This window comes from Erythrobacter fulvus, assembly GCF_028595285.1.
Classification (GTDB): Bacteria; Pseudomonadota; Alphaproteobacteria; order Sphingomonadales; family Sphingomonadaceae; genus Erythrobacter; species Erythrobacter fulvus.
In genome coordinates, this window is record NZ_JAQQXQ010000006.1 from 1 (window position 1) to 225,405 (window position 225,405).

A 225,405-nucleotide genomic window follows, 5' to 3' on the forward strand; every position below is an offset into this window, starting at 1 on the left:
TCCGGCGCATCTGCGCCTCGCTCAACAACCAAAGCTCAGACACCCGCAGCACCTCCTCAGTGCCGCGAGTGAATCAAGGCATCGCCGCCAATGCAAGAATTTAATGGGTCCTGAGCCTAGTTGAGCTTTGCGGCGATCTACACCTCCTCGTCGCCCACCACCGTTTGTTTTTCCGACAGGCCAATTCATGGTAAGTTGCTCCTCTTCATCAGGAGAAGACAACACGTCACGATTTCAAATTGGTTAAGTGAATAGAATCAAGCAGCATTCTTATAGGTGCTTAAAAATATCATCTCACGCAAATACCCGCCTTCTGGCAAACCGAGCCCAGAGATATCAGCGATGCCCAGTATCCGATCCTCTTCGCCGCTGCGCGCGAGTTCTATACGATGGGGCGCGATCTGCTCTCCAGTTGCGAAGGAATAGAAAGCCTGGACGACAGGCCGCATGTGGTCTTTGTGATCTTCATCGACCACCATGGCCAGCTTTCCGCTGTGCAACCGGACGAAGGAACCTACCGGGTATAGGCCCACCGACTCAATGAAGTGATGGAATATTTCCTCGTCGAACGCTCCTTCCATAGTCTTCATTTGCTCGATCGCGGCAGCCGGATCGAGCGCGACAGTGGTGTTGGTATGAGAAAGAAGGAAATCAAAAGTGTCACAGATCGCGGCCATCCGGGCGAAAGTCGTAATCTTTGCTCCTTCAAGCCCGTTGGGAAAGCCGCTGCCGTCAATCCTCTCATGGTGTTGTAGCACAGCCTCGAGCACCGGCTGAGACAGGCCGTCGTCGTTGAGAAGTGATCGGTAACCAAGCAACACGTGCTGCTGCCAGATCTTTGGATCTGCATTCCGGTAATCGCCGTTGGGCGGATCGAGGTTCTGAGGCAGATAATTGACACCAACGTCGAGCAATAAGCCAGCAAGCCCACAGTTGTGAACCTCATTTGGAGGTAGCTTCATTTTGCGAGCCAGCGACACCATGAGCGCGCTGACCGACAGCGCATGCCGGAACATCGTCTCGTTCTTCAGTTTGCAGCGCATCAAACTACTGAACGCCTGAGGGTTGCGCCTGACAGAAGCCAGAATGTCATTCACGATAGGCTCGATCGCTTTCACATTTAGAGCCTTTCCTAAACGCGCATCCATGAAGGTCCGGTGCAGACGCTCCTTGGCTTTGTTGGCGACCGCCTGCGCAGCATGAAGCTCTTTATCGATGCTGACCGGCATTGACGCAGCGTCTTCACGCTTGGTCCGCGTATTGATCGCATTGATCCGTTTGCTGACAATGGATCTCGGCTTGTCAGCTGAAGCACGTGCTTCGGCCACGGGCGCGCTCACGTCCTTACCCTTGGTGGTATCAATAACGACACCACGCAGGTTGCTCTCCTTGAGAAGTTGCAGTCGCTTCTGATCCTCAATCAGGAAATTGGACTTCCAAAACGGATGATCGAACCAGCTGCCCTCCATCTTCTGGACAAACATACCCAGTTCAAGGTCTGAAAGTTCAATATGTTTCAACATGGTCGGGCACCAGAATAGCCTTGCACAGAAAGCTGATCTGTTTGCACGGCCGCGGTTTCCACGCGAGCTTTCTTGGCTATGGGAAAGTCCGTAAGCGTCGCCGAAAGCGCACTGGGACGATGACTACGCCCTATGCGAAAGAAGGCGGCAGCTATGGGGTCGCTTGCTGAACGGCACCAATTTTCTAGAAGCAGGGCAAAGCCGCCATTTGCAGCCGCACCTAAACCGTGACGGGTTGCGACCCAGACACGGTCACTTAAGGCCGCTGCGCTCAATCTCCGTCTTCGCCAGAAGTCGTCATTCTGCGGTCGGGATCGCGCGGCGACCGTGCTTATGGTCGGGGATGGGTGGAATTGCGAAATTCCGTTCTTGCGAAACTTGTCTCTAAGAATCCCATGAATGACGGGCGATCTTCCGGTGCCTTCTCGGCCACGCCGTGCAAAAGCGTCATATCTGGCAATTCGCCAATAGCCCGGTTGGTATCCTCCGCGCTACGCGGCAAGAAATAGATCGTTATGATTGGCGTGGTCCATGCTTCCCAAGGCCGGGGAGAGCAACCCTGCTACAATCTTTCCTGATCCGGTAAACGGCCGTTGTCCCGTCCGGTAAATCTTCTAATTTGCGGGAATGAACGTACATCAACCCAACCGAAAGTTACCCCGCAATCGCCGCAAGGGCATTTGGCAGTTCGCCGAGGCAGCCACGACTTTCTTTCGCGGCTTTTTGGAACATCCGGGCATGGTCGCCTCGGTGGTTCCGTCGTCGAGGAGCACAATCAATGCCATGCTCTTACCGATCGACTGGGCGCGTTGCCGCCTTTTTGTCGAGTTTGGACCGGGCGTAGGGACCTTCACCAACCATATTCTCGACTGCTTGCCCGAAGACAGCACTCTGCTTGCGATCGACACTAATCCACGTTTTGTCGAGTATCTCCGGAACACCATCCATGACCCACGCTTACAGGTCGTGCTTGGTTCGGCCGCTGATGTCGAATCCTTCGTGCGAGCGGCGGGACATAGCAGGGCCGATTACGTCATCTCAGGCCTGCCTTTTTCGTCACTCCCTCTGGAAACCGCCGAGCAGATCGTCGACGCAACCTATGCAGTGATGGCCGAAGGCGGGGCGTTCATGACCTATCAGTTCCGTCGGACCGCGCGACGGTTGACGGAAGGTCGTTTCGAACGGGTAGACACCGGGCTTGCCTTGTCAAACGTGCCGCCTTGCGTGCTGGTATGGGGCTGGAAGCTGAAAGATTGCGCTGTGCGCGAAGCAGCCGAATAGGAACGAAGCAACGCTCTAAACCATCGAGTCGAGCACACCGGCCTCTTTCATGACCAGTGGTGGCTGGCGTTCTGAAGCTCCGGTCAGAAAAAATAGCAAGCTCGGCATACCGGATCTGACGCCAGCATAGCGGGCCACGGTGGTGTTTTGTTCGGATTATCAGCGTCAGCCACGGCCAAGATCTTAAACATGCGCTAACTCACTGGGTCTAACGGAGAAGAATGAGATCGCTTCGCACCAGGCTCGGATTCAGGGCCAATGTCGCAGGTGAAGGCACTGCCTGTGACGTAGAACGTGCTCATCGTTTGATCAGTTACTCGGAGAAATTCGAAGCGAGGTGGTTCTGGGAGACCGATGCTGATGGTCGCCTTACTTACCTTTCGGAAGCAGTTTCTGACCAAATTGAAACATTTGGAATCAATCCAATAGGAACACCGATCGAGAAAATTTTTCGTCTCGACGAGGTTGATGCGCAACATCTTCGATCGCTCAAGTTCCACATTGTATCTCGGACCTCGTTTTCGGAATACCCCATCCGAGCAAAAAAGGGGCTGCACGAGAGTTGGTGGTCTATCTCAGGCCGCCCGTGGTTCGATCTCGACGGAAACTACCAAGGCTTTGTCGGGTCAGGAACTGATCTGACCAAGGCCCGAAAACAAGAAGCGACCATCCGACGACTTGCCGTCACGGATAGCCTGACAGGCCTTGCGAATAGGCAACGTATGCAAGATCATCTGGAGGCCCTGCTCAGATCTGAAGGTCGCAACAGCTCAGACTGCTCTCTTATGATCATCGACCTTGATGGCTTTAAAGGCGTGAACGACACGCTCGGCCATCCGGTGGGTGACGCTCTTTTGATCCGTGTCGCGGAGAGATTGTCGTCGGTAGTCGGCGAGAGCGGAGTCGTCGGTCGACTTGGCGGCGATGAGTTTCAAATACTGCTACCGGGCCATCGCACTGAAAAAGGGCTTTCGGATTTAGCTTGCCAAACAATCAAAATAATTTCGGAACCATATTTGATCAACGGATCGACGGTAAACATAAATTGCTCGATCGGAATTGCCTCCTCTGACATTCATAGCAATCCAGACAATATCGTTAGGAATGCAGATCTTGCCCTATATTCCGCAAAGAAAGAAGGTAGAGGAAAATTCTTCTTCTTTGATGAGAAGATGCTATTAACGGCTAAGTGGCGAAAACGACTAGAGGATGACTTGCGGAATGCGGTCAACAAAGACCAGTTGAAGCTCATGTTTCAGCCGATCGTTGAAGCAAACTCAGAGACGATCAAGGGCTTCGAGGCACTTCTTCGATGGGATCACCCCCAAGAGGGGAGCATATCTCCAAGTGAATTCATCCCGATTGCCGAAGAAAGTGGATTAATTCAGCAAATAGGCGATTGGGTAATCAGGACTGCAGTCGATGTAATTCGGTCACTTCCTAGTGATTTGCGAGTGGCCGTGAACGTATCTCCGATACAATTTAGCAATCCTGCTCTGCTAACGACCGTTGCGAATGCAATTTCATTCGCTCAGATTGACCCCTCTCGGCTTGAGCTTGAGTTGACTGAAAGCGTCTTCCTAGAAGATTCAGCTAAGTTGCAAAAAATCTTCAAATCGCTTAAGGCGCTTGGCGTCCGACTTGCGCTCGATGACTTTGGGACCGGTTACTCGAGTTTATCATACTTGAAAGAAGCACCATTCGATAAAATTAAAATTGATCAGAGCTTTGTGAAAGGCGCTGTCGATCCGCGGAGCAGAAACTCAGCGATTATCGCGGCCATCGTTTCCCTTTCGAATGCATTAGGAATGGAAACCACTGCTGAAGGCCTCGAGCATCAAGACGAAATTAGATTGATAAAAAGGCTTGGCTGCACCCAGATCCAAGGCTTTGTGTACGGTGGTGCATTGGATATTGATGAATTACTCCCCGAATTACAGGCCGGCGTGCGAAGAATGCGGCCGATTGGGCCCAGACGAAGCCGAAGGCCCAGAACAACCTTCATCAAGCCCGCATCGATGAATATAAATGAAGGGCAAGCATCGGTCTTGATCAGAAACATTTCTGAGAATGGTGCATTACTGGAATATAACCACTTCTCGGAAGGAATGGTTGGCGTCAATATCCGCCTTGATTTCGTAGGAATTGATGGAACATTAGCGACCATCCGCTGGGTCGCACAAGGCCAAGCTGGCGTGGAATTTCACGAAACCATTGCTCTGAACTCGATTTTTTGAAGTTTGTCGATTTCGTAGCCTGAATTTCCTCGGATATGCGGCTTCTCTCCATAGAAAGCCCACGCCCACTCTAGTGACGGCGTGCCGGCTGCTCGGTCGCGGAGAGCGTCTACTTTGGGGGCGCTGCCCGAATGGCAGGAATTGTCCCGAAGCGGGGTAAAGCGGCCATCAGCGCCCTGATCTCAGCTGTGACGGCTGTCGGCCCAGACCCGGTCGTTGACGGCCGCCGCGCTGAACGTCTGCTTCCGCCGAAAGCCGCCATACCGCTTTCGGGCGATGCGGGTTGCGGGCCGAATGACCGCTAATGGGTGGAATTAAGACTTTCGGCTTTGCGGTCTTGGTGAGCGGAGCTAGGCAACAGTCAAGCGCACAACTGACGCTGATATCCTGCTCCGTCGCGCAGTAACTCGGCGACCGCATCGGCCGCTACAGGCCTTGAGAACAGATAGCCCTGGATGTTTTCGCAGCCTTCGCGTTCGAGCACTTCGAATTGTGCGACATCTTCCACACCTTCCGCGAGCGTCTCCATGCCGAGGGCGGCAGCCAGAGTTGTGATGGCGCGGATCACCGCATGGCCATTGCTAGTGGTCCCAAGATCCTCAACAAAGCTCTTGTCGATCTTGACCTTGTCGAAGGGGAAGGAGCGAAGATAGCTTAGCGACGAATAGCCGGTCCCGAAATCGTCGAGAGCAATCCTGACACCCAAATTCCGCAGCGAATGCAGTGTGGCCAATGTCTTGTCGACATCTGAGATAAAGATGCTTTCGGTGATCTCCAATTCGAGCCGGTCGGGAGCCAAACCGCTTGCCGACAGGGCAGAGAGCACCGTTCCGGTTATTCCGTTCGCCGCGAATTGTTTAGGCGACACATTCACCGCGACCGAGACATCATCAGGCCAGGTGCTCGCTTGGTGGCAGGCCTCGCGCAGCACCCATTCGCCAATCGGAATAATCAGCCCGGTTTCTTCTGCCAACGCGATAAACTCGACCGGATTGACCCGGCCCCGAGTGGGATGGTTCCAGCGGATCAACGCCTCAAAGCCGGTCAGGCGCTTTTGCGCGAGGCTGTAGAGCGGCTGAAAATTAAGCTCGAACCCTCCCTCCTTGACCGCGGCACGCAGGTCAATTTCCATCTGGCGACGTTGGCGGGCCTCTTCATCCAGCGCGGGCTCGAAGAAGTGGTAGGTCGACTTGCCTTCATGCTTGGCGCGGTAGAGCGCAAGGTCGGCATTCTTCATCAGTGTGGTGTCGTCCTCGCCATCGACCGGTGCCATGGCGATACCGACACTAGCCCCGCACGACGCGGTCTGACCGTTGATCGTCAATGGACGCTCAAAGCTGCGCTGCAAGCCATCGGCGATGCTGCCGAGGCTGGCGTTGTCCTCGATCCCGTCGATCAGGATTGCAAACTCGTCTCCACCCAATCGCGCGATCAGCGCGTCGGGCAGATCCTCGCGCAGGTGATCGGCCACTTGCCGCAACAAGGCATCGCCTGCCGGGTGCCCAAGCGTGTCGTTGACCATCTTGAAGTCGTCCAGGTCGACATAGGCGACCATCATCCGTTCACTCGGCTTGCGCCTTGCAAGCATGCTGGTGAGTTGTTCTGTAAATAGTTTGCGGTTGGGCAGACCGGTAAGTCCGTCGTGCAAGCCCACATGGATAATCTGGCGCTCGCGCTCCTCGATCGCGGTAACCATCGCATTGAAGCTACCCGCCAGCCTCCCGATCTCGTCGTCGGTCTCAATCGTCAGGCTGACATCGCGGCCCTCGCTGATCAGCCGCGTCGCTTCGTCAAGCTGCTGAAGCGGTCCGGTTACTGACCGGGCGACGTTCCAACTCAACGCCAGCACCAGCACGATACCGCCGACGGCAAGCGCGATAAGCCAAACTTTCAGACTGCCATAGGGAGCAAGAGATGCTGCGAGAGAATGACGCAACACCAACCGAGGCACAACGCTGTCCTGAAGGACCTCAAGGTCTGATGTGTAATAGAGGGATCGCTCGCCCTCGGCCTCGTGTTCAAACACTGCACCTGATTGGATGCCGCGCAGCCAGTCAGGCTGGTTGCTTTCATCCACCACCCGAGCATCGAGGGCGATCGGGGCGAGTTCGACCAACCGGTCAAGCTCTGCTCGGTCAAGTGGCTGGGCAATGACAAGCCAGCCGATCAGGTCGGGCGCCTCGATCGGCGCAGCGGCGGCAAGCGCCAGGCCTTTTTTCGAAGCGATAATCCCGCGTGTGCCGCCAGCTTCGAGCCGCGACCACAAGCTTTCGGGTGCGGAAATGTCTGAAGCATTGGCCGCCAGCACCACACCATCCAGCGTCAGAACGAAGGCGATGTCGCTATTGACGCGGGTTTCAAGGCTTTCGAGCGCGCTGGCGATGGTCTGCGCGTCCTCTGTCGCAACCGCCTCGCGAAAGCCGAAATCCCGCGCCAGAACCTCGGCCTGATCACCCATCTGCCGCGAACGAGCGGTGAGGATTTCGTCGAACACGCGGGCATTGGCGGTCAGATCGCGGGCCGCGCCTGCTTCTGCAAAGCGTGCCAGCCCGCCAAGCGCGAGCGACACCACCAATGCCAACACCAGTGCAAATAGCCCGGCAAACAGAAAAGCGATGCGCGAGCTAAACGAACCGAAGCGCAGCACCGCAATGCGTGCGAAGGTCGCCCGCAGCGGACGCGGAACCAGTCGTATCAGGCTCATCGCACCGCGACCTTAGCTTTGTGCGTCTGCGCGCCGCCATTCAGTGTGATTGTCGAACCTATTTCGTTGCCCGGAGCCCGCAGCATCGGGTGCCATACAGTAAGGCTCGCTTTACCGCCGGGTATTGCTTCAAACGTAACGTATCCGTTGTGATCGGTTTTACCCGCAAAGGGCGTGTCGGTAACGCGGATATAGCCGCGCATCTCGTCATGAATGTTGCACCCAAGTTTGACGCTGCCGGTAATGTTGAAGGTGTGGCTTCGGGTTTGGTCGCGCCCATAGAGCTCAATCTCGAAGCGGGCCGGCTTGGAAAAGCTGTAAATGGAATGGCGCACCTGATCGAGATTCGGGAAGGCGACCGTGCTGCCCCGAGCAACAATCAACGTGCCGGGGGTAAATTGACGATTCTTCTGCGCCATACCCATTTTCCATGGAAAGCGGATCAGTCCAGGGGCGGTATTGCTGCTGCGCAGCTCGACCACCGCATCGCGGACTGGCAGGCCATCGGCATCGACCACCTGAACCCGTAGGCTGGCAGATGTGGCAGCCTGCACCAACGCTGCCCCGCCAACGAGTGTGGCGAGCAGCGAAACGAACAATGCGGCAGGTAAGGCAAAGAAGGGCAGACGGCGGTGCATGATCGATCCCGTCCCTAGACGCGACCCCTTAAGAATCCCTCGCTTCATCCTTTAGGGAGAATTTACCTTGCGCTTCTAATCGGCTGGCTGATGACGATAATTTCCTCCTGCCTGCTTGCATTGTGCCACGCGGCGGCGATGAGCGCAGGGTCGGCAATTCCGGTAACCGCCCCCCACATCGCCTACGCACCGGTCCTTGATGAAGAGCCTGAACAGGCACCGCTATCCCCCACTATCCCGGATGATCAGGCTGTCGCGTCTGCGATCCGCGCGCTCCAACCCCTTGGCCCGACCAGTGCGCTCAGCGATGGGGAAGGGGGTGTGCGGATCGGGAAAATCGAACTGTTCGAGGGCGGCAAACTTCTGTTGACCAACGGCGTTGCCACTGTCGAAGGTTCGTCTGGCGGAGGGATCGCGCGCTGGGGGACCATCGGGGGACGGCAAATGCCGGGTGGGATAGGCCTTTCGGCCCACGCGACCGCGATCGAACTACCCGACTTTAGCTGGCGGTCATACGGCGTGCTGCTGGGCGTCGACGATAGGCTGGAGCTGAGCGTATCGCGGGCCGATTTCGATACGCGTGACGTGGGAACGGCGCTCGGCATCGGGCAAGGCTACACCTTCAACCTCGACACCTTCGGCGCGAAGCTGCGGTTGGCGGGCGATCTCGTGTATGGCGAAAGCTGGTTGCCGCAGATCGCAGTCGGCATCGAGCACAAGCGCAGCCGCGACGCTGATTTGGTGCGCGCAATAGGTGCAGCTGATGACGAAGGAACAGACTACACTCTCAGCGCGACCAAGCTGCTGCTGGCCCGCAGCGTGCTGGTCAATGCGACTCTGCGCTACACCGAGGCCAACCAGCTGGGCCTGCTCGGTTTCGGCTCCGCGGGCGAAGGCTACAATCTGCAATTCGAAGGCTCGCTCGGCTACCAATTGTCACGCCGCGCGGTGATCGGTGCTGAATATCGCACCAAGCCCGATATTCTCGGCCTGGGCGAGGACGACTGGCTGGACCTGTTCGCTGCTTATGCCCTGACCGACCATCTCACACTCACCGCAGCCTATGTCGATCTCGGTTCGATCGCCACCTTCCCCGATCAACGCGGCGGATTCCTGTCCGCGCAGGTCGCGTTCTGATGCAATTGTCTGAAAGTCCTTTGCCATGCTGATACCTGCCGCCACCGCTGTCCTGATGGTGATTCAACAGGCACCCGCAGAAGGCACCGACTGGGATGCAGAGTTTGGGGTCGAGACGAAGCAGCGCGATCCTGTCACCGGTGAACTGCCGGTCGATCCCTACGAACAATCCAACGCCAACGCCGGAGCTGCGCCTTACGACAGCGCCGGACTGGTTCGCGATTTCGGGGGGCGCGACGGCATCGCCCGGATTGCCGGCCGCACAGTGGACCTTGCCGAATCCGATCCGCGCATCGCCGTCATTTTCGAAAGCCATGACATGGTGCGCCTGAAACGCACACTGAGCGAACAATTCTGTTATCTACTCGGTGCTGGCTGCGATTATACCGGCCGTGACATGCGCGCCGCGCATGATGGCATGGGCGTGACCAAGGCCGACATGAACGCGCTGGTCGAGAACCTTCAGTCCGCAATGCGCGAAGCGGGCGTGCCGTTCGCCGCGCAGAACCGGCTACTCGCAAAGCTTGCTCCGATGTCGCGAAAGATCGTTGAGCGCTGATACAGGGAATGGCCGTTTAGGGGTCGGTTGCTGAATTTCGGCTTTTGGCAGAACCCGGGCCGAAGCCGACAATCGTAGCCTGAGTGAGGTAGCGGCGGCTGCCGACTCAGACACAGTCGTTCGCGGCCGTCGACGCGATCGTCTGGTTCCGCCAGAAGCTGCCATACCGCTTTCGGGATCGAGCCCTGACCTTGCTGATGGCTTCAACTGGGTAGGAAGCAGACAAACCGGGCCCTGCATGTTATGCGTATTCTGGAGCTTTCAGTAAGAGGTTCATCTAATTGAGGCTCGGATGGTCATCGAGCGCTTGCGAAGGTTGCTGATTTTGTGCCTCGATGCTCGCGCGAAGAAGAGTCCCGCTGATGAATTGGAAGGCAATGTTTCGATCTGTGAACAGGCGAGATTTTTCGGCCAAGGCGGCGTTCATTCCACTTGCGGCGGCACTAGCCTCAAGCGAGGCGGTATCGTCAGCCGAACCAGCGAAAGAGAAGGTCTCAGGAATTGGGGGGTTCTTTTTCGTTGCTAACGATCCGGAAGGCTTGCGAAACTGGTATCTTGATCACCTCGGAATCGACCTTGCGCCACAGTTTTCCGGTGGTGCACCCTGGCAGCAAGAGGCAGGATTTACGGTGTTTGATCCCTTCCCTGTCGGTAACACCATGATACCTAGCGGCAAGCATTGGATGATCAATTTCCGTGTCGGAAATCTCGCCAGAATGATCAGTCAGTTGAAGGCTGCAGGGGTGGCGGTGAGCGAGGTTGAGACATACCCGCACGGGAAATTTGCGACCCTGGCTGATCCGGAAGGCAACGGCATTCAGCTCTGGGAGCCAGCGCTCCCGTAAGTTCATTTGATGCGTCATGTCGGCGGGTAGCCGGGTCGGTAGCAGGGTTGATTTTCGAGTTAGCCGTCAACGTCGTTCACACTCGGGAGGCAGATTATGAAGATGCACATCAAGAGCGTGATGGTTGCCGACCAGGCCAAGGCGCACAAATTTTACACCGACGTTCTCGGTTTCAAGACCAAGCACAACATCGAATTTGGCGAACACAGGTGGCTTACGCTCGTATCGCCGGAAGAAGAAGGCGGCGTCGAACTGGCTCTCGAGCCAAACGTGTATCCGGCCGCCCGTTCGTTGCAAGAATCCCTTCACAAGGATGGCATCCCCTGGACGCAATTCAGCGTTCCAAACCTTGTGGCCGAATATGAACGCCTTGAGGCGCTTGGCGTTAATTTCCGAACCCCACCGACGGATGCCGCAGGCACCAGATTCGCTATTTTCGACGACACGTGCGGCAATCTGATCCAGCTGATCGAGGTGGCCGATTGAGCATTGGCAGGATGTCGATTTCAGAATGTCGGCTGCTGGCGAGAACCCCTTTGAGGTTGTCTGGCAGGTTCCGGGATCACGCTTCGGCCCCACTAACGACGGGGAGTGGATAGAAAGCTGGCCTTCGCTTCCTCGCTCGCCGAAGTCGGCGTCGCGCCGTCATTTCGGTGATCAGGCAAATCGACCGCGCTTGGCCAAAGCGGTCATAGAGCCCGCACCGGAGCAATGTGCTCTTCTGGTCATATTCGGCGGCTTCCGCCCATTCTTCGTTATTGGGCAAGAACAGCAACAATTCTGGATGGCGACCGAACCTCATCCCGCCATCGCCGGGCATTATCGGAGGAACGGGAACACCGAAGCCCCCGACTTTCCGGAGCTGCTACTTGCCCTGGAAGCAAGTCCGCGACCACCGGCGGGGACTGCGTGCCAGTGGTCGCGGTGGCCTTCCGTCAATGTTCATCCTTCCCCGGTTTCCCGATCTGGACGAACCGGAAAGTTCGTTCAGAACGAGGTCTGGAAGCCGGCGTAGAAGTACCTCCCCATGTTCGGGAAGATCGCCGAACCCGCCCCGTCACCCAGCAGATCGAGCGGCGGCAGCCGATCGAACAGGTTGTCGACGCCGGCGAAGAAGGTGAACCGGTCGTCCACCCGCATCGAACCGCGAATGTCCGAATAGGTGACCGAAGGATAGAAGACCTGCGGGAAGGCATCGAGGTTTTCCGGCGGACGCCCCTGCTCCACGTTCTGCGTGCGCCAGGCACCGATCGTCTGCTTGCTCAGGTAACGCAAGCTGTAGAGCAAATCGAAGTCCTTGTAGCCCAGGGTAAGATTGACCTGCGCGTTCCACTCGGGATTGCCCAGCACCGCGCGTTCCCGCGTGCGCCGGTCAGGCTCGGTAATCGCAGTGAACAGGTTCCGGTCCAGCAGCAACGACACGATGGCCCGTCCGCTCAGGCGCCAATCACTGTCGAAGGTGTGAGTGTAGTTCAGATCGACATCGATCCCGCTGGTTTCCTGGCGGGCGAAGTTGAACGGCCCCTGGATGAACGAGACCCCGTTTCCGGTGGTGTCAAAGCTGACGGTCGTGCCGGCGTGCAGGACGTTGGTCTGGCCGCGGAACGTGCCGTTGGGATTGCGGAACACTGCGGCACAGAACTGATTGTTGATCCCGCCCGGGTCATCGTAGCACTGGTTGATGACCGTCTGTGCACCGACGGTCAGGATCGCATCGCTCAGCTCGATGCTGTACCAGTCCACGCTCATGGTGAAGCCCGGCAGGAACGAGGGCTGGAACACCGCGCCCACGGTCCAGCTGTCGGACTTTTCAGAGAACAGGTTCGGGTTCGACCCGTTCAGGCCCGAAATGCCCGAAGCAGCACGGTTGGTGAAGGGCTCGGTAATGCCGTTGAAGGTCTGGGTCGTCGGAACGCCCGCGGCGGCGCAGTTGGCGACACGCTGCGGATTGGCATTGATGTTCTGCTGCCCGCAGGGATCGGCAAGACCGTTGAGGAAGGTCTGGGACAGCGCACCGAACAGGTCACCCTGTGTCGGCGCGCGAACGGCACGACCATAATTCGCGCGGAAGCGGATATCGTCGACCGGCGCCCACACGCCGCCGGCGTTGTACGACCAGATCGTGCCGACATTCCCGGAATTGTAGTCGGAGACACGCGCTGCGCCTTCGATGGTCAATTCATGGAAGAACGGCAGGTCGGCCAGAAGCGGGATGCGGATTTCCCCGAAGGCTTCCCAGATCTCAAGCGTCGGCGGATCGAAGGTGCCGATTGCATTGAGGAAGGTCTGTCCCGTGCGGGTGACCTCGTCGAACTCGGAGAAGCTGTCTTCCTTGCGCCATTCTCCACCCAGAGCGAACTGGACAGGGCCGCCCGGCAGTTCGAACAGCTTGCCGAGATCGCCTGAGATCGAAGCCACCGCATTATACTGCTCCGACCACTGTTCGCGGCTGGAATTGAAAAGGATGTAATCCAGCGCTTCGGGAGAGGGTGCACCCAGACCGAACAGGTTGAGCGGACGGCACGCAGGGTCATCGTTGGCAGGGTTGGTATCATTGTTGATCGCGCAAACGATCTGCCCTGACGAATTACGCACGGCGTTCACCGCGTTGCGGTAATTTGCGACCCGAACGTTGCCACGGGTCTGATAGAATGTATCTACCCGTCCGTAGTTGAACGCCGCATTGTAACTCCAAGTGTCCCAGAAGTTGCCTTCCACGCCCAGCACGCCGCGGAAAAGCTCGCGCTCGTGGTTCTCGCCGCGCCCACCGAAATCGATATTGAAGCGCTGCATGGTGAAAGTCGTCGCGCCTGGAGCAAGGCTTGTGGTCAGCACGTTGCGCGCCTGAGCGGAGAGGAACGGGTTGTTGATTGAGAAATTGACACCCAAGAGACCGCCGCCGCCTTGGAAAAAGGTCGGCTGCCCTTCCTGAAGCGATTCCGTGCGTACGAACTTGCCTTCGAAGTATGGCCGGAAGGCCTCAGAAACCTCGAAACTGGCGAGCAGGTTGGCGGCATAGCGCGTATTGCCCACCTGCAGCAATCCGGTCTCACGCAAGGTGCTGCCGAGCCCGCCCTGAGCATTGCCAGAGCCGAACGGTCGGAAGTCACGGTCGACCACGTTCTGGACCAACCGTCCGTCGCTGTCGAAGACGAAGACATTGCCGAACTGCGAAGTACCCAGCGAGTTCAGTACGCCGGAGCAGTTCAAGTTGCCGCGGGGCGTTCCGATCGCGGAGTTGGGACACGCCGACGTGTAGGCGCCTCCGGTCGAGATACCGATATTCTTAATACGGTCGGTAAGGGCAGTGTCGAAAATTCCGTCACCCTCCGGCCCTTCGGGACCGCCGTTCGGACCGGAAACAGAGGTGTCCTGTACCAGCTGGAACTGGCGCCGACCCTCGAATGCACCCGCATAGTCGCGCTGAGTGAAGAAAATCGGATCATTGTGGTTGTATTCGAGACTCACCGCGACATTGCCGCGCCCGCCCGCGAAGTTGGTGCCTGCGGTCAGGGTCACCAGCCGCTGGTTGCCATCGCCTTCGTCCGAGATCCCGTTCTGGGCACGGATCGAGACACCTTCGAAGTCACGCTTGAGTACGAAGTTGACCACACCCGCGATCGCGTCAGAGCCATAGATCGAGGAGTTGCCGCCGGTGATGATGTCGACCCGCTCGATCAGGTCGACGGGGATCGTGGCGACATCAACCGTCTGTGCGCCGGGCTGCGACGTGACATGGCGCATGCCATTCTGCAGTACCAGCGTGCGCGCCGTGCCTTGCCCGCGCAGATCGAGGATCGAAAGCCCGGCGGTGCCGATGAAGCGGCCCGAGTTCTGGCTAGTAAAGGTCGGACGGAATTGTGGGAGAAGAGCAAGACGATCGCCGATGCTCACGTTGCCCGTCTGGAGCAGCTCGGAGCCGGTCAGGGAGGCAATCGGCACAGTGGCTTCAAGATTGGGGCGCTGGATGCGCGACCCCGAAACGATGATGCCGTCGGTGTTCGCAGCAGGCGCTTCCTGCGTGGCGCCGACTTCCTCCGAAGCCTCCTCGTTTTGGGCGAAAGCGGGCGCGACAGGTGCGAGCACCGCAACGCCGGCCATCGCCAGCGATGCAAGCGCAGTTGTAGAACGCAGACGGAAAATTGGAACGTACTTCATCAGCCACTATCCCCGAAGCCGACGGAGCGCCGAATGCTCACGGCGTCCGGCCGGTACTGTTGCAGAAGAGCGCCCGGTTTCGCGGAAAAACACTTCGCGCCCGTGCTCTCGACGCGAGGGACTAGGGTAGATTCGACAGGATCGTTACCACGGCTTTTTTATGCCGTTTTTACGCAGCGGCGCCGCCAAATCGCGCCGAGCCGTCATATAAATGCCGTTGGTGCCCTGCTCGCCTGAGTGCGCTATCCATGCGGAACACACGTTTGAACGGGAAGGTGGCCATGAAGGTTCGGACCTTGGCGAGGACAGTGCTGGATTCCGCCATATTCGGCGCAGCAGTGTTTGGCACATACATCGCCCAATTGGCCGAGCGCCCGATCACCGCGGTATTGATATTCCTGACCGGGGTGATCGTGATCGCTTTCCGTTCAGGTGTCGTGAGCGCGCTGATTGCGGCGACGACTGCTTCGCTAATCTACAATTTCTTTCTGAGTGGACCGGCTTTCCGGTTTGGAATCGCTTCGGCCGATGAGGCGGTGCCTCTCATTGCTTTCAACGTCAGCGCCGTTCTGGCCGCGATCATGGTCGGCAGGCTCAAGGATTCGGCCCGAAAGGCCTATGAAGCCCAGTCGGAAACAGCCTTCATGCTGACCGTCAGTGATCGTCTCCAGTCCGCGGTGAAGGTCGAGGAAGTCGAGACAGCATTGCGCGGCGTCATTCCGCGACAGGGCGTGATGTCGGTTGAAATCTTTCTCACGAAGGGCAAGGCCTACTGGCGACCAAGCACCGGCGCAGTCGAGTTCGACACCCTAAAGCCGCTGTTGGATGAAGATGAATTGAGGCCGGCGGGCCAGGCCAAGCTGGCCATAATCGAGCTCAACGGAGCGCGCGGTTCTCTGGGGTTTGTCAAGTTCCGGCTGACCGATGGCATTCTCGACAGGCACGCCTCGTCCAAGCTCCAGTCGATCGCCACCATGGTATCGCTTGCGGTCGAGCGGTGTCTGCTTCTGGAGGAACTGGCCGAAGCTCGTGCCCGGATGCGCAGCGAGGCTCTCAAGGATGCCTTGCTTTCATCCGTGTCGCACGATTTGCGCACCCCTATCACGGTCATTCAGGCTGCAGCGGGGGCTTTGCGCTCCGCCGAATTCAATCTGCCGGAGGAGGAGCGGGGACGCCTGCTTTCAGCGATCCTCGAGCAATGCGGGCGGCTTGACCGCTACACGGCCGAGCTGCTCGACGTCGGTCAGATTCAGTCGGGGATTGCCGAGGATCGGCTGGAGCCCGTAAATCTTGCCGAGATCACCGGCCTCGCGATCAAGAACGCACGTGCCGCGCATCCTGGCGTCGAGGTGGAGCGTCTCATGTCGGGCGAAAACCATTTTGTCAGAGCCAATGCGACAATGCTCGAACAGGCGATCTACAACCTGATCGACAATGCTCAGAAGTTCGGCGGTGAGGCGGGACCGGTGACGGTTGCGCTCGAGAGCGATCCCACCACGGCTACGATTGTCATTACCGACCATGGTCCCGGCATTTTCGAAGAGGAGCGCGAGCGGGTCTTCACGCGATTCTTCAAGGGCAAGCGCAACGGCGGCAAGGCCGGCATGGGACTGGGCTTGTTCATCGCCAAGGGCTTTGTCGAAGCCTTCGGCGGATCAATCACCATCGAGTCCCCGCTCGACGCAGACCGAGGCACGCGGATCGTCGTCACCTTGCCTGTGCTGAAGGCCAATACGGGGATGATTGCGGCATGATGCGCATCCTTATCGTCGACGACGAGCAATCCATTATCGACACGCTTCGTCCGGTGCTTGAATCGATCGGACATGAAGTGCTGGCAGCAAATGATGGAGTCCAAGCGCTCGCAGCCATAGGCAGTGCGGTGCTCGACCTCGTGCTGCTTGATCTCGGACTGCCCGATACTGACGGGTGTGATCTGATTCATCCGATCAAGCAGACGGCCGGCGCGGGGCTGATCGTGATCTCGGCCCGCCATCTGGAAAAAGACAAGGTGCGCGCACTGGATGAGGGCGCGGATGACTATGTCGACAAGCCGTTCAGTCTCGATGAACTTCTGGCACGGATAAGGGTGGCCGAGCGCCGGCGTATGGAAATGTCCGGCCCCTCGGTAACGCGTTATGTCTCCGATCTTCTCACGCTCGACATTGGCCGACGCGAAATCGTGCTCATGGGCGAGCCGATCCGCCTGTCACCAAAGGAATTTGCCTTGTTCGAGATACTTGCCCGCAATTCGGGGCAGGTCGTGACCCAGCGCCAGCTGATGATTGCGGGCTGGTCGAGCCCGGTGATCGAGGGGCAATATCTGCGAAGCTACATCGCGCTGTTGCGGGACAAGCTGGAAGCTGACCCGGCGGACCCAGAATTGATCCTGACCGAACCCGGTGTGGGCTATCGGCTCAATCTCGTTTTGCGGCCGATCGCGTGATTCAAAAATAGCCGGCGGGTTGCCTTTGGGCGTTACTGCGGGGGGGCGGTAAAAACCCGCCGGCTATCGCACTATGCCAGGAAGCGCCATGTTTTGGCTGCTCATGACACCTGACCATTACAGGCTTGGGGATCAACACCGTTAACACGGGATTTTCACGCGTCCTCACCGCCATCTCACCCCATAAGAATACCATAGTAACACCTGCCGCATCAGCGCGATAACTCTCATCGAGCGTATGCCCGTGAGGCAACCTCAATGGAGTGAAAAGACATGAACCGCATTCTGTGCACTGCCCTTGTGACCGCGCTAGCGCTTGCTGTCGGTGGTTGTGCCAAGAAGAAGCCTGAAACCCTCCCGCCTGCGCCAAGCGGTGTGATGCAGCCCGAGCGAAACTATGGCGAATCTTCCGCAATTGTGCCGGGCAGCCAAGCCGACTTCGCGCAGCAAATGAAAGGGCAGGACACGATCTATTTCGATACGGATCGCTTCAACATCGACAATATCGACGCCGCCGCGCTCCAGACACAGGCGCAATGGCTGGTCCGCTATCCCGGGAAGCGGGCCCGGATCGAAGGCCATGCTGACGAACGCGGCACGCGCGAATACAACCTAGCGCTCGGCGAGCGCCGGGCTAACGCGGCCAAGAACTACCTCGTTTCGCTGGGGATCGACGCCTCCCGCCTGACGGTCATCAGTTACGGCAAAGAACGCCCCGCTGCGCTAGGCAGCGACGAGGGCGCGTGGGCCCGAAACCGCCGCGCGGTGACAATCACGATCGATTGAGGCACACGGATCGTCGACTGACCGCGTGGCGCCCGCCGCCGCTTATGGCGGCGGGCAGCTTCTCAATCGATTTGTAATGAGGGCCTTCCCCTGTCAGGCTGGTGACCAGTTTTGGCCGGCATCTCGTTATAACTGGCTTTTCAGCAATCGAGCCACTTGCCGCTAATCAGAACCCGCAGGCGGAACAGCCGCTTCGGCGTCGGTTTGAGAATGGCGGCTGCTGGCGACACACCCTCTGAAGCTGCCCAGAGGCTTTTGGGATCGCGCACCGGCCCCGCTCACGGCCAGTGATGGGTGGAAAGGCGAATGTCTATTTCCCCGCGTTATAGTGAAGAGCTGTTCACTAAAATGCTGGCCAGCTTCGCCTGTCCAACGAAGCAAAAGCGAGTCGGTTAGCTACTAAGATCGGGGCGGATCGATCGGGACGAGCGCCTCGTCGCCCTCGATATTATCGACAACCTCGACGATGCCGTGCCCCAGATGGCTGCGGTTCCGCCCGTAAACGAAATAGATCATTGCGCCAGCGATCGTCCACACTGGCAGGACGATCATTGCATCGCTCGGCAGGTTGAGGAAAAGAAAGATGCATCCAGCTACCGTCGCCGGAGCGACGAGCCACAACCCTTGAACCCGGAACGGACGCTTTACCTCGGGCCGCTTCCTGCGAAGGACCATCACGGCGACGGCGACCATGGCAAAGGCATAAAGCGTTCCGGCATTGGCGATGTCGGCCAGCTTGCCAACCGGCAGGAAGGCAGCGGCGAACGCCACCACGCTGCCCGTGATAATTGTTACGACGTGAGGCGTGTGCCACTTCGGGTGGACGCGGCTGAGGGCTTCGGGGAGCAACCCGTCGCGGCTCATCACGAAAAAAATGCGGGTCTGCGCGAACAGGAGGACCAGAATGACCGAAGGCAGGGCAATGAAAGCCGCATACCCCAGCACATTGCCGACACTGGACCAGCCTATCTGACGCAGCACATGGGCGAGCGCTTCGTCCGAACATACCAACGCGGCGGCATGCTGCGGCAGCGCGCATTGTCGCGCCAGTTCCTCCGAACCCGCTGGGAAGGGAACGCCGCCTAGCCCCATGATCGGCTGCCCGCCAATCGTTCCGATCGCGCCGGCAGCTACTGCGATGTAGAACAATGTGCAAAACAGCAGTGATCCAACTAAACCGATTGGCACGTTGCGCTGCGGGTTCTTGGTTTCCTCGGCCGCGGTCGAAACGGCATCAAAACCGACATACGCGAAGAAAATCGTAGCCGCCGCCCCCACGGCACCAACACCGCTACCCCACCCGCCAAACACTCCTGCGGGCAGGAAGGGATTGAACCGTTCAATCTCAACCACAGGCAGCGTCAAGGCGATGAACAACGTGAGGGCTGTGACCTTGATCGCCACCAGAACCGCGTTCACCTTGGCGCTTTCGCTTGTCCCGATCACCAGAAGCAAGGTGACTAGCAAAGCGATGGCCAGTGCGGGCAGGTTGATCACTCCGCCCTCCACTCCTCCGAACACAAGCGGTCCCCCAGCCAACCATGCCGGCAATTCGACACCAAAGGTCTCTTTGAGGATCGTGCCGGTAAAATACCCTGACCAGCCAACCGAAACCGCACTTGCCGCGATGGCGTACTCGAGAACGAGAGCCCAGCCCACTGTCCACGCCAAAAACTCACCCATAGTCGCGTAGGTGTAGGTGTAGGCGGATCCTGAAACGGGAATTGTCGAGGCGATCTCGGCGTAGCAGAGCGCTGCGACAATGCAGATCAGTCCGGCAATGGCGAACGCAAGCATCAAGCCCGGTCCCGCCTTCTGCGCGCCAGCGGCGGTAAGGACGAAGATGCCTGTGCCGATGATGCAGCCGATGCCGAACAGCATCAGTTGCAGCCCACTCATAGTGCGCTTCAGAGACTTTTTGCGAGCCGCAGCCAGAATGGCATCCAGCGGCTTCACCCGGTCCAAAATCATGTGGGGTATATTCCGTGACCCGAAACGGCCGATCCCCGTCCTGCCGGTCGCGCTTGCCTTTATCATCGCGCCCGAAAAATCGGAAACAGGAAAATGGCAACCGTTTACGTTACCCGTAGATTAGCGTTTGTCTCTACCACGGCGACCCCGATCGTCTCTGCGGCAAACCGTCCGAGCCTCGCGGCGCCGCAATTCCTTGCTAGGAAACTAGCGGTGGTCATCGCCCGCTCTGTTCGGGTAGGCGCTACTCTCACGCGATGTTCTATCGGATGACTGGCATGGGGTCGCTTCCGGAATAGCAGGAATTTTCCAGAAGCGAGGCGAAGCGGCCATTCGCGGTCCGATCTAAGGGGTGACGGCTTCCGACCCAAACCCAGCCGGCCACAATCAGCAGATTGAGCGTCAGCTTCCGCCGAAAGCCGCCATACCGCTTTCGGGCGATGCGGGTTGCGGGCCGAATGACCGCTAATGGATGTGAAGCTGATCTTCTGCTTTTCTCGGCTTGGGATCGCTCCGGCCGTGGGAGGATTAATCTTCAGACTGGGGGACGCGAAAAGACCTGGAGAAAAAAGGAGGCGGTCGCTCGCAGCAACCGCCTCAGGTTTTCAGTCCGCCGCAGATCGGGTTGCTGCAGCGGCACTGGGGTCAGTCCGTCATTCAGCTTCAGCGCCTTCGGCAGGCGAGCGCTCGGCGCTATCGGCAGCCGCATTGCCGCTGGCGTTACCCGCAACCAGCGCATTGCCCGAGGCGCTGAACATGCCAGCAGGCAGCGTGCGGGTAACATTGCCCTGCTTGACCACGACTTGCTCGACCTCGCCGCGACCATTGGCGACAACCTCGCGGACCTCGCCGAGCGAGGCGCCTTCCGGCGTCATCACCGGCATTCCGGGTGCAACCGAAGTAACTCCCTGGCCTGCCGCAGCCCCCGAGCCAGCGGCGGCCAGCAGCGGATTGGCAAGCGACGCCGAGCCATTGCCCGCGGCCGCGCCATTGCCTTCACCGCCGGCGCTGCCGCCGACGGGGAGTGCGGGCAGACCGGGAAGCGCGGGCATCGGGGCTGCAGCGATCATGCCGCTCGCCGTTCCCGTGGCGGTTCCGGCAGCGTTGAGGGCCAGACCCTGCGTGTCTTGTGCCGCGGGCATTACCGCGCCAGTGACGCTATCGGTTCCGATAAGCTGAGCATTGGCTGATCCCTGCCCATTTGCCGAACCGGTTCCGTTCGCGCTCGCCATTCCGCTCACCGGCGGCACCACCAGGTCGGCGAGACTGGAGGTCGAACCGGTCAGCGAACCGCCTGCGCTGCGCTCGGCCGAAACCGTGCCGCGCCGCGCATCAACCGCCTGGCTGCCACGGGTCGAGCCTTCACCGCGCATCGTGCCGTCGACCGTGCCGCGCACGCTGCGCGTCGTGTTATCAATGGTGCCGCCGAGCGTTCCGCCGATGGTGCCGCCGAGACCGCCACCAAGGCCTCCGCTGCCCAGCAGCTGTGCATTTGCGGTGGCAGGAAAGAGAGCGAGAACGCTTGCTGCAAGAATAAGCTTCTTCATGTCCATGTCCTTTCGTCAGTTACAGCGAGCCGGTGTGTTCGCTCGCTCGAAAGGAAAACGGACGGGCTTTCGGATTTAATTCACGCCCGGCGAAAAAAACGTCTCACTTCCTGCCGCAGCCTTCGCAAAGCAGCCCGCGGCCGAAGTTTTCGTCGGCGCCCTTCGGGCCGAGATCGCGCGCTTCCGCATCGAGCGTGGCGCGCCAGTTTTTGCCTGATGACAACGCGGCCGCCAGCCGAGCGGCAGCTAGCGGGGTGGCGAAGCTGGTGCCACGCCACAGCTTGCCCCGTCCCTTCGCGTCGAAAGCATACACGTCCGCCCCAGGAGCAGCATAGTCGAGATGCAGCGCCCGTCCGGCCTCAATCAGCGCCTGACCCTTGCGGTCCGCGCCGGTGATCGCCAGCACGCCGTCGTAGGATGCAGGATAGGCGGGCGGTGCGGCGGGGCCATCATTGCCGACCGCTGCGACGATCATGATGCCACGTTCTCGCGCCGCCTTGATCGCGCGTTCAACCAGCGGGTTGCGGGGCCCGACGAGACTGATCGTCACCACCTTACAGCCGCTGGTAGAAAGCCAGCCGAGGGCCTTGGAAATCGCCAGCGCATTGCCGCCTGCGGGATCCTGGCCATAGACATCCGCCACTCGGACCGTCCGCACCCCAGCCCCGCGCAGCAGGCTCGCCACTGCGCTACCGTGGTCCGATGCCTTTGGCGCACCTTCGGCAAACCCCTTGATCGCAGCAACCGGCACGGCCTTGGCCGGCGCGCCATCGATGATGCCGACGGGCACGGTTGTTTGCACGTCCTGTGCGGTGGCAAGCAACACGGCGATGGAGCCGGAGGGGGAAGCCGCAGGAACCGTTCCGGAGGCGAAGTGCAGATTATCCGCGCTCAATTCCAGTTCCGGTGCCAGCTGTGCGGCGCGCGCCTGTGCCTCTGCGAGAGATTGGCCTGCAGGTATCCCGAGCCGCACGACAGAGATGTCCAACCCTTCGATTCGCTCGATCCCGAGCAAGCGAAACCCCGCCGCTTCGAGTTGCGCGATCTGCGCTGCGGAAGCCTCGATCGCCAGCAACTCGCCTCGCCGCGCGAGATCCCCGCGCGCGTCACGCTCGATCAGGTCGCTGTTCTGGCGCAGCAGCCGTGCCAGCGTCCGGTCGCGGACGCGCAGCAGGCGCTGCGCCTCGCGCGCGGCCAGGCGGTCGGTGGTCTCAAGCGTGTCGTCCAGCGTGACTGTGACATTGCCGACCACTCCGCCCACGTCGGGCACGCGCGGCAGTTGCAGCTGCGCGCTAACCGGTGCGGCCACAGCCAGCACGGCCAGAATGGTGGGCAGAAGCGGACGCATGGCTGTTTCCTTCGGTTATTTCGTCTTAAGCATGGATGAAACGAATGCCGCCAGCCGTTTCATCCCATAGAAAGGCACAAAACGCTGTCCAGAAGCTTCGAACAGCAGGCGCTTGAGCTGCTGCCGCGGTTGCGGCAGTTCGCGATCGGCCTTGCCGGTTCGCCTGCCGATGGCGACGATCTGTGCCAGATGACCATCGAGCGCGCTCTCGTCCGCCGCGACCAGTGGCAGGAGGGAACCCGGCTCGACAGTTGGATGTATCGGATCATGCGCAATATCTTCATTGACGAGCGACGGGCGAGCACGCGCCGCGGCGAAACCTTCGTGGACGAGGAAGCAGGCTTTGCGGTCGGGGCAGATGGCGGCCAGGAAGCACAGGTCGAGCTGTCGATGGTCGATCGCGCGATGGCGCGCCTGCCCGCCGACCAGCGCGAGGCGGTGCTTCTGGTGATGGTCGAGGGCTATTCCTACAAGGAAGCAGCCGCGATCGTCGGCTGCCCGGTCGGCACGCTCAATTCGCGGCTGGTGCGCGGGCGCGATGCCCTTTTGGCAATGCTGGAGGCAGCGCAATGAGCATTACCGAGGACACTCTCGCCGCCTATGCCGACGGCGAACTGGAAGGGGCTGAGGCAGCGCGGGTTGCAGAAGCCGTCGCCGCCGATCCCGCGTTGGCCGCCAAGATCGAAGCGCACCGCGCGCTCAAGGCCCGGCTGGCTGCGCATTACGCGCCCATTGCCGAACAGGCCGTCCCGGCGCGCCTCGCCTCGCTGCTTTCAGGCGCGCAAGGCAAGAGCGAGGAGAATGGTGGCGAAGTAATCAGCTTCGCCGCAGAGCGCCAGAAACGCGGCCTCGTCCCAATGCTGCGGCGTTGGGGGCCGATTGCCGGGCCAGCGCTCGCCGCTTCGTTGGTGTTGGCGGTGCTGCAACCGTGGAACGGCGTGAGCCCCGTTGGCTATGCCGAACCGGCGCTGGCCGCCGCGCTCGACAGCCAGCTGGTTGCCACCCAGCCTGCCGACGCGAAGACCCGCATTCTACTCAGCTTTGAACGCGATGGTGGGGGGCTGTGCCGGGCGTGGCGGGGCGGCACCGAAGGCGGGATCGCCTGCCGTGACGACATCGGCTGGAAGATCGAACAGCAATTCGCGCTGGGCGAGAGTGCCGGGGCTGAGTTCCGGCAGGCTGGAAGCGAGGCCGATTTGCTAGCAGCTGCACAGGACATGGCCGCGGGCGCCGCGCTCGATGCCGATGCGGAAAAGGCGGCAAAGGATCGCGGCTGGAAGCCCTGATGGCACGAAAAAGGGGCCGGCATCGCTGCCGGCCCCTTCGCCCCGTATGCCTCATCAACGGAGCGAGACTGACGTCTCCACCGACACGGTGCCAGAGCGATAACCGCGCTCGGCCATCTCCTTGATGTAGTGAATGCGTTCCTTGCGCAGTTCGCGGGCATATTCTTCCCAGGCGTCGCGCAGATCTTCGATGTCGCTGGCGCGGTTGAGATCCGAACGCAGTTCCTTCTGCGCTTCGGTGATGTCGATGCGGTAATCGAACCAGAGCTTGTTCTCGATCCCTGCAATCGGCGTGTTGATAATCAGCTGCTCTTCTTCACGAGCAACCTTCTCTTCAATCAGGCCCGAGATGGCGGCCTGGCCCGCCGAAGCGAGCAGGCCAAGCGTGAGAGCGGCAGCAATCTTGAAAGACGTCATGGGGGTTCTCCGTTTCTGTGTCTCCCGGCGCTGTTCGAACCGGTCGAATGGAAAACGGATGGGCTTCGCGATTTAATTCAAGCGATATGTGATTCATTCCCTCGTTCACTGAGCATGCCGGACGGTTCGGATCGCATCGGCGCATTGCAACGACGCGGCACGCCTGCCTTTGCACCCAACTGGAAGGTCGCCCGAAGGGGTGCGTAACATTGAGTGCAATTCACATGCCTACGGTGGGCGCAATGAACGCAATGGGATCGCTTCCTGAACGGCGGGAATTTTCCAGAAGCGAGTCACAGCCGCCACTAGGACTGCGGCAGCTGCCGACCCAAACCAAGTCATCCACGATGATCAGGCTCAACGTCTGCTTTTGCCGAGAGCAGACATGCGGCTTTCGGGATTGCGGCTAGATCCCGCTGATGGCTGCAACTGGGTGGCAATCGGAAAGTGCTAGGAAGACTCCACACGCTGTGCCCTTGTTTCGGCGGCAGCAAGCACCATCTTGTATACAGCTACCAGTCGTGATCGACGGTCTCGAGGGCCACTTAAGAGCCCCTCCCTACTTTCCATTTCGCCTTCTAGCCCGCGCACAAGCGGTCGCTTTTGGCCGCCTGCGCCACGTGGAAAGGATATGGCCATGACCAGTTTCGGCAAGATCAAGAACTACGACAGCGGCAAGGGATGCGGAACCATCGCTCCCGAGCGGGGCGGAGCCCCTCTCGACTTCGTCAAGGCGGACCTCCAGCAGGAAGCCGCCGAACCCAAGGCAGGCGATCGCTACGGTTACGACACCCGGCAGGTTGATGGTGGGAGGCCCCACGCGATCAATCTCCAGCAGGACCGCCAGCAACAGCAGGCGCAGCAGCAGGAAGGCTGATCAATGAGGCGCGGCCGGGCGCGCTGAAATGCGCGTTCGGCCTCTCACTGTCGAGCCTGTCTAAAAAAGGCGCTAATCATCATGGATCTGAACCAACTGCTAAACGCCCACCAGCGGGCTGTGATGGAGAGCAGCACTTCGAGCGAAAAGACGGCCAATCGGACACAATCCGCGCGGGTCGCTGACTATGCGGATCGGATCAAGCGCCTGCGCGAACACCATGCATCAGAGAGCACCGACGAGCTTGAGTCATGGGAAAGCGAGGGTGGTTCGATGCCAGCTTCCGAAATGGCTTTGCCGCCCGGTGTGACAATGACAATGCGTCCGGAGTACCGCGTCGGGCGTTACGTCTATTCCGATCTGAATCTCGCAGTAGCCGAGCTTGAACGACAGACAAAGCATCGCTCACCGTGATCATCGTCAGGCTGCGCAACCCAACGGAGACCGAGCATGGAAGCCGAAGAAACAGACCTTGAGCGCAGGGTTCTCGCCCATGCACGCATCCTTCGCACCCTGATCCGCTTTCTCGCAGAGGATCAGCCAGACATCCTTGGGCGGCTCAAATCGGCATTTGGGTCGGGGCATAACATCGGCGAATACGAACAAGATTTCAGCTCGACCGAGCAATATGGGGCTATTTTCCTCAGGTCGATTGAGCGGGAAGTCCAGCAGAAGGCGTGCGGCCAGTAGAGCACTGCCGTCGCAGTCATAGCCTGCGAGATGACCTCGCGAATTTTCCTCTACGAGCGATTAGAGCAGACCTAGCGGTTTTTCTAGTCTGCCGGTCCACTACCTCAGCAGGAGTGCGCTGCCCTTCCTTTCTGGGACAAAATACAGCTCTCTCGTGTATTGACATGTTCTGAGGAGACTTGGCGCTGATGCAAGAACAGGCGATCGTCATCGCGATTATCGGCGTCTTGGGCATTGGCGCCCAATGGCTGGCGTGGCGCACCAACCGTCCTGCGATCGTGCTCATGTTGGCCGCAGGGTTTTTGGCTGGACCAATTTTTGGCATCTTCGATCCTGAGCATGCTTTCGGAGAATTGCTGGAGCCGATGGTTGCAATTGGCGTCGCGTTGGTGCTCTTTGAAGGCGGCCTCAGTTTGAATTTCCGAGAATTGAGACACACGAGCGGCGCTGTTTGGCGGATGGCCACAGTCGGTGTTGCGCTCGGCTGGTTGTTCGGCGCAGCGGCTGCTTATGCAGTCGCAGGCCTGGTGTGGCCCGTCGCGGTGCTGTTCGGAGGGATCCTCGTCGTGACCGGCCCCACGGTGGTTATGCCGCTGCTTCGCCAGGCGACAGTTCAGGCCCGACCGGCATCGCTCCTCAAATGGGAGGCGATCGTGAATGACCCGACCGGTGCCTTGTGCGCGGTCATCGCTTACGAGTATTTCCGCCTCTCAGTGACCGGAGCGACCTGGATTGAAATCATTCCTCCGTTGCTACTGGCTGCCACGTTGGCGGGGTTGATTGGCTATCTTGCCGCCCGTTTCATTGCCTGGTCCTATCCGCGCGGTCTGGTGCCGGAATATCTCAAAGTGCCGGTCCTTTTTGTGACGGTCATTGCGATCTTCGTGCTTTCGAACACCATAGAGCACGAAGCCGGACTGGTGGCGGTGACAGTGATGGGCATCGCGTTGGCCAACATGAACGTCCAGTCGATGCGCTCGATCCATCCGTTCAAAGAAACGGTCGCGATTCTGATGGTCTCGGGCATATTCATTCTGTTATCGGCGTCTTTGAAGTGGTCAGATCTGGCGTATCTGAACTGGCGCTTTGGATTGTTTCTTCTGGTCCTGCTGTTCATTGTTCGCCCAGCAACGGTGCTGCTGACTTTGTTGGGAAGTTCGACACCGTGGAATGAGCGCTTGTTCGTCGCCTGGATCGCTCCGCGCGGTATTGTTTTGGTCGCAATCAGCGGCCTGTTCGCACTGCGCCTCTCCGAGCTCGGATATGAGGATGGCAATGTCCTGATCGGGTTGAGCTTCGCAGTGGTAGTCACCACGGTTCTAGCCCACGGCTTTACCATCGATCTCGCGGCGAAACTTCTAGGTGTCAAAGGGGAAACCCGTCCTGGCCTACTGCTTGCGGGAAGCACGCCCTGGACCATCGCACTGGCCGAACTCATGCGCGAGTTGAAAACACCGGTCATGATTGTCGATTCTAGTTGGGAACGGTTGACTCCCGCCCGCCGCAAGGATTTGCCATGTTATCACGGAGAAATTCTCAACGAAGCGACTGAGCACAATCTTGACCTTGCACCCTATCAGGTGTTGGTCGCGGCTTCGGAAAACGAAGCATATAACACTTTGGTATGTAGCGAATTCGCATACGAAATCGGTCGGGATTCAGTCTATCAGCTCGGCGAGCCGGGCGATCACAATGATCGTCAGGCCATGCCTGAATCTCTGCGCGGGCGCGCGCTTTTCGAAGCTGGCTATGGCGTCGATGAAATCAATGAACGGCTTGAGCAAGGCTGGCAGCTACGCAAAACCAAGCTGTCGGAGAACTTCAAGTTCGACGATGCCAAAGACGTCCTCCCGCCCTCCGCAAACATACTATTGCTGTTGAAGAAAGATGGCCGAATGCAGTTCTTTACCCATGCAGCACGGCCCTCCCCGGGTCCTGGCGATACCGTCATCAGCTTTGCTCCCGCCAAGCAGCGTTCTGCTCGCAAACGCCCCACCGCAGCAGACGGGAGCATGAAAATTCTGCCGGTCTTGCTTGCATTTATGATTCTCGCCGGTTGCGGTGACCGCTCGCAGGATCGAGCCGGGCCGACCATAGAACCGACCAAACCAGCGCCGAGTTCCATTATGCGATCCGAAGTTGTTGATCCCAAGCCAACTGATCGTCCCTTGGAGCCGTTAGAAGTTACGATTGGCTTTGAGGACGCTTCCGCGGAGTTGCCGGCCTCAGGGATCAAAGAGTTGCAGAAGATAATGGCAAGCCCGCAGCTTACCGAAGGGGCTAAAATATATATCGGCGCACACACCGATTCTACGGGAACCGATGCCGCAAACTTGTCGGTGTCGCTCAAACGGGGCGAGACGGTTCGCGACTGGTTCATGAAGAAAGGCATCGCAGCAGAGCGCATGACGCTGGTTGTTTTTGGTGAGCAGAACCCAGTGCAGCCCAACGCATTGTCAGACGGTAGCCCGAACGAAGCGGGACGACGCGCCAACCGCAGGGTCGAGGTGCGCGTGATCGCCGCCCAAGGAGCAAAGCTCTTGCCTCGTGAGCCGACTCTGGCTGAAGATATGGTCGATCAATGAGCCGACGGGTGGAAGCCAGTTCGGCTGATTCAATATGTAACAGCAATTTGTGCGCTGACGTAGTGACGCGGCCGGCTTGTTCTATCTCACCTGTCCCGACGGATCAGCGGGTTTCAGCTTATCATGGGTCTATGCGTCGACCGTAATCAACCATTGCTACCGTAAAGCCTCTCTAGCCGCTTTCGGGAAGCGCGGAGAAAGAAGCTAATGACCGAAACGAGGACGCGCCGAACGGCAGGTTCGCGGGTTGCAGGCGTTAAGAAATGGGGTCGCTTGCCGAATGGCTGCTCTTGGGGGCCGAACCTGCGATAGCCGCCTTTCACGGTCCGAGCAGGGTTGCGTCAGCTTTTGGCCAAGCAGGTCATTCAACACGCCGATCGCCACCGGCACAAGAGTCCCAGTGCCGCAGGGTCGGCTCCTCGCCGCTAACGAGGAGCCGAGTGCTCAAATTTCCGTGTTCTCGGCGAGGGCCAGCGCGTCCTCGACGTCGATCCCCAGATAACGCACCGTGTTCTCGATCTTGCTATGACCAAGGAGTATCTGCACGGCGCGCAGATTGCCGGTCGCTCGGTAGATAATCGACGCCTTGGTTCGCCGCAGAGAATGTGTGCCATATTCGGATCGGATCAAGCCAATCCCGGTCACCCACTCGTCAACCAGTCGGGCATATTGGCGGGTGCTGAGGTGCCTGTTCCGATCGACCCGGCTTGGGAAGACATAATCGTCCACGGTGCCACCCCGGCGCTCAAGCCAGGCCAGCAGACTGGCACGGGCATCCGGCAAAACCTCGAACTGAACAGGACGGCTTGTTTTCTGCTGCATCACGATTGCGCGCGTTCGGATCTGCCCTCCGTTGACGATGTCGCCGATCTTCATTCGAACGAGGTCGCAGCCGCGCAGCTTGCTATCAATCGCGAGGTCAAACAGCGCACGATCACGCAAGCGGCGGCGTTCGTTGAGGAAAAAACGGATCTCCCATATTTGCTTCGGCTTGAGCGCGCGCTTCGCGCCAACACTCCTTCCCGCGTTCCAGACTGGGCGCCTTGTGGCGGTCATTTCAGTTTCAGGCATCTCCATGATTCTTCTCCAGCGACCAGAATGGTCACCAGAAGAATGTCTGTAGGCCGGATGGTTGAAAATGGTGGGTCGCTGATCGACCCAGACCCCGTCGTTCACGGACCCCTGATCGAACGTCTGGTTTCCCCAGAATCCGCCATTCCGCTTTCGGGATCTGGCCCCGACCCCGTTTATGGCTGATTGTGGGTGGAAAGCTGCCTCTAATCAGTCTTGGGCGGCGTCCTGCTTTCAGTTGCCACAGCGCGCGAGATAAGGATTGTTGAAAGACCAGCAAGCATCGCTCCGATTCCAAGAGGTAGCGCTGCATTCTCCATCTCGTTCACAAGCATGCAAAGGCCATAGCCAATATTGGCACATGAGACAGCCAGAAGAACCAGACCGCTGGTTAGGCTTGCACTAGAGGTAGTGGACTTGGGCATCTCTTGTCCCCCAAAAAGATTCAAAATGGTACGCAAAACATATTCAGTTGTAAATTCTCATCGCCTGTTGGCAATCAAAATTCACTGGTTTTCTACCCAAATGATTTAAGTCGAAGCATAGATCTGAATAGACGGCTCCGGTCGTCTGTAACGGATTCAACTTCAGAACGTCGGCTACTGACGAGACGCCTATCGAAGCTGCCGGACGGGGCTCGAGCTTGAACTTCGGCCCCGCTCACGACTGATGCTGGCTGGCAAGCCGACCTTATTTACGCTTCAGCTAAATTGGACGGAATGGGCCCAAGTGATTAGTGATCTGCCAATGGGCTTGCGGCCGAGGCTTTTGACGTGGTGATAAGGTAATCAAAGCCAAGCACCGTGAACCGCGACATAGGATCTAGACCTGCGAGACCCGAATCTCCCAACCGGCGTTTAACCGCCTCAAGATCTATGAGAAAGTGCCCTTCGCTTGCGTCGATCATTGTTAGATCGATTCCGCCTGCCTCGAGCATTGCCCTCAATTCTGCGGCGCTGACTGGCCTGACCTCGAAAGAGCTATTTGCAGACGGGGTCACCGCCAAGGTTTCCCCTCCGATTGGCATGTAAGCAATGTGCAATGCCTCCATGCCGTTTTCAGCAGCCATTCCTTCGACCAATGACCCCAAGTCAAATGTTGAAATCGGAGATGTCGAACGACCAGCATGTGTCGCACCAAATTTCATGATGACTCTTGGAGGCGAATGATTGGTTCGCTCAGCAGCATGGTAGAATGAAAGAAAATTCGAGCGTATTAATTCTACGCGATCAAGATTGCTTTCGAGGCCGCGTCCCATAAAAAACAATCGGTAAATCGAAGCGCTTTTACGCATGGCCGCAATGCGCTCCAATGCATCTGCATTGCCATTAAAGTTGGTTTGCAATTTCTCCCAGTCCGCCTCCGAAGCTCTGGCAAAGAATATAGCTCCCTGATTGCCGTTCGCGAAGGCAGTGCGTTCTTGCTCCAAGAGAGTCGCGATGAAATCGGGATCAGTCGGCGACATTGAAAGAAGGCTCTCAAAATGGATAAGAGGTGATCCGATAAACTCCTGGTCAACACCCCAAAGCCTTCCCTCTTGCGAATAAACGAGTGCCGCCTCAGCCTCATTGCGAGAGTTTAAGAATGGTATTGCAAGCGGCCTACCTCGCAGCGCTTTGGCTAGTCCATTGCTGCCTGCCTGAGAGAGTATGTCGCGCAGCCAATTTCCGCTGAATGGTCCGACTTCGATGGCATAGTATTGAAAACCAGGTTCGCGGGCCTCAACCGAAAGAGCCGCTACCAAAGAAGCCGCGTCGGCATGTCCATGCGCTTCACCAATCATCACAAACTGTGCACCGCCGAGCTGTTCACGAATGATCTCGCCACCATCCCCCTCGAGACCATCCTTCGTAAATTTAATTTCAACAAGGGGGCTTTCTGAATTAATTTCATTACCAAAAGCATCTTGGTTGAAAAAAACCAACATGATCGAGGCTATCAGTAGAGATATTTTTTTCGGCATAACTCTACTCCGATATTGATATTGCCATAAATGAATTGAAATCTCTAATGAAACTAAATCAATTTTCAATTACAATGAAATAATTCGAAGACTTTAATAAGATATAATAATATTTCACAGAGAAATTTCTGAGATAATTCATTAAAGTCATTTATATATCAAATCTAATCAATGATTTCGATCAGTTAAACTGAAAATAATAAAATTTATTTTCTCGTGAATTCGATCTAAAATTTATTCTTCGGACAAAAGAATCTGTCATTTCAGCGTCCCAATTGGGTAAATCGCCATTTAGGCGCATTGGCCGATCTTGATGACCTAAAAATGAATATGCTGACTTGATAGCAAATTTTAATCGATGTCTATTTATTGTTATCACGCAGATTGGGCTTTGATTTATTGGCGACGGCTTGCCCACCGTGAGACGCCTGATGGGCAGGCTTGATCAATCCTTCGCAAATGGCCCAGCGAAAAACGCTGAAAAGCATCCCAACCCAAAGCGGAATTTTCGCGATCTTTGGGAGATCGATGAATTGAGCATAATCGGCCGTTATCAATACAAAACACGCCACACTCGCTGTCGTAAAGACCGTTCTGAAGCGGCTTCTCTGTCGAAAAATGTAAAGCGCCATATTGGCTTTGCGTTTCATCATAAAACAGTCTCACAACCTAACTGCGTCCGCAATGGGGTCGGTTTCAGAATTTCGGCTTTTGATAGGATCCGGGCCGAAGCTGACTGACCGCTTTTGGCGAAACCAGTCCTTCAGCATGCCGTCCGGGAACGACGTCTAAGTCCCAAGAGCTTCCGGCCGCTCTCGACCCAGGCCTAGTCATTCCCGATTAGAGGGATGAACGTCTGCTTGCGCCACAGGCCTAGTCATTCCCGATTAGAGGGATGAACGTCTGCTTGCGCCAGAAGCCGTCAGGCGGCTTTCGGGATCGAGCTCGGATCTCGCTGATGACTGCAACTGGGTGGATTCCTGCCGCGCCGTATTCGCCCTTGCTGTGGCTGGCCCTGCAATCTAGAAGCGCTGTTGGCGGGGCAAAGCAACCTCCCGTTCAGGCCGAGAAAAGCCCAAGCGTTGCCTCGTAGCCTTGCCGATTTTCGGTGGGGTGCATTGCACGAGGTAGACTTGGTAGCTGCGGCAATACCCCTTTCCATTCCCTTCCCTGTCCTCCTGCGGGCGTTTGCGCGCATTGGCCTGCTCAGCTTTGGCGGGCCAGCGGGTCAGATTGCACTGATGCATCGCGAGCTGGTTGAAGAGCGCGAATGGATCGGCGAGGAAGATTTCCTCCACGCGCTCAATTTCTGCCATCTCCTCCCCGGTCCCGAAGCCCAGCAACTTGCCACGTGGATCGGATGGCGGCTGCATGGGTGGCGTGGTGGTCTAGCGGCGGGGCTGCTGTTCGTCATCCCCGGTGCTATCATCATTCTTAGCCTGTCGACCCTCTATGCCATGGCCGCCGATCTCGCCTGGGTGGAAGCGGTGTTTCTCGGCATCAAGGCCGCCGTGCTGGCGATCGTGGTGCAGGCGCTTGTGCGGATTGCGGGCCGCGCGCTCGACACAGTGCTCAAGCGCCTACTCGCGCTTGCCGCTTTTGCGGGTCTGTTTCTGTTCGACCTGCCATTCCCGCTGATCGTGCTGGGCGCCGGGTTGATCGGCATTGGCGTTTCCGCCCTTCGTCCGGAATGGCTGGCGCTGAAAAGCAGCGGTGTGTCCGGCGCGCTTCCTGCCCGCCCATGGCGCAGCACGATCCTTTCGGTGCTGCTATGGGGCGCGGTCTGGGCGGCACCGATGGTGCTGATCGCAGTCACGCTCGGGCAGGATCATGTGCTGTGGGAAATCGGGACCTTCTTCTCGCAGCTTGCGATCGTCACCTTCGGGGGTGCCTATGCCGTGCTCGCCTATATGGCCCAGGAGGCGGTGCAGGACTTCGGCTGGCTGCGGCCGGGCGAGATGGCGGACGGCCTCGGTCTTGCCGAGACAACCCCTGGGCCGCTGATCCTGGTGACCCAGTTCGTCGGCTATCTTGCGGCCTTCCGGGCACCGGAGCCCTTCTCGCCGCTGGTCGCCGGGTTGCTTGGAGCGGCACTGACAACTTGGGTGACCTTTACACCGTGCTTCCTGTGGATCTTCGCCTTCGCGCCGTGGATCGACCGGCTGGGGCAGACGACGCGGCTCAAGGGCGGCCTTGCGGCGGTGACGGCGGCCGTCGTGGGGGTGATCGCCAACCTCACCGCCTGGTTCGCGCTGCACGTCCTCTTCGAGGTGGTCGGCGAGCGGCGCTTTGGTTTGCTCCGGGTCTACTGGCCGGATCCGGCGAGCCTGGACTGGCGCGCGGGCGCGCTGGCGCTCGTAGCCTGCCTTCTTGCTTTCTGCGCGAAATGGTCGGTGCTGCGCATCCTCGCAGCGTGCGGCGCGGGCGGATTGATGCTGGGCCTGACGATCTAGAGCCAGCCTGCCGCCCACGCGATCACCACGGCTGCCGGCACCAGCAGCGCCTGCGCGAGCAGCGTGCCAGCAAGACGGCTGAGCGAGATCCAGACCATCGCCCGGCGGAAGACCGGCTCGCTCACGCTGCCGTCGACCACGTCATCGGTCAGCGCCGAGATCTGCGGGTCGATCAGCGCGAACAGCAGGATCGTCGCGAAGCCGTTGACGATCGCGGTCATCTGCGAGGCGGTGACGCGGAACTCGGGCACGAGGTAGCCGGCATAGAGCGAGGCGAGCACGCCCACCGCCAGCAACCCTTGCGCGGCGGCATTGGCGATCAGCACTGACCAGGTCACGCCGCGCGGCTTTCTCAGCCCGCGCAGCGTCTCGCCCGAGGGGATGGCGATGGAATCGCGCAGGGTGGCAAGGCCTGCCGGAGTCATGCTTGCGAGGATCAGTCGCGCGATGGAGCGGCGCGACTGAAAGAATGTGATCGCCACCGCGAACAGGCGCTGGCCAGTCGGAACCAGCACGATCCCGAGCGCCACCGCCGCCGCGGCGGAGAACAGCACGAGGCGCAAGTCCCAAATCAGGGTCTCGCCTGCGCCGTTCGCCAGCCCAGTTTCGATCCGCTTGGCAAGGAAGGGGCCAAGGAACCCGTTTGAGGTGCGCGAGACCAGCAGCAGGATGTTGAACAGGGCGAAGCTCAGGGCGATGCGTCCGGTGCGCACACCGGCGATCCGTGCGGCATAGGCGAGCGCGCCGATCAGGTTGATGAGCGCGGTTAGGGCGCAAATCAGGATCAGTTCGTTGTCCATGCCCGCGCCCTTCGGATGTTCGGCCCTGAAAGATTGGCCCTAGATGATCGGCCATGCGCGATAGATGCTGAAGGCACTGGTGACAATCAGCACCAGCGCCACGGCGAGCAGCAGCACGCGCGGCTTGACCCGGCTCGCCAGCACGGCCCCGAAGGGCGCGGCAATCACCCCGCCGATGATCAGGCCCACGGTGATGAGGGTGAAGGCGGCAAACCCCAGCGTGGCGATGAAGGCGATCGAGATCGACAGGGTCAGCAGGAATTCGGCCGAATTGACCGTGCCGATCACCTTTCTCGGATGGCCACCCTGTATCAGCAGGTTCGAGGTCACCACCGGTCCCCAACCACCGCCGCCCGCCGCGTCGAGAAACCCGCCAACCGCCGCCAGCGGGCGGGTATAGCGCGGGTCCTCGAAGCGCGGGCGCGACAGGCGGATTGCCTTCCACAGCAGGTAAAGGCCCACGCCTGCGAGATAGAGCATCACGAAGGGCCGCGCCGCCGAGGCGTCGATGCTCGACAGCAGGTAGGCACCGGCCACCCCGCCGAGCACGCCGAACGGCACGAGCCGCCGGAACAGCCCCCAGTCGACATTGCGGTGCCAGATATGGCTCGCCCCCGAAGCGCCGGTGGTGAACAGTTCGACGAGGTGGACGCTCGCCGAAGCCGTGGCGGGCGGCACGCCGAGCGCGCTGACTAGCAGGGTCTGGGTGATGACCCCGAAGGCCATGCCCAGCGCCCCGTCGATCATCTGCGCGGCCATGCCGATGGCGATGAACGGCGCGATGTCGACAAGGAGCGAGACGAAGTCGGGCATGAGGTGATCCTCTTACGCGAAGGGCAGGACTAGAGCGTGATCGAAGCGGTTGCGCCCCAGGTGCGCGGATCGCCGGGCAGCCCCGCGATCAGTCCGGTCTGGCCCGGCCCGACGAAGAGCTGCTCGAAATAGTTCTCATCGAAGGCGTTCCTTACCCAGGCGAAGAGGTTCAGCCCGTCCTCCGAACGGAAGCCGAGGCGGAAGTTCGAAAGGTGATAGCCGCCGATCCGGGTGGCCTCGGATGGCGAGGCATCGGAGAAGAAGTCCGAACGGTAGCTGCCGTCATAGCCGAGATAGATCTGCCCTGGCTTGTCGAGGAAACGAACCGGCAGATTGCCCTCCGCCCCGAAGGAGAAGGCCCATTCGGACACGCCGGGCAGACGCTGGCCGGAAATGTCGCAATTGGCGGGGCTGATGCCGCCGGGGGTTCCGGGCGGCGACGGCGTCTGGCCGGGTGCCGCAGTGGTGCCGCCGCGCAGCTCGACCGGGCAGGGCGCATCAACAAAGCGGATATACTTCGCATCCGTGTAGGCGCCGCTGACATAGGCGTTGAACCGCTCGCTCGGCCGGACCGCGAAATCGGCCTCGATGCCTTGCGAGCGGACCTTTTCGGCATTGGCGAGGAAGCCGCGCAGCACGCCGAACTGGCCGTTGGTCACCGTCGCCTGAAAGTCCTCGATCTGGGTGCGGAAGGCCGCGAGGTTGAGCGTCGCGCGGCGGTTCCAGAACTGGGTCTTCAGCCCGATCTCGAAATGATCGACCTTCTCCGGCAGGATCGAGCCAGCCTCCTGGATCGGCACGCCATTGGTATCGGTCGGCAGGCCGTTCTGGTTGATCCCGATCGTCTTGAAGCTCCGCGCATAGGTGCCATAGGCCAGCACATCAGGCGCGAGTTCGTAGCTCAGCGTCAGGTCGTAGGTGAGGTTCCAGTCGGTATCCTCGGGCGCGCTTTCCTGCGGCTGGAAGACGCCGAGTTGGGCGCGGGAGCGCGCATCGGTCTCGGTGCCGAACAGCTCGGTGCCGTCACCCGTGAACACCCGGCGGCGATAAAAGCCGCGTTTCTCGTCGTAGTTGAGCCGCACGCCGGGCTGGATGGTGAAGGCGTCCGTCACCTTCCAGCTGGCCTGCCCGAACAGCGCAAGGCTGGTGCTCTCCAGGAACTGTGTGTTGCGGGCGGTGAGCCCGTCCAAGACGGTGGGATCGTTCGACAGCGGATTGGAGGGATTGATCGTCCACCGACTGGCGGCTGCGCCTTGGCCCTCCAGCCCCTGCGTATCGATCCGCTGATCGAAGGCGAAGGCGCCGACCACGAAATCGAAGCGATCGCCCGCGTAAGCGTAGCGGAACTCCTGCGTATACTGGTCCTGCTGCGAAGGGTTCTGCGACAGGGTAACGATAGGGAGGCCCGTGAAGTCGCGGTCGTTCTCCGGCTTCCAGTCCCACGTCCGCCATGCGGTGATCGAGGTGAAGGTGCCAGGCCCCGCATCCCAGTTCACCCGCAGCGCCACCCCGCCGATGACGTTGCCCGCGTTGAGGCTGGCGTCGAGATCGGACAGGCGGTCGAAAAGGTTGGTGCTCGGCGGTGCATAGTTCTGCGCGGCGGCGAGCGCTGCGAACTGGCGCTCCAGCGGCCGCTGGGTCGCCACCGCCCGCACGAAGACCGAGCCGCAGCACACAGCGTTCTGCTTGTTGTAGTCCCCAACCAGCGTCACCCGCAGGTTGTCGCTTGGCTCCCACAACAGCTGGCCGCGAACGCCGATATTGTCCAGGCTCTGGATGTGCTGGCCGGTGGTGACATTCGTGATGGTCCCGCTGCGGGTGGTGTCGGACACAGCGATCCGCGCCGCTAGCGTTTCGGACAGTGGGCCGGACAGCGACATCCGCGCTTGGCGGAAATCGAAATTGCCCAACGACACCTCCGCCCGCCCCTCGAAGTCGAAGGTCGGCTGGCGGGTGGTGATGTTGATCGCGCCCGCCGTGGTGTTCTTGCCGTAGAGCGTCCCTTGCGGCCCGCGCAGCACCTCGATCTGGGCGACGTCGAGGAAATCGAAGGTCGCCGAGGCGACACGAGCGTAATAGACATCGTCGATATAGATGCCCACGCCTTGCTCGAACCCGTCGCTCGTGAGGCCGAACGGCACGCCGAGCCCGCGGATGTTCACGGCTGTGTTGCGCGGGTTGGAGGAATAGAATTGCAGTGTCGGCGCAAGCTGCTGGAGCCGGTTCACGTTGAACGCCCCGGTCTCGTCGAGCTGCTTGGCGTCGATCACGGTCACGGCGAGGGGAATGTCCTGCGCGCTTTCGGAGCGGCGCCGGGCGGTGACGATGATGTCATTGCCTTGACCTGCGGCACTGGCTTCGGCTTGGGTTGCTTCGGAAAACAGTGTTTCCGGGTCGGTCTGATTGGCCAGAGCGGGGGCGGCAACGGACAGAGCCGTGCCGAGCAGCAGGACGCTGCGGAGTGTAATCGGATACATGATTTCGCCTTTTCAAGCGGGCATGCATCCGGTGGTCCGGTCTGCGGGTCCCTGTTGTGGTTGACGTTGCGGTCACGACCGAAGCTCAGTCGTTCAGCCGCTTTCTTTCGGTGACATCGATCTGCATCACCCTGCCATCATGCACGGTGAGCTGGATCGCGCCGAAACGCAGGCGCGAAAGCGCCTCGCTGACAAGCGCCAGAGCGTCAGGCAAAATGCCTTCACCATCATGGTGTTTCCTGTCTTGGTCCATAGTCGGGCCTTTCCTTGCGCGGAACCTGTCCGCAGCGCAGGAATTAAACTCAAGTGAATTGCTTGACAATAGGGTGCCGCGACAGATTTTCTGTTCGGCGACGAAAAGAAGGCTTCGCGCGGCGAGCCGAAATCAGGCCCGGCTTGCCTCGTCCTCGGCAAAGGGCGGGACAGGATCGATCCTGTCTGACAGGCGGATGCCGTCGAGGATCTGTGCCGTGCGATCGCGCACATCGAGCATCAGCGCCCGCGTGCGACACTCGCCTTCCTCGACGCAGTTCTTGCACTTCTCGTGGGCGTAACGGCTTGCGCAAGGCACCAGAGCAAGGCTGCCGCGCATGTGGCGGATGAGATCGCCATAGGTGATGTCGACCGGTGCGATCGCCAGCCAGTAACCCCCGTCGCGCCCGCGCTGCGAGGCGACAAGGCCAAAGCGAGTGAGCTCGGACAGGATCACGGTCAGGAACTTGGCAGGGATGTTCTGCGCCTCGGCAATCGCCGCTAGCTGCACCGGCCCCTCGCCATAATGGTCGGCCAGGTGCTGCATCGCGCGGATCGCGTAGCGGGTCTTCTGGGACAGCATCGCGGATTGTCTATCCGCCCGGTAGGCAATGAGGTCAAGTGCAGGGCAGGTCGATCTATGCCACTGGCGGTTATGGGGTCGGTTGCTGAATTTCGGCTTTTGGCAGAACCCCGGCCCAAGCTGACTGACCGGTATTAGCGAACCCGGTCATTCAGAATGTCGATTGGGAACAGCGGCTAAGTCCCAGAACCGGTCATCTAACCCTCTCACAGACAGCCACCGGTTGAGCGGGCCGTTGCTAAGTCGATGTGGTGCAAAAACTACCTCTTTATAACTGCAATGCGCTCGACTTCCCGCGCACCGCAAGCATTTGTGCTGTCACTGAATCGCGGCCGCTGAGCCGCCGCATCCCCGACGCCGCCGGTGCATCGGGGCTTCTCCTGGTGAGGGCAGCGGTTGTCGCTGGTCCGAGCAGGAGTACTACCCATGACGAACACGAACACTGCGGTAGCCAAAGCGGCACCCGCCACCGAAAGCGCGGATCCGGTCAACGCCTCGAAGACTTCCGGGAAACGTCTGACGGCCCCCTCAGAGGCTGATAAGAAGCCCGCCGAGCCGCCGACATTGCTCGCCAGTAACAAGAAGGCGCGCAGCATCGCATCTGCGACGGCGTCGGCTCCCAGCGAGGCAAGCCACGCGGTGCCTGAGCAGCAGCGCAAGACCAAAGCCTCTGTCGTTGAGGCGCTACTGACCCGAGAGGGTGGCGCCAGCCTCGAGGCCCTTTCCGAGGCAACCGGCTGGCAGGCGCACACCTGTCGCGCTTTCCTGACCGGACTGAGGAAGAAGGGCAGGGAGGTGATCCGGGCGAGCGACAAGGATGGCAAGTCGATTTACCTGATTACCCCTGACCGGTCGGCTCCATCGCCGCCCAAGGCCAAGCAGACCGTCGCGGAGAGCAACTGATGGGCCGGCGTGCATTGATGACCCTAGAGCGGCTTGAGCAACTCGGATCGTTGGAGCTGAAGGAAGAGTGGGCGCGCTTTCATGGCGCGCCCGCACCCTCGGTGACACCCGACCTGCTCCGGCTCGGCATCGCCTACAGGCTACAGGAGAAGAAGCAGGGCGGGCTCAGCCGCGAGAGCAAACGGCTCCTGCGGCAGGCCGTGGCGATAGCCCAACAGGACAATGCCACTGCAGCACCACTGCGCCGCCTCACGCCCGGCACGCGGCTGGTCCGCGACTGGCACGGAGCTGGCCACACCGTGACCGTGCTGGACGAGGGCTTCGAGTACGACGGGCGCACGTGGCGCTCGTTGACCGCCATCGCCAAGGCGATCACCGGCACCCACCGCAACGGGCCGAGGTTCTTCGGCCTGACCGGAAATGCCGCATGAAACCGCTGCGCTGTGCGGTCTACACACGCAAGTCGACTGAGGATGGTCTGGAGCAGGAGTTCAACAGCCTCGACGCCCAGCGCGAGGCTTGCGACGCCTATATCCTGAGCCAGCGTCACGAGGGCTGGTCGCTGGTTCCGAACCACTACGACGACGGCGGGTTCTCGGGCGGCAATATAGAGCGACCCGGTCTCAAGGCGCTGCTCGCCGATATCGATGCCGGTCTGGTGGATGTGATCGTGGTCTACAAGGTCGACCGGCTGACCCGAAGTCTTGCCGACTTCGCCAAGATCGTCGAACGGCTGGATGCGAAGCAAGCCAGCTTCGTGAGCGTCACGCAGGCGTTCAACACCACCACCAGCATGGGGCGCCTCACCCTCAATGTCCTGCTGAGCTTCGCCCAGTTCGAGCGCGAGGTCACCGGCGAGCGTATCCGTGACAAGATCGCTGCCTCCAAGAAGAAGGGGCTGTGGATGGGAGGCCCGGTGCCGCTCGGCTATCAAGTGGTTGAACGCAAGCTGGTGCCGGTCCCCGAGGAAGCCGAGCGGGTACGGGAGATCATGCGGCGCTTCATCGCCTCGACCTCGGCCAACCAGCTGATCGCTGAGCTGGAGGCGGAAGGGATCAGGACCAAGGTCCAGCAGCGCACCAGCGGACCGCACCGCGGCGGCATTCCGTTCAAGCGAGGCAGTCTGTTCCATCTGCTCTCCAACCCGATCTACCGTGGCAAGATCGTGCACAAGGGAAAGGTCTACGATGGCGAACACGAGGCGATCGTCGACGAGGCGCTGTGGGATGCGGTGCAGGCGCGGCTGGAGCAGAAGGCACCGCCTCGCAAGCGCAAGAGCAATGATCCGCAAGAGGCGATGCTGCGTGGTCTGCTGATCGATCCCGAGGGTCGTCCGATGGTCCCGACGTACACGAAGAAGGGGACGCGCCGTTACGCCTATTACGAGACCCGGAAGGACCTCGCCGCCAAGCCGGATGCCACCCCGCCAACCCGCATCGCGCAGTCCAGTATTGAGCGGCATATCGTCACTCACCTGACTACCCTCCTCGACGATGAGCATGCGTTGCGGCGCCTGACCGATCTGGAGGAAGCGAGCCAACTGACAGCATTGTTCGAGGCGGCAAGGCTGCGCAGATTGGAACTGCAGCATCCTGCGACCCGCGATGAGACCGTCCGGGCGTTGATTGCCAGCATCGCGTTTGGGACGAGCAACTTGCGCCTCAGCATCAACCTGGTGGCGCTTGGGTCGATCGGTGAGGCGCCGCTCGAACTGTCGCTTCCCGAGCCCAAGCCGTTCCGCGAGGCGAAGTTGCGCATCGACACTACCGCTGCCACTGATCAGATCGATCGCAAGCTGGTCGGCCTGATCGCCGAGGCGATGGAAGTTCGAGAGCTGGTTCTCGCTTCGCCTGAGCTCAGCCTCAACCAGCTCGGCAAGCGCGAGGGGCGCTGCCGCACGCAGCTTGGCAAGCTGTTCCGGCTTTCATGGCTGAGCCCTCGGATTGTCGAAGCGATCATCGACGGGCGCCAGCCCGCTCGGCTCGATCGCCGAACCCTGCTCGAGGCGGATCTTCCCCTTTGCTGGCGGGCGCAGGAGCAGATGCTGGGGTTCGCTGCCTGATGCAGCGCGACCGGACTTGCGGTCAGTTTTTTCTGGACAGAGATATGGGGAGAAAAGGGCCGGGACATCCGGCTCTTTCTGCGTGCTCTGACGCACCGCAGGCACCTGCCATCGACGAAATCCCGCAGAACTGCGCAATTCTCTGGACACGGTGTGCCCGAAGGCCAATTCTTGATTTCGGGAGAGACTGTTTGGTGCGGTCGAGAAGACTCGAACTTCCACGGCCTTTCGGCCACAACGACCTCAACGTTGCGCGTCTACCAGTTCCGCCACGACCGCACTCGGGTTTGCCGGGGCAGCAACGTGCTGGCCCCGCGGTAGGAGCGCGCCCCTAGCAAGGGGTTTTGCCCCGCGCAAGCTCTTTGAAGAGAGCGAATGAATGGCAGGCGAAAAAGCCGCTGTTCACGCTCTGCGCGGTGCTGTCAGTTGGGTGCCCAGCCCAGATCGGCCTCGGTGGCTCCGGGCGGGATATTGGCGATGGCTTCGGTGACGTTGATGCTCTCGCCCGGGGCAAGCTCGCGCTTGGCGGGAACCACCACCCAGTCGCCCACCGGCCGTTCCCGGGCGTCGATGAACACCACCAGCAGATTGGGCACGGTCAGCGTATCGCGCGAGGTGTTGTTGATCGAGCCGCGCACGCGGAAGATCTTCTCGCCATTGGCCAGCGTCTCGCTGCGCTGCTCGGTGTCGGGGAAATCGAGCTCCAGCCCGGGCTTGCCGATCCCGAATGTCGGGCGGCTGAACGGCACCCAGTCGGGCAGACCATAGGTGTTGACCGCCAGAATCGTCCCGGCTGCCAGTGCCGCGAAGATGGCCGCCGCGATGGTCCACATCTTCAGCGTGTTGCGCCGCCGGGTGAAAGGCGCGCGATAGTCGAACTGCGAAACGTCCTCGTCATCCGCGACTTCGTCTTCGAAGGGCGGTTCGGGCTCTTCGAACGAGGGTCGGGCAGTGCTGGCGATCGGCGGGGGCGGCTCGTCGGCCGGGGCCGGTTCGGGCCGATCTTCCTGTGCGCGCTGGGCGAGGCCGCGACGCAGGGCGCGGGCGGAGATCGGTGCCTCCTCCTCGGTTGCGGGTGCGGCGTCGGGACGATTGGCGGTGCGCCAGTGGCTGACGGAGGGCCCGGCAGTGCCGGTTTGCGACGGTGCCGGCCTGTCGGCGCTCGCCGCGGGGGCAGGCCCCGCTTCCGGCTGCTGCCCGGACGGCGCTTCCGGCGCTGCGGCAGGTGGCGGTGCGGGCTGTGCCGGCGCAGGTGTTGGTGCAACCGGCTGCGTCAGCTCCAGTTCGGGCGGTTCCTGAAACCAGCTGTGCTTGCACTTGGCGCAGCGGACGGTCCGGCCTTCGTTGCCGATGGCGGTATCCGGCACAGCATAGCGCGTGTTGCAGGCGGGGCAGGCGATGATCATTGAGTGAAAGGCAATAGTCCTCGCGGTGGGCTGCACAAGACCCGGCGTGCCGAAGCGGGGCGAATCGGCGCTTTTTTCCACATTGCACGCTCTCTATAGCCCTTCTTGTGATGTTCGACTTCCCCCCGCCACGCACGGCTGATAGGTGCGCCCGATGATCGAGCGCGGCGGCGAAATCGTGAAATTTGACAATGTCGGGCTGCGTTACGGCACCGATCCCGAGGTGCTGAGCAACCTGTCCTTCACGCTTTACCCCGGCAGTTTCTACTTTCTCACCGGGGCAAGCGGCGCAGGCAAGACCAGCCTTCTGAAACTGCTCTACCTCGCCCAGAGGCCTTCGCGCGGGGCGATCCGGATGTTCGGACAGGATCTCATCACCATGCCGCGCGAACGGCTGCCCGATCTGCGGCGGCGGCTGGGGGTGGTGTTCCAGAACTTCCGGCTGGTGCCGCACCTCACCGCCTTCGACAACGTCGCGCTGCCGCTGCGACTGTCCGGCGCGGACGAGGCGAAGGTGGTGAAGGCCGTGTCCGACATGCTCGAATGGGTCGGCCTGGCCCACCGCGCGCAGGCGATCCCGGCGACCATGTCGGGCGGCGAGCAGCAGCGCGTCGCCATCGCCCGTGCGGTGATCGCGCGGCCGCGCATGCTGATCGCCGACGAGCCGACCGGCAACGTCGATCCCGAAATGGCGCTGAAGCTGCTGCGGCTGTTCGAGGCGCTGAACAACCGTGTGGGCACCACGGTGGTGGTGGCGACCCACGATGTGCACCTGCTCAAGAAAGTGCCAGATTCGCTGATCATGCGGCTCAACAAGGGGCAGTTGTCCGATCCCACCGGGGCGCTGCGCTATCCTCCGCGCCCTGCGCCTTCGGCTCCGGCTGCGGATGCTGCGGGATGAACACGCCGCCGCTCCCCGAATCTCCGGACGAGAATCCCGTCGCCGGTCCCGGTTCTGCCGCGCGCGGTGCACGGTTGCTGCCGCAGGCGCGCATCGGCGGGCTGATCCCGTGGGTGATCGCCATCCTCATCGCGCTGGTGGTGATCGCCGCCGCCGGCGGACTGGCGCTGCGCAACCTCGCCGACAATGCCCGGACCGATCTTGCTGCCGCCATCACGGTGCAGGTGATCGAGGCCAACCCCGATTTGCGCGACCAGCGCGGGCAGGAAACCGTCGCAGTGCTGAAGGGCATCGACCTTGTCCGTGCGGTGCGACTGGTGCCGCAGGATGAACTTGCCGCGCTGCTGGAACCATGGCTGGGTGAAGGCGCGACCAGCGGGGACGTGCCGATCCCCGTGCTGGTCGATGTCGAACTTTCCCGCCGCGCCGCACCGGCCGATATCGCCGCGATCACGGCCGCGCTGGAAGCGAAGGTGCCCGGCGCGCGGGTCGATGCGCAAAGCGACTGGCTGCGCCCGGTCTACCGTGCACTGGCGGCGCTGCAGTGGCTGGCGCTGGGGTTGATCGCCCTGATCGCGTTGGCAACCGCGGCGGCGGTGTGGCTGGCATCGCGCAATGCGCTCGCCCAGCATCGCGAAACGGTGGAGATCATCCACCTGCTGGGCGGGACCGACGGCCAGATCACCATGCTGTTTCTGAAGACGGTTCTGCGTGAGGCGGCCTTCGGCGCGCTGCTGGGCACGCTGCTGGGGCTGGCGGCGGTGTGGATGCTGGGGCAGCAATTCGCCGCGCTCGATTCCGGCATGGCGGGCGGCGGCGGGCTGGACGCCGCCGACTGGCTGGTGATCGCCGCCATTCCGCTGGCCGGCGTGCTGCTGGCGCTGGCGACCGCGCGCATGACCATTGCGCTGGCCCTGCGCGACATGCTTTAGCCCGCGCGCCATGATCCGCCGCATCCTCTCCGTACTGTTTCTCGTCTGGGCCATCGGCTTCCTGTGGTTCGTGGTCGCATTGCCGCAGCCCGCCGGGGAAAGCGTGAAGACCGACGCCGTGATCGTGCCCACCGGCGGCGCGGGCCGGATCGCGCGCGGGCTGGAAGTCCTCGATCAGGGCCTTGCGGGCCGGATGCTGGTCAGCGGCGTCGATCCCGAAGTCAAACCGGGTGAGTTCGCGGCCGAATTCGGCGTTTCTTCCGAAGAGATGGAATGCTGCATCACGCTCGGCTTTGCGGCAGTCGACACGCGTTCCAATGCCGCCGAAACCGCCAAGTGGGTGGCGCAGAACGAGGTGCGTTCGCTGCGGCTTGTGACCACCGACTGGCACATGCGCCGCGCCGCGGGCGAGCTTGACCGCGTGCTGCCCGAAAATGTCACCGTGATCCGCGATGCCGTGCCCTCGCAGCCCGGTCTGGGCACGCTGTTCCTCGAATATCACAAGCTGCTCGCCAGCCGCGCGGCGGGACTGGCGGATCTGTGAGCACGCTGCTCGCCGCGCTGCGTTCGCTCGCCTTTTACCTGCTGTTCTACACGGGCAGCGCGCTGCTGGTGGTTGCCTCGGTTGCGGCGGTGCTGGTGCAGCGTGCATGGCTGCGGCCCGTGGTCGCGGCATGGGGCCGCTGGCACCTGTGGTGCGTTGAAAACCTGCTGGGGATCGCGGTGGTGCTCGACGGTGCGCTTCCGCAAGGGCCGGTGCTGGTGGCGATCAAGCACGAAAGCTTTTTCGAGGCGATCGACATGCCGCGCCTGTTCGCCTTCCCCGCCGTATTCGCCAAGCAGGAACTGTTCCGCATTCCGGGCTGGGGCTATTCGGCGCAGGTCTACGGCCTGATCCCCGTGGCCCGCGACCAGGGTGCGCGGGCGCTGCGGGCGATGATCGCGAGCGCGAAGAAAAGGGCCGATGCCGGGCGCCCGCTGGTGATCTTTCCCGAAGGCACCCGCGTCCCCCACGGCACGCGCCCGCCGCTACAGGCCGGGTTCGCCGGGCTCTACAAGCTGCTGGGCCTGCCGGTGGTGCCGGTCGCGGTGAATAGCGGGCCGAGCTATCACCGGCTGGTGAAACGCCCGGGACAGATCACCTACAAGGTCGGCGAGACGATCCCCGCAGGCCTCCCCCGCGACGAAGTCGAAGCGCGGGTGCATGAAGCGATCAACGCGCTGAACGGGTAGGGCGGCGGGCGACAGCTTTCGGGCGATGCGGGTTGCTGGGCGAATGGCTGGAGGTGGGTGGTAGGCGGACAGAGTTGTCAGAGAAAAAGTGCCTAGTCAGAAGAACTACCGCTGTGTCACCATATCGGAATGGGAAGGCCACCACCTGAAACTGTAGTCGAAGGACTGCCAACGAAGTCTGCAAAGATTCGGGCGCTCGGGGCTGCGGGATATTCGCGAACCGAGATAGCTGACTTTCTGGAAATCCGGTATCAGCACGTGAGAAACGTTCTGGTTCGATCCGGCATCGAAACGGGCACGCGGAACGATCTTCCGCGATCCTCAAAAGCTCCGAAGTTCAAACCTTCCGAACCCTGGCCGGTAAGCCGATTGCTCCAGGCAGGTTTCGAGATGGTCGGCTCATGCCGCCTAACAGCTGACGATGCTTTCGAATACTCCGACCATGCGCCGACCAAGCCGGGTGTCTACGCTTTCGCCGTCAATGACACGATCGCATATATCGGCCTGACCCGAGGAGCATTGCGAACGAGATTAGGGCATTACGTTTACGGTCACGAGAGGCAAAGAACGAGCGCGCGCGTAAAGAGCTTGATACTGGCTACCCTCGCCAAGGGAGACAAGGTCGAGGTTTGTGTAGCCTGCCCGCCTAATCTTGAATGGAACGCATTGCCGGTAGACGGTCCGGCTGGATTGGAAACAGGGCTCATCCGTTTGATCCGGCCCCCGTGGAATAAGCAAGGCGCAGCCTGATGCTGAAATTCGGCTGCGCCGTTGTTATCGGCCTTGTCGTCGGACTGTTCCTCGGCTTCGCCATGCTCGTAGTCGGCGCGCAACTGCTCAATCAGCTACTTTCGTAACGTAGATTAAAACTTCCGCTCGAATCGAACGCGCCGCGACCCTGCGACGAGGAATGTCTCGTAAGGCGTATTCTTCATCGCCGTGCGGACAGGGCCTGTCCCGTCAACCACGTTCGCCCAGTATTGCGGGCGCAGAGCGCTGTGGGGGAGCTTACTGCCTATGATCGACTCGATCTTGAGGAAGGAGAGCTCGAACTCTCTTAGCGATTGCTTGCGACAATAGTCGGCAAGGGCAGTAAATTTAGCCAATTGTGCCTCTTTCGTTCAGATTGTCTCGTATCAGAAATTTGAGCATACGTCTGCAACGGGGTCGCTTCCCGAACGGCAGCTTTTGGCGCGAGCGGGGCGATAGCCGCCGTTTCCTACAGGCGACCGGAAACGTAGCATTGGCCCGGCTCTTTCGCATCGTCTGATCCCACTGCCAGCTTGCCGGGGGATTTTCTGCCTGCGCCCCCGGTGTTCGTCCGGTCTGCTCCAGAAATTCAACACATTGGAAAAGAAAGGGAAAATAGGCGCACATAAAGGCGACACGGTGTCACCTTTGTATACTTTGTTATTTTGTTGCGCGGCCTGTTCCGAAGCTGAAAGCGGGCCGTTCCACTACTCGCCGTGCTCGCGCCCGAAGTCGGGGCGTTCGTCGTCCTGGCCTTGTTCGATCACCGCGCGGCGGATGGTGCGGGTTCGGGTGAAGAGATCGAACAGGGTATCCCCGTCGCCCGAACGGATCGCGCGTTGGAGGGCGGTCAGATCCTCGGTGAAGCGGCCGAGCATTTCCAGCACCGCGCCTTTGTTGGTCAGGAACACGTCGCGCCACATCACCGGATCGGATGCGGCGATGCGGGTGAAATCGCGGAAGCCGCCGGCGGAATACTTGATCACCTCGCTCTGGGTGACGTCCTCCAGATCGCTCGCGGTGCCGACGATGGTGTAGGCGATAAGGTGCGGGATGTGGCTGGTGACGGCCAGCACCAGATCATGGTGCGCGGCGTCCATCAGTTCGACCTTCGAGCCGAGCTGCGTCCAGAAGTCCGAAAGCGCCGCGATCGCAGCCGGATCGGCACCATCGGGCGGCGTGATGATGCACCAGCGGCCCGCAAACAGCGTGGCAAAGCCTGCCTCCGGCCCGCTCTGCTCGGTCCCCGCAACCGGGTGGGCGGGGATGATGGTGGCCCCGGGCAGCGCCTGCGCCAGCGCCTCGGCCACGGCCTCTTTGGACGAGCCGACATCGCTGATGATCGCGTGCGGGGCGAGACCCGGCGCAATCGCCCGCGCCGCATCGCCCATCGCGCCGACGGGGACGCACAGTATCACGAGATCGGCTTCGGCGACCGCGTCTTCGGCACGCTCGCACACCTGATCCACCAGCCCGCGCGCGGCGGCCCGCTGACGCACGGAGGCATCGCGGTCCCAACCGGTGGTGGCGATGGGCAGGCCGCGCGCCTTGGTCGCCAGCCCGATCGAGCCGCCCAGCAGGCCGAGACCGATGATCGCGACGCGGGCTATCGTCATGCCGCTTCCCCGCACAGGGTCCGCAGGCAAGCGATCACGCGGGTCATGTCGTCCGACTTGCCGATGGTGATGCGAAGGCTATCCGGCAGCCCCTGCCCCGGCAGGTGACGCACCGCGTAGCCCGCCTCAGCCAGCGCTTCGAGTGCGGCGCTTGCCGATACCTCGCCCTGGAAATGGACGAGCAGGAAATTGGCCTCGCTCGGCGTGAAGGAAAGGCCGTGATTGCCCAGCGCCGCCACTGCCTCGGCCAGCCGCGCGCGCTCGGCAGCGTTGTGTTCGCGGGCGGCGGCAACGAAGGCCTGATCGCCCAGCGCGGCGAGCGCCGCCTTCTGGCCGCTGACAGTAACGTTGAACGGGCCGCGGATGCGGTTGAGAACGTCGATCAGCCCGGGCGCGCCTGTGCCCCAGCCGATGCGTTCGGCCGCGAGCCCGTAGATCTTGGAGAAAGTGCGCGTCACCAGCACGTTATCATGCGCCGCGGCGAGTTCGAAGGCGGCGGTCTGGAGGGCCGGATCGACATATTCGCCATAAGCCTCGTCCACCACCAGCAGCACGTCGGATGGAAGCCCCGCATGTAGCCGCGCGACTTCGGACGGGGGCAGGAAGGTACCGGTCGGATTGTTCGGATTGGCGAGGAACACCACCCGCGTGCGATTTGTGACGTTGGCCAGCAGCGCGTCGACATCGGTGGCAAGGTCGGTGTCGGGCGCTTCCACCGGGGTGGCTCCGCAGCGCCGCGCGGCAATGTCGTAGACCGCGAAGGAGAAGCGGCTGAACAGCACCTCGTCCCCCGGCCCGGCAAAGCCTTGCGCGGCGAGATTGAGCAATTCGTCCGAACCGGTGCCGCACACCACCCGCGCCGGATTGAGCCCGTACAGGCTTGCGATCGCTTCGCGCAGGTCGCGGGAATCCGGATCGGGATAGGTCGCTGCCTCGCTGCGGGCCGCTGCCAGCGCGGCCAGTGCTGCCGGACTTGAGCCGAGCGGGTTCTCGTTGGCCGACAGCTTGACCAGCGGCTTGCCGCTCGCCGACTTGGACTTGCCGGGCTGGTAGGCGTGGATGCCGAGGATCCAGGGCTTTGGTTGGGGCGCGTTCATGGGACAGGCGCGATAACCAGTTTGTGTCCGCGAATACAGCGCGAAAACACTGCCGATGGCCGCCGCGATTGACATGGGCGGGGGGCTCCCCCAATTCGCAGGGCCAATGAACGCCGCCCCCGCCTCTCCTGTCTACCGCATGCCGCATCCCCTGCCGCTCGACAGCGGGCAGGTGCTGGAGGGCTGCGAGATCGCCTACGAGACCTATGGCACGCTCGCACCGGACAAGAGCAACGCGGTGCTGGTGTGCCATGCGCTAACCGGCGACCAATATCTCGCCAGCCCGCACCCGATCACCGGCAAGCCGGGCTGGTGGGAGCGGATGGTCGGCCCGGGCAAACCGATCGACACCGACCGCCACTTCGTGATCTGTGCCAATGTCATCGGCAGCTGCATGGGATCGACCGGTCCGGCCAGTCCCGCGCCCGACGGTGCGCCCTATGCCATGCGCTTCCCCGTCATCACCATCCGCGACATGGTGCGGGGGCTGGTGGCGCTGCTCGACGGGCTCGGGATCGAAAGGCTGCACGCCGTGGTTGGCGGGTCGATGGGCGGCATGCAGGCGCTGAGCCTTGCCGCCAACTGGCCCGAGCGTGCGAGCCGCGTGCTGGTGATCGCATCGACCGCGCGGCACTCGGCGCAGAACATCGCCTTCCACGAAGTCGGGCGGCAAGCGATCATGGCCGATCCCGCGTGGAACGAGGGCGATTACTACGCCGCTGATGCCAAACCCGACAACGGCCTCGCTGTTGCGCGCATGGCGGCGCACATCACCTATCTTTCCGAAGCGGGGCTGACAGAGAAGTTCGGGCGCCGCTTGCAGGATCGGGACGCCAAGGGTTTCGGCTTCGATGCCGAGTTCCAGGTAGAAAGTTACCTCAGGTATCAGGGCAGCGGCTTTACCCGGCGCTTCGATGCCAACAGCTACCTCTACATCACCCGCGCGATGGATTACTTCGACATCGCCGAGGAACACGGCGGCAAGCTGGCCGATGCCTTCGCCGGCACGCAGGCACGGTTCTGCATCGTCAGCTTCGATACCGACTGGCTCTACCCCACGTCCGAAAGCCGCCACGTCGTTCACGCGCTCAATGCGGCGGGAGCGAAAGTGAGCTTCGTCGAGCTTTCCGCGCCGCACGGGCATGACAGCTTCCTGCTCGAACACGACCAGCTTGACCGGGTGGTGAAGGGGTTTGTCGAATGAGCTTGCGGCCCGATCTTGCCGCTATCGCCGCCCATGTCGCGCCGGGAAGCCGCGTGCTCGATATCGGCTGCGGCGACGGGGCGCTGATGGCCGAGCTGGAAGCCGCGAGCGGTTGCGATGCGCGCGGCATGGAGCTGGACGGCGCACTGGTCGAACGCTGCGTATCCCGCGGGCTTTCGGTGGTGCAGGGCGATGCCAATCTCGACCTTGCCGAATATCCCGACAAGGCGTTCGACTACGCGATCCTCAGCCAGACGCTCCAGACCGCGACGCGGCCCGACCTGATGCTCGACGAGCTTCTGCGCGTCGGGCGGCGGGCGTTCGTCAGCTTCCCCAACTTCGCCCATTGGCGCACCCGCGCCGCGCTGATGTTCGGCGGGCGGATGCCGGTGACGCGGGCGCTGCCGGTGAGCTGGTACGAGACGCAGAACATCCACCATGTCACCGTGGAGGACTTCCGCGATCTGGCGCGGCTGAAGGGCGCGCGGATAGAGCGCGCGTGGTTTTTCTCGAACGAAAAGCAAATCGGCGCGCCAGCAGCAAACTGGCGCGCCGAATTCGCGGTGTTTGAACTCAGTCGGTAATCAACCTGCGCGGTGCAGCATGCACAGCTTGTGGCCGTCCAGATCGAGCACATAGCCGAGGTTCAGCGTGCCCATCGCGCCGGTGCGCGGGCCCGGCGGGTCTTCGATCGACTTGCCGCCGGCTGCCACAGCCGCATCGTGGAACGCCTGCACCTGCTCCAGGCTGTCGCAGGCAAAGCCGATGGTCGAGCCGTTGGCGACGCAGGCGGGCTGGTCATTGATCGGCTGGCTGATCGCGAAGATCCCGCCATTATGGAACCAGAACGCGCGCTTGTGTCCGGTGGCGGCTTCGTTGACGTTGCCGGGGCCAGCGCCGAGCGTGGCGAGCACCGCGTCGTAGAACGCCTTGGCGGCATCGAAATTATTGGTGCCGACCATGATGTGACTGAACATGGGATTGGGTCTCCTCTCGTAGAACGCGTTGCGGATTAGGACGGATTGCCTCGCGCGGCAACGGCAATTCCGGTAGCCAGAGGTTCATCTTGCAGGGCATAGAGGGAGCCATGCTGACTTCGCTTCTTGCCCCCATTGCCGCCGTCGCTGCGCTTGCGCTTCAGGCAGCGCCTGCCGTTCCCGCACCCACACCGGAACCGATGACGCAGGAACAGCGCGCGCTGCTGCGTTGCTCTGCCGCTTTCGCGCTAGTGGCGAACGGGCAGGCAAACAGCGATCCCGAGGCGACCCGCTGGCCCGATCTGGGCACCCGCGGACGTGAATTCTTCGTGCGGACGATGGCGCAATTGATGGACCAGACCGGGCTTGATCGCGCCGGGATCAGCCGGATCGCGGAAGAACACGCCCGCACGCTGTCCGCCCGGGGCGAGGTCGGCAAGATCATGCCGTCGTGCCTTTTGATGCTTGAAGCTTCGGGCGTCTGATTACTCCCCTGTTACGGCGCGGCAGTGCTGGATTCGTCGCGCGATTTGCGGCACAGCATCAGGCCGTATGTGGCTCCTTCATCAATTCCCGCTATGCCCCTTCAGCCGCAAGATCCGGCTGCTGCTGAGCGAAAAGAACATCGCCTATGATCTGGTGCGGGAGGACCCGTGGGCGGCGTCGGACATGTTCTTCAACCTCAATCCGGCCGGGCGCACGCCGGTTATCGTCAACCGCGACAAGAACATCACCATCGCCGATAGCCGCGCGATCGCGGAATATTTCGAGGAAACGGTTGATCGCAACCCGATGATCAACGGCACCGCCACCCAGCGCGCCGAGATCCGCCGCCTGGTGGCGCTGTTCGACGAGAATTTCTACGCCGACGTGACCGCGCCGCTTTTGTCGGAACGCATGCGCAAGCGCATCCTGCGCCAGCCGCCCGATAGCGGCGCGTTGAGGAACGCGATGAAGCTTGCCCATGGCCATCTCGACTATCTCGACTGGCTGATCGACAACCGCCCATGGGTGGCGGGATCGACCATGAGCCTCGCCGATCTGGCGGCGGCGGCGCAGATTTCGGTGGCGGACTATCTCGGCGGGATCGACTGGAGCGGGCACGAACAGTCGCGCGGCTGGTATTCGGTGTTCAAGAGCCGCCCGAGCTTCCGTCCGCTGCTGACCGAGCGGATGGAGACAATCCAGCCGCCTGCGCATTATGCGCTGGTTGACGGGTGAAAATTGCGCTGCGGGTCTAGTCAGGCTTGTCGCCTTTTCTGGCGTTGCTCTGGGCCACCACCAATAGCGCAATACCGACCGTTGTCAGGCCCATAATGCTCGGCAGTGGAACATCGAGCCCGGCAAATATTCGCGCCCCCAGGATGCCGAGCGCCAGCAGGAGCATCACGATGCTGAGCGTACGGAGAACCGTCGCCGCGGTTTTGTTATCTTGCATGATATCCCTCGCTTGCTCTGCGCCCGCGATAGAGCTGTCAGACTTGCCCTGAGGTAACAAGCCGCCATATGCCGTAGGCGGCGAACTGCAAAACGAACTCCCGGGAGATGGCCATGATCGAAAAGCTTGAACTGACCGATGCCGAATGGCGCGATAAGCTTACCCCGATGCAGTATCACGTCCTGCGCGAAGCGGGGACCGAGCGGGCCTTTACCGGCGAATACGACAAGTTCTACGACGAGGGCGAATATCACTGCGCCGCCTGCGGCACCCAGCTGTTCTATTCGACCGCCAAATATAACAGCGGATGCGGCTGGCCCGCCTTTACTCGCCCCGCCGACGAGGAGGTGATCGACGAGCACCGCGACACGTCCTACGGCATGATCCGCACCGAAGTGCGCTGCGGCAAGTGCGGCGGGCATCTGGGCCATGTGTTTCCCGACGGACCGCCGGAACAGGGGGGCTTGCGTTACTGCATCAACTCCGCGGCGCTAGTCTTCACCCCGGCCGACAGCTGATCCGCCGCGCAGTGCAACCGGGGACAGCCCCGTCGCCGCCCATTCACCCGCGGTTACAACTTGCCTATGCAGGACGCGCGCGGCGCCCGAAGTTGGCGGGCACTAACGGATAGAACATCAGGCCATGTCCAGAAGGGGTGACCGGTTGCAGAACAAGGGCGCACGCGGTTCGCGCCGGGCGGCGGTGGAGCGGGCCGGAAAGCCCGCGCCGAAGCCGAAATCCGGCGGTGGCGGGGGCAAGCGGCCCTCGCGCTTCAGGCAGTGGCTGAAACGCGGCGTGATCGGCGCAGCCGGTCTGGCGGTGCTGTCGGTTATCTTCCTTGTCATTGCGGTGGCGATGGCGGCGCGCACGATCCCGAGCTATTCGACGCTCAAGGCCAACCAGCCGGGGCAGACCATCGTGGTGCGCGCGCGCGACGGGCGCGAGATCGTGGAGCTCGGTCCCAGCTTCGGCGACTGGCTCGACTACGACGAAATCCCCGAAACCATGAAGAACGCGATGGTCGCGGTCGAGGACAAGCGTTTCCATTCGCATCTGGGGGTCGATCCGGTGCGCCTCACCGGAGCCATCGTGGAAGGCCTGACCGGTTCGCGCGCGCGGCTGGGCGGCACATCGACCATCACCCAGCAGCTGGCCCGCAACCTGTTCCTCAACAACAACCGGACCTTTGACCGCAAGGCGCGCGAGGCGGTGCTGGCGATGGCGCTCGAATGGAAATTCTCCAAGGAGGAGATCCTCGAGCTTTATCTCAACAAGGTCTATTTCGGCGGCGGCGCCTACGGCATCGATTCCGCCAGCCGCAAATTCTTCAGCCACCCCGCGACCGAGCTTACCGTGGGCGAGGCGGCGATCATCGCCGGTCTGGTCAAGGCGCCGAGCCGCTATTCCCCCACCGCCGACGTGCAGGCCGCGGTCGATCGCGCCAAGGTGGTGCTGCGGCTGATGCGCGAACAGGGCTACATCTCCGCCGATCAGGCGATGGTCGATGTCGGTGCGGTGCAGCTGAAGGAGCAGGCCGGGCAGAATTCGGTGCGCTATTTCACCGACTGGGTGCTGCCGCAGCTTGATATCATCCTGCCCGAAACCTTCGAGCCGATCGAGGTGTGGACCACGATCGACATCGGGATGCAGCGCGCCGCCACTGCCGCGATCGAGGCCAATACGCCGGGCGGCGCGCAGGGGGCGCTGGTCAGCCTCGACCGTGACGGGGCGATCCTCGCGCTGGTCGGCGGCACCGATTACGTCGCCAGCAATTTCAATCGCGCCACCACCGCGATGCGCCAGCCTGGTTCGTCGTGGAAGCTGTTCGTCTATCTCGCCGCGCTTGAGGCGGGGTACACGCCCGAGGATCTGGTGGTCGATACGCCGGTGACGATCGACGGCTGGAAGCCGCGCAATTCCAACGGCAGGAATATCGGCGAGACCGACGTTCGCACCGCCTTTGCCTTTTCGATCAACACCGTTGCTGCGCAGCTCGGCAACGAGGTCGGCTTCGGCACGGTTGCCTCGATGGCCAAGCGCTTCGGCATCACCTCGCAGATTTCCACCTTCCCCTCGATGGTGCTCGGTTCCTCCGAAGTGCGGCTGATCGAGATGACCCGCGCCTTCGCCGCGATCTCGGCCAAGGGTGTGGGGGTCGAACCCTATGGCATCGCCAAGGTGACGACGGCGGGCGGAGAACTGCTTTACCAGCACAAGGAACCCCGCGACCGTCCGCTGGTGGCGGATTACGTCGTGGCCGGCATGACCGACCTGTTGCAGGCTGCGGTGCAGACCGGGACGGGGCGCGCGGCGCAGATCGGGCGGCCGGTGGCAGGCAAGACCGGCACCACCTCGTCCAACAAGGACGGCTGGTTCATCGGCTTTTCCAGCGGGGTGACCACCGGCGTGTGGATGGGCCGCGACGACGCGCGGGCGGTGCCGGGCCTGCAGGGCGGACGTGCCCCGGCGCAGGCCTTTGCCGCCTTCATGCGCTATGCTGTGAAAGATCGCCCGGTGGAGGAATTCGATACCACCGTCGAACTGCCCGAATGGCAGCTGGAACCGGACGAGGAGGCGATGTTCGGCGAGCCCGACGATTATTACTACATCGACGAACAGGGCAATCTGGTGGAGCCCGGGCGCCGCGAACCGACGCCCAGCCCCTTCGATGTCGAAAGCGAACGCCCCCGCGATGCACCGGCGGCAGCGAGCCGGGATTTCCTTGAGGAGGCCACCGGCGGCACCCTGCCGCAAGGCCAGCGCGACCCGCGTCGTCCGCAGGCCCCGCCGCCAGTGCAGGTCGTGCGGCCACAGCAGGACGAATAGGGCGGATCAGCCCGGACGCAAAAAGGGGCGCCGGATCGAACCCGGCGCCCCTTTTTTCTGGTCCCTTCGTGGGCCGGTCAGCGCAGGCGGACGGGGATGAATGCCGGCGGCTGGGTGCGGCGCTGGATGCGCAGCAGCATCGCCTCGCGTCCTTCTTCGGTTGCGGCATTGACCTGCGCCAGCAGATCCTCGACCGAACCGACCGCCTGGTAATTGGCCGACAGGATGATGTCGCCGCGACGCAGGCCCTTGCGCGCCGCGTCCGAATTCGGGTCAACCGCGCCGATCACCACGCCCTTGGTATCGGCGGGAACGCCCAGCGACCGCGCGATCTGCGCCGTCATGCCGAGCACTTGCAGACCGAGCTTTTCCTCGATCGTGCCGTCCGAGGCACCGGGCGCCATCGGCTCTTCCGCGTCGGGATCGAAGGTCTGGGTCTGTTGCTGGAGTTCGGCCTCGCTCGGGCGCTTGCCGAGGGTGACGTTGACGGCCAGCTTCTTGCCGTCGCGCAGCAGTTCCACCGGCACCTGCGCGCCGGGTTCGAGATTGGCGACGAGGAACGAGACGGTCTGTTCGCTCGACACGTCCTTGCCGTTCACCTTGGTGATGATGTCGCCGGGCTTCAGGCCGGCCTTCGCGGCCGGGCTGTCGTCCTGCACCGTCTGTACGAATTCGCCGCGGCGCTTTTCAAGGCCGAGCGAGGCGGCGAAATCCTCGTTGATCGGGGCAAGGCCAACGCCGAGATAGCCGCGCTCGATCTCGCGGCCTGCGCGCAGCTGCTCGACAATCGGAGCGGCGATTTCCGCGGGGATCGCAAAGCCGATGCCGACGCTCCCGCCCGAGGGCGAGAAGATCGCGTTGTTGATGCCGATCACATTGCCGCGCATGTCGAACAGCGGGCCGCCCGAATTGCCGCGGTTGATGCTGGCATCGGTCTGGATGTAGCGGTCATAGGCGCCGCCTTGCCCTGTATTGCGATAGACCGCCGAGATGATCCCGCTGGTCACCGTGCCGCCAAGGCCGAAGGGGTTGCCGATCGCCACCACCCAGTCGCCCACGCGCGCCGCGCTCGAATCCCCGAAGCGCACGAAGGGGAAGGCCTTGTTCGACTTGATCTTGAGCACCGCGAGATCGGACGCGGCATCAGCGCCGACCAGCTCGGCCTCGTATTCGCTGCCGTCGGGCAGGGTGACGGTGATCGATTCCAGCTTGGCGCGGGTGTCGGGCGGCGAGATCACGTGGTTGTTGGTGACCACGTAGCCGTCCGAGGAGATGATGAAGCCCGAACCCAGCGATTGCGCCTCGCGCGTCTGGGGCTGGCTGCCGCCGCGACGGCTGAACAGGTCGGCAAAGGGCGTGCCGGCGAAGGGATTGTTGCTCACTTCGATCCGCTGGCGGGTGGCGATGTTGACCACCGCGGGCTGCAACTGCGCGGTCAGATCGGCAAAGCTCGCGGGCGCACCGGCCACCGGCACCACGCGGTCCATCACCGCATCGTCGTTCTGGGCCACCTGCGCGCCGAGAGGCTGGCCAGTGATCAGCGAAACAGCGGCGCCGCCCACCAGCAGCGCGCTCGAGAGACCATAAATGTAGCGCACTTTGTTCACGTCCTCTTGGTCCTTGTCCTGTGTCAGGAATGCGCGGGCGTGCCGCTGCGTTCCTTGGTCAATCCTCGTGCGACCGCACGGGCCGCGAATGCGTTCTTGATTGAGCCTTTCGGCCATGAACCCCGATTGAACGTTTCAGGACGTTCGCCGGAGTTCATCGGCCGCTCGTCGAACGGCCTACTTCTTGCCCCGGAACTGGCGGAAATATTCGCTGTCTTCCGACAACACCATCGAGCTTTGCCCTTCGCCGGCAAGGAACGTCTGGCGATAGGACTGCATGGCGCGATAGAAGTCGTAGAATTCCGGGTCCTTGCCATAGGCATCGGCATAGATGCGCGCGGCCTCTGCCTGGGCTTCGGCCTGGATGATCTGTGCATCGCGGTTGCCCGCAGCGCGGATCGTCGCGGCTTCTTCCTGACGATCGGTTTCCATCCGGGTGAAAGCGGCGTCGAGCGGGCGGCCTTCGGGCAGGTCGGCTGCCTTGATCCGCACGTCCAGCACCTGCACGCCATATTCGCGCGCCTGCCGGTCAAGCGTGCGGGTGATGTTCGCCATCGCCGTCCCGCGTTCCGCGCTGATCAGCGAGGAGAACGGCCGCCGCCCCAGTTCCTGCCGCACCACCGAGGTGAGAATCGGCAGCAGCTGGCTTTCGAGCTGGCGTTCGTTGCCCGCCCGTTCGACCAGCTTGACCGGATCGATGATGCGAAAACGGGCATAGGCATCGACCTGCAGGCGCTGCTGGTCGTTGGAGAGCACCTGCGTGCGCTCCATATCGAGATCGCGCACGCGGCGATCGACCATCTGCACCTGTTCGACGAAGGGGATGCGGAATTCGATCCCCGCGCCGGTCTGGCCGTAAGGCACATCGGGACGGAACATGTTGAAGATACGCACCGGCTTACCCGTGCGGATCACCACCGCCTGATGGGTTTCCGGCACGATCACCACGCTGGCGAGGATGGCCACGATCAGCGCGATTACCGCCGCGGCCACCAGTTTGAAGTTCTGCATCAGCGCATTCATGGCCTTATTCTCCCTGCGGCCGCGCGGGCTGGGCCGCGCTTTGCGAGCGACGCTGCAATTCGGGCAGCGGCAGGTAGGGGGTGACGTTGCCGGATTCGATGATGGTCTTGTCGGTCTTCGACAGGATCGATTCCATGGTCTCGTAATAGAGCCGGCGGCGCGTCACTTCGGGCGCAAGGCGATATTCGGCATAGATGTTGTTGAACTCGGATGCATCACCCTGTGCACGGGCGAGCAGCTGCTGCGCCACCGCACGGGCACGGTTCATCGCGGCGTCGGCATCCTGCTGGGCCGAAGACACGTCCTTGAACGCCTCTTCCACGCGGGCTGGCGGATCGGTCTTGTTGATCTCGATCCCCTGCACGGTGATCCCCGAGCGATAGGCATCAAGCCGCGCCTGCATGCGTTCGCGCACGTTCTGTTCGATTTCGGCGCGGCCTTCGCCGGTCAGCACCGTGTCGAGGTTCTTGCGGGCGACCGCTGCGCGCATCGCCGCTTCGCCGATTTCCAGCAGCGCATTGCGCGGATCGGAAAGCTGGTACTTGTAAAGCGCAAGGTCGGAGATGTTCCAGCGGATCAGGTAGCTGAGGTCGACCAGGTTCTGGTCGGCAGTCAGGATCAGCTTTTCGGTATTGGTGCCGGGAATTTCTTCCGAACGGATCTGCGTCACGTTCTCCTTCTCGACCATCTGGATCGGCCACGGCCAAGTCGGGTTGGTACCGGAATCGAGCGTGCGCGAATATTTGCCGCCGACCCACGTCACCACCGCCTGTTCGCCGGGCTGGACGAAATGGATGCTGGTTACCGCGAGCCAGATCAGCGCCACTGCGCCGAGGATGACAGGCAGCCAGCTCTTGCCGCCGGGACGTTCGGGAAGGCGGAAGGCCGGGCCGCCCGGGCCGCCGCCGCCGGCGCGGCGCGGGCCTTCGGGGCCGCTGTTCTTGAAAATGTCCTCGATGCTGGCCGAGCGACGCTTGCCCGGTTCGCCGCCACTCGGCAGCCACGGGTTGCGCGGGCCATCCCCTTGGCCGGCATCGCCGCGATCACCCGACGGGGTATCCTCGCCGGGCTCATCGCCCTTGCCGCTACCACCCCAGGGGTTCTTCTTGCCAGCCATGGCAAGGCCTTGTGCGGCCAGGCCAAGACGTTCTCTCCAACCGTCCGTTCTTTGCATAAGCCCGTTATAGGCACGCATCTTGGCGAAAAACAGGGGTTGGCTGACGGAATTTGATGGTAGAGGCGCAAGTCCCATGATCAAACCTTACGATACCGACCGTCAGCCGGATGCGGAGGAAGCGCTGATTCGCGGCGCCCTCAGCCCTGAAATGAACCACCGCGTCCGCTCTGCAAGGATCATTGCGCGGCGCGCGGTGATCGTGGCCGAGGCGGGCGACCTGTCTTCCGAAGGCCGCGCCGGGCTGGAAGCGGACATCACCGCCGCGCTCTCGCAGCTGCCCGAAGTGGACGAAGTGCGCGTTGCCCTGACCGGGGAGCGTCGCCGCCGCCGCCTGATCGCGGTGGGCAGCGGCAAGGGCGGGGTCGGCAAGTCCACGCTCACCACCAATCTTGCGGTCGCGCTGGCGAAGCTGGGCCGCCGCGTCGGGGTGATCGATGGCGATATCTACGGCCCCTCCCAGCCCAAGCTGCTGAAGACCGAAGGGCAAAAGCCCGCCGCCACGCCTGAGGGCGACATGCTGGTGGCGATCGACAGCCCTTATGGCGTCAAGGTGCTGTCGATGGGGCACATCGTCGCGCCCGGCAAGGCGCTGGCATGGCGCGGTCCGATGACCGGCAAGGCGCTCTCGCAGCTAATCGATGCCGACTGGGGCGATACCGATCTGCTGCTGGTTGATCTGCCGCCGGGCACGGGCGACGTGCAATTATCGATGCTATCGGCGCACAAGCCCGACGGTGCGGTGCTGGTTTCGACCCCGCAGGATCTTGCATTGATCGACGCCGCGCGCGCCGGCCAGCTGTTCGAGCAGGGCGAGGTGCCGATCATCGGGCTGGTTGAGAACATGGCGGGTTATGCCTGCCCGCATTGCGGCGAGGTGAGCGATCCGTTCGGCACCGGCGGCGTGGAGAAATTCGCCGCCGCGCTCGACATTCCTTTCCTTGGCCGGGTGCCGCTGACGCTCGCGACCCGCATGGCGGGCGATCGGGGCGAGCCGCCGGCTGCGGGCGACGACGAGACGGCACAGCCTTTCGTGGCGATTGCCGAACGCCTTGCGCGCTGGCTCGATACCGGGAAGCTGTAGGAAATGCAGGTCACGCGGCGCGGAATTCTGGCGGGAGCGGCAGCGGGCGGGGGGCTGCTGGTTGCGTGGTGGCTGATGCCGCGCAGCTATGCCAGCCCGCTGGTGGCCGCGCGGGACGAATATGTGTTCGGCGCATGGGTGAAGATCGCCAGCGACGGGGTGGTGACGGTCGCCGTCCCGCAGCTCGAGATGGGGCAGGGCATCACCACACTGCTGCCTCAGATCGTGGCCTACGAACTGGGTGCGGACTGGCGGCAGATCGCGGTCGAGCCCGCGCCGGTTTCGGGCGCTTACGGCAATGTCCCGCTCGCACAGAAATGGATCGCGCTGTGGGACCCGATCACCGCCGGGCTTTCTGATCGCACCGACCGGATGATGGCGGAACGCTTTGCCGGAGCCCAGCGCTTTACCGCCACCGCCGACGGCACTTCGCTGGCCGCCTACGAAATGCCCTGCCGCGAGGCCGCTGCGGCGGCGCGGGCGATGCTGGCGCAGGAGGCCGCGTCGCGTTGGGGTGTTGCATGGGAGGAATGCGAGGTCGAAGCAGGCTTCGTCAGCCACGGCGAACAGCGCGCCAGCTTCGGCGAACTGGCCGAAGCTGCGGCGGAATACAGCCCGCCCGATCCGCCGCCGCTGCGCCCCGAGCCCCCGCGCGAGGCGCCGCTGCCTGCCGATGGTGAGGAAACCCCGCCCTTCCCGCGGCTGGATCTGCCCTCCAAGGTCGACGGCTCGTGGCGTTTCGCCGGGGACGTGCGTCTGCCCGGCATGGTCTTCGCCTCGATCCGCCACGGCCCGATCGACGGGTCGGAACTGACCGGCTTTGATCGCGATGCCGCCGCCGGCGTGCGGGGGCTGGCGGGGATTGTCAAAAGCAAGCGCTGGCTTGCGGTCGCTGCCGACAACTGGTGGAGCGCCGAACAGGCGCTGGAGGCGATGAAGCCCAAATTCGCCAATCCCACCCCCGTCAGCAGCAATGAAATCGCCGCCCGGCTCGATACGCTGCTGACCGGGGGCGAAAGGTTCCGCGTTGCCGAAACTGGGTTCGGCGCCGATGCCATGACCCGGGTCGACTTCGCCCGCCGTTACGAGGTCGAGCCGCACCATGCAGCGCCGGTGGAAACCGCCTGTGCCGCCGCGCGCTATATTGATGGCAGGCTCGACCTATGGATGGCGACGCAGGCGCCCGAACAGGCGCGCATCGCGGCCGCCCGCGCGATCGACATTCCGGTGGAGAACGTGGCGCTTTATCCGATGTCCGCCGGGGGCAGTTTCGACGCGCGGCTTGAACATGATCACGCGATCGAGATTGCCTTGATCGCGCGCGAAATCGCCCTGGACGGCCCGCGCCCGGTGCATCTGACCTGGCCGCGCCGCGACGAGCTGATCCGGTCGCGCCCGCGTGCGCCCGCGTGGATGCTGCTGAGTGCGCAGCTTTCGAAGCTGGAGGACGGCGCGATCGAAGCCATGCGCCTGCGGATCGCCACGCCGCCGGCAGCGCGCGAATTCGGCAAACGCTTGTTCGGCAATCTCACCAGCATGGCTGCGATCCGCGAGACGACCGGACAGCCCGATCCGCTCGCTTGCGAAGGTGCGGTGCCGCCCTATGAATTGCCGGCTGTGGCGGTCGATCACGTGCCGGTAGAGATCGGGCTGCCGGTCGGGCGGGTGCGCGGCAATGCGCACGGCCCGGCCACTTTCGCGATCGAGAGCTTCATCGACGAGATCGCCGCGCAATTTTCGCGCGAGCCGCTGTCGTTCCGCATGGCGATGCTGGGCAATGACGTGCGGCTTGCCGCCTGCCTGCAACGCGCCGCGCAGCTGGCCGGATGGGACGGCGGGGCCGACCAGAGCGGACAGGGCCTCGCCTGCGCCCGCATCGGCGATGGGCCCGAAGCCGCGCGTATTGCCTGCGTTGCCACCGCCCGGCAGGGCGAAGGCGGGGTGCGGGTTACCCAGTTGGCGGCGGCGGTCGATATCGGGCGGATCATCAATCACGACATCGCCCGCCAGCAGATCGAAGGCGGCCTGGTGTTCGGGATCGGCATCGCGCTCGGCAATCCGTTAAAGCTGCGCAGCGGCATGCCCGAAAGCCTCGATTATGCCGGGTTGGGTCTGCCGGTGCTGGCCGATTGCCCCGAAATGCGGATCGAATTCATCGCCAGCGAGGCACCGCCTGCCGATCCCGGCGAGCTGGGGGCGATTGTCGCGCCCCCGGCGATTGCCAATGCGCTGTTTTCGGCTACAGGCTTGCGCCTGAGACGACTGCCCCTACTTTCGGACGGCATATGACCCGGACAAAATTGCAACACCCGGTCTGGGCAGTGGCCATATCCCGGAAACCAAACGCCTGCGAGGCGTTAGGGCGGCAATGACCTGGCAGACCCAGCGCCTTCCGGGCGACCACCCCCCTGTTTCGAGTGGTATGATCGGCGTATTGCTGGTCAACCTCGGCACGCCTGACGGGCCCGACCCGGATTCGGTCCGGCGTTACCTGAAACAGTTCCTGTCCGACACGCGCGTGATCGAAATTCCGCCGATCGTGTGGCAGCCGATCCTGCGCGGGATCATCCTCAACACCCGTCCGCAGAAAAGCGCCCGGGCCTACAAGAAGATCTGGACCGACCGCGGATCGCCGCTGGCCGATATCACCGCGCGTCAGGCCGAAGCGATGGTGGGGCGGCTGGGCGAACAAGTCGTGGTCGATTACGCCATGCGTTACGGCAAGCCGTCGATCGAAAGCCGGATGACGGCGCTGATGGGGCAGGGCTGCGACCGCATTCTGATCGCGCCGATGTATCCGCAATATTGCGCCGCGACCACGGCGACCGTGTTCGACGAGGTGGCGCGGGTGCTGGGCGAAATGCGTTGGCAACCCGCCTTGCGCTTCGTCCCGCCCTATCACGATCACCCCGGCTATATCACCGCGCTGGCCGACGATCTGGCCCGTCAGGTGCGCGGGCTGTCGTTCTCACCCGAAGTGATGCTGCTGAGCTTTCACGGCATGCCCTTGCAGACACTGGAAAAGGGCGATCCCTATTATTGCCACTGCATGAAGACAGCACGCCTGCTGCGCGAGGCGCTGTCCGCGCGGCCCGAATTTGCCGGTGTGCGCTTCGAAACCACCTTCCAGTCGCGCTTCGGACCTGCGCGCTGGCTTGAACCTTCGACCGATACGACCCTGATCGAGGAAGGGCAGAAAGGCACCAAGCGCCTTGTCGTCGCCGCCCCCGGGTTCGCGGCCGATTGTGTCGAGACGCTGGAGGAGCTTGCGCTGGAAGGGCGCGACGAATTCGTCGAGGCCGGCGGCGAGGATTACGCCGTGCTCGATTGTCTCAACACCTCGGATGATGGCCTTGCGATGATCGACGCGATGCTGCGGCGCGAGCTTTCCGGCTGGATTTGACGGGCGCGATTATTTACATCAAGGTCAGTTGCTAATCCGAACCTGATACGGAGCATCGAGACAGACATGGCCACCCTTGCCGAAGCCTCGCCGTCCGCTGATACCGCGCCCGCCGACGCGCCCCGCCACTGGAGCGAGCAGCGCCTGACCGAAGCCGATCTGGCGCATATCCCGGGCGATTCGGGCTGGCCGGTGGTCGGCAACACCTTCACCATGCTCGCCGATCCGCACGCCTTTGCCGATCGGATGATCAAGACCCACGGCAAGGTCTACAAGAACCGCGCCTTCGGCGGCTGGCAGGTCTCGCTGATCGGGGCCGAGGCGAACGAGCTGCTGCTGTTCAACAAGGACAAGATCTTCAGTTCCGAACAGGGCTGGGGCCCGGTGCTCGACCAGCTGTTCCCGCGCGGGCTGATGCTGATGGATTTCGATCATCACCGGATCGACCGCCGTGCACTTTCGATCGCCTTCAAACCCGAACCGATGCGCCACTATTCGGGCGCGCTCAATCGCGGCATCGCGCGCGAGGTTGCCGGCTGGGCCGGGCCGAAGCAGTTTTATCCGGCGATCAAGAAGCTGACCCTCGATCTGGCGGCGGACAGCTTCATCGGCCTGCCGTGGGGGCCGGAAGCCGACAAGATCAACGAGGCCTTCGTTGACATGGTGCAGGCTTCGGTCGCGCCGATCCGCAAGCCGCTGCCCTTCACCAAGATGAAAAAGGGCGTCGACGGGCGTGCTTTCCTCGTCGACTATTTCACCAGGGAAACCCTGCGCCGCCGCGCCGAAGGCGGGGGGCAGGACATGTTCAGCCAGTTCGCCACCGCCACCCGCGAGGACGGGAGCCTGCTGCCGGTCGACGAGGTGGTCGATCACATGAACTTCCTGATGATGGCGGCGCACGACACCATCACCTCCTCGGCGACCTCGCTGATCTACTATCTCGCAACCAATCCCGAATGGCAGGAAAAGCTGCGTGAGGAGATTTTCGCGGTCACCGGCGGGCCGGACGGCGACGGTAATCCCCGCCCGCTCGATTACGATGATCTGGCGAAACTCGACCTTACCGAAATGGCGTTCAAGGAATCGCTGCGGATGGTGCCGCCGGTGCCTTCGATGCCGCGCCGGGCGCTGCGCGAATTCGAATATGGCGGCTACCGCATTCCGGCGGGCGCGATGGTGGGGATCAACATCTACTGGACCCACCATTCCGAGGAATATTGGGACAACCCCTTCACCTTCGATCCGATGCGCTTTACGCCGGACAAGGTGAAGGCGCGGCACAAATATGCCTGGGTGCCGTTCGGCGGCGGGGCGCACATGTGCCTCGGCCTGCACTTTGCCTATATGCAGGTGAAGATCCTGCTGGCCCAGCTGCTCCAGCGCTACCGGATCGAGGCAGCGGCGGGTTATAATCCCGAATGGCAGGACTGGCCGATCCCGCAGCCCAAGGACGGGCTGAAGGTGGTTTTCACGAGTCTTTGATTTTCCGCAGCGCCTCCGCGCTGCGAAATCCTCGCTCACGCGGCCTGACGGCTGCTCCGCTGCGGGCGGCCGTTCGGCCTTGCGGCGGCTGCGCCGCCGATATGTTTCACGTGGAACATCGCGCAGGCCGGTGAGAATCAGCCCAATTCAGGCGAAATCGCGCGAAAATCGGGGCTAATCGGGCCAAACCTGCGCGAAAGTCAGAAATCCCACGCGATCCCGTCCTTCTCCCAGTCGCCATAGCGGGTGGGGGAAAGGTCGCGGGGCTCGTCCTTCAGCGGATCGGTTTTCTTCGGCTGCGGCACGGGATCGTTGGTCCAGTGGGCGGGCTTCTTGAAATTCTTCGCGGCTTCGGACTTCTGCTTGGTCATGTTAGCCAAATGCGCGTGCTGGCACTTGGTTTCAATACTGGTATGAGCTGCCGATGCCCCAGACCCCCGGATTGCCTGTGCGCCGCGCCGCGCTTCGCTTAGCTGATGCCGTGTTCCGGCGGGGTGAGACCCTTGAGATGGCTGAAGGGGCCGCGCTGGCCGACATTCGCAAGGCCCCCGACCGCGCGCTGGTCAAGGCGATCGCGGGCGAGACCCTGCGCTGGCTGACCGATCTCGACCGGTTGATCGACAGCGCCACACAGCAAAACCTGCCCGATGATGCCAAGGCGCGCATGGTGCTGCGGCTGATGCTGGCCCAGGCGCTACGGCTGGAGACGCCGCCGCACGCGGTGATCGCCACCGGCCTGCCGTTGCTTGCCGGAGGCCCGCGACGGCTGGCACACGGGGTATTCTCTGCGTTGGTAAAGCAACAGGCGGCGCTGCCCGAAGTGCCCACCTTGCCGGAGCGTGTCGCCGAACGCTGGGGCGCGGACAAAGCCGCCGCGATTGCCCCGGGCCTTGCCTTCCCGCCCGAACTTGATCTGGCCCTGAAGGACGCAGCCGAAACCGAAGCCCGCGCCGTTCGGATGGGCGGCATCAGCCTTGCCCCCGGCCATATCCGCCTGCCGCGCGGGACGGCGGTGGAGAGCCTTGCCGACTTCAAGGCAGGCGACTGGTGGGTGCAGGATCTCGCCGCTTCGCTGCCGGCCCGGCTGCTCGGGCCGGGCGAGGGCAGGCACGCGCTCGATCTGTGCGCGGCACCCGGCGGCAAGACGATGCAGCTCTCCGCAAGCGGCTGGAAAGTCACCGCGCTCGATATGAGCAAGCGGCGGCTCGATCTGCTGAAAGACAACCTCAAGCGCACTGGCCTCAAAGCCTCGCCGGTGCGCGCCGATGCCTTGCAATGGGAGCCCAGGCACCGCTTCGACGCGATCCTGATCGACGCGCCCTGCACCGCGACGGGCACCTGCCGCCGCCACCCCGATGTGCTGCACCGCATCGGCAAGGGGCAGGTGGCGGAGATGGTCGAATTGCAACGCGCACTGGTGTCGCGGGCGGCGGAATGGCTCAACCCGCAAGGCGTGCTGGTCTATGCCGTCTGCTCGCTGGAGGCAGAGGAAGGCGAGGAACAGGCTGCGTGGATCGACGCCAATTGCGGCCTTTCGCCCAAGCCGATCACGGCGGAGGAACTGCCCGCAGGCCTCGCGCCGACTGCCGAGGGCTGGCTGCGCACCCATCCGGGCATGCTGGCAGAGCAAGGCGGGCTCGACGGGTTTTTCATCGCGCGCTGGCGCAAGGCCTGAAAACGCTTTGCAGCGCCGGGCAGGCATGCAATCCCCCCCGATGTGGGGGAGTTTTCATGATGTGGCGCGTTATCGGTCCGGCCTTGCTGTTCTCTGGGGCGGCGATCGGCACTTCGCACCTTGTCCAGGCGACCCGTGCGGGCGCGCTTTACGGGCTTGGTCTGCTGATCGTTATCGTGCTGATCTGCACGCTGAAATATCCCGCGTTCCGCTTCGGCGTGGATTACGGACATGCCACGCGCCGGTCGTTACTGGCCGGATATAGCGAGCTTGGCCGTTGGGCGCCGCTGCTTTTCGCGAGCATCTCGCTGGTGGTGTTCCCGATCATCTACGCCGCGCTCGCTTCTGCAACCGCGGGAATTGTGGTCGCGGTCTTCGGTCTGACCGTGCCGGTTCCCGCCCTTGGACTTATTATCCTGGTGCTGTCGACAGCCCTGCTTTTGTCGGGCGGATATGATTGGCTCGATGTTGTCAACCGGGTGCTGGTGGCCTTCCTTGTCGTATCGACGCTGATCGTGACCGTCCTGGTTCTCCCGCAGGTCGAGTGGGGGACGCTGGGAGAGGTGGGCTGGGCCAGCGATCCTGGCGCGATCCTGTTCATTGTTGCACTGGCAGGGTTCATGCCCAACCCGCTCGATGTGTCGGTGACGCTCTCGATGTGGACCGCCGAGGCCGAGCGCGGAGAGGGAGGGGGCAAGGTATCCTTGCGCGATGCCCGGCTGACCTTTCTTTCCGGCTATCTGCTGACCGGGTTTCTGGCTCTGTGCTTCTGCATCATCGGCGCAGGCGTGATGCACGCGCGCCAGATTGCTCCGGAAACGAGCGCGCCCGGTTTCGCGCAGCAGATCATCTCGCTCTATAGCGAAACGCTGGGTCAGGGCGCGGCGACGCTGGCCGCGATTGCCGCGCTCTCGGTGATGGCGACGACCGTTCTGGCGGCCCTCGATATCGGCGGACGCAATGCGGCATCGACCTGGCAGGAGATCACCCGGCAGGACAGTGAGGCGGTGTTCCAGCGGGCCTACCGGATCACGATTCCGGCGATGATCGTCGCGACGGCGGCGGTGCTTTACCTGTTCACCAGCACCTTTACCGCGTTGTTAGACCTCGCGACCAGCGCGGCCTTTGTTGCAGCACCGGTCATCGCGGCGCTAAATCACCTTGTCGTGACGCGCTGCGCCATGCCGGATGACAGCCGCCCAAGCCCGGCTATGCGTGCGCTCAGCATCGCGGCGATCATCGTCATGACAACCCTCGCGGTGGCCTATTTCCTGCTCTGACCCGGCGCCTTATTCCTTCACGTATTTCTGGAAGCTCTTGCGCAGCTTGAAGAGTTTGGGCGGGATCACCGCGAGGCAATAGGGGTTCCGCTGGCCTTCGCCGTCCCAGTATTCCTGGTGGTAGTCTTCCGCCGGATACCATTCGGCGGTTTGCACGCCGCCCGACAGGCCTTCGATCGTGGTGACGGCCATCTTGCCGTTATCGGCATTCCAGCGCCCGATCGCGGCCTTGGCTTCCTCGCCCTGATCATCCGACAGCGGGAAGATCGCGCTGCGATACTGCGTGCCGATGTCATTGCCCTGACGGTTCAGCTGCGTCGGATCATGCGTGCCAAGGAACACGTCGTAAATCTCGGCAAGGCTGATCGCGTGCGGATCGAAAGTGACGCGGATTGCTTCGGCATGGCCGGTGGTGCCGGTGCAGACTTCCTTGTAGGTCGGGTTGGGTTTGGTGCCGCCGATATAGCCGCTTTCCACCTGGCTCACGCCCACCACATCGCGGAACACCGCTTCGGTGCACCAGAAGCATCCGCCCGCGACGATCGCCGTTTCCGTATTGCTCACTCGAAATCTCCGTTGGTTTCTGCCAGACATAGACAGCGAAACCGATTTTGCCAGTCATGCGTACCAACGTTTGTTCGTTATCCCGAGGGAGAGAGTTACCCGTGAAAAAGCTGATCCTTGCTGCCGCTGCGAGCGGCCTTGCCCTGTCCACCCCGCTGATGGCCCAGCATGAAGGCCACGCCATGAAAGGCGTCGACGAGGCGCATATCCGCGACACCGCCCATTTCATGAAGATGCACGGCGAACAGGTGTCGGCCGCGATCAACCATCCGACCCGCGCCGAAGACAAGGTGCGCGATGTGCACCGCCACCCTGCCGAAGTGCTCGCCTTTTTCCATGTCGGGCCGAAGATGAAGGTGGGTGAATATGCGCCCGGCGGCGGCTGGTATTCGCGCCTGCTCGGCCATTATCTGGGCGGCGAGGGGAAACTGGTCGGCCTCTATGCCAACCCGTTGACCGCCACCAGCGATCCCGCGCGCCAGCAGCGCATGCGTGATCAGGCTGCGGGCTTCGGTGCGGAAGTCGCAGGCTATACCGGCCTTCCGGCGGAACGATTTTCCGGAATGACGCTGGATGCCATTCCCGATGACCAGAAGGGCACCTTCGACCGGATTCTGGTGATCCGTGCGCTGCACAGCCCGATGCGTTCCGGCATCGCCGATACCGAAATCCGGGCGATGCGCGAACTGCTCAAGGACGACGGGTTGATCGGTATCATCCAGCACCGCGCCAAGGCGAGTGCGCCGTGGTCCTATGCTAATGGCTCCAAGGGCTATCTGCGCGAAGCCGACATGATCGACTTCATGCGCATCAACGGCTTTGAACTGGTCAGCCGCAGCGACATCAACGCCAACCCCGAAGACACCGCCGATCATCCGCAGGGCGTGTGGGAAATGCCCCCGACGCTCGCCACCAAGCGCGACGATCTGAAGGACAAGGGCGAAAGCGACCGCATGACTCTGTTGTTCAAGAAAGCCATGTGATGGGTTAAGGGCGGCGGCATGACTGCAATCACCGTCGCCGCCCTTCAGCTTGCCCTCGGATCGGAGGACGAAGCCGCCAACATCGCCGCCGTGTCGGCGCTGGTTGAGGAAGCTGCCGCCAAGGGCGCGCAGCTGATCCTGCCGCCGGAACTGTTTTCCGGCCCCTATTTCTGCCGCGAAGAGGACGAGGCGCTGTTTGCGCTCGCCCGCCCGACCGGGCAGCACCCCAGCGTGATCGCGATGCAGGCGCTGGCCGCGAAGCTGAAGGTGACGATCCCCACCAGCTTCTTCGAGCGTGACGGGCACCACTATTACAACACGCTGGCAATGATCGGGCCCGACGGGCAGATCATGGGCACCTATCGCAAGAGCCACATTCCCGACGGGCCGGGCTACGAGGAAAAGTACTATTTCCGGCCCGGCAATGATGGTTTCAAGGTGTGGGACGTGGCCGGAGAGGGCGGTGCGCTGGTCAAGATCGGCGTCGGCATCTGCTGGGACCAGTGGTATCCCGAATGCGCGCGGGTGATGGCGCTCAAGGGCGCGGAACTGCTGATGTATCCCACCGCGATTGGTTCCGAACCCTATGACGCCGATCTCGATACCAGCCGGATGTGGCGCCGCGCGATGGTGGGACATGCGGTGTCGAATTGCATGCCCGTTATCGCCGCAAACCGTATCGGCAGCGAAGGCCCGGAAGGCGCGGCGCAGAATTTCTACGGCCACTCCTTCATTTCGGACGAATGGGGGGATTTCGTTGCGGAATACGGCGCTGGCGAAACCGGTGTGCTGGTCGCCCGGCTCGACCTCGCCCGCGCGGCGACGCACCGTGCCGGCATGGGCTTCTTCCGCGACCGTCGCCCGCAGCTTTACGGCCGGATTGCAGAAGACATTTGAGCAGCCTTTATCTGATCGCGCTCGGTTCCAACCGGCGGCACGCGCTCTATGGCGCGCCGCAGGGCGTTGTCCGTGCCGCGCAGGAGGAACTGGCCGCCTTCGGCACGGTGCTGGCACGGTCGCCGGTGATCGCCAGCAGCCCGATGGGGGCGGCACAGCGACGTTTCGCCAATGCCGCGCTGGTGCTGGAAAGCGAGCTCGCCCCGCCCGCGCTGCTGGCGGCGCTGAAGCGCACCGAGCGTGAATTCGGGCGGCGGCGCGGACGGCGCTGGGGCGACCGCGTGCTGGATCTCGACATCATCCTGTGGAGCGGCGGGCGCTGGTCTTCGCCCGGTCTTGCCATCCCCCATCCCGAATTCCGTCGCCGCGCCTTCGTGCTCGGCCCGGCCAGCGCGATTGCGCGCAGCTGGCGCGATCCGGTGAGCGGTTTAACGATCGCCCAACTCCATGCCCGCTTGACCCGCCGCCGCCCCCTGCCTAGGTGAGCGCCCGCACCTCCGCGTCGCGCGGTGCACGTGGGCCCGTAGCTCAGTAGGTAGAGCAGCTGACTTTTAATCAGCGGGTCACAGGTTCGAATCCTGTCGGGCTCACCATTTTTTCCAGCGATCCGTTGTTTGCGCTTCCCCGACGCTTGACGGCGGCGGCAAGTTGACTGGGGTCTGCCGTCTGTTAGCCTCCTTTCGATAAGCTCCGATCAAGGAGCAGCAGGAGGGAGATAGCCTTGCGTCAATTGCAGGGAATGGATGCGTCCTTCGTCGCGCTGGAAACGCGCAATTCGCCGATGCATATCGGCTCGATCCTGGTCTACAACCCGCAGACCGCGCCCGGCGGCTTCGTGCGTTTCAAGGACATTCTGCAATTTATCGGCGAGCGGGCGCAGCTCAGCCGCACGATGCGCCAGCGGCTGGTGCGGGTGCCCTTCGATCTCGACTATCCCTATTGGGTCGAGGATCCTGATTTCGATCTTGAATATCATGTCCGCCATGTCGCTTTGCCCAAACCGGGCGACTGGCGGCAATTGTGCATCCAGGCGGCGCGGATCTTCGCCCGGCCGCTCGACCTTGCCCGGCCGCCGTGGGAATTCACTGTGGTGGAGGGGCTCGACAACATCCCCGGCTTTGCCAAAGGCAGCTTCGCGATGGTGACCAAGGTCCACCATGCCGCGATCGACGGAATGAGCGGCATTGATCTGATGGAGGCCCTGCATACGCTGCGGCCCAACGATCCGCCGCCGGCCACGCCCGATAACTGGAAACCCGAACGCATTCCCAACCCCATCGAACTGCTGGGCAAAAGCTATTTCAACGCGGTCACCAATCCGCTGAAGCAGCTGGAAGTGGCGGCCAAGGCGGCGCCCGGGCTGGCCAAGGCGATCAAGGGCCTGGTGGTCAAGGATTTTACGGTCAGCGCCGATCTCATCGCGCCGAAATCGCGCTTCAACCGCAAAATCTCCCCGCATCGCGTGGTCGAAGGGCGCAGCTTCAAACTGGCCGATATCAAGGCGATCCGCGCACTGTCCGAAGGCGCGAAGGTGAATGACGTGTTTCTCGCCATCATCGGCGGGGCGATGCGCCGGTATCTGCTGGCGAAAGACGATCTGCCGAAAAAGACCCTGACGGCGATGGCCCCGATCTCTGTCCGGTCGAGCCGGGAGAAGGGCGACATGGGCAATCAGGTGGCCGCCATGATCGCCCCGCTTGGCACCCACATCGAGGATCCGGCCGAGCGGCTGGCCTTCGTCCATTCGCAGACCGCCAACAGCAAGGCGATGTCCGACGCCGTCGGCGCGCGCAACATGACCGAGATGAGCAAGGTCTCGCCCGCCCTGTTCATGGCGCTCGGGGCGCAGCTTTACACCCGGCTCGGGCTTGCCAATCGCGGCGTTGCCCCGCCGTTCACCACCGTGGTCACCAATGTGCCCGGCCCCCCGGTCCCGATCCATTTCACCGGAGCGCGGCTGGAAAGCATGATGGGCCTTTTGTGCCTGACGGACGGGCTCGGGCTCGGCCATGTCGTGCAAAGCTATGTCGAGGAGGCGACCATTGCCTTCACCGCGGACCGGGTCTTGCTGCCCGATCCGGATTTCTATGCAGAATGTATCGAGGATAGTTTCGCCGCGCTGCTTGCCGCTGCTCAGCAGGGCGCCGCCACCCCCGATGCAAAGCCTTCCGCCCGCCGCAAACGCGCCGCGGCCAAGGCCGGCCGTGCATGAGCGGCCGGAAGAGCGAAACGAAAAAGGATATCGGCATGGCCGCATCAGTATCGGTTGCAACACAGCTTGAACCCGCGCCGCGCCCGCCAAGCCGGATCTGGACACTCGCGGAAGGGCGTGCCCTGTTCGAACTGGGGGCGTTCTACATGTCCCGTCCGCTGTTGTCCTACCTGCCCCGGGGCGATGGGCACGCGGTCAAGGTGCTGCCGGGCTTCATGGCCAGCAACACTTCGACCGCGCCCATGCGGCACCTGCTGGGGCGGCTCGGCTATGACGCGCATGGCTGGGACAGCGGGCGCAACGTCCGGGTCGACAATGCCCTGATCGCGCGGCTGGAGGCCCAGCTTGAACGCCTCAATGATGAAAGCGGGCGCAAGGTCTCGCTGGTCGGCTGGAGCCTCGGCGGGGTGCTGGCGCGCGAGCTTGCCAAGCTGCATCCGGATCGGGTGCGGATGGTGATCAGCCTTGGCAGCCCCATTTCCGATGATCGCAATCACACCAATGCCTCGCGCCTGTTCGAGCTGTTGAACGGCAAGGAGCCGGAGCCGATGCGCGGCGGACGCTTTCGCGGCCTTGACGAGCCGCCGCCGGTTCCGACCACGTCGATCCTGACCAAGACCGACGGAATCGTGCACTGGCGCGGTTCGGTGCAGAAACCGGCCCCCACGCCGAGCGAGAATATCGAGGTTCATGCCAGCCATTGCGGGCTGGGGGTGAACCCGAGCGTGATGATCGCGATTGCCGACCGGCTGGCGCAGCCCGAGGGCACCTGGGCCCCGTTCGAGCCGCCCCTGGCCGCGAAGTGGATGTTTCCGAAGACCAGCCTCGACTAAGAGGCCTTGGGCGCTGGCAAGCCTGAGGGGTGTTGTTCCACGACCGCCTTAACCTTGCGCGAACACGCCTTGCCGGCCTGTCAGGCGGGAAGGCGTGACCGGTAGGTGATGTTGACCCTATCCGACAGCAGCAAATAGGGCAGCCATACCGCGATGCTGATCCACACCTTTGTGAGATTGCCTTCAAGAAGGGCAGCCAACGGCGCGGCTACCTCTGCGGGCATCGAGGCAAGCTTGCCCAGCTGGCTGGCAATAGCCAGCTGCATGACGATGTCGGTCAGCCATGCGAACAGCAGCATCCGCGGGAACAAGGGGATGCTGCGGAGCGCCATCACGAATGCGACCATGTAGAAGAAGTTCATGATGATGACATCCGCCGACATCATCACGAACAGGGCCAAAGCCCAGTCGGGGGCATGCATGCTGATCGCCGGAACCGCGACGAAGAATTCGCCGCTGCGGACCAGAACGTTGAGGATCAGCCCGACAAGCAGCGATGCGAGAAAGCCGACCGGGCCAAATAGCGGGTGCGCACGCGCGTCGTCGCGGCTCACGCGCTCCCATTTTCCAATGAAGGCGAGATGGAAATCGAGCGGCTGGCGCGCGCGTTCGTCGCCGAATGCCGAACGCGCGAGCAAATAGCCAGAGATCGGCGCGGCGATGATCGCGCTATAGGCAAGCAGCATGGGCAAGGCATCGAGGGGATGGTGAACCGGCGTGGCCGCGACGGACATGCGGATCGCCGCGGCGCATCCGGCCAGTGCAATCCAGCCGGCCCCCAGCCAGACCATTTTCCTCGCGAAAAATGACGGAACTGCCAAACTGCGTTCGTGGAGCGAGTTGCGCCAGCCCGCGAAACGGGTGCCCAAAGAACGGCTTATCGCACTCGTAATATCCAAACGCGACCTCCAACGATGACGTTACCAGCTTTCGACTCGCGAATCACCCCCGGAACCGGACTTGGGCAATTCGCGTCGAACGGCGGAAACATGCACTAATATGAAACAGCTTCCGTTCCGTTAATTGACCGGTTTATGTCCAAAATTAACCTTTTCATCGACCAAGATGCTGAAAGTTCGAAGATTTATTTTACTCCTTAAAAACCCGTTGACGCTAACCTGTAAAACTCGGAAAATTTGCAGGTTCGGGGGGCACTGAACAGACGGGATCGCGAATAAAGCGTTCCTGCTTCAAAATAAAAATGGTCGCGTATCCTGTATGGAAAGGCCCTTCGACGGCGTCCCGCCGGCGAGTCCGGTCTGGCGTGTTTTGCATCGGCCAGTTTTGGCCAAGTGATACGTAAGGACTGTAACATGAAGAACCTCATCAAGACCTTCCTCAAGGACGAAGCCGGCGCTTCGGCTGCCGAATATGCTCTGATCCTGGCCGTTGTCGGCGTCGCCATCGGTGGCGCTGCGCTGGCTCTGGGTGACGTTGTTGGCGACGCGATCGCAGATGCCGCGACCGATGTGAACAACTGCACGGGTGCAACCACGACCAACTGCACCGCGCATCCGAACGCTCCGGCGATCGACTGATCAGGTGAAACGCCTCCTGTGGCCCTGTGCCGCGGGGGGCGTTTTTCCCTAGGCCGGGTGAGCATGAAATGCTCGGGGGAGGGCTAAAGTGCAGAACCGTAACATCCTGATCGTGATCGGGGCACTGATTATCGCTGCCGTGGCGGTGGTGATCGTCAACTCCTACCTCACAAGTGTAGAGCAACAAGCCGAACAACGTGCGTCGGACGAGAAGGTCACACGCATTGTCGTCGCGACGCAGCCGCTCGGTTTCGGTGATGCGCTCACGCCGGAAAACGTCCGGCTCCAGACCTATTTCGCAAGCGCCGTGCCGCAGGGCGCTTTCCTGACGGTGCGCGATGCGCTCGCCGAGAACCGCGTGGCGTTGCGCCCGATCGTTCCGGGCGAAGCGATCCTCGCCGACAAGGTCAGCGGCGCGGGTGGCCGCGCCGTGCTTTCGGCCAACCTGCCCGAAGGCATGCGTGCCGTTTCGATTCCCGTTAGCGCCATCACTGGCGTTTCCGGTTTTGTCCGTCCGGCCGATACCGTCGATGTTCTGCTGACACGCAAGATTCCCGGCGAAGGTGCCCAAGCCGAAGACCTGATGTCCGAGGTGATCCTCGAACGCGTCAAGGTTCTGGCGATCGACCAGATCGCCAACGAAGGTGCGACGGAACCGCAGGTCGGCAACACGGCCGTGCTGGAAGTCGATCCGACCCAAGCCCAGAAACTCGCTATCGCAGTGAAGCTGGGCACGCTCAGCCTGGCGCTGCGCAACGTCGAATCCCAGGAAGCGGTGCAGGGGCGCACCCTTACTAATCGGGATGTCGGGAATTCGCGCCTTTATATTCGCCAGCGCCAGCCATCCCGCTCGTCGGCCATGGCTCCGGTCATGGCTCCGTCCGGCGGCGTACAAGCGGCCGGGCCCGTTCCGTCCCTGCCGAGCGGGCCGAGCATGACGATTTACCGCGGGGTGGAGGGCGAGGCCTATCCGGTCGGCCGTCTCGGAGGGAAACAGGGATCATGAAGAACATTCTCGCAGCAGCCCTGATGGCCACGGCCGCGCTGGTGGCAGCACCGGCCAGTGCCCAGGCATCGGGTGCCGACATTCACGCCGGCGACCTCGAAGTGGCAATCAACAAGAGCCAGATCGTCACCGCCGACCGCGTGATCGATCGGGCCATGATCGGCAACGAGGCGATCGCCGATGTCCTGCCCGTATCCGACCGGTCGATCTACATCCTCGGCAAATCGGTCGGGACCACCAGCCTGACCTTGTACGACAAGACCAACCGCGTGATTGCGGTGATGGACATTTCGGTGGGCCCGGACGTCGATTCCCTGCGTACGCAGCTGGACGAGATGTTCCCCGGCCAGCCGATCGACGCGCGTCTGACCAACGGGAAGCTGATGCTGACCGGAATGGTCAAGGACGCCGGCATGGCCAGTCGTGCAGCGCAGCTCGCCAGCGCGTTTGCGGGCGACAATGTGATCAACATGCTCGCCGTCGGGAGCCCGCAACAGGTGATGCTGGAAGTCCGCTTTGCCGAAGTCACCCGCAATGTCGGCGAACGGCTGGGCGTCAGCGGTTTTGCCGGTTCGCTCGATGGCGATTTCCGCGGTGTGACCGGGAATGGCGCCGCGGCCGTACCCGATCCGATTCTCGGCAACCGGCTGCAAATCGATCCGATCCTCGATAATTTCGGCGTGTTCAGTGCGCTGTTCCAGTTGGGCGATGTCGATATCGAGGCATTTCTCAACGCGCTCGAGGAACAAGGCCTGTCCAAGACCCTGGCGGAACCCACTCTCGTGGCGCTTTCGGGCGAAAAAGCGTCGTTTCTGGCCGGCGGCGAATTCCCTATTCCCGTCGCACAGGCAGGCCAGGGCGGCGGCGCTGGTGCCCAGGCAATCACCGTGCAGTTCAAGTCGTTCGGTGTCAGCCTCGGCTTCACCCCCACGGTTCTCGGCAATAATGTCATCAATCTGATCGTCGAGCCTGAAGTCAGCTCGCTCGATCCTTCGGCATCGGTCACCGTCAATGGCCTGACCGTGCCCGGCCTGCAGACGCGGCGCGCCTCGACCACGCTCGAATTGCGCGACGGGGAAAGCTTCGTTCTCGCCGGGCTGTTGCGCACCGAGTTCCAGACCAACGTGCAGCAACTGCCCATCCTCGGTTCGATCCCGATCATCGGATCGCTGTTCCGCTCGACCCGGTTCCAGAAGGGCGAGACGGAATTGCTGATCGTGGTGACGCCGCGTCTCGTCAAACCGATCCGGCCCGATCAGGTCCGGTTGCCGACCGATCGCGTCGCCGATCCCGATGCCGCCGAAACGCTGCTGCTGGGTCAGGACTACAAGCCCAAGGCGCTGCCACCCGGCGCACCGGCACCGAAGCAGGGAGCGGATTATGAATACTGATCGCTTTGCACTGGCGATTGCAGGAAGCGTTCTGCTGAGCGGATGCGCCACCTATGGCAACATGGAAGGAGCCTATGATCCCGCCGGGTTCGGCGAGGCCAACCGGCAATCCTATGCCGCGATGATCGTCAATCCCGAACCGGTTTACACCGAGGATATGACCGCCAGCGGCGAAAAAGCCGCCGATGCGGTGGAGCGTTACCGCAAGGACGAGGTCAAGCAGCCTGATCGCCCGTCCACCGGCGACACCCCCGGAGGCTGAGGCGGAAGGGATGATCCATGGCGGAACCTCGCTTCCTTACTGATTTTGCAAGGGATCGCACGGCTGCGATCGCGCCGCTGTACGCCATGGCTTTGTTCGGGCTGATCGTGATTGCCGGGGTGGGCTGGGATTACAGCCGTATGGCGACCATGGACAGCGAATTGCAGAACGCTGCCGATCAGGCCGCTCTCGCCGCAGCCACGCAATTGACCGGAGTGACCGGCGCGCGGGAAAGGGCGCAGGATGCCGCCAACAACTATTTTGCGACCGCAGGCAGCGCCTGGGCCAACGAGACCAAGCTTGCCAATGACGGCGACGGGCGCACGGTCGGCGGACTGAACTTCGAATTTTTCCAGAGCTGGAATCATACGACCGACGTGCCCGGACCGGTGGCCACCACCGATGCCAATGCACGTTATGTTCGGGTGACTGTGGACGGGCGCGAGGCCTTTTATGCTCTCACCGCGATCGGCGGCGTGATCTCCTCGGGCCTTATCGGGGCAAGGGCCGTGGCGACGCTCGAAGCGGCAGCCTGCAACGTCCCGCCGCTGATGGTCTGCGCGCCGACGGGCGATCCCGGCTGGCCGCGCGCAAGCGATATCGGCTCCGCGGTCGACATGCGCGAGGGACCTCAGGACAGCACGTCATTCACGCCCGGCAACTTCGACCTGCTCGACATCGATTATGTTAACGTCAGCAATAATCAGCAGAATCTCACATTGGGGCTGAATTCTGATCTGCTTGGCTGTACTGCCGCCCAGCTCCAGACCGCACCCGGCCGCCGCACCACCCAGGACAGGGCAATCAACACCCGGTTCGGAATTTACTCCGGCGGATCGGGCAGACTCAATCCAGAACCCAACGGTGATTTCCGTCCTGCCGAAGTGACACGTAGCGACTTCATTCGCAGCATCAGCCGCGGCAATCTTGCCAATACTCCGGCTGACATCTGCGATGACAGCACGCTCGGAGCCCTCATTGCTCCGCCCGAAAGCCCCACGCTGCCGAAACAGGGCTTCCCGCTGGACGACTGCCAGACGTTCGGCCTCCTCGCCTGCGGCAGTTTCGGCGACGGCAACTGGCCGGCCAACACCTACATGAACAATATCCATGGCACGACGCTGACCGATGATCTCATCGATCAAATCGATACCGACGGGAACGATCGGGTCACCCGGTTCGAAGTATATAATTGGGAACGCGCGGTTGCGTCGCGTAACGCGCCAAGAGAGTTGGCCCGCGTTCCGAACCAGAACGGCAATGGCGGGACTGTCTACTGTTCTGCGCCTCGTCCGATCGAGGGCACGCCGGTGGTCCCCACCGCGACCCAGAAGGATCGCCGCATCGTAACCGTCGCCGTGGTGGACTGCGCCGGCAACACCGGCCGCTTTGACGTCAACACCTTCAAGTTCGTCGACATGTTTCTCCTGAGCCCCATGGCGACTTCGGGAGGCGTTCGCGAACTCAAGGCCGAGATTATCGGTCCGGCCCGCCGCGCCGACGGCGGTAGCGGGTTCCAGACCTTCGGCCGCAAGAAGGCGGTGCTGGTCCAATGATCGCGCGCTTCATCAGGAATTCCTTCGGAACGGCCGCCGCCGAATTCGCGCTGACCCTGCCGATGATGCTGGCATTGCTGTTCGGCGCGATGGAGGCAGGGCACTTTTTCTGGACCCAGCACAAGATCGTCAAATCGGTGCGCGACGGTGCACGTTTCGCATCGCGGCTCGATGTCACGCGGCTGTGTGCGAACGATGCAGCCCTCCTGACCGAGATCCGCAATGTTACGGCGACCGGGCAACTCGTTACCGGCGGAACGCCAAAGGTTCCCGGCTGGCAGCCTGCAAACGTGAACGTCGCCGTTTCCTGCGGCAGTTTTGTGGACACGGGGATCTATTCCGATCTGGGCGAGCGCGGGCCGCTGGTGACCGTTTCGTCGGGAGCGGTCCGTTACCCTTCGATCCTTGGCGGACTTGGCTACATCGACAGTTCGATCAATCTATCGGCCCGCTCCAGTGCCGCGGTGGTGGGCATATGAACCGGCTCCACCAACTCTGGCGCGACAGGCGCGGCGCTTCGGCAGCGGAATTCGCGCTCGTCCTGCCCGCCGCATTGCTGCTGCTGTTCGGCATCATCGATGTCGGGAATTATGCCTGGACGCTGAACGAATACGAAAAAGCGACGCAGATGGGCGCGCGCTATGCTGTGGTAACGAATGTGCTATCGCCGGCACTCGAGCAGCAGACCTATGTCGGTCAGACCTGCAACGGCGCGACCCTGCGCGCCGGCGATCGTATTTGCCGCGAGGCTCTGGGCACCATCGAATGCAACAGCACCGGCTGCCAGTGCGCTGAGGCGCCGTGTCCGGCAAGCAACCTTTCGCCGGCGAGCAATGCCGCCTTTCTCGCGCTCGTCAATCGGATGCGGACGTTCCAGCCGGCGATTGCCGCCAGCACCGTGCGGGTAACCTACCGGGGTTCGGGTCTGGGATATGCCGGCGATCCTAACAAACCCGAGATTGCCCCACTGGTGACCGTAAGGGTCGTGAATGCGACCTACGTCCCGATCACATTGTCGCCACTCGGAATCGGGGTTCCTCTGCCCGATTTCTCCTACTCCTTAACCCTCGAAGACGGCGAGGGAGCGACTTCGAGCTGAAATGGATGATCGCATGAGCATGTCCCAGACCCTCACTCTGTATCGCCGCGTACCGACGCGAATGTGCGTCTGCGTGGTTGCAAGGCAAAGTGAACTCGATGGCCTGGAAGAGAGGCTGCCTGCGGAATTCCGCGAAATGGTCACCGGCATTGCCGCCTCCGCCGACGAAGCGCTCCCGGAACTTCCGTCGACGCGGCCCAATGTGCTGGTCATCGAAGTCAATCCGGCGCTGCCCGGCTCAATGCGGCGGGCCGAGCAGACGCGCGCGCGTTTTCCCGATCTGCCGATGATTGCCGCAGTCGAGAACCTCGATCTCAACAAGGTGCGCACGCTGATGCGGCTTGGCATCAAGGATGTTGTGGCCTTGCCTTTCAATGTCGATGAATTGCTTCCGGCAGTCATCGATCTCGGCACGGAGCAGGCCGGTACTGACGCCGGGTTGGCGCCGATGCATGCCGTGATCCACTCGTCCGGCGGAGCGGGGGCCAGCACGGTTGTCTCGCATCTGGCGGCGGCCCTTGTCGATCAGAACGAGGATGCGCGCTGCTGCATCGTTGATCTTGATTTCCAGTTTGGCGAGATGGCCCTGCTGTTCGGACAGACACCGTCGACGGGCGTGCTCGACTGCCTTGATGCGGGCGACAGGCTGGATTGGGATATTGTCGCCGGTGCTGTGACCAAGGTGCGCCCCCGGATCGATCTTCTGGCCGCTCCACGCGATATCCCGCCACCCGAAACGATCGCAACCGAACAATTGCTGCGACTGCTGACCATGCTGCGCCAGTTTTACGACCATGTGCTGCTCGATTTTCCGGTCGGTTGGTCGGAAGCCGGTCTTTCGGCTGCGTGTGCGTGCGATCGTCTGCTGCTGGTGGTCGACCAGTCGGTGCGCAGCATCAGCCGGGCAGCCAAGACAATTGCTCTGCTCGACAGTGTGGAACTGGAACGCCAGCATGTCGGCCTGATCGTCAATCGAGCCGAAAAGCGATTGTTTCAGGCAATCAGTACGGATGATGTCAGTGCAACGCTCGGTCGCGAGATCGTTGCTGCCGTACCGCTCGTCAAATCCGCGCTGCAAGAAGCCCAGGTGCGCGGAGTGCTGCTGAGCGAGGAGGATCCCCGTGGTGCCTTCGCGAAAACCTTCGGTCAGCTGGCGCAGAACATCGCGACGGAAACCGGGGAAGCATCATGAAATGGTCGGTGAAAAAGGACAGCGTGCAGGCGGAGCAACCGGTCGAAGAGGAAGCATCCGCGATTGCGTCGGTACCGGAGATCGCCTCGCCTCAAGACGAAAAGCAGGCGCAATTCCTCGAACTCAAAATCTCGATCCACCGCCTGTTGCTTGACAAGATCAACCTGTCCGCGCTCGACAAGCTTCCGCGCGCGACCATTCGCGCAGAGGTCGCCGAGATCATCGGGGAGATGCTGGCGGAGCGGAAGGAAAACCTGAACCGCGCCGAACGCGAAGCTCTTGTCGACAATGTGCTCGATGAATTGCTCGGTCTCGGGCCGCTCGAACCCTTGCTGCAGGACGAGACGATCACCGACATTCTCGTCAATGGCCCGAAAACCGTGTTCGTCGAACGTTTCGGCAAGCTCCAGCGGGCGGCAACGACGTTTCAGGATGAACGCCATCTGACGCGGATCATCCAGAAGATCGTCAGTGCCGTGGGTCGCCGGATCGACGAATCCTCGCCCTTTGTCGATGCCCGTCTGGCCGATGGCTCGCGCGTCAATGCGATCGTCGCGCCGCTCGCGGTGGACGGATCGCTGCTTTCGATCCGTAAATTCGCGAAGAAGCGGATCGGGATGGACCGGCTTGAGGAACTTGGCAGCCTTACCCCGGCCATGGCCGAGATCCTGCGCACCATTGTGATGCTGCGGCGGAATGTATTGATCAGCGGGGGTACCGGTTCGGGCAAGACCACCCTTCTCAACGCCCTTTCGTCATTTATCGACGGCAGCGAGCGCATTGTGACGATCGAGGATAGCGCCGAACTGCAACTGCAACAGGAGCATGTTGCACGGCTTGAAACCCGCCCCGCCAATATCGAAGGCAAGGGCGAAATTACCCAACGCGATCTGGTCAAGAACGCCCTGCGCATGCGCCCCGACCGCATCATCGTGGGCGAAGTGCGTGCAGGCGAAGCGTTCGACATGCTGCAGGCGATGAACACCGGCCACGACGGGTCGATGACCACCGTCCACGCCAATACGCCGCGCGATGCGCTGTCGCGCGTCGAACAGATGATCGGCATGAGCGGCATCGATATGCCGATCCGGTCGGCACGGGCGCAGATCGCCTCGGCAGTCAACGTGGTGATCCAGGTCGGCCGGCTTTCGGACGGTCGCCGCAAGATCCTGAGCATTTCCGAAATTACCGGCATGGAAAGCGACACCATCACCATGCAGGAAATCTATCGTTTCAAGATGACCGGCCGGACTGAAAACGGCGATGTGCTGGGCCGTTTCGAGGCGACCGGCATCCGGCCGAAATTCGCTGCCGACGCCGCGACCGCCGGCATCAACCTCGGTGCCGATCTTTTCCGCCCTGAATACGGATCGGAAATGGCATGACCGACGCAATCATTAAGATCGGCATCCTGCTGGCGCTGTTTGCCGCGACGTTCATCATCGTCCAGGCCATGCTCAATGTGGCCTGGGCACGACGCTCGCGGCTTAATACGATCAACCAGCGTCTCCGCATGATCAGCGAGGGGCGCACCCGCGAAGAAGTCGTGTCGGTGCTTCGCAAGAATAGCGGGACCGATTTTTCCGCTTTCCCGCAGCCGATCGCCGGGTGGCTGACGGCACTGGAGCGTGCGCTGCGATCTGCCGGAATCCAGTTCCAGACCAGCCAGGTCATATTCGGCATGGCCGTCGCCTTCGGGCTGCTCGTGGCCGTGATCGGCGTCGCTGCATCCATGAGCGGGTTCGCGATGACGCAGGGCACCGTGCTGCTGATACTTACTCTGGCTTTCTGTGTTGCGGTTCTGCTTCCGATTCTGGTGATCAGTGCATCCGGCCAGCGGCGACGCAAACGGATGGAAGAACAGTTTCCGGTCAGTCTGGATGTCTTCATTCGCGCCTTGCGCGCAGGCCATCCGGTGGCATCGGCGATCGATCTTCTGACCAAGGAAATGCCCGATCCGATCGGCAGTGAATATGGTCTGGTCGCCGACGAAGTCGCCTACGGGGCCGAACTTTCGGATTCTCTTGCGGCCATGGCCGAACGCTGGGATCTCGAGGACATCCGGATGTTCGTGGTTTCGCTTTCGGTCCAGAACGAGACCGGCGGGAACCTCGCCGAGATATTGGAAAATCTGGCCAATGTCGTGCGCGCGCGGGCCAGCCTGTTTCTCAAGGTGCGGGCGCTGAGTTCGGAAGGACGAATGACCGGCTGGATCCTGAGTATCCTTCCGGTCGCGGCATTCGTGGCCTTGTTCGCGATCAATCCCGAATTCTATCTCGATGTCGCTGGCGACCCGATATTCATTCTCGTGTTTGTCTTGCTGATGGTGATGTACACCATCGGCTTCGTCACGATCCGTCTGATGATCAACATCAAGGTGTGATGGCGATGATCGATCTGATAGCCAGCAGTCTCGTGATCAAAAGCGCCGTTTTGTTCGGCGTCTTTGCCGTCATTGCGCTCGTTTCCTTCGTCGGTCTCAATCTTGCAGTTCGCCGCCGCGAGAACCGGCAGGCTCTCGAACGGCTGGTGGTCGGAAGTGTTGACCAGGGCCAGACTGCCAGCCTTCGCAACCTCGGCAACGAGAACACCTGGGCGCGGATGGCCGAACGGATCGAAAAGGCGGGGCTCAGTCTTGCTGACTCGAAGGATGAACGGCTCTCGGCAAGGCTCAGGGAGGCGGGATTCACCAGTCCCTCGGCTCCCCGGATCTTTACTCTTATCCGGTTGATACTTGTGTTTGCGCTTCCGGCCATGGCCCTTGCGGCCATCTATCTTGCCGGGAAACGTCCGGAAGTCCTGACGATCTATATCGTCGGCTCGTTGTTCGGGCTGTTAGGGCTATTCTTGCCCAACCTCGTCGTCAGCGCGCGGGCCGACCGGCGGAAACAGGCGATCGTCAACGGTTTTCCGGACTGTCTGGATCTCATGCTTGTCTGCATCGAGGCCGGCCTGGGTATCGAGGCGGCGATGGACCGGGTGGGCCGGGAAACGGTCGGTGCCCATCCCAGAGTTGCCGAGCTGCTTTCGGCGACATGTCTCCAGTTGCGGGCGGGTGCATCGCGCGAAGAAGCTTTCCGGTCCTTGGCCGAAAGCGCGGGCGTCGATGAAATCCGGTCCTTTGCGACACTGCTGGTCCAGTCGGACAAGCTGGGTACCAGTATCGGCAACACGCTTCGCGTCTATGCCGAGGAAATGCGCGAAAAGCGCAGAATGCGTGCCGAAGAAAAGGCGCATCGCCTGCCGGTACTGATCTCGATCCCGCTGGTGGTGTTCATGCTGCCCGTGATGATCGGCGTGCTGATGTTGCCGGCCGGGGTTCGTATTTTGCGCGAAGTTGCTCCAATGCTGATGGGAGGCTGACTATGAAAAGCAGGATTCTGGCGGGCGTGATGCTGGCCCTTGTGAGCGGGGGCTGTTCCTCGCTCGATTTCGGTCCGAAGCCCAGAATGGCGCAGAACGTCCAGCTCGACCGGTATTTCGTCTCGCGCCTTGCGGCCGGTCGCCAATACCTCAACCAAGGCCAGGTCACCAAGGCGATCGAAGCCTTCAGGCAGGCCTCCTACAATGAAGCGACCGCACCGGAAGCCCTGAACGGGATGGGCGTAGCTTACTCCATGCTTGGCCGCGACGATGTTGCCCGAGATCTTTTTGTCAGGGCAATCGACCGTAACCCCGCCGACGAGCGGTTTTGGCGAAATCTGGCCCGGGCCGATGAAAAGATCATGATGGCGGCAAAGCGTCAGCCTGCCCCGGCAGATGTCGTCCCGGAAACCATTGCGGCACCGGCCGAGCCGCAACTCGCGGCAATGGACACACCATTGCAGCCCGCAGTTGCGAAGCCCGTTAAGGCGCGGACGCTGAAAAAGGCGAAAGTGACAGAGGTTTTCATTTCGACGAAGGACAGTGATCAGGTCGCTGCGGCAGGCGTTCCCGCAACCGGTAATGTCGTCGTCGTCGGCAAAAGGGCGGCTCCTCTCCGCGTGGCGAGCCGTTCGTCATCGCCGCAATACCCGATCAGGATCCGGCTGAAGTCTTCGGATAAAGCCGGGAAGTCATCGGCTTTCCAGCGCGATGGCCAGAATTATCCCATCCGCATCTCTCTGACCAAGCAGTGAGCCGGATAGAATAGGTGGAAGGTTTCGGCGCCACTATTCCGTTCGCGCTCATGGCCTGTCTGGCTGGTGTCGGCGCGTGGACGGACATTACAAGGCGGCAGCTTTCGAACTGGCTGAGCCTTGCCACTCTTGTGGCAGGCCTTGCGGTCACCGCCGCGCTCGGTACGCCCGAAGTGTTCCTTAGTCATGTCGGCCACTTCGCGGTGGCTCTCGGGATCGGGCTGGCGCTGTTTGCCGCCGGGGTCTGGGGCGGCGGCGACGGCAAGTTCTATGCCGCGGTCGCTTCGTGGTTTCCCATCGGCGCCTTTTTCAATCTCGTCGTCGCCATCTCGATGGTGGGATTGGCTATGCTGATCGTGATGACGGTGAAGTCGCGGGGAAAGCTGTTCAGAAAGGATGCCGTCGGCGTTCCCTACGGCGTTGCGATCGGCTTGGGGGCGCTGCTGGTTCTGGGGCAGGGGCTTTGGTAGGCGCCGCGCCTCGCGCGGTTGGCCGGCTGGCTGTCGCATGCGCTGTATTCGCGCTGGTGGCCCATGGCGCAGTTGCCGCATCGGATGATGCTGCCGCTGACGATGCCGGCCTCGCGCCTGCCGTGGCCGAGGAGTCCGAAGGCACATCTCCGCCCTATCAGCCCGTTACCATCGCCAGACCCGTCGGCCGTGTGCGACTGGCCGAGGTCGGGGACGAACTAGGGGTCCGTCGTTTTGAAGCGCGAAGCGCCGGGTCGGCTGGCACGACGATTTTCTTTTCCGAACGGCCCTTGCGCAAGCGCGCAGGATTTTCCGGCGTGGCGAGCATCCCCTCTGGCATGCCTCTCACGCGTACGCGCCTGACGAGCCAGTTCGGATACCGGGTCCATCCGCTTTCGGGACGATACCAGTCGCATGCGGGCATCGATCTTGCTGCGCCGATGGGCAGTCCGGTGACCGCGACTGGCGACGGCCAGGTAAACGCGGCCGGATGGATGGGGGGATACGGTCTCGCAGTCCGGATCGATCATGGTGGCGAGGTCGAGACACGTTATGCGCACCTTTCCGCACTGGCGGTCGTCGCCGGGCAGGCCGTGAAACGCGGGCAGGTGCTCGGTTATGTCGGATCTACCGGCCGATCGACCGGCCCGCATCTTCATTACGAAGTCAGGGTATCGAATGTCGCGATCGATCCTTTGGACCATGTGAAGCCGGGTTCGTGAGGCGTATTGTTGCCACCAACTTCGTCGTGACCGGCGGTCACGGTCGCAGGTAAGGCGTCAGGCCGGTTCGACGGCCTATCAATCCTCGTCCGTTTCGCCCCCAGAGTCGCGCGATTGTTCGATCTGCAACTTCTCGCGCACATGGGTTTGCGACATCGAGATGACGTGATCGACGCCGGCGACGGTGATCGCAAGCGTGCCGTCCTGAGTGAATTCGACGAAGCCCTTGCCCCTCAGATACCAGATATGGAATTCGAGGCTTTCTTCAGAGCAGTACAACATCTGCTGTAGCGAATACTGGCCCACCCCGGCATCGCTGGCGATCTCTCGCCTGCGTTTGTACAGGTAAAGCAGTATCTTGCGATGCGCCTCGTCGTCGGAAAGGGCGACCCGTTCGCTTTCGGTCTCGTTGACGGGGATTTCGAACGAAAACCCTGTGTGGATCGCGTAGTCGACATTGTACTTCTCGCGCTCGGCCGGGTTCTTGAGCGCCCGATAGGCTTCAAGAACGCGTCTGAACTTATCCGTATCGGCTGTTTCCGGATGATCGGGGTGATAGGTCTTGGCAAGGTCGCGATAGGCGGCTTCAAGCGTTTTTAAATCGCACTGGGGGTGAACCTGCAGGAGGCTGTAGAAATCAACAAACGACTGCCCGTTCGTCACGACGAATCCCCCCTTGCTTTACTGCCCTGCTATTCAACCGGAATTGGAATACGAATATTGCTCCGGGAAGCGCACGGCACAAGTTGAATTTTATTTGGTGACAGCAACACGTACAGCTCTGTCCAATAGGCAGAAGCGGCCAGCCGGTGCGGGGAAGGGCGGGCTAGGCGTCCTGCCGCCGGTCCAGCCAGCGTGCGGCTTTCACCCCGCCGGTGATCAGGAAAGGCACCAGCACCAGCGAAAGCACCACCTTTGCCAGCACCTGGCCGATCATCAGGTCGGTGATGTCGAATTCGCCGTAGAAGGCGAGTGTGATGAAGATCACCGAATCCACCGCCTGCGACAGCGCGGAGGCAATCGCGCCGCGCAGCATCAGGCCGATGGTGCTTTCGCCCTCTCCGCTGCCGCGCAGGCGGTCAAAGATCCAGATGTTGAGCAGCAGCGAGGTGATGTAGCTTGCCGGCCCTGCCATCCAAACGCGCCAGGTCGACTGGTGCACCCGCTCGAAGGCTGCGAGATCCTCGGGGCGGAAGGCCAGCATCTCGGACGAGGCGGGCAGCGCCAGCACCAGCTGCATCAGCAGAGCCGAAAGGCCCAATGGCAGGAAGCCCCACCATACGATCCGCTTGGCCGCCTCGCGCCCGTAAAGCTGTGAGAGCGTGGACGAGATCACCACCAGCAGCAGGAAGGGAAAGATCCCGCTCTCCACCGCAAGGCTCGTCGGCCACAGCTGTACCTGCTTGAACGCCAGCACACCCGCCAGCACCGTCATACCGCCGTAAAGCAGCGTATAGACAAACATCCCGAGCGGCAGCGTGATGCCTGGCGGGGTGGTCGCGGCGAAAGGGGCGGCGGACGGCGTGTCGTTCATCGCCTGAGGCGTAGCCAGCACGGGGGCAAAAGAAAAGCGTTGCCCAAGCGGCTGTCACCACAATGTCGCATCGCCTGCTTGCAAGTGGCGATGCAAACTGCCACGCCCGCGCCAGACAAATACGAGGCTACGGCTTCGCTGCAACGGGGATCGGGTCGCCTCAACGCGGGCGCAAACCGGCAAGACAAGGGGCCATTCGCTGCCGTGAACGAGAGTATCACGTCCATCCTGCTGAGCCTCGCAGGGATCGTCGCCATTCTGGGCATCGCCTTTGCGCTTTCATCGGGCCGCCGCAGGATCAACCTGCGCGTGGTCGGTGCGGCCTTCGCGTTGCAGGCCTTCACCGCGCTGATCGTGCTGCGCACCGATATCGGTGTGGCGGTGATCGGCGGGCTTTCGGGCGGTGTGATCGCGCTGCTCGATTTCTCCAAGGTGGGCATCACCTCGGTGTTCGGCCCGATGGAAGGCAATCCCTTCGCCAACACCTTTGTCATTGCCGCGCTGCCGGTGATCGTGTTCTTCGCGGCGATCGTCTCGATCCTCTACCACCTCGGCATCATGCAGCGGCTGGTGCGCTGGGTGGGCGGGGCGATCGGCTGGATCACCGGGATCAGCAAGGTCGAGGCGCTGGGCGCGGCCGCCAATATCTTCGTCGGCCAGTCGGAAAGCCCGCTGGTGGTGCGCCCCTATCTCGCCGCGCTGCCGCCCGCACGCCTGTTCACGCTGATGGCGGTTGGCATGGCGGGCGTGGCGGGGACGATCCTTGCCGCCTATGCCAGCTTCATCGGCGAAGAGGCGGTGCCGTTCCTGCTCGCCGCCGCGTTCATGTCGGCACCGGGCGGGATTCTGATGGCCAAGATCATCATGCCCGACGATGCGCCTTCTGCTCTTAACCGCGACCATGCCATCGGCGCGGCGGCAGTGGCGCGGGCGCGCGGCAAGGGCAATGCGGTTGCAGAGGCCACCCGCGTCGTCATGTATGACGAGAACGGGCAGGAAATCGAACTGCCGCAATCGCGCATCAGCTCCACCGGGCCGGCCTCGATCCTCGAAAGCGGCAAGGCGGATGAAGTGACGGCGGCGGAAACCTTCGAGGAAGGCCAGCGCCCTGCCAACATCATCGAGGCTGCCGCCCAGGGCACCCAGACCGGGGTCAAGCTGGCGGTCGCGGTGGGCGCCATGGTGATGGTGTTTGTCGCGCTGGTGGCGCTGGCCAACGGCATGCTCGGCGGGATCGGATCGGGCGTCGTCGCGCTGGCCGGCGGCCTTGGTATGCCGCTGGGTGCCGAAAGCGCCGAATGGCTGACCACGCTCAGTTTCCAGAAGCTGCTTGGCTATCTGTTCGCGCCGGTGATGTTCCTGATCGGGATTGCCGACTGGGATCAGGCGCAGATTGCAGGCGGATTGTTCGGCACCAAGATCGTGCTCAACGAATTCGTCGCCTTCATCGATCTGGGCGCAATGACCGATGGCCAGCTGACCGAACGCAGCCGCGCGATCGTGACCTTTGCTCTGTGCGGGTTTGCCAATTTCTCGTCGATCGCGATCCAGATGGCGGTGACCGGCGGGCTCGCCCCCAACCAGCGCCCGGTGATTGCCAAGCTGGGTCTGAAGGCGCTGGCCGCGGGCAGCCTTGCCAACCTGATGAGCGCGGCGCTGGCGAGCCTGTTTCTGCCGCTCTGATCCTCTTGGCAGAAAGGCAGGCGCAGGTGTAAGGCCGCGCGCATGAACGAAATCGCATCCGTCAGCCTCGCCCAGCCGCTTGAAAACATCGCCGACGAACTCGGTCGCAGTTTTGCCGAATACGGCTTTGCCGTGGTCCGCGATCACGGCATCCCGCAGAGCCTGATCGACGAGGCCGAAGCCGTCTCCAAGGCGTTCTTCGCGCTGCCCGACGCGGTCAAGCGCGCTTACAAGATCGAAGGCGGCGGCGGCGCGCGCGGCTATACCCCGTTCGGCACCGAAAAGGCCAAGGATGCCGAGGTGTTCGATCTCAAGGAATTCTGGCACGTCGGGCGCGATCTGCCCGCCGATCATCCGCTGGCGCAGTTCATGGCCCCCAACATCTGGCCTGCCGAGGTCGAGGGCTTCCGCGAAACCATGAGCGCGCTGTTCACCGCATTCGAAGTCGCTGGTGCCCGCGTGCTCGAAGCGATCGCGCTGCACCTGGGCCGTCCGCGTGATTTCTTCGCGGCCTCCGTCGAGGACGGCAATTCGGTGATGCGCCTGCTGCACTATCCGCCGCTGGGCGACGACGCCCCCGAAGGGGCGATTCGCGCCGCTGCGCATGGTGACATCAACACCATCACGCTGCTGCTCGGCGCCGAGGAAGCGGGGCTCGAACTGCTGACGAAGCAGGGCGAGTGGCTACCGATCCCGGCAGTGGAAGGCGCGCTGGTGATCAATGTCGGCGATATGCTCGAACGCCAGACCAACGGGCGGCTGCGCTCGACCACGCACCGGGTGGTGAACCCGCGCGGGGAAGCGGCAAGGCGTTCGCGCTATTCCATGCCCTTTTTCCTGCATTTCCGGCCTGATTTCCTGATCGAGCCGCTGCCGGAATGCATCTCTGCCGACGATGCAGCCCCGCCGCCGGCACCGATCAGTGCGCATGATTTCCTCATGCAGCGCCTGCGCGAGATCAATCTCGCCTGAGTCGCGCGGGACGCGGTGGACGGGCTTACCCAAAAAACCCTGATTCGTTGCGTAGATGCAACACCTGCAACAGAAGTCGCGCAAATCCGCCGGATTCTGTGTGCCCGAAGTCACGCTTTCCGAGGAAACGCGTTATGGCCGCGGCGGGTTTCATCAAACTGTCACAGAACAGTCGCTTTTCCGCAGTCACGCGGGCCTAGGGGAGCCCGGCAACCGATCTCTCTCTCCACTGTCACCAGGGGCTACTTTCATGAAGCTTAAGTATCTTCTTGCCGCAAGCGTCGTCAGCCTTGCCGCAACCACCACTTTCGTCGCGGCACCGGCCGCCGCCCAGCAGATCACCTCGGGCGTCGAAGGCCAGGTCACCGATGAAAACGGCAACCCGCTCGCCGGCGCCGTCGTCACCGTGACCAACGCCGCGAACAACGCGACCCGCACCACCACCACCGATTCCAACGGCGGCTTCCGCATCGTCTCGCTGCAGCCGGGCGAATACCAGATCACCGTGACCGCCGACGGCTTCGAAGGCCAGACGGTTGAAAGCGTGAACACCAACATCGGTGGCCGCACCGCGTTTAACTTCGCGCTGGCTTCGACCGCTGCCGGTTCGGCCGACAACACCATCATCGTTACCGGCGCCCGCGCCCGCGTAAGCCAGGTCGCTGTCGGCCCGGGCACCGCGTTCGGCCAGGAAGAGCTCGAATCCTTCCCGTCGATCACCCGCGACATCCGCGACATCATCCGCATCGACCCGCGCGTTGCGCTGGACAACCAGAACGACGTCGAGCGCATTTCCTGCCTCGGCGGCAACGACCGTTCGAACACCTTCACCGTTGACGGTATCGTGCAGGCGGACACCTTCGGCCTCAACGGCACGCCGTTTGCCGCGCGTAACGCGCTGCCGCTGCCGTTCGACGTGGTCGACCAGGTTTCGGTCGAATTCGCGCCGTTCGACGTCGAATATTCGGAATTCACCGGCTGTCTCGTCAACGTCGTCACCAAGGCGGGCGGCAACGAGTTCCACGGCTCGGCCTTCATCACCTATTTCGATGGCGGCATGGTCGGCGATCTCGACACCGGCAGCCAGGAAAAGCGCTGGGGCGCCACCCTGTCTGGCCCGATCATCAAGGACCGTCTGTTCTTCTCGTTCGGCTATGAAGAAACCGATCTGGGCGACGGCAATGAATTCGGCCCCGCCGGCGGCGGTTTCGTGAACGAAGCCAACTTCGTCACCCAGGACCAGTTCAACGAATTCGCTCGCATCGCGCGCGACGTCTATGGTCAGGACACCGGCGGTTACCCGACCGCGCTGCCCGAAGCTTCGGTGCGTTACTTCGGTCGTCTCGACGCCGTGCTTGCCGAAGGTCACCGTCTCGAAGCCACCTACCAGCGGCTTGAGGAAACCAACGTCGAAAGCGATTTCGGCGGCCAGAACCTGACCGGCCTCAACTCGTTCGAGGACGAAGGCACGCTGTCGGACTACTACTCGGTCCGTCTCTATTCGGAATGGAGCGACTCGGTTTCGACCGAACTGCGCGTGAGCCGCGCCGAAGTCGGTGACGTGCAGGGCCCTGTCGGCGGCGGCGAAGCCCAGTCCGACAGCCCGATCGTGCGTCTCGTCGTCGGCGTTGAACCGGTTGCCGGCCTGACCACGCAGGAAGGCCTGCTGTCGACCGGCCCGGGCATCTTCCGCTCGGCCAACCAGCTCGACACCCGGATCGATCAGGCCCGCTTCCAGATGAACATCGACGCTGGCGGCGGCCACTTCTTCAAGCTCGGCGCCGAAGTGAACGATCTGTCGGTTTACAACCTGTTCGCCGTCAACGCGACCGGTTCGCTGTACTTCCGCAACCTCGCCGACTTCGAAGCCGGCCTGCTGTCGCCGGGTTCGACGATCTTCCCGACCCAGCAGCAGATCGTCGACGGTCTGTCGGTCGCGGGTGACATCAACGCCTCGCCCAGCGGCGACATCAACGAAGCCGCCGCGCGCTTCGGCCGTACCATCTGGTCGTTCTACGCCCAGGACGAATGGCAGGCGACCGATCAGCTGGCGATCAACGCCGGTGTCCGCGTGCAGCTCTATTCGGGCGATGCGCCGCGGGCCAACCCGCAGTTCCTCGACCGCTACGGCTTCACCAACGCCAACCCGTTCAGCCGCCTCGACCCGGTGCTCCTGCCGCGCGTTTCGGCGACCTACGAGTTCGACAATGACGGCTTCTTCTCGGGCTCGCGCCTGACCGGCGGCGTCGGCGTGTTCTCGGGCGGTGACCCGGTGGTGTACTTCTCGAACGCCTTCTCGAACAACGGCTTCTCGACCGGCCTCGGCACCTCGGCGAACTGCTCGGCAGCCGATCTGCCGCGCAACGCCGATGGTCAGCCCTCGGTGCTCGACGCATCAGGCAACTTCACCGGCTTCCCGGCCTGTATCCGGGCTGCCGGTTCGGCTGAAGCGGCTGCGGGTCTGGCCGACACCCAGTCGACCGATCCCGAGTTCGACGTTCCGACCGTGGTTCGTGCCAATATCGGCTTTGCCACCACCTTCGGCACCGAAACCGGCTTCTTCAGCAACTGGAAGCTGAACCTCGACTACATCTACTCGCGGTTCAACGACACGCTGAACTTCGTCGACCTGTCGCAGACCCCGAACATCACCCGTGGCCTCAACGGCTTCACGGTTGACGGGCGTCCGATCTACGCGGCGATCGACCCGAACGATCCGGATGCGGCGGGCTGCAACGCCACGCTCGACTACTCGGGCGGCACGCCGCCGGTGTGGCAGGGTGTCACCGCGCAGTGCTTCAACCGCATCGGCCGTGACGACGAAATCCAGCTCACCAACGGGCCGAGCTACGAAAGCCACGTCGCCTCGATCATCCTGTCGAAGCGTTTCCAGGGCGGTCTGTTCACCCAGGGCGGTTCGTTCAACGTGAACTTCGGCTACGCCTTCACCGACTCGGAGAACAACCGCAACAACGGTTCGTCGACCGCGACTTCGTCGTACGACGTCACCGCGGCCTTCGATCGTCAGAACCCGGCGGTGTCGACTTCGAACTTCGAAGTGCGTCACAACATCACCGCGACCTTCAACCTGCGTGAAGAGTTCATCGACGGTTACGATACCAACTTCGGTATCTTCTTCCGGGCGCGTTCGGGCCTCCCGTACAGCCTGACCTTCGATAACGGCGGCGTGTTCAACGACAGCGCTTCGGGCACCGACAACGCGCTGCTCTACATCCCGAGCGGCGTGAACGATCCGAACGTGTCGCCCTTGTCGAATGCTGCTGCGGTGGCGAGCCTGATCGACTACGTGAACGCCAGCGGGTGCGACTTCACCCCGGGTGCCTCGATCGCGCGCAACACCTGTAACCAGGACTGGCACTTCGACATGGACCTGCGTTTCAGCCAGGAACTGCCGTTCATCGGCAAGCTCACCGGCATCACGCAGGACAAGGTCACGCTGTTCGCGGACTTCCAGAACTTCCTCAACCTGCTCGACAATGACTGGAACGTGCTGCGTCGCCGTCCGGAATTCGTCGACGTGGTCGATGGCGGTGTGGACTCGCAGGGCCGCTACATCATCAGCGGCTTCGCGCCGGACGATCAGAACTTCATCGCTCCGGGGCCGTCGGCATGGCGGATCCAGATCGGTGCGCGCTACGAATTCTAATTCGTAAAGCGGCCTGATCTTTCAGGACAAGTGAGCGGCGGGGCCTTCGGGCTCCGCCGTTTGCGTTTGGGGGCAGGGCAGATGCTGCGGACGCGCCGGGGCAGAGGCGTTCAACCCGCTGCGTCGCCGATCTTGCGCTGTCCGGTTTCCGCCGGATGATCGGCGAGCGCCAGCAATTCGCGCGCCAGCGTCACGCAGGCCTCGCCCGACTGCTCCATCGCCAGCGCCCGTTCGAGCGCCGCCGCGCTCTCGCCCAACGCGGCCTCGCCGAACATTCCGGCTGTGCCGGCCAGCTTGTGCAGCAGCAGTGCGAGCGTTTCGCCCGATACCGCTGCCGCCGCCGGTCGGGGCGCGGCCAGCGTGCCGTCGCGCAGTGCGGCGCGAACCGCCTCCACCGCCTCGCGCCGCCGCGCCTCCCAGCGAGCGAGCAGGCGCGGCGAATGCGGCCGGACCGGCCAACCGGAGACACGCTCCCCGCGCGCTCTGCCTGCTTCCGTGACGGGGACAGTCTCGACGATGCGTGTCGGCAGCCAACGCTGGAGCGCGCGCACCAGATCGCGCAGCGCAACCGGCTTGGCGAGATGCGCCTGCATCCCCGCAGCCCGCGCGGCGGCGATATCTTCGGGAAAGGCATTCGCAGTCAGCGCGATGATCGGCAGCAAGTCCGGCCCGATCCCCTCGGCCCGAATCGCGCGGGTCGCGGCATAGCCGTCGCACCCGGGCATCTGCACGTCCATCAGCACCAGATCGAACAGCTTGTCGCGCATCACGCTGTCGATCACCATCGCGATCGCTTCGTTCCCGTCATGCGCGATGGCGACATCCTGCCCGCAACGTTCGAGCATCTCGCTCACCAGCATGCGGTTGATGTCGTGATCCTCGACCAGCAGGATCCGAGACGCCGGGGGCATTTCTGCCTCTTCGGCATCCCCCGCTTCTTCCGCCGCGCGTTCTGCCTGCGCCAATTGCGCGGGCAGCACCAGCGTGAAGCGCGATCCCTTGCCCGGTTCGCTTTCCACCTCGATCCGCCCGCCCAGCAATCCGGCCAGCTGGCGGCTGATCGACAGTCCCAGTCCGGTGCCGCCAAACCGCCGTGCGATGTCGCTTTCCCCTTGCGTGAAGGGGTGGAAGATCATTTCCAGCCGGTTGGCGCTGATGCCGATCCCGGTATCGGCAATGCTGATGCGGATGCCATCTTCGCCCACCGCATAGGCCAGCGTGATCGCCCCTGCCTCGGTGAATTTCACCGCATTGCCGAGCAGGTTGAGCACGATCTGGCGCAGCCGCAGCCCGTCGGTCACGATCCAAGGGCGGCGCTGATCGTCGCCGTCATGTCGGGGCAGATCGTCATCGTCGTTCGCGAAGACGAGGGTCAGGCCTTTTCTCTCTGCCGTCAGGCGGTGCAGCGCTGCGCACTCCGCCAGGGTGGCGTGCAGATCGACCGGCGCGTGATCGATCCCAAACTGGCCGCTTTCGATCTTCGACAAATCCAGCACATCATTGAGCAGCATCATCATCGAACGGCCGGATTCGACGATCATCTGCGCATGGCGGCGCTGATCGGGGTCCAGCTCGCCGCGAAGCATCAATTCGGCAAAGCCCAGCACGCCGTTCATCGGTGTGCGGATCTCGTGGCTCATATTGGCAAGGAATTCGCTTTTGGCCTGTGCCGCATTCTCGGCATGGCGGCGGGCGCGGGTCAGCAGCAGCTCCAGCTCGACCCGCTCGGTCACATCGCGCGCGGCCACGACCACGCCTTCGCGCAAGCCGGTTTCGGGATTGCGGATGATCGCGCAGTCGGCCTCGAGAAACACGGGGCTGCCGTCGGGATTGTCCTCGACCCGGCGATAGGTCACGCGTTCCTTGTCGGACGTGCCGTCGAACAACCGCCCCAGCGCCTGCATCGCCCGGTCGTGCGCTTCGGGGTGCAGCCGTGCAGTCACCGGCTTGCCGACATAGGTTTCGGGCGGCGCCCCCATCACCTCGCGCACCGAAGGCGAGGCATAGGTGCACACGCCATCGAGGTCATAGCGCAGCACCGCATCGGTGATATTCTCGGCCAGCAGATCGACCTGCCGCTTGCCCGCTTCGAGCTGGGTCATGATCCGGTCTCGCCCGGCGAGGATCGCGGCCACGGGCAGACCGGTCAGGAAGTTGGCGGCGACGAAGGCTTGCAGCAGGTGCAGCTGGGTCATCCCCGCGGACGAGGCGGCGGCGATCGGCCCGAATCCCGCCCATGTCATCACCCCGGCCACCAGCGCCACCCCGGCCACATGCACCGCCGTGCCGAGGCTGCCGAGCCGGAAGGCGTGCAGCAGTGTGATCGGCTGGATCAGGAACATCAGCGGATAATGCGCCTGATTGAATACCAGCAGCGCGCAGGTCATCCCTGCGATCAGCAGCCCGAACCCCTCCCACCGCCGCGCAGAGGCAAACGGCAGGCCGCCGCGCACCCAGTCGACCAGCAGCAGTCCGGGCGGCACGATCAGCACCATCGCCATGCTGTCGGTCAGGAACCACGTGACCGAACCTTCGCGGACTGCCGCCAGTTGGCCACCCATGATCGGCGCGACCAGCACGGTCGAGACCAACGGGCCGACCAGCCCGCCGGCCCAGACGAAGCGGGCAAGATCGGACAGGCGGCTCATGTCGATTGGCCGGTCATCCGCAGTGCGCGTCAGGCTCACTACCAATGCGATCTCGACGATATTGGCCAGCGAGAACAAAAGCGCGGTCTGCCATGGCAGTTGTAGCACCTGATTGGCGGCAAGGCTGGCAAGGAAGGCCAGCGCGAGGAAAAGCCATTCATTGCCGAGCCGTGCGCGCAGCAGCAGCACGACCGCCAGCGCATTGGGCAGCCATACGGGCGCCACCATCGCTAGGCCGCGATCGGGGAGCAGGCTGAGGCAGGCCAGCGCAAGGTAGGCCGCGCCGCCCAGCACGGACAGGACCAGCGAGCGATGATCGATCGGTCCGGCCGCCAGCCGCACATGCGCCAGCCACGCATCACGCATCCGCTGCGCGCGTGGCTGCGGCGGTGCCTCTGTTTCCGGGCCGGCGCAGGACATGCGAACGCCGCTTCCGTCCGTCAGGGCGGAATCCTTCGGGCTGCCGGGCACGGCGGCTCCGGCGCCTAGGTCACAGTGTGTCGCGCGATCGATCCTTGCGCTCCATCGCCAAAATGTGCGGTCGTGCTATAGGAAGTCGAAGAGCGATTCCGGCGTAACCTCGTCCGGAATGGAGGCACAAGCGATTGACAGGACGTCCGCGATGCCGCGACCGATAGGCTTCCAGCGTCAACGTCGACGCCCCAGCCTGCCCTTGCTGGCGGGTATCGTGTTGCTGCACATCGCCGCGCTTTATGGTCTGGCGCGGGGTCTGGCGCCCGATTTCACCGCTTCGGTGCAGAAACAGGTGGTCTCGGCCTTTACCGTCACCGTCACAACTCCGCCGCCGCCGCCCGAAAACCAGCCCGAACCGGATGAGGGGGCGCAAGGCGATCCGGGGAAGGATGCGGTGCCGCAGCCTGTGACGCAGCCTCCCGCGCCGCGCGATCTGCGCGAGGAAACGCCCCGCCCGCGTGCGTCCTCCACCGGCACGGCCAGTCGATCGGGTGCCACCTCGGCAGGCGAGGGGACGGGGGCGGCCGGCAGCGGGTTTGGTACCGGCAGCGGTAATAGCGGCGGCGGGCGCGGGGGCGTGGCCGTGACGAAGCCGGTGCATATTTCCGGCAGCATCGACAATGCGCGCGATTTCCCCGTGCCCGAAGGCGGACGTTCGGCGCGGCAGGGCACAGAGGTGATCGTGCGGGTGATCGTCGGCACCGACGGGCGCGCGCGCAATTGCAGCATCTATCGCCCGAGCCCCGACCCCGAAGCCGATCGCATCACCTGCCAGCTGGTCGAAAGCAGGCTCGGCTTCCGGCCCGCGACCGATGGCCAGGGCAACCCCGTGGCAGCGCCGTTTTACTGGCGCCAGCGCTGGTTCTGATTGCGGGGATTTGCCCCCTTTTTGCACAGGCACGGCATTGGGGCTGGCATCGGCGTTTGGCTTGATATAGCCGACATTTGCGGCAGCAAGGAGCAGAATACGTCGTGCCTATCCACCCGGTGATCCTTTGCGGCGGAAGCGGCACCCGGCTGTGGCCATTGAGCCGCGTGGCGCTGCCCAAGCCGCTCCTGCCGCTGGTGAGCCAGGAAACGCTGTTCGAACAGGCGGTGCGCCGCATGGCGGGCGATGATCGCTTTGCCCCGCCGATGGTGGTGGCAGGTGCGGCCCATGCCGATATCATCAGCGATCAGCTGCGCGATACGCCGGGCGCGCGGCTGGTGATCGAACCCTGCGCGCGCAACACCGCGCCCGCGATTGCGCTGGCAGCGGCGTTGTTGCCCGAAGACGCGGTGATGCTCGTCTGCCCGAGCGACCATTATATTGGTGACAGCGCCGCCTTCCGCGCCGCGGCGCTGGCGGCAGCGGCGCTGGCGGCGCAGGATTATCTCGTATCCTTCGGCATCGCACCCGACCGGCCCGAAACGGGATATGGCTATCTCGAACGCGGCGATCCGCTTCCCGGCGGCTATGCCATCCGCCGCTTCGTCGAAAAGCCCGACCTCGCCCGCGCGCGGGAATATCTCGCCAGCGGCGATTTCAGCTGGAACGGCGGGATCTTCGCCTTCCGCGCCGGACACCTGCTGGCCGAACTGGCCGTACACCGCCCCGATATGGCGCGGCTGGTCAGGCAGGCGGTAAGCGAAGGGCGGGATGATGGCGCGCGCTTCCTGCCTGCGGCAGAACCCTTCGCCGCGATCGCGGGGGATTCGATCGACTACGCGGTGATGGAAAACACCGATCGTGCGGCAATGGTGCCGGCGGACATGGGCTGGTCCGACATCGGCAACTGGGCCGCGCTCGCCGATGCGCTGGCCGCTTCGGTGGATGGCAACGGCAATGTCGCCCGCGGCGGGCCGGTCGATCTGGCTGACTGCAAGGGCGTGTTTGCGCAGACCGACGGGCCGCGCATCTCCGCCGTCGGGCTGGAGAATGTGTGCATCATCGTCAGCGGCGACGAAGTGCTGGTCACCACGCGCGAGGGCGCGCAGGCGGTCGGCAAATTGCCAGGGGCCGCCAACCAGTGACGGCGCGCCAGCTTCCCACCCGCATGGTCGCCAAGGTCTGGGGTCGCGAGCAGCTGCCCGCGCCTTTCGTCGCGCCGCAAGGCGAACGGATCGGGGAGATCTGGTTTGAACCGCCGCCCGAATTGTCGCAGGTGCTGGTGAAATACCTGTTCACTTCCGAAAAGTTGTCTGTCCAGGTGCACCCGTCCGATGCCGATGCGTTGCCGGGCGAGGCTGGCAAGGAAGAATGCTGGCTGGTGCTCGACGCCCAGCCAGGCGCCCGCCTCGCGATCGGCTTTGCGCGGGAGGTTTCGTCACAGGAGATTGAGGCCGCCGCGCTTGGTGGCACGATCGAGAACCTGCTCGCCTGGCATCCCGCGCGCGCGGGCGATCTGTTCTATCTTCCTGCCGGTACCGTTCATGCCATCGGCCCCGGCGTGTCGCTGGTAGAGGTGCAGCAGAACAGCGACACCACCTTCCGGCTTTACGACTATGGACGCCCGCGCGAGCTCCACCTCAAGCGGGCGCTGGCGGTGGCCGAAGGCGGTCCCTACGCGGCCGAGCACCGCCGCAGCATCGCTGCCGGTCAGGTGCTGGTCAACGGACCGCATTTCCGGTTTGACCGGATCGAAGGCGTGCCCGATGCCGCGACGATCGCCGCATATGACGGCGCGATGCTGGCCTTGCCGCTAGCTGGCACAGTCGCCGCGTTGGACGGCACGGCGCAGGCCGGTGCGGGGGAATGTCTTTATGCGCCGGGTCTTGGCGGCCTCGATTTCAGCCGCGCCGAGGTAACGCTGCTGGTGCGCCCGGCTTAGTCGCTCAGCCTGCGATCAGCCGTTCGATATCGCCCTTGCCATAAGGCTTGCGCAGCACTCCCGACGCGCCGAGCCGGTCGAATGTTCCGCCGCCTTCGGCATAGCCGGTCGCCAGCACGAAGCGCACACCGGCATCGCGCAGGGCGGCGGCAATCGGCTCGGAACTTTCGCCCCCCAGATTGAAGTCGATCAGCGCGAAGTCGGGCGGGCTTTCGGCGATTGCGGCCAGTGCCCCTGCGACGCTGCTTTCCACCCGGACTTCAGCCACGCCGAGACGTTTGAGGTTCTCCTCGGTGTCGAGCGCGATGATGATGCTGTCCTCCACCACCAGCACCCGCGCGGGAAGCGAGGGGTCTGATGCCGGTGCGGGCGCGGATGGGGGCGCCGTTGCAGGCGCGGGGCGCGTCGTGGCGGCATCGGCCAGATGACGCTGCGGGATGAGGAAGTCGGCCTCCAGTCCCTCCAGCCGGAAGCGCACATCGGCTTCGCCGCCCAGATCATGCGGGATCGCGCGGCTGATGATGGTCGAACCAAACCCCTGCCGCGCGGGCGCGCTGACCGGCGGTCCGCCTGCCTCGCGCCAGCCCAGCGCAAGATCGCCGAACGCCGTGCGCGCCAGCCGCACCTCAAGCCGTCCCGCCCGCGCCGACAACGCGCCGTATTTGGCCGAATTGGTCGCCATTTCATGCACCACCAGTGCCAGCACGGTATAGGCTTCAGGGCCGAGCGCGACGTCCTCTCCGCTCAGCGTAAAGCGGGCAGCGCCGGTGCCCCGATAGGGCGCGAGTTCGGTTTCCAGCAGATCGCGCAGCGAGGCCGGGCCCCAGTTCTTGGCGGTGAGGTTTTCATGCGCGGCGGCCAGTGCGGCGATGCGCCCGCCGAGGATCGCGGCAAAGCCGGGAACGCTCAACGCCTCGTGCTGCGACTGCGTCACCAGCGCCCGGATCAGGCCGAGGATATTGCGCACCCGGTGATTGAGTTCGGCAATCACCAGATCCTGCTGCTCGGCCGAACGGGCGCGTTCGCGGCTTGCCTCTTCGCCCAGCCGCAGCACCACTTCGATCAGAGTGCGGCGCAGGCGGGCAGCGATCTCGCATTGTTCGGCATCCCAGTCGGTGCTGCGACCGCGCACGATTTCCTGCCACGCGGCAAAACTGGCGCGCGGCTGGAGCAGTTCGCCGGGTGCGGCGCGTGCCTTGTCCGGATCGCCAGCCCAAGTGATTGTCCGGTCAAGCGGGCGGCGCCACAGCACCAGACAATCGCGGCTGGCGCGCGACAGCGGCAGCATCAGCGCACCGGCGGCGAAATCGGCAAAACCACCCGCTTCGGGGATCTGATCGGCAAGCCGGTTGCTGGCGTGGACCCCGCCGCCCAGCGTGCTTGCCAGAAGGGGAGCGATCTTGCGGAACGCGGCTTCGTCCGGCGCGGCACCGCTGGCGCGGTATTCGTCCCCGACCAGCAGCGACAGCCCGTCATGCGGCACCGCATCGCGCAGCAATTCGGCGATCAGCGGCAAGCTGTCGGCCAGCGCCAACCCGCCCGTCAGCCGCAACAGCAGCCGGTCGTTGAGCTCGCGCGCGCGTGCGCGCAGTTCTTCCGACCGGGCGACCAATATCCGGTCAAGCATCAGGGAGAACGTCTGGCTGAGCAGTTCCGCCACGGTGCGCAGCGAGAACGGCGGCAGGCGCGGTTCACGATGGTGGCAGGAAATCATGCCCCACAGCCGATCGTGCCGGACGATCGCGATGGCGAGCGAGGCGCCCACGCCCATGTTGCGCATATAGGCAAGGTGCATCTGCGAATGGGCGCGCAGCATGCTCATCGACAGGTCGAGCGGGGTGTCGTCCGGCCCGCGTTCGGGGATGATCGGTACGGCGTCTGCGTCCATGTCGGCGATCACCCGGAAGCGATTGCGGCGGAACAACTCGCGCGCCTGCCGGGGGATGTCGGCGGCCGGATAGCGCAGGCCGAGAAACGGCTCCATTTCCGGCTCGCGTTCCTCGGCCACCACTTCGCCGCTGTCGTCGGGGTGGAAGCGGTAAACCATCACCCGGTCATAACCGAGCATCTGTCGCACCAGCCGCGCGGCGGTTTCGCACAGGGACTGCGGATCGGAGAGAGCCTCAAGCTTGGCGATGACGGGCACGATCATCGCCACGTGATCGGCGAAATCGTTGCGGGCGTGGGGTTCGAACTCGATCACCGACAAGTCGCCGCTGCGATGCACGGCGCAGTCGAACAGCGTGCCGTTGCCGGCAAGATCGAGCCCGAAGCGCCGCTCCGGCACGTCAATCCCGGCCAGACTGGCGAACGCCTGTTCGATCAGTTCGAGGGCTTCGGGGTCCAGAATCGCGGTCAGCGGCGTGCCGGGGCCGGGCTGCGCGGCGAGGCCGAGCAGGTCCGCAAGGTTGGCCGAGGCATGGGCGAGCAAGCCTTGCGCATCGGCCGCAATCAGCCCGCCGAAATTCTGGATCGCGGCGATGTGGTGGATCGGCTCACGGTCGCACTCGGTCAGCGAATCCTGTCGCTGGTGGAGATTCATGCGACAGCCTCCGCCGTTTGCGCTTTTTCGGCCAAGGCAAGGAAATGCGCGAATACCGCGGTTGCCGCATCGGTCGCCCCTTCGGCCTCGTCCGTCCCGGGGTGCTGTTCGATCCGGCTGCGCAAGGCCTGCCAGAAGCCGAGCATGGCATCATCACCCAGAAAGGCCATCGGCCATGCCCCGCCGCCAATCCGGCGCACCTGCTTGGCGATGCTGCGATTGCCGAGCGCCGAACCGGCTAGCACCCAGGCCGCGCCCAGCGCATGGCCGGCGCCGGTGCGGCCGATGGTGAACATCGGTGCAGGCTCAGGGGCGGGCCTGCCCAGCGCCGCCAGATCGTGCGCGATTAGCGGGGTCTGGTGCGGGGGATTGAGGCCGTCGGGCGCATGGGCATCAAGCCAGTCCTCGATCGGCGCGCGCGCGGCATGCTGGAGTTCTAGAAAGCGGGCATAGTCCTCGCGCTGCTGCCAGCCGCTGGCCTCCTGCATGGCGTGATCGAGCAGGTCATGCGCGGCCATCGTTGCGGCACGAAGGTGGCTGCGCAGGTCGTCATCCAGCCCTTTCTGTTGCTTGCCCGCTGCCATGAGACCTGTCTTTCCCTGCCCTTGCGAGGGCAGAATGCCGGTCTGCCTTGCACGCCCGCCGCGTAAAGCAAGTTAGGCACGATTCCCTGTCCGATAATTGTGACAGATCAAATCGGGTAAGGCAATCAATCTGCGAAGAGTTGCAGGCAGTAACGCCAGGGGGCGATCAGGGCGCGAGCAGGCGCTGGCCTTCCTTCTTCACCGCCGCTTCCAGCGGGCCTTTCATCACCGAAAGCAGCATCGGCAGGTCCATGCTGATCACCACGTGATCCTCACCCACATCGACGCGGCCGGGGATGGACATGCCCATCACTTCGGCGGTGATGTCCATCCGGTCATCGCTGCTCCAGCCGGTGGTGACATTGGCAAGACCGGGAGGGAAGAACCCGGCAATCTCGTCGGCATGGTTGCGCATTCGCCGGCGGACTTCCTCGCGGGAAAGATCGTGTTGCAGCGTGACGCGCATGGTTTAGCCTCCCGTTTTGGTGGGCGCGACCGAGAAATCGGGCAAGGGCACGCCGGTATCCGGCATTCCGCCGCCGCCGGTCAGATCCTCCAGCGCCTCGGCCCCGCCATAGCGGTATTCGAGATAGCGGCTCTTGATCGCCAGATCGTCAAGTGCGCCTTCCGCAAGGCGGCGGGTGACCCGATCGACTTCGCCAGACAGCTTGGTGAGGCTTTCGGTCAGGCGCTGGTCGGCGGTCTTGCCGGCGTGTTCTTCCGTGCGCAGCTGCGCCGGGATCTTGCGGTAATTGTCGATCGTCTCGGGGATATATTCGCCCACCAGCTCGCGCACTTCGGCCATCGCGGGTTCGTTGTCGCCCAGCCCCTTGAGCTGCACTCCGAGCGCGTCCAGCTGCACGCCCAGCTGATCGACGATCGCCTGCGCGGGGGGCGGGAGCGCGGGGCGCTGGGCTTCGAGCCACAGCTCGGTGCGGGCGACCATCTGTTGCGGGTTGCCCTGTTTGAGATCGGCGCGCCTGGGAACCTTCACCTTGGGGAAAACCCCAAGAACGCCAACCGCAACGACCGTGGCAAGCAGCGTTGCCATGAAGCCCCAGAACAGCAACGGGCCGATAACCGCGCTGAAAATCCCCGCCCCTACCCAGATCGCCACCACCGCCAGCGCGATGTTGCGCACCCGCTTGAGCAGGCTTTTCATCTTCAGCTTTGCCGAACCGCGCCCGATGCTCTTGGCGGGGCGGTGGGTGCCGCCGTCGCGCTGTACCGCAAGGCTTCGCTTGGCCTCGCGCAGGATGCTTTCGCTCTGGCGGGTACTATCAGCCATCAGCGATCCAGAGCCAGCAGCGAAGGTTCACTCGCCGCGACCTTGGCCTGCGCCTGGGCCTGGCCTTCGGCGCGGGCGATATAGCCCTTGGACTTTTCGACCTCGGCCGACAGCGTGGTCACGGTCTGCTTCATCGAATCCAGCGCGCGGATCTTGAAATTGTCGACCTCGTCCATCGTGTCGTAGATGTTCTGGAAAGCGCGCTGGAGCGTTTCCAGCGGGATAGTGCTGGACGCCGCCTGTTCGTGGATCTGCGCGGTCTGTTCGCGCAGCAGCGTGCTGGTGGAATCGATGATGTCGCTGGTGGTCTGGTTCAATGCGGTAATCTGGCCAAGCACCAGCCGCTGGTTCGTCATCGCCTGCGCGACGGTGACGGCGGTGCGCAGGGCGCCGACGGTGGTGGTGCTGGCACGGTCGACGCCCTTCACCAGTTCGACATTGTTCTTCTTGACCAGATCGAGCGCAAGGTAGCCCTGCACGCTCACCGCCATCTGGGTCAGCAGATCCTGCGTGCGCTGGCGGACATAGAACAGCGCGGATTCGCGCAGCGCCTTGGCCTTGGCTGGATCGGAGCTGTCGAGTTCGAGCGCCTTGGCCTCCAGCCGCGCATCCAGCGTCTTGGCGATGTGGATCATCTGTTCCAGTTCGCCCATCGCCGCCCACAGCTTCTGCCGCTCGGTATCGATCGCGGCATTATCGAGGTGGAGTTCCTTCTTGCCGCTTTCGAGCCGCTGGAGGATCGCCGCGATATGGCCCTGCGCGGAGGTATAGCTGTCGAAGTAGTTCTTCAGCTTGTTGCCGAAGGGGATGATGCCGAGGATCTTGCGCGGGCCGGAAATCTTGCCCTTGCGGCCCGGATCGAGGTCTTCGACCGTCCGGCGCAGTTCGGCGAGATCCTTGCCGACGCTGCCGTCGGCATCCATCGCCCGCACAGGCCGGTCGAGAAAGCGGTTCGACATCGCCGCGGCGGCACGGATCTGTTCCTGCCCCATGCGGGTGATCTGATCGACCTTCTCGCCGAATTCGGGCGAATTGGCATCGATCGAGACTAGTTCGTTGACGAAGGAATCGACCTTGGTGTCGAGCTTGGATTTCTGTTCGGCGCTGACCGGAACAAGGCCCGCGGCCTGTTCGGGCGCGACTTCGGGCACCGGATCGGGCGGGGTCAGCGAAAAGTCCCCTGAGGTCGCGGTCGCGGTTGCGGTCGCCGTTTTGGTCTCGGTGCTCATGCCTGTCTCGTGCTCCCTCATGTCCCGGCGCGCCGGGCACCGGTCATCCCCACTGTATTAGTAATCTAAAACACACCTTTCAAGTTCGCGCTGCACGCTACTCCGGAACGCCGTCGTCCGTCCATCGCCGATACTCGGCAAGTCGCTCACGCTTGGCAAGTGCCTGTCCCGCAGACTAAAGGGGGCCATGCCAAATCGTGCAAAGGCCAATCGATGAGTGATACTGCCAAACCCGACGCCGTACCCGAGCCCGGTGCGGATATCGGTGCCGAGGACGTCGAACTGGCCAAGCCGAGCATGGAAGAGGACGAGGCGGCGGCCAAGGCTGCGGACGACACGAAGGAAAAGGCCGGGCAAGCCGGGGCTGAATCCTCCGGCACCCAACACCAGTCCGCCGCGCGAGCTTCGCTGGCTGCCGCGCTGGTCACCGTGCGCGAATGGTGGGCTGAACAGGTTATCGGTCAGGTCGATCAGGCCGAGGTGATCGAGCGGCGGCGCGAGGATTGCGCGCTGTCCGAACGCTATCTTTTCATGACCGCGATGAGCGCCGGTATCGCGGTGCTCGGCCTGCTGCTGTCCTCGCCTGCGGTGGTGATCGGGGCGATGCTGCTTTCGCCGCTGATGGGGCCGATCATGGGGCTGGGCTTCGCGCTGGCGATCGGCGACTGGGACTGGCTCAAACAGTCCGGACGCAGCCTTGCCGTGGGCAGCATATTGGCGGTGCTGTTGTGCGCCGCACTGGTTTTCCCGTCACCGATCCAGACCATCACGTCGGAAATCGCCGCACGCACCCGGCCCAACCTGTTCGACCTGTTCGTGGCGTTGTTCTCCGCGCTTGCGGGCGCCTATGCGATGATCCGCGGACGCGAGGGCACGATCGTGGGCGTTGCCATTGCCACCGCCTTGATGCCGCCGCTGGCAGTGGTCGGCTTCGGGCTTGCGACCTTCAACTGGACGGTGTTCTCGGGCGCGTTGCTGCTGTTCGTCACCAACCTGCTCACCATCGCGCTCACCGCTTTCGCGATGGCCAAGCTCTACGGGTTCCGCAGCACGCTGACCAAGGGGCAGACCAAGGCGCAGAATTTCTTCGTCGCGGCGGTGTTCGTGGCGCTGGCTGTTCCGCTCGCCTTCACGCTCCAGCAGATCGCGTGGGAGACCAACGCCCAGCGTATTGTGCGCGATGCGATCCGCGAACGGTTCGAGCGGCCTGCGCAGATCGATGCCGTGGAGATCGACTTTGCCTCCGATCCGCTGGAAGTGAGCGCGATCATGTTCACGCCGGTAATCCGGCCCGATGCCGAAAAGGAAATCGCCCGGGCGCTGGAAAACCGGCTGGGCCGGGAAGTGATTCTGACGCTGACACAGACCCAGACCGAAACGGGCGCGGGCGCGGCGCAGCGGGCGCAGCTTTCCGCCACCCGTGCGCAGGAAGCCGCAGCAGCCGCTGCGCGTGTGCAGGCGCTCGCCACCCGCCTTTCGCTGGCGGCAGGCGTGCCTGAAGGCGACGTGCTGATCGATCGCAACCGTCGCCGTGCGCTGGTGCGGGCGAAGCGGCTCGATGGCGCGCCGCTCGCGGTCTATCGCACGCTCGAGACGCGGATCGCGGCGACCGAACCGGAATGGACTGTCGAACTGATCCCGCCGCAGGCATCGCTCCCGGCAGTGATCGGTTTCGACGAGGACGGACCGACCGCGCAGGGCAGGGATGCGCTGGCGGTGATCGCCTGGGCCGCGCAGCGGCTAGCCCGCGGCGTGGTGCTGACTGGCGACAGCGATCAGGCCGATATTGCCGCCGAGCTTTTGCGCGAACAGGGCGTGGAGGTTCAGCTGCGCAACGGCTTCGGCCCGCTGCGCGTGGAATGGGCTGCGGAGGAATAGCGGGGGCAGCATAAGAGGCACCCGGCTGCGCGCAACATTATAACAAAGTATACAAAGGTGACACCGTGTCACCTTTGCGGGATATGGTTTTCCGTCGTATTTTCAGCACTATAAACCCTGCCCGTCCCAGCGGACGGACAGTGGCGGAACGCGCGAAATCGCGTCTGGCGGTTGTGAAACCACCCTTGCAGCAATGCGAAAGAGCCACGCCGAAGCTACGCGTCCGGCCGCCTGTAGGAAACGGCGGCTATTGCCTTCGACAGACCGAAACCTGCCGTTCGGGAAGCGACCCCATTGCTGACAGTCAGCACTTGTGCGAGCTTTAACGCATGGCGGAGACATCTTGACCTGCCCCCCAAAGGAGCAATCGTATGGACAAGATCAATCGCCGCCTGATGCTGGGCGGACTGGGCATGGTCGGAGCAGGTCTGGCAGGTGCGGTAAGCGCACAATCGACCGGGCGGAGCAACGTGCTTACCGCCAATGCCGCGCCAACGGCCCCCGACCCCAGCGCCAGACACCGGCTGCGGTTCGCTGTTATCGGGCTCGACCATCCGCATATCTACGCGATGACAGACGCGCTGATCCGCGGCGGCGGCACGCTTGTGGCGGTTAATGCGAGCGACCCGCGGCAACTGACGCCCTATCTCGCCCGCTATGGCGACGTGAAAGTTGCACGCACCGAAGCCGAAATCCTCGACGACAACAGCGTGCAGGTCGTGGTCAGCGCTTCCATTCCCCATCTTCGCGCGCCGCTTGGCATTCGTGTAATGCGCGCCGGAAAGGACTTTCTTTCGGACAAACCGGGGATCACCAGCCTTGCCCAGCTGGCCGAAGTGCGACGCGCGATTGCGAAGACCGGGCGCAAGTTCGCCATCATGTATTCGGAACGGTTTGAAGTGCGCGCTGCGGTCAAGGCGGGGGAGCTCGTTCGTGCCGGTGCGATCGGGCGGGTGATTCAGACGGTCAACATCGCCCCACACCGCATAAGCGCGCCCAACCGGCCCGAATGGTTCTGGGATGTGAAGAACTATGGCGGCATCCTGACCGACATCGGCAGCCATCAGGCCGATCAGTTCCTGTTTTACACCGGGTCCACCGAGGCGCAGGTCGTGGCATCGCAAATCGGCAATCTGGACACGCCCGGCCATCCGAAATTCGAGGATTTCGGGGATATGACATTGAGCGGCAATGGTGGGACCGGCTATATCAGGGTCGACTGGTTCACGCCTGACGGTCTGCCGACTTGGGGCGACGGGCGCTTGTTCATCTTGGGCACCGAAGGCTACATCGAACTGCGCAAGTACGTCGACATTCAGGGCCGCCCGGGTGGAGACCACCTCTTTCTGGCTGACAGCAAGGGCACCAGCTACATCGATTGCAGCAATGTGCCACTCCCGTTCGGTCCGCAGTTCGTTTCGGACGTGGTGGAGCGGACAGAGGTCGCTCAAAATCAGGCTCAGGCCCTACTTGCCGCCGAACTGGTGCTCACCGCTCAGGCCAAGGCAAGAAAACTTGTCAATGGGCCGCGTCCAGTGCTCCAAGGTGGATGAAGTGCGGTCAGACATCAGACAAGGCAATGAATGACAAGGAAGACAGTAGGGCCGGGCTGCGCTTAAGCGCGTCCGTGACCTGCCCCCTGAGAAGTGGTCGGTTTTGAGAGTTAGGATTTCGGCTATTTACGGCTTGAAAGGAGCTGGAGGATGGCACGGAAGAAATAAACGCCAGAACAGATTATCGGGATGCTGCGTGAGGCCGAATTTCGGCTGTCGCAGGGAAAAAGGATCGGGGGAGATCAGCCGATCACTCGGGATCTCGGAGTAGAGCTACGATCGCTGGCGTCGTGCCTAGCTGACCTTCAGCCTGCCCGAAAGCGGACGTCGAGCGCGGGGCGGTGGAAGCCTTACGCCGCCAGCGCGATCGGGACGATTTCGCCTGCGAGGTACAGCTTCTTCGCCTTGGCCCGCGACAGCTTGCCGGACGAGGTGCGCGGCAGGGTGCGCGGGGGGACCAGTTCGACAATGCAGCTCATGCCCGTGACCGAACGCACCTTGTCGGCGATCTGGTCACGCAGGCGCACGCGTTCTTCCGGATCACTGACCTTGCAGTGCACCAGCACCGCCGGGGCTTCCTCGCCGTTTTCCATCTCGATCGAAAAGGCGGCGATGTCGCCATGGTTGAAGCCGGGCAGCTGTTCCACCGCCCATTCGATATCCTGCGGCCAGTGGTTCTTGCCGTTGATGATGATCATGTCCTTCGCCCGGCCGACAATGAACAGATAACCATCGGCGGTGTAGCCCATGTCGCCGGTGTCGAGCCAGCCGTCCTGAAGGCAGTCTGCGGTCGCTTCGGGATTGCGGAAATAGGAATGCATCACGCTGGGGCCGCGGCACCACACCTTGCCGATCTGGTGATCGCCGCGCGCGGCGCCGTCTTCCCCGCGGATCGCCACTTCCATGTCGGGCAGCGCCTTGCCGCAATTGACGATCGCGCGGTAGCGGGCCGGACGCGAAAGATCGCGCGGGGCGCCCGACAGGCGCTCTTCCTCGACCAGTTCGACCCGGATCCCTTCGCCCGGCGGCATCACCGTCACCGCCAACACCGCTTCGGCAAGGCCATAGGACGGGGTGAAGGACGAAGCCTTGAACCCTGCCGGCGCGAAGGCATTGACGAAGTTCTGCATCACGTCGGGCCGGATCATGTCCGCGCCATTGCCCGCGATCCGCCAGCGCGACAGATCGAAACGTTCGGCGACGTTGCTCTGGCTGGAAATGCGGCGGGCGCAGATGTCGTAACCGAAGGTCGGCGAATAGGACAGCGTGTTGCCCGGATTGCGGCTGATCATGTCGAGCCACGCCAGCGGACGGCGCGCAAAGGCGTCGGGTTTGATGAAATCGGCCGAAACCTGGTTGGCGATCAGCGACAGGAAGCAGCCGACCAGACCCATGTCGTGATACCACGGCAGCCAGCTGACGCAGCGGTCATTCTCGCCAAGGTTCATGGTGGTCGAGTGGCCGTAGAGATTGTGCAGCAGCGCCTTGTGGGTCACCGCCACCCCGGTGGGGAAACGGGTCGAGCCCGAGGAATACTGCAGGTAGCAGATGTCGTCGGGCGAGGCTTCGGGCAGGTCACAATCGGGCGCGGGGCGCAGGGCGAAATCCTGCCAGCTCTCGCTCGCGCAGCCCTGCCGCGCGGCGGCCGCGGACGCCATTTCGCCGATTTCGCCGGGATAGAGTAGCAGCTTGGGGTCCGAGCTCATCAACTGCACGGCGAGTTGATCGATATAGCTTTCCTTGCCGCCGAAGGTGGTCGGCAGCGGCAGCGGCACAGGCCAGGCACCCGCATAGATGCAGGCGCAGAACAGCGCGGCGAATTCGGCCCCGGTTTCCGCGATCAGCGCCACGCGGTCTTTCTTGCGGATCCCGGCCGCGATCAGACGGCGCGCCATCACCAGCGCATCCTCGCGCATTTCGGCATAGGGATAGACTCGCGCCAATTCCCCGCGCATGTCGTGGAAATTAAGGCCCTTGCGGCTTTTCGCGGCGTAGTCGATCGCTTCGTTGAAGGTTGCGAATTGCGCGCGCAAACGCGGCAGGTCGCAGTCATTCGGCGTCGGCGTCAAAACGGCGTCGGTCATATTTTTCAACGATACCCGTCAGTTACGGCGCGTTCCGAGGCGATGCCTCGCTTGCGCTCTAGCGTAGCCCCGTTTCGCCAGTCATAGTCCGGCGCGATCCTGAGGTTCGCATTTAAGTAGGAAGGTGGCACGAATAAGGCGAAATGGTTTCAGGTAAAGCGAATTCGTCATCCCGCGGTCGTGATACCGGCGGGCGCAAAGGGGCAAAACCGCCGCTCGATGAGACGGCTTTGCGCGATCTGGCGCTGTCCTATGTCGCGCGTTTCGCCAGCACCGGCGCGCGGCTCGAAGCCTATCTTGCGCGCAAGCTCAAGGAGCGCGGAACCGCCATTGATGCCGATGGACGCGAGGTGCGGATCGACGTGCCTGCGTTGGTCGCCCGGCTGATTGCGCTCGGTTATGTCGACGATGCCGCCTATGCCCGGATGCGCACGCGCGATCTTGGCGCGCGAGGTTACGGCGCACGGCGGGTCGATCAGGCATTGTGGGCCGCAGGGGTGGACGAGGCCATCCGCACCGAAACCGCGCCGGGCGAAGCCGCGAGCCGCCGCGCCGCCGCGCTGATGGCGCGCAAGCGGCGGCTCGGCCCCTTTGGTGCGGGCGCGGAGGGTGACGCCGATCCCCTCGACATTCGCAAGGCCCGCGAAAAAGCCGTTGCAGCAATGCTGCGCGCGGGCCACGATTACGAACATGTGCGGTTCATCCTTGATGCAGCGGAGCCGGACGATGTGGAGGCGTGGGTCGAAGAGGCCGCCGACGAGGAAGGGTGCGAGGGATCATGGTAAGACTGTGGCTGGTGGCAGGCATGGCGGTACTGGCGGCATGTTCGCCGGGCGAAAGCGCGACGGCGCAGGCGCAGGCCCCCGCACCGGCAGAAGCGAGCGGGGAAAGCCCGCGTCATCCGGTTTCGGGGCTGGAAGTGATCGATCTGGTGGTCGATCGCGGCGGCAAGCGGCTGCCCTTCCGGGTTGAACTCGCCGCCAGCCCGCAGGCGCAGGCGCGCGGGCTGATGTTCCGCACCGAACTGGGCGATAATGAGGGGATGCTGTTTCCCTCGGTCGTGCCCGAACCGCGCAGTTTCTGGATGAAGAACACGCCGCTGTCGCTCGACATCATTTTCGTCGGGCCGGACGGGCGGATATCGAACATCGCGGCCGACACCGTCCCCTATTCGCTCGATTCGGTGTCATCGGACGGGGCGGCGAGCGCGGTGCTGGAACTGCGCGCCGGCCGGGCGAAGGAACTCGGTATCGTCCCGGGAGATCGGGTGATTTACACGCTTCCCTGATTGCGTGCCCAACTGCGTGGGTTCTCGTTTTCCGCATCGCCTCCGCGATGCGAAATCCTCGCTCACGCGGCCTGAAGGCCGCATCGCTGCGGGCGGCCAGCCGGCCTTGCGGCCCGTCCGTTGGCGGGCCGAACCGGTTCTGATCCTCCAATCCCTTCTTGGCGACCTGATCCAATTCGGCTAGGCGCGCGTCCATGGGAATCCTCGCAAAGATCTTCACCTGGTGGGATGGTGCCACGATCGGCACGCACCTGTGGGCCAGCCGCGTGGGCGGCGAGCATGTCGGCACCGATGGGGCCGGCAACAAGTATTACCGCTCAAAGAGCAAGGCCAAAGCCGGCGGGACTGCCAATAACGGGTCCTACACGCAGCGCGAGAAGCGCTGGGTTATCTATAACGGCGCCAATGATGCCAGCCGGGTGCCTGCCGAATGGCACGGCTGGCTGCACGGCACCTATGACGATGTGCCCGAAAGTCACCTGCCTGCGCCCAAGGTGTGGGAGGCCGATTACACCCCCAACGCCACCGGCACCGCGCAGGCCTATCTCCCGCAAGGTGCGCTGGAGCGCGGCGGCCAGCGCGCCCGCGCGGTGGGCGATTACGAAGCCTGGACCCCGGGGAGCGCCGAGGGCTGAGGCGCGTCATGCGGCTTATCCCCCTTGCCGCGCCGCTGGTCTGCGCTTTGTCACTCGCCGCTTGCGACAAGGCGGGTGAGCCCGAGACCGAGGGCGTTCGGCTCGATTCGCCTGCACCCGCCGCCACGGCCGGCGCGGAAAGCGGCGAGGTCGACGATAATGGCGCGACGCCGATGCAGGATCGGGTGGCGACGCTGGGCCTGCTCAACAAACGCAACAACGTGTCCGAGGAAATCACGCTCAAGCCCGGCGAGAGCGCCGAGCTTGGCCCGGTGATCATCCGCCTGTCGGCCTGCGAGCGTACCGCGCCGTGGGAATTGCCGCAGGAGACGGGGGCGTTCGTGCAGGTCGACATCCGCGAGCGCGGACAGCAGGAACACCGCCGCGTGTTTTCAGGCTGGCTGTTCCGCGAATCGCCCAGCCTCAACGTCGTCGAACATCCGGTCTATGATGTCTGGGTCAAGAATTGCGCGATGCGCTGGCCGGGAGAGGCCGCCGCTCCTGCGCCCTCCGCGTCTCCGTTACCGGCCCCGACCCCGGCGGCATAATCGCCCGCTTCGCTGAACGCGCGCCACGCCGTGCCGAGGCTGGTGCGCGGACGGCCCTGTGCCTGTTCCACCCGCCGCCGGTATTCGCGCTGCGGAATCTCCACCGCGCCCATGGAACGCAGGTGTTCGGTCATGAACTGGCAGTCGAGCAGCGAGAAGCCCGCCCGATCCAGCAGCGCCACCAGCCACGCCAGCGCGACCTTGCTGGCATTGGGGACGAGGCTGAACATGCTCTCGCCGCAGAAGACCCGGTCAAACGACACGCCATAAAGCCCGCCGACCAGTTCGGGCGTGCCGTCGTCGCCCGGTTGCCAGCATTCCACCGAATGGGCGTGTCCCGCGCGGTGCAGGCCGATATAGCTTTGCACGATGCGTTCGCTGATCCAGGTTTCGGGATGATCCTCGCGCGGCTGGGCGCAGGCGCGGATCACCTGCTCGAAAGCGCGGTCCACGGTGACGGTAAAGCGATCGGCGCGCAGCACCTTGCGCAAGCTTTTGGAGACATGCAGCCCGTCCAGCGGCAGAATCGCCCGTTCGCGCGGTTCGACCCAGAACACCTCGGTATCCTCGCGCTTGTCGGCCATCGGGAAGATGCCGCTGCGATAGGCAAGCAGCAGGGTTTCGACCGGGATGGGAGGGCGCAAGGGGGCGTGCATCTTGCACCGCACAATACAGACGGCAAAGAGGATTGCCTATCCCCCGCGCCTTCGATAAAGGCACCGCTCCAACGCGCTGCAGGGGTGTAGCTCAGCTGGTAGAGCATCGGTCTCCAAAACCGAGGGCCACGGGTTCGAATCCTGTCACCCCTGCCAACCTCCCAAAATCGTTATATTTCAACCCCTTGCGGGGATGGGCGTGGCCCGCGTGGGCCAGCTTTGTGGTCCAGTCTCGTATGCCACAAGAGGTATGGGCGTGCTCCTGCGCGCAATGCTCTTCGAGTAGTCGATTCTTTGGTCGAGGGGTCTATCCAAGAGCCGTCTCGGCAGGCCATAACCTTTCATCAAGGATGGCGCGCAAAGAAGGGGGGCACATGAAGATTACGTTCATGTTGGCGGCAAACGACTTTTCTGGTGGATGTCAGGTAATCGTCAAGATCGCCTTGCTGCTTCAGCAGCGCGGTCACGAGGTCCGTCTACTTTGTCCGAAAAGAACATGGAGATCGCCCAGAGTTATTATCAGAGACTTTCTGAAGAAGGGAGAGCTTCGCTTGAAAGATCCTCAAAGAGGGTACGCTGATCAACTCGGGCAATCATTAGTTTATCTAAGACCTCAAACTCCGGTAAGATCCACTGATGTTCCAGAAGCCGACGTTATTATCGCGACGTGGTTTGAAACTGCTCACTGGGTGGCCGCCCTTCCGGCCCGTGCTGGCGGGAAGCTATACTTCATGCAGGATTATGGAGCTCCCAATATGCCGTTTGAGCGCCTTGTCCCAACATGGCGTTATCCATTTGTTTTTGTGACGCTCACGAATGCTCTGGCTGGGATGATAAGGAGTGAGAATGAGCGAGCTGAAATCTTCGTGATGAAGAACGCAGTGTCATCCTCTGCCTCTCAACCTTTGCGTAGGACGAGACCCAAGCAACCAAAGATCGGCTTTGCTTATCGCAGCCTTTCTTCGAAAGGCATGGATCTGGCGCTCGCTGCTTTGAAAATTGCAAAGGATGCCCGACCCAATCTGACGGTGGTTTGCTTTGGCAGGCAGAAACCTGAAAGCCTGCCCTCTTTTGTAGAGTTCGCTGCCGATCCAAGCGATAAGGAGCGAGACGAGATATACGCAAGTTGTACTGCTTGGTTGTTTCCAAGCTTGCTTGAAGGATTTGGGCTGCCGATCATTGAGGCTATGGCTGTTGGAACTCCGGTGATTGCCACCAAAGCCGGAGCAGGGCCAGATATCGTCGTCACTAGTCACAATGGCATTCTCCTAGATTCCTTCGGGCCAGAAGAGATGGCTGAAGCCATTATTGCCATGGCTGATCAAGACGATGAACATTGGGCGCGCCTGTCGGCACGAGCTGTAGAGTCCGTCTCAAATTATACGTGGGATGATGCTGTGGATATTTTTGAAACTGCTTGTTTTTCTGCCGCATCCACGCGTTCCAATGAGGTTATGACCGGTAAAGGCGCAGGATAATTCTGATTGTCGCCCAATCGGAACGCCTCGGAAAAAGCAGGGCGTCAGGCGAGTGTATTACTGAAATAACACGCTCGAAAAGGGCAGGGGCTCAGGCCCCCAGCCGCTCCAGCACCCGCTTGACCCCCGAAGGATGCCAGCTGCCTCCCCTCGGTGCCTCGATGTGCCGCTCGTTCAATGCCTGAGCGATCTCCCGCAGGCTCTGAGCTCCCGCCGCCCTTACGGCCTCGATCTCCGCCGCAAGCTCCCGGGCGCGGCTAGCAGCCCCGGCCTTGACCGCATCCACCGCTGCCACGTTCCCCTTCGCAGCCTTCCGGAGCGGCGCGGCCCCGTTCGGGTTGCCCAGCTTCACCCCCCGGGCCTTCGCGGCCTTGAGGGCCTCCCGGGTGCGCGTGGAGATTGCCTTGCGCTCCGCTTGGGCCACGGCGGCAAGGATGTGGACGGTGAGCTCGTTGGCCTCGGGCATGTCGGCGGCGATGAACTTTGCCCCGCTGTCCTGCAGGGTCGACAGGAACGCCACCGAGCGGGACAGGCGGTCGAGCTTGGCGACCACCAGCGTGGCACCGGCGAGCTTGGCGCGGCGGAGGGCCTCGGTAAGCTCTGGGCGGTCGGCCCGCTTGCCGCTCTCCACCTCGGTGAACTCTGCGATGATCTCCAGCCCCCGGGCCTTGCACACCTCGGCAACGGCCATGCGCTGGGCCTCAAGCCCGAGCCCCGAGCGGCCCTGAGCGGCGGTCGATACGCGGTAGTAGGCAACGGCTTTCATCGGTGAACCCTCACTGTTCCAAACTGTCTGACGTTCTTTAGGCAGATTGGAACAGCAGGAAAAGTGGGGTGTCACTCAACTGATCGCAGCCCAGAATCGGTTGGACTCAACCGCCCCGCCACACAATCCCGCTCCATGATGCGGCCCCGGGTTGCCCCCTTGATACAGGAACGACGGGGCACCCCACAGGACACCGGCGGGAAGCGGAGGGCCCCCTATGGGGGAAACGTGGCGTTCACGCTCCTGCGCCTCCCGCTTCGGATTTCTTCACCGGGAGCGACGGATCACCATGTCAGTCTTTTTCAGTGAGGAATTGAGGCGGCCCTAGCCCTGAACTCGTTAAGTCTAGTTATGGGCACCGCAAAATAATTGGTAGTCCTTCGTGGGTACTGATGGCTATCGAGAAAAGCGTCAAGGGTCATCACACCACCGGTATGTGCGAGCCGATTGGGTGCGAGCAAGCCATAACCCCGATCAGAGAAAAAGCTAAAGATATCCTCTTTTGTAAATCCAAGAACATTGCCGGGTCCGCTTTCAAACATGATCAGTGGCTGACACTTCTCAATGAGCCGTGCTGCACCCCGAAGAACGCCTAACTCCGCACCTTCAACGTCAATCTTGATCAAATCAGCCTGGTCGAGCAAGTCATCCATCCGTTTCATGGCGACTGTGATCCGACGAACGCTTCCCTTTTGCTCTGCAAGCGAACTGTAGCCACTTTGGCTAAGATTGACGAAAAACTCAGCCTCACCCGATTGGTCGGATAACGCACACGAGTGAATCGTAACTGTCGGGAACTTGCGGATCAGCCATGCAACCTTGTCCGGCATTGCCTCGAAAGCGACAATCCGTGCGCTTGGGCAGTAATGACGCACCTCTGCGATCACTGAACCGATATGTGCGCCTACGTCGACGAAGACCTCGTTTGGTCGGCAAAGTTGGGCAAGAAGTCGAGGAGCCAACTGGTCGTTGACGGTCGTGCCTAGAGCAACACGGGGGGTACGGATCAGCGAAACAATGTCGCGAGCGGCCGACAGCCAACGCCCAATCTGAGTTCCAACAAGCCGTTCTTTCAATGATGCCACCGAAGCGTCCCCCTTTGCAAAGTTGTCAGCATTTTATCTTTGCTTTGAATGTCCGCAATGCTCGTTTGAAGCCGTGGCTATCTGGCCCTTGCGGCGGGCGATCTTGTCACAGGCCTTGCAGCGGTACCGGTAACCCGGCTTGCCGCCGCCCCGGCGGTAGAACTCGGAGACCGGCTTGGTCTCCTTGCAGGTGCCACAGGTTTTCGTCTGGGACATGGGGTGCTCCGTTGGTGGTGGATGGGAAAGCCACCGCCACAGTGGCTTTCGAATGACGTCAGGTGCGGTCGGGTGTGATTACCCTCGGGAAGCGAGCGACCTTCCGGAAAGCCACCGTCTGGGTGGCCTTCCGGGGCCTCAATCGCCTATTTTTCCCGAAGCCTCGGCACCGGTCGAACAGGGTGAAGCGGACAGCTGGTCACCGTGCAGGCGGCGACTTGCTGTCGCCACCGTCCCGGCTCGGTCTCGTCGTAGATGCAAGCCTTGCACTTGGCGTCGATGGCTTCACGCAGCGACAGGCGCTGCGGGTCTTGGCCGGTGACGGCCTTGGCGGTGTTCATTCGTCTTCGTGGTCTTTCGGTTGGGGTTGATGGATTGCAGGGCGTGGATATCGGCCCAGAGCGGAGGGATGCCCCCGCCACAGTCACGGCCAAGCGATAGGTCGATGCTCATGGCGGGGGTCTCCCTGTCAGGTCAGCGGGTCAGCCGGTCCCATGGGTCAGGACGGGGCGGGCCCTTGGTTGCGGAGAGGGCGTCCTCGATGGTCTCCCACCGTTCACCCTCAGGCACCGGCGGGGGCGCTGCAGGGCGCGGCTGGTGCTGGTCGGCGATGATGTCGACACGCTGCAGGCCCGGGCCCACGCCCATGACCTCCACAGGCACCTCGCGGCACTGCGGGGGAACGTGGGGCGCTGTGCGGCGGGGGGCCTTGATCCCGCCCCGCCAGACACGCGGGCGGCTACGCATGGTATCCTCGCAAGAGAGCGCGGAGCGGGTCGAGCAAGAGGCCCAGCCCCGCCCCGATTATTGCGGCACCGAGGGCGGTCACAGGGCGCTCCGCCGGTGCTTGGCGTAGGTCTGTGCCTTGGCCTCGACCCGCATATCCCGGTTGATCTCGTCCGCTCTGCGGCGAGCCTCCTGCCCTTCCTCCAGCTGCTGCTGGCGGGCCTTCTCGGCCTCGACGGTGACCTTGAGGGCGCGTTGCAGACGGCGATCACCCTCGAACCCGTCGAGGAGCTCGATCTGGCGGCGGATATCGGCAACGCGAGCTTCCATGGCCTTGCGCCGGTCGCCCTGCACAACCTCGACCGCTTGCACCTTCTGCTGGCCGGTGTTGGGGTCGATCACACGCGCCCCATTCTCGTCGAAGACGGGCACCCAGCGGTGAACCTCTGCCAGCTGCGCGTAGATGCTGGTCTCCTCGTTCTCGAGGTCATAGACCTCACGGGCGATCAGGAGCCGCTCGCGCTCGACCGGGCTCGCGCCCTCACCCGCACCAGCCTTGATCCGGATGTTGACGCTGTTGGCCTTGAGGGCCTCAAGGACAAGCTCATGCTCACGCTGGGCGCGCTGGTCAGCGGGTACCCGGGCGAGTTGGGCCTCGATTCCGCCGCGCTTGTCCGGGGGCAGGATGGAGACCGAGAAACGCTCGGGGGCGTTGAACGCGCCGCCGCCGGTGAGCTTCACGGGGCTCGGCACGGCGAGCGGGTCGAACTGGGCAAGACGCTCGGCAAGCTCCCGATCCTCGGGGGCGATGTCGTAGCTGGTCGGCTCGAAGTCGGAGCCGGTGGTGTCCACGACCAGATGGGCGCGGTCGGTGGTGGTGTTGTCCATGATGGACCTTCCGAATGCTGGTGCCGTGAGCCAGCGCGTTGGATGAGACCCAGCCACGGCGCTGGGGTGCCGACAGGGCCCGCGAGGGCACCGCCGGTAGATTGAAGGGATGGATGGGGTTCGGGCTTGGGTGTGTGGTGAGGTTCTGGGCCCCGCCCCGCCACCCATGGCCCGAAAGCAGCCAGACAGGGCGAGGCCCACCGTGCGCTCGACCCACCTGCGGGGAGCGCGACGGAACTGTGGGAACTGAAGAGGCACCGTCGGTGGCGACAGGTGCGGATATATCGACCCCCGCCCCCGTCTCTACCTAAGGATCACCTACGGGTACTGACATTGGGGATGAGGTGGGTGTGGATGAGGTAGAGCCTAGGGTACACCGGAAGGTACCAACATAGGGATTGAGGTGGGTATGGATGGGGTAGAACCCAGAGTACACCTACAGGTACCCATAGAGTACCAACATGCCCTTCCCCCCCTACCCCCCCTTCCCACGGGTCTTCGGGGTTCTCCGGTGCCTTGAATCTGTCCCGCCGCGCCACCAGCCGCGAAGGTTCTTTCTCCAAGAGGGTGTGCTAATTGCTCTGTTTTAGAAACGCCCTGATTTCTCATTCGTTTGCAGGTCAATCCTCTCGCCGGTCTTACGGATCGCGGGCAGGACTTCCTTCGTCACCCAATCTTGGAAGGGACGGGCGGTGTCCTTATCGCTGCGGAGGATCAGTTTGTAGAGGCCACTCTCGGACAGCACGGTGGCTCCCCGGTGCGGCCAAGGGCTATCCCCAAGGCTACCCGCAATCTGGCTGCGGGTAACCAGCTGCTTCTCGTCCTCATGCAAGCGGTTCGTGTACATATAGACGCCCCGCCGTACATCCAGTCCGAGGCACCGGCAGACGTCTGCCGCGTGGAACCACGGCTCCCCGTCGAGTTCGATGGTGCGGAGGTTCTTTCTCCAAGAGGGTGTGCTAATTGCACCGTCCACCAGCCGCCACTTGCAAGGCCCCTTAGCGTCCCGCGTTTGACAGGTCCGGTACTGCCCTAGCTCGGCGTAAAACTCGGGACGCTACGCATGGTGGAAACCCGCAGAAAACCGCGGGTCGGATGGGCCATTTTTGGGGAGGCTAGGTCCGCTTCACCAGCGGTCCCGGGAAGGTCACGTCCGGATACTCGATAAGTCCGATGAGCTCCGCCTTGCGGGCCAGCGTGACCCCGTCGGGATTGTACTCGCGATAAGTGAACCCGCGCTCGTGGCCCAGCACCTGAGCCCATTCGTTCTCAGGCACTCCCTTGCGTTCCATGATCTTGGTCACGTTCTTGCGGAACGAGTGGAACGTCTTGCGCCGCTCGGTGAACCCCCGGGAAGTCTTGAAGCGGGAGAACTCCTTGCTCGCATCCTGCCCCGGCTTCTTGCCCGGGCCCTCAGGATTGAACCCGGGCCACACCCGCGCATCCGGCGTGCCCTTGAGCTTGCCCAGCCATGCAATGCGGGGGTGCAGGGGGACTTGCCGGTTACCGGCGGGGGTCTTGGCGTCCTTGACCTCGATGTAGGTCACGCCCTCCGCCTCGCGGATATCGCCCAGCGTGAGTGAAGCGATCTCGTTCAGGCGCATGCCAGTGTGCAATGCGACCACCATGACCTCGGCAAGGTCGGCGCGGCTGGGCGGGGGAGAGAAGAGCCGCTGCAGTTCGTCGACGGTCCACGGCAGGTAGCCCAGCAGGTTCTTCCCGGGGCGTATCTTCTGGTGCAGCCCGGTGAAGGGGTTCTTGCCCTCGCAGTGCCCGCGATCCTCCGCCCACCGCCAAAGCTCTTGCAGGGTGGTGGCGTGGCGATTGAGCGTGGATGCCGACAAGCCGGTCGCGTTCCCTCCGTGCTCTTTCTGAATCTCCGCCCACGTCATGGTCTTGCTCTTGGGCGACCGAGACCACAGAGGATTGAGCCTCCGCAGCGCGTCCATGAACCCAGCCGCATCCGCTCGGGACACGGCCCGGATTGGCCGGTTCCCGCAGTAGCCCGCAAAGAGCCGGAAGGTCGCCTCTTTCTGCTGGCGGGTGTTGCTTTCCTTGAGCCCGCCCTGCGTGGCCCAGAGCTTCACATAGGTGTCGGCGAGCTCCGAGAAGCTCGGCTCGAGCTCCCGGCGCGGTTCCACCTTCTGGCCCCGCAGTTCCTTGAGGGCGTCCTGCAGGCCCTTCAGCCGCGCTTCAGCAGCTGCCGTGAGCCGGTCCCGCTCGGCTTGATCCGCAATCTTGTCGATCTCGTGCTCGATCCCGGCCTCGGTTGGATCATCCTCGGTGTCGGTGATCAGGACGTACTCGCCCATGAGCGCAGCCTTCCGCCCCGCCTCATACACCTCCCGCAGGGCCGCGCTGGTGGTGGCGCTGGTGCCCGAGAGTGCGGCCCATTCGGCCCGGAGCCCCGCCTCCCACGCTTCCGCCTCTGCTTTGGCAGAGGGCTTGTCGAGGGAACGGAGGGTCTTCTGGAGGAACTCTTGGCCCCCGTGGCGGTCCTGCAGGGCCTTGGGGATGCGGACCTTCGCCCGCCACTTGTTGTGCCTGTTCTGTAAGGTCGCCACCTTTGTCTCCGATTCTCTGTGGGCCAGTTCTGTGGGCCAGCTTTGTGGGCCAGCTTTGTGGTCCAAGAGCCTCTGAAATACAAGGGTTTCGTGAGGTTTCAAGGCGTTAAGGGGTGCTTGTCTCGGGCTCCTGTCACCCCTGCCAAGCGCCGGTATTTCCGCAGCCCTTGCGTGCCGCGACTTTCCCGCATTTACGGTTTTCGATCGCGGCGCCCGGCCGCGCGTGCGGCGGTCATGCCGCCGTCACCGCGCGCAGGTTTGTCGCCTGATCAGTATTCCTCGGGCTCTTCGGGGGTTTCGGCGTGGAAATCCTTGCCCGCCTTGCGCTCGCCGCGGGCCAACTTGAACACCACGCCCGACAGCAGCAGCAGCGCCAGCAGGTTGGGCAGCACCATCAGCGCATTGGCAATGTCGCCCATGCGCCAGATCAGATCCGATTCGCGGCTTGCCCCGACATAGATGCCCACGCACCACAGCACCCGCCAGCCAATGTGCAGCAGCTTTTCCCCGCTTCGGGTCGAGCCCGGGATGCGGTCGTAGATGAAGGTGATCGCGCGCTCGCCGTAATAGCTCCATGTCAGCAGCGTGGTGAACACGAACAGGATCAGCGCGATGCTCGCGATCAGCGTGCCGATCGGGATTGCGGCGACCTGATAGGGGAACGCCGCGGCAAAGGCACCGCTGGTCACCGCGAAGCCGTTGAGATCGGATTGCCACGCGTGCTTCACCGCTTCGCCGCCATGGGTGAAGGGGCCTTCGACCGTGAGAATCACCAGCGCCGTCATGGTGCAGATCACGATGGTGTCGATGAACGTGCCGAGCATCGCCATGCGGCCCTGCTGTTCGGGATCGTCGGTTTGCGCCACGGCGTGCGCGATCGGGGTCGAACCCTGACCCGCCTCGTTCGAGAACAGCCCGCGCGCAACGCCCGCCCGGATCGCCAGGATCACCGCCGCGCCGACGAAACCGCCGCTTGCCGCCTGCGGGTTGAACGCGCCGTGGAAGATGCGCTGGAAGGTTTCCGGAATGTCCTGCAGGTTGAGCAGGATCGCGAGGATCGCCATGACGATGTAGGCGGCGGCCATGAACGGCACGACGCTTTCGGCGACGCGGCCGATCGACTTGATCCCGCCGATGATGACGACGAACACCGCGCCCGCAACGATCAGGCCGGCGACCCATTCCTCCATGCCGAACAGCTCGTTGAAGCTATCCGCCACGGCGTTCGCTTGAATGCCGTTACCGGTGACCAGCGCCGAAATCAGTGTGCCGACGCAGAAGAATACCGCCAGCCAGGTCCATTTCGGGCCGAGGCCGAGCATGATGTAGCTCATCGGGCCGCCGCGCTTGGTCCCGTCGCTGGTGGTTTCGCGGTAACGGATCGCGAGGCTGCCTTCGGCGAAGGCGAGCGCCATGCCGAACAGCGCCGTAATCCACATCCAGAAGATCGCCCCCGGCCCGCCCAGCGCGATTGCGGTGGCCACCCCGGCGAGGTTGCCGGTGCCCACCTGTCCAGAAAGCGCGGTGGAAAGTGCGGCAAAGGGGCTGATTTCGCCCGCGCCTTCGCCCTTGCGGCCCGCGAACAGCCCCTTGATCGAGGCGCCGAGTTTGGTCACCGGATAGAAGCGCAGGCCCGCCATGAACCACAGGCCCGCACCCAGCAGCAGCACCGCCAGCGGGGGTATCGGGATGACCTGCACCCCGTCCCAGGTTCCGCCCCAGATGAAATCCGCCACATTGGTGACGGGGCCGAGCAGCACTTCGTCGAAGGTTGCGGGCTGGCCTGCTGCCATAAATCGTGATCCCCGAATTTGTGTGGTCTTTATGACCCTGTTGTGTCGGCCGCGCACGCTAGAGGCCGCGTGTGGCCTTGCCTAGTCCCGCAGCCACGCTTTTCCGCATCGCCCCCCGGCTGATGCACGCGTGCATCATCTTGCATTTGCCGCGGGCCGCGCGTAAGAGCCTTGCGTCTTCCCGACATCGGCAATCATTGGGCCCCTCCGGCGACCTTGTCCCGGACGGCGCGGACCCCTACCTGAAAGCCGCCGGGCAAGATGCAAGGCTATCGCGAAGGAACCGGGCTATCATGGCCGAACAGAAAAACGTTGCTGAAGAAAAGAAGCGCAAGACCTCGGTGGCGGAATTCGTCAGCCAGGTGCGCACCGAAACCGGCAAGATCGTGTGGCCGACCCGCGAGGAAACCGTCCGCACGGCGATCTTCGTGTTCATCTTCATGCTGATCCTGTCGCTGTTTTTCCTCGGCATCGACAGCGTGTTCGGAGCGCTGGTGCGCGCCGCGATCGGCCTGCTGCAGTAAGGCCCGCTTTTCTCCGGGCTTGCCCCGTCAGACGCATTTCCAAGGACACACCATGGCTCGCTGGTACATCATCCACGCTTATTCGGGTTTCGAGAACAAGGTCCGCGACGCGATTATTTCCGAAGCCGATCGGCTCGGCCTGTCGGACGGGGTCGAGGACGTGCAGGTCCCGACCGAAACCGTGACCGAAGTGAAGCGCGGCAAGAAGGTTCAGGTCGAACGCAAGTTCATGCCCGGCTATGTGCTGGCCAAGCTGAACATGACCGACGACATCTACCACCTCGTCAAGAACACGCCGAAGGTCACCGGCTTCCTCGGTTCGGGCAACAAGCCGCAGCCGATTTCCGAAAAGGAAGCCGCGCGCTATTTCGGCGGGGTGGAAGAAGCCAAGGCCGCGCCCAAGCGCGACATCAGCGTCGATTACGAGATCGGCGATTCGGTCAAGGTGCTCGACGGCCCGTTCGCCAGCTTCAACGGCATCGTGGAAGAGCTCGATTTCGACAAGGCCAAGGTCAAGGTGTCGGTCTCGATCTTCGGCCGCGCGACCCCGGTCGAGCTCGATTTCGAGCAAGTGGAACTCGCGAAGTAAAAACCCGCCCGGGCATCTGTCAGCGCAAGCGGCGCTTCGCGACGCGCGAAGCGGCGGATGCGGCGGCGCTGGCGGCGGAGGTTCCCTTGCGCACCTACAAGTGCGCGCTGTGCCACCGCTTCCACCTCACCAGCCGCACCAAGGGACTGCGTCCGCCCCGAGATTTGGCGCGCGCGGTTTCGGTTGATTTTCTCGGCCCGCCCGACTAAGCGCGCGCCTTCGCTGCCCGTGGGGTAGTGATTCCGTGCGGGAGCCCCTGTGATGCACGCAGCAGGGGCGTTTGACCGCTTAACATGAGCCCGGATGGAAACAGCCGGGCAACAGTGCGACAGGAGTAAGGCCTCATGGCCAAGAAAATCGAAGGCTATATCAAGCTGCAGGTGCCCGCGGGCTCTGCAACGCCCTCGCCGCCGATCGGCCCGGCGCTGGGTCAGCGCGGCGTCAACATCATGGAATTCTGCAAGGCGTTCAACGCCTCCACGCAGGAGATGGAAAAGGGCATGCCGATCCCGACCGTGATCACGGTCTATGCGGATCGCTCGTTCACCTTCATCACCAAGACCCCGCCCGCGTCCTACTTCCTCAAGAAGGCCGCCAAGCTGTCGTCGGGCTCGAAGGAACCGGGCAAGGTTGTCGCCGGCAAGGTGACCCAGAGCCAGATCCGCGAAATCGCGGAAGCCAAGATGGCCGATCTTAACGCCAACGACGTCGACATGGCGATGCGCATCATCGAGGGTTCTGCCCGTTCGATGGGCCTTGAAGTGGTGGAGGGCTGATCCGATGGCGAAGATTACCAAGAAGGCAAAGGTGCTCGCAGGTCTCGATCGCGAGAAGCTCTATTCGGTCGAAGAAGCGCTGGCCACCCTGCGCCAGTTCAAGGGCAAGTTTGACGAAACCGTCGAAGTCGCCATGAACCTCGGCGTCGATCCGCGTCACGCCGACCAGATGGTGCGCGGCATGGTGTCGCTGCCCTCGGGCACCGGCAAGGACGTGAAGGTTGCGGTGTTCGCGCGCGGCGACAATGCCGAAAAGGCGCTGGCCGCCGGGGCCGACAAGGTCGGTGCGGAAGACCTCATGGAAGACATGATGGCCGGCAACCTCGACTATGACCGCGTGATCGCGTCGCCCGACATGATGGGCATCGTCGGTCGTCTGGGCAAGGTGCTCGGCCCCAAGGGCCTGATGCCTAACCCCAAGCTCGGCACCGTGACCCCGAACGTGGCGCAGGCCGTGACCGACGCCAAGGCTGGTCAGGTCGAATTCCGCGTGGAAAAGCAGGGCATCATCCACTCGGGCATCGGCAAGCTCAGCTTCTCCGATGACGCGCTGAAGGCCAACTTCAAGGCGCTGACCGAAGCGGTGGTCAAGGCCAAGCCGTCGGGTGCCAAGGGCAAGTATGTCCGCAAGGTCACCGTGACGTCGTCGATGGGCCCCGGCCTCAAGGTCGACCTCGGCGAAGTCGAAGGCGCCTAAGCCAGACGAAGCGGGCGTTTTTTGCGCCCGGCTTTCTGCACAGAACGAAGGGTCGGGAGCCGGTTGGCTTTCCGGCCCTTTCGTTTGCGGCTTGCGTCGATTACCCCCTTGATTTCTCGCCCCGCAGCGCCACTTTATCGGGATAGCCGGGCGGGCTTCTCTCCCTCTCTTCGCCGCGCGGTTTTCGAGAACAAAAGGACCGTTAATGGCCGTTTCACCCGACGACGGGTCGTATCTTGATCCCAAGTGGTTTGTCATCGGCTTCGCGTTCGCCGCTGTTGCGCTCATTCTGCATTACGATCTCAGGCTCGGCATCGCCGCAGGTGCGCTGTTGGGCGTGATTGCCGCGCTGTGGCTCTATTTCGTCTTGCGTTTCGGCCTGCTCGGCGGAGACCGGCCTTCGGAACGCCGGATGATGCTCGACCGGTTCCGCCAGCAGCTCAGCAACCGCAGCAGCGCGGCCGATCAGGCCGATGACGGCGATAGCGGATCAGGCGCGTAGTCCGGCGCGGATCCGCGCCAATATCCCGGAACGTTCGGCCAGCGTTCTGGCCTGTGCAACGCCGCTATCAAACGCCCCGCGCGAGGCCAGCAGCGCCCGGTTGGCCAGCGTCGGGCGCAGCAAGACGAGGCTGGAACAGGCGGCGCTGTGGGTGCCGAACATCGCCTTGTGCGCGCCTTCGCCTTCGGTGAAGTCGAACCACCGATAACGTTCTTCGGCAAACAACCGCTCGAGCGCATCCATCTGCAGCACCGTCCCGGGGGACAGGCGCGCATGGTCGGGATCATAGCCCAGATGCGCATAGACCAGCGTCGCCCCGGTTACCGGCAGCGACAGATAGGCGATGGCGCTTCCGCCCGCGTGCAGCAGGAAGGCGCGCATCCGGCCATCCTCCGCCGCTTCCATCATTGCGCGCCGTGCGGCCGCACTGTCGGGGAGCCCCGCATCGAGCAGCCGCGCCTGATAGGTGCGCGCCGACAGCGGTAGCGCGGCGGCAAGAAAGGCTTCGATCTCGGCAGGGGTGCGGTGTTCGGTCACGGTGTAACCGCCGGTCTCCTCGGCCAGTTTGCGCGCCTTGCGCCGCAGGGTCGATCGGGTCTTGCCCGAAAACCGCGCGAGATAGTCGGCAAAACTGCCCGCCATGTCGATATAGTGGCGCCGATAATCCTGCCGTCCGCCTGCGAGAAAGCCGGGATAGCGCGCGGTGATCGCGGTCAGCCGATCGCTGGGCGCTGAAAGGACGCGCAGCCCGTCGGGGCCGGGATCGGGCGGTTCGGGCAGGTCGCTTGCCAGCACCTGTTCAAGCCCGAAGCTCCATGTCGCAATTGTGCGCGGCACCGCCAGCAGACGGCGGGCGCCGATGGTGAAATCGATCGGAACGCGCTGCGCTGCGGCCATCATGCGGCCCCTAAAGCGCGCCGTAGAGCGTGTTCGAGACAAACTGCTCGGCCAGCCGCATCCCGGTGCGGATCGTGCTGGCGGGCAGCGGCTCGCTCGGGTTGCCGGGCGTGGCCAGCGGAGGCGGATTGTCGCGGAAGTTCCCGGTCTCGATCCTGCGCATGGTTGCCAGGCTGCGCACCAGTCCGGCGAAGCGGCGGCGCACGATGCGGTTCACCGCAAGCTTGCGACGGTTGATGAGTTCGAAGGAGTGGCTCACCAGCGTGAAGCTTTCCCGCCCGCTATCGCGCGCATGGCGGATCGCGGCGAGCATTTCGGCAAGCGTCAGCGCGGTGATCTGGGCGTGGCGCTGGCCGCCGCTGATGGTGCCGATTGTGCCGGCCGGAACCTCGATCACGCCCTCGTGCAGCACCGGATCACGATCGTTCGGGCCCAGGCTGATCCGGCACACGCCGTCGGTCAAGGCCGGGCAATGGCTCGCATCATAGGTGATGCCGATATGCGCCAGCGCCCGCAGCGTTGCATCGTCGGCACCGTAATTGCCCGCGCGAAAGGCGACCGGGACCGGTGCGCCCGCCGCCACCAGAGTGCGTCGGGCATATTCGAGAATTGCGCACTGATCCTCGAACGGGAAATCGGCGATGTTCTTGCCCGTCCGCCGGGATCGCAGCGGATTGGCGGCACCGGCAAGTTCGAGCCATTCGGTGTGGCAATGCAACTGCACGTCCTGCCCGGCAGCGACGATCGGGCCGACCACGTCCTCTATCGCCGCGACGCCCCAGACAAGCGCGGGCATCGGATCGACGAAAAACACGGCTTTCTGCCCGTGGCGGGCCAGCAATTCGAGCTTGTGGGGGATGCCCGCCGGACCTTCGGGTGTGAGGCACGCGATCGAGCGGGTATAGTTTTCTGCCCGGTCGGCCGACCCCGGCCCGGTATAGAGCCCCGAGGAATACTCGGTGTCGATGGTGAGGAATACACGGGTCATCACGCCCAATACCTTAAAGGCAAAGGGTTAAGAGCCCGTGATGATGTATCTTTTTGCGCCGAAACGCGTCAGATGCCGCCTGGCGTGCAGTCGTGTCCGTGGGTGGAAAGCCCGTCGCTAAGGGCGTCGCAACAGCTTTTCAGGTCTTCCGCGCTGGTCGAGCGAACCACGAAATTCGCCCCCACCCGGCCTTCGCGGAAGAACGGATAGGAGCCGATCTGGCAGGTTTCGTGCTCGGCTTCGACCTGTCGCAGCAGATCGGCAACCTCGCTTTCGGCGACCCAGCAGCCGATCGTTTCGGACAGCAGCGGCGCGCCGCCTTCGAGCTGGCCGGTGAGCGCGTCGAGCATGCCGGCGGTGATGTGCGGCACGCCCGCCATCAGGAACAGGTTGCCGCGGCGGATGCCCGGCGCCCCCGACATGCGGTTGGGGATGAGCTCCGAGCCTTCGGGCACCCGCGCCATCCTTAGGCGACCTTCGTTGAGCCCGCCCTTGCTGGCGTAATAGCGTTCGAGCAGCGCCCGCGCTTCGGGGTGGATGACGACCGGCACGCCCAGCGCCGCGGCGACCGCGTCCACGGTGATGTCATCATGGGTCGGGCCGATCCCGCCGGTGGTGAACAGGTAATCGTAGGCTGCTCGCAGCGCGTTGACCGCTTCGACGATGCGGCTCTCTACGTCCGGCACAACCCGCACCTCGGCCAGGCGGATGCCCTGCACCTGTAGCCAGCTCGCCACCTGTGCGATGTTCTTGTCCTGCGTGCGGCCGGAGAGGATTTCGTCGCCGATGACGATGAGCCCGGCGGTCCAGATTTTTTCGGGAGAGGTCATGAGAGGGGATTAGGCGCTTCGTCTGATCGTCTCAAGCGCGTACAGCAGCCGGTGGCACAAGAACCGGTTGCGTCAGCAACCGCAAGGCCGACCGGCCGCCCGCAGCGATGCGACCTTCAGGTCGCGTGAGCGAGGATATCGCCGCCCGGAGGGGCTGCGCACATCATTCAGCCGCCTCCAGCTGCTCCTCGCCGCGCTGCGCGTTGGCGCCCGGCTTGGTGAAGGTCAGGAAACCGTCTGTCAGCGGATCGTCCTTCATGCGCTTGCGATCGACCACGTATTCCTGATTCAGGCGCCAGGGATAGCTGATCGAGTTGCGCGGCATGATGTGCTTGCCGCGCTGGATATAGCCGGACGAGAAATCGAACACGTCGTCCTCGACGATCTTCGCTTCTTCTTCCGGCGTCAGCACCGGGGTGGCGATGGATGCGCCGGTCTTACGCATGTGTTCGAGCACGCGGCAGACGTAATCGGAATTGATGTCCGCCCGCAGCGTCCAGCTGGCATTGAGATAACCGAACACCACCGCAAGGTTGGGCAGGTTCGAGAACATGCAGCCCTTGTAATAAAAGCGTTCGTTGAACGCGACCGGCTCGCCGTCGACGCTGATGGCGATCTTGCCTGCCACCGCCAGTTTCAGGCCCGTCGCGGTCACCACGATATCGGCAGGCAGGAACTGCCCGTCGGCAAGCCGCACGCCGCCCTTTTCGAACTTGGCGATATGGCCCGTCACGACGCTGGCCTTGCCGGCCTTCATCGCCTTGAACAGGTCTTCGTCGGGTACCAGACACAGGCGCTGTTCCCACGGATTATAGGGCGGGGTGAAGGTGTCCTTGTCGTAATCCGGGCCCAGCGCCTTCTCGATCTTCTTGTAGAGCGCGTCCTTCACCTTCTGCGGATTGTCGCGCGCCAGTTTGAAGCTGAAATCCTGCATCTTGATGTTTTTGAACCGGGTGATCCGGTAGGCGAGGCTTTCTGGCAGGAATTTGCGCAGGGTGTTGGCGATCCAGTCCTTCGCCGGGCGGGTGAACATCCACGTCGGCGTGCGCTGGAGCATCGTCACGTGCCCGGCATCCTTCGCCATCGACGGCACGATCGTCACCGCCGTCGCGCCGGAGCCGATCACCACCACGTTCTTGCCCGCGTAATCGAGATCCTCGGGCCAGAATTGCGGGTGGATCACCTGGCCTTCGAATTCGCCGAAATCGAAGCCCGCATCATAGGGCTCGTCGTAATCGTAATAGCCCGAGCCGAGATAGAGGAAATTCGCGGTGACATGCGTGCGCGATCCGTCCTTCAGCTCCATTTCGACGTGCCAGCGCGCCTCGTCGTGGCGGAAATCGGCGCTGATGACCTTGTGGCCGAAGCGGATGTGCTGGCGGATGCCGCGTTCATCCACGATCCGGTCGAGATATTCGAGGATCGCAGGCGCGTCGGCGATGCTCTTTTCATGCCGCCACGGTTCGAAATCGAAGCCCAGCGTATGCATGTCGCTGTCCGAACGGATGCCGGGATAGCGGAACAGATCCCACGTCCCGCCAAGATTGTCGCGACGCTCGACGATGGCATAGCTGTGGTGCGGTGCCTTCATCTCCATGTGCGCTGCCATCCCGATGCCGGAAATTCCGGCACCGACGATCAGCACGTCGAAATCTGGCGGTGTGGCAAGCATGACGGGCCCTCTCTCTCCCTTGTTGACGGGGATGTAACCACACGTGCCGAGCAAAAGCGAGTCTTGAATGGCAATCTGCAACTGACTTTTGGGTGACGCGGGCGCGGTGAGCGGTTAGGTGCCGCGGCTATGAGAAAGACGTTGCGCCTGTCCGTTCCGCTGTGTGTCCTTGCCCTTGCTGCGCCGCTGATGGCGCAGGACGAGGAGGTGCCGCAGGACGAAATCATCGTCACCGGTCGCGGGCTCGATCCCGCGCTGTCGAGCGGAATCTATGCCACCACCACGGTGGAACGCGAACAGATCGTCGCCGCGCCTTCGGGCCGGATCGAGGATGTTCTGAGGGGCGTTGCGGGCTTCCAACAATTCCGCCGTTCAGACAGCCGTTCGTCGAACCCTAGCGCGCAAGGGGTGACGCTGCGGGCGCTGGGCGGCAATGCCACCAGCCGCGCGCTGGTGCTGCTCGACGGGGTGCCGCTGGCCGATCCTTTCTTCGGTTATATCCCGCTATCCGCAATTGCGCCCGAAACGCTTGGCCAGATCCGGGTCACGCGCGGCGGCGGCTCCGGGCCGTTCGGGGCAGGGGCGCTCGCCGGGACGATCGAGCTGGAAAGCGCCAATCCCTCCGCCAGCGGGCCGTTCCTCGGCAATGCCGCGATCAATTCGCGCGCCGAGACCGAGGCGAGCGGGGTGCTGACCCAGCGCCTCGGGCGCGGATTCGCGGTTGCCAGCGGACGCTGGGACCGGGGGCAGGGGTTCTACACCACGCCGCAGGACCAGCGCGTGCCCGCCACCGCCCGCGCGGCGTTCGACAGCTGGAATGCCGCCTTGCGCGGTGTCGCTCCGTTGACGGACGAGGTTGAGGTGCAGGCCCGCGTGGCCGCTTTTCGCGATACCCGCACTTTGCGTTTCGAGGGTGCGGATTCGCTGAGCGAGGGGCAGGAAGCCTCCTTGCGCATCGTCGGGCGCGGGGCGTGGCAATTCGATGCGCTGGCCTATGTCCAGGCGCGCGATTTCGCCAACATCGTCATCAGTTCTACCCGCTTCACCCCCGTGCTTGACCAGCGGCGCACGCCGTCGACCGGCATCGGCGGGAAGTTCGAGCTGCGCCCGCCGATTGCCGAGGGGCACGATATCCGCATCGGCGCCGATTACCGACGCGCCGACGGCGAATTGCAGGAAGACGCGATCAGCGCCTTTTCCGGCAATATCACCGAACGCCGCCGCGCGGGCGGGGCGACCGCCAATCTCGGCATCTTCGTGGAGGACGACTGGCAGATCGGCCCGGTGATCATCAACGGCGGCCTGCGGGCCGACCGCACCAGCATCACCGGCGGGTTCTATCGCGCGGTCACGCCAGCAGGTGCGCTGGTCAGCGAGCTCATCGCACCCGACCGCAGCGACTGGGCGCTGAGCTGGCGCGCGGGTGCGTCCTTCTATGCCACGCGGCGGCTCGATCTGCGGGCAGCGGCCTATACCGGGCTGCGCCTGCCGACCCTCAATGAACTCTACCGTCCCTTCGTGGTGTTCCCGGTGGTGACCGAGGCCAATGCGGCGCTGGAAAACGAACGGCTCGAAGGCTTCGAGATCGGGCTCGACTGGCAGCCGGTCAATGCGCTGGTGCTGTCGCTCACCGCCTTCGACAACAAGGTGGAAAACGCCATCGCCAATGTCACCATCGCCCCCAACCTGCGCCAGCGGCAGAACCTGCCCGCGATCGAGGCGCAGGGGATCGAGGCAGGGTTGGCCGCCAAGCTGGGCACTGTCAGTCTCGACGGCGCGCTGGCCTGGACCGATGCGACGGTGCGCGGCGAGGGCACCTCGCTGGCGCTGGACGGCAACAGGCCGCCGCAAACACCGGAATTTTCCGCGACACTCACCCTCGGCTGGCAGCCGGCCGCGGGCTGGCGGGTCGCGGGCACCCTGCGGCACGTGTCGACACAGTTCGAGGATGATCTGGAAACCGACCGCCTTGCCCCTGCGACAACGCTCGACGCCTTCCTTGCCGCGCCTTTGGCGGGCAAGCTGTCGCTCGTGCTGCGGGGCGAAAACCTGACCGGCGAGGAGATCGTCACCCGCAATCAGGGCGGGTCAATCGATCTCGGCGTGCCGCGCACTTTCTGGCTGGGACTGCGCTACGGTTTCTGAAGACTGGAAGACGTTTTCGGCAAGCACGTAATAAAGTTACGCGAATACATCATAACGACAGACTGATGCTGCGTTGCAGCACAATATGTTGCATTTATGCTACTGTCCGGCAGAACTTGCCTGTGACTCTTGTTAGGGCGCGCGACCCTGATAGGTTTCAATTCGCAAACCCGAGATCGGCGCCAAGCCGGCAGGATTGTGGAGAGAGGGATAATATGACACGCAAGTTCGCAGCCTTCGCTGGCGGCCTGATGGCCTGCAGCGCGCTTACCACCCCCGCCTTTGCCCAGGACACCGAGAGCGAAGCTCCCGCGGTACGGGACGACAACGTCATCATCGTGACGGCGACCCGCCGTGCGCAGGACGTGCAGGACATTCCGCTGGCGGTGACCGCCATCGCGCCGCAGCAGCTTGAAGCGCAGCGCGTCGTCAACATCCAGCAGATCTCGGCACTGGCACCCAGCTTCACCGCCAGCCAGGCCCAGCTCGCATCGGGTTCGGTCGTGCTGCGCGTGCGCGGCATCGGCACCACTTCCAACAACATCGGCTTCGAAAGCGCCGTCGGCATCTTCATCGACGGTGCCTACCAGTCGCGCCCCGGCGTGGCGCTGAGTGAATTCGTCGATGTCGAGCGGGTCGAAGTGCTGCGCGGTCCGCAGGGCACGCTGTTCGGCCGTAACACCTCGGCGGGTGCGCTCAACATCACCAACGTCCGTCCGGACGTGACCGAATTCGGCGGCTTCGTGAACGCGGAATACGGCAATTTCGACGAAATCAGCCTGCAGGGTGCGGTTAACGTGCCGCTGGTACAGGACACGCTGGCGATGCGCGTCACCGGTGCCTATCGCAAGCGCGACGGCTTCCTCGACGTGGTTGACCGTAACGGCACCAATATCGGCGACACAAACGACGTGGACCAGTGGCTGGTCCGTGGCCAGCTGGGCTGGGATACCGATTCCGGCATGCGTGGTCGCATCATCGTCGACTATTCGAAGAGCAATTCGAGCTGCTGCGGCGCGATCGAGCTGTACCAGTCGCCGCTGGTGACGGCGGGCGCCTATGCTGCGGTCGGGCTCGGTCTCAATGGCGGCAACGGCCAGCCTTCGGTCGCGACCTCGGCGTTCGACCAAGCCGGCTTCGAGCGCGCGATGGACAACCGCACCGTCTCGCTCAACTTCGCTCCGCGCGCCGATGTCGACAACTACGGCGTGACCGGCGAGCTCGAATTCCCGATCTCGGACAGCGCCGACCTGATCTTCATCGGTTCGTGGCGCAAGTATGAAAGCTTCGAAGCCTACGACTCCGATTTCACCGGGCTCGATATCTTCAACGTCGATGCGCTCAACCTCGACCTTGAAACCTGGACTGCCGAATTGCGGCTGCAGGGCGAAGGAATGGACGGCAAGCTGAACTACATGTTCGGCGGCTTCTACTCCGACGAAAGCATCGACCAGTCGGTGAGCTTCGCGCTTGGCCAGGATTATGGCGAAAACGTCGGCGCGCTGCTGTTCGTACCCACTGGCGGTGCACTGGGCGCCAATCCGCTGACGCTGTTCACCGGGGTCGATCCGGCGGGCACCACCAATACCAACCGCTTCCAGCAGAGCGCCAAGAGCTACGCGATCTTCACCCATAACAGCTTCGAGCTCACCGACGGGCTCGAACTGACGCTGGGCGCACGTTATTCGTGGGAAGATAAATCGGGCGGCTTCACCCAGACTGCGGTGAACAACCAGATCTGTCCGGCCACGCTCGGCGCGCTCGGGGCGATCCCGGCGGCGCTGGCACCCTCCTTCATCGGGTTGGGTTGCTTCGGCTTCACCGCGCCTGCGGATCTGCCGCAGTCGGCCGTCCTGCCGCTGGTGCGAACCTTCCAGTCGAACTTCGACGACGAGGAACTGATCTACACCGTCAAGCTGGGTTATGAATTCAGCCCGGCGGTCAATGCCTATGCCAGCTTCACCCATGGCTACAAGGCGGGCGGTATCAACCTCGATACCACCGCCGCGGTGGCGGGTGCCGACCCGACCTTCCTTTCGGAAGAGGTCGATGCCTATGAAGTGGGCCTCAAGGCGCGGCTGATCGACGATGCGGTGACGCTGAACATCGCGGCGTTCTATGAAGAGTTCACCAACTTCCAGGTGCTCGAATTCACCGGAACCGCGTTCCAGACCTTCAACGTCCCCGTCGCGGAAACGCAGGGCGTGGAAATCGAAGGCCTGATCCGTCCGAACAACGAGCTGACTATCAACTTCGGGGCGACCATCCTCGAAGCCAGCTATCCCGATGATTGTGCGGGCACGCAGACCGCTCCGCAGGTGGTCTCGTTGTGCGGCAATGATCTCACCAACGCGCCGCAGGTTGTCGCTTTGCTGGGCGCGCTTTGGGAAAAGCCGATCAACGATTCGACCGAATTCTTCGTCTCGGGCCAGGTCCGGATGGAGAGCGACCAGCGTACCTCGACCCAGGCCATCGTGCCGCCGAGCGCCGCACAGATCGCTGCGGTCGGCGTTGATGCTGCGGTTGCTGCGCAGCCGCTGATCATCGCGGACATTCAGGACGGCAAGGCCTTCGTGAACCTGCGTGCCGGCCTGCGCTTCGCCGACGGCAAATATTCGCTCGAAGGCTGGGTCAACAACCTGACCGACGAAGTGGTGCGCGGGGTGACCTTCAACACCACGCTGCGCGGTTCGGGTGCGGCCAACTCGCGTTCGGCCTTCACCCTGCCGCCGCGCCAGTACGGCGTGACCCTGCGCGCCAAGTTCTAAGCGCGAAGGGCTCCGGCCAAAGAAAAAGGGCGGCTCGAAAGAGCCGCCCTTTTTTTGTATTGCGTGCCTGCCGCGGCAGACACGCAAACGAACTTACATACCTCTCGCGATCACCATCTTCATGACCTCGTTCGAGCCGCCGAAGATGCGGGTGATGCGGCTGTCCCGGTACATGCGGGCGATCGGGTAGTCGTTGATGAACCCGGCCCCGCCGTGGAACTGCAGGCACTTGTCGACGACTTCACCCTGAAGCTCGGTCACCCAGTATTTCGCCATGCAGGCAGTGGCGACGTCGAGCTCGCCCTTCAGGTGGCGGGCGATGCAGTCATTGACGAAGATCCGCGCCGCGGTGCTGCGGGCCTTCAGGTCGGCCATCACGAACTGGGTGTTCTGGAAATCCCAGATCGTCTGGCCGAAGGCCTTGCGGTTCTTGACGTAGTCCATCGTCGTTTCGAGCGCCTTCTCGATCCCGTTGATCGCGCCCACGGCGATGATCAGGCGTTCCTGCGGCAGCTCGCCCATGAGCTGGTAGAAACCGCGACCTTCGACCCCGCCAAGCACGTTTTCAGCCGGCACGAAGACATTGTCGAAGAACAGCTCCGATGTGTCCGCCGCGTCGAGCCCGATCTTGTCGAGCTTGCGCCCGCGCTGGAAGCCTTCGGCCCCTTCGGTCTCGAGCAGCATCAGCGAAATGCCCTTTGCCCGCTCGTTCGGATCGGTCTTGGCGACGACGATGATGAAGTCGGCGATCTGGCCGCTCGAGATATAGGTCTTCGAGCCGCTGATGCGGTAGCCGTTGCCGTCCTTCACAGCGGTCGTGGTGATCGACTGCAAGTCGGAGCCGACGCCCGGCTCGGTCATGGCGATCGCGCTGACGAGATCGCCCGAGACGAGGCGCGGCAGGTATTTCTGCTTCTGCTCCTCGGTCCCGTGGCGCACGAGGTAGGGCAGGATCACGGTGTTGTGGAGCGAGGCGGCAAAGCCGTCCACGCCGTGCTTCGACTGCTGGTCGATTACCACCAGATCATGCCGGAAATCGCCGCCGTGGCCGCCATATTCGCTCGGCACCGAGACGCCGAGCAGGCCAGCTTCGCCCGCCTCGCGCCAGAATTCGCGTTCGACCTGGCCGTCTTCGCGCCATTTCTCGACGCGCTTCTGGGGGGCGTGCTGCTGGTAGAACTTGCCGACTGCGTCGGCGAAAATGGCGATTTCCTCGTCTTCCATGAAGGCGGGCTGAGGCACGTTGAGAACCGACATTGTCTTACTTCCCCGTCCAGTTGGGCTTGCGCTTTTCGGCAAAGGCGGCCGCGCCTTCGCGGGCGTCGTGGCTGACGAACACCGGGCCGATCAGCTTGCCCTGGTTCGCGTAGCGATCGGCCATCGGCCAGCCGCGCGATTCCTTCATCACCTGCTTCGACACGCGCACCGCGAGCGGACCATTGGCGGCAATCCGCGCGGCCAGTGCCTTGGCACCCTCCAGCGCAGAACCTTCGGTCACTTCATTGATCAGGCCGAGCTGGTAGGCACGCTCCGCACCGATGAAATCGCCGGTCAGCGCCAGCTCCATCGCGATCCGCTCGGGAATCTGGTCGGGCAGCATCATCACGCCGCCTGCTGCCGCCACAAGGCCGCGCTTCACTTCGGGAATGCCGAACTTCGCGCCCGCGTGGGCAACCACCAGATCGCAGGCGATCATCAGTTCGAGCCCGCCGGCCAGCGCATAGCCCTCGACCGCGGCGATCAGCGGCTTCTTGGGCGGAGCCTGCACGACGCCGCCGAAGCCGCGACCTTCCACGCTCGGGGATTCGCCGCGCAGGAAGCCCTTGAGGTCCATGCCTGAACAGAACGTCCCGCCTGCGCCGGTCAGGATGCCGACCCGCAGATCGTCTTCGGCGTCGAGCCGGTCCATCGCTGCCGCAATCCCCTCGGCCGCGGCCTTGGTCATGGCGTTTTTCGCTTCGGGGCGGTTGATGGTGACGATGAGGACGCCGTCCTCGACTTCGGTCAAAACTTCAGGTGCAGCGGTATCGCTCACGGTTCTCTCCCTATCGAAAATGTGATTGCGATTTGAAACGCAATTCTTGTGCGAGTGGTGCAGTGGGTTTACGGACGCGTCAACCGCATTTTCGCTACATCGGGAGAGGAACATCATGGCCGAGGCTTATATTATCGACGCAGTGCGCACTCCGCGCGGGATCGGCAAGCAGGGTAAGGGCGCGCTCGCCGCATGCCATCCGCAGCATCTGGCCGCGACGGTTCTGAAGGCGATCAAGGATCGCAACCACCTCGACACCGGCACGGTCGATGACGTGATCTGGTCGGTCAGCACGCAGGACGGGATGCAGGCGGGCGACATGGGCCGCATGGCCGCGCTCGATGCAGGCTATGACATCACCTCGTCCGGCACCACGCTTGATCGCTTCTGCGGCGGCGGCATCACCAGCGTCGCGCTGGCCGCCGCGCAGGTGATGAGCGGGATGGAAGACTGCGTCGTCGCCGGGGGCACCGAGATGATGAGCCTCACCGCCGCGATGAGCCAGGAGAAGATGCGCGCCGGGATCAAGCCGCCGATGATGGGCAGCTATAACGAGCGCCTGCAGGCGGTCCACCCGCAGTCGCACCAGGGCATTTGCGGCGACGCGATTGCGTCCAAGGAAGGCTTCACCCGTGAGGAGCTGGACGAGGTTGGCTACCGCTCGCAGCAGCGCGCGGCGGAAGCGATTGCCGAAGGGCGCTTTGCCAAGTCGGTGGTGCCGGTGGTGGCCGATGACGGCTCGGTTATCCTCGACCGCGAGGAATATCCGCGCCCGCAGACCACCCGCGAGGACCTTGCCAAGCTCGAACCGGCCTTCCCCAAGATCGCCGACGTGCCGCTCAACGAGGCGGGCACGACCTTCCGCAAGCTGATCAACAAGAAGTATCCCGATTTGGAGATCAAGCATTTCCACCATGCGGGCAATTCCTCGGGCGTGGTGGATGGCGCGGCCGCCGTCCTGATCACCAGCAAGGATTATGCGCAAAAGCACGGCCTGCGCCCACGCGCCCGCATCGTTGCCACCGCCAACATGGGCGATGATCCGACGCTGATGCTCAACGCGCCGGTGCCTGCGGCGAAGAAGGTGCTGGCCAAGGCGGGCCTGACCAAGGACGACATCGACCTTTACGAGATCAACGAGGCTTTCGCCGTGGTCGCGGCAAAGTTCGTGCGCGATCTCGAGCTCGACTGGGACAAGGTCAACGTCAACGGCGGCTCGATCGCATTGGGTCACCCTATCGGTGCCACGGGCTCGATCCTGATCGGCACCATCGTCGACGAACTCGAACGCCGCGGCGGGCGTTACGGCCTTGTCACCATGTGCGCAGCAGGCGGCATGGCCCCGGCTATCATTGTTGAGCGGGTGGACGATTTCGTTGACTAAGGTGCCCGATAACACCCCCGTCATCATCGGCGTGGGGCAATATTCCGAGAGGGTCGGCGAGCCCGGCTATGCCGCCCTCTCCTATATGGACCTTGCGGGACGGGCGCTGGCGGCGGCGATAGCCGACAGCGGGGCGCATGGTGATGTGGCGGACGCGATCGACACGCTCGCCGCTATCCGCGCTTTCGAAATGTCGCGCCCGGACAGGAAGCCTCCTTTCGGCGCGGCGGACAATGTGCCGCGGGCTATTGCCAAGCGGGTGGGGGCCAATCCCACACGCGCGATCCTGACGACCACCGGCGGGCAAACCAATCAGCAGCTGGTGGGCGAATTCGCTTCGGCAATTGCGACAGGCGACAGCCGGTGCGCGGTGATTGTCGGCAGCGAAGCGATTTCGACCGTGTTGGCGCTGTCGGCCAAGGGCGAAATCCCCGACTGGTCGGAAGAAGTCGGCGGCGACTTCGAGGATCAGGGTTTCGGTGTCGAGGAACTGATGGAGCCGGTGCTGTTCGCCCATGGGGCAAGCGGGGCGATCCCGCTTTATGCGCTGGCCGAGAACGCGCGGCGTCACAAGCTGGGGATGGGGCTGGAGGAATACCGGCTGGAAATCGGCAAGCTGTTCGCGCCCTTCACCAAGGTGGCAGCTGCCAATCCCCACTCCGCCGCGCCGGTCGAACGCAGCGCGGAAGAGCTCGCCACCGTCACTGACCGCAACCGCATCGTCGCCGAGCCCTATCCGCGCATGACCGTGGCGCGCGATCAGGTAAATCAGGCGGCGGCTGTGATCGTCGCCAGCGCCGGATTGGCGCGCGAGCTGGGCGTGCCTGAAGAGCAGTGGGTGCACATCCACGCCGTCACTGCCGCGACCGAGTTGAAGCTGTCACAACGTCCCGACCTGTCGGCCAACCCGGCCTCGCTTGCCAGCGTCGATGCGGCGCTGGAGCGGGCGGGCAAGTCGATCGGCGACATGCGCTACATCGACTTTTATTCGTGCTTTGCGATCCCCGTGTTCAACCAGTGCGACCACTTCGGCCTGTCGGTGGACGACCCGCGCGGGCTGACGCTGACGGGGGGTCTGCCCTTCTTCGGCGGGGCGGGGAACAACTACTCGGCTCACGCCATCGCGGAAGCCGTGCAGCGGGTGCGGGCGGATCGCGGTTCCTTCGCACTGGTCGGCGCGAATGGCGGCTGGATGAGCAAATATGCCACCGGCATCTATTCGACCGAGCCTGCCGACTGGAGTGCGAATGACCGCTTTGCCAAGCTGCCCAAGGCCACCGACAAGGTGCCGTTCGCCAAAGGGCCGGTGGATGCAGCGACGATTGAAACCTACACCATCAACCGCGGCCCCAAGGGCGCCGAGGCGATCTTCATCGGTCGCTCCGACACCGGCGAGCGGGTGGTGGGCAATGCCGACCTCACCGATGCAGCTACGGCCGAGGCCTTCGAAAGCGGCGAGCCGTTCGGAAAGCGCCTCGCCCTGACGCAGGACGAACGCGGGCGGACGCTGGGGCGGGTTACCGCCTAGTCCCGCCCAGAAAGTCGAGCGCGTCGAAGCCTTCGGGCGCGGGCACTTCGGTGATGGGATCGTCGCGGTCATCGAACTCGGTGCGCAGCGCGCGGCTCATGATGGCGTGCATGTGGTAGAGGCAGGTGATGTAGGTGAGCTCGAGGATCTCCTCGTCGCTGAACACCGCCTTCACAGCTTCGAACAGCGCGTCGGGCACGCGCCCGCCGTGGCATACCAGCCGGTCGGCATAGGCGAGGACGAGGCGCTCTTTCGGCTCGAACACGTCTGCTGTCTGCCACACCGGCAGGGCGGCAATCTTGTCCTCGCTCACCCCCAGGCCGCGCAGGCTCTTGCAGTGCTGCGAGAACACGAACTGGCTTCCCGTGGCCCATCCGGCCCAGGTCTGGCCAAGCTCGCGCAGGACAGGGTCGAGCTTGCGTTCCGGCGAGCGATAATAGGCAAAGCCCTGCGCAGCGTGACGCAGTGTGTCGGGCGAATTGGCGAACACCGTCCACCAATCGCCGCGTGTGCCGGTGGCGGTTCCGGGCTCTGCGACCGGATCGCGCGTCCCGAACAATTGGGCGTAGAGCGGCTGGGCGACCTTCGCATCGGCCTCGGCGCGGGGGACTTCCCTCAGGCGCGGCATCAGGCGTCCTCCGCCAGAGTCGCCGGGGCGTGGCGCACATCTTCCGGCCCGAAGCTGCGGGTGGTGGCCGCGAATTCGAGCATGATACCATTGGGATCGGTGAAATAGACCGAGCGCACAAACACCCCCTCATGCATCTCGCGCGCGTAGCCCGAAGGGCTATCGTCGTGGTTGAACACCATGTGGGTGTGCGGCACGCCGGCTTCCTCCAGCCGCTCCAGCGCCGCCTCAAGCTCGGCCTCCTCCATGTCGAAGGCGAGGTGGTTCATCGATCCCACCGCCGTCTTGGCGTCGAAGGGGAACTTCTTCACCGAAGCGATCCCGGGGGCGGCGGGCGGGGCGTCCTCCCACCAGAAGAATGCCACCGCATTGCCGCCGCCGGCATCGAAGAAGAAATGCTGGCCGCCGTCAGGCAGCTGCACCGTCTTGAACAGCGGCATTTGCAGCACTTGCGTATAGAACTGCGTGGTTTCCGCCATGTCGCGGCACACCAGAGCGATGTGGTTGATGCCCTTTGTTCTGATCATCGCGTTTCTCCCTCGGAAACGGAACCTGCCCTGATCGCGCGCGGCTGGCAATTGCTTGCGCGAATCGTCGCTTTCGGGTAGATGGTTTCACTTGAAACTAGTTTTGCGCAGCGGAGAGAATGACGCCATGAACGCCCCCACCAAAGACCTGTTCGATAACCCCGCCGGCCTCGACGGGTTCGAATTCGTCGAATTCTGCGCGCCGGAAAAGGGTGTGCTGGAACCGGTGTTCGAAGCGATGGGCTTTACCCGCGTCGCGCAGCATCGTTCGAAGGACGTGCACCTGTGGCGGCAGGGCGGCATCAATCTGATCGCCAATTACGAACCGCGCAGCGCCGCATGGTATTTCGCCCGCGAGCATGGCCCTTCGGCCTGCGGCATGGCCTTCCGCGTGCGCGATGCCGCCAAGGCCTATGACCACCTGATCGCCAAGGGTGCCGAGCCGGTGGCGGTGCAGACCGGGGTAATGGAACTGCGCATCCCCGCGATCCGCGGCATCGGCGGGGCGATCCTCTATCTGGTCGATCGCTACGAGGGCGCGGATAACGGCAACGGCCTGACCATCTATGACATCGATTTCGAATATCTGCCGGGCGTCGACAAGCACCCCGTCGGCGCGGGTTTCCACACCATCGATCACCTGACCCACAACGTCTACACCGGGCGCATGAAGTACTGGGCCGACTATTACGAGACCCTGTTCAACTTCCGCGAGATCCGCTTCTTCGACATCAAGGGCGAATATACCGGCCTCACCTCCAAGGCCTTGACCGCCCCCGACGGCAAGATCCGCATCCCGCTCAATGAAGAGGGCGAGGGCGGCAAGGGCCAGATCGAGGAATTCCTGCGCGCCTTCAACGGCGAGGGGATCCAGCATATCGCGCTGATCTGCGATGATCTTGTGGCCTGCTGGGATCGTCTGAAGGCTCTGGGCGTCCCCTTCATGACCGCACCGCCCGCGACCTATTACGAAATGCTGGGCGAACGCCTGCCCGGCCACGGCGAGGATGTGGACGCATTGAAGATGCGCGGCATCCTGCTCGACGGCACTACGGAAGGCGGCAGCCCCCGCCTGCTGCTCCAGATCTTCGCGCAGGCGCAGGTCGGGCCGGTGTTCTTCGAATTCATCCAGCGCAAGGGCGACGAAGGCTTCGGCGAGGGCAACTTCAAGGCCCTGTTCGAAAGCATGGAGCGCGACCAGATCCAGCGCGGCGTGCTGAGCGTCGAGGAGCCTGCCGAATGACGCATCCCGTCAATCTTTCCGGCATTCACCACGCCGCGTACCGCTGCAAGGACGCGCGTGAGACCGTGGAGTGGTATGCCCGCGTGCTTGGCATGACCTACACCACTGCCTTTGCCGAGGATCACGTGCCCTCCACCGGGGAATATGATCCCTACATGCACGTCTTCCTCGATGCCGGGAACGGCAACATCCTCGCCTTCTTCGAACTGCCCAACCAGCCGGAGATGGGCAAGGACCCGAACACGCCTGAATGGGTGCAGCATCTGGCGCTGAAAGTGCCCTCGGAAGAGGCGTTGCTGGCGGCCAAGGCGCATATCGAGGCGCAAGGCATCGATGTGCTCGGCCCGACGCATCATGGCATCTTCAAGTCGATCTATTTCTTCGATCCCAACGGCCACCGCGTCGAATTGGCCGCCGATATCGGCACTTCGGAGCAGTATGAAGAACTCGCCCGCGTCGCGCCGGTGATGCTGGAGGAGTGGAGCCAGACGAAGAAGGCCCCGCGCCACGCCGACTGGCTGCACGAGATTGCGCGCGCGGAGCACGCGGCCAAGGGGTGACTCTTCCCTTTTTGATCTGACGCAAAGCTTATCTGGGCCGACTCCCCCACCTTGAGCCAACTCAAGAGGGGGGATTCGGCCCATGCGCATTCTGTTCGTTCATCCCAATTACCGTTCCGGCGGGGCCGAGATCGCCGGGACATGGCCCCCGGCATGGGTCGCCTATCTGACCGGGCCGCTGAAGCGCGCAGGGTTTGACGACATCACCTTCATCGACGCGATGACCGAGGGCCTGTCGGATGAGGAGCTGGCAGCGCGGATGCGCGAGCTCCAGCCCGATCTGGTCGGCACCACCGCGATCACGCCCAGCATCTATGCCGCCGAACGCGTGCTGGAAGTCGCCGCGCTGACCGTGCCGGATGCAGTGCGGGTGCTGGGCGGCATCCATGCGACCTTCATGTATGCACAGGTGCTCGCCGAAGCCCCGCATATCGATGTGATCGTGCGCGGCGAGGGCGAGGAAATCGCGGTCGAGCTGTTCACGGCAATCAAGGAAGGCCGCTTCCCCACCGATGCGCGCGCCATCAAGGGGCTGGCCTTCCGTGAGGGCGAAAAGGTGGTCGCCACCGAAGCCGCCGACACGATCAAGGACATGGGATCGATCAGGCCCGACTGGGACATCCTCGACTGGAACCAGTACACCTACATCCCGCTGGGCACCCGCGTCGCCATCCCCAACCTCGCGCGCGGCTGCCCCTTCACCTGTTCCTTCTGCTCGCAATGGAAGTTCTGGCGCGACTACCGCGTGCGCGATCCGAAGGACGTGGTCGACGAAATTCAGGAACTGCACGAAAAGCACGGCGTCGGCTTCTTCATCCTCGCTGACGAGGAACCCACGATCAACCGCAAGAAATTCATCGAGTTCTGTCAGGAGCTGATCGACCGCGGCCTGCCGGACAAGGTGAAATGGGGGATCAACACCCGCGTCACCGATATCTACCGCGACAAGGAATTGCTGCCCTTCTACCGCAAGGCGGGGCTTGTCCATGTCAGCCTCGGCACGGAAGCCGCGGCGCAGATGAAGCTCGACCGGTTCAACAAGGAAACCAAGGTCGAGGAGAACAAGCAGGCGATCAAGCTGCTGCGCGATGCCGATATCTTCGTGGAAGCGCAGTTCATCGTCGGGCTCGACAACGAAACGCCCGAGACGCTCGAGGAAACCTACCGCATGGCGTGGGACTGGCAGCCCGATCTTGCCAATTGGGCGATGTATACGCCCTGGCCCTATACCCCGCTGTTCGAAACGCTGAAGGATCAGGTCGAGGTTCACGACTTCTCGAAATACAATTTCGTCACCCCGATCATGAAACCCGCCGCGATGGAGCGCGGGGAGCTGCTCAACGGCGTGATGAAAAATTACCGCCGGTTCTACATGCAAAAGGCGCTGTTCCACTATCCGTGGCGCGGCACGGGGTTCCGGCGACGCTATCTGCTGGGGTGCCTCTATGCCTTCCTGCGGGCGGGCTTCAAGCGCACCTTCTACGATCTCGGCAAAGCCGGGTACTGGGGGCCGCAGACGGCGAAGAAGGTCGAATTCCATTTCGACGAAAGCCGCGCTGCCGCGATCGATGCGGCGAGCGACTGGGAAACCGCCGCCGACCGCGCCGCGCAGGCGCAGGAACGGCGCGAGGCGGTGCGCGCGCAGATGAAGGAGCGCGCCAAAGAACGCAAAGGCGAAGACCGCCGCCGGGACCGGATCGATGTCGGCTGACGCGCGGATACTCGGTCGTCGCCGACCGGGTGCGCTGATCGGTCCGAATGCCGTGCTTCAGACGGTGGCGGTGATGGAAGAACAGCTCGGGCCTGCCGAAACGCGGGCGATCCTGCTCGACGCGCAGATCCATGCCAAGCCGTGCGGCACGCACATGATCCCCGAGGTGCATGCGCTGCGATTGCATCGTTGGCTGGCCATGCACGAACCGATGGCCTGCTTCGGCATTGCCGAGCAAGCGGGCGCGCGCACGGCCGACTACATCATCGCCAACCGCATACCGCGCGCTGCCGTCTGGTTGCTGCGCCATCTGCCCGCCATGCTCGCCGCGCCACTGCTGATGGCGGCGATCCGCAAGCATGCCTGGACTTTCGTGGGGGCGGGCCGGTTCGCGCCGCAGGGCGCGTGGTGCTTCACTATCGATCGCAGCGCCGCCGACGATCCGATGATGCCCCCCGACAGCATGTTCGCATGGTATGCTGCGGTGTTTACCCGGCTTTACCGGCAGCTGGTGGCGGATGATTGCGTGTGCCGGATGATCGAGCCCGATGCACCCTGCGAAGCGTCGCGCGCCTATCGCATAACCCGCGACTAGCGCCCGTTCTTGCGATCCTGTTCGCGTTTCTGGCGGAGAAGCTTGTCGACATCGATCACTTCGGCGCGGGCCTTCATCCAGCGGATGCTGGCGAGGCTCCACACCAGCACCGTCACCAGATACAGCGCGAGTGCGCCCCAGAATTCCGGTCGGCCTTCAAGGCGTTCGGCAAAGACGGCAAAGGCAATGGTCGGCACCGCAAACAGTGCCATCCACACCCCGAACTGGGTCCATCCCTTCGTCCCGCGCGGCGTGATCGTGAAATTCCACGGCCCGCGCCGATACATCACGAACGGCTTGTCTTCGTCACGCATCATCATTTCTTTCGCCTGATGGGCCGGGTGGGCGTCCACGCTTTGCGCCCTTGCTCACCGGAACCTTCACACCCCGCCGCCCAAGCGCCTCGCGCAGCAGCACCTCGATCTCGGCGTTCACGCTGCGCAATTCGGCATCGGCGAGCCGCTGTACCGCATCGTGGAGCGCCGGATCGAGGCGCAGGGGAAAGGCCTTTTTGGCGGACATGACGGATCAGTAGAGCGATCCTGCATTGACCACCGGCTGCGCTTCCTGCTCGGCGCACAGCACCACCATCAGGTTGGACACCATCGCCGCGCGGCGTTCGTCATCGAGGTGGACGACGTCCTTCTCGCTAAGCTGGGTGAGCGCCATCTCGACCATCGATACCGCCCCTTCGACCAGTTTGGCGCGTGCTGCAATCACCGCTTCGGCCTGCTGGCGGCGCAGCATCGCACTGGCGATTTCGGGCGCATAGGCGAGGTGGGTGAGGCCGCATTCGTCAACCGTGATCCCCGCCACCGCCAGCCGTTCGATCAGCGCGATACGCAGCTCCGCGCCGACTTCCTCGTGATTGCCGCGCAGGGTGATCTCGAGATGCTCGATATCGTCATAGGGATAGCGCGAGCCGATCGAGCGCACCGCTGCTTCCATCTGAGCGGTCACAAATTCGCGGTAGTCGTCGACGTCGAACAGCGCCTGCGCCGTGTCGGTCACCCGCCACACAACCTGCGCGGCCATCTCGATCGGGTTGCCGCGCGCGTCGTTGACCTTGATCTTGTCCGAAATGACGTTGTTGGCGCGAACGGCGATCTTGGCGCGGGTCAGCCACGGCAGCACCCAGCGCAGCCCTTCGTTGCGGTCGGTGCCCTTGTATTCGCCGAAAAGCTGGATCGCGGCGGCCTCGTTCGGGTTGATCATGTAGAACCCGGTGAGGACCAGCAGTCCCAGCACCCCGGTGATGATCGCGCCAAGCACCATCCACCCGTTAGTCTGCGCAGGGGCGACGGCGGCGAAGAACATCCACGCGGCAACCGCCACCAGCAACAGCGAGACCAGCAGCATCACGTAACCGCTCTGGGTGGCGGCCGGAACCTCGCGGCTGCGGTTGAGAGCGGGGGAATCAGTAGAGGACATGACGAATCTCCAAGCGATATAATTATGATATCGTATTTATATCAAATGGGTCAGGGGTCAAGCGCTATCGGTTAATGCCGCCTTGGCCCTTTCGCCTGCTCTTCCGCCAGCGTTCTCCAGCGGCGTCTCAACCGGCTAAAACCAGGTCAGCAGACGGCGGCGCCGGTCGCCCGCGCCAAAGTTGCGGAGCTGCGCGACGCGCGCTGGATCTGATCTGCCTGCACAAACGAAAAAGGCCCCCGGCATTGCTGCCGGGGGCCCCCTTGCGACCCTGATCGGGGGGTGATCGGGTCAAGCCGATGCGCGCAAGCACGCGCAATAGCTCAGTGGTACTTGGCGTAGCTGAGATCGAAGCGGTCGGCGTTCATCACCTTGTTCCAGGCGGAGATGAAGTCGCACACGAACTTGCCCTCGGCTCCGGCCTCGGCATAGACCTCGGCCTGGGCGCGCAGCATCGAGTTCGATCCGAACACCAGATCGGCGCGGGTGGCGCGGTATTTCTCCGCTCCGGTGGCGCGGTCGGTGCCGACATATTCCTCGTCGCCCGAACCTTCGACCGGCTTCCACTTGGTGCCCATGTCGAGCAGGTTGCGGAAGAAGTCGGGGGTCAGCACGCCGACCTTGTCGGTAAACACGCCGTGCTTGCGGTTGCCGCTATTGGCGCCAAGCACGCGCATCCCGCCGACCAGCGCGGTCATTTCCGGGATCGAGAGGCCGAGTAAATGCGCCTTGTCGATCAGCATTTCCTCGGTCCGGACGATCGACTTGGTGCGCAGGTAATTGCGGAATCCGTCGGCGAAAGGCTCGAGAGGTTCGAAGCTGGCCGCGTCGGTATGCTCCGCGCCCGCATCGCCGCGCCCGCCGGTGAAGGGCACGGTCACGTCGAAACCCGCATCGCGCGCCGCCTTTTCGACCGCGGCAGAGCCCGCCAGCACGATCGCGTCGGCCATGCTCAGCGAACCGCGATGCTGTTCGATCACACCGAGCACCTTGGCGAGCTCGTCCGGATCATTCGCCGCCCAGCCCTTTTGCGGGGCAAGCCGCACCCGCGCGCCGTTGGCACCGCCGCGGTGGTCCGAATTGCGGTAGGTCGAGGCCGAAGCCCATGCCGCCTTGACCAACTCGCTGACGCTGAGGCCAGAGCCGAGGATCGCGTCCTTGAAGCGCGCGACTTCTGCGTCGGACGGCATGGTTCCGGAGGGCACCGGATCCTGCCAGATCAGGTCTTCGGCGGGGACTTCCGGGCCCATGTAACGGATCTTGGGCCCCATGTCGCGGTGGCACAGCTTGAACCACGCACGCGCGAAAGCATCGTCGAGCGCGGCCTGATCGTTCAGGAACTTCTCCGAGATTTTGCGATAGTCCGGATCGTTCTTGAGCGCCATGTCGGCGGTGGTCATCATCGTCGGCACGCGCTTGTTCGGATCGCGCGCGTCGGGGGCGAGGTCTTCCGGATCGGGGTTGATCGGCGTCCACTGGAACGCGCCCGCGGGCGACTTCACCAGCTCGTAGTCATACTTGAACAGCAGGCGGAAATAGTCGCCGCCCCACTGGGTCGGGTTGTTCGACCAGCTACCCTCGATCCCCGAGGTGGTGATGTTCCCGGCCGCGATTTCGGCCTCGTCATTGAGCCAGCCGAAGCCCTGCAGTTCGAGTACCTCGCTTTCCGGCGCGCCGCCGAAGGTGTCGGAAGGATGCGCCCCGTGGGCCTTGCCGAAGGCGTGGCCGCCTGCGGTGAGCGCGACGGTCTCCTCGTCGTTCATCGCCATGCGGGCGAAGGTTTCGCGCATGTCGCGGGCCATGCCTTCCGGATCATGCGGGTTGCCCTGCGGCCCTTCGGGATTGACGTAGATGAGGCCCATCTGGATCGCGGCCAGCGGGTTTTCCAGCGCGCGGCCTTCCTTTGGCTGGATGCGGGTGGCGACGCCTTCGTTGACCCACTGCTCCTCGGTGCCCCAGTAGACGCTTTCGGGTTCATAGACGTCCGCGCGGCCGCCGCCGAAGCCGAACACCGGCCCGCCCATCGATTCAATCGCGACATTGCCCGCGAGGATGAACAGGTCGGCCCAGCTGATGTTCTTCCCGTATTTCTGCTTGATCGGCCAGAGCAGGCGGCGTGCCTTGTCGAGGTTGCCGTTGTCGGGCCAGGAATTGAGCGGAGCGAACCGCTGCTGGCCGCTGCCCGCACCGCCGCGCCCGTCACCGGTGCGATAGGTGCCCGCCGCGTGCCACGCCATGCGGATGAAAAACGGGCCGTAATGGCCATAGTCCGCCGGCCACCATGGCTGGCTGTCGGTCATCAACGCGGTGAGATCGGCCTTGAGGGCATTGTAATCGAGCGCGTTGAAGGCTTCGGCATAGTCGAAGTCCTCGCCATAGGGATTGGCGCTGCGCCCGCCTTCGGTGAGAATGTCGAGTTGCAGGGCTTCGGGCCACCAGTCGCGATTGGTGCGGCCCAGCAGGCTGCGCATTTCGCTGCTGCCGTGGAACGGACAGCCGCCGCTCATTTCTCCGGTCTTGGCATCCATGTCAGACTTCTCCTCTCGTTTTGGGACTCGGACTTTATCCAAGCTTTATGACGACAGGATGCGCTTCGAGCCTTAAGGCGTCCAATCGATTAAAACGCGCTTATTGATTTATATTATCGATTGAGTCTGTTTGCGGATCGATCTCTTGCGCACCGACCGAGCCATGCGACCAGCAACCGGAAATGTGTTACTGGACTAATACAGTAAGTGGGTCTACCGGTGTAGGTGTCTGATCTGTCAAACATGGGAATGGAAATTCGGCAATGCGTATCCTTCTCGCTTTCGCGCTTGCTGTCATGGCCAATGTCGCCTTCCCGGCTATGGCCCAGCAAGATTCCGCAACAGTGGAACTGGCCTCGGGAGCTCAGGTTGACGCTGCATATCTTGATCAGGCACTTGAAGCAGCGGCCGCCAGTCAATCAGTTTCCGGATTTTCGGTTGCCTTGGTGAACGGCAACCAAATCGTCTACCGGAGGAGCCTTGGTGTCGCTGACCGGGAAACACAGGTCGCCGTTTCCAAAACGACACTGTTCGAATTCGCTTCGATGTCCAAACCTGCCTTTGGTGCGTTGGTGGTCGATCTGGCCTCCGACGGTATCATAGATCTCGATCGGCCGCTCGCCGAATACTACCCGCATCCCGACCTTGGTGCTGATCCCCGCGCGGCGAAAATCACCGCCCGCCAAGTGCTCACCCATCAGAGCGGACTTCCCAACTGGCGGACCGACAGCCCTGATGGAAAACTGGATATCGCTTTCGAACCCGGAACCGGTCGGCGGTATTCTGGCGAGGGGTATGAATATCTGGCCGACGTTCTCATGCATATACTCGGCACCGATGATCGCGGTCTCGACGCGATCTTTCGCCAGCGTTTTGCGAAACCCTCGGGAGCATTCGATACCCATTTCGTGCAGGATGCCGATCGCGTGCGGCGCAAGGCAACCGGCTATGCAAAGGGCAAACCGTTCTCAGGCGATATCGACTACGCCAATGACGGCTTTGGAGCCGCCTATTCGATCCATTCGACTGCGTCTGATTATGCCCGGTTTATGATCGGCATCATGGATGGCTCAACCCTCGATGAAGATGAGCGCGCGATCTTCTTCGCACCCCAAGGCGTGCCGATACCGGAAGACGATCCAGAGCGTGCCATCGGTCTTGCCGATCAGGCTCTCGGTTATGCCGTCTATGAATTGCCGATCGGGCGCGTCTTTGCGCATGGCGGAAACAACGAAGGCTTCACCGGCTCGTCGGCGATGCTGCCGGACGAAGGATGGGCCTTCGTTATCGTATCAAACGAAAATCAGGCCAATGATTTTGTCCTGCAGACCATGAGCCTTGTGCTCGGCTTGATTCCTTTGCCCGCGCCCTAGGGCGCGATGCCATCAAGCGGCCTCGGCCACGTCCTCGGCGGGTTCGTTGCGGATCAGGAAGTCGAATGCGCCGAGGCCGGCCTTGGCGCCTTCGCCCATCGCCACCACGATCTGCTTGTGCGGCACGGTGGTGCAATCGCCCGCGGCGTAGATGCCGGGCAGGTTGGTTGCGCCGTGATCGTCGATCACGATCTCGCCGAACTTCGACAGCTCAAGGCCCGTCTCGCGCAGCCATTCGGTATTGGGCACAAGTCCGATCTGTACGAACACGCCTTCGAGCGCGATACGGCGCTCCTCGCCGTTGGCGCGGTTCTTGAGCACGAGGCCGTTCACGCGGCTGCCGTCGCCCAGCACTTCGGTGGTCTGGCCGTTGGTGATGATTTCCACGTTCGGCATCGAGCGCAGCTTGCGCTGGAGCACCTCGTCGGCGCGCAGCTTGGTGTCGAACTCGATCAGCGTCACGTGGCCTACGATCCCGGCAAGGTCGATCGCCGCTTCGACGCCAGAATTGCCGCCGCCGATCACCGCGATGCGCTTGCCCTTGAACAGCGGGCCGTCGCAGTGCGGGCAATAGGCCACGCCCTTGTTGCGATACTCCGCCTCGCCCGGCACGCCGAGATTGCGCCAGCGCGCGCCGGTGGAGAGGATCAGCGAACGCGCCATTAGGCTCGCGCCGTTTGCCATCACGACTTCGTGATAGCCGCCAACGTCCTTGGCGGGCTTGAGTTCGACCGCGCGGGCGAGGTCGATCAGGTCGATATCATATTCGCCGACATGCGCCTTGAGGCTGTCGGTCAGCTTGGGGCCTTCGGTATAGGTGGTGCCGGGCAGGTTCTCGATCCCGAGCGTATCCATCAGCTGCCCGCCGAAACGTTCGGCGGCAATACCGGTGCGGAAACCCTTGCGCGCGGTATAGACCGCCGCTGCGGCACCCGCAGGGCCGCCGCCAACCACCAGCACCTCGAACGGAGCCTTGGCGGCGAGCTTTTCGGCCTGCTTCGCGTCGGCGTTCTTGTCCAGCTTCGACAGGATTTCGGCCAGTTCCATCTTGCCGTTGTAAAACGGCTCTCCGTTGAGGAAGGTCGCGGGCACCGCCATGATGTCGCGGCGCTCGACTTCGTCCTGGAAGGTGCCGCCTTCGATAAGAGTGGCGGTGATGCGGGGGTTTTCCAGCGCCATCAGCGTCAGCGCCTGCACCACGTCGGGGCAGTTGTGGCACGACAGCGAGAAGAACATCTCGAAATGGAAATCGCCCTCGAGCGCGCGGACCTGTTCGATCAGGTCGGCATCGACCTTGGGCGGGTGACCCCCGGCCCACAGCAGCGCGAGAACGAGCGAAGTGAATTCGTGACCCATCGGCAGGCCGGCAAAGCGCACCCACTTTTCCGCATCGCTGGCGCGGCGGATGACGAAGCTGGGCTTGCGATCATCGGTGCCGTCGAAGCGCGCGGTGACGAGGTCGTGCAGCGACGCGATCTGTTCGATCAACTGGCGGGTCTGGCGCGACTTCTCGCTATCGTCGAGCGAGGCGACCAGTTCGATCCCTTCGCGAAGATTGCCGAGATATTGCTTCAGCTGGGCCTGCATTGCGGCGTCGAGCATGGTGTCCTCCGGGGCGCGTCGGGCGCGCGAAAATCTGGGATGATCCGTGGCGGGTAACACGGGACCGGATGCCATCCGCCCGTCAAAGGGGGGGAGGGGCGGGAACATCCGGTCCCGGCTACGACCCGAGGGCTCGAAACGGCTCTCGGGATTTTACGGTCGGCGCGCCTCTTGGGGGAGGGGGGGATGCGGCGCGCCGGCCGGTCTGTCAGGTCACGTCTTAGATCTTGCCGACGAGGTCGAGCGAGGGGGCGAGGGTTTCCGCGCCTTCTTCCCACGCCGCCGGGCAGACCTGGCCGGGGTTGGCGCGCACATACTGCGCAGCCTTGATCTTGCGGGTCAGTTCGTTGGCATTGCGGCCCACGCCTTCGCAGGTGATTTCCATGATCTGGATCACGCCGTCCGGATCGACCACGAAGGTCGCACGGTCAGCCAGGCCCACGCCTTCGCGCAGCACGCCGAACTGGTTGGACAGCACGTGGTTCTGGTCGCCCAGGAACGGGAACTTGAGCTTGCCGATCTTGTCCGAGGTGTCGTGCCAGGCCTTGTGGCTGAAGTGCGTGTCGGTCGAGACGGCGTAGACTTCGACGCCCATCGACTGCAGCATTTCGTACTTTTCGCCCATGTCCTCGAGCTCGGTCGGGCAGACGAAGGTGAAGTCGGCCGGGTAGAAGAAGAACACCGACCACTTGCCAGCGAGGTCTTCGTTGGTGACGTCGAAGAAGTCCTTGCCAGCCTGGAACGCGGTCGCCTTGAACGGCTGGATGGTCGAACCGATGATACCCATGTGGAATTTTCCCTTGTGTTGGGGTGGTTGAGAGAGGGCGGAAATTCGATGCTGCCCAGATAGGGATTTTCGCGCTGCACAAAAGTTGATTTGTGCGATTGCGAAAATCGGATTTATCAATCGTCGATACGCAGCAATGATCGGATTGGTTCCCGTTGGCCGCCGGGACGCGGCAGGGGATCAGTTGCTTGTCTGCCCGCCGGCAAACCGCTCCTCGCGCAGCACCGGGGCTGCCCGTCCGGCCGCGGCGACCAGTGCGTCGGCTTCCTTGAGTACGGCCATGAAGGCCTGATGGCTTTCGTCCATGCAGCCTGAATTCCATGCGATCTCTATCGTCGTCGCGCCGCGAGTCAGGCGGATCGTTCCGTAGGGCAGATCGGACATTCGATTGACGCAATTTGCCGGATCGGGCGCCTCGTCCGGCAGGCGCGCGAGGATTGCAGCAAGACTGGCGGCGCGGTGCGGATCATCGGCGATTTCGTGCCAGACGAGCGGGTAGGTGCCGAGCGGTTTGAAGCGTTCCTTGCGCGTTTCGGTCCAGCTGCCCCCGCCAAGGCCGGTCAGCCGCCAGCGGGTAACAGGTTCGCCCCAGCTCTTGACCTCGAAGGCCATGAAATCCCATTGTTTGGCAGAATTGTTTTCGTCGTGTGCCGCAGCCGGGCCGAAGAGGGAAAGTCCGGCTACGGACAGGGCAACAATCAGGGGCGCGACGAAGGAAAGGATGCGGCGCATGTGGAAGTGGATATTTATCGGGTTTGCCCTTTTCTACGCGATCGCCTTGGCGCTGCTGGCGATCGGCACCTTCGGCCTGTTCGGGCAGGAGCGCGATCCCCTTTCGGGCATATTCCTGATTCCGCTGGGACTGCCCTGGAACCTGATCGGCGACCGCGCCGGACTGGCGGGCCCGTGGCTGGCAATGCTCGCTCCGGCGATCAACGCCGCCATCCTTTACTGGCTGTGGCGGCGTTGATCCTCCGGGCAGGGTCGTGCCCGAAGCGGAGTGACGGGCCGGATCAGCCGCCGGTGATCATCGCATCGACGACGACATAGGTCTCCGGGCCGAAGGTGATGGTTGTCTGGTCGCCGCTGCGGGTCCATTTCAGGTCCCATCCTGCCGAACCATCGGCCTGGACGCTGTCGGCGCCATAGGGCTCGGTGCCGCGGAAGAAGATCGCGCGCTTCATGCCGTCGGGCTTGGTCACCTCGACCAGATGTTCGCCGGGCGCATCGCCCCAGTTGCGCTTGATCCCGGCATCGCATTTCTGCGTCGGCGGGGCACCGTCGAAGCCGCAGGAGATGATGGTCGTGGCGTTGTAATCGGTGCCGGGCACCAGCGCGTCCTCGGCGGCTTCGGGCGGCGGAGGCGGGCCATTGGTTTCGGCTGCCGCCATCGCTTCGGGACCGCCCGCAGCGGCACTGTCAGAGGTGTCGTCCCCCGTGCCGCCGCAAGCAGCGAGGCTCGCCACCAGCAGTGTGGTCCAAAGCAGACGCGTGTTCATGATCGTCATGGTCTTTCCCCTTCGATCGAAGCGCAGCGCCTTACAGCGCGCCCTCGCTGCCGGTATACATTACCTCGCCGATGGTACCGTCGCGATAGGCAAGGCAGCGCCACGGCGCTTCGGCACCGGCGACATTGATGTAGATTTCGACCGCAGCTTCGGATTGCTCGATGCGATTGGTGCCGATCCCGCCGCCGCCGGTCACGTCATTGACCCGCGCAAGGCATTTTTCCTCAAGCGATCCCGGGCCGCGGATCTTCGCTGCGGCGGCCTTGGCCGGTTTCTGCTGCGCCGGTGCGGCTTGCGCCGGGCCGTTCTCGCCCATGCCGACATTCGCATCGCCCATCGGAATGCTCACCAGTCGCACACCCTCGACATTGCTCACGATCGTCCCGCCAAGAGCCTCTGCCGAGGCTTCGTCGGGGCAGCCGACCAGAACCGCGCTGTCGTCGAGGTAGTTCGAGGTAGCCGGGCTTTCGCCCAGACGTCGGCAGGGCGCGCCGGGGCCGGGGTAGCCGTCGCCGAACGGGGCAAGACTTTCGGGAATGTCCACCGCAGCCGATCCGGCGGCAGGCTCGGCCGCGCTGTCTTCGGCCGGGGTTCCACCACAGGCGGCGAGAACCAGTGCGAGACTCGATGCAATCGTCAGGCGAGAAATCATGTCATGCTCCACTGTCATCACAAGACAGGAAAGTATGGCGGGGCAGTTTCGTGCCGGCGGTGTGCCTCGGTGCCGGCATGATCCGGCCCCGCCATTGGTAACCGGTTTACCCGTCCCGCTCAGCGGCAGTTCGGGTGCTGACCGATATCGCGGATGTCGTAGAACTTGCCGTCGTCGATGATTACTTGCACGCACTGGCGGCTATCGCGCTTCCACTGGATCGAATAGCGGCTGTTGCCGCTGGTGAAATTGTCGACCTGGGTAAAGCCGCGCCGTTCCAATTCGCTCATGCCACCGGCCGCACGTGCGCCCCGGAGGTCGTCGATCCGGGCGGTCTGGACATAGCCGCCGCGGCGCTGGTGATGGCCGAGGTTGGCCTCGCGCTCGTCGACGCCCTTCTCGTAACCATGCGAATAGGCATCCGAGCGGCTGTAATTGTGGTAGGTCGCGCCGTGGAGCCCGTCGGTGTAGCCGCGGTCGAACTCGGCGGTCTGTTCGCGGTCATAGTCGCGGCCTTCCTTGTGGTGCGACTTGCCGCCGAGCAGCGCGCCGAGGATCGCCGCCCCGGCGACCACGCCGACCGCTGCGGCAGCGCCGTCACCCTTGTGATGGCCGCAATCCTGATCTGTGGCGTCACTGACGGTCATGACCTTGCCGCTCATGGATTCGACGACCACGCAGTTGTCGTTGCCGCCGTGCCACCAGTAGCTGTTGACGAAGCCGCCGGAACTGCGGTGGCTGGAAATACTCTTGAAACCGCGGTTCCTGAGTTCCCGTTCGGCGCTGGCGGCATCCATGCCGTTGATCCAGGTGAGGCTGCTGGCCTTTTCAGCGAGCACAGGCGTCGCAGCAAGCGTTCCGCAAACCGAGGCTGCGAGCAGGCTGCGGGTCAGACGATTCTTCATGTTTCTCTCCCAAAATCACTGGCCGATCCCGACCGGAGCGCCAATCGCGCCATGGTGATTGCTTCGCTACGACCGCCGAACAGGCCCAGGTGCTGCCGCGAATGGCGGGTGCGGTTGTCAACCTAGCTTGAGATATGCCTATGACCTATGGATACTTTTGGCCAAAAATTGACATTTTCCGCCAGAATGGTACTAATTGTCACCAGCGGGCACCGGGGGTCGGCCGGTAGGGTGGGGATGGGACAGGACTTCAGTCTGCGATTTGCGCACTGTCTGGCGCGACTCCGGCGGGAAGAGCCCGAATTGGCCACCACTATCGTGCCCACTGGGGTTACCGGATTCTGGGCGAGCAATTTCGACTATCCCGACTGGCTGACCCACGGCACCGATATTCCCGCGGGTCAGGCGCTTCCCCGGATGATTGAGCTGATCGACGATTTGCAGATCATCGCCAACCTGATCGGTCATGCAGGGGAGCAGCGGTTGGTTGAGTTGATGCTCGAATGGCCACGCTTTCCCGCCCAGACCGAGTCCTTGGCGGCACCCGATCTGGGGGCGGCGCTGGAGTATCTTGCGGGCGCAATTACTCACCGCAATGCCCTCGTAACTCTGGCTTACCACCGCGATGCGCGGAAGGGGTGCCTGACGCTTAGAAGCGATGACAGGCTGGGGCCATTCCGGCCGCTGTTGGAAGCAGTGGTATGGGTGGTGATTTTTCGCGTGGCGCGGGGGTTTCTCGGCTTCAGGCCAAGCACTGCCAACGCGCTCGACCGGATCGCTATCCGATCGGTGCATGCGGCTGCACTCCTCAAGCCGTTGCTCGATTGCGAAGTCAGCCGGAGCGCCGGCAAGCTATCGGAGTTGCTGATCGAAGCCGATGTGCTGGAGGCTGCCAATCCCGAATTCGATCCGGATTCATGGCACCGCCTTTCCCCGCAGGAGCAAGCCGTCGATCCTGCTGCCGCGATGCCCCGCAATATCGCAGAGGTGATGCCGATGCTGCGCAATGCACTGGCCGAAGTCGGGCGCGCGCCACAGCTGGCCGAAATTGCCGCGCGTCTGGGAATGTCCTCGCGCAGCTTTGCAAGGGCGATGGCCATGGCGGGATTATCCTATCGTGATCTCGTCAACGACACCCGCATGGCGATAGCCCGCGATTTGCTTGTCGAAGGGCGTGCTCCGGTAAAGGATATCGCCCTGCGACTGGGTTATGGCGATGTGACCGCTTTCGTTAGGGCATTCAGGCGCAGCCACGGCGTCTCGCCGACCCGCTGGACACAGGCGACGGGCGCGAAGAAATAGCCCGCGAGAAAAGTCGGCCGCGCTACCGCTTACCCCATTTGCCCCCGGTGCAGCAGTTTGTGATCGGCCAGCACCAGCGCCATCATCGCCTCCACCACCGGCGTGCCGCGGATGCCGACGCAGGGGTCGTGGCGGCCCTTGGTGACCACCTCCACCGCCTCGCCCGCAGAGTTGATCGATTCCACCGGGGTAAGGATCGAGGAAGTCGGCTTGAACGCCACCCGGCACACCACCGGCTGTCCGGTGGAAATGCCCCCCGCCGTCCCGCCCGCGTGGTTGGCAAGGTAGATCGGCTTGCCGTCTTCACCGGGGCGCATCCTGTCAGCATTCTCCTCGCCGGTCAGCCGCGCGGCTTCGAAGCCGTCGCCGATTTCCACGCCCTTTACCGCGTTGATGCTCATCATCGCGGCGGCAAGGTCGCTGTCGAGCTTGGCATAGATCGGCGCGCCCCAGCCTGCGGGGACGCCGGTGGCGACGCATTCGACAATCGCGCCGAGGGACGATCCGGCCTTGCGCGCGGCATCGACCTTTTCTTCCCAGCGTTTGGCCGCTGCCGCATCGGGGCAGAAGAACGGATTGTTGGCGATTTCGGAATAGTCGATGTTTGCCGGGTCGATCCGGTCGCCGCCCAGCTCGCAGACATAGGCGGTGATGGTGACTTCGGGGATCACCAGCCGCGCCACCGCGCCCGCCGCCACCCGCGCTGCCGTCTCGCGCGCGCTTGAACGTCCGCCGCCGCGATAGTCGCGGATGCCGTATTTGGCGTCATAGGCGTAGTCGGCATGGCCCGGGCGATATTGCTGGGCGATGGCGCTGTAGTCCTTGCTGCGCTGATCGGTGTTCTCGATCATCAGGCTGATCGGCGTGCCGGTCGTCGTGCCCTCGAACACCCCCGACAGGATCCGCACCAGATCATCCTCGCGCCGCTGGGTGGTGAAACGGCTGGTGCCCGGCTTGCGCGCGTCCATGAAGGGCTGGATGAACTCTTCCGAAATCGCGAGCCCCGGCGGGCACCCGTCGACAACCGCGCCCAGTGCGGCCCCGTGGCTCTCTCCCCAGGTAGTAAAGCGCAGCACGCGCCCAAAGGTGTTCCAGCTCATGGGTCTTCCATTACCTAAAGTCCCGTTCGTGTCGAGCGCAGTCGAGACACCTTGATTGATGCATCTCGACTTCGCTCGATGCGAACGGGGATTTGTGCGGTAGAACACTAGCCAAGCCAGCGGGATTGCGTCAGGAACTTTGTGCTCAAGTAGCGAAGCGGTAGCACGGCGAAGACTCATGATTGCCAAACTCTCAGGCAGGCTCGATGCGACCGGCGAGGACTGGGCGATCGTCGACGTCGGCGGGGTGGGCTACCTCGTCCACTGTTCCAGCCGCACGCTCGCCGCGCTGGGCGAGGTAGGGGAGGCCTGCACCGTCCACACCGAATTGCAGGTGAGCGAGAACGACATGCGCCTCCTGGGCTTCGCCGAGCAGGCCGAGCGCGACTGGTTCCGCCTGCTGACGGGCGTGCAGGGCGTGGGGAGCAAGGTCGGCCTCGCGATCCTTTCCGCGCTCTCGACCGGAGAGCTGCGCGACGCCTGCGGCAAGGGTGACGCGGCGATGGTCGCCCGTGCGCAGGGCGTCGGGCCGAAACTGGCGGGCCGGATCGTCAACGAGCTGAAGGACAAGGCGGGCGCGATGCCCGGCGGCAGCGCCGGGTTCGTGCCGGGTTCGGCGGCAGCGCCGGTTGGCGGCGCGGGCGCGGACGCGGCGAGCGCACTTGAGAATCTCGGCTTCAAACCCGCCATCGCCGCACAGGCGGTCGCCCGCGCGCTCGAGGAGCTAGGCGAGGGCGCGAGCGAGGGTGACCTGATCCGCGTGGCGCTGAAGAAGGCGGCGGGTTAGAAGAGGGCAGGAGGACTTACCATGCGCACCATCATCACCATCGCTCTGGCGCTCGCCGCCGTCCCGCTCGCCGCGCAGGATCGTAGCGCTTTCGAGACCGGCCCGGTGCTGACCGAATTCGGCCCCCACGCGCCCGTGCCAGGCATCGGGCAATTGCCCGAAGGCACCGAATTCGCGGTCGCTTTCGACGTCTCCACCCCGGCCGAGGAAGGCAAGGCCAATCGCGGGTTCGAAAGCGCGGCGCGGTTCCTCAACATGCAGGTCGCCCACGGCGTGAAGGAGGAGAACATCCGTATCGCGGTGGTGGTGCACGGCAAGGCCTCGCTCGAACTGCTGACCGATGCCGCCTATGCAGAAAAGCCCGCCACGGAAGGTGCCGAAAACCCCTCGCGCGCACTGGTCGAGGCACTACTCGAACATGACGTGCGCTTCATCCTGTGCGGCCAGAGCGCCGCAGTCTACGGCATCACGCCGGACAAGCTGATCCCCGGCGTCGAAATGGCGCTTTCGGCGATGACGGCCCACGCGCTGCTGCAGCAGAACGGCTACACGGTGAACCCGTTTTGAGCGAGCCGGTCCCCTTGCACACCCCCGACCGCCAGCCGGGTGATCCCGACGCGGCGCTGCGTCCGCGGCGGCTGGCCGAATTTGTCGGGCAGGAGGCGGCCAAGGGGAACCTTGCCGTCTTCATCGCGGCGGCGCGCGCGCGCGGCGAGGCAATGGACCATACCCTGTTCTTCGGCCCTCCCGGCCTCGGCAAGACCACACTGGCGCAGATCATCGCGGGCGAGCTTGGCGTGGGCTTTCGCGCCACCTCCGGCCCGGTGATCGCCAAGGCGGGCGATCTCGCCGCGCTGCTAACCAATCTCGAACCGCATGACGTGCTGTTCATCGACGAGATCCACCGCCTGTCGCCCGTGGTCGAAGAAGTGCTCTATCCGGCGATGGAGGACCGCGCGCTCGATCTCATTATCGGCGAGGGGCCCTCGGCACGCTCGGTGCGGATCGACCTGCCGCCCTTCACCCTTATCGGTGCCACCACACGGCAGGGCCTGCTGACCACGCCCTTGCGCGACCGCTTCGGCATTCCGGTGCGTCTGAATTTCTACACCCATGACGAGCTTGATCGCGTGGTCACCCGTGCTGCGGGCCTCATGGGTCTTGCCATCGAACCCGAAGGTGCACGCGAGATTGCTCGCCGCAGCCGCGGAACCCCGCGTGTCGCCGGACGCCTGCTTCGGCGTGTGCGCGACTTCGCCGACGTCGCAGGCAGCCCTTCGGTTACCCGCAAGGTGGCGGATGATGCGCTTACCCGGCTGGAGATCGACCGGCTCGGCCTGGATATCATGGACCGGCGTTATCTCGCGATGATCGCCACCACCTATAAGGGCGGGCCGGTCGGGATCGAGACGCTGGCGGCGGGCCTTGCCGAACCGCGCGACACGATCGAGGATGTGGTCGAACCCTACCTTATCCAGCTCGGTCTGGTGGCCCGCACCGCGCGCGGGCGGGTGCTCAACGATGCCGGCTGGGAGCATCTCGAAATGTCGCCACCGCAGGATCGGCTGCGCGATTCTGCCGGCGATTCTCTTGCGCGTCAGACCGGCCTGTTTGACGAAGATAGTTAACTTTCGGGCTAACCCACCCCCCTTTTTCGGTGCCAGATCGGGACAGCACCCTGCAAATCCTGCGATTTCCAAGAGATTCCAGTGCTCCAACGCGGCACGGGATAGTTAAGCCGATTGCCCCTCCTGCCTTAATTACATCAAATGAAGGCTGGTTCAGGTGACGCACGCGGATCGTCCGCATTCGCCGCCGCAAGCAAACAGGGTTATCGACTATGTCGCTCAAGATGGCCATCGCGAAGCTTTCCGCCGCTGCCGCGGGGGTGGCGTTGTTGCAGGGCGGCGCGGTGCGTGTGGCCGAGCCGATGAACACCGACACGCCGGACTTCAGCACCAATATCGACGGCAAGCTGATCGCAGTCGATCCCGAAACCGGCGCGCGCTACATCAAGACCCGCCAGCGCGAGATCCCGATGCCCGAGCAGCGTCGTCGCCGGATCGTCGAGCGCACCATCGAATGCCAGCCGGTTGTGCCCGGGGCAGCCGGAGCGCCTTCGATGCCTGCCGGTGCGGTGCAGGCATATATCGACCCCAATGAATGCCCGCCGATCGCGCAGGTTGCCTATATGCCCGCGCCGCTTCCCCCGCTTCCCCCGATTCAGGGCGGTGGCGGTTTCGGCGGCGGCTGGGGCGGCGGTGGCGGCTTTGGCGGCGGCTTGGGCTTTGGCGGCGGTTTCTTTGGCGGCTTCTTCGGCGGCGGCGGTTCGTCTTCGGGCGACGTGTCGGTTTCGACCACCACTTCGACCTCGGGCGGCACCAGCGGTACGACTTCGGGTGATCCCGCACCGCCGCCGGCGCCGCCTCCGGGACCGCCTCCGGGACCGCCTCCGGGTCCGCCGCCGGGACCTCCTCCTGGCCCGCCGCCCGGTCCTCCTCCCGGTCCGCCGCCCGGTCCTCCGCCGCCTCCGCCACCCAGTTCCAGCGGAAGCAGCGGTGGTTCGACTACGACGACCACGACGACCACGACGACCTCCGGCAACGTTTCGAGTACGTCGTCGACTTCAGGCAATGTGTCGTCGACCACCTCGACATCCGGCAATGTGTCATCGACCACGTCGACTTCGGGGAACGTCTCCTCGACCTCAACGACGTCTACGTCGGGCAACGTCTCGAGCACCACGACTTCGAGTTCGTCGAGTAGCTCGTCGTCCTCTTCGTCCAGTTCTTCCTCCTCTAGTTCCTCGGGTGGAAGCGGTGGGTCGAGCGGTCATCCCGGTACCACCACGTCGTCGGGCGGTGGCTCCTCCTCGTCGTCGAGCAGCAGCTCGTCGTCCTCGTCTTCGTCCTCATCTGGCGGAGCGACCAGCGGCGGTAGCACGTCCGGCGATATGACCAGCAGCACCAGCAGCTCGTCTTCGTCGTCGAGCAGTTCATCCTCGTCTTCGGGTTCGTCGTCGACCGGGACATCGACCGGATCGAGCAGCTCCTCGGGAAGCAGTTCCTCGTCCTCGTCGAGTTCTTCGTCGAGCAGTAGCTCGTCGTCCTCGTCAAGCAGTTCGAGCGGCGGGCATGAAGTGCCCGCGCCGCCGATGGTGGTGCTGTTCGGCCTCGCGGCAGCGGCGATCCTGAGACGGCGGCGGCAACCGGACGAAGGTTGATCCGCACGCCTCAGGTGTGATTGAGCAGTCGCCAGGGTTCCTGGCGATACCACCGCGTAATCACGTGCTTGATACCGCGCTTCACCGGCATCCCGGCGTGGAGCGTACGGGTATTGGGGTGACCTTCAGGGGTCATGTTGTTCCAGACCAGCAGCGTGCCTGTCTGCGGACGGAAGCTGAGGCCGAGCTTGGGGAAATCGGTCTCCCCGCCTTCGCGTGGTTCGTTGAGCCAGATCATCGCCGTCCACGTGCGCTGCCCGCCCCGCGGAGCCTCGCCCTGCCAGTAGCCCGCGCCGACATGCAGGTAGTCGAAGTGGTGCTTGAACTCCTGCCCGGCCTGATAGCGTTGGCCTTGCATCGTCTCGCCGTAATTGTCGTCGATACCGAGAACGTCGGAGATATAGAGTTCGCAGCTGCGCGTCAGCGGGTCCTCGCTGCCGAAATGATGCGTATGGCTGGTGCGGAAGCCCGCTCGCTCGGTGCCCTGATAAAGGGTCGAGGGTGCGGCGCGTTCATTGATCACGCGCACGATCTCGCGGCAGTCGCGGCGTTTGAGAAAGCCTTCGATACGGAAGATCTCCGCGCCTTCGACAGCGATCTGCTCGACCGCCGGATGCGCGACCAGGCGGCGGCGCACGATCTCGCCGAACCACGCAAGCTTGCGCGGATCGGCCATGGGGTCGAAGGATGCGAGCGCCTGATCGGTCATGCGCCTGCCTTAGCAGGCAGCGGTTAACGCAGCGTCAGCGCTGTTCGAGCGGCTGCCCGGCTTCTTCCCAGGCCAGAATGCCGCCCGCGAGATGTTCCACCGGTTCGCCCGTGGCGGCCGAAAGTTTGGCCCCCGCCATGCTCGAACGTCGGCCCGAACGGCAGTAGAGAACGACCTCACGCCCATCCGAGGGGCCGAGCTTGGCGGGATCGAAACGGTCGAGCGGGATATGCTCGGCCCCCGGGATCATGCCTTCGGCCACTTCCTCGTCGGTGCGCAGGTCGATCAGCCGGACATTGCCCGCCGCCAGCCGCGCAGCCAGCTGTTCGGGGGTCAGGTCAATCATCGGCAGCGGAGCCCGCGCTTCCGGAACAGGAACCGCGTCGTCATCCGTTGCCGGAGCGCCCGCGCCCGCAAAGGCCAGCTCGAAACCGAGCGGTGCGGAGGGCGCGTCCCGCTTTCCGTCAGAGCGCGATCCGCCGCTACAGGCAACCAGTGCCAGCAGGGCCGATGCAGCCAGAAGGGTGGTGCGGGACGCGTTCATCCCTCTCCTTATGCCGCAAGTTTGCGCAGAACGTAATGGAGAATGCCGCCGTGGCGGTAATATTCCATTTCATTTGCGGTATCTATGCGACACAGCGCGGTGAAGGTGAAGCTGGTGCTGTCGGCGCGGGTGACCTCGATTTCGACATCCTGACCCGGCTGGAGATCGGCCAGACCGCGCACCGAGAAGCTATCGTCCGCAGTCAGACCCAGCGTCTCGCGGGTGTCGCCGTCCTTGAACTGGAGCGGCAGCACACCCATCCCGACGAGGTTGGAACGGTGGATGCGCTCGAAGCTCTCGACGATCACCATGCGCACGCCAAGCAGGATCGTGCCCTTGGCCGCCCAGTCGCGGCTGGAGCCGGTGCCGTATTCCTTGCCGCCGATGACCACCAGCGGCGTGCCGTCTTCCTTGTGCTTCATCGCCGCGTCGTAGATCGGCATGGTCTCGCCATTATAGGTCGAGAAGCCGCCCTCCACGCCCGGCACCATCTCGTTCTTGATGCGGATGTTGGCGAAGGTGCCACGCATCATCACTTCGTGGTTGCCGCGGCGCGAGCCGTAGGAGTTGAAGTCCTTCTTCGCGACCTGGTTCGACTTGAGGTAGGTGCCCGCCGGGCTGTCTTCCTTGATCGAGCCGGCCGGCGAGATGTGGTCGGTGGTGACCGAATCGCCGAGGATCGCCAGCGGCTTGGCATCGACGATGTCGGTGACCGGTGCCGGGGTCATGGTCATGCCGTCGAAGTAAGGCGGGTTGGCGACATAGGTCGAACCGGCGCGCCACTGGTAGGTGTCGGACGGCTCGACCGTGATCGCCTGCCAGTGCTCGTCGCCGTCATAGACGTTGGCGTAGCGGCTGACGAACATCGAACGGTCGATATTGGCGGCGCGGTTTTCTGCGATTTCCGCGTTGGTCGGCCACAGGTCGGCGAGCATCACGTCATTGCCGTCCTGGTCCTGACCGATCGGGGTGGTGGTGATGTCCTCGGTGACGGTGCCCTTCAGCGCATAGGCGACAACCAGCGGCGGCGAGGCGAGGAAATTGGCGCGCACGTCGGGCGAGACGCGGCCTTCGAAGTTGCGGTTGCCCGACAGCACGGATGCCGCGACGATGTCGTTGCCGTTGATCGCAGCCGAAATCGGCGGGGCGAGCGGGCCGGAATTGCCGATGCAGGTTGTGCAGCCATAGCCGACCAGATCGAAGCCGATCGCGTCGAGATGCGCCTGCAGGCCCGACTTCACGAGGTAATCAGTGACGACCTGCGATCCCGGCGCCAGCGAGGTCTTGACCCACGGCTTGGGCTTCAGACCCTTCTCGTTGGCCTTCTTGGCAACCAGACCCGCGGCGATCAGCACGTCGGGGTTGGAGGTGTTGGTGCAGGAGGTGATGGCGGCAATCACCACGTCGCCGTCGCCGATGTCGTGATCCTTGCCCTCGACGCTCACGCGCGCCGGGCCGGACTTGCCGTAAACCTTCGACAGATCGCCGTTGAACAGCTCGTCCACCTCGGGGAGGATGACCTTGTCCTGCGGGCGCTTGGGGCCGGCGAGGCTGGGGACGACGGCGGCCATGTCGAGCGACAGGGTCTTGGTGAAGACCGGGACGTTGGCGGGATCGAACCACATGCCCTGCGCCTTGGCATAGGCTTCGACCAGCGCGATGTTTTCCTCGCTGCGGCCGGTCAGGCGCAGATATTCGATGGTCTTGTCGTCGATGCCGAAGAAGCCGCAGGTCGCGCCGTATTCGGGCGCCATGTTGGCGATGGTCGCACGGTCGGCAAGGGTGAGGTTGGCAACGCCCGGACCGTAGAATTCGACGAAGCGCCCCACCACGCCGACTTCACGCAGCATCTGCACGCAGGTCAGCACGAGGTCGGTCGCGGTCACGCCTTCGGCCATTGCGCCTTCGAGATAGAAGCCGACCACTTCGGGGATCAGCATCGAAACGGGCTGGCCGAGCATCGCGGCTTCGGCCTCGATCCCGCCTACGCCCCAGCCCAGCACGCCCAGACCGTTGATCATGGTGGTGTGGCTGTCGGTACCCACGCAGGTGTCGGGATAGGCGACCATCATGCCGTCCGGCCCTTCGCTCGACCACACCGCCTGGGCGATGTGTTCAAGGTTCACCTGGTGGCAAATGCCGGTGCCCGGGGGCACGGCGGATAAGTTCTTGAAGCTCTTGGAGCCCCATTTGAGGAAGTCGTAACGCTCGGCATTGCGCTCGTATTCGAGCGCCATGTTGGCTTCCATCGCCTTGGGGTGGCCGAATTCGTCGACCATCACCGAGTGGTCGATCACGAGGTTGACCGGCACCAGCGGGTTGATCTTGGCGGTATCGCCGCCGAGCTTCTTGATCGCGTCGCGCATCGCCGCCAGATCGACCACGCAGGGCACGCCGGTGAAGTCCTGCAGCAGCACACGCGCCGGACGGTACTGGATTTCCGCACCGGTGACGGGGTTGTTCTGCCAGTCGACGATCGCCTGGATGTGCTCGCGGCCCACGGTAAAGCCGCCGTCCTCGAAGCGCAGCAGGTTTTCTAGCAGCACCTTCATCGAAATCGGCAGCTTCGAAATGTCGCCCAGCTGCTCGGCCGCCTTGGCGAGCGAGTAATAGGCATAATCCTTCCCGTTCACCGAGAGGGTCTGACGGGTTGCGAGCGTATCCTTGCCGATGTCGGTCATGGGAGGGTTTCCATCCTTCTAGGTTGTCCCCGCGCCCCGATCCAAAAAGGCGCGGTTTTCGCGGCAGCACCTGCGCTGTCATGCGCGCGAGGTCAAGGGGGGTGCCGCTGGGTAAATGGTCTTAGGCGGGCTGTATTTCGGCTTGCGGATCGCGCCGGGCAACCAGCCAGCAGCCCGCAATGATCAGGACGGTCCCCGCCAGCGTAGTCATGCTGACGTTTTCGCGGAAGAACAGCCACCCGAAGGCGCTGGCCCAGACAAAACCCGAATATTCGATCGGGACCAGCGCCTGCGCTTCTTCGCGGGCATAGGCCCAGGCGATCGCCATTGATCCGGCCACGGTCAGCGCGCCTGCTGCGGCCAGCGGCACAAGTGCGGGCATGGTGGGCGGTGACCACAGGAACGGCGCGGCGGTCAACAGCACCAGCCCGCCGATGCCGCTGTGAAAGGTCGCGATCTCGACCGGGCCGGCCACCTGCGATTGTTTGCGGATGACGATGAAATTATAGGCGTAGAGCACGGCCGAAAACATCATCGCCGCGATGCCAACGGCAGCGTCGGCATCGAACTGGCCCGAACCGATGCGTCCGCCGACGATCACCAGTGTCCCGGCAAAGCCCAGCACGCTCGCCAGCACCGCCTTTTTTGCGATCGTCTCGCCCAGCAATACCCGCGCAAGATAAAGCGCCAGCAGCGGCGCGATGAAGCTGAGCGCAATGGCTTCGGCCAGCGGCAGGCGGGTCAGCGCAAAGAAGAACGACAGCGCCATGAAGGCAGAAACCAGTCCGCGTTCGAGATGCAGCTTCATGACGCTGCGCGAAGGCCACGCACCGCCGCGGGCGAGCCAGAACGGCGCGATGATGCCTGCGCCGATCAATGCCCGCAGCACGGTGGCGGTGTAGGCGCCGATCAGCAGCGCCGCTTCCTTCATGAAGGCGTCCATGAGCGACAGGAAACCGACCCCGGCAAAAGCGGCGGCAAAGGGCAGCAGGCGATGGGCGCGGATGGACATGACGCATGCGCGCATAGTGCCAAGTCGGGCGCGCGTCACGCCGGTGTTGTCCATTCACCGCAGCGCAAGCGAAGGCAGTTGATAGCTGAGGGTCGTCGCGGGTATGATGCCCGCTGACGGTTTTGGGCCGCGCTGTGCGGCGCAACGGGGTTGGAAAGCATTTTATGAAGAGGTTTCCGGGCAAATTCGCATCCGGTGTCGCAGTGGCGGCGCTGCTGGCAGGCTCGGCCATTGCCCAGTCGCAGGTCAGCCGCGAGGACATGGTTTCCGGCGGCCAGCAGCAGGGCGGGCCGGCACGGGTGGAGATGCCGGCCTCGCGTCCGGCTCCGGCTCCGACTCCGACGCCTTCCCCGACCACAGGCAGCGCCTTCGATCAGGCCTTCCCGCGCATGGTATCCGAACCGGTGGTGCAGGGCGGAATGGAGATGCCCGCGCCGCTAGTGCAGCCGTGGACCATTGCCAATGCCACCAAGCTGGTCGCCGTGATCGAGGGAATCGGCGCCGAGGGGCTCGACCCGAAAGATTATGATCTCGAACCGCTCAAGGTGGCGCTCGCCTCCGGCCCGTCGGACGAGCTGGACGCGCTGGCCTCGCAAAGCTTTGCGTGGCTGGTGGAGGACCTGCGCGACGGTCGCACCCCGATGGATGCGCGCGAGCAGTGGTTCGTCGAGGATCCGGACCGCGAATTGTTCCGCACCGGCGACATGCTGGAGCAGGCGCTAACGAGCGGCGACATCGCTGGTACGCTGGCCACGCTCAACCCCACTCATCCCGATTACGCCCGCCTGCGCGAGGCGCTGGCGAAAACGCCCGAAAGCGATGCGGCAAAGCGCAAGCTGATCCGCGCCAACATGGACCGCTGGCGCTGGCTGGCGCGCGATCTCGGCACGCAATACCTGATCACCAATGTCCCCGAATTCCAGCTGCGCCTGACGGTCAAGGACAAGATCATCAGCACCTATCGCACGATCGTCGGCAAGCCGGGGCGCACTGCCACTCCGCAGCTCGCCGAGATGGTCGAAGGCGTGGTGTTCAACCCCACGTGGACGGTGCCGCAGTCGATCGTGAAGGGCGAAGGACTGGGCGCACGCGCGCTAGCCAACCCCGCCTGGGCCAAGCGCAACGGCTATGTCGCCACCAAGGGCGCGAATGGTTACGTCAGCGTCGTGCAGCAGCCGGGCCCGGGCAATTCACTGGGCATGATGAAGCTGGAAATGCCCAATCCGCACGCGATCTTCTTCCACGATACGCCCTCGCGCCACCTGTTCGCCAACGACCAGCGCGCGCTTTCGCACGGCTGCGTGCGGACCGAACGCGCGCTGGAACTGGCGATTACGATGGCGATCTTGGGCAAGGGCGCGACCAAGGACGAGGCGGTAGCGATCTCGACCTCGCGCAAATATACCAAGGTGATGCTGGAAAAGCAGTTTCCCGCCTACATCACCTATTTCACCATGGCTTCGGACATCAACGGCGAGATGGCGACCTTCAAGGACATCTACAACCGCGACGCGCCGGTGCTCGCCAGCCTCGACAAGCCGCGGGTGCGTAACCGCAGCAACGTGATCGACGACGAGGTGATCGTCATCGAGGACGATCTGCAGGACGGTTAAAAAGCGGAGGTCGCGGGGCGCTGCAGCAGGTCGAGCGGCTGGCGTTCGATCCTTGCCAGTTCGGGCACCGGCTGGATGCTCCCGTCCTCTTCCAGCCCCAGGCTGTCGGCATAGAGCAGGCGCCCGCCGGACAGGTGCATCAGCGCGATACGGAACTGTTCCTCGCCCATCGCGAAGCACCCGGTGGAGCGCCCGAGGCGGCCCCAGCGTTCGATATGCGAAGGCTCGGCATAATCAGCGCGGTGCATCACGATATAGCGTTGCAGCGCGGCATTGTTGGTCTCGTCCAGCCCGCCGAGGCGCACCGAGGTGCCGTAGCGGCCCTTGTACCATTCCCAGGTCACATAGGCCCCGCGGCTGGTCGCGTTGGAGCCTTCGGTGTTGGAGAACTGCTTGAGCCAGCCGTCGTGCTGCGGATCCGAGCCGCTGCCGTGGCTGACGTGATAGGACTGCACCTCGCCCCGGTCGAGATTGACGAAGTGGAAGCGGGGCTTGGCCGAATGCAGGCCGAAATCGGCGATGCCCACGATGTCGCGCTTCCAGATCGCATCGCCCGCCCGGTCAAGCTCGCGCTTGGCGAGGGCGAACAGCGTGCGGTCGCGCGGGGTGCCGGGCGCTACAGTCGCGGCGAGCAGGCGCGCGGGCGCGGCCAATGCCGCTCCGGCAATCAGACTGCCCTTGAGAAGGTCGCGCCGCTTCATCCTGTCCTAACGTAAACCGCAAGCCTTGCGTTCCCTATAACGCAAATGATGAAAGCTGGGCAACTCGTCGCAGCTTCAGACCGCTTCGTGCCGCGCTGTTGCGTCTGAAGGGCGACCCCAACCCGGATTGGCCTCGTGGATCGCCTTCGCCTTCATGCCCAGCATGATCACGCCGGGCATGTTGGCATTGATCGCCTCGCCCACCTTGGCGAGCTTTGCCAGCCGCGGATCGCCAGCCGCCATCATCGCCGCGACTGCCGGGCCGGTGGGATGCAATCGGCTGCGGGCGTTGAAGGCATTGGTCTTTGCATTCTGGCCGAGCCGCCCGGCGCTCATCAGGTTGGCCATCACTGCGAAGGGATAGGTGTCGGGGGTATCGGTCAGGGGCGCGGGCGGGCACAGGATGTTGCGTTCGTCATCCGTGTCGAAATTGGCTTCGAGGAAGGCGCAGAGCGCCGCGCTGTAGGGCACGAGGGGGGTCTGCGCCAATTGCAGCGTGATCCGGTCGGCGGCGAAGATAGGGCGGACCGTGTCGCCCACGGTCTTCGGCACGGCGCTGGCGGTGCAATCGATGAACAAGGTGTTGTCAGGCACCGTGACGGAATCATCGACGAACATCATCCGGCCCGGTGCGATGGCCGTGACATGGCCCTGCCTGTAGACGGCCTTAATCCGTGACAGCAGATCAATCTCGCCTTCCGAGATCACGGCATAGTGCATCATGGTGGGGGCAACCTGCGGGTCAATCCGCAGCATCACGCCGCGCGCTTCCAGCTTTTCGCACATTTCGCTGCCGCTGTCGGACGCTGCCGCGCATTCTACCAGCGCAAGCTGGAATTCCAGCAGGCCTTCGATCCGCGCATGGGCGGGCTGAAGAAATCGGCGGTTGAACATCCACGAATCGCGCGGGCGCACCCAGCCGATCCGGTCGGGGTCCACTCCGGCCTCGATCAGCCATACCGCGGTATCCATCGCAGTCTTGCCGCCGCCGAGGATGATGTAGTGATCGGGCATATTGCCGCGCTGCTTCCACAATCCGGGCAGATCGCCGGGGATCGCCAGCCGTGCGCCTTCAGCAATCGCGAAGGACGGCGTGTGAGTCGACGGTACCGAGGTCTGAAACCATGTCGCATCGACCAGCTTGCGGCGCACGGTGATAGCGCGTTCATCGCCTGACAGGATCGGCCGGATATGATGAAGCCCGGCCTCGCCCCCGGCATAATCGGTGAGCGGGTGGTAGGCCACGCGCCCGCTCGGCAGCAGGCGTTCGTTCATCAGCCGGTCGTAATAGGCGAGAAGATCGGCGTGGCGTGCCAGCGGATACATGCCCGTATTATGACCGTGGGTGTCGATCCGGTCTGGGCACAGTTCCAGCGAATTGACCCCGTAGGTCGCGCTCGGCTGGTGCAGGGCGACGAAGGGATAGGCATCGTTCCAGTGCCCACCGGGCCGGGCGTGCCGATCAACGATGGTGATGTGGCAATCGGGATCCTCGTCCAGCAAGGTATCGACAAAAGCCATGCCAACCGCGCCGGCGCCAACCACGAGATAATCGGTGGCAAAATCGTTCATCATCTATCCCCCCAAGATGCACTCCGCATGCCCTAACATAAATCGGAGGGAAGGGTGCGGGCATTCTCGTCGGCCATGGCCAGCATTGAGGCGGCATGGCGTGCGGCAACGATACGCGGATCGTCGCCATAGCCCCCGCCGAGCGCCGAAGCGATCGCGAGCCCGCGACGGCGCGCTTCGCCGACCACAAAGCGGTCGCGCGCGGCAAGTCCCACATCGCTCAGCGCCAGCCGTCCGAGCTTGTCCTCGGCATGCGGATCGACGCCGGCCTGATAGAGCACGAAGTCAGGCGCGAAGTCCGCGAACACCTCGGGAAGGTGCCGGGTGAGGACTTCCATGTAGCCATCATCGTCCACCCCGTCGGGCAGGCCGACGTCGCGGCTGGAGCGTGCCTTTCGCACCGGAAAGTTCTTTTCGGCATGAAGCGAGAGGGTGAAGATGTCGGCGCGGCCTGCGGTGAGGCTGGCGGTGCCGTCGCCCTGATGCACGTCGCAATCGACGATCAGGATGCGCCGCGCGTCTCCTTCGGCGATCAGCCGGTTGGCTGCGACCGCAAGATCATTGAACACGCAGTAACCTGCGCCCGTATCATGCAGCGCGTGATGACTGCCCGCCGCCGAGTTGGCGGCATAGCCGTGGCGCATGGCAAGGCGCGCGGCGAGCCATGTTCCGCCATTGGTGTGGCGCACGCGGCTGGCAATGTGCGGCGTCACCGGAAAGCCGATGCGGCGTTCCTTCTCGCGCGGGACTTCGGCGCGGAACACCTGATCGACGTAGTCGGGGCAATGCACCGCTTCCAGCCATTCGCGCGGCATGGGTTCGGGCGCGTGCTCGGTGACCGGGGCTCCGCTCGCGCGCAGTTCTTCCATCACGAGGTAATATTTGTCGAACCGGAAAGACCCCCGCTCCGGGCGCGGGGCCATGTAGTCGGCATGGTGAACGACGTGGAGCATTATTCGCTCAACCCGGCAGCCAGCCCGTATGTTCCGCGAGGATCTTGCACCCCAGCCCGATCAGGATCACGCCTCCGGCGCGCTCGGCCCATTCGCCCCAGTTCTCGCCGGCGATCCGCCCCAGAATGACGCCTGCGGCGCTCAGGGCCGCAGTCACCCCGCCGATTAGCGCCACCGCCGTAAACGGCGCGACGTCGAGGGTCGGCAGGGTGATACCTGCGGCAAGCGCATCGACACTGGTCGCCACACCTGCGACCAGCAGCGCGGTGCCCGTGAGCGCGCGCGCGGCTTCCTCTTCGCCCACGTGTCCGCCCAGCATCCGCACCCCGAGAAAGCCGAGCAGGCCGAATGCTACCCAGTGATCGACTGTTTCGATATATTCGAAAGCGACGGCACCTATCCCCCAGCCGGCGAGCGGCATCACCGCCTGAAAGATGCCGAACGTCAGTGCGATGGCGATAGCGCCGCCCCAGCCGGGCCGGAACCGCGCACCCTGCGTCATGGCAACGGCAAAGGCGTCCATGGCAAGCGCCAGCGCGAGGAAAACGGCTTCGAACACGGCGGCGGCCTGTTACGTGCTGTCAGGCTCGGGCGAGGGGGCAGGTGCAGGTGCAGGCCCAGCTTCAGGCACCGGCGCATCGGCGAGGCTTGCGAGTTCGGCGTAGATCGCCTCTTCGCTGCGGCTTGCGGCGTTGCGCCAACTTTGCGCGGTGTCGGGGTTCACCAACGCGCCTTCGGCGGTCAGCACCAGCAGCGCGGGCGTGCCAGGGAAGTCGGCAAGGCCAAATCGCTGCGCAATGGCGAGGTTGTGGCCGTCGCCCGTCTGCGGCAGGCCGACATTGACGAAGACCAGCTCGTATTCCTCCGCCACCAGCGCGGCGAAGCGTTCGGTTTCCAGCCATCCGGCCAGTGCGCGGCTGTCGTGGCACCAGTTGGCGCCCATCACCAGCAGCACCCGCTTGCCATTCCCGGCGGCGCGGGCGAGCGCGGCGTCGACATCGCCCATGGCATCGGGGGTGACCGCGTAAGACTTTGCCTCGGGATGTGTCGGGGCGGGCGGTGTCGTCGCGCAGGCAGCCAGCGCCAGCGCCGCACTCCCGGCAATCAGCGCGCGTATCACTCTGCGGCTTCGGCGGGCTGGGGCGCGTGGGGATCGAAGGCCGTGGCCTCGCCCGCTTCGATTTCGGCGGCCTTTTCCTCGACCAGGCGCACGATGTGATCGAGCATGTCCTCGTTCTGCACGGTGTGGTCGGTCACCCCGCGCAGATAGACCATGTGCTTGCCCGCGCCGCCGCCGGTGAGGCCGATATCGGTCTCGCGCGCTTCGCCCGGGCCGTTCACCACACAGCCGAGGATCGAAAGGCTCATCGGCGTCTTGATATGTTCGAGCCGCTGTTCGAGCGCTTCAACGGTGCGGATCACGTCGAAACCCTGGCGCGAGCACGAGGGGCACGAGACGATGCGGACGCCGCGGGTGCGCAGGCCCAATGCCTTGAGCATCTCGAAGCCGACCTTGATTTCCTGCTCGGGCTCTGCCGACAGGCTGACGCGGATGGTGTCGCCGATGCCGGCCCACAGCAGGCTGCCGATGCCGATGCTGGATTTCACGGTGCCGCCGATCAGCCCGCCCGCCTCGGTGATGCCGAGGTGCAGCGGGCAATCGACCGTTTCGGCGAGTCCGTGATAGGCCGCGACCGCAAGGAACACGTCGGAGGCCTTCACCGCCACCTTGTATTCGTGGAAATCGTGATCCTGCAGCAGCTTGATGTGATCCAGCGCGCTTTCGATCAGCGCTTCCGGGCAGGGCTCGCCATATTTTTCGAGCAGGTCTTTTTCCAGACTGCCCGCGTTCACGCCGATACGGATCGCGCAGCCATTGGCCTTGGCCGCGCGCACGACTTCGGCGACCCGGTCGGCCGAACCGATATTGCCGGGATTGATGCGCAGGCAAGCCGCGCCCGCGTCCGCCGCTTCGAGCGCGCGTTTGTAGTGGAAATGGATGTCCGCGACGATCGGGATGCGCGCGGCGCGGGTGATCTGCTTGAAGTCGCGCGTGGATTCCTCGGTCGGGCAGGACACGCGGATGATGTCGGCCCCGACTTCCTCGCAGCGGCGGATCTGGTCGATCGTCGCCTTCACGTCCTCTGTCGGGGTGTTGGTCATGGTCTGCACGGTGATGGGTGCATCACCGCCAACGGGGACATTCCCCACCATGATCTGGCGCGATTTGCGCCGCTCGATCGTGCGCCACGGGCGAATACTGGACATGACGAGCCATATAGCCGCGCGCTTGTGGCGGGGCAATGACTGGAACGCGCGGCTTACCAGCGGATCAGCGGCGGCACGATCACCCGCGCTGCCAGCGCCGCGATCGGTACGGGCAGGACGTGCCAGATGCCGAGATGCGCGATCCCGTCGAGCGGGCAGGTGATGCCGAAGGCAAGCGCGCCCAGCGCGCCGGCTGCAAGCCCCGTCAGCCACGCTTGCCGTGCCAGCGCCACGGGTGCCGCACGGCGCAGGAACAGCACTGCAGCCACCGCGACGACCAGCCCCGCTGCAAGCGCCGACGTCAGGCAATGCCACGCAGCCGGATCGGCAAGGCCGTCATGTGCATGGTGACCGGACGCCCATACCAGCTGGATCAGCGCGGCGAGCGGCAACAGGCACAGTGTGGCGAACGCCCAGACCGGCGCATTGGCGCGCGGGCCAACCTGCGGCAGCGCACCGGCCACCAGCGCAGCGCTGCTTGCCGCACCCAGCATCAGCAGCAGACCATTGCCGATCCAGAAATAGGGCGATGCCTCGCCCGTCAGGATACCGTCCCAGAAGGAAAACAGCGTGCTGGTGCCGATCGCGGCGGCCAGCGTCGCGGCGGCGATAAGACATGCGCCTTGCCATGCACGGACCCGGCGTACCGGCTCGGCAGTGTCTGCCAGCGCGGCGATCAGATCGGAGCGGTTGCGGGGAGAGTTCATCTTAATCGGCTTTCTCGACGAGCGCGGCCAGTTTCTTCAGGCCGCGGTGGATGTTGACTTTGACAAGGCTGGCGCTCTGACCGCTGCGGGCCGAGGCTTCCTCGATTGACAGGCCTTCGATCTTGACCAGTTCGATCGCTTCGGCCTGCTTGACCGGGAGATGCGCGAACAGCCGATCAAGGCTGACGCGGGCAATCACGACGTCCTCCTCGCTGCTTTGCGCGCCGCTTTCTTCCTCCAGTTCCTCACTCGCGTCGCGATAGACGCGGCGCAAATGATCGACCCAACGATAACGCGCAATCGCCGCGAGCCACGGCAGGAACGGGCGCGCCGGGTCCCACGTGGCGCGTTTGGCATGGAGCGCGATCAGCACCTCCTGCACCAGATCATCGACCTGGCCCGGCGGCAGACGGCGGCGGAAATAGCGTTCCAGCCAGACGCCCGCCTCGGTCAGCAGGACGTTCGCCGCCGCGCGGTCGCCTGCCTGCATCGCAGCCATCAGACGGGCGAAGGTGGCCTCGTCGGCGAGCATTCAGCTTGCTTTCGCGTTCCGCGAAACGGGCATGGGGCATTCCTTTTCCTGCGCGCGGCGGCGCGGCGGTTTCACCCGTGGTTTCGTGCGCAGGGCCCCGAGCGGTTACATCCTGCCAAAAAAATGCCGGTTTCGCCACGTGCGGACAGCCTTGACTTGGGCGCGGGTGGCTTCAGTCTGGCGGCCAGTGCGAGGAGAGACAATGCTGACCGACAACCCGATCGAACTGCGCAGCCCTGCGCCGAGTCTGCTGATGCGCGCCGTCAAATGGGTAATGGCCCGCGCCGAACCTGTCTTTCCCCATGACGCCGAAGGCTTCCACCGCCGCATGACCGGGCGCCAGTTACCTGTCGACGCGCCGATGCCCGTCAGCTTCAGGCGCGATTTTCTGGTCGGCGAATGGGAGGCGGAAGGGCATCGGGTGGTGACGATCCATCCCAAGAGCGGCCCCGGCGAATGGCATATGCTCTATTTCCACGGTGGCGGTTTCGTGCAGCCGATGTTCAAGGTGCACTGGCCGCTGGTGGCGGCGATGGTGAAGCATTGCGGGATCAGCGTCTCCGTGCTGCTCTATCCGGTGGTGCCCGAAAGCCCCCACGCGGAACAGGACGCGGTCGCTGACAGCGCATGGGCGACGCTGGCCGAGCATCACGATCCGGCGAAGATCATCCTCAACGGCGACAGTGCGGGCGGGCATATTGCGCTGGCGCTGGCACTGCGGCTTGCCAAGGCCTGCGGCCCGATGCCGGGCAAGCTTGCGCTGTTCGCGCCGTGGCTCGATCTGACGCTGGCCGACCCCGCGATCGCGGCGGTCGAGCCCAATGACCTGATGCTCAAGATTGGCACGCTGCGCGCCTGCGGAGAGATGGTGGCGGGGACGCGGGACCCGGCCGGTGCCGAGGTGAGTCCGCTCTACACGCCAACAGACGAGCTCGCGAAGCTGCCGCCGACTCGCATCTGGACCGGACGGCACGACCTGTTCATCATCGATTCGCGCACCTTCGTGGGCAAGCTGCGCGCTGCCGGGGTGGACGCGAAGCTTTATGAATACGAAGCCGCGCCGCATGTGTTCATGGCGATCACCCCCACGCGCGAAGCGAAGGACGTGCTGCGCCTGCTGAGCGAATTCCTGTCCGCCTAGCTGGGGAATTTCGCGCCGGTCAGCTCCTCGCTGAGCTTCCACAGCTGGTCAGCATAGCTTGAATTGACCGCGTAGGACCGCACGCCTCCGCTGGAGGACACATCGTCCACTCCGGCGACGTGGCAATCCTCACAATAGACCCCGCCCTTGCCTTCCAGCTCGGGCGCGGTCGCGGCCCAGCAGCTTGTCGCCGCGCCCTGAGGAATGGTTTTCCATTCGAACCCGCTGTCGCTGCTGGTCACGCGCTCCATCAGCGCGGCGACCATTTCTTCGGTCATATGGCGGCCGAGATTGGTCTGGATGCCGCCAGGGTGGACTGCATAAGCGTGGATACCCAGCACCGCGAAGCGCTGTTCCAGCCCCACGGTGAACAGCACGTTGGCGGTCTTCGACTGGCCATAGCTGACCCACGGATCATAGGGACGGTGTTCGAAGTTTGGATCGTCGAAATCCACGGCGGCGAAGTGGTGCCCGCGGCTCGAAAGGTTGACGATGCGCTTGGCATGGCCGCGCTCGATCAGCGGCATCAGTTCGGCCGTCAGCGCGAAATGGCCAAGGTGGTTGGTGCCGAACTGCATTTCGAACCCGTCGGCGGTATGCATGAACGGGCAGGCCATCACGCCGGCGTTGTTGATCAGCAGGTCGATCTTGTCGAACCGCTGGCGGGCACGCGATGTTGCCGCGCGGATGCTTTCGAGCGAGCCGAGGTCGAGCGTGATGGTATCGAGCTGCGCCTTGGACACGGTGCCCAGGATCGCGGCCACGGCTTCATCGAGCTTCGCCTGATCGCGCCCTGCCATGATAATATGCGCACCCTTGGCCGCCATGGCCCGGGCGGTTTCCTGCCCCAGCCCGGAATTGGCCCCGGTGATGAACACGCTCGTGCCCGAAAGGTCCTTGCCCGCCAGCACCTCGTCGGTGCTGCTGCTCCAGCCGAATCCGCCCATGTCCGTCTCCCGTGGTTATAATATCAGTTCGTAGAGATACTCCGGATCGAGATGATCGCCCACCCGGAAGGTGATGTCGGCGATCTTGCCGAAACCGTAACGCTGGTAGAACCGCTGCGCGCCGTAATTCTCGGAATAGACCGACAGCAGCACCGCATCATGGCCCCTTTCTCGCGCCACGCCCAACGCCCAGTCCATCAGCCGCGCGCCGATACCATGGCCGGTATAACCGGGCAGGGCATAAAGCTGGCCCAGCTCGATCGGATCGCGCGCGTTGGAATGGTGCGTGTAATGGCTGGGGTAGCGCAGCTTGCAGAACGCGACCAGCTTGCCTTCATCCTCGACAAGGCGATGGGTGCAGCTGTCGCCCGCGATTTCCGCAGCCACCGCTTGCGGATCGTGAACCTCGGCAAGGAAGGCTTCGAGGTCGGCCGGGGTGTAAAGGTGGCCGAAGGCGGCGACGAAGGTTTCAGCCCCGAGCACGGCGAGCGCGGGAGCATCGGCAAGAGTGGCGGGCCGGTCAATCATGCGCATCGCCCTAGCGTGGAGGAAGCATGCTGTTAAGCTGGCGAAAGCCGCAGGGGCGCGTTATGCCGTCGGCCCATGAAGAAACTCATCGCACTGGTTGCTCTCGCCCTCATGACCCAACCCGCACTTGCCGATGATGCGCCCAAGTGGTCCATCGCGATCCATGGCGGCGCAGGCACACTCGATCCCGCACAGATGACGCCCGAACGCCGCGCCGAATACGAGGCGGCCTTGCAGAAGGCGCTGGATGCGGGGGCGGCGGTGCTGGCCGAGGGCGGCAGCGCGATGGATGCGGTCAAGGCGGCGATCATGCCGATGGAGGATTCGCCGCTGTTCAACGCCGGCAAGGGTGCGGTGTTCACCTGGGATGGCACGAATGAACTCGACGCCTCGATCATGGATGGGCGCGACCGCAGTGCGGGCGCGGTGGCCGGGGTGAAGACGGTGAAGAACCCGATCCTGCTCGCCGACAAGGTGCGCACCGACAGCGAACACGTGTTCCTGATGGGTACGGGTGCAGAGGCCTTTGCGGTGGACAAGGGCTTTGCCGTCACCCCGCCCGATTATTTCGCTACCGAAGCGCGCCGCCGCTCGCTCGAACGCTTGAAGGCGGAAAAGCTTTCGGCGCTGGATGTCGATCACAAGTTCGGCACGGTCGGCGCGGTCGCGCTCGACCAGAGCGGCAACCTTGCGGCGGGCACCTCCACCGGCGGGATGACCGGCAAGCGCTGGGGCCGCGTGGGCGATGCGCCAGTGATCGGCGCAGGGACCTATGCGGATAACCGGAGCTGCGCGGTCTCGGCGACGGGATGGGGCGAGTATTTCATCCGCGTCGGCGTGGCGCACGAGATTTGTGCGCGGCTGCGTGCAGCGGGTGCGGCGGCGCAGCAAGTGGCCGACGATGTCATGGCCGACGTGGCTTCGCTCGGCGGCGACGGCGGGGTGATCCTTGTTACGCCCGAAGGCGAGGCGCTGTTCAGCTTCAACACCACTGGCATGTATCGCGGCCGCGCGACCAGTGCAGGGGTGCGCGAAGTGGCGATCTTCGGCGGCGAGGAGAAGGCTTCGAGCACGCCCGATCACTGATCTCAACCCCGTTCGCCTCGAGCGTCGTCGAGAGGCCCGTCAAAGGAGTCTCGACTTCGCTCGACACGAACGGATGTTGATCAGTAAAGCTTGCCCACCATCGGCAACCCGCTCTCCGGCTCGGCGAATTCCTTGATCAGGCCGCCCACCCGCGCCAGCGTCTGTTCGCCGCGCGCGAGCATTTCGTCCTCGCTCTGGCGTGCGCGGAAATAGCAGGCGAAGGTGATCGGCGCGCCCTCTGGCGGCTCGGCAAAGCCGATGTCGATATAATTATATTCTGCCCCGCTGATCAGCCCGCTGGTGCCGGTCTTGTCACCCGCGATCCAGCCTTCGGGCAGTCCTGCGCGTACGCGCCGCAGGCCGGTTTCGGTTTCCACCATCCAGCCCTTCAACTCGGCCCGCTCGGCTTCGGGTAGAACGTCGCCGTAAATGATCCTTGCAACCGTTCGCGCCATGGCGGCAGGCGTGGTGGTGTCGCGGAATTCGGCTGTGGGGACGATATTCATTTCCGGCTCCAGCCGGTCCACCCGGCTGATCTTGTCGCCGATGGAGCGCCAGAAAGCCGTCAGCGCGGCCGGGCCGCCCAGTGCGCGCAGCAGGATATTGGCCGCCGGATTGTCCGACGTGACCTGCGTTGCCCGCGCCAATTCGCGCAGGCTGGCACCGGTTGCCATGCGTTCGCGGGTGAAGGGCGCGTGGGACAGCATGTCCGCCTCTGTCCACTTCACGAGCTTGTCAGCATCGATCAGACCCGCCGCATCGCGCTGGAGCAACATCGCAGCCAGCGAAAGCTTGAAAGAAGAAGCATGGCCGAAGCGCCGGTCGCGGTTGATGCCGACTGACAGGCCCGTGGCGGTATCGAACAGTTCGACGCCAAGCGTGCCGTCCGCCTCGCCCTCGATCCGCCGCAGTTCGGCGGCGAGCCGGGCCGCCGGCGCCTGATCGGGTGGAACGCAGGCCGCCGCACCCAGTGCCAGCGTGCCGCCGAGGAAATAGCGTCGGTCTATGATCATGAGAACTTGTCTACCTTGCGCTTGCCGAACCTGAGATCGCCTTCGAGCTTGGCCCGCAATTGCGCATAGAAGGCTTCAAGGAAAGCCCGCTCGTCACCCGCGCCCGGTTCCCAGCCAATCTTGCGGCAGATTGTTTCATGCACCGCGGCGAGTGCTTCGGGCGAGGATTCGCGCAGCATGCGTTCGAGCGTCTGCAATTCCTTCTCGCCGTAAACCGACAGTTCGGCCTCGCCGAAATCATAGCGCGCGCCGGTAACCTCGCTCGCGCCCAGCGCCGCCGCGCCCTGCGTCGACAGCGTTTCCGCCAGCTTGGTGCGCGGCATTTCCACCACCCATGTCCCGGCGACGATATCCCCCGCACGCAGGGCATCACGATTGAAGAAAGGCAGCAACAGGAACAGCGCAAACCATGCCGTCGCCGCCAAGGCCAGCGGGCCGACATCCTCGCTGTTGCTGCTCATGAGCAGCAGTGTGACGATGAACACAAGCGGATAGAACACCTCGATATCGCGCAGCAGGTTGCGCGCGATCACCGCTTCGGGTGCCAGCCGGCCGCCGCTGCGTGCGGCCACCCGGATGCCGACAATCCGCTTGCCCAGCGTTGCCCCGCGCGGCCCGAGTTCCTGCACGAGGAAATATCCGTACCACGTCACGAAAACGAAGATCACCAGCAGGATCTGCAGGAATTCCTGCGCGCCGCGCGGGGCATCAGTGGGATCGAAGCTTGTCCCCTCAAGCAGCCCGCCTGCAATCCAGAACAACAACATGTGAACGGCGATGAGCCCGAAGACGATGATCAGCACGTCGAGCATCAGCGCGCCCGCCCGGCTCCCGCGCGAAGCGAGGGTGACTGGTAGCGACAGGCCTTCGGGGGTGATCATCTCCCGCCGGCGACCATTCCCCGCGCGCAGCCGGGGGCGCAGGCGCGGGGGCGTGCGGGTGGCGGCGGCGCTCATGCCCCGTCCTCCGTCATCGGACGCGGGCGATAGAGGAAGAAATAGGCGAGCCAGAAGGCCAGCATCATCCCGCCGATCAGGAAGCGCGGGCCCGTGCCGTCAACCAGCTGGCGCGGGAAGGCTTCGAGCAGTGCGGCGACCACCATCATGATGACGACGCCGACCATCACCACCGCGCTGCGCTGCCCCGCTTCGGCAGCAGCGGCGAGCACGGGCCGCGTTCCGGGAAAGGCCATCGCGCGCCCGATATGGAGCCCCGCTGCACCCGAAAGGAGGATGCCGAAGATCTCGGTCGTGCCGTGCACGCTCAGCCATGCGGCGAGTTCCACCAGCAGCCCCTGCCCGTCGAACAGCCACAGCAGCGCGCCGAGCAAGGCCATGTTGTGCACCAGCAGCAGCAGCGAGGGGATGCCGAAGGCAAAACCGAGCGCAAAGGCGAGAATGCACACGGCAGAATTGTTGCTGAACAGCTGCGCGGCGAAGGTAGACAGGCCGGCCGCATTCTCTTCGGTCGCCAGCGTCGCCAGCAATTCCTCGCGGCTCGCCCCCGGCACGCGGGTGTCGGACATCCGGCCGGGCACGAGGCGATAATACCAGGCCTCGTCGCGGGCGACGAGCAACCAGCCGACCACGCTGCCCGCGACCATCACCGCCAGCGCGATGCAGATGTCGAGCCAGAGCGCGCGCACCGCGCGGCTCCAGCCGCCGAACAGGAAGTCGCGCAGCCACGCGGCAAAGCCTTTCGGCGGGCCGTAAACCTGAAACCATGCGCGCTGCACCAGCGCTTCGAGATAGCCGAGAGTGGCCGCATCGAGGCTGGTTTCACGCGCCACCGCAAGGCTGGAGGCAGCAGTGCGGTAAAGCGCGGGCAGTGCCAGCAGATCTTCGTCGGAAATGCGTTTGAGCCCGCCGCGCTCCATCCGCGCGACGATAGCTTCGAGCCGCCGCCATTCGCCTTCGCGTTCCAGCCGGAAGCGGTCGGAGCGCAGGCTTGCGCTTTCGATATCGGGCGGCGCGGCAACCGCCCCGCGACCGAACCATGACGAGAGGATCGGAGCCTTCATCCGATCGCCTCGCTGTTCTTGATCAGGAAGTAGCGGTCGATCAGCTGCGGGCCGATTTTCTCCCACGGCGCCTCGATCACGTCGATCCCCATGCGCTTCAGGCGGCCGAGCACCAGTTTGCGCTGCTGCGACAGTGTGTCGGCGGTCACCGATCGGGCCAGTGTCGCGATGTCGGCAGGCGGAGCGGCGATAACGCGTTCGATCTCGGCGTCGGCCATGGTGACGAACAGCACCAGATGCTTGTTCGCCAGCCGTCCGAGGCTTTCCACCATCAGTTCCGCGCTGGTCGGATCGGTGAAGTCGGAAAACACCACCACCAGCGAACGGCGTTTGAGCCGCGTCGTCAGGGTCGCCAGCGCAAGCGTGAAATTGGGTTCCGCCGCTTCGTAATCCAACCCCGCTGCGGCGCTTTGCAGACGGTGGAAGGCGCGGGCATCGCCGATGAAGGGGGTGAACAGCTGCGGACGGCGGGCAAAACCGAACAGTGCGCATTTGTCGCCGCCCTTCAATGCGACATAGGCGCAGGTCAGCGCGGCGGACACTGCACGGTCGATGCGCGGCAGCCCGTCCACCGGCTCGCACATGGCCTGCCCGCAATCGAAGGCGAACACGATCTGGTTGTTGCGTTCACTTTCGTTCTCGCGGGCGTAGAGGCGGGTGTGGCGTGCGCTCGCCTTCCAGTCGATCCGGCGCCGGTCCATGCCGGGTTCGTATTCGCTCAAGGCCTCGAACTGCGTCCCCTCGCCGCGGATACGCCGGGCGATGAGGCCGGTCTGGGCGTTGCGCAGGAAGGTCTGCAAGTCCTTCGATCGCACCGGCGACAAGTCCGGCCAGATCCGCACCGCCTGTTCGAGCGGATAGCTGACCTGCCGCGCGCCGAGGCCGAGTGGGCCTTCCCAGCGCAGCCACGCACGGCTGACTTCTGCGGTGCCGCGCCGGACGGGGGTGACGGTGGTCTCCCCGCGCCAGCCCGGTGTGTCGGGATCGGGGGTGAGCGTGACGAGCACGCGGCCGCCTTCCGCCATGCGTGGGTCGCAGGCGAGCGCGGCGCTGACCGCCCGTTGCCGCCCGCCGGCAAAGCGCGCGGCAATGCTGATGCTTGCCGGCTGCCCGACTTCGGTATCGGCAGGCGCGTGGATGTCCCAGCCGGTGTTGCGGCCCGACAGCAGCGCGTCCAGCACCACCAGCGCCAGCAGCACGCCGCCGAGCACCGGCGCGGCGATCCACGCCCCCGGTGCGGTGGCGGCGATCACCAGCGCGACCGGAGCGAGCGCGGCCATCGTCCACGCCGCCCGCTCGGTCGGGGCGATGACCAGCAGCCGTCCTAGCGGCGTGAGTATCGTCACAAGCAGGCGGTATGGCTCAGCCATCGGCCTAGCGAGGTGCCTCGGTGCTTTCGACCAGTTCGGCGACCAGAGCCTCCATGTCGCGGCCCTCGATCTCGGCGGCGGGAGACAAGGTCAGGCGGTGGCGCAACACCGGCACGGCGAGCGCTTTCACATCGTCGGGGATCACGTAATCGCGTCCCTCCAGCGCGGCGCGGGCGCGGGCGGCACCGGCCAGCAGCACGGCCGCGCGCGGGGATGCGCCGACGGTGAGTTCGGCATGATCGCGGGTGGCGCGCACCAGCCGCACGACGTAAGCCGTGATCTCTTCGGCCACGGTGACCTGCGACAGCGCCGCCGCCGCAGCGCCGATGCCGGCCGCATTGGTGACCGCCTGCACGCCCAGATCGGCCGGTCGCTGCGGGCCGGAGCGCTGGCCATAGGTCGCCACGATCCGCGTTTCTTCCTCCTCCGCCGGATAGGGCACCAGCAGCTTGAACAGAAAGCGGTCAAGCTGGGCTTCGGGGAGGGGATAGACACCCTGGTTCTCGATCGGGTTCTGGGTCGCCACCACCATGAAGCGTTCGGCCAGCTGGTGCGTTTCCCCGTCGAGCGTCACGCGGCGTTCCTGCATCGCTTCGAGCAGCGCGGCCTGGGTCTTGGGCGGGGTGCGATTGATTTCATCCGCCAGCAGCAGATCGCAGAAGATCGGACCGCGGGTGAGGGTGAACTGGCTGGTCTGGAAGTTGAACAGGTTGGAGCCGAGAATGTCGCCCGGCAGCAGGTCCGGCGTGAATTGGATCCGCCCGAAATCGAGGCCCAGCGCCGTCGCGAAGCTTTGCGCTAGGAAGGTCTTCGCGGTGCCCGGCGGGCCCTCCATCAGCACATGGCCTTCGGACAGCAGCGCCACCAGCAGCATGTCCACCATGTCGTCCTGTCCGACGATCGCCTTGGCGATTTCGGCCCGGATCGCGTCGGCAAGCGCGCGCACGTCGATGAGGCTCATGGTCATGTGTTGCGTATCCCTGTCACAGCTTGTGGTTCAGATCGTCGAGCGCCCGTGCGGCGTCGAGAATGTCGGCGGGCCGATGGGCGGCTTCGAGCCGCGCGATGCGGCGCGAGAAGGGCTCTTCGGACGGCAGCCGGCGCGCAAGCGCGGCATCGATCGCCTCCGGATCGGGACGCGCAAGGCCGAGCCGCTGCGCTATCTCGCGCGCCGAAAGTGCGGCATAGGGCGCGGCCAGCAGGCCGAACCGCCGCGCCCGCAGGATCAGCCCCGCACCATTGGCGATCAACCGCTCCTTGCCGAATGCGATGGCGGGTCCGTTTGCGGCTGCGGGCGGGCCGAACCGCTGGAACGCGCGCCAGCCAACGATCAACAGCGCCAGCAACAGGCACAGCGTTGCAGCGAGGAAGGGCGGGCGGAAGGCCAGGGTAAGCAGATTTTCCGATGCGCCGAAGCCGTTGAGGGTCAGATCGAAGGTGATCTCGTCAATATCACCGTCATAGGCTGCCTCGCGCAGCAGAGCGAGCGCGGCTGCCGCGCGGGTTCTGTCGGCCAACCCGTAATTGTTCAGCAGATCGGGCTCGGCGACGAATATCGTCCAATGCGCGTCCTCGTAATAGTCGCTGCCTTGCTCCCCCAGCACCCGCAGCGCCAGCCAGTGGCCCGCCGAATCGGTGATCAGGGGTTCGTGAAGATCGCTTTCGTCCGCATAGAGGATGGTGCGGGTCGGAAGATTACCGCTCTGGGCAAAGCCGTCCCAGCCCGGCTCCTCGTCCTTCTCCAGCGTTTCGACCTGATGGGTGAAGCCATAGGGCGAGGGCAAGTCGGCGGTCCATTCGGCGGGCTGGGCATCGAACAGCATCACCCACCCCGGCTTGAACTTCGAGCGCACCTCGCGCGGCAATGTTTGCGGCGGGCGCAGCGCATTCCATTTCGGCAGGATCACAAGCGTCGGGCCTGTCATCTCGCGGTTGCGCAGGATCTTTCCCATCTCCTTCGGATCGGCGCCGGGCGGCGGGGTGAGCACCAGCAGACCTTCGGTTTCGAGGCCCGAAGGGCTGCGCGATCGGGTGACGCCGAAACCATCGGCCTCCAGCAGCCGCGCCAGTCCGGCATAGCCGTTGAGGCCCTTGCTCGCGGCGTGGGCCTGCCCGTTATTGCCGCCCCCTCCGAAGTCCTCGCCCGACGCGATCAGCCAGATCAGGGCAAGGAACAGGGCAAAGCCTACCGCCACCAGCGCCAGCGTGCCGCCGCGCGAGAAGGCGACCTGCCCGCTCATGCGGCGCGCTCCTGCCCGGTGAGGCGGGCGAGCGCGAAATCGGCATAGGCCGCGCGTGCGGCTTCCCAGTCGGCTTTCTCGAGCGCGCGCAGGGCGAACAGGCTGCGCTCCACGCGTTCGGCGATGATCCTGAAGGCATTGCGCGCGGCCTCGGGCAGGGCGGGCAGCGCGGCAAGTTCACGTGCGGTGCTGGACGGTTCGACCCAGCCGGGCCGGGCGGCGGCAATCTGGCCGACGCTGCGCTGAAGCAACAGGTGGGTCGCCTCGTCGAAACGACCCTCGGCGGCAAGCCGGTCGGCATCCTCCAGCAGCGCAAGGCTGGCCGCACGTTCTGGCTGCCATTCGTCTGTCACGCCGGCAGAGGCACCGCCGCGCCCCCCGGCAGCGTTGCCGAAGGCGCGCCACAGCAGCACCAGAACGAACAGCACGACACCCGTCAGCAACACCCATTGCAGCCACCACCAGGATGCGCCCAGCGTTTGACCGAGCGGGGCGAAGAGCTCCGCCAGAAACCGGAACACTTCCGACAGCGCCTTTTCGAACCAGCTCGGCTCGGGCGGTTTGATTTCCGGTATCTCGACGGGTGCAAATTGCAGGTCGTCCGATCCCCGCAAGCGATCCCATGCGGACGCATCAGGGGCAGATGATGCACCTGATTTCGGGGATGATTCTGCCGGGAGGGTTTGCGCCGCTACGGTCATGCCTTGCAGGTGGTGGCATGGTGCCCGCGCAGGCGCAACCGCGAAACCGCCTGCCGCGGCTTGCGCGCCAATCTAACCTCGCGCGCGGGCCTGTTCGTAGGTGCCCAGAATGCGCAATTCCTTGGAATGGAACGCGCATTCCTCCATCGCCCGGTCGACCGCCGGATCGCCCGGCGCGCCGATGATGTCGGCATAGAACATGGTCGCCGAAAAGCTCGCGCCGATCTGGTAGCTTTCGAGCTTGGTCATGTTGACCCCGTTGGTGGCGAAGCCGCCGAGCGCCTTGTAGAGCGCCGCAGGGATATTCTTCACCTCGAACACGAAGGTCGTCATCACCGGCTTGCCCGCCAGCGCGTCGGCCCCGAGCGGTTGCCGCGCCAGAACCACGAAGCGGGTCATGTTGTCGGGGCTGTCCTCGACGTTCTCTTCAATGATCTTCAGGCCATAGAGGTCGGCGGCGATGGCAGGCGCGATTGCCGCGACATTCGGATCGCCGCGCTCGGCCACGAAAGCCGCCGCGCCCGCCGTGTCGGCATGGCTCAGCGGCACGATCCCTCTCTCGCGCAGGTAGCGGCGTGATTGGCCCAGCGCCTGCGGGTGGCTGTAGGCCGCTTCGAACGGGCCATTGCCCAGCGCCATCAGCGCATGGTGGATCGGCATGAAATATTCGCCGACGATGTACAGCCCGCTTTCGGGCAGCAGAAAATGGATGTCCGCCACCCGCCCGTGCTGCGAATTCTCGATCGGGATGATGGCGTGGCCCGCGCGCCCGTCCTTCACCGCTTCGAGCGCGTCTTCGAAGCTGAAACAGGGCAGCGGCAGCAAATCCGGGCGGGCCTCAGTCGCGGCGCGGTGCGAATTGGCGCCGGGCGAACCCTGAAAGGCGATTGCCCGCGAGGGATCGGCCGAAGCGGCGGCGCGCATCCGGTCGACGATTTCGAGAGCAGGGCCAGGAAAGGATCGCATAGTGATCATGGCTGCTAGAGCGCCCGGGCCGACGCGGCAAGCCTGCTTGCAAAAGGTGCAAGAAATCGTGCCACGAACCGTCTTGCGCGGGCGCGAGGGCAACACTATGGGGCTGGCGGGATGACACAGGACACTTCTTCGCAAGCTGATGCCGCAAGCCAGAATGGTGGCGGCGATCTGTTCAACACTGCCGCCGGCTGGGTGCTGGGCGCTGCGGGCCTCGGCCTCGGCCTTTCGATCCTTTCGGGAGGCTTTTTCCATGGCAGCAAGCCCGAACGGCCCGAGCAGCTCGGCTATGTGATCGAAGGCGCGGTCGAGGAGACTGCCGGCCCGAAGGAAGTCTCCGTTGCCGAGGCGTTGAACGCGATGCCGGTCGCCGATCTGGTCGCTGCGGGCGAGAAGGCCTTCGCCAAGTGCCAGAGCTGCCACACCGTGACGCAGGGCGGTGCCAATGGCGTCGGCCCGAACCTCTACGGCGTGATGGGCGCCAATGTCGCGAACCACCCCGGTTTCGCCTATAGCGGCGAGCTGAAGGCGCTGGGCGGCCAGTGGGACTGGGAAAAGATGGATGCCTGGCTCAAGAACCCCAAGGGTATGGTCGCGGGCACCAAGATGAGCTTCGCCGGTCTGTCCAAGGTCGAGGATCGCGCAGCGATTTCCGCCTATCTTAACACGCTCGGCTCGAACCTCCCGCTCCCGGCTTATACGCCCGAGGCTCCGGCGGTCGAAGGCGATCTGGAGGCCGAGGCCGAAGCTGTGGCAGAGGCCGAAGCGGGTACCGATCCCGAAGCCGCGGTCGAATAAGACCGGCGCCGGGGCGCGTCTAGCCGCGCCCCTTGAACTTCTGTGCGACGACATACCATTCCGACGAGCCCTTGCGGCTCGCCGGGGGTTTGGCGTGCTTGACGCTGGCAAAATGCTTTTTCAGCAGCGCCAGCAGCTCGCTGTCGGTGCCGCCGGCCAGCACCTTGGCGACGAACGCGCCGCCTTGCGCGAGATTTTCCACCGCAAACCACGCCGCCGCCTCGACCAGCCCCATGGTGCGCAGGTGATCGGTTTGTTTGTGGCCGACGGTGTTGGCCGCCATGTCCGACAGCACCAGATCGGGCGGTCCGCCGAGCGCTTCGGCAAGGGCGGCCGGGGCCTCGTCTGCCATGAAATCCATCTGGAAGATGGTGACGCCTTCGATCGGCTCCACGGGCAGAAGATCGATCCCCACCACTTCGGCTTTCGGCGCTTTCTGGCGCACCACCTGCGTCCAGCCGCCGGGCGCGATGCCGAGATCGACCACGCGGGCCGCGCCTTTGAGCAGCGCGAATTTCTCGTCCAGCTCGATCAGCTTGTAGGCGGCGCGGCTGCGATAGCCGTCAGCCTTGGCCTGACGAACGTAGGGATCGTTAAGCTGGCGTTCGAGCCACCGCACCTGGCTGGCGGTGCGCCCGCGCGCGGTCTTCACCCGCTTGTCGGGTGTCTTGCCCGCGCGGCTCATCTTACAGACTGCCCGGAGCGTTGCTGGTGGAGCGCGCGCAAGCTGCGTTCGGATCGGCGTTCGGCTGCCATCAGGCTCCTCAGGATGCCTTCGCGGATGCCGCGATCGGCGACGCCGAGCCGCCGCGCCGGCCACAGGTCGAGAATCGATTCGAGAATCGCGCAGCCCGCGACCACCAGATCGGCGCGATCCTGCCCGATACAGGGCAGGGTGCTGCGTTCATAAGGGGTCATAACGCTGAGTCTTGCGCTGATCTCGCGCATTTCCGTCGCCGGCACGATCAGTCCGTCCACCGCCTTCCGATCATAGCTCGGCAGTTCGAGATAGAGGCTGGCAAGCGTCGTCACAGTGCCGCTGGTGCCCAGCAGGCGGATGTCGCGATGCCGGGCGGCACCAGCCACCCGCGCGGCAAAGGGCGCAAAGCTTTCGGCCACCAGACGGCGCATTTCGGCATAGCGGGCCAGCCGCGCGCTCTCGCCCTCTTCGCTGCGTCCGACCGTGTCGGTCAGCGAGACGACGCCCCATGGCACGCTCTGCCAGTCGAGGATGCGCGGCACCCGGCTGGCTTCCGGTCCACCCGCCTCGACCAGTACCAGCTCGGTCGACCCGCCGCCGATGTCGAAGATCATCGCGGGACCATCGCCCGCTTCCAGCAGGATGTGGCAACCCAGCACTGCTAGGCGCGCCTCTTCCTCGGCGCTGATGATGTCGAGCGCGATGCCGGTCTCGCGGCGCACGCGCTCGATGAAATCGGGGCCGTTCGCGGCCCGGCGGCAGGCCTCGGTCGCGACCGAGCGGGCAAGCCGGACATTGCGGCGTTGCAGCTTCTCGGCGCAGATCGTCAGTGCGGACATTGTGCGATCCATCGCCTTGTCCGACAGGCGTCCGCTGGTGGCGAGGCCTTCGCCCAGCTTCACCACCCGGCTGAAGGCATCGATCACGGTGAAATCCCGGCCCGATGGGCGCGCGATCAGCAAGCGGCAGTTGTTGGTGCCGAGATCCAGCGCGGCATAGGCCTCGCCGTGGTGGCCCGGGCGCAAAGTTCCGATCGCGGAAAGATCATGTTCCGCGCGTCGATTGCCTGATGCCGTTGCACCATTGGCACGGCCATCACGGCCGTTCCTGCGCGGTTCGGGCTGGGGGGCGCGTTTGTAGCGAAAATCGGCTACCTTGCCGGACTTCGAGCCCCGTTTCTTGCCAGCCCTGGCATTCCTGTCCGGCGGCAGAGTGTCCGCCATGATCCTTGTACTTTCTCATCACCGCTGCGCGCATGTGCGCACAGAGCACCTGAAGCCAAGCTAACCCAAGCGCACGGGCAGGGCAAGCGGGCGCGATGCAGCATGGCCTTGACCTTGGCCGCGCATAAAACTAGGGAGCGCCCTCGCTGACCCCGTCGGGCCCCGTCCGCCGGAATGCCAATGCCCCGTCCTCTAATGGTAAGAGAGCGGACTCTGACTCCGTCAATCAAGGTTCGAATCCTTGCGGGGCATCCAGCAACACCATCACACCATTGCCCGCCAGCCCCCGCGTGTTCCACGTGAAACACCGCGCGAGCGTCGCCTATTGCGGGTCTGACGGGGGACTACTAGGGGTCTGGACATGACCGACAAAGACCTGACGAACCGCAAGTTCTACCGTGCGGGCGAGGAAACCCGTTTTGCCGAGGGCGTGCCCGAGCGCACCCCGCAGACCGCGCATCCGGCCTACAAGCTGGCGTTCCGCGATACCGATTTCCTGCTGCGCGACGAGCTGCGGCCGGTGCGCTTCCAGCTGGAATTGCTCAAGACCGAGATGCTGCTCGACGAGGCGCGGGTCGGCTCGACCATGGTGATGTACGGCTCCGCCCGCATTCCGTCGCCGGCGCAGGCCGAAGCGCGTCTGGAAGCGGCGCAGCAGGGCAGCGAATATGATCGCAAGGTGGCGCAGCGCCTCGCCGAGAAGGCGAAGTATTACGACGAGGCCTACAAGCTGGCGCGGATGGTCAGCGAAAAGGCGATCATCGAGGACGGCAAGCGCCAGTTCGTCGTCACCACCGGCGGCGGGCCGTCGATCATGGAGGCCGGCAATCGCGGCGCGTCGGACGCGGGCAGCGAATCGATCGGGCTCAACATCGTGTTGCCGCACGAACAGGCGCCCAATCCCTATGTGACGCCCTATCTCAGCTTCCAGTTCCACTACTTCGCGCTGCGCAAGATGCACTTCCTGCTGCGCGCGCGGGCGGTGGCGGTGTTCCCGGGCGGGTTCGGGACGTTCGACGAATTCTTCGAGCTGCTGACCCTGATCCAGACCGGCAAGATGAAGCCGATCCCGATCATCCTGTTCGGCAAGGATTTCTGGACGCGGGTGATCGATTTCGAGGCGCTGGCCGAGGAAGGCACGATCTCCAAGGCCGATCTTGATCTGTTCACATGGTGCGAAACCGCCGAAGAGGCATGGGCCAGCATCGCCGGCTTCTATGAGCTGTCCGAAGACTGATCCGGTTATCTGCACCGCGCGGCTGGTGCTGCGCCGGGTGCGGCCGGAAGCGGATTTCGCGGCCATGCACGCGATCCTGAGCAATCCGCAGGCCATGGCCTTCTGGTCAACCCCGCCGCACGAGACCGGGGCGCAGACCCGCGACTGGCTGGCGGCAATGGCTGCGACAGGGCCAGACGAGTGCGACGATTTCATCATCGAATATCAGGGGCGCGCCATCGGTAAGGCGGGTTTCTTTCGCTTTCCCGATGTCGGTTACATCATCGATCCGGCGATGTGGGGACAAGGCATCGCCAGCGAGGCGCTGGTGCCGATCATCGCGCGCGCCTTTACGCTCTACGGACAGGCGCGCCTGGTCGCGGATGTCGATCCGCGCAATGCGGGCTCGATACGGCTACTGGAAAAGCTCGGGTTTGCCGAAACCCACCGAGCCGAGCGGACATGGTGCATCGCCGGCCAGTGGTGCGATTCGGTCTATTTCGCCCTGTCGCGGGAGGATTGGCAGGCGCGGGCATAGGCCTTGCGTCCGGCGCGCTCCTACTTCCCGTCAATCCAGCCGCCGCACCGCGTGATGCCCGAGCGGGCCGTTCCCCGCGCCGAAACCGGGCGCGGCCTCGATCGCGCGTATCACGAAGTGGCGGCCGAGCCTGACCGCGTGTTCCAAGGGTTGGCCGTGGCCCAGCAGCGTCGCAATCGCCGATGACAGCGTGCAGCCGGTGCCATGGGTGTGCGGCGTATTGATCCGGGCATGCTCGAAATGCAGCGCCCGCGCCTCGCCCGCCACCGAACCGGGCATGTAGAGCACGTCGATAATCCGCGCGTCCGAGGTATGCCCGCCTTTGGCCAGCACCGCTGCGCCTGTCATCTGCGACAATTCCTCGGCGGCTTCGACCATCTGTTCGCTGGTGGAGAGGCTGCGGCCGAGCAGGTGGCCGAGTTCGGGCAGGTTGGGCGTGATCAACGCCGCGCGCGGGAACAGCAGTTCGCGCAGGGCCGCGATCGCCTCGGGATCGATCAGCGCCGCGCCGCTGGTGGCGATCATCACCGGATCGAGCACGATCGGCGCCTTCACGCCCTCCAGCGCGCGGGCGACGTGGGCGATAATGTCGGCATCATGCAGCATCCCGATCTTGACGGCGTCCACGCCGATGTCGGTGATGCAGGAGGCGATCTGTTCGGCCACCATGTCGCCCGCCATCGGCGCAATCGCCTGCACCCCGACAGAATTCTGCGCGGTGACGGCGGTGATCGCGGTCATGCCGTATCCGCCGAGCATCGCGATGGTCTTGAGGTCGGCCTGGATGCCGGCACCTCCCGACGAATCGGAGCCGGCAATGCTGAGGATGCGCGGAAGGGGGCGGGTAGGGGAGGGGCTGGTCATGCCCCGCGCCATAGCAAGCCTGCGCATTCGCGGGGATGGTTTTTGCAGGAATTGCGCCGGAGGGCGGCTTTCAGGAATGCCCGATGCCTTGCGTCATGACCGGTGATGGGTGGGAAGCGGATAGCGCATTTCTTCAATAGGCGGTGCCGCAAGGCATGTGCGGGTTCCGCCGCGCACCGGCTGCTCATGTCCCGCTACCGTGTGAAGACCGCGCCGTGCGGCTTGGCCGAGCCTGTGAAACCGTGCGGCCAAGCCCGGGCATCGAAGCTGAAGCCAACCTTGCCGTCCACGTCCCGGAATGCCTCGTCGATCGAAAGCTCGCCCGTGGCCTCGTCAAGCTTGAGCAGGTAAGTGCGATCGCCTTCGCGGCCCGACGTGACGACCAGCCGCTTCGCTTTGGGGTCCCAGCCGGTCCAATGCGATGCATACTTGTCGTCGATGACGAGCTGGGCAACTTCCCGCACCTTCTCGCCGTCGCTGATGTCGAGCACAACGAAGCCGTGGATCGCCGGCACAGATTGGATAAGGTAATTTCCGACAATCGTCGGCACGCCGCACCAACTGCCGGTGAACTGGTGCACCAGCCGTGCAACTGGCTGCGGCGTGTCCAACCCGGTTACCCGCTGCACCCCGCAAGACAACGTCTGGATATAGACCGATCCATCGGCCGCAACGCGTGCCTCCTCCGGGGAGATATGTCCGCTGAGGCTCGGCCCCGGATCGAGCCGGTGGGTTCCAAGCAGCTTCAGGTCGGATAAGCGGAAGATTTGATACGTGTTGCTGGTCAGCAGATAATCATCGCCCATTGGCGAGTTAGTAACCAGCACCCGGTCGATCCCGGGAAGCACGGCAAGGCTGTAGGGCAAGAGGCCCTCGTTGCCGAACGCCGGGTCGACATTGCTCGCGGCGCGCACCGCAGTCCCAGCCTCAGTAATCTCGACGATCCCTCCGCTCGTGCCGCTCATCGCCATGACATCATGCCCCGCATGATCACCGTGAGCCGCATATTGGAAGCTTGCCAGCACGTTGCCATTAGGAAGGCGCAAGAAGCTGTGTGGCATGGCATAGCCTGCCAGATTACCAAAGACCGCGATCTCCTTCGGACGAAGCGGTTCGGTAAGATCCATCACGACCGTGCGGCCCGCGTCATGATCATTGGCGAACAGCTTGGCGCTCGCGGGCATGACGTATTCAGTATGATGCGGGTTGTTGCTGGTCTGGTCGGTTGCCGCACTGGCGAGCAGTTGGCCGTAGGTAGGCGAGGCGGGATCTGCATCAATCACCGCGATGAAGTTCTTGTCTGTCTTGGCACGGTCGCCCGCCCAGACGAACAGGTGATGTCCCTTCGCACCGACTTCCTGAGCGGACGCTGAAACGGTAGTAACGGCACAAAAGGCCGCGATGACCGCCACCAAATTTCTCATCTGCATCTCCCCCCAAACACGCCGCAATCAGTGAGCAAATAGCTTAGTATTTAGGTCAAGGCCACCAGGGTAGCCGCCCATCACGGGCGACCCATGCCGCTCGGGTCAGCTACCCACCGCGATTGATCTCTGTCGCGCGTCCCGCTCAAGAACCCCGATTTTTCCTTCACATGTTCGAGTGGCGGCTTTGGGCTCGCAAGCCGAATGTCTGCTTTTGGTCCGGATCGCGGCAAAGCGGACGCGGCCGATCCCGTTCAGCCCTTGAACCTGCGCTGGGTCGAGGGCGGATACTTCGCATGAAGCGCCTTGGCGCGCGTGGGCCGGTCCATCAGCTCGCCCCCGCAATTGGGACAGCGATCGTCCAGATCCTCGGCGCATTCGGCGCAGAAGGTGCATTCGAACGAGCAGATGAAGGCGCCGGGCGCCTCTGCCGGAAGATCATTGCCGCAGGTTTCGCAATCGGGGCGCATTTCGAGCATTGCCAGTTCTCCTACACCGCCGCCCGCACGGCTTCGCAAATGGCGTCGACCACCTGTTCGACCTGTGCCTGATCGTCGCCTTCGGCCATCACGCGGATGACGGGTTCTGTGCCCGAAGGGCGGATCACAAGGCGGCCCTTGCCCGCCAGCGCGGCTTCCGCCTCGGCGATCACCGCCTGCACCTGCGGGTTTTCCAGCGGTTTCCCGCCTTCGTAGCGCACGTTCTTGAGCAGCTGCGGGACGGGATCGAACACGTGCAGCAGCTCGCTGGCAGGCTTGCCCGACCGGACGAGGCTGGCCAGCACCCGAAGCGCCGCGACCGTCCCGTCGCCGGTGGTGGCGTGATCAAGCAGGATCATGTGGCCCGACTGCTCGCCGCCCACATTGAACCCGCCTTCCTTCATCCGTTCGAGCACGTAGCGGTCGCCCACCTTGGTGCGCTCCAGCGTCAGGCCGATCCCGGCAAGGTAGCGTTCGAGCCCGAGATTGCTCATTACCGTCGCCACGATCCCGCCGCCGCGAAGGCTTCCGCGTTCCTGCATACGGGTGGCGATCAGCGCCATGATCTGGTCGCCATCGACCGCGCGGCCTTTCTCGTCGACCACGATCAGCCGGTCGGCATCGCCGTCGAGCGCAATGCCGATATCCGCACCTTCCTCGACCACCTTTGCCTGCAAGGCGGCAATTGCGGTGGAGCCGACGCCGTCGTTGATATTGGTGCCGTTGGGGGTAACCCCCACTGCGATCACATCCGCGCCCAGCTCCCAGATCGCGCTGGGTGCAACCTGATAGGCCGCACCATTGGCGCAATCGACCACCACCTTGAGGCCATCGAAGCGGATTTCCGCCGCTACCGACTGCTTGACCGCATGGATATAGCGCCCGCGCGCATCCTCGATCCGGCGCGCGCGGCCGATCTTTTCCGCCGGGGCAAGCGGGATGTCGGTTTCCATCAGCCGTTCGATTTCGGCCTCGGCCTCGTCCGACAGCTTGAAGCCGTCAGGGCCGAACAGCTTGATGCCGTTGTCGGGGAAAGGATTGTGGCTGGCAGAGATCATCACGCCGAGATCGGCGCGCATTTCGCGGGTGAGCAGGGCGATCGCCGGGGTCGGCAAAGGCCCGGTCATGATCACGTCGATCCCGACCGAGGTGAAGCCCGCCACCAGCGCGCTTTCCATCATGTAGCCCGACAGGCGGGTGTCCTTGCCGATCACCACCCGGTGCCGGTGTCCGCCGCGCACGAAGTGGCGTCCGGCCGCCTGTCCGACCTTCATCGCAGTCGCCGCGGTCATAACGCCGTCATTGGTGCGGCCCCTGATGCCGTCGGTTCCGAACAGCTTGCGTGCCATGAATTCGCCTACCCCGTCCCTCGGTCAAGATTGTCTCGCGCTTCTGGCGCGGTTATCGCGCAAAGGGAAGGGCAAGCCGCCCGCGGAAGGAAACGAAATTGCTTGAAGGTGACAACGCCGGCGCCGGTGGCGGTGCGGGCGGGAAATTCGCACTGGTGCCGATCCGCCTGCCGGTTGCGCTGACATTCGCAGCTCTGATCGGCGGTCTGCTGGCCGGGATCGCAGGCGCCGCGCTGGAGGCACCTGCGGGTATCGCCGAAACCGCCGATCTGGTCGGCGGATTGTGGCTGCGCGCGCTGCAGATGACGATCATCCCGCTGGTCGCCGCGCTGCTGGTGCTGGGGCTGGTGCAGATGATCATGGCCGCGCGGGTCGGCACGGTGGCGCGGGCGATGCTGCTGCTGATGGTGGCGGTGCAGCTGGCAGGCGGCGCCTTTGCATCGCTGGCCATGCCGGCTTTGCTGGACATTTTTCCCGTGCCGCAAGGCGCAGGCGCGTTTCTGGCGCAGGCGCCGACCGACGTGGGCGAGGTTCCGCAGGTGCTGGATTTCTTCCGTTCGCTGGTCTCTCCCAACATCGTCGCCGCCGCCGCCGAGACCGCGATGCTGCCGCTAACGATCTTCTTCGTGATGTTCGCCGTCGCGATCACCCGCCTGCCGGAGGATCAGAGCGAAAGGTTGCTCGGCTTCTTCCACGCGCTCGGCAATGTCATGCTGCTGATCATCGGCTGGGTGCTGGCTGTGGCACCCGTGGGCGTGTTCGCACTGGCTTACGGCGTGGGCGTGCAGAGCGGCGGGGGCGCCTTCGCCGCGCTCGGTCATTACGTGCTGACCGTGACCGCGATGGGCACCTTCATCCTCGTGCTGGCCTATGCCATCGCGGTTGCCATCGGGCGCACGGGGTTCCTCCGCTTCGCGGCGGCGGTTCTGCCTGCGCAGGCGGTCGCGCTGTCCACGCAAAGCTCGCTCGCCAGCTTGCCAGCGATGCTCGATTCCGCAAGCCGCCTGAACCTGCGCGCATCGACCGCCGAATTCGTGCTGCCGCTGGCGGTGGTGATTTTCCGCGCCACCAGCGCGGCGATGAACCTTGCGGTGGTCTATTACATTGCCGCGCTTGCCGGGATCGAAGTGCCGCCCGCCATCGCAGTCGCCGGTATCCTGATCGCTGCGCTGATCAGCCTGTCGGCGGTCAGCCTGCCCGGTTCGATCAGCTTCGTCGTCTCGATCGGACCGATCGCGCTGGCGATGGGCGTGCCGGTGGAACCGCTGGCGCTGCTGGTCGCGGTCGAGATGCTGCCCGATCTGATGCGCACGCTCGGCAATGTGACGATGAACGTTGCTGTCACAAGCGCAGTTGACCGCTCGTCGCGCGCCGCTAGTGGCTCGTCGTAATGCTGCAACCCTTCGCCCTCACGGGCGTTGTTGATACATAACCCTCGTTTTTCATCCCAACACGGAGAAACCCATGGCTTTCCAACTCTCCCCGCTTCCTTATGCCGCCGACGCGCTGGCTCCGGCGATTTCGGCCGAGACGCTGTCGTTCCACCACGGCAAGCACCACCAGACCTATGTCGACAAGATGAACGCCGCGATCGAAGGCACGGCCCATGCCGACGCTTCGCTCGAAGCGATCATCGCCGCCTCGCGCGGGACCAACCAGGGTCTGTTCAACAATTCGGCGCAGACCTGGAACCACGCCTTCTACTGGCACTCCATGGCCCCTTCGAGCACCGCGCCTTCGGCTGATCTTGCCGCCAAGATCGACGAGGCTTTCGGCTCGCTCGACGCGCTGAAGCAGCAGCTCAAGGATCGCGGCGCGGGCCACTTCGCGTCCGGCTGGGTGTGGCTGGCCGAAAAGGGCGGCAAGCTGTCGATCGAGGAAACCCACGATGCCGATACGCTGGCCGATAGCGGCTTCAACCCGCTGCTGGTGCTCGACGTGTGGGAGCACGCCTATTACCTCGATCACCAGAACAAGCGTCCGAGCTATCTCGATGCGGTGGTCGAAGGGAAGCTGAACCTTGCCTTCGCGTCCGAAAACCTCGCGCGCGGCACGGTGTGGACCTACGCCTGAGCCGTCCGTCCGGTTTCGGATTAACGCAGAGGCCCGCCCGCAGAAATGCGGCGGGCCTTTTTGCTGTCAGGGCTTGGCGCTCGACAGGTTGCCGGCGGCGACCTCGTCCAGTTCTTCCAGAATCGCGCGGTGGGCCGCGTCGTCATCGGTGGAACGGCGCGGGATGTTGCCGTTGGCGAGCATTTCGGTCAGCGTCGCACGGGCGCGGCCCACGCGGCTCTTGATCGTGCCGACCGCACAGCCGCAGATCTCGGCGGCTTCCTCGTAGGAAAAACCGCCCGCACCCACCAGCAGCAGCGCCTCGCGCCGTTCGGGCTGAAGCGTCAGCAGCGCGCGGTGCAGGTCTGACAGGTGGATCGGTTCCTCCTGTCCGGCGGGCGCGGTCAGGATGCGTTCGGCCACGCCCTCGTCATATTCGCCGCGGAAGCGGTTGCGGCGCATGTCGGTGAGATAGGCATTGCGCAGGATCACGAAGGTCCAGGCGCGCATCGAGGTGCCGGGTTCGAACCGTTCCTGCGCGGCCCAGGCCTTCAGCAGCGTTTCCTGCACCAGATCATCGGCCATATCGGGACGGCCGCACAATCCGCGGGCGAAGGCGCGCAGGTGCGGCACGACTTCGGTCAGTTCACGTTTGAAATCGGCCTTTTCCGAGGCCGTGCGCGAGCTCGCGCTGGCAGGGTCGCTGTCGCTCATCGACGCGCTCCCCGGTCATCCGGGGATTGCGAAGGATTGCCGCCTTGTGCCGCTGCACGCTTGGGATCGATCTCGTCGAGCTTGGCCAGCAGATCCTTGAAACTGTCGGGCAGGTCTTCCTCGACGACCGAATCATAAAGCTGCTTCAGACCATCGGCCCATTCCGGCGCGCGCTCCGGCTGGCCGGAGCGTGGAGGGGGCGGTTTTCGGTCTGAGGTCATGATGCTTGTCGTTATCCCTGATCCCTTGGGGCGCACAGCGCCGCTTGTGCGGCGCGCGTGCTCGGGATGCCATAGCACAAGCCGCCGCGATTGCCGTAACGCAAACGCGCTTGGACTGTTCGGGAACGATGCGCCATATGTTTGGTTCCGCCCGCAAGACCCGGCGCAGCAGGACCACGACCCATCCAGAGCCTCGATCCCATTCCCGAACACGATGCTCCGGCGGCCCCGGCTGGCAGCCGCGCAAGGCGCTGGCTGGTGCTTTATCCGCGTGCGATCCCGCTGGCGATCTTCCTTGCCATCGCGGCGATCACGGCGCTGAGCGTGTTTGCGATCGAAAGCAATGCCCGCGCCCGCGAACGCGCGCTGATGCGCGAATATGCGCAAAGCGTCGCTGCCGGGCTTGATCGCAGCAGCAACAGTTTTTCCTCCTATCTGCGTGCCGGTGCGGCGCTGTTCGCCAGCAGCGCGGACGTGAGCCCCGAGACATTCGACAATTTCGTGCGCGCGCTGCGGCTCGACATGGATTACCCCGGCGCGGAAGGGATTGGCTGGCTGCCGGTGCTGGAAACGCCCGACGTGCCCGCCTTCATGGCCAAGGTGCGCGCGCGCCAGCCCGGTTTTCCCGACATCTATCCCACACCGGTCGCCACCACGGGGCGGATTGCGCCGGTGACGATGTTCGCCCCCGAAAATCCCCGTAACCGCCGCGCGCTGGGTTATGACATGTATTCCGACCCGGCCCGTGCCGCCGCCATGGCCGAGGCCGAACTGGCTCGCCGCCCGACCGCGTCGGGCCGGATCGTGCTGGAGCAGGAACAATCGGGCAATCTCCCCGCTTTCGCGATCTACATGCCTGTGTTCCGCACTTTCGGCGAGGGTGACCGGCGGCTGATCGGCTTCGTTTACACTCCGTTCCGGGCGCGCGAATTTCTCGACGCCGCGATAATCGGCAAGGCGCCCGAGGATTTCGGCGTGCGCCTGTATGACGGCGAGGCCAGCACCGGACACCTGCTGGTGACCCATTCGATCAATGATGCCGCGAGCGAGCGGGTTGAGGAGCAGGTGACGATCGCCAACCGCAAGCTGTTGCTGGTGGTCGAATCCGCCAATGCACGGATGCTGGCGCCGCTATCGATGGTGACGTTGCTGTTCGGCCTCGCGCTGGCGAGCCTGCTGATGTTGCTGGCACGATTGCTGACCCAGCAGGCCTATGAAGACCAGTCGCGCCTCGCCTTTTTCGAGGAACAGCATTCGATCCGCAATTCGCTGACCCGCGAGCTCAATCACCGGGTCAAGAACACGCTTGCCAATGTGTTGTCGATCCTGTCGTTGACCCGGCGGCGCACGCGCGATCTCGACGAATTTGCCGACAGTCTCGAAGGGCGCATCCGCGCGCTGTCCGCAACCCACGATCTGCTTACCGTTACCGATTGGGGCACCACTCCGATCCGGTCCGTGATCGAGGCGGAGCTGCAGCATTTCCGCCTTGCCATCGACGATGCGATCCTGCTCGACGGGCCGCCGCTGGAGCTGGCACCCAACGACGCGCTGTCCTTCGGGCTGGCGGTGCACGAACTGGCCACCAACGCCGCCAAGTACGGGGCTTTGAGCGTTGCCGAAGGGCAGGTGACGATAAGCTGGCAAATGGCGGGCGAACATCTGGCCGAAGTCGAATGGCGCGAGAGCGGCGGCCCGCCGGTGGCGGGCGAGCGCCGCCGCGGCTTCGGCACCGAGCTGATCGAGAAGATCGTCGCCCACGAATTGCGCCAGCCGGTCGCGCTCGATTTCCGGCCCGAAGGCGTGGTTTGCGTGATGCGCGTGCCGATCCGCCGTCCTGCGGATTTCCGTATCAGAGAAGGTGGTTAGGGTCTGCCGCTCCTAACCCAAGGGCTTGCTGGACCGGAAGAATAGCGCCTGGCTGATCGCCGCACGAACCGTGGCTTCCTGGAACGGCTTGGTGACGAGGTAGGTCGGTTCGGGCCGGTCGCCGGTCAGCAGGCGTTCGGGGTAGGCGGTGATGAAGATCACCGGCACGCTGCCGAGCGAGAGAATATCGTCGACTGCATCAAGTCCCGATGACCCGTCGGCCAGTTGGATGTCGGCCAGCACCAGCCCGGGCATGGCTTCCGTCACCACTTCGCGCGCCTGCGTGCGCGTGGCCGCGGTGCCGCAGATCTTGTGGCCCAGCCCGCCGACCAGATCTTCCAGCTGCATCGCGATCAGCGGTTCGTCCTCGATGATCAATACCGAGGTTTTCTGTTCGCGGTCGATCCCCGCCACCGCCTCGGCCACCAGCGCTTCAACCTCGGGCACGTCGCGTTCGAGGATTGCTGCGGCCTCGGGGATGGTGAAATCCTCCAGCGTGGTCAGCAGCAGCGCCTGACGCGCGGGCGGCGTGATCGTGCCGAGCCGGTGCTGTGCGCCCGCCTCGTGCTCGCTGGTGCTGTCGCCTGCGAACACATTATCCGACTGCGCGCTCTCCCAGACCTTGGTGAAGGCCCGATAGAGCGGGACGCGCCCGCCTTCGAGCGCGCCCATCAGCGCTGTATCCGCCATCGCCGCCTCGAGCATGGCCCGCACGAAGGCATCGCCCGCGTTTTGCGAACCGGTAAGCGCGCGGGCATAGCGGCGGAGATAGGGCAGGTGCGCGGCGATCTGGTTGGCGAGGGACATTGGTCGGCTCCGCTGGAGATGACAGCATGGTGCTGTAATTGGCTAAGCGATTCGCGATGGATAGCGGTTCCCGCGCTTCGCGTCGCCTGTTGCAAAACCGGGCGCGCAAAGACGGTTCCGGCCCGCGCAACAAGTGATGAAAAAATTTTTTGCAGGGCGGGAACCGACCGCAAGTTTGCTCATTTAGAGCTTGTCACCGCCGAGACCCCCCTCCCGTCCAAGCGGCTGGTGATACGATCCCGAAAGCCCTCCGCTCTCCCGAGCGGAGGGCTTTTTTCTTACCCCAGCTTCTTTTCGTAAATCGCGTATTCGCGGTTGATCTTGCTCTGGATGGTGTCGGCGATGGCGAGCATGCCCTGATTGTCTTCCAGCACCCAGCCCAGCTCGCCGCGGGACGACCGGAATTTTCCGTTGGCTTCCTGCCGGATCGCCTCGATCATCATGAAGGCGAGCTGGCTGGCTATCCGGCTGTTGTGCAGTTCTTTCAGCACCCCCATCAGCGGCACCCGCATCCCGGCGCCTTTGGGGTAGCGCAGCCAGCGCAGCATGTGGATCCAGCCGAACGGGAACAGCTTGCCCCCGATCTTCGCCAGCGCGTCGTTCACGTCGGGGAAGGTCAGCATGAAAGCCACCGGCCGCCCGTCGAGCTCGGCGATCATGTTCAGTTCTTCCTTGATGATCGGGCGCAGCTTCTTGCCTGCATAGGCGACCTCTTCCGGCGTAAAGGGGACAAAGCCCCAATTGTCCGACCAGGCATCGTTGAGGATCCCGAGCACGATCTGGACTTCCGAATCCCAGCGGCTCTTGTCCACCCGCCGGACATTGATGCGCGCGTTCTTGTGGCCCGACTGCACGATCCGCTGCACCAGCGGCGGAAATTCACGGGAGATGTCGAGATCATAGGTATAAAGCGTCTTTGCACGGGCATAGCCTGCCGCTTCGATCCAGCCCGCGTAATGTGCCGGATGGTGGCCCATCATGATCATCGGCGGATGGTCCTGCCCGCGCACGAGCAGGCCAGGCTCCTCCCAGATCGACAGCGAGATCGGGCCAAGCACGCGCATCATCCCCTCGCCCGCAAGCCACGCCTCGGCCGTCGCGAGAAGCGCATGGGCGACGCCTTCGTCCTCTGCATCGAAATAGCCGAAGAAGCCGGTGCCGGGGCCGAAGCCCTGATCGGCAGGCATGGTCAGCGCCAGCTCGTCGATATGTGCCGAAATCCGCCCCACCGCGCGCCCGCCGCGATGCGCGATGAACAGCTGTGCCCGCCCGTGACCGAAGAACGGGTTCTTGTTCGGATCGACCAGCTCGATCTGTTCGGACCTGATCTGCGGCACGAAGTTTTCGAGCCGTGCCGAAAAGGCCCGCCCGCAATCGACAAAGGCCGCCCGCCCGCGCTTGTCGGTAACAGGTTCGATGCTTATTTCTGATCGGGTGGTGATTGCATCTGACACGCGTGCTGCCCCGTATTTGCTTTCGATCAAGGTGTCTGTGTCTCGCCCGCGCCATTGACGCAAGCCAATCGATTACACTCACCGACAGGACAAGTTTGGCGCAGCCCGCGATTTGGGGTAGGGCGGCCTTACCGGATTAAGCCAGAAATGACCATGCATCAGACCATTGATCCCGCCGCTGCCGCTCCCGCCCGGGCGACCCGCGTCCAGTTCATGGAAGCGGACGACAAGGACATGCTGCGCGCGGCGCGCGACCTGACAAAGGGGCTGGGCGAGGCAAAGCCCGGTATCTACTGGCCCGACATGCTGCTGTCGGCGGTCATCGGCTATGCCGGCATCGCGGTGACGATCCTCTCTTCCGATCTTGCAGTGCAGATCGTCGCCGGACTGGTGGCGGCGCTGGCGCTCTACCGCGCGCTGATGTTCATTCACGAGCTGACCCATATCCATCGCGATGCGCTGCCCGGCTTCCGCACGTGGTGGAACCTGCTCGTCGGCATCCCCTTGCTGATGCCCAGCTTCATGTACGAAGGCGTGCACACGATCCATCACAAGCGCACGCAATACGGCACGCCGGAAGACCCGGAATATCTGCCTTTGGCCCTGATGAAGCCGTGGAGCCTGCCGCTGTTCGTGATCGTCGCGATCCTCGCGCCGGTGGCGCTGGTGGTGCGCGCGGCGGTGCTGGTGCCGCTCGGCGCGCTGATCCCGGCGGTGCGCCGCTTCACGTGGGAGCGGTTTTCGGCGCTCTCGATCAACCCCGATTTCCGCCGCCGTCCGCCCGAGGGCGACTTTGCCAAGCGGGTGCGCTGGCAGGAGGCGGGGGTGTTCGTGTGGTCGTGGGCGCTGATTGGCAGCAGCTTCGTGATCGGCTGGCAACCGCTTGCCATCGCGATGGGCGTGCTTTCTCTGACCGCCCTGCTCAACCAGCTGCGCACACTGGTGGCGCACCTGTGGGAGAACGAGGGCGAGGCGATGACGGTGACGGCGCAGTTCCTCGACAGCGTGAACGTGCCTCCACCGGGTATCGCCGCGGAAATCTGGGCGCCGGTCGGCCTGCGTTATCACGCGCTGCACCACCTGATGCCCTCGATGCCCTATCACGACCTGCCCGAGGCGCACCGTCGTCTGGCGCGCGAGCTGGGTACGGGTTCGACCTATGAAGGCGCGAACCATCCCGGCATGCTGGTGCTGGTGGCGCGGATCGCGAAAAGCACGATGGGAAAGCGGGCCTAAGCCCCGACCTTCTTAATCCAGAAAACAGATCATCGCGCAGCGCCGGTCGGCGGGCAGGCCGTCATCGACCTCGTTCGCCAACTCGCCCGCTAGCCGCGGGTGGGCATCCAAGGCTGTGACTTCCTCGAAGCCGAGGCGGGCATAGAAGGGCGCGTTCCACGCCACCTCGCGGAAGGTGGTGAGGGTGAGCGCGGCGATGCCGGAATTGCGCGCGTCGATCTGCGCGGCGCGCACCAGTCCGGCCCCGATGCCGCGCCGCTGGAAGGCGGGGGCGACGTCCATTTCCCAGATATGGAGTTCGCGGCTGAAGCGTTCTGCCACCAGAAATCCCGCCATTGTCTCCCCGACATGCGCGGCAAGGCAATGCCCCTTGCGGATCAGGCGCACGAAGTCTGCCGGTGAGCGGGTGCGGGTAAAATCCAGTCGCTCCAGCCCCGGTTGGCCTGCAAAGGCGACGGCAGCGGCCCGTTCGATCTCCGGCATGGCCTGGGCATCCTCCGGGCGCGCCAGTCGCAACGACCAGTCGCGGCCGCTCATTCCTCGGTCCGGATCAGCACGGTCTCGCCCAGCAGCAGGAACAGCAGGAACGGCGCCCAGGCGGCGAGGAAGGGCGGGTATCCGCCGAAACTGCCCATCGCCAGCGCGGCATTATCGACCACGAAATAGGCAAAGCCCAGCGCCATGCCGATGATCGCGCGCACGAAAAGCTGGCCCGAACGTGCCAGACCGAAGGCGGCGATCGAGCCCAGTAGCGGCATTAGCAGCGCCGAAAGCGGGCCGGACAGCCGGTGCCACCACTTGGCCCGCATTTCCTCGGTCCGGCGGCCCGCGGCCTCGAAGGCGGCAATCGTATCGGACAATTCCCAGAAGCTCTGCGAATCCGGATCGATCGCCTGCAAGTCGATCTGCGCGGGGCTCAGCTCCTTGCCCACAACCATCGTGTCGAGCCGTTCGGTGGTGGCGCCGGCTACGTCGAAGAGCACCGGATTTTCCATTCGCCAGCCGGGCGCGGCATAGGTTGCGCGGGGGCTGCGGATCTGTTCGCGGATGATCCCCGACGGCGCACGTTCGTACCAGCTAACATTGGTAAGCACGATGTTTTCGCCCCGGCCGCTCAGCGTCGCCGCCGAAAGGATGCTGCGCCCGTCGGTGAGATAGACGTTCGATCGGACCTGGCCGGTGCCTGCCTGTGCCTCGGGAATGGGGCCGTATTCCGCCGCCTCCCATGCCTTCAGGGTGGCGTTGGCGCGGGTGACGATCCTTTCGTTGAAACCGAAGCTGGCCAGCGACACCAGCGCTGCCGTCAGCAGCAGCGGTGCCAGCACCTGATGCGCGGACAGCCCGGCCGCTTTCATCGCCACCACTTCGCTGTTCTGGTTCAGTGTCACCAGCGTGATCAGCGTCGCCAGCAACACTGAATAGGGCAGGAAGCGCGAGGCCAGCTGCGGCGCGCGCAAGCTTGCATAGCGTAGGATTTCGGCCTGTCCGTTACCGGGAGCTGCGAGGATGTCGCCGGTTTCGGCGAGCAGGTCGAGCGCTAGCAGCACCAGCACCAGCATGACGAGCACCGAAAGGATGCGCACCACGAACATCTTCGCAAGGTAAAGCGTCAGCGTGCGCGAAGGAAAGAAATCGAGCTGCATTGTCTGCCTATTCCGCAGGTGCCAGATCGGAAGCCGCCGGATGTCCGCGCGGACGGCGCCGTTTGAACAGCTTTGCCACCCGCTTCGACAGCTTCGCAAAGGCGGTTTCCAGCGCACCGATTGCCTGCCCGCCTGGCACATAGGCGACGCGGTAATACATCCACAGGATCAGCGCGGCGAACAGCACGAACGGCACCCAGAAGGCGAGGATCGGGTCGATCCGGCCGAGCGACGCGACATCCTCTCCGTACTGGTTGACCTTGTGATAGGCGACCACCATCACGATCGACACGAACACGCCCAGCGCGCTGGTCGATCGTTTCGGCGGAATTGCCAGCGCCACCGCCAGCAGCGGCATCAGGAACATCATCACGATTTCCACCAGCCGGAAATTGAAGCTGGCGACACTGGCATCGCGTTCGCGCGGGGCGCTCTTGTCGTTCCAGCCGATGCTGAGGAGTTCGGGCAGGATATATTCGCGCGTCGCATCGCCGCGGGCGCGAAATTCCTCGATCGCGGGCAGATCGATCGGCAGATCGTGGCGGCTGAAGCTGAGCACGCGCGGGGTGTTGCTGCCGGTGTCCTGAATGATCGTGCCTTCGGTCAGCCGCAGAATGATGGTGTCGGGATTGTCGCGTGTGGCAAGGAACGCACCCTCGCGCGCGCTGATCGAAAGCACCTGCCCCTTGCTGTTGGAAACCCGCGCGAAAATGCCGATCAGGCGCCGGCCTTCGTCCTCGCTCCCCTCGATCCGCAGCGCCATGCGATCGGCCAGGGTGGTGAATTCGCCGACCTTGATCGACGCACCGAGCGCGCCCGAGCGCAGTTCGTATTCCATCTGCTCGTAATAATAGCGGCTGACCGGCTGGATATAGAACACCAGCGCGACATTGACCGCCACCAGCACCAGCGTGATCAAATAGGGAATGCGCAGCAGCCGGTTATAGGACAGCCCCACCGCGCGCATCGTATCGAGTTCGCTGGAGGTCGCTAGTTTGCGAAAGGCGAGCAAGACGCCGAGCAGCAGTCCCAGCGGAATCGCGAGGCTGGCATATTCCGGGATCAGCGCGCCCAGCATCTTGAACACCACCGCCACCGGCCCGCCTTCGACCGCGACGAAATCGAACAGGCGTAGCATCTTGTCGAGCATCAGCAGCGATGCGGCGAGCGCAAACACTCCCAGCATCGGCATGATCACCAGCCGGAAGATGTAGCGATCGATGCTGGGCAGAAGTTTGAGCACCTGTAGTCCCGCCTGATCCGCGTCCCTTGGGGTGCCCTAGCGACCAAAGCCGCCTGCGTCATGCCCCAATTGGCCTATCCTGTTGCCAGGGTGAGCGCCGCATTTACCAGAACCGGCTGCCGGGAACACCCTTGAACGGCCCTGCCTCGCGCGATGTGATCCAGCCGCCGTAGAACCCGCCCGGCTGCGGCCTTACCTGCTCGCCGTCCACCAGCACTTCGTCGAATGGCGCGGCGTAGAAGGCGATATGCCCGGCAATCCCCGCAAAGGGCGGCGTGGGCGAGGGGTAAGACCAGCCCGCACCCGCTATGGTCTCCCCGTCGATGACGAGGTCCCAATATCCGGCCTGTCCCTTCCATTCGCACAGAGAGCGCGCCGGATTGGGGCGCAGATATTCCATCGCGATGTCGTTTTGCGGGAGATAATAGGTCGGCGGGTGCGAGGTTTCGAGCGTGCGCCATGCAGCCCGGCTATCGGCCAGCACGATGCCGCGATGGACGATCCGGATATGACGCGGGGTCGGTTCGGCGATGGCGGGGCGGGGGTAGTCCCACACGCTTTCCTGTCCCGGCAACACGGGATCGGGATCGGGGTGGTGGGCTTGCCTCACGCCTTCTCAAGCGTGCATTGCAGCGGGTGCTGGTTCTGGCGGGCGAAGTCCATCACCTGATTGACTTTGGTTTCGGCCACTTCGTAGGTGAAGATCCCGCACACGCCGACGCCGCGCTGGTGAACGTGGAGCATCACGCGGGTGGCCTGTTCCAGATCCATCCCGAAAAAGCGCTTGAGCACCAGCACCACGAATTCCATCGGGGTGTAATCGTCGTTCAGCATCAGCACTTTGTACTGGCTCGGCTTCTTCGGCTTGGCGCGGGTCTTGGTGGCGATGCCGACCTGACCGGCCCCGTCGCCGCTGTCATCCTTGCCGCCATCTTCGTCGCCCGCACGCGGCGCAGCGACGAGCGGCAGCTCGGCACATTCGGCGAGATCGGGCAGGGGCGGGAATGGCATGAGCCTCCATTATGGGATTCGTAGGCGCCAGTGCAAGCGGTTGCTGCGCCGGAGCGGCCAAAAGAAAAGGCCGGCCAGACACGGGGTCTGGCCGGCCAGCGCCTTTCGGCGCGCTCTCGTGAACCGGGTTGGGAGAGAGAGGAGAGAGGCCCGGTCCAGGAACTTGTCGCTTACGCGGCCTTCGAGATCTTCTCGGCGGCGACGCTGACGCGGTTCGAAATCGGGGCGAAGGCGTCGTTGTAGAGCTTCATCAGGGTTTCGGTGCGCTTCGAACCGAAGGCAACCATCGCGTCGAAGTTGCGACGGGCGATTTCGCCCTGCAGCTGCATCAGTTCGGTCGGCGACTTGATCGCGGCAACCTTCTTGGCATCTTCGGTAACGGTTTCGAGCACGGCCTTGCCGGTTTCGAGGTCGCTCTTCACGATGTTCTGCGCACCGGCGAAGAAGATCTTGCCGCTTTCGACGACGGCTTCGACGTTGGCCTTGCCGAATTCACCGGCTTCGCCCGCCAGTTCAGCGGTCTTGGCGTAGGCGGTCTTGGCACGGGTCTGGACGTCAGCCAGCATATCCTTGGCGGTGGCGGTGATGTCGGTGTTCTTGGCAGTGGCCATGATGGTATCCTTGATCTTGATAACGGGGTTGGTCTTGGGAGCCGCGGCGGGCTTGGTCGCCTTGGGGGCGGCCTTCTTCGCGGCAACCGGCTTCTTCGGCGCGGCAGGCTTCTTGGCCGCAGGCTTCTTGGCCACGACCTTCTTCGCGGCAGGCTTCTTGGCGACAGCCTTGGGAGCGGCCGGCTTCTTCACGGCAGGCGCCGCTTCGGCCTTCGGCGCCGCAACGGTCTTGGCGGCGGCTTCGGCATAGGCCTTCTCGGCAGCCGCATCGATCTTGGCGACGGGAGCCTTGGCGGCAGCAGTGGTTTCAACTTCGGACATGATGACCTCGCTTCATGTTGCACTGCACAAAATAGCGATTGCAGATGCGAAGTCAAGTCTTTTTGTGCAGTGCACAAAAAGCGCGAAATATCCCTAAAATCAGCGGTATGTGCCTAACGCGTCTTCACATAGCGTCCCGGCGCATCCTCGATCACGCTGTCGCCCTTGCCGCCCGGCACGCGCTTGCCCTTGGCCGGAACCCGCGCGTCGGATTGCTTGTGCAGCCATTCGAGCCAGTGCGGCCACCAGCTGCCGGGATGCTCCTCGGCGCTTTCGACGAAAGCCTTCAGGGACGGTGCGGCGCTGTCGCCCAGCCAGTACTGGTACTTGTTGGCGGCAGGCGGATTGACGACGCCTGCGATATGGCCCGATCCGGCCAGCAGGAACTCCATCGGGCCCTTGAAGTGTTCGGTGATGCGCCACACGCTTTCGGCCGGAGCGATGTGATCCTCGCGCCCGGCCTGCACGAAGGCGGGGGTGGCAACGCGGGTCAGATCGATCGGCGTGCCGTCGGCGCTAAGCGCGTCGGGCACCACCAGCTTGTTGTCGCGATAGAGGTCGCGCAGGTAGGCGTCGTGCCACCTGGCCGGAAGGTTAGTGACGTCGCCGTTCCAGTGCAGCAGGTCGAAGGCCGGGTAATCCTCGCCCAGCAGGTAATTGTTGACGACGTAGTTCCAGATCAGATCCTTGCCGCGCAGCGCATTGAAGGTCGCCGCGAGATAGCGCCCGTCGAGATAGCCCTGCGGCGACAGCTGCCCGATCATCTCCAGCTGCCCGTCGTCGATGAAATGCTTCAGATCGCCGCCCTTCTCGAAATCGACCTGTGCGGTGAAGAAGGTGGCGCTCTTGACCTTGTCGGCCTCTCCCCGCCGCGCCAGCACCGCCAGCGTCGCGGCCAGCGTGGTCCCTGCGACGCAGTAGCCGATGGTATGGACGTCCGGCACATCAAGGCGCGTGCGAACATGGTCAATCGCTTCAATCTGGGCGCGGATGTAATCGTCCCACACGACATCAGCCATGGTTTCGTCGGCCGATTTCCAGCTGACCACGAAGACCGAGATGCCCTGATCCACCGCCCACTTGATGAAGCTCTTCTTCGGCGTCAGGTCGAGGATGTAGAAACGGTTGATCCACGGCGGGAAGATCACCAGCGGCACTTCCAGCACGTTTTCGGTCGAAGGCGTGTACTGGATCAGCTGGTAGAGCGGGGTTTCGTGCACCACCCTGCCCGGACTTGCCGCCAGATTTTCGCCCAGCGTGAAGGCGTTTGGATCGGTATGGGTCAGCTGCCCGCGCTTCAGATCGTTGATGAGGTGCTGCATCCCGCGCACAAGGTTCTGGCCGCGGGTCTCGACTGTGCGCTTCAACACGACCGGATTGGTGAGCAGGAAATTGTCGGGGCTCATCGCCTCGGCCAGCGCGCCGACCGCGAATTCGAGCTGCTGGCGTTTGACCGCATCGAGGCCGTCCATGCATTTCACCGCGTTGCGGAAATATTCCGCCAGCATCAGATAGGTCTGGTGCAGCAGCAGGAACGCGGGATGTTCGCGCCATGCCGGATCGGCAAAGCGGCGATCATTCTTGGGCAAAGCGGCCGGATCGGGGGCGGCGCTGGCACCGCCGGTCGCCGCTCCGGCGAGGAATTGCTGGGCCACGCCCTGCCACAATTGCAGCGAATCCTGCGCCAGCTTGGCCTGCGCGGCGAACAGATCCTTGGGCATCTGGCCGAGCATCGACTGCGAGATCACCAGCCACTGCGCCGGATCGAGGGGGTTGGTGCCCTTGGTCGCCTTTTGCGCCGCGGCCTGTGCCTGATGCGCGGCGAAGTCGATCCAGAGCTGCTGCAACTGCGCGCTTGCGTTGGCCCATTCGCCCAGTTCGCCGACATCGACACCCTGCGGCATCAGCGCCTTCATCGCTTCGGGCGTCATTGCGCCGCCACCTGACCCGCCGAGCGCGCCGGAGAACAGTTCGCGCATTGCCTCGCCCTGCATGTCGAAGAAGCCGCGAATGCTGTCCGCGGCCGCGCCCATCATGTCGCCGGTTGCCGAATCCGTGTCGTTTGCCATTACCAAACCCGTTCCCATATCCCGTGTGCGACCGGCACCATGATCGCGGCTGCCGTATCCGCGTGCGAGCGGCACTCTAGCGAAAACGCCTTCCCACTGCGACCGCTATTGGCCTAGGATGATAAATATCGCGGCGGCGCGAAGTGACCGGCGCGAAACAGGAAGACGACCGACGATGAATGACCAATTCTACCGCATGAAGCGGATGCCCCCGTATGTGATCGCGGAGGTCAACGCGATGCGGCATGCCGCGCGGCTGGCGGGGCAGGACATCATCGATCTGGGCATGGGCAATCCCGATCAACCGCCGCCGCAGCATGTCATCGACAAGCTGTGCGAAGTTGCGGCCAAGCCCGATGCCCACGGCTATTCGCAGTCAAAGGGCATTCCCGGTCTGCGCCGTGCGCAGGCAGGCTATTATGCACGCCGCTTCGGCGTCGATCTTGATCCCGAAAGCGAAGTGGTGGTGACGATGGGCTCGAAAGAGGGCCTCTCCAGCCTCGCCACTGCGATCATTGCGCCGGGTGATGTGGTGCTGGCGCCCAACCCGTCCTACCCGATCCATACCTTCGGTTTCATCATCGCCGGGGCCACCATCCGTTCGGTGCCGACGACGCCCGACGAGGAATATTGGCTGTCGCTCGAGCGGGCGATGAACTTCACCGTGCCGCGCCCCAGCGTGCTGGTGGTGAGCTACCCCTCCAACCCGACGGCGGAGGTGGTTGATCTCGCCTTCTACGAAAGGCTGGTGGCATGGGCGCGCGAAAATCAGGTCTGGGTGATCAGCGATCTCGCCTATTCCGAGCTTTATTACGACGGCAAGCCCACGCCTTCGATCATGCAGGTCGAAGGGGCGAAGGATATCGCGATCGAATTCACGTCAATGTCCAAGACCTATTCGATGGCCGGCTGGCGCATGGGTTTTGCCGTCGGCAACCGCCAGCTGATCGCGGCGCTAACCCGGGTGAAGTCCTATCTCGATTACGGCGCCTTCACGCCGGTGCAGGCGGCGGCCTGCGTGGCATTGAACGGCCCGCAGGACATCGTCGAATCGAACCGCCAGCTCTATCACAAGCGCCGCGACGTGATGGTCGAGGCATTCGGTCGCGCGGGGTGGGATATCCCGCCGCCGCCCGCTTCGATGTTCGCATGGGCACCACTGCCGCCTGCGCTCAAGGAGATGGGCAGCCTTGAATTTTCCAAGCAGCTGCTCACCCAGGCCCAGGTCGCGGTTGCGCCGGGCGTGGGCTATGGCGAGAATGGCGAAGGCTACGTCCGGATCGCCATGGTCGAGAACGAGCAGCGGCTGCGGCAGGCAGCGCGCAACGTCAAACGCTACCTCCAGTCGCTCGGGGTCAACAGCTCGGCGGCCTAATCGGCGTAAACTGCTCCAAACCCGGTGCAATCCGCGTTCGATTGGGTTACGCTAGTATGCTAACCCGCGATCGCAGCTGAAGGAGATCCCCATGTCGTCCGGAGCCGCACGGCGGCTGACCGACAGGCAGCAAGCCGTGATGGAACGCATTGACCGGCGCGTCCCTATCAAGGTTATCGCGCAGGAACTCGGCGTATCCGAGACCCGGATCAACCAGCATATCCGCGCGCTCAAGGACATCTACGAAGCCGGGAGCCTTGGCGAACTGGTCGAGAATTACCGGGCGACGATCGCGCCGTCCGATGCCGACGCGCAGGCATCGGCGGAAGCGACCGGCCTGTCCGCCGCCGAGGTTTTCGGCCCCTTCAGCGAAGTTGCATACAACAAAAAGCAGATTAACCCGGCCTTCGATCCGGTCTTTTTGTCGGGCCGGGACGATCCTGGCCGACTGGTGATGAGCGACGCGATGCCGCTGATCGATCAGGCGCCCTGGCTTAGGCCGGGGGAACCGCGGGTCGTCCCCGGAGTGCTCGATGGTGAGCATGCCGTTCTGTTCCGGCTCGGGGCGATCGTTGGGATTGCATCGGGAATCCTGGCTGCTGTGGTGCTGACTGTCGTTGCGGCCGTCACACTCAGCGAAGCGACAGAAGGCAAGGCGACCGTCTCCGTGGACAATGTGCAAGTCGCCGGGTGAGCACCGGGACCGGACGAAAGAACCCCCGATGACCGATCGTATCCTGAGCGATGCCTACAACCTGAAGAAGCTGGTCCGTGAGGCCGAAGCACTGGCCGACGAATCCATTATCGCCATGGCCCGGCTGAAACAGGCGATGCTGAGCGCCCGGCAAAACCCTGAAATCGAAGTGCACACCGGCCAGCGTGCCCTGATGCGCCTGACAGAGGCCGAAGCGCAGGCGCTTTCCATGTCCACCAACCTGCTGCGCGTCCATGACGAGCTGTCGAAGGTCGCCCGCGTTCATGCCGGTGGCGATGGCGGAGTCCCGACTGAGTTTCCCGCGAGTGCCCTCGCTGCGCCGGGCCAGCCTCAGGTCATGGAAACGCAAAGCGCCTGAAATATCGCCACATGATCGTAGAACTGTTCAACGAATATCGCGCCCCGGCGCAGCATATTGCCAGCATTCTGCTTGCGATGGCGATATGGCGCTGGGGCGCGAGCCCCGAACGTTGGCTGATCGGATTATTCGTCGGCACCATGGTGGTGCCGATTTACGTCTACGATTTGCTCGGGCTTGGTAATCTCAACTTCGGGCGTTTCGCCTGGATTTGGGTTGTGCTGGATATTGTGGCCATGCTCGCCTTCGTGGCGGTGGCGCTCAATGCGAACCGCAACTACCCCTTATGGATTGCCGCATTCCAGTTGGTGGCAATCGGGGCGCATGCGGTCCGCGGTCTGGTCGATGCGGTGTCCACCTTTGCCTATCTGCTGCTTTCGATCGGCCCGTCCTATTGCCAGCTGCTGCTGATTTTCGCCGGCTTCCTGCGCCATCTCCGGCGCGAGCGGCGCTTCGGCCCCTACCGCGACTGGCGGATCACCCGCGACCGCATTGCCCTGTTCCAGACTTGACCATGCCGCAGGAGGAGGTCGCCCATGCCGCGTAAGCCCGTTTGTCCTGCCAGCGGTGGCACCTCGTGGTGATTGCGGCGCTTTCCACCCGTCCAGCAACAAGCCCGCCCCGTCAGGATCGCCTTCCCCTGCTGGTCGCCTATCTGCGCAATGTGGTGCTCGCACCCGGTGTCGCGCACGAACGCGGTCATGTCCTGTTCGTCGACGAGAACCGCTCGCTTCTGGGCGATGCCGGCATCGGCATGGGCAATCTCAACGCCCTTTCCCTGCGAATGCGCGAGCTGTTCGGCGAAGCGCTGCGGCTGAACGCGCGCGGCATTATCCTCGCCCACAACCACCCGTCGGGCCATTGCCATCCGAGCCGGTCCGATATCGCCGCGACCCGCCGACTGGCCGAAGTGGCGCGGGCGCTCGAAATCGAACTGATCGATCACCTGATCTTCACACGGGAGGCGGTGTATTCCATGCGCGCAGGGGGATTGCTGTGAACCCGGTTTCCATCAACGGGCTGTTTCCCGACAGCGACACGCTGATCCCGCGCTTTCGCGAGGCGGGCGACGTGACGCTCGATCTGTTTCACCGCGACGGGCGGGTCGAGGACCGCTGGCTGGGCCTGCATCCGCGCGAATTCGAGTTGCTGTGGCGGCTGGCCGAACAGCCGGGAGAACGCATGACCCGGCGCCAGTTGCTGGCCGATGTCTGGCGGATCACCTTCGATCCCGAAACCAACAGCGTGGCGGTGCATGTCGCACGGGTGCGGGCCAAGCTTGAACCCTTCGGCCTTGCCCGCATACTCGCCACCCATCCCGACGGGGGCTATTTCCTCGACACGCCCGCCGGTCCGGGCGGCTTCCGAATAAGCAGCCGGGTCGACGCCTGACGGTGCGTGGCCACTGGACTTGATGCCGGCGATGGGTCAGTCTGGCATCTTTCTATCACCGGATTGCAAGGGAACCGAACAGCGCCATGTCAGCCGCCACCGCCATGACCACCAACGACCGGGTCGCGATCGAACTGGGCGAAGACGGCGTTGCCGAAGTGCGCCTGACCCGCGCCGACAAGATGAACGCGCTCGATCCCGAGATGTTCAACCGCATCATCGAGGCCGGCAGCGCGCTGCAACGGATGAAGGGCGTGCGCGTCGTCGTCCTTTCGGGCGAGGGACGGGCGTTCTGCGCCGGGCTCGACCTGTCCAATTTCTCGAGGCCGCCGGCCGAAGACGAGCCCGGCCTGACCGAGCGGACCCATGGCAATTCCAACCGCCCGCAGCAGGTGGCGATGCAGTGGCGCAAGCTGCCCGTGCCGGTGATCGCGGCGGTGCACGGCGTGTGCTTCGGCGGCGGACTGCAGATCGCCAGCGGCGCGGATATCCGCATCGTCCATCCCGATACCCGCATGGCGATCATGGAGATGAAATGGGGCCTGGTGCCCGACATGGGCGGCTATGCCCTCTGGCGCGGGATGGTGCGCGACGACGTGCTGCGCGAACTGGTCTACACAAACCGCGAATTTTCGGGGGCAGAGGCGCAGTCGCTCGGCCTTGCGACCTATGTTGACGAGAACCCGCGCGAACGGGCGCTGGCGATCGCCCGCACCATTGCGCTCAAGAACCCGCACGCAATCCGCGCCGCCAAGCGGCTGCACGCGGGGATGTACGAACGCGATACCAACGCGATCCTGCTGGAAGAGAGCATCGAACAGCACGCGATCATGCGCAGCCGCAACCAGATCGAGGCCGTGATGGCCGAAATGGAGCACCGCAAGCCGAATTTCGAGGACGTGTAGGGCCTGCCTTCCGATCAAATTCGCTCAATTCGACCCGTTGCCCCCGGCGTTGATGATCGCTTCGCACTTGTCGTAATTGGCAAATTCGTAATCGATATGAACATAAAGGTCGGGCGGCTGGGCTGTCTGGATCTCCAGTTTTATCGAGGAATATCCCCCCTTCCCGCCGAGGTTCCATAAGGTGAGCCTGCGACGGTCACCATGCCAGAAGGAGACTGCGTAATAGCTGGGCTTGGTGTATTTCGAGCCGGGTTTCAGCGTGTCCACTTCTTCTCCCGGGCCGAACTGCTCTTCCAGCATCCGCTTGTATCGTTCGTAGACAGGCAGAACCGATGTGCCGCGGAAGTCCTTTTTGTGATCGCGGCCATAAAACAGCACGCTGCACACACCGGTCTCTGGGGTTGCCATCACGCCCAGGTAGTCGATCTCGGGATCGGGGACCGGTGGAGTCACCACATAGGCACTTTGCAACTCCTTGAGCACCGTAAGGCTGGACAAGGGCTGGCCCATCCGGATTCCGAACGCCGACGCAGCGTCGGCAGTGGGAGTATCGGGCGCAATCGCCGGGCCTGTCGCCGGGGCCTGTTGTGCCGGACTATCCGAACGCTCCAGAATGCGCGCCTTCATGGTCTCGAATTCTTCATCAGACAGGATCCCGCGATCCCGCAGGTCGCCAAGCTTCTCCAGTTCTTCGAGGGTGGAGCTCGTCGTCTTCGAAGCTGCCGCGCCGGTAGCAATGGATGCGGCGCGATTGGCGGATGCGGCTTCGCCCGCGGGCGTTGCTGCGACCTTGGACGCAGCCGTGCCGCGCGCGGGGGCGATCTCGGTCGCCAGCGTGATGCCAGTCTCCTGCTCCCCGCGCCTCAACCTCACCTCGAACTGATCGGCCTGCGCAGCCTCTTCGAGTGCGTCGTAAAGGGCGACAAAATGTTCGGTCTGTTTCCCTGCAATTGAAAGGATGACATCGCCTTCCCGAAGCCCGGCCTTCGCAGCCGGACTGCCCGCCTGAACCTGACGGACCAGCAGCCCGCGCTGTGGCGGCAAGGTGGGGCTCACGCCCGCGCCGAGAGACGCCCGAGCGATGCGGTCATCAGGCGTGTAGGAAACATTGTAGAGGTAGGTGGCAAGGCGCTTTTGCTCGGGTGAAAAGGTGCGGGCCGATGCGTCCGAATTCGCCGCGCCCGCACTCTGCCTGCCATCCGCCTGCTCTTCGTCGGAATCGCCGCCTGCCACCCCGAGAAAGCCGATCGCCGCACCCGTAGTCCCGCCCAGCGCCGCGCCCGCCACGCCGCCCAGAATGGAGCGGAAAAGGCCGCCTCCGCCTCCGCCGCCGCTGTCGCCGCCTCCGCTTCCGGCGGAATCGCGACCCTTCGCGGCGTCTTGCAGCCGGTCGATAAAGGCGTCGTTGCGGGAATCCGCGATCAGGTCGGCGGGCAGGGCTTCGACGAACGCCTGGAGCGCCCGCTCCTTCTTCTGCCGCCGGGCGCGGTAGGCACCAAGCAGGAGCTGGCCTTCCCTTGTGATGTTCTCGTTGCCGCCGCCGCGCCAGAAGTAATAGCCGGGCCGATTGGCGAGGATCGCCGCAGCAAGGTCATAATCATTCGCGTCGACGGCGAACATCAGCGGGGAAATCGGGCTGCGTCCGGCATATTTTTCGTCGACTTCCGCAAGCCATCGCGGGGTCAGGAAGACCTTCAGAAAGGCGGCCTCCTTCTTGTAGATTGCGCAGACGAACATGTCGCTACGGGAATCGGGTTCGACCGCGTCGAGATCGAGCCCGCGGTCAAAAAGCTGCTGCATCAGGTCGATGCGACCCTGACAGCCGATCTTCCGGAATTCGCCCTTGTTGTCGGCCACGTAAGCCGCAGGATCGTCGCTGTATCTCGTCTGTATGACCGAATTCAGCTCAGCTGGGTCAGCCGGAAGTGCGAGAGCGGGCGCGGCGACAAGTAGCGAAGCTGTGGCGAGCGACAATGTTGCAATCGAATACTTCATCCGGCCACGATGCAAAAATCTCAACCGTGTGACAAGTTCAGCCCGGACAAAAGGCGCCTTCGGGAGCGTTGGCCGAACGTCCGCTTCGGGGCGAAAACCGGGGGGCGCTGCCTTTCGTCCCGCTGCCCGACCGCGCGCCGCCCGCATTTCCTACAACGCGTCCCGGCGTTACGCTGCGGGTCGACTCTTTCGCATTGTCATGAACCCCGCAGCGTGTCCTCAGGCGCGAAAACGCCCGCGCACCACCTGTCCGCCCGCATCGCGAGAGTTGCCGTAATTCTCGGAATTACAGCGAAAAAATGGTATCTCGCAAAGGTGACACGGTGTCACCTTTGTATACTTTGTAATTTTGTTGCGTGCCGGCTGGCAAAGCGCCGCCCCGGCTGACTGGCTCAGCCGAAAACGGCGACGCACTGGATTCCGTCGAGCACCTGCCGCCCGTCCGCATCCCACATCCGCAGCCGTTCGGAGGAATAGCCCAGATCGGCGTGCTGGCTGGCATTCTCGGCCAGATACCACCCGTCGCGCGACCGGCTTTCCGGATCGAGCACGTTGAACGACCAGTTGATCGAGCTGATCGGGCCGACCCGCTGCATCGCCCGCATTGCGCCCGGCGGCATGACGTCGCCCATCAGCACCAGCCGCGATACCGGATCGAGATCATGCGCCTCGGTCAACCGTGCCCAGCGCCGCACTGTCGCGCCGTGATCGACCCCCTTGGCCTGCCCGTAGCGCAGATCGAAATTGTTCTGGATGAAACTCGGCGCGAAGCTGTGGCTCACCACGTCGTTGTCTTCCGGTGCGCCCGGCCAGTTTTCGGGCGGGGCGGCCGGATGGAGCGCGTTGGGCTCGCGTCCCTCGCCGAACAGCCAGAACGCGGTCAGCGCAACCTTGCCGCCGCTGCGGATCTCGCTGCGCACCTGGGTGACGTTGCGGCCCTGGCGGACGATTTCGGCATCGAGTTCGAATTCCTCGCCCACCGGTGCGACGAAGGCGATCTGCCCCGCGCGCAAAGGCGGCAGGCCGGGAAAGGCGCGCACCGCCATGGTATAGGCAAGCAGCGCCGAGGCCCCGCCATACAGCGTGCGCCCCTGCATCCATTCGCCGGCATGGGCGAGGCGGGCGGGTCCGGGCTGGCCGGTGACGGGTTCGAGCAGGCTGGCAATAGTCATGGGCATGCGCTTTGCCGCGTCGTGCGGGCGCGGTCCAGACTGACGTTAGGGAAAGCGGGCAAGCAAAGACGCATTGCCTTTGGTCCGCCGAATCGCTAGTGCGCCGCTTCCGTCCGGGGCTTTGCCTCCGGAAGGCTCGGCCCGATGGCGGAGTGGTTACGCAGAGGACTGCAAATCCTTGCACGCCGGTTCGATTCCGGCTCGGGCCTCCACCTTTTGCGATTGCGCGGTCCAGGCGGTCGGCCTAGGTCGCGGGGATCGGGATGCCGCTTTAGCTCAGTTGGTAGAGCACATCATTCGTAATGATGGGGTCACGTGTTCGAGTCACGTAAGCGGCACCATATTTTCAAAGGGTTGCATCTCAGTCTGGTTGGGTCAAAAGGTACATGTGTACCTAATCAATGTCTCAGACTGTCGGTGGCTGGAATAGCAATGTGGTTGTAGGGTCGCCCAAGCACAGGAATTTTACAGGCACATTTCGAAATCGAGTGAGGGGCGTTTGGCATCACTACCAGTCTCTGGAGGCGATACAGCGGTCGATTTGACCACAGGCAATGGTACTGCTCCAGTTGGGCACCGAATGACGTATCGTCCCGATATCGATGGGCTTCGCACCTTAGCCGTTCTTTTGGTGCTGGTATTCCATTTCGATCTGCTGGCAATCGGTAAAGCCGGCTTTATCGGTGTTGACATTTTTTTCGTCATCTCAGGGTTCCTGATCACGACAATCATTCGAAGAGCCCTCGATCTCGATCAATTCCGAATCAGAGATTTCTTATATCGTCGCGTCCGTAGGCTCTACCCCGCTCTATTGGCGACGCTTGTTTTTACCCTTTCGGCTGGCTCTGTTCTTTTATTTCCTTACCGTTTCGAAGAGCTTGCTACGCAAACACTTCTTTCACTTTTGTATGTAGTGAATTTTTATTTTTGGCAAAAAATCAACTATTTTGGTTTGCAGGCTGGCGATGTACCACTCTTACACATCTGGTCGCTTGCAATCGAAGAGCAGTTCTACTTCGTATTTCCTATCGTCTGTGCAATAATCTGGCGTTTACAGAGAAAGCTTCTCGCACCTCTGATAATTATAGGGGCAGCAGCATCATTTTCTCTGGCGATATCGATCGCCCCGCTGAAGCCTGAGTTTGCTTTCTATCTCCTTCCAACGCGCGCGTGGGAGCTCCTGCTGGGGTCGATGCTTGCCCTAGCTGTCTATGGTCGCAAGCCTACTGGCAGGTGGCTCTCTTTTATGGGGCCGAGCGGCCTCGTAATGATTGCTGTGTCAGTTTGGATATACGGACCAATGACACAAGTTCCGGGCTATTTCAGTTTGCTGCCTACACTGGGTGCAGTAGCCCTGATACTCGGCGGTTATTCAGAAAATGCCTCGGTAACCCGGCTAATGGCAAGCAGTCCAATGGTGTGGATCGGAAAGCTGTCGTATCCTTTGTATCTTGTGCACTGGCCGATCCTCATTTTCATAAAAGAGCACGCTGAAGATTTTGCATTTAATTTCAGGATTTTCGGATTCTTGGGTTCCTTCCTGGCGGCAGCAGTTATCTATTACTTTGTCGAGCAGCCGATCAGGCAAGGCAAGGTTATTCGAGGGGAGAAGTCATATCTTACAGCAATTTCCGGCTCGACTGTCGGACTGATCGCCATTTCCATTGTGATCATGGCCACCGAGGGGGTGCCGGCGAGGTTCTCCTCGCAGGAACAGGCGCTCCTCGCGGTTAGGGACGATAAACCGATCAAGTTTTCCGATTGTGAGCGCCTAGTATCTACGGTGAATGAACTGTGCCGGCTCGGTGATGATACTGCCTTAATAGAAGTCGTGATCATTGGGGATAGCCATGCACAGGCGCTTGCAGGCGCATTCGACATCTGGCTGGCGAACTCTCGCAGGGGCGGCGCCTTAGCTTTTCACAGTGGCTGCATGCCGGTTCTAGGTGCTGGCCGGCCAGATTGTGAGAAGGCGATCCGCAGTGCCGTTCGGGTAGCGAAGGAAACCCCTTCGGTCAGGGAAGTGATCCTAGTTTCCATCTGGCGACAAGCTCTTCCGACGGGCGGCAAGCCCTTCCTTGGTCGCTGGGTTCCTGAAACGGAGGTGCCCTCTGTCTTTCAATCACAACTTGCAGAGACGGTCTCAGTTTTCCAAGCCGCTGGAAAAAAGGTCACGATAGTGGAGCCGCTCTTTGCGGCTCCGCGGGCTGTACCAAACACTCTCGCAGGCAATTTGGCCTATGGTCGAAATTGGTCAGTCGCTACACCGCTTGCCGAGCACCGCGAGACTTTCGCTACCGTCATCGCAGCATTTGACCAGCAACCTAGCGTTCGGCGCATATCATTGCTGGGACCATTCTGTGATCAGCTGACTTGTCGTGGCGTAGTGGAAGGCCGACCGCTTTTCACCGACAACAATCACCTCGCGCAATCCCATTCAGCCATGATTGCCGCGGTGATTGCCTCGCAAGCTGACCGGCCCCCACTGAGTGGTCCGTATTGATTGTTAGTTCAAGATTGTCTCCGGCGCCATGGCTGTCCGGAGGTGGAGCGTAGCGGAACCGGAGGGCAGCCATGGCGGCGTCGCCGTTT

At 63.5% G+C, this 225,405-nt stretch carries 212 protein-coding genes, 6 tRNA genes and 2 pseudogenes; 111 read left to right on the plus strand and 109 right to left on the minus strand.

Features of this window, described 5'->3' with window-relative positions:
- Nucleotides 1–257: 257 nt before the first annotated feature.
- On the minus strand, nt 258–1,523 hold the full coding sequence (locus OIK40_RS08775; protein ID WP_273677893.1) for an HD-GYP domain-containing protein: 1,266 nt from the start codon (nt 1,521–1,523) through the stop codon (nt 258–260).
- Nucleotides 1,524–2,150: 627 nt separating this feature from the next.
- On the opposite strand from OIK40_RS08775, the gene OIK40_RS08780 reads away from it, so the two are divergent.
- Nucleotides 2,151–2,804 carry a class I SAM-dependent methyltransferase gene (locus tag OIK40_RS08780; RefSeq protein ID WP_273677894.1) on the plus strand — a complete coding sequence of 218 codons (654 nt, stop codon included), beginning with the start codon at nt 2,151–2,153 and terminating at the stop codon, nt 2,802–2,804.
- Nucleotides 2,805–3,025: 221 nt separating this feature from the next.
- Nucleotides 3,026–5,041: a putative bifunctional diguanylate cyclase/phosphodiesterase gene (locus OIK40_RS08785; protein WP_273677896.1), complete on the plus strand. Its 2,016-nt coding sequence runs from the start codon at nt 3,026–3,028 to the stop codon at nt 5,039–5,041.
- A 361-nt stretch (nt 5,042–5,402) separates the two neighbouring features.
- On the opposite strand, the gene OIK40_RS08790 is transcribed toward OIK40_RS08785, so the two are convergent.
- Both OIK40_RS08790 and OIK40_RS08795 read right to left on the minus strand, forming a co-directional pair.
- Nucleotides 5,403–7,535, minus strand: coding sequence for a putative bifunctional diguanylate cyclase/phosphodiesterase (locus OIK40_RS08790; RefSeq protein WP_273677898.1), 2,133 nt, complete (start codon nt 7,533–7,535; stop codon nt 5,403–5,405).
- Between the two features lie 206 nt (nt 7,536–7,741).
- Entirely contained in the window at nt 7,742–8,383 is a 642-nt protein-coding gene (locus OIK40_RS08795; protein WP_273677900.1) for a cupredoxin domain-containing protein, read from the minus strand.
- A gap of 90 nt (nt 8,384–8,473) precedes the next feature.
- On the opposite strand from OIK40_RS08795, the gene OIK40_RS08800 reads away from it, so the two are divergent.
- The 4 genes from OIK40_RS08800 (at nt 8,474) to OIK40_RS08815 (ending at nt 11,410) form a co-directional block, all read left to right on the plus strand.
- The gene (locus OIK40_RS08800; protein ID WP_273677902.1) at nt 8,474–9,520 is read left to right on the plus strand and encodes a DUF3034 family protein; all 1,047 of its coding nucleotides are present in this window, start codon (nt 8,474–8,476) and stop codon (nt 9,518–9,520) included.
- Nucleotides 9,521–9,545: 25 nt separating this feature from the next.
- Nucleotides 9,546–10,079 carry a group I truncated hemoglobin gene (locus tag OIK40_RS08805; protein ID WP_273677903.1) on the plus strand — a complete coding sequence of 178 codons (534 nt, stop codon included), beginning with the start codon at nt 9,546–9,548 and terminating at the stop codon, nt 10,077–10,079.
- Nucleotides 10,080–10,441: 362 nt separating this feature from the next.
- The gene (locus OIK40_RS08810) at nt 10,442–10,924 is read left to right on the plus strand and encodes a VOC family protein (RefSeq protein ID WP_273677905.1); all 483 of its coding nucleotides are present in this window, start codon (nt 10,442–10,444) and stop codon (nt 10,922–10,924) included.
- Between the two features lie 96 nt (nt 10,925–11,020).
- On the plus strand, nt 11,021–11,410 hold the full coding sequence (locus OIK40_RS08815; protein WP_273677906.1) for a VOC family protein: 390 nt from the start codon (nt 11,021–11,023) through the stop codon (nt 11,408–11,410).
- Nucleotides 11,411–11,911: 501 nt separating this feature from the next.
- On the opposite strand, the gene OIK40_RS08820 is transcribed toward OIK40_RS08815, so the two are convergent.
- Nucleotides 11,912–15,082 (minus strand): TonB-dependent receptor domain-containing protein, encoded by a 3,171-nt coding sequence (locus OIK40_RS08820; protein WP_273677908.1) that lies wholly within the window; start codon nt 15,080–15,082, stop codon nt 11,912–11,914.
- 281 nt (nt 15,083–15,363) lie between these two features.
- On the opposite strand from OIK40_RS08820, the gene OIK40_RS08825 reads away from it, so the two are divergent.
- The 3 genes from OIK40_RS08825 to pal all read left to right on the plus strand — a co-directional run bounded on the left by OIK40_RS08825 (nt 15,364) and on the right by pal (nt 18,314).
- On the plus strand, nt 15,364–16,836 hold the full coding sequence (locus OIK40_RS08825) for a sensor histidine kinase (protein WP_273677909.1): 1,473 nt from the start codon (nt 15,364–15,366) through the stop codon (nt 16,834–16,836).
- On the plus strand, nt 16,833–17,528 hold the full coding sequence (locus OIK40_RS08830) for a response regulator (RefSeq protein ID WP_273677911.1): 696 nt from the start codon (nt 16,833–16,835) through the stop codon (nt 17,526–17,528). Before OIK40_RS08825 ends, OIK40_RS08830 begins: the two co-directional genes overlap by 4 nt.
- A 273-nt stretch (nt 17,529–17,801) precedes the next feature.
- Nucleotides 17,802–18,314, plus strand: a complete 513-nt coding sequence (pal, locus tag OIK40_RS08835; protein ID WP_273677913.1) for a peptidoglycan-associated lipoprotein Pal — start codon at nt 17,802–17,804, stop codon at nt 18,312–18,314.
- Between the two features lie 399 nt (nt 18,315–18,713).
- Here the strand turns inward: pal and OIK40_RS08840 are convergent, their stop codons facing one another.
- From OIK40_RS08840 to OIK40_RS08850, 3 genes are all read right to left on the minus strand, one after another.
- Nucleotides 18,714–20,285 (minus strand): amino acid permease, encoded by a 1,572-nt coding sequence (locus OIK40_RS08840; protein WP_273677914.1) that lies wholly within the window; start codon nt 20,283–20,285, stop codon nt 18,714–18,716.
- 653 nt (nt 20,286–20,938) lie between these two features.
- A complete protein-coding gene (locus tag OIK40_RS08845; protein WP_273677915.1) occupies nt 20,939–21,832 on the minus strand; it encodes a hypothetical protein in 894 nt (297 codons plus the stop codon).
- 103 nt (nt 21,833–21,935) lie between these two features.
- The gene (locus OIK40_RS08850) at nt 21,936–23,180 is read right to left on the minus strand and encodes a S8 family serine peptidase (protein WP_273677917.1); all 1,245 of its coding nucleotides are present in this window, start codon (nt 23,178–23,180) and stop codon (nt 21,936–21,938) included.
- Between the two features lie 84 nt (nt 23,181–23,264).
- Between OIK40_RS08850 and OIK40_RS08855 the strand changes: the two genes are divergently transcribed.
- Together OIK40_RS08855 and OIK40_RS08860 are read left to right on the plus strand one after the other, a co-directional pair.
- Complete coding sequence (locus OIK40_RS08855) at nt 23,265–23,753, plus strand: sigma-70 family RNA polymerase sigma factor (protein WP_374211802.1); 489 nt, start codon at nt 23,265–23,267, stop codon at nt 23,751–23,753.
- Nucleotides 23,750–24,466: a hypothetical protein gene (locus OIK40_RS08860; RefSeq protein ID WP_273677920.1), complete on the plus strand. Its 717-nt coding sequence runs from the start codon at nt 23,750–23,752 to the stop codon at nt 24,464–24,466. Before OIK40_RS08855 ends, OIK40_RS08860 begins: the two co-directional genes overlap by 4 nt.
- A gap of 54 nt (nt 24,467–24,520) precedes the next feature.
- On the opposite strand, the gene OIK40_RS08865 is transcribed toward OIK40_RS08860, so the two are convergent.
- The gene (locus OIK40_RS08865) at nt 24,521–24,883 is read right to left on the minus strand and encodes a hypothetical protein (protein WP_273677922.1); all 363 of its coding nucleotides are present in this window, start codon (nt 24,881–24,883) and stop codon (nt 24,521–24,523) included.
- Nucleotides 24,884–25,520: 637 nt separating this feature from the next.
- On the opposite strand from OIK40_RS08865, the gene OIK40_RS08870 reads away from it, so the two are divergent.
- The 5 genes and pseudogenes from OIK40_RS08870 to OIK40_RS08890 form a co-directional block, all read left to right on the plus strand.
- Nucleotides 25,521–25,760 carry a cold-shock protein gene (locus tag OIK40_RS08870; RefSeq protein WP_273677923.1) on the plus strand — a complete coding sequence of 80 codons (240 nt, stop codon included), beginning with the start codon at nt 25,521–25,523 and terminating at the stop codon, nt 25,758–25,760.
- An 81-nt stretch (nt 25,761–25,841) separates the two neighbouring features.
- Nucleotides 25,842–26,174 (plus strand): hypothetical protein, encoded by a 333-nt coding sequence (locus tag OIK40_RS08875; RefSeq protein WP_273677924.1) that lies wholly within the window; start codon nt 25,842–25,844, stop codon nt 26,172–26,174.
- A 36-nt stretch (nt 26,175–26,210) separates the two neighbouring features.
- On the plus strand, nt 26,211–26,450 hold the full coding sequence (locus tag OIK40_RS08880) for a hypothetical protein (protein WP_273677925.1): 240 nt from the start codon (nt 26,211–26,213) through the stop codon (nt 26,448–26,450).
- A 188-nt stretch (nt 26,451–26,638) separates the two neighbouring features.
- A pseudogene (locus OIK40_RS08885) lies at nt 26,639–28,438 on the plus strand (cation:proton antiporter); the annotation flags it as partial.
- Between the two features lie 219 nt (nt 28,439–28,657).
- A pseudogene (locus OIK40_RS08890) lies at nt 28,658–29,035 on the plus strand (OmpA family protein); the annotation flags it as partial.
- A gap of 444 nt (nt 29,036–29,479) precedes the next feature.
- On the opposite strand, the gene OIK40_RS08895 reads toward OIK40_RS08890, so the two are convergent.
- From OIK40_RS08895 to OIK40_RS08905, 3 genes are all read right to left on the minus strand, one after another.
- The gene (locus tag OIK40_RS08895) at nt 29,480–30,112 is read right to left on the minus strand and encodes a tyrosine-type recombinase/integrase (RefSeq protein WP_273677926.1); all 633 of its coding nucleotides are present in this window, start codon (nt 30,110–30,112) and stop codon (nt 29,480–29,482) included.
- Between the two features lie 727 nt (nt 30,113–30,839).
- Nucleotides 30,840–32,069 (minus strand): hypothetical protein, encoded by a 1,230-nt coding sequence (locus OIK40_RS08900; protein ID WP_273677928.1) that lies wholly within the window; start codon nt 32,067–32,069, stop codon nt 30,840–30,842.
- Between the two features lie 362 nt (nt 32,070–32,431).
- Nucleotides 32,432–32,722: a hypothetical protein gene (locus OIK40_RS08905; protein ID WP_273677929.1), complete on the minus strand. Its 291-nt coding sequence runs from the start codon at nt 32,720–32,722 to the stop codon at nt 32,432–32,434.
- A 495-nt stretch (nt 32,723–33,217) separates the two neighbouring features.
- Here OIK40_RS08905 and chrA point away from each other — a divergent pair, with 495 nt between their 5' ends.
- Nucleotides 33,218–34,522 carry a chromate efflux transporter gene (chrA, locus tag OIK40_RS08910; protein ID WP_273678161.1) on the plus strand — a complete coding sequence of 435 codons (1,305 nt, stop codon included), beginning with the start codon at nt 33,218–33,220 and terminating at the stop codon, nt 34,520–34,522.
- Here chrA and OIK40_RS08915 read toward each other — a convergent pair.
- The 5 genes from OIK40_RS08915 to OIK40_RS08935 all read right to left on the minus strand — a co-directional run bounded on the left by OIK40_RS08915 (nt 34,519) and on the right by OIK40_RS08935 (nt 39,447).
- On the minus strand, nt 34,519–35,322 hold the full coding sequence (locus OIK40_RS08915; RefSeq protein WP_273677931.1) for a lipid II flippase Amj family protein: 804 nt from the start codon (nt 35,320–35,322) through the stop codon (nt 34,519–34,521). The two genes, chrA and OIK40_RS08915, sit on opposite strands and share 4 nt — an antisense overlap.
- A gap of 39 nt (nt 35,323–35,361) precedes the next feature.
- On the minus strand, nt 35,362–36,135 hold the full coding sequence (locus tag OIK40_RS08920; protein ID WP_273677933.1) for a sulfite exporter TauE/SafE family protein: 774 nt from the start codon (nt 36,133–36,135) through the stop codon (nt 35,362–35,364).
- Between the two features lie 29 nt (nt 36,136–36,164).
- Nucleotides 36,165–38,612 carry a TonB-dependent receptor gene (locus tag OIK40_RS08925; RefSeq protein WP_273677935.1) on the minus strand — a complete coding sequence of 816 codons (2,448 nt, stop codon included), beginning with the start codon at nt 38,610–38,612 and terminating at the stop codon, nt 36,165–36,167.
- A gap of 85 nt (nt 38,613–38,697) precedes the next feature.
- A complete protein-coding gene (locus tag OIK40_RS08930; protein ID WP_273677937.1) occupies nt 38,698–38,865 on the minus strand; it encodes a YezD family protein in 168 nt (55 codons plus the stop codon).
- A 132-nt stretch (nt 38,866–38,997) separates the two neighbouring features.
- Nucleotides 38,998–39,447: an RrF2 family transcriptional regulator gene (locus tag OIK40_RS08935; protein ID WP_273677939.1), complete on the minus strand. Its 450-nt coding sequence runs from the start codon at nt 39,445–39,447 to the stop codon at nt 38,998–39,000.
- Between the two features lie 426 nt (nt 39,448–39,873).
- Here OIK40_RS08935 and OIK40_RS08940 point away from each other — a divergent pair, with 426 nt between their 5' ends.
- Genes OIK40_RS08940 through OIK40_RS08950 form a run of 3 tightly spaced genes read left to right on the plus strand, consistent with a single transcriptional unit; the run spans nt 39,874 to nt 42,412 of the window.
- The gene (locus tag OIK40_RS08940; protein WP_273677941.1) at nt 39,874–40,350 is read left to right on the plus strand and encodes a DUF3489 domain-containing protein; all 477 of its coding nucleotides are present in this window, start codon (nt 39,874–39,876) and stop codon (nt 40,348–40,350) included.
- Complete coding sequence (locus tag OIK40_RS08945) at nt 40,350–40,781, plus strand: DUF2924 domain-containing protein (RefSeq protein WP_273677943.1); 432 nt, start codon at nt 40,350–40,352, stop codon at nt 40,779–40,781. The genes OIK40_RS08940 and OIK40_RS08945 overlap by 1 nt, the downstream gene beginning before the upstream one ends.
- A complete protein-coding gene (locus OIK40_RS08950) occupies nt 40,778–42,412 on the plus strand; it encodes a recombinase family protein (protein WP_273677945.1) in 1,635 nt (544 codons plus the stop codon). Before OIK40_RS08945 ends, OIK40_RS08950 begins: the two co-directional genes overlap by 4 nt.
- A 192-nt stretch (nt 42,413–42,604) precedes the next feature.
- Here OIK40_RS08950 and OIK40_RS08955 read toward each other — a convergent pair.
- Nucleotides 42,605–42,691: transfer RNA gene (locus OIK40_RS08955), tRNA-Leu, on the minus strand.
- A 143-nt stretch (nt 42,692–42,834) separates the two neighbouring features.
- Nucleotides 42,835–43,899, minus strand: a complete 1,065-nt coding sequence (locus OIK40_RS08960; RefSeq protein WP_273677946.1) for a zinc-ribbon domain-containing protein — start codon at nt 43,897–43,899, stop codon at nt 42,835–42,837.
- A gap of 73 nt (nt 43,900–43,972) precedes the next feature.
- On the opposite strand from OIK40_RS08960, the gene ftsE reads away from it, so the two are divergent.
- From ftsE to OIK40_RS08980, 4 genes are read left to right on the plus strand one after another with little or no spacing between them, the layout of a single operon-like run.
- Nucleotides 43,973–44,719 (plus strand): cell division ATP-binding protein FtsE, encoded by a 747-nt coding sequence (ftsE, locus tag OIK40_RS08965; RefSeq protein WP_273677948.1) that lies wholly within the window; start codon nt 43,973–43,975, stop codon nt 44,717–44,719.
- A complete protein-coding gene (locus tag OIK40_RS08970) occupies nt 44,716–45,651 on the plus strand; it encodes a cell division protein FtsX (RefSeq protein WP_273677950.1) in 936 nt (311 codons plus the stop codon). Before ftsE ends, OIK40_RS08970 begins: the two co-directional genes overlap by 4 nt.
- 10 nt (nt 45,652–45,661) lie before the next feature.
- The gene (locus tag OIK40_RS08975; RefSeq protein WP_273677952.1) at nt 45,662–46,195 is read left to right on the plus strand and encodes a YdcF family protein; all 534 of its coding nucleotides are present in this window, start codon (nt 45,662–45,664) and stop codon (nt 46,193–46,195) included.
- Entirely contained in the window at nt 46,192–46,884 is a 693-nt protein-coding gene (locus OIK40_RS08980; RefSeq protein ID WP_273677953.1) for a lysophospholipid acyltransferase family protein, read from the plus strand. The genes OIK40_RS08975 and OIK40_RS08980 overlap by 4 nt, the downstream gene beginning before the upstream one ends.
- Nucleotides 46,885–48,341: 1,457 nt before the next feature.
- Here the strand turns inward: OIK40_RS08980 and OIK40_RS08985 are convergent.
- Together OIK40_RS08985 and hisC are read right to left on the minus strand one after the other, a co-directional pair.
- Complete coding sequence (locus tag OIK40_RS08985) at nt 48,342–49,250, minus strand: prephenate/arogenate dehydrogenase family protein (RefSeq protein ID WP_273677955.1); 909 nt, start codon at nt 49,248–49,250, stop codon at nt 48,342–48,344.
- Entirely contained in the window at nt 49,247–50,347 is a 1,101-nt protein-coding gene (gene hisC / locus OIK40_RS08990; RefSeq protein WP_273677957.1) for a histidinol-phosphate transaminase, read from the minus strand. The genes OIK40_RS08985 and hisC overlap by 4 nt, the downstream gene beginning before the upstream one ends.
- Nucleotides 50,348–50,453: 106 nt before the next feature.
- Here hisC and metX point away from each other — a divergent pair, with 106 nt between their 5' ends.
- Both metX and metW read left to right on the plus strand, forming a co-directional pair.
- The gene (gene metX / locus OIK40_RS08995) at nt 50,454–51,551 is read left to right on the plus strand and encodes a homoserine O-acetyltransferase MetX (protein WP_273677959.1); all 1,098 of its coding nucleotides are present in this window, start codon (nt 50,454–50,456) and stop codon (nt 51,549–51,551) included.
- Entirely contained in the window at nt 51,548–52,135 is a 588-nt protein-coding gene (gene metW / locus OIK40_RS09000) for a methionine biosynthesis protein MetW (RefSeq protein ID WP_273677961.1), read from the plus strand. Before metX ends, metW begins: the two co-directional genes overlap by 4 nt.
- On the opposite strand, the gene OIK40_RS09005 is transcribed toward metW, so the two are convergent.
- On the minus strand, nt 52,136–52,528 hold the full coding sequence (locus OIK40_RS09005) for a VOC family protein (RefSeq protein ID WP_273677963.1): 393 nt from the start codon (nt 52,526–52,528) through the stop codon (nt 52,136–52,138). It abuts the gene before it with no gap.
- A gap of 110 nt (nt 52,529–52,638) precedes the next feature.
- Here OIK40_RS09005 and OIK40_RS09010 point away from each other — a divergent pair, with 110 nt between their 5' ends.
- On the plus strand, nt 52,639–53,013 hold the full coding sequence (locus OIK40_RS09010) for a hypothetical protein (protein ID WP_273677964.1): 375 nt from the start codon (nt 52,639–52,641) through the stop codon (nt 53,011–53,013).
- Nucleotides 53,014–53,080: 67 nt separating this feature from the next.
- Nucleotides 53,081–53,749 carry a glutathione S-transferase family protein gene (locus tag OIK40_RS09015; RefSeq protein WP_273677965.1) on the plus strand — a complete coding sequence of 223 codons (669 nt, stop codon included), beginning with the start codon at nt 53,081–53,083 and terminating at the stop codon, nt 53,747–53,749.
- A gap of 16 nt (nt 53,750–53,765) precedes the next feature.
- Here the strand turns inward: OIK40_RS09015 and OIK40_RS09020 are convergent, their stop codons facing one another.
- Nucleotides 53,766–53,966 (minus strand): hypothetical protein, encoded by a 201-nt coding sequence (locus OIK40_RS09020; RefSeq protein WP_273677966.1) that lies wholly within the window; start codon nt 53,964–53,966, stop codon nt 53,766–53,768.
- A gap of 113 nt (nt 53,967–54,079) precedes the next feature.
- Here OIK40_RS09020 and msrB point away from each other — a divergent pair, with 113 nt between their 5' ends.
- Both msrB and OIK40_RS09030 read left to right on the plus strand, forming a co-directional pair.
- Nucleotides 54,080–54,484 carry a peptide-methionine (R)-S-oxide reductase MsrB gene (gene msrB, locus OIK40_RS09025; RefSeq protein WP_273677967.1) on the plus strand — a complete coding sequence of 135 codons (405 nt, stop codon included), beginning with the start codon at nt 54,080–54,082 and terminating at the stop codon, nt 54,482–54,484.
- Nucleotides 54,485–54,608: 124 nt separating this feature from the next.
- Nucleotides 54,609–56,792 carry a transglycosylase domain-containing protein gene (locus tag OIK40_RS09030; RefSeq protein WP_273677968.1) on the plus strand — a complete coding sequence of 728 codons (2,184 nt, stop codon included), beginning with the start codon at nt 54,609–54,611 and terminating at the stop codon, nt 56,790–56,792.
- A gap of 77 nt (nt 56,793–56,869) precedes the next feature.
- Here the strand turns inward: OIK40_RS09030 and OIK40_RS09035 are convergent, their stop codons facing one another.
- From OIK40_RS09035 to hflK, 3 genes are all read right to left on the minus strand, one after another.
- Complete coding sequence (locus OIK40_RS09035) at nt 56,870–58,399, minus strand: Do family serine endopeptidase (RefSeq protein ID WP_273677969.1); 1,530 nt, start codon at nt 58,397–58,399, stop codon at nt 56,870–56,872.
- Nucleotides 58,400–58,576: 177 nt separating this feature from the next.
- Complete coding sequence (hflC, locus tag OIK40_RS09040; RefSeq protein WP_273677970.1) at nt 58,577–59,422, minus strand: protease modulator HflC; 846 nt, start codon at nt 59,420–59,422, stop codon at nt 58,577–58,579.
- A 4-nt stretch (nt 59,423–59,426) separates the two neighbouring features.
- Nucleotides 59,427–60,539, minus strand: a complete 1,113-nt coding sequence (gene hflK, locus OIK40_RS09045) for a protease modulator HflK (protein WP_273677971.1) — start codon at nt 60,537–60,539, stop codon at nt 59,427–59,429.
- Between the two features lie 133 nt (nt 60,540–60,672).
- Here hflK and OIK40_RS09050 point away from each other — a divergent pair, with 133 nt between their 5' ends.
- From OIK40_RS09050 to OIK40_RS09065, 4 genes are all read left to right on the plus strand, one after another.
- On the plus strand, nt 60,673–61,680 hold the full coding sequence (locus OIK40_RS09050; protein ID WP_273677972.1) for an Mrp/NBP35 family ATP-binding protein: 1,008 nt from the start codon (nt 60,673–60,675) through the stop codon (nt 61,678–61,680).
- A 3-nt stretch (nt 61,681–61,683) separates the two neighbouring features.
- Nucleotides 61,684–63,969 carry a xanthine dehydrogenase family protein molybdopterin-binding subunit gene (locus OIK40_RS09055; RefSeq protein ID WP_273677973.1) on the plus strand — a complete coding sequence of 762 codons (2,286 nt, stop codon included), beginning with the start codon at nt 61,684–61,686 and terminating at the stop codon, nt 63,967–63,969.
- Nucleotides 63,970–64,048: 79 nt separating this feature from the next.
- Nucleotides 64,049–65,083 (plus strand): ferrochelatase, encoded by a 1,035-nt coding sequence (gene hemH / locus OIK40_RS09060; protein WP_273677974.1) that lies wholly within the window; start codon nt 64,049–64,051, stop codon nt 65,081–65,083.
- Between the two features lie 66 nt (nt 65,084–65,149).
- Nucleotides 65,150–66,565: a cytochrome P450 gene (locus OIK40_RS09065; protein WP_273677976.1), complete on the plus strand. Its 1,416-nt coding sequence runs from the start codon at nt 65,150–65,152 to the stop codon at nt 66,563–66,565.
- A gap of 200 nt (nt 66,566–66,765) precedes the next feature.
- On the opposite strand, the gene OIK40_RS09070 is transcribed toward OIK40_RS09065, so the two are convergent.
- Complete coding sequence (locus tag OIK40_RS09070; protein ID WP_273677977.1) at nt 66,766–66,936, minus strand: DUF1674 domain-containing protein; 171 nt, start codon at nt 66,934–66,936, stop codon at nt 66,766–66,768.
- Nucleotides 66,937–66,989: 53 nt separating this feature from the next.
- Here OIK40_RS09070 and OIK40_RS09075 point away from each other — a divergent pair, with 53 nt between their 5' ends.
- Complete coding sequence (locus OIK40_RS09075; protein WP_273677978.1) at nt 66,990–68,240, plus strand: RsmB/NOP family class I SAM-dependent RNA methyltransferase; 1,251 nt, start codon at nt 66,990–66,992, stop codon at nt 68,238–68,240.
- Nucleotides 68,241–68,296: 56 nt separating this feature from the next.
- On the plus strand, nt 68,297–69,520 hold the full coding sequence (locus tag OIK40_RS09080) for an NRAMP family divalent metal transporter (protein WP_273677979.1): 1,224 nt from the start codon (nt 68,297–68,299) through the stop codon (nt 69,518–69,520).
- A 9-nt stretch (nt 69,521–69,529) separates the two neighbouring features.
- On the opposite strand, the gene msrA is transcribed toward OIK40_RS09080, so the two are convergent.
- The gene (gene msrA, locus OIK40_RS09085) at nt 69,530–70,114 is read right to left on the minus strand and encodes a peptide-methionine (S)-S-oxide reductase MsrA (protein ID WP_273677980.1); all 585 of its coding nucleotides are present in this window, start codon (nt 70,112–70,114) and stop codon (nt 69,530–69,532) included.
- 71 nt (nt 70,115–70,185) lie between these two features.
- Between msrA and OIK40_RS09090 the strand changes: the two genes are divergently transcribed.
- The 6 genes from OIK40_RS09090 (at nt 70,186) to OIK40_RS09115 (ending at nt 75,009) form a co-directional block, all read left to right on the plus strand.
- Nucleotides 70,186–71,067 carry a class I SAM-dependent methyltransferase gene (locus OIK40_RS09090; RefSeq protein WP_273677982.1) on the plus strand — a complete coding sequence of 294 codons (882 nt, stop codon included), beginning with the start codon at nt 70,186–70,188 and terminating at the stop codon, nt 71,065–71,067.
- Nucleotides 71,068–71,085: 18 nt separating this feature from the next.
- The gene (gene aguB / locus OIK40_RS09095) at nt 71,086–71,964 is read left to right on the plus strand and encodes an N-carbamoylputrescine amidase (protein WP_273677984.1); all 879 of its coding nucleotides are present in this window, start codon (nt 71,086–71,088) and stop codon (nt 71,962–71,964) included.
- Nucleotides 71,961–72,449: a 2-amino-4-hydroxy-6-hydroxymethyldihydropteridine diphosphokinase gene (gene folK / locus OIK40_RS09100; RefSeq protein ID WP_273677985.1), complete on the plus strand. Its 489-nt coding sequence runs from the start codon at nt 71,961–71,963 to the stop codon at nt 72,447–72,449. The genes aguB and folK overlap by 4 nt, the downstream gene beginning before the upstream one ends.
- A 32-nt stretch (nt 72,450–72,481) precedes the next feature.
- Nucleotides 72,482–72,557, plus strand: a tRNA-Lys gene (locus OIK40_RS09105).
- A gap of 128 nt (nt 72,558–72,685) precedes the next feature.
- Nucleotides 72,686–74,176 (plus strand): WS/DGAT/MGAT family O-acyltransferase, encoded by a 1,491-nt coding sequence (locus tag OIK40_RS09110; RefSeq protein ID WP_273677987.1) that lies wholly within the window; start codon nt 72,686–72,688, stop codon nt 74,174–74,176.
- A complete protein-coding gene (locus tag OIK40_RS09115; RefSeq protein WP_273677989.1) occupies nt 74,173–75,009 on the plus strand; it encodes a lipase family alpha/beta hydrolase in 837 nt (278 codons plus the stop codon). The genes OIK40_RS09110 and OIK40_RS09115 overlap by 4 nt, the downstream gene beginning before the upstream one ends.
- 80 nt (nt 75,010–75,089) lie before the next feature.
- Here the strand turns inward: OIK40_RS09115 and OIK40_RS09120 are convergent, their stop codons facing one another.
- Nucleotides 75,090–75,800 carry a DUF2569 domain-containing protein gene (locus OIK40_RS09120; protein ID WP_273677991.1) on the minus strand — a complete coding sequence of 237 codons (711 nt, stop codon included), beginning with the start codon at nt 75,798–75,800 and terminating at the stop codon, nt 75,090–75,092.
- 522 nt (nt 75,801–76,322) lie between these two features.
- On the opposite strand from OIK40_RS09120, the gene OIK40_RS09125 reads away from it, so the two are divergent.
- From OIK40_RS09125 to OIK40_RS09190, 14 genes are all read left to right on the plus strand, one after another.
- The gene (locus tag OIK40_RS09125; protein WP_273677992.1) at nt 76,323–76,547 is read left to right on the plus strand and encodes a Flp family type IVb pilin; all 225 of its coding nucleotides are present in this window, start codon (nt 76,323–76,325) and stop codon (nt 76,545–76,547) included.
- An 88-nt stretch (nt 76,548–76,635) separates the two neighbouring features.
- The gene (gene cpaB, locus OIK40_RS09130) at nt 76,636–77,553 is read left to right on the plus strand and encodes a Flp pilus assembly protein CpaB (protein ID WP_273677993.1); all 918 of its coding nucleotides are present in this window, start codon (nt 76,636–76,638) and stop codon (nt 77,551–77,553) included.
- Nucleotides 77,550–78,944, plus strand: coding sequence for a type II and III secretion system protein family protein (locus tag OIK40_RS09135; RefSeq protein ID WP_273677994.1), 1,395 nt, complete (start codon nt 77,550–77,552; stop codon nt 78,942–78,944). Before cpaB ends, OIK40_RS09135 begins: the two co-directional genes overlap by 4 nt.
- Nucleotides 78,934–79,206 carry a hypothetical protein gene (locus tag OIK40_RS09140; protein ID WP_273677995.1) on the plus strand — a complete coding sequence of 91 codons (273 nt, stop codon included), beginning with the start codon at nt 78,934–78,936 and terminating at the stop codon, nt 79,204–79,206. The genes OIK40_RS09135 and OIK40_RS09140 overlap by 11 nt, the downstream gene beginning before the upstream one ends.
- 17 nt (nt 79,207–79,223) lie before the next feature.
- Complete coding sequence (locus OIK40_RS09145; RefSeq protein WP_273677996.1) at nt 79,224–80,762, plus strand: pilus assembly protein TadG-related protein; 1,539 nt, start codon at nt 79,224–79,226, stop codon at nt 80,760–80,762.
- Nucleotides 80,759–81,241, plus strand: a complete 483-nt coding sequence (locus OIK40_RS09150) for a TadE/TadG family type IV pilus assembly protein (RefSeq protein ID WP_273677997.1) — start codon at nt 80,759–80,761, stop codon at nt 81,239–81,241. The genes OIK40_RS09145 and OIK40_RS09150 overlap by 4 nt, the downstream gene beginning before the upstream one ends.
- Nucleotides 81,238–81,861: a TadE/TadG family type IV pilus assembly protein gene (locus tag OIK40_RS09155; RefSeq protein WP_273677999.1), complete on the plus strand. Its 624-nt coding sequence runs from the start codon at nt 81,238–81,240 to the stop codon at nt 81,859–81,861. Before OIK40_RS09150 ends, OIK40_RS09155 begins: the two co-directional genes overlap by 4 nt.
- Nucleotide 81,862: 1 nt before the next feature.
- Nucleotides 81,863–83,053, plus strand: a complete 1,191-nt coding sequence (locus OIK40_RS09160; protein WP_273678001.1) for a CpaE/TadZ family protein — start codon at nt 81,863–81,865, stop codon at nt 83,051–83,053.
- Nucleotides 83,050–84,438: a TadA family conjugal transfer-associated ATPase gene (locus OIK40_RS09165; protein ID WP_273678002.1), complete on the plus strand. Its 1,389-nt coding sequence runs from the start codon at nt 83,050–83,052 to the stop codon at nt 84,436–84,438. The genes OIK40_RS09160 and OIK40_RS09165 overlap by 4 nt, the downstream gene beginning before the upstream one ends.
- The gene (locus OIK40_RS09170; protein ID WP_273678004.1) at nt 84,435–85,436 is read left to right on the plus strand and encodes a type II secretion system F family protein; all 1,002 of its coding nucleotides are present in this window, start codon (nt 84,435–84,437) and stop codon (nt 85,434–85,436) included. Before OIK40_RS09165 ends, OIK40_RS09170 begins: the two co-directional genes overlap by 4 nt.
- Entirely contained in the window at nt 85,436–86,416 is a 981-nt protein-coding gene (locus OIK40_RS09175) for a type II secretion system F family protein (RefSeq protein WP_273678006.1), read from the plus strand. The genes OIK40_RS09170 and OIK40_RS09175 overlap by 1 nt, the downstream gene beginning before the upstream one ends.
- A gap of 29 nt (nt 86,417–86,445) precedes the next feature.
- Nucleotides 86,446–87,171, plus strand: a complete 726-nt coding sequence (locus tag OIK40_RS09180; protein ID WP_374211803.1) for a tetratricopeptide repeat protein — start codon at nt 86,446–86,448, stop codon at nt 87,169–87,171.
- Nucleotides 87,172–87,185: 14 nt separating this feature from the next.
- The gene (locus OIK40_RS09185; protein WP_273678009.1) at nt 87,186–87,641 is read left to right on the plus strand and encodes an A24 family peptidase; all 456 of its coding nucleotides are present in this window, start codon (nt 87,186–87,188) and stop codon (nt 87,639–87,641) included.
- Nucleotides 87,635–88,363: a M23 family metallopeptidase gene (locus tag OIK40_RS09190; protein WP_273678011.1), complete on the plus strand. Its 729-nt coding sequence runs from the start codon at nt 87,635–87,637 to the stop codon at nt 88,361–88,363. The genes OIK40_RS09185 and OIK40_RS09190 overlap by 7 nt, the downstream gene beginning before the upstream one ends.
- Nucleotides 88,364–88,441: 78 nt before the next feature.
- Here OIK40_RS09190 and OIK40_RS09195 read toward each other — a convergent pair whose 3' ends face one another.
- Together OIK40_RS09195 and OIK40_RS09200 are read right to left on the minus strand one after the other, a co-directional pair.
- Complete coding sequence (locus tag OIK40_RS09195; protein ID WP_273678013.1) at nt 88,442–89,026, minus strand: J domain-containing protein; 585 nt, start codon at nt 89,024–89,026, stop codon at nt 88,442–88,444.
- Nucleotides 89,027–89,189: 163 nt separating this feature from the next.
- Nucleotides 89,190–89,897 carry a queuosine precursor transporter gene (locus OIK40_RS09200; protein ID WP_273678014.1) on the minus strand — a complete coding sequence of 236 codons (708 nt, stop codon included), beginning with the start codon at nt 89,895–89,897 and terminating at the stop codon, nt 89,190–89,192.
- Nucleotides 89,898–90,101: 204 nt separating this feature from the next.
- Here OIK40_RS09200 and OIK40_RS09205 point away from each other — a divergent pair, with 204 nt between their 5' ends.
- From OIK40_RS09205 to OIK40_RS09215, 3 genes are all read left to right on the plus strand, one after another.
- Nucleotides 90,102–91,580 (plus strand): NupC/NupG family nucleoside CNT transporter, encoded by a 1,479-nt coding sequence (locus tag OIK40_RS09205; protein WP_273678015.1) that lies wholly within the window; start codon nt 90,102–90,104, stop codon nt 91,578–91,580.
- Nucleotides 91,581–91,622: 42 nt separating this feature from the next.
- Entirely contained in the window at nt 91,623–92,552 is a 930-nt protein-coding gene (locus tag OIK40_RS09210) for an isopenicillin N synthase family dioxygenase (protein ID WP_273678017.1), read from the plus strand.
- Between the two features lie 250 nt (nt 92,553–92,802).
- Nucleotides 92,803–96,219, plus strand: coding sequence for a TonB-dependent receptor (locus OIK40_RS09215; protein WP_273678018.1), 3,417 nt, complete (start codon nt 92,803–92,805; stop codon nt 96,217–96,219).
- Between the two features lie 110 nt (nt 96,220–96,329).
- On the opposite strand, the gene OIK40_RS09220 is transcribed toward OIK40_RS09215, so the two are convergent.
- Nucleotides 96,330–99,287 (minus strand): ATP-binding protein, encoded by a 2,958-nt coding sequence (locus OIK40_RS09220; RefSeq protein ID WP_273678019.1) that lies wholly within the window; start codon nt 99,285–99,287, stop codon nt 96,330–96,332.
- A gap of 202 nt (nt 99,288–99,489) precedes the next feature.
- On the opposite strand from OIK40_RS09220, the gene OIK40_RS09225 reads away from it, so the two are divergent.
- The 3 genes from OIK40_RS09225 (at nt 99,490) to OIK40_RS09235 (ending at nt 102,151) form a co-directional block, all read left to right on the plus strand.
- On the plus strand, nt 99,490–100,209 hold the full coding sequence (locus tag OIK40_RS09225; RefSeq protein ID WP_273678020.1) for a TonB family protein: 720 nt from the start codon (nt 99,490–99,492) through the stop codon (nt 100,207–100,209).
- A 104-nt stretch (nt 100,210–100,313) separates the two neighbouring features.
- The gene (locus OIK40_RS09230) at nt 100,314–101,354 is read left to right on the plus strand and encodes a mannose-1-phosphate guanylyltransferase (RefSeq protein WP_273678021.1); all 1,041 of its coding nucleotides are present in this window, start codon (nt 100,314–100,316) and stop codon (nt 101,352–101,354) included.
- A 23-nt stretch (nt 101,355–101,377) separates the two neighbouring features.
- A complete protein-coding gene (locus OIK40_RS09235) occupies nt 101,378–102,151 on the plus strand; it encodes a class I mannose-6-phosphate isomerase (RefSeq protein ID WP_273678162.1) in 774 nt (257 codons plus the stop codon).
- A 4-nt stretch (nt 102,152–102,155) separates the two neighbouring features.
- Here the strand turns inward: OIK40_RS09235 and OIK40_RS09240 are convergent, their stop codons facing one another.
- From OIK40_RS09240 to OIK40_RS09260, 5 genes are all read right to left on the minus strand, one after another.
- Nucleotides 102,156–104,693 carry an HWE histidine kinase domain-containing protein gene (locus OIK40_RS09240; protein ID WP_273678022.1) on the minus strand — a complete coding sequence of 846 codons (2,538 nt, stop codon included), beginning with the start codon at nt 104,691–104,693 and terminating at the stop codon, nt 102,156–102,158.
- Nucleotides 104,690–105,277 (minus strand): biliverdin-producing heme oxygenase, encoded by a 588-nt coding sequence (locus OIK40_RS09245; protein WP_273678024.1) that lies wholly within the window; start codon nt 105,275–105,277, stop codon nt 104,690–104,692. Before OIK40_RS09245 ends, OIK40_RS09240 begins: the two co-directional genes overlap by 4 nt.
- Nucleotides 105,278–105,443: 166 nt before the next feature.
- Nucleotides 105,444–105,743: a polyhydroxyalkanoic acid system family protein gene (locus OIK40_RS09250; protein WP_273678026.1), complete on the minus strand. Its 300-nt coding sequence runs from the start codon at nt 105,741–105,743 to the stop codon at nt 105,444–105,446.
- A 3-nt stretch (nt 105,744–105,746) separates the two neighbouring features.
- Complete coding sequence (locus OIK40_RS09255; protein WP_273678028.1) at nt 105,747–106,565, minus strand: hypothetical protein; 819 nt, start codon at nt 106,563–106,565, stop codon at nt 105,747–105,749.
- Complete coding sequence (locus OIK40_RS09260; protein WP_273678029.1) at nt 106,565–107,794, minus strand: toxic anion resistance protein; 1,230 nt, start codon at nt 107,792–107,794, stop codon at nt 106,565–106,567. The genes OIK40_RS09255 and OIK40_RS09260 overlap by 1 nt, the downstream gene beginning before the upstream one ends.
- Nucleotides 107,795–108,007: 213 nt before the next feature.
- Between OIK40_RS09260 and OIK40_RS09265 the strand changes: the two genes are divergently transcribed.
- Nucleotides 108,008–109,672, plus strand: a complete 1,665-nt coding sequence (locus tag OIK40_RS09265; RefSeq protein WP_273678031.1) for a DUF389 domain-containing protein — start codon at nt 108,008–108,010, stop codon at nt 109,670–109,672.
- A gap of 371 nt (nt 109,673–110,043) precedes the next feature.
- Complete coding sequence (locus OIK40_RS09270; RefSeq protein WP_273678033.1) at nt 110,044–111,225, plus strand: Gfo/Idh/MocA family protein; 1,182 nt, start codon at nt 110,044–110,046, stop codon at nt 111,223–111,225.
- 350 nt (nt 111,226–111,575) lie between these two features.
- Here OIK40_RS09270 and OIK40_RS09275 read toward each other — a convergent pair whose 3' ends face one another.
- Nucleotides 111,576–113,309 carry a fatty acyl-AMP ligase gene (locus OIK40_RS09275; protein WP_273678035.1) on the minus strand — a complete coding sequence of 578 codons (1,734 nt, stop codon included), beginning with the start codon at nt 113,307–113,309 and terminating at the stop codon, nt 111,576–111,578.
- A gap of 230 nt (nt 113,310–113,539) precedes the next feature.
- On the opposite strand from OIK40_RS09275, the gene OIK40_RS09280 reads away from it, so the two are divergent.
- From OIK40_RS09280 to OIK40_RS09295, 4 genes are all read left to right on the plus strand, one after another.
- Nucleotides 113,540–114,094, plus strand: coding sequence for a regulatory protein RecX (locus OIK40_RS09280; protein ID WP_273678037.1), 555 nt, complete (start codon nt 113,540–113,542; stop codon nt 114,092–114,094).
- On the plus strand, nt 114,088–114,597 hold the full coding sequence (locus OIK40_RS09285) for a DUF192 domain-containing protein (RefSeq protein WP_273678038.1): 510 nt from the start codon (nt 114,088–114,090) through the stop codon (nt 114,595–114,597). The genes OIK40_RS09280 and OIK40_RS09285 overlap by 7 nt, the downstream gene beginning before the upstream one ends.
- Nucleotides 114,598–114,791: 194 nt before the next feature.
- Nucleotides 114,792–115,232, plus strand: a complete 441-nt coding sequence (locus OIK40_RS09290) for an NADH:ubiquinone oxidoreductase subunit NDUFA12 (protein ID WP_273678039.1) — start codon at nt 114,792–114,794, stop codon at nt 115,230–115,232.
- 8 nt (nt 115,233–115,240) lie between these two features.
- Entirely contained in the window at nt 115,241–115,780 is a 540-nt protein-coding gene (locus OIK40_RS09295) for a DUF2155 domain-containing protein (RefSeq protein WP_273678040.1), read from the plus strand.
- On the opposite strand, the gene aat is transcribed toward OIK40_RS09295, so the two are convergent.
- On the minus strand, nt 115,678–116,436 hold the full coding sequence (gene aat, locus OIK40_RS09300) for a leucyl/phenylalanyl-tRNA--protein transferase (protein ID WP_273678042.1): 759 nt from the start codon (nt 116,434–116,436) through the stop codon (nt 115,678–115,680). The genes OIK40_RS09295 and aat overlap by 103 nt on opposite strands.
- Nucleotides 116,437–116,516: 80 nt before the next feature.
- On the opposite strand from aat, the gene OIK40_RS09305 reads away from it, so the two are divergent.
- A tRNA-Trp gene (locus OIK40_RS09305) sits at nt 116,517–116,592 on the plus strand.
- A 218-nt stretch (nt 116,593–116,810) separates the two neighbouring features.
- Nucleotides 116,811–117,914 carry a glycosyltransferase family 4 protein gene (locus OIK40_RS09310; protein WP_273678043.1) on the plus strand — a complete coding sequence of 368 codons (1,104 nt, stop codon included), beginning with the start codon at nt 116,811–116,813 and terminating at the stop codon, nt 117,912–117,914.
- Between the two features lie 91 nt (nt 117,915–118,005).
- On the opposite strand, the gene OIK40_RS09315 is transcribed toward OIK40_RS09310, so the two are convergent.
- The 9 genes from OIK40_RS09315 to OIK40_RS09355 form a co-directional block, all read right to left on the minus strand.
- The gene (locus OIK40_RS09315) at nt 118,006–118,680 is read right to left on the minus strand and encodes a recombinase family protein (protein WP_273678044.1); all 675 of its coding nucleotides are present in this window, start codon (nt 118,678–118,680) and stop codon (nt 118,006–118,008) included.
- 302 nt (nt 118,681–118,982) lie between these two features.
- Nucleotides 118,983–119,765, minus strand: a complete 783-nt coding sequence (locus OIK40_RS09320; RefSeq protein ID WP_273678045.1) for an FkbM family methyltransferase — start codon at nt 119,763–119,765, stop codon at nt 118,983–118,985.
- A gap of 33 nt (nt 119,766–119,798) precedes the next feature.
- Nucleotides 119,799–119,981: a hypothetical protein gene (locus OIK40_RS09325; protein WP_273678046.1), complete on the minus strand. Its 183-nt coding sequence runs from the start codon at nt 119,979–119,981 to the stop codon at nt 119,799–119,801.
- 146 nt (nt 119,982–120,127) lie between these two features.
- Nucleotides 120,128–120,322: a hypothetical protein gene (locus OIK40_RS09330; RefSeq protein WP_273678047.1), complete on the minus strand. Its 195-nt coding sequence runs from the start codon at nt 120,320–120,322 to the stop codon at nt 120,128–120,130.
- A 133-nt stretch (nt 120,323–120,455) separates the two neighbouring features.
- On the minus strand, nt 120,456–120,728 hold the full coding sequence (locus OIK40_RS09335) for a hypothetical protein (protein ID WP_273678049.1): 273 nt from the start codon (nt 120,726–120,728) through the stop codon (nt 120,456–120,458).
- Between the two features lie 78 nt (nt 120,729–120,806).
- Nucleotides 120,807–121,595 (minus strand): hypothetical protein, encoded by a 789-nt coding sequence (locus OIK40_RS09340; protein ID WP_273678050.1) that lies wholly within the window; start codon nt 121,593–121,595, stop codon nt 120,807–120,809.
- Between the two features lie 586 nt (nt 121,596–122,181).
- Nucleotides 122,182–122,571, minus strand: a complete 390-nt coding sequence (locus OIK40_RS09345) for a BRO-N domain-containing protein (RefSeq protein WP_273678052.1) — start codon at nt 122,569–122,571, stop codon at nt 122,182–122,184.
- Nucleotides 122,572–122,710: 139 nt separating this feature from the next.
- Complete coding sequence (locus OIK40_RS09350) at nt 122,711–124,159, minus strand: tyrosine-type recombinase/integrase (RefSeq protein WP_273678054.1); 1,449 nt, start codon at nt 124,157–124,159, stop codon at nt 122,711–122,713.
- Between the two features lie 269 nt (nt 124,160–124,428).
- A complete protein-coding gene (locus OIK40_RS09355) occupies nt 124,429–125,952 on the minus strand; it encodes an alanine/glycine:cation symporter family protein (protein WP_273678055.1) in 1,524 nt (507 codons plus the stop codon).
- Between the two features lie 293 nt (nt 125,953–126,245).
- Between OIK40_RS09355 and secE the strand changes: the two genes are divergently transcribed.
- The 6 genes from secE (at nt 126,246) to OIK40_RS09385 (ending at nt 129,040) form a co-directional block, all read left to right on the plus strand.
- Nucleotides 126,246–126,476, plus strand: a complete 231-nt coding sequence (gene secE, locus OIK40_RS09360) for a preprotein translocase subunit SecE (RefSeq protein WP_273678057.1) — start codon at nt 126,246–126,248, stop codon at nt 126,474–126,476.
- Nucleotides 126,477–126,528: 52 nt separating this feature from the next.
- Entirely contained in the window at nt 126,529–127,065 is a 537-nt protein-coding gene (nusG, locus tag OIK40_RS09365) for a transcription termination/antitermination protein NusG (RefSeq protein ID WP_273678058.1), read from the plus strand.
- A gap of 86 nt (nt 127,066–127,151) precedes the next feature.
- Nucleotides 127,152–127,274 (plus strand): hypothetical protein, encoded by a 123-nt coding sequence (locus OIK40_RS15050; protein WP_309557523.1) that lies wholly within the window; start codon nt 127,152–127,154, stop codon nt 127,272–127,274.
- A gap of 135 nt (nt 127,275–127,409) precedes the next feature.
- Nucleotides 127,410–127,841, plus strand: a complete 432-nt coding sequence (gene rplK / locus OIK40_RS09375; RefSeq protein WP_273678060.1) for a 50S ribosomal protein L11 — start codon at nt 127,410–127,412, stop codon at nt 127,839–127,841.
- Nucleotides 127,842–127,845: 4 nt separating this feature from the next.
- On the plus strand, nt 127,846–128,538 hold the full coding sequence (gene rplA / locus OIK40_RS09380; RefSeq protein WP_273678062.1) for a 50S ribosomal protein L1: 693 nt from the start codon (nt 127,846–127,848) through the stop codon (nt 128,536–128,538).
- Between the two features lie 205 nt (nt 128,539–128,743).
- On the plus strand, nt 128,744–129,040 hold the full coding sequence (locus OIK40_RS09385) for a hypothetical protein (protein WP_273678064.1): 297 nt from the start codon (nt 128,744–128,746) through the stop codon (nt 129,038–129,040).
- On the opposite strand, the gene OIK40_RS09390 is transcribed toward OIK40_RS09385, so the two are convergent.
- The 4 genes from OIK40_RS09390 to OIK40_RS09405 form a co-directional block, all read right to left on the minus strand.
- Complete coding sequence (locus tag OIK40_RS09390; protein ID WP_273678066.1) at nt 129,029–129,940, minus strand: GNAT family N-acetyltransferase; 912 nt, start codon at nt 129,938–129,940, stop codon at nt 129,029–129,031. The two genes, OIK40_RS09385 and OIK40_RS09390, sit on opposite strands and share 12 nt — an antisense overlap.
- Nucleotides 129,941–129,947: 7 nt before the next feature.
- On the minus strand, nt 129,948–130,925 hold the full coding sequence (locus tag OIK40_RS09395) for a polysaccharide deacetylase family protein (protein ID WP_273678164.1): 978 nt from the start codon (nt 130,923–130,925) through the stop codon (nt 129,948–129,950).
- 68 nt (nt 130,926–130,993) lie between these two features.
- On the minus strand, nt 130,994–131,755 hold the full coding sequence (locus OIK40_RS09400) for a competence/damage-inducible protein A (protein WP_273678068.1): 762 nt from the start codon (nt 131,753–131,755) through the stop codon (nt 130,994–130,996).
- A gap of 163 nt (nt 131,756–131,918) precedes the next feature.
- The gene (locus tag OIK40_RS09405) at nt 131,919–133,427 is read right to left on the minus strand and encodes a flavin-containing monooxygenase (RefSeq protein ID WP_273678069.1); all 1,509 of its coding nucleotides are present in this window, start codon (nt 133,425–133,427) and stop codon (nt 131,919–131,921) included.
- 129 nt (nt 133,428–133,556) lie between these two features.
- On the opposite strand from OIK40_RS09405, the gene OIK40_RS09410 reads away from it, so the two are divergent.
- Together OIK40_RS09410 and OIK40_RS09415 are read left to right on the plus strand one after the other, a co-directional pair.
- Nucleotides 133,557–135,572, plus strand: a complete 2,016-nt coding sequence (locus OIK40_RS09410) for a TonB-dependent receptor (RefSeq protein WP_273678070.1) — start codon at nt 133,557–133,559, stop codon at nt 135,570–135,572.
- 215 nt (nt 135,573–135,787) lie between these two features.
- Complete coding sequence (locus OIK40_RS09415) at nt 135,788–138,340, plus strand: TonB-dependent receptor (RefSeq protein WP_273678071.1); 2,553 nt, start codon at nt 135,788–135,790, stop codon at nt 138,338–138,340.
- A gap of 93 nt (nt 138,341–138,433) precedes the next feature.
- Here OIK40_RS09415 and OIK40_RS09420 read toward each other — a convergent pair whose 3' ends face one another.
- Complete coding sequence (locus OIK40_RS09420; protein ID WP_273678072.1) at nt 138,434–139,597, minus strand: acyl-CoA dehydrogenase family protein; 1,164 nt, start codon at nt 139,595–139,597, stop codon at nt 138,434–138,436.
- Between the two features lie 4 nt (nt 139,598–139,601).
- Nucleotides 139,602–140,375, minus strand: coding sequence for a crotonase/enoyl-CoA hydratase family protein (locus tag OIK40_RS09425; protein ID WP_273678073.1), 774 nt, complete (start codon nt 140,373–140,375; stop codon nt 139,602–139,604).
- A 115-nt stretch (nt 140,376–140,490) separates the two neighbouring features.
- Here OIK40_RS09425 and OIK40_RS09430 point away from each other — a divergent pair, with 115 nt between their 5' ends.
- Both OIK40_RS09430 and OIK40_RS09435 read left to right on the plus strand, forming a co-directional pair.
- The gene (locus tag OIK40_RS09430) at nt 140,491–141,759 is read left to right on the plus strand and encodes an acetyl-CoA C-acetyltransferase (protein ID WP_273678074.1); all 1,269 of its coding nucleotides are present in this window, start codon (nt 140,491–140,493) and stop codon (nt 141,757–141,759) included.
- A 1-nt stretch (nt 141,760) separates the two neighbouring features.
- The gene (locus OIK40_RS09435; RefSeq protein ID WP_273678165.1) at nt 141,761–143,287 is read left to right on the plus strand and encodes a TLP1 C-terminal extension domain-containing protein; all 1,527 of its coding nucleotides are present in this window, start codon (nt 141,761–141,763) and stop codon (nt 143,285–143,287) included.
- On the opposite strand, the gene OIK40_RS09440 is transcribed toward OIK40_RS09435, so the two are convergent.
- Together OIK40_RS09440 and OIK40_RS09445 are read right to left on the minus strand one after the other, a co-directional pair.
- Entirely contained in the window at nt 143,277–143,915 is a 639-nt protein-coding gene (locus OIK40_RS09440; protein WP_273678075.1) for a carboxymuconolactone decarboxylase family protein, read from the minus strand. The genes OIK40_RS09435 and OIK40_RS09440 overlap by 11 nt on opposite strands.
- Nucleotides 143,915–144,442, minus strand: coding sequence for a VOC family protein (locus OIK40_RS09445; protein WP_273678076.1), 528 nt, complete (start codon nt 144,440–144,442; stop codon nt 143,915–143,917). Before OIK40_RS09445 ends, OIK40_RS09440 begins: the two co-directional genes overlap by 1 nt.
- 127 nt (nt 144,443–144,569) lie before the next feature.
- Here OIK40_RS09445 and hppD point away from each other — a divergent pair, with 127 nt between their 5' ends.
- The 4 genes from hppD to bchJ all read left to right on the plus strand — a co-directional run bounded on the left by hppD (nt 144,570) and on the right by bchJ (nt 148,551).
- Nucleotides 144,570–145,685, plus strand: coding sequence for a 4-hydroxyphenylpyruvate dioxygenase (hppD, locus tag OIK40_RS09450; protein WP_273678077.1), 1,116 nt, complete (start codon nt 144,570–144,572; stop codon nt 145,683–145,685).
- A complete protein-coding gene (locus OIK40_RS09455) occupies nt 145,682–146,245 on the plus strand; it encodes a VOC family protein (RefSeq protein ID WP_273678078.1) in 564 nt (187 codons plus the stop codon). The genes hppD and OIK40_RS09455 overlap by 4 nt, the downstream gene beginning before the upstream one ends.
- 82 nt (nt 146,246–146,327) lie before the next feature.
- Complete coding sequence (gene bchE / locus OIK40_RS09460) at nt 146,328–147,956, plus strand: magnesium-protoporphyrin IX monomethyl ester anaerobic oxidative cyclase (protein WP_273678079.1); 1,629 nt, start codon at nt 146,328–146,330, stop codon at nt 147,954–147,956.
- Nucleotides 147,946–148,551, plus strand: a complete 606-nt coding sequence (gene bchJ / locus OIK40_RS09465; RefSeq protein ID WP_273678080.1) for a bacteriochlorophyll 4-vinyl reductase — start codon at nt 147,946–147,948, stop codon at nt 148,549–148,551. The genes bchE and bchJ overlap by 11 nt, the downstream gene beginning before the upstream one ends.
- Here bchJ and OIK40_RS09470 read toward each other — a convergent pair.
- From OIK40_RS09470 to katG, 4 genes are all read right to left on the minus strand, one after another.
- Nucleotides 148,548–148,865, minus strand: a complete 318-nt coding sequence (locus tag OIK40_RS09470) for a hypothetical protein (protein ID WP_273678081.1) — start codon at nt 148,863–148,865, stop codon at nt 148,548–148,550. The genes bchJ and OIK40_RS09470 overlap by 4 nt on opposite strands.
- On the minus strand, nt 148,858–149,073 hold the full coding sequence (locus OIK40_RS09475) for a type II toxin-antitoxin system antitoxin (RefSeq protein WP_273678082.1): 216 nt from the start codon (nt 149,071–149,073) through the stop codon (nt 148,858–148,860). Before OIK40_RS09475 ends, OIK40_RS09470 begins: the two co-directional genes overlap by 8 nt.
- A gap of 6 nt (nt 149,074–149,079) precedes the next feature.
- The gene (locus OIK40_RS09480; RefSeq protein WP_273678083.1) at nt 149,080–149,982 is read right to left on the minus strand and encodes an SPFH domain-containing protein; all 903 of its coding nucleotides are present in this window, start codon (nt 149,980–149,982) and stop codon (nt 149,080–149,082) included.
- A gap of 323 nt (nt 149,983–150,305) precedes the next feature.
- A complete protein-coding gene (gene katG, locus OIK40_RS09485; protein ID WP_273678084.1) occupies nt 150,306–152,510 on the minus strand; it encodes a catalase/peroxidase HPI in 2,205 nt (734 codons plus the stop codon).
- 263 nt (nt 152,511–152,773) lie between these two features.
- On the opposite strand from katG, the gene OIK40_RS09490 reads away from it, so the two are divergent.
- Nucleotides 152,774–153,883 (plus strand): serine hydrolase domain-containing protein, encoded by a 1,110-nt coding sequence (locus tag OIK40_RS09490; RefSeq protein ID WP_273678085.1) that lies wholly within the window; start codon nt 152,774–152,776, stop codon nt 153,881–153,883.
- Between the two features lie 12 nt (nt 153,884–153,895).
- Here OIK40_RS09490 and ahpF read toward each other — a convergent pair whose 3' ends face one another.
- The 3 genes from ahpF to OIK40_RS09505 form a co-directional block, all read right to left on the minus strand.
- Nucleotides 153,896–155,485, minus strand: coding sequence for an alkyl hydroperoxide reductase subunit F (gene ahpF, locus OIK40_RS09495; RefSeq protein ID WP_273678086.1), 1,590 nt, complete (start codon nt 155,483–155,485; stop codon nt 153,896–153,898).
- Nucleotides 155,486–155,705: 220 nt separating this feature from the next.
- Nucleotides 155,706–156,272 (minus strand): alkyl hydroperoxide reductase subunit C, encoded by a 567-nt coding sequence (gene ahpC, locus OIK40_RS09500; RefSeq protein WP_273678087.1) that lies wholly within the window; start codon nt 156,270–156,272, stop codon nt 155,706–155,708.
- Nucleotides 156,273–156,452: 180 nt separating this feature from the next.
- Nucleotides 156,453–156,884 carry a hypothetical protein gene (locus OIK40_RS09505; RefSeq protein ID WP_273678088.1) on the minus strand — a complete coding sequence of 144 codons (432 nt, stop codon included), beginning with the start codon at nt 156,882–156,884 and terminating at the stop codon, nt 156,453–156,455.
- Between the two features lie 118 nt (nt 156,885–157,002).
- Here OIK40_RS09505 and OIK40_RS09510 point away from each other — a divergent pair, with 118 nt between their 5' ends.
- Nucleotides 157,003–157,242, plus strand: coding sequence for a hypothetical protein (locus tag OIK40_RS09510; RefSeq protein ID WP_273678090.1), 240 nt, complete (start codon nt 157,003–157,005; stop codon nt 157,240–157,242).
- A gap of 43 nt (nt 157,243–157,285) precedes the next feature.
- Here OIK40_RS09510 and OIK40_RS09515 read toward each other — a convergent pair whose 3' ends face one another.
- From OIK40_RS09515 to OIK40_RS09525, 3 genes are all read right to left on the minus strand, one after another.
- Complete coding sequence (locus OIK40_RS09515) at nt 157,286–157,780, minus strand: hypothetical protein (protein ID WP_273678091.1); 495 nt, start codon at nt 157,778–157,780, stop codon at nt 157,286–157,288.
- A 31-nt stretch (nt 157,781–157,811) separates the two neighbouring features.
- The gene (locus tag OIK40_RS09520; RefSeq protein ID WP_273678092.1) at nt 157,812–158,432 is read right to left on the minus strand and encodes a hypothetical protein; all 621 of its coding nucleotides are present in this window, start codon (nt 158,430–158,432) and stop codon (nt 157,812–157,814) included.
- Between the two features lie 119 nt (nt 158,433–158,551).
- Nucleotides 158,552–159,337: a hypothetical protein gene (locus OIK40_RS09525; RefSeq protein WP_273678093.1), complete on the minus strand. Its 786-nt coding sequence runs from the start codon at nt 159,335–159,337 to the stop codon at nt 158,552–158,554.
- Nucleotides 159,338–159,640: 303 nt separating this feature from the next.
- Between OIK40_RS09525 and OIK40_RS09530 the strand changes: the two genes are divergently transcribed.
- A complete protein-coding gene (locus OIK40_RS09530) occupies nt 159,641–160,639 on the plus strand; it encodes a helix-turn-helix domain-containing protein (protein ID WP_273678094.1) in 999 nt (332 codons plus the stop codon).
- Nucleotides 160,640–160,668: 29 nt separating this feature from the next.
- On the opposite strand, the gene aroC is transcribed toward OIK40_RS09530, so the two are convergent.
- On the minus strand, nt 160,669–161,739 hold the full coding sequence (gene aroC, locus OIK40_RS09535) for a chorismate synthase (RefSeq protein WP_273678095.1): 1,071 nt from the start codon (nt 161,737–161,739) through the stop codon (nt 160,669–160,671).
- Nucleotides 161,740–161,917: 178 nt separating this feature from the next.
- On the opposite strand from aroC, the gene ruvA reads away from it, so the two are divergent.
- The 3 genes from ruvA to ruvB are packed head-to-tail and all read left to right on the plus strand — an operon-like array spanning nt 161,918 to nt 164,154.
- Nucleotides 161,918–162,526, plus strand: coding sequence for a Holliday junction branch migration protein RuvA (gene ruvA / locus OIK40_RS09540; RefSeq protein WP_273678096.1), 609 nt, complete (start codon nt 161,918–161,920; stop codon nt 162,524–162,526).
- A gap of 21 nt (nt 162,527–162,547) precedes the next feature.
- A complete protein-coding gene (locus OIK40_RS09545; RefSeq protein ID WP_273678097.1) occupies nt 162,548–163,093 on the plus strand; it encodes a DsrE family protein in 546 nt (181 codons plus the stop codon).
- Nucleotides 163,090–164,154, plus strand: coding sequence for a Holliday junction branch migration DNA helicase RuvB (gene ruvB, locus OIK40_RS09550; RefSeq protein ID WP_273678098.1), 1,065 nt, complete (start codon nt 163,090–163,092; stop codon nt 164,152–164,154). Before OIK40_RS09545 ends, ruvB begins: the two co-directional genes overlap by 4 nt.
- A gap of 595 nt (nt 164,155–164,749) precedes the next feature.
- On the opposite strand, the gene OIK40_RS09555 is transcribed toward ruvB, so the two are convergent.
- From OIK40_RS09555 to OIK40_RS09580, 6 genes are all read right to left on the minus strand, one after another.
- On the minus strand, nt 164,750–165,256 hold the full coding sequence (locus OIK40_RS09555; protein ID WP_273678099.1) for a hypothetical protein: 507 nt from the start codon (nt 165,254–165,256) through the stop codon (nt 164,750–164,752).
- Between the two features lie 102 nt (nt 165,257–165,358).
- Complete coding sequence (locus tag OIK40_RS09560) at nt 165,359–165,802, minus strand: hypothetical protein (RefSeq protein ID WP_273678100.1); 444 nt, start codon at nt 165,800–165,802, stop codon at nt 165,359–165,361.
- Nucleotides 165,760–166,458, minus strand: a complete 699-nt coding sequence (locus tag OIK40_RS09565; RefSeq protein WP_273678101.1) for a prolyl hydroxylase family protein — start codon at nt 166,456–166,458, stop codon at nt 165,760–165,762. The genes OIK40_RS09560 and OIK40_RS09565 overlap by 43 nt, the downstream gene beginning before the upstream one ends.
- Nucleotides 166,459–166,492: 34 nt before the next feature.
- Complete coding sequence (locus tag OIK40_RS09570) at nt 166,493–167,002, minus strand: rhodanese-like domain-containing protein (protein ID WP_273678102.1); 510 nt, start codon at nt 167,000–167,002, stop codon at nt 166,493–166,495.
- Between the two features lie 8 nt (nt 167,003–167,010).
- Entirely contained in the window at nt 167,011–169,683 is a 2,673-nt protein-coding gene (gene acnA / locus OIK40_RS09575) for an aconitate hydratase AcnA (protein ID WP_273678103.1), read from the minus strand.
- Between the two features lie 121 nt (nt 169,684–169,804).
- Nucleotides 169,805–170,695: a DMT family transporter gene (locus tag OIK40_RS09580; protein ID WP_273678104.1), complete on the minus strand. Its 891-nt coding sequence runs from the start codon at nt 170,693–170,695 to the stop codon at nt 169,805–169,807.
- A gap of 164 nt (nt 170,696–170,859) precedes the next feature.
- On the opposite strand from OIK40_RS09580, the gene OIK40_RS09585 reads away from it, so the two are divergent.
- The gene (locus OIK40_RS09585; protein ID WP_273678105.1) at nt 170,860–172,308 is read left to right on the plus strand and encodes a L,D-transpeptidase family protein; all 1,449 of its coding nucleotides are present in this window, start codon (nt 170,860–170,862) and stop codon (nt 172,306–172,308) included.
- Here the strand turns inward: OIK40_RS09585 and OIK40_RS09590 are convergent.
- The 8 genes from OIK40_RS09590 to OIK40_RS09625 all read right to left on the minus strand — a co-directional run bounded on the left by OIK40_RS09590 (nt 172,305) and on the right by OIK40_RS09625 (nt 179,041).
- Entirely contained in the window at nt 172,305–173,009 is a 705-nt protein-coding gene (locus OIK40_RS09590) for a murein L,D-transpeptidase catalytic domain-containing protein (RefSeq protein WP_273678106.1), read from the minus strand. The two genes, OIK40_RS09585 and OIK40_RS09590, sit on opposite strands and share 4 nt — an antisense overlap.
- A gap of 75 nt (nt 173,010–173,084) precedes the next feature.
- Entirely contained in the window at nt 173,085–174,581 is a 1,497-nt protein-coding gene (locus OIK40_RS09595; RefSeq protein WP_273678107.1) for an NAD(P)-binding protein, read from the minus strand.
- A gap of 32 nt (nt 174,582–174,613) precedes the next feature.
- Nucleotides 174,614–175,534, minus strand: a complete 921-nt coding sequence (locus OIK40_RS09600) for a histone deacetylase family protein (protein ID WP_273678108.1) — start codon at nt 175,532–175,534, stop codon at nt 174,614–174,616.
- A gap of 7 nt (nt 175,535–175,541) precedes the next feature.
- Complete coding sequence (locus OIK40_RS09605) at nt 175,542–176,093, minus strand: manganese efflux pump MntP (protein WP_273678109.1); 552 nt, start codon at nt 176,091–176,093, stop codon at nt 175,542–175,544.
- A gap of 12 nt (nt 176,094–176,105) precedes the next feature.
- Complete coding sequence (locus OIK40_RS09610; protein ID WP_273678110.1) at nt 176,106–176,654, minus strand: thioredoxin family protein; 549 nt, start codon at nt 176,652–176,654, stop codon at nt 176,106–176,108.
- On the minus strand, nt 176,651–177,802 hold the full coding sequence (ispG, locus tag OIK40_RS09615) for a flavodoxin-dependent (E)-4-hydroxy-3-methylbut-2-enyl-diphosphate synthase (RefSeq protein WP_273678111.1): 1,152 nt from the start codon (nt 177,800–177,802) through the stop codon (nt 176,651–176,653). The genes OIK40_RS09610 and ispG overlap by 4 nt, the downstream gene beginning before the upstream one ends.
- Before the next feature lie 53 nt (nt 177,803–177,855).
- Nucleotides 177,856–178,509, minus strand: coding sequence for an NrsF family protein (locus OIK40_RS09620; RefSeq protein WP_273678112.1), 654 nt, complete (start codon nt 178,507–178,509; stop codon nt 177,856–177,858).
- 1 nt (nt 178,510) lies between these two features.
- Nucleotides 178,511–179,041: a sigma-70 family RNA polymerase sigma factor gene (locus tag OIK40_RS09625; protein WP_273678113.1), complete on the minus strand. Its 531-nt coding sequence runs from the start codon at nt 179,039–179,041 to the stop codon at nt 178,511–178,513.
- 202 nt (nt 179,042–179,243) lie between these two features.
- On the opposite strand from OIK40_RS09625, the gene OIK40_RS09630 reads away from it, so the two are divergent.
- Nucleotides 179,244–180,182, plus strand: a complete 939-nt coding sequence (locus OIK40_RS09630; protein WP_273678114.1) for an alpha/beta hydrolase — start codon at nt 179,244–179,246, stop codon at nt 180,180–180,182.
- On the opposite strand, the gene OIK40_RS09635 is transcribed toward OIK40_RS09630, so the two are convergent.
- Nucleotides 180,179–181,129 (minus strand): SDR family NAD(P)-dependent oxidoreductase, encoded by a 951-nt coding sequence (locus tag OIK40_RS09635; RefSeq protein WP_273678115.1) that lies wholly within the window; start codon nt 181,127–181,129, stop codon nt 180,179–180,181. The two genes, OIK40_RS09630 and OIK40_RS09635, sit on opposite strands and share 4 nt — an antisense overlap.
- A 15-nt stretch (nt 181,130–181,144) precedes the next feature.
- Entirely contained in the window at nt 181,145–181,657 is a 513-nt protein-coding gene (locus OIK40_RS09640; protein ID WP_273678116.1) for a GNAT family N-acetyltransferase, read from the minus strand.
- Nucleotides 181,658–181,732: 75 nt separating this feature from the next.
- Here OIK40_RS09640 and OIK40_RS09645 point away from each other — a divergent pair, with 75 nt between their 5' ends.
- On the plus strand, nt 181,733–182,743 hold the full coding sequence (locus tag OIK40_RS09645) for an isoaspartyl peptidase/L-asparaginase family protein (RefSeq protein ID WP_273678117.1): 1,011 nt from the start codon (nt 181,733–181,735) through the stop codon (nt 182,741–182,743).
- Between the two features lie 80 nt (nt 182,744–182,823).
- On the opposite strand, the gene bla is transcribed toward OIK40_RS09645, so the two are convergent.
- The 8 genes from bla to OIK40_RS09685 all read right to left on the minus strand — a co-directional run bounded on the left by bla (nt 182,824) and on the right by OIK40_RS09685 (nt 191,053).
- Nucleotides 182,824–183,756, minus strand: a complete 933-nt coding sequence (gene bla, locus OIK40_RS09650) for a class A beta-lactamase (RefSeq protein WP_273678118.1) — start codon at nt 183,754–183,756, stop codon at nt 182,824–182,826.
- Nucleotides 183,753–184,712: an RDD family protein gene (locus OIK40_RS09655; protein WP_273678119.1), complete on the minus strand. Its 960-nt coding sequence runs from the start codon at nt 184,710–184,712 to the stop codon at nt 183,753–183,755. The genes bla and OIK40_RS09655 overlap by 4 nt, the downstream gene beginning before the upstream one ends.
- Nucleotides 184,709–185,776, minus strand: a complete 1,068-nt coding sequence (locus OIK40_RS09660; RefSeq protein WP_273678120.1) for a stage II sporulation protein M — start codon at nt 185,774–185,776, stop codon at nt 184,709–184,711. Before OIK40_RS09660 ends, OIK40_RS09655 begins: the two co-directional genes overlap by 4 nt.
- The gene (locus tag OIK40_RS09665) at nt 185,773–187,146 is read right to left on the minus strand and encodes a DUF58 domain-containing protein (protein WP_273678121.1); all 1,374 of its coding nucleotides are present in this window, start codon (nt 187,144–187,146) and stop codon (nt 185,773–185,775) included. Before OIK40_RS09665 ends, OIK40_RS09660 begins: the two co-directional genes overlap by 4 nt.
- A gap of 4 nt (nt 187,147–187,150) precedes the next feature.
- Nucleotides 187,151–188,107, minus strand: a complete 957-nt coding sequence (locus tag OIK40_RS09670; protein ID WP_374211804.1) for an AAA family ATPase — start codon at nt 188,105–188,107, stop codon at nt 187,151–187,153.
- A 22-nt stretch (nt 188,108–188,129) separates the two neighbouring features.
- Nucleotides 188,130–189,386 (minus strand): DUF4350 domain-containing protein, encoded by a 1,257-nt coding sequence (locus OIK40_RS09675; protein ID WP_273678123.1) that lies wholly within the window; start codon nt 189,384–189,386, stop codon nt 188,130–188,132.
- Nucleotides 189,383–190,000, minus strand: a complete 618-nt coding sequence (locus OIK40_RS09680; protein WP_273678124.1) for a hypothetical protein — start codon at nt 189,998–190,000, stop codon at nt 189,383–189,385. Before OIK40_RS09680 ends, OIK40_RS09675 begins: the two co-directional genes overlap by 4 nt.
- Nucleotides 190,001–190,159: 159 nt before the next feature.
- Complete coding sequence (locus tag OIK40_RS09685) at nt 190,160–191,053, minus strand: prephenate dehydratase (RefSeq protein ID WP_273678125.1); 894 nt, start codon at nt 191,051–191,053, stop codon at nt 190,160–190,162.
- A 120-nt stretch (nt 191,054–191,173) separates the two neighbouring features.
- Here OIK40_RS09685 and OIK40_RS09690 point away from each other — a divergent pair, with 120 nt between their 5' ends.
- Complete coding sequence (locus OIK40_RS09690) at nt 191,174–191,857, plus strand: c-type cytochrome (protein WP_273678126.1); 684 nt, start codon at nt 191,174–191,176, stop codon at nt 191,855–191,857.
- Between the two features lie 19 nt (nt 191,858–191,876).
- On the opposite strand, the gene OIK40_RS09695 is transcribed toward OIK40_RS09690, so the two are convergent.
- Nucleotides 191,877–192,542: an RlmE family RNA methyltransferase gene (locus OIK40_RS09695; protein WP_273678127.1), complete on the minus strand. Its 666-nt coding sequence runs from the start codon at nt 192,540–192,542 to the stop codon at nt 191,877–191,879.
- The gene (locus OIK40_RS09700; protein ID WP_273678128.1) at nt 192,539–193,780 is read right to left on the minus strand and encodes a Ppx/GppA phosphatase family protein; all 1,242 of its coding nucleotides are present in this window, start codon (nt 193,778–193,780) and stop codon (nt 192,539–192,541) included. The genes OIK40_RS09695 and OIK40_RS09700 overlap by 4 nt, the downstream gene beginning before the upstream one ends.
- A gap of 181 nt (nt 193,781–193,961) precedes the next feature.
- Here OIK40_RS09700 and OIK40_RS09705 point away from each other — a divergent pair.
- The 3 genes from OIK40_RS09705 (at nt 193,962) to OIK40_RS09715 (ending at nt 195,534) form a co-directional block, all read left to right on the plus strand.
- A tRNA-Gln gene (locus OIK40_RS09705) sits at nt 193,962–194,035 on the plus strand.
- 106 nt (nt 194,036–194,141) lie between these two features.
- Entirely contained in the window at nt 194,142–195,017 is an 876-nt protein-coding gene (locus OIK40_RS09710) for an LOG family protein (protein WP_273678129.1), read from the plus strand.
- Nucleotides 194,998–195,534: a GNAT family N-acetyltransferase gene (locus OIK40_RS09715; protein ID WP_273678130.1), complete on the plus strand. Its 537-nt coding sequence runs from the start codon at nt 194,998–195,000 to the stop codon at nt 195,532–195,534. Before OIK40_RS09710 ends, OIK40_RS09715 begins: the two co-directional genes overlap by 20 nt.
- Nucleotides 195,535–195,564: 30 nt before the next feature.
- Here OIK40_RS09715 and thiD read toward each other — a convergent pair whose 3' ends face one another.
- The 4 genes from thiD to glmM form a co-directional block, all read right to left on the minus strand.
- On the minus strand, nt 195,565–196,398 hold the full coding sequence (gene thiD, locus OIK40_RS09720) for a bifunctional hydroxymethylpyrimidine kinase/phosphomethylpyrimidine kinase (protein WP_273678131.1): 834 nt from the start codon (nt 196,396–196,398) through the stop codon (nt 195,565–195,567).
- 194 nt (nt 196,399–196,592) lie between these two features.
- Complete coding sequence (locus OIK40_RS09725; RefSeq protein ID WP_273678132.1) at nt 196,593–197,822, minus strand: hypothetical protein; 1,230 nt, start codon at nt 197,820–197,822, stop codon at nt 196,593–196,595.
- A gap of 254 nt (nt 197,823–198,076) precedes the next feature.
- Nucleotides 198,077–198,301 carry a DUF1272 domain-containing protein gene (locus OIK40_RS09730; protein ID WP_273678133.1) on the minus strand — a complete coding sequence of 75 codons (225 nt, stop codon included), beginning with the start codon at nt 198,299–198,301 and terminating at the stop codon, nt 198,077–198,079.
- Nucleotides 198,302–198,312: 11 nt separating this feature from the next.
- Nucleotides 198,313–199,650: a phosphoglucosamine mutase gene (glmM, locus tag OIK40_RS09735; protein ID WP_273678134.1), complete on the minus strand. Its 1,338-nt coding sequence runs from the start codon at nt 199,648–199,650 to the stop codon at nt 198,313–198,315.
- Nucleotides 199,651–199,748: 98 nt separating this feature from the next.
- Between glmM and OIK40_RS09740 the strand changes: the two genes are divergently transcribed.
- Complete coding sequence (locus tag OIK40_RS09740; RefSeq protein WP_273678135.1) at nt 199,749–201,041, plus strand: dicarboxylate/amino acid:cation symporter; 1,293 nt, start codon at nt 199,749–199,751, stop codon at nt 201,039–201,041.
- A 73-nt stretch (nt 201,042–201,114) separates the two neighbouring features.
- The gene (locus tag OIK40_RS09745; protein ID WP_273678136.1) at nt 201,115–201,723 is read left to right on the plus strand and encodes a superoxide dismutase; all 609 of its coding nucleotides are present in this window, start codon (nt 201,115–201,117) and stop codon (nt 201,721–201,723) included.
- A 66-nt stretch (nt 201,724–201,789) separates the two neighbouring features.
- Here OIK40_RS09745 and OIK40_RS09750 read toward each other — a convergent pair whose 3' ends face one another.
- Complete coding sequence (locus OIK40_RS09750; protein WP_273678137.1) at nt 201,790–202,416, minus strand: sigma-70 family RNA polymerase sigma factor; 627 nt, start codon at nt 202,414–202,416, stop codon at nt 201,790–201,792.
- Nucleotides 202,413–202,637, minus strand: a complete 225-nt coding sequence (locus OIK40_RS09755; protein WP_273678138.1) for a NepR family anti-sigma factor — start codon at nt 202,635–202,637, stop codon at nt 202,413–202,415. The genes OIK40_RS09750 and OIK40_RS09755 overlap by 4 nt, the downstream gene beginning before the upstream one ends.
- A 258-nt stretch (nt 202,638–202,895) precedes the next feature.
- On the opposite strand from OIK40_RS09755, the gene OIK40_RS09760 reads away from it, so the two are divergent.
- Nucleotides 202,896–204,506 (plus strand): CHASE domain-containing protein, encoded by a 1,611-nt coding sequence (locus OIK40_RS09760; protein WP_273678139.1) that lies wholly within the window; start codon nt 202,896–202,898, stop codon nt 204,504–204,506.
- A gap of 12 nt (nt 204,507–204,518) precedes the next feature.
- On the opposite strand, the gene OIK40_RS09765 is transcribed toward OIK40_RS09760, so the two are convergent.
- Together OIK40_RS09765 and OIK40_RS09770 are read right to left on the minus strand one after the other, a co-directional pair.
- Complete coding sequence (locus tag OIK40_RS09765) at nt 204,519–205,313, minus strand: response regulator (protein ID WP_273678140.1); 795 nt, start codon at nt 205,311–205,313, stop codon at nt 204,519–204,521.
- A 278-nt stretch (nt 205,314–205,591) separates the two neighbouring features.
- Nucleotides 205,592–206,767, minus strand: coding sequence for an N-acetyltransferase (locus OIK40_RS09770; protein WP_273678141.1), 1,176 nt, complete (start codon nt 206,765–206,767; stop codon nt 205,592–205,594).
- A 147-nt stretch (nt 206,768–206,914) separates the two neighbouring features.
- On the opposite strand from OIK40_RS09770, the gene OIK40_RS09775 reads away from it, so the two are divergent.
- Nucleotides 206,915–208,003, plus strand: a complete 1,089-nt coding sequence (locus tag OIK40_RS09775; RefSeq protein WP_273678142.1) for a fatty acid desaturase family protein — start codon at nt 206,915–206,917, stop codon at nt 208,001–208,003.
- A gap of 12 nt (nt 208,004–208,015) precedes the next feature.
- Here the strand turns inward: OIK40_RS09775 and OIK40_RS09780 are convergent, their stop codons facing one another.
- The 7 genes from OIK40_RS09780 to OIK40_RS09810 form a co-directional block, all read right to left on the minus strand.
- Nucleotides 208,016–208,540: a GNAT family N-acetyltransferase gene (locus OIK40_RS09780; protein WP_273678143.1), complete on the minus strand. Its 525-nt coding sequence runs from the start codon at nt 208,538–208,540 to the stop codon at nt 208,016–208,018.
- On the minus strand, nt 208,537–209,646 hold the full coding sequence (lptG, locus tag OIK40_RS09785) for an LPS export ABC transporter permease LptG (protein ID WP_273678144.1): 1,110 nt from the start codon (nt 209,644–209,646) through the stop codon (nt 208,537–208,539). The genes OIK40_RS09780 and lptG overlap by 4 nt, the downstream gene beginning before the upstream one ends.
- A 7-nt stretch (nt 209,647–209,653) precedes the next feature.
- Nucleotides 209,654–210,889: an LptF/LptG family permease gene (locus OIK40_RS09790; RefSeq protein WP_273678145.1), complete on the minus strand. Its 1,236-nt coding sequence runs from the start codon at nt 210,887–210,889 to the stop codon at nt 209,654–209,656.
- 103 nt (nt 210,890–210,992) lie between these two features.
- A complete protein-coding gene (locus tag OIK40_RS09795; RefSeq protein ID WP_273678146.1) occupies nt 210,993–211,499 on the minus strand; it encodes a DUF427 domain-containing protein in 507 nt (168 codons plus the stop codon).
- Entirely contained in the window at nt 211,496–211,900 is a 405-nt protein-coding gene (gene clpS / locus OIK40_RS09800) for an ATP-dependent Clp protease adapter ClpS (RefSeq protein ID WP_273678147.1), read from the minus strand. Before clpS ends, OIK40_RS09795 begins: the two co-directional genes overlap by 4 nt.
- Before the next feature lie 170 nt (nt 211,901–212,070).
- Nucleotides 212,071–212,832: a phasin family protein gene (locus OIK40_RS09805; protein ID WP_273678148.1), complete on the minus strand. Its 762-nt coding sequence runs from the start codon at nt 212,830–212,832 to the stop codon at nt 212,071–212,073.
- 113 nt (nt 212,833–212,945) lie between these two features.
- Complete coding sequence (locus tag OIK40_RS09810) at nt 212,946–214,901, minus strand: PHA/PHB synthase family protein (RefSeq protein ID WP_273678149.1); 1,956 nt, start codon at nt 214,899–214,901, stop codon at nt 212,946–212,948.
- 175 nt (nt 214,902–215,076) lie between these two features.
- Here OIK40_RS09810 and OIK40_RS09815 point away from each other — a divergent pair, with 175 nt between their 5' ends.
- From OIK40_RS09815 to OIK40_RS09845, 7 genes are all read left to right on the plus strand, one after another.
- Nucleotides 215,077–216,276, plus strand: a complete 1,200-nt coding sequence (locus OIK40_RS09815) for an LL-diaminopimelate aminotransferase (RefSeq protein ID WP_273678150.1) — start codon at nt 215,077–215,079, stop codon at nt 216,274–216,276.
- 91 nt (nt 216,277–216,367) lie between these two features.
- Entirely contained in the window at nt 216,368–216,970 is a 603-nt protein-coding gene (locus tag OIK40_RS09820; RefSeq protein WP_273678151.1) for a helix-turn-helix transcriptional regulator, read from the plus strand.
- Nucleotides 216,971–216,998: 28 nt separating this feature from the next.
- The gene (locus OIK40_RS09825) at nt 216,999–217,349 is read left to right on the plus strand and encodes a hypothetical protein (protein ID WP_273678152.1); all 351 of its coding nucleotides are present in this window, start codon (nt 216,999–217,001) and stop codon (nt 217,347–217,349) included.
- A gap of 11 nt (nt 217,350–217,360) precedes the next feature.
- On the plus strand, nt 217,361–217,861 hold the full coding sequence (locus OIK40_RS09830) for a hypothetical protein (protein WP_273678153.1): 501 nt from the start codon (nt 217,361–217,363) through the stop codon (nt 217,859–217,861).
- 68 nt (nt 217,862–217,929) lie between these two features.
- Complete coding sequence (locus OIK40_RS09835) at nt 217,930–218,349, plus strand: JAB domain-containing protein (RefSeq protein WP_273678154.1); 420 nt, start codon at nt 217,930–217,932, stop codon at nt 218,347–218,349.
- Nucleotides 218,346–218,741, plus strand: a complete 396-nt coding sequence (locus OIK40_RS09840) for a winged helix-turn-helix domain-containing protein (protein WP_273678155.1) — start codon at nt 218,346–218,348, stop codon at nt 218,739–218,741. The genes OIK40_RS09835 and OIK40_RS09840 overlap by 4 nt, the downstream gene beginning before the upstream one ends.
- An 86-nt stretch (nt 218,742–218,827) precedes the next feature.
- A complete protein-coding gene (locus OIK40_RS09845; protein WP_273678156.1) occupies nt 218,828–219,646 on the plus strand; it encodes a crotonase/enoyl-CoA hydratase family protein in 819 nt (272 codons plus the stop codon).
- 24 nt (nt 219,647–219,670) lie between these two features.
- Here OIK40_RS09845 and OIK40_RS09850 read toward each other — a convergent pair whose 3' ends face one another.
- A complete protein-coding gene (locus OIK40_RS09850; protein ID WP_273678157.1) occupies nt 219,671–221,503 on the minus strand; it encodes a PDZ domain-containing protein in 1,833 nt (610 codons plus the stop codon).
- Between the two features lie 530 nt (nt 221,504–222,033).
- Entirely contained in the window at nt 222,034–222,813 is a 780-nt protein-coding gene (locus OIK40_RS09855; RefSeq protein ID WP_273678158.1) for an acyl-CoA thioesterase, read from the minus strand.
- A 138-nt stretch (nt 222,814–222,951) separates the two neighbouring features.
- Here OIK40_RS09855 and OIK40_RS09860 point away from each other — a divergent pair.
- The 3 genes from OIK40_RS09860 to OIK40_RS09870 all read left to right on the plus strand — a co-directional run bounded on the left by OIK40_RS09860 (nt 222,952) and on the right by OIK40_RS09870 (nt 225,316).
- A tRNA-Cys gene (locus tag OIK40_RS09860) sits at nt 222,952–223,025 on the plus strand.
- A 53-nt stretch (nt 223,026–223,078) separates the two neighbouring features.
- Nucleotides 223,079–223,154, plus strand: a tRNA-Thr gene (locus tag OIK40_RS09865).
- A 239-nt stretch (nt 223,155–223,393) separates the two neighbouring features.
- Nucleotides 223,394–225,316 (plus strand): acyltransferase family protein, encoded by a 1,923-nt coding sequence (locus tag OIK40_RS09870; protein ID WP_273678159.1) that lies wholly within the window; start codon nt 223,394–223,396, stop codon nt 225,314–225,316.
- Nucleotides 225,317–225,405: the final 89 nt, after the last annotated feature.

Coding starts and splice junctions, on each gene's coding strand:
- OIK40_RS09775 (WP_273678142.1), top strand. CDS start 206,915: ATGACCATGCATCAGACCATTGATCCCGCCGCTGCCGCTCCCGCCCGG.
- OIK40_RS08975 (WP_273677952.1), top strand. CDS start 45,662: ATGATCCGCCGCATCCTCTCCGTACTGTTTCTCGTCTGGGCCATCGGC.
- OIK40_RS09445 (WP_273678076.1), bottom strand. CDS start 144,442: ATGATCAGAACAAAGGGCATCAACCACATCGCTCTGGTGTGCCGCGAC.
- metX (WP_273677959.1), top strand. CDS start 50,454: ATGAACGCCGCCCCCGCCTCTCCTGTCTACCGCATGCCGCATCCCCTG.
- OIK40_RS09285 (WP_273678038.1), top strand. CDS start 114,088: ATGGTAAGACTGTGGCTGGTGGCAGGCATGGCGGTACTGGCGGCATGT.
- rplK (WP_273678060.1), top strand. CDS start 127,410: ATGGCCAAGAAAATCGAAGGCTATATCAAGCTGCAGGTGCCCGCGGGC.
- OIK40_RS09630 (WP_273678114.1), top strand. CDS start 179,244: ATGCTGACCGACAACCCGATCGAACTGCGCAGCCCTGCGCCGAGTCTG.
- OIK40_RS08945 (WP_273677943.1), top strand. CDS start 40,350: ATGGGCCGGCGTGCATTGATGACCCTAGAGCGGCTTGAGCAACTCGGA.
- OIK40_RS09255 (WP_273678028.1), bottom strand. CDS start 106,565: ATGGCTGATAGTACCCGCCAGAGCGAAAGCATCCTGCGCGAGGCCAAG.
- OIK40_RS09200 (WP_273678014.1), bottom strand. CDS start 89,897: ATGAACGACACGCCGTCCGCCGCCCCTTTCGCCGCGACCACCCCGCCA.
- ispG (WP_273678111.1), bottom strand. CDS start 177,802: ATGTCCAGTATTCGCCCGTGGCGCACGATCGAGCGGCGCAAATCGCGC.
- OIK40_RS09180 (WP_374211803.1), top strand. CDS start 86,446: ATGCTGGCCCTTGTGAGCGGGGGCTGTTCCTCGCTCGATTTCGGTCCG.
- OIK40_RS08935 (WP_273677939.1), bottom strand. CDS start 39,447: ATGCTGTCCCAGAAGACCCGCTACGCGATCCGCGCGATGCAGCACCTG.
- OIK40_RS09710 (WP_273678129.1), top strand. CDS start 194,142: ATGACCGACAAAGACCTGACGAACCGCAAGTTCTACCGTGCGGGCGAG.
- OIK40_RS08785 (WP_273677896.1), top strand. CDS start 3,026: ATGAGATCGCTTCGCACCAGGCTCGGATTCAGGGCCAATGTCGCAGGT.
- OIK40_RS09145 (WP_273677996.1), top strand. CDS start 79,224: ATGGCGGAACCTCGCTTCCTTACTGATTTTGCAAGGGATCGCACGGCT.
- OIK40_RS09725 (WP_273678132.1), bottom strand. CDS start 197,822: ATGAGAAATTTGGTGGCGGTCATCGCGGCCTTTTGTGCCGTTACTACC.
- OIK40_RS09490 (WP_273678085.1), top strand. CDS start 152,774: ATGCGTATCCTTCTCGCTTTCGCGCTTGCTGTCATGGCCAATGTCGCC.
- OIK40_RS09625 (WP_273678113.1), bottom strand. CDS start 179,041: ATGCTCGCCGACGAGGCCACCTTCGCCCGTCTGATGGCTGCGATGCAG.
- OIK40_RS09395 (WP_273678164.1), bottom strand. CDS start 130,925: ATGACCCGTGTATTCCTCACCATCGACACCGAGTATTCCTCGGGGCTC.
- OIK40_RS09595 (WP_273678107.1), bottom strand. CDS start 174,581: ATGAACGATTTTGCCACCGATTATCTCGTGGTTGGCGCCGGCGCGGTT.
- OIK40_RS09505 (WP_273678088.1), bottom strand. CDS start 156,884: ATGGCCTTCGAGGTCAAGAGCTGGGGCGAACCTGTTACCCGCTGGCGG.
- OIK40_RS09830 (WP_273678153.1), top strand. CDS start 217,361: ATGATCGTAGAACTGTTCAACGAATATCGCGCCCCGGCGCAGCATATT.
- OIK40_RS09620 (WP_273678112.1), bottom strand. CDS start 178,509: ATGAACTCTCCCCGCAACCGCTCCGATCTGATCGCCGCGCTGGCAGAC.
- thiD (WP_273678131.1), bottom strand. CDS start 196,398: ATGACCAGCCCCTCCCCTACCCGCCCCCTTCCGCGCATCCTCAGCATT.
- OIK40_RS09455 (WP_273678078.1), top strand. CDS start 145,682: ATGACGCATCCCGTCAATCTTTCCGGCATTCACCACGCCGCGTACCGC.
- OIK40_RS09430 (WP_273678074.1), top strand. CDS start 140,491: ATGGCCGAGGCTTATATTATCGACGCAGTGCGCACTCCGCGCGGGATC.
- OIK40_RS09660 (WP_273678120.1), bottom strand. CDS start 185,776: ATGAAGGCTCCGATCCTCTCGTCATGGTTCGGTCGCGGGGCGGTTGCC.
- OIK40_RS09420 (WP_273678072.1), bottom strand. CDS start 139,597: ATGTCGGTTCTCAACGTGCCTCAGCCCGCCTTCATGGAAGACGAGGAA.
- OIK40_RS09845 (WP_273678156.1), top strand. CDS start 218,828: ATGTCAGCCGCCACCGCCATGACCACCAACGACCGGGTCGCGATCGAA.
- OIK40_RS09260 (WP_273678029.1), bottom strand. CDS start 107,794: ATGAGCACCGAGACCAAAACGGCGACCGCAACCGCGACCGCGACCTCA.
- OIK40_RS09225 (WP_273678020.1), top strand. CDS start 99,490: ATGCCGCGACCGATAGGCTTCCAGCGTCAACGTCGACGCCCCAGCCTG.
- OIK40_RS09160 (WP_273678001.1), top strand. CDS start 81,863: ATGGATGATCGCATGAGCATGTCCCAGACCCTCACTCTGTATCGCCGC.
- OIK40_RS08940 (WP_273677941.1), top strand. CDS start 39,874: ATGACGAACACGAACACTGCGGTAGCCAAAGCGGCACCCGCCACCGAA.
- OIK40_RS08845 (WP_273677915.1), bottom strand. CDS start 21,832: ATGAAGAAGCTTATTCTTGCAGCAAGCGTTCTCGCTCTCTTTCCTGCC.
- OIK40_RS09640 (WP_273678116.1), bottom strand. CDS start 181,657: ATGATTGACCGGCCCGCCACTCTTGCCGATGCTCCCGCGCTCGCCGTG.
- OIK40_RS09820 (WP_273678151.1), top strand. CDS start 216,368: ATGTCGTCCGGAGCCGCACGGCGGCTGACCGACAGGCAGCAAGCCGTG.
- OIK40_RS09290 (WP_273678039.1), top strand. CDS start 114,792: ATGGGAATCCTCGCAAAGATCTTCACCTGGTGGGATGGTGCCACGATC.
- OIK40_RS09215 (WP_273678018.1), top strand. CDS start 92,803: ATGAAGCTTAAGTATCTTCTTGCCGCAAGCGTCGTCAGCCTTGCCGCA.
- OIK40_RS09475 (WP_273678082.1), bottom strand. CDS start 149,073: ATGTCCGCCAAAAAGGCCTTTCCCCTGCGCCTCGATCCGGCGCTCCAC.
- OIK40_RS09120 (WP_273677991.1), bottom strand. CDS start 75,800: ATGGTCTGGCTGGGGGCCGGCTGGATTGCACTGGCCGGATGCGCCGCG.
- OIK40_RS09015 (WP_273677965.1), top strand. CDS start 53,081: ATGTGGCTCCTTCATCAATTCCCGCTATGCCCCTTCAGCCGCAAGATC.
- OIK40_RS08860 (WP_273677920.1), top strand. CDS start 23,750: ATGAGCATTACCGAGGACACTCTCGCCGCCTATGCCGACGGCGAACTG.
- OIK40_RS08900 (WP_273677928.1), bottom strand. CDS start 32,069: ATGCCGAAAAAAATATCTCTACTGATAGCCTCGATCATGTTGGTTTTT.
- OIK40_RS09525 (WP_273678093.1), bottom strand. CDS start 159,337: ATGAAGAATCGTCTGACCCGCAGCCTGCTCGCAGCCTCGGTTTGCGGA.
- OIK40_RS08905 (WP_273677929.1), bottom strand. CDS start 32,722: ATGATGAAACGCAAAGCCAATATGGCGCTTTACATTTTTCGACAGAGA.
- OIK40_RS09695 (WP_273678127.1), bottom strand. CDS start 192,542: ATGAGCCGCGCGGGCAAGACACCCGACAAGCGGGTGAAGACCGCGCGC.
- OIK40_RS08800 (WP_273677902.1), top strand. CDS start 8,474: ATGACGATAATTTCCTCCTGCCTGCTTGCATTGTGCCACGCGGCGGCG.
- OIK40_RS09745 (WP_273678136.1), top strand. CDS start 201,115: ATGGCTTTCCAACTCTCCCCGCTTCCTTATGCCGCCGACGCGCTGGCT.
- OIK40_RS09870 (WP_273678159.1), top strand. CDS start 223,394: ATGACGTATCGTCCCGATATCGATGGGCTTCGCACCTTAGCCGTTCTT.
- OIK40_RS09005 (WP_273677963.1), bottom strand. CDS start 52,528: ATGTTCAGTCACATCATGGTCGGCACCAATAATTTCGATGCCGCCAAG.
- OIK40_RS09415 (WP_273678071.1), top strand. CDS start 135,788: ATGACACGCAAGTTCGCAGCCTTCGCTGGCGGCCTGATGGCCTGCAGC.
- OIK40_RS09135 (WP_273677994.1), top strand. CDS start 77,550: ATGAAGAACATTCTCGCAGCAGCCCTGATGGCCACGGCCGCGCTGGTG.
- clpS (WP_273678147.1), bottom strand. CDS start 211,900: ATGCCATTCCCGCCCCTGCCCGATCTCGCCGAATGTGCCGAGCTGCCG.
- OIK40_RS09245 (WP_273678024.1), bottom strand. CDS start 105,277: ATGGCAGCGGGCAAGCAACAGAAAGGGCTGGATGACGACCTGCGCAGC.
- OIK40_RS09730 (WP_273678133.1), bottom strand. CDS start 198,301: ATGCTCGAAATGCGCCCCGATTGCGAAACCTGCGGCAATGATCTTCCG.
- OIK40_RS09070 (WP_273677977.1), bottom strand. CDS start 66,936: ATGACCAAGCAGAAGTCCGAAGCCGCGAAGAATTTCAAGAAGCCCGCC.
- OIK40_RS09150 (WP_273677997.1), top strand. CDS start 80,759: ATGATCGCGCGCTTCATCAGGAATTCCTTCGGAACGGCCGCCGCCGAA.
- OIK40_RS08840 (WP_273677914.1), bottom strand. CDS start 20,285: ATGATTTTGGACCGGGTGAAGCCGCTGGATGCCATTCTGGCTGCGGCT.
- acnA (WP_273678103.1), bottom strand. CDS start 169,683: ATGACCGACATCGGCAAGGATACGCTCGCAACCCGTCAGACCCTCTCG.
- aguB (WP_273677984.1), top strand. CDS start 71,086: ATGACTGCAATCACCGTCGCCGCCCTTCAGCTTGCCCTCGGATCGGAG.
- OIK40_RS09315 (WP_273678044.1), bottom strand. CDS start 118,680: ATGAAAGCCGTTGCCTACTACCGCGTATCGACCGCCGCTCAGGGCCGC.
- OIK40_RS09155 (WP_273677999.1), top strand. CDS start 81,238: ATGAACCGGCTCCACCAACTCTGGCGCGACAGGCGCGGCGCTTCGGCA.
- OIK40_RS09825 (WP_273678152.1), top strand. CDS start 216,999: ATGACCGATCGTATCCTGAGCGATGCCTACAACCTGAAGAAGCTGGTC.
- OIK40_RS08810 (WP_273677905.1), top strand. CDS start 10,442: ATGAATTGGAAGGCAATGTTTCGATCTGTGAACAGGCGAGATTTTTCG.
- OIK40_RS09405 (WP_273678069.1), bottom strand. CDS start 133,427: ATGCTTGCCACACCGCCAGATTTCGACGTGCTGATCGTCGGTGCCGGA.
- OIK40_RS09065 (WP_273677976.1), top strand. CDS start 65,150: ATGGCCACCCTTGCCGAAGCCTCGCCGTCCGCTGATACCGCGCCCGCC.
- ahpC (WP_273678087.1), bottom strand. CDS start 156,272: ATGGGTATCATCGGTTCGACCATCCAGCCGTTCAAGGCGACCGCGTTC.
- OIK40_RS09670 (WP_374211804.1), bottom strand. CDS start 188,107: ATGAGCCTCATCGACGTGCGCGCGCTTGCCGACGCGATCCGGGCCGAA.
- OIK40_RS08865 (WP_273677922.1), bottom strand. CDS start 24,883: ATGACGTCTTTCAAGATTGCTGCCGCTCTCACGCTTGGCCTGCTCGCT.
- OIK40_RS09600 (WP_273678108.1), bottom strand. CDS start 175,534: ATGCTCCACGTCGTTCACCATGCCGACTACATGGCCCCGCGCCCGGAG.
- OIK40_RS09755 (WP_273678138.1), bottom strand. CDS start 202,637: ATGACCTCAGACCGAAAACCGCCCCCTCCACGCTCCGGCCAGCCGGAG.
- OIK40_RS09520 (WP_273678092.1), bottom strand. CDS start 158,432: ATGATTTCTCGCCTGACGATTGCATCGAGTCTCGCACTGGTTCTCGCC.
- OIK40_RS09310 (WP_273678043.1), top strand. CDS start 116,811: ATGAAGATTACGTTCATGTTGGCGGCAAACGACTTTTCTGGTGGATGT.
- OIK40_RS08805 (WP_273677903.1), top strand. CDS start 9,546: ATGCTGATACCTGCCGCCACCGCTGTCCTGATGGTGATTCAACAGGCA.
- OIK40_RS08870 (WP_273677923.1), top strand. CDS start 25,521: ATGACCAGTTTCGGCAAGATCAAGAACTACGACAGCGGCAAGGGATGC.
- hppD (WP_273678077.1), top strand. CDS start 144,570: ATGAACGCCCCCACCAAAGACCTGTTCGATAACCCCGCCGGCCTCGAC.
- OIK40_RS09400 (WP_273678068.1), bottom strand. CDS start 131,755: ATGACCTCTCCCGAAAAAATCTGGACCGCCGGGCTCATCGTCATCGGC.
- msrB (WP_273677967.1), top strand. CDS start 54,080: ATGATCGAAAAGCTTGAACTGACCGATGCCGAATGGCGCGATAAGCTT.
- secE (WP_273678057.1), top strand. CDS start 126,246: ATGGCCGAACAGAAAAACGTTGCTGAAGAAAAGAAGCGCAAGACCTCG.
- OIK40_RS09265 (WP_273678031.1), top strand. CDS start 108,008: ATGAGTGATACTGCCAAACCCGACGCCGTACCCGAGCCCGGTGCGGAT.
- OIK40_RS08875 (WP_273677924.1), top strand. CDS start 25,842: ATGGATCTGAACCAACTGCTAAACGCCCACCAGCGGGCTGTGATGGAG.
- rplA (WP_273678062.1), top strand. CDS start 127,846: ATGGCGAAGATTACCAAGAAGGCAAAGGTGCTCGCAGGTCTCGATCGC.
- OIK40_RS09330 (WP_273678047.1), bottom strand. CDS start 120,322: ATGAACACCGCCAAGGCCGTCACCGGCCAAGACCCGCAGCGCCTGTCG.
- bla (WP_273678118.1), bottom strand. CDS start 183,756: ATGATCATAGACCGACGCTATTTCCTCGGCGGCACGCTGGCACTGGGT.
- OIK40_RS09250 (WP_273678026.1), bottom strand. CDS start 105,743: ATGCGCGTCACGCTGCAACACGATCTTTCCCGCGAGGAAGTCCGCCGG.
- OIK40_RS09340 (WP_273678050.1), bottom strand. CDS start 121,595: ATGGACAACACCACCACCGACCGCGCCCATCTGGTCGTGGACACCACC.
- OIK40_RS09515 (WP_273678091.1), bottom strand. CDS start 157,780: ATGACGATCATGAACACGCGTCTGCTTTGGACCACACTGCTGGTGGCG.
- OIK40_RS08895 (WP_273677926.1), bottom strand. CDS start 30,112: ATGGAGATGCCTGAAACTGAAATGACCGCCACAAGGCGCCCAGTCTGG.
- OIK40_RS09175 (WP_273678006.1), top strand. CDS start 85,436: ATGGCGATGATCGATCTGATAGCCAGCAGTCTCGTGATCAAAAGCGCC.
- hflC (WP_273677970.1), bottom strand. CDS start 59,422: ATGAATGCGCTGATGCAGAACTTCAAACTGGTGGCCGCGGCGGTAATC.
- OIK40_RS08970 (WP_273677950.1), top strand. CDS start 44,716: ATGAACACGCCGCCGCTCCCCGAATCTCCGGACGAGAATCCCGTCGCC.
- OIK40_RS09385 (WP_273678064.1), top strand. CDS start 128,744: ATGGCCGTTTCACCCGACGACGGGTCGTATCTTGATCCCAAGTGGTTT.
- OIK40_RS08850 (WP_273677917.1), bottom strand. CDS start 23,180: ATGCGTCCGCTTCTGCCCACCATTCTGGCCGTGCTGGCTGTGGCCGCA.
- aroC (WP_273678095.1), bottom strand. CDS start 161,739: ATGAGCTGGAACACCTTTGGGCGCGTGCTGCGCTTTACTACCTGGGGA.
- OIK40_RS09240 (WP_273678022.1), bottom strand. CDS start 104,693: ATGAATCTCCACCAGCGACAGGATTCGCTGACCGAGTGCGACCGTGAG.
- bchJ (WP_273678080.1), top strand. CDS start 147,946: ATGTCGGCTGACGCGCGGATACTCGGTCGTCGCCGACCGGGTGCGCTG.
- OIK40_RS09165 (WP_273678002.1), top strand. CDS start 83,050: ATGAAATGGTCGGTGAAAAAGGACAGCGTGCAGGCGGAGCAACCGGTC.
- OIK40_RS08795 (WP_273677900.1), bottom strand. CDS start 8,383: ATGCACCGCCGTCTGCCCTTCTTTGCCTTACCTGCCGCATTGTTCGTT.
- katG (WP_273678084.1), bottom strand. CDS start 152,510: ATGGATGCCAAGACCGGAGAAATGAGCGGCGGCTGTCCGTTCCACGGC.
- hemH (WP_273677974.1), top strand. CDS start 64,049: ATGACCTGGCAGACCCAGCGCCTTCCGGGCGACCACCCCCCTGTTTCG.
- OIK40_RS09635 (WP_273678115.1), bottom strand. CDS start 181,129: ATGGGCGGATTCGGCTGGAGCAGCAGCACCGACGAGGTGCTGGCGGGC.
- OIK40_RS09335 (WP_273678049.1), bottom strand. CDS start 120,728: ATGCGTAGCCGCCCGCGTGTCTGGCGGGGCGGGATCAAGGCCCCCCGC.
- hflK (WP_273677971.1), bottom strand. CDS start 60,539: ATGGCTGGCAAGAAGAACCCCTGGGGTGGTAGCGGCAAGGGCGATGAG.
- OIK40_RS09125 (WP_273677992.1), top strand. CDS start 76,323: ATGAAGAACCTCATCAAGACCTTCCTCAAGGACGAAGCCGGCGCTTCG.
- OIK40_RS09390 (WP_273678066.1), bottom strand. CDS start 129,940: ATGATGGCCGCAGCGCAGCGCGTTCCGATCGATTTCACCATCGGCGCC.
- bchE (WP_273678079.1), top strand. CDS start 146,328: ATGCGCATTCTGTTCGTTCATCCCAATTACCGTTCCGGCGGGGCCGAG.
- OIK40_RS09075 (WP_273677978.1), top strand. CDS start 66,990: ATGCCCCAGACCCCCGGATTGCCTGTGCGCCGCGCCGCGCTTCGCTTA.
- OIK40_RS09030 (WP_273677968.1), top strand. CDS start 54,609: ATGTCCAGAAGGGGTGACCGGTTGCAGAACAAGGGCGCACGCGGTTCG.
- OIK40_RS09270 (WP_273678033.1), top strand. CDS start 110,044: ATGGACAAGATCAATCGCCGCCTGATGCTGGGCGGACTGGGCATGGTC.
- OIK40_RS09480 (WP_273678083.1), bottom strand. CDS start 149,982: ATGTCCTCTACTGATTCCCCCGCTCTCAACCGCAGCCGCGAGGTTCCG.
- OIK40_RS09210 (WP_273678017.1), top strand. CDS start 91,623: ATGAACGAAATCGCATCCGTCAGCCTCGCCCAGCCGCTTGAAAACATC.
- OIK40_RS08985 (WP_273677955.1), bottom strand. CDS start 49,250: ATGACGATAGCCCGCGTCGCGATCATCGGTCTCGGCCTGCTGGGCGGC.
- nusG (WP_273678058.1), top strand. CDS start 126,529: ATGGCTCGCTGGTACATCATCCACGCTTATTCGGGTTTCGAGAACAAG.
- OIK40_RS09410 (WP_273678070.1), top strand. CDS start 133,557: ATGAGAAAGACGTTGCGCCTGTCCGTTCCGCTGTGTGTCCTTGCCCTT.
- OIK40_RS08920 (WP_273677933.1), bottom strand. CDS start 36,135: ATGCCCGACTTCGTCTCGCTCCTTGTCGACATCGCGCCGTTCATCGCC.
- OIK40_RS09510 (WP_273678090.1), top strand. CDS start 157,003: ATGTGGAAGTGGATATTTATCGGGTTTGCCCTTTTCTACGCGATCGCC.
- OIK40_RS09665 (WP_273678121.1), bottom strand. CDS start 187,146: ATGGCTGAGCCATACCGCCTGCTTGTGACGATACTCACGCCGCTAGGA.
- OIK40_RS08930 (WP_273677937.1), bottom strand. CDS start 38,865: ATGGACCAAGACAGGAAACACCATGATGGTGAAGGCATTTTGCCTGAC.
- OIK40_RS09115 (WP_273677989.1), top strand. CDS start 74,173: ATGAGCGGCCGGAAGAGCGAAACGAAAAAGGATATCGGCATGGCCGCA.
- OIK40_RS09690 (WP_273678126.1), top strand. CDS start 191,174: ATGACACAGGACACTTCTTCGCAAGCTGATGCCGCAAGCCAGAATGGT.
- pal (WP_273677913.1), top strand. CDS start 17,802: ATGAACCGCATTCTGTGCACTGCCCTTGTGACCGCGCTAGCGCTTGCT.
- OIK40_RS09750 (WP_273678137.1), bottom strand. CDS start 202,416: ATGAGCGACAGCGACCCTGCCAGCGCGAGCTCGCGCACGGCCTCGGAA.
- OIK40_RS09220 (WP_273678019.1), bottom strand. CDS start 99,287: ATGTCCTGCGCCGGCCCGGAAACAGAGGCACCGCCGCAGCCACGCGCG.
- OIK40_RS09855 (WP_273678158.1), bottom strand. CDS start 222,813: ATGACTATTGCCAGCCTGCTCGAACCCGTCACCGGCCAGCCCGGACCC.
- OIK40_RS09355 (WP_273678055.1), bottom strand. CDS start 125,952: ATGGCAGCAGGCCAGCCCGCAACCTTCGACGAAGTGCTGCTCGGCCCC.
- OIK40_RS09810 (WP_273678149.1), bottom strand. CDS start 214,901: ATGGCAAACGACACGGATTCGGCAACCGGCGACATGATGGGCGCGGCC.
- OIK40_RS09140 (WP_273677995.1), top strand. CDS start 78,934: ATGAATACTGATCGCTTTGCACTGGCGATTGCAGGAAGCGTTCTGCTG.
- OIK40_RS09295 (WP_273678040.1), top strand. CDS start 115,241: ATGCGGCTTATCCCCCTTGCCGCGCCGCTGGTCTGCGCTTTGTCACTC.
- OIK40_RS09765 (WP_273678140.1), bottom strand. CDS start 205,313: ATGTCCCTCGCCAACCAGATCGCCGCGCACCTGCCCTATCTCCGCCGC.
- OIK40_RS09545 (WP_273678097.1), top strand. CDS start 162,548: ATGCGCACCATCATCACCATCGCTCTGGCGCTCGCCGCCGTCCCGCTC.
- OIK40_RS09645 (WP_273678117.1), top strand. CDS start 181,733: ATGAAGAAACTCATCGCACTGGTTGCTCTCGCCCTCATGACCCAACCC.
- OIK40_RS09325 (WP_273678046.1), bottom strand. CDS start 119,981: ATGTCCCAGACGAAAACCTGTGGCACCTGCAAGGAGACCAAGCCGGTC.
- OIK40_RS08815 (WP_273677906.1), top strand. CDS start 11,021: ATGAAGATGCACATCAAGAGCGTGATGGTTGCCGACCAGGCCAAGGCG.
- OIK40_RS08880 (WP_273677925.1), top strand. CDS start 26,211: ATGGAAGCCGAAGAAACAGACCTTGAGCGCAGGGTTCTCGCCCATGCA.
- OIK40_RS08830 (WP_273677911.1), top strand. CDS start 16,833: ATGATGCGCATCCTTATCGTCGACGACGAGCAATCCATTATCGACACG.
- ahpF (WP_273678086.1), bottom strand. CDS start 155,485: ATGCTCGACGCCGCAATGCAGGCCCAGCTGAAGCAATATCTCGGCAAT.
- OIK40_RS08915 (WP_273677931.1), bottom strand. CDS start 35,322: ATGGACAACGAACTGATCCTGATTTGCGCCCTAACCGCGCTCATCAAC.
- lptG (WP_273678144.1), bottom strand. CDS start 209,646: ATGCAGCTCGATTTCTTTCCTTCGCGCACGCTGACGCTTTACCTTGCG.
- OIK40_RS09585 (WP_273678105.1), top strand. CDS start 170,860: ATGAAGAGGTTTCCGGGCAAATTCGCATCCGGTGTCGCAGTGGCGGCG.
- ruvA (WP_273678096.1), top strand. CDS start 161,918: ATGATTGCCAAACTCTCAGGCAGGCTCGATGCGACCGGCGAGGACTGG.
- OIK40_RS09675 (WP_273678123.1), bottom strand. CDS start 189,386: ATGAGCGGGCAGGTCGCCTTCTCGCGCGGCGGCACGCTGGCGCTGGTG.
- OIK40_RS09580 (WP_273678104.1), bottom strand. CDS start 170,695: ATGTCCATCCGCGCCCATCGCCTGCTGCCCTTTGCCGCCGCTTTTGCC.
- OIK40_RS09235 (WP_273678162.1), top strand. CDS start 101,378: ATGGTCGCCAAGGTCTGGGGTCGCGAGCAGCTGCCCGCGCCTTTCGTC.
- ftsE (WP_273677948.1), top strand. CDS start 43,973: ATGATCGAGCGCGGCGGCGAAATCGTGAAATTTGACAATGTCGGGCTG.
- msrA (WP_273677980.1), bottom strand. CDS start 70,114: ATGTCTGGCAGAAACCAACGGAGATTTCGAGTGAGCAATACGGAAACG.
- OIK40_RS09055 (WP_273677973.1), top strand. CDS start 61,684: ATGCAGGTCACGCGGCGCGGAATTCTGGCGGGAGCGGCAGCGGGCGGG.
- OIK40_RS09685 (WP_273678125.1), bottom strand. CDS start 191,053: ATGCGATCCTTTCCTGGCCCTGCTCTCGAAATCGTCGACCGGATGCGC.
- OIK40_RS09780 (WP_273678143.1), bottom strand. CDS start 208,540: ATGAGCGGCCGCGACTGGTCGTTGCGACTGGCGCGCCCGGAGGATGCC.
- OIK40_RS08780 (WP_273677894.1), top strand. CDS start 2,151: ATGAACGTACATCAACCCAACCGAAAGTTACCCCGCAATCGCCGCAAG.
- hisC (WP_273677957.1), bottom strand. CDS start 50,347: ATGAACGCGCCCCAACCAAAGCCCTGGATCCTCGGCATCCACGCCTAC.
- OIK40_RS09080 (WP_273677979.1), top strand. CDS start 68,297: ATGATGTGGCGCGTTATCGGTCCGGCCTTGCTGTTCTCTGGGGCGGCG.
- aat (WP_273678042.1), bottom strand. CDS start 116,436: ATGCACGCCCCCTTGCGCCCTCCCATCCCGGTCGAAACCCTGCTGCTT.
- OIK40_RS09440 (WP_273678075.1), bottom strand. CDS start 143,915: ATGCCGCGCCTGAGGGAAGTCCCCCGCGCCGAGGCCGATGCGAAGGTC.
- metW (WP_273677961.1), top strand. CDS start 51,548: ATGAGCTTGCGGCCCGATCTTGCCGCTATCGCCGCCCATGTCGCGCCG.
- OIK40_RS08825 (WP_273677909.1), top strand. CDS start 15,364: ATGAAGGTTCGGACCTTGGCGAGGACAGTGCTGGATTCCGCCATATTC.
- OIK40_RS09815 (WP_273678150.1), top strand. CDS start 215,077: ATGAATGACCAATTCTACCGCATGAAGCGGATGCCCCCGTATGTGATC.
- OIK40_RS08950 (WP_273677945.1), top strand. CDS start 40,778: ATGAAACCGCTGCGCTGTGCGGTCTACACACGCAAGTCGACTGAGGAT.
- OIK40_RS08820 (WP_273677908.1), bottom strand. CDS start 15,082: ATGAAGTACGTTCCAATTTTCCGTCTGCGTTCTACAACTGCGCTTGCA.
- OIK40_RS09050 (WP_273677972.1), top strand. CDS start 60,673: ATGATCAAACCTTACGATACCGACCGTCAGCCGGATGCGGAGGAAGCG.
- OIK40_RS09170 (WP_273678004.1), top strand. CDS start 84,435: ATGACCGACGCAATCATTAAGATCGGCATCCTGCTGGCGCTGTTTGCC.
- OIK40_RS08925 (WP_273677935.1), bottom strand. CDS start 38,612: ATGTATCCGATTACACTCCGCAGCGTCCTGCTGCTCGGCACGGCTCTG.
- OIK40_RS08775 (WP_273677893.1), bottom strand. CDS start 1,523: ATGTTGAAACATATTGAACTTTCAGACCTTGAACTGGGTATGTTTGTC.
- OIK40_RS09590 (WP_273678106.1), bottom strand. CDS start 173,009: ATGAAGCGGCGCGACCTTCTCAAGGGCAGTCTGATTGCCGGAGCGGCA.
- OIK40_RS09805 (WP_273678148.1), bottom strand. CDS start 212,832: ATGTCCGAAGTTGAAACCACTGCTGCCGCCAAGGCTCCCGTCGCCAAG.
- OIK40_RS09020 (WP_273677966.1), bottom strand. CDS start 53,966: ATGCAAGATAACAAAACCGCGGCGACGGTTCTCCGTACGCTCAGCATC.
- OIK40_RS09010 (WP_273677964.1), top strand. CDS start 52,639: ATGCTGACTTCGCTTCTTGCCCCCATTGCCGCCGTCGCTGCGCTTGCG.
- OIK40_RS09275 (WP_273678035.1), bottom strand. CDS start 113,309: ATGACCGACGCCGTTTTGACGCCGACGCCGAATGACTGCGACCTGCCG.
- OIK40_RS09565 (WP_273678101.1), bottom strand. CDS start 166,458: ATGACCGATCAGGCGCTCGCATCCTTCGACCCCATGGCCGATCCGCGC.
- OIK40_RS09570 (WP_273678102.1), bottom strand. CDS start 167,002: ATGAACGCGTCCCGCACCACCCTTCTGGCTGCATCGGCCCTGCTGGCA.
- OIK40_RS09700 (WP_273678128.1), bottom strand. CDS start 193,780: ATGGCGGACACTCTGCCGCCGGACAGGAATGCCAGGGCTGGCAAGAAA.
- OIK40_RS09655 (WP_273678119.1), bottom strand. CDS start 184,712: ATGAGCGCCGCCGCCACCCGCACGCCCCCGCGCCTGCGCCCCCGGCTG.
- OIK40_RS09470 (WP_273678081.1), bottom strand. CDS start 148,865: ATGCGTGACGAAGACAAGCCGTTCGTGATGTATCGGCGCGGGCCGTGG.
- glmM (WP_273678134.1), bottom strand. CDS start 199,650: ATGGCACGCAAGCTGTTCGGAACCGACGGCATCAGGGGCCGCACCAAT.
- OIK40_RS09715 (WP_273678130.1), top strand. CDS start 194,998: ATGAGCTGTCCGAAGACTGATCCGGTTATCTGCACCGCGCGGCTGGTG.